Origin of the sequence: Serratia sp. X10, assembly GCF_017811775.1 — a bacterium.
In the GTDB taxonomy this organism is placed as follows: domain Bacteria; phylum Pseudomonadota; class Gammaproteobacteria; order Enterobacterales; family Enterobacteriaceae; genus Serratia; species Serratia ureilytica.
In genome coordinates, this window is sequence record NZ_JAEIOH010000004.1 from 169,785 (window position 1) to 400,470 (window position 230,686).

At 58.5% G+C, this 230,686-nt stretch carries 206 protein-coding genes, 4 tRNA genes, 5 pseudogenes and 1 other annotated feature (2 of these 216 only partly in view); of the genes and pseudogenes, 123 read left to right on the plus strand and 92 right to left on the minus strand.

Features of this window, described 5'->3' with window-relative positions; all coding sequences use genetic code 11:
• Positions 1-93 (minus strand): annotated as a pseudogene (locus J9788_RS25110) (type II toxin-antitoxin system HigA family antitoxin) (its annotated part extends 257 nt beyond the left edge of the window); the annotation flags it as partial.
• 221 nt (positions 94-314) lie between these two features.
• On the opposite strand from J9788_RS25110, the gene J9788_RS15140 reads away from it, so the two are divergent.
• Positions 315-1,259 carry a GIY-YIG nuclease family protein gene (locus J9788_RS15140; protein WP_182265180.1) on the plus strand — a complete coding sequence of 315 codons (945 nt, stop codon included), beginning with the start codon at positions 315-317 and terminating at the stop codon, positions 1,257-1,259.
• A 113-nt stretch (positions 1,260-1,372) separates the two neighbouring features.
• Here J9788_RS15140 and nrdG read toward each other — a convergent pair whose 3' ends face one another.
• From nrdG to J9788_RS15155, 3 genes are all read right to left on the minus strand, one after another.
• Positions 1,373-1,837 (minus strand): anaerobic ribonucleoside-triphosphate reductase-activating protein, encoded by a 465-nt coding sequence (gene nrdG / locus J9788_RS15145; protein ID WP_182265181.1) that lies wholly within the window; start codon positions 1,835-1,837, stop codon positions 1,373-1,375.
• A gap of 168 nt (positions 1,838-2,005) precedes the next feature.
• Positions 2,006-4,144: an anaerobic ribonucleoside-triphosphate reductase gene (gene nrdD / locus J9788_RS15150; RefSeq protein WP_182265182.1), complete on the minus strand. Its 2,139-nt coding sequence runs from the start codon at positions 4,142-4,144 to the stop codon at positions 2,006-2,008.
• 243 nt (positions 4,145-4,387) lie between these two features.
• Complete coding sequence (locus J9788_RS15155) at positions 4,388-5,302, minus strand: LysR family transcriptional regulator (protein ID WP_182265183.1); 915 nt, start codon at positions 5,300-5,302, stop codon at positions 4,388-4,390.
• Between the two features lie 106 nt (positions 5,303-5,408).
• Here J9788_RS15155 and J9788_RS15160 point away from each other — a divergent pair, with 106 nt between their 5' ends.
• The gene (locus tag J9788_RS15160; protein WP_033641685.1) at positions 5,409-5,933 is read left to right on the plus strand and encodes an NAD(P)H-dependent oxidoreductase; all 525 of its coding nucleotides are present in this window, start codon (positions 5,409-5,411) and stop codon (positions 5,931-5,933) included.
• Positions 5,934-5,961: 28 nt separating this feature from the next.
• Here the strand turns inward: J9788_RS15160 and treC are convergent, their stop codons facing one another.
• The 3 genes from treC to treR form a co-directional block, all read right to left on the minus strand.
• Entirely contained in the window at positions 5,962-7,626 is a 1,665-nt protein-coding gene (gene treC, locus J9788_RS15165; RefSeq protein WP_182265184.1) for an alpha,alpha-phosphotrehalase, read from the minus strand.
• 67 nt (positions 7,627-7,693) lie between these two features.
• Entirely contained in the window at positions 7,694-9,109 is a 1,416-nt protein-coding gene (gene treB, locus J9788_RS15170) for a PTS trehalose transporter subunit IIBC (RefSeq protein ID WP_033651452.1), read from the minus strand.
• A 137-nt stretch (positions 9,110-9,246) separates the two neighbouring features.
• Entirely contained in the window at positions 9,247-10,194 is a 948-nt protein-coding gene (treR, locus tag J9788_RS15175; RefSeq protein WP_182265185.1) for a trehalose operon repressor TreR, read from the minus strand.
• A gap of 424 nt (positions 10,195-10,618) precedes the next feature.
• Between treR and mgtA the strand changes: the two genes are divergently transcribed.
• Together mgtA and J9788_RS15185 are read left to right on the plus strand one after the other, a co-directional pair.
• Positions 10,619-13,327 carry a magnesium-translocating P-type ATPase gene (gene mgtA, locus J9788_RS15180; protein ID WP_182265186.1) on the plus strand — a complete coding sequence of 903 codons (2,709 nt, stop codon included), beginning with the start codon at positions 10,619-10,621 and terminating at the stop codon, positions 13,325-13,327.
• Positions 13,328-13,595: 268 nt separating this feature from the next.
• Positions 13,596-15,986 carry a beta-N-acetylhexosaminidase gene (locus J9788_RS15185; protein ID WP_182265187.1) on the plus strand — a complete coding sequence of 797 codons (2,391 nt, stop codon included), beginning with the start codon at positions 13,596-13,598 and terminating at the stop codon, positions 15,984-15,986.
• Positions 15,987-16,015: 29 nt separating this feature from the next.
• On the opposite strand, the gene J9788_RS15190 is transcribed toward J9788_RS15185, so the two are convergent.
• The 9 genes from J9788_RS15190 to argF form a co-directional block, all read right to left on the minus strand.
• Positions 16,016-16,744 carry a proteasome-type protease gene (locus J9788_RS15190; RefSeq protein WP_015376453.1) on the minus strand — a complete coding sequence of 243 codons (729 nt, stop codon included), beginning with the start codon at positions 16,742-16,744 and terminating at the stop codon, positions 16,016-16,018.
• A gap of 75 nt (positions 16,745-16,819) precedes the next feature.
• Complete coding sequence (locus J9788_RS15195) at positions 16,820-17,614, minus strand: transglutaminase family protein (RefSeq protein ID WP_004933384.1); 795 nt, start codon at positions 17,612-17,614, stop codon at positions 16,820-16,822.
• The gene (locus J9788_RS15200; protein ID WP_004933382.1) at positions 17,611-18,537 is read right to left on the minus strand and encodes an alpha-E domain-containing protein; all 927 of its coding nucleotides are present in this window, start codon (positions 18,535-18,537) and stop codon (positions 17,611-17,613) included. Before J9788_RS15200 ends, J9788_RS15195 begins: the two co-directional genes overlap by 4 nt.
• Positions 18,531-19,967, minus strand: a complete 1,437-nt coding sequence (locus J9788_RS15205; RefSeq protein WP_004933380.1) for a circularly permuted type 2 ATP-grasp protein — start codon at positions 19,965-19,967, stop codon at positions 18,531-18,533. The genes J9788_RS15200 and J9788_RS15205 overlap by 7 nt, the downstream gene beginning before the upstream one ends.
• 260 nt (positions 19,968-20,227) lie before the next feature.
• Positions 20,228-20,614, minus strand: coding sequence for a 2-iminobutanoate/2-iminopropanoate deaminase (gene ridA, locus J9788_RS15210; RefSeq protein ID WP_019453299.1), 387 nt, complete (start codon positions 20,612-20,614; stop codon positions 20,228-20,230).
• Between the two features lie 156 nt (positions 20,615-20,770).
• Positions 20,771-21,235 (minus strand): aspartate carbamoyltransferase regulatory subunit, encoded by a 465-nt coding sequence (pyrI, locus tag J9788_RS15215; RefSeq protein WP_033641690.1) that lies wholly within the window; start codon positions 21,233-21,235, stop codon positions 20,771-20,773.
• A 12-nt stretch (positions 21,236-21,247) separates the two neighbouring features.
• On the minus strand, positions 21,248-22,183 hold the full coding sequence (gene pyrB / locus J9788_RS15220) for an aspartate carbamoyltransferase (protein ID WP_004933375.1): 936 nt from the start codon (positions 22,181-22,183) through the stop codon (positions 21,248-21,250).
• A gap of 289 nt (positions 22,184-22,472) precedes the next feature.
• A complete protein-coding gene (locus J9788_RS15225) occupies positions 22,473-24,041 on the minus strand; it encodes an ABC transporter substrate-binding protein (RefSeq protein ID WP_182265188.1) in 1,569 nt (522 codons plus the stop codon).
• 196 nt (positions 24,042-24,237) lie between these two features.
• A complete protein-coding gene (gene argF, locus J9788_RS15230) occupies positions 24,238-25,257 on the minus strand; it encodes an ornithine carbamoyltransferase (protein WP_046898013.1) in 1,020 nt (339 codons plus the stop codon).
• Positions 25,258-25,419: 162 nt separating this feature from the next.
• On the opposite strand from argF, the gene rraB reads away from it, so the two are divergent.
• Positions 25,420-25,845 (plus strand): ribonuclease E inhibitor RraB, encoded by a 426-nt coding sequence (gene rraB, locus J9788_RS15235; protein ID WP_025305115.1) that lies wholly within the window; start codon positions 25,420-25,422, stop codon positions 25,843-25,845.
• A gap of 177 nt (positions 25,846-26,022) precedes the next feature.
• Positions 26,023-26,787 carry a tRNA isopentenyl-2-thiomethyl-A-37 hydroxylase MiaE gene (gene miaE / locus J9788_RS15240; protein WP_015376459.1) on the plus strand — a complete coding sequence of 255 codons (765 nt, stop codon included), beginning with the start codon at positions 26,023-26,025 and terminating at the stop codon, positions 26,785-26,787.
• A 15-nt stretch (positions 26,788-26,802) separates the two neighbouring features.
• On the opposite strand, the gene J9788_RS15245 is transcribed toward miaE, so the two are convergent.
• From J9788_RS15245 to pepA, 5 genes are all read right to left on the minus strand, one after another.
• The gene (locus J9788_RS15245) at positions 26,803-28,410 is read right to left on the minus strand and encodes a GMC family oxidoreductase (RefSeq protein WP_182265189.1); all 1,608 of its coding nucleotides are present in this window, start codon (positions 28,408-28,410) and stop codon (positions 26,803-26,805) included.
• 230 nt (positions 28,411-28,640) lie between these two features.
• Positions 28,641-29,144 (minus strand): GNAT family N-acetyltransferase, encoded by a 504-nt coding sequence (locus J9788_RS15250; RefSeq protein ID WP_004933360.1) that lies wholly within the window; start codon positions 29,142-29,144, stop codon positions 28,641-28,643.
• 200 nt (positions 29,145-29,344) lie between these two features.
• Complete coding sequence (locus J9788_RS15255; RefSeq protein WP_182265190.1) at positions 29,345-32,221, minus strand: valine--tRNA ligase; 2,877 nt, start codon at positions 32,219-32,221, stop codon at positions 29,345-29,347.
• Between the two features lie 12 nt (positions 32,222-32,233).
• A complete protein-coding gene (locus J9788_RS15260) occupies positions 32,234-32,683 on the minus strand; it encodes a DNA polymerase III subunit chi (RefSeq protein ID WP_182265191.1) in 450 nt (149 codons plus the stop codon).
• 84 nt (positions 32,684-32,767) lie between these two features.
• Positions 32,768-34,279, minus strand: a complete 1,512-nt coding sequence (gene pepA / locus J9788_RS15265) for a leucyl aminopeptidase (RefSeq protein WP_046898016.1) — start codon at positions 34,277-34,279, stop codon at positions 32,768-32,770.
• Positions 34,280-34,561: 282 nt separating this feature from the next.
• Here pepA and lptF point away from each other — a divergent pair, with 282 nt between their 5' ends.
• The 6 genes and pseudogenes from lptF to J9788_RS15295 all read left to right on the plus strand — a co-directional run bounded on the left by lptF (position 34,562) and on the right by J9788_RS15295 (position 42,291).
• Complete coding sequence (gene lptF, locus J9788_RS15270; protein ID WP_182265192.1) at positions 34,562-35,656, plus strand: LPS export ABC transporter permease LptF; 1,095 nt, start codon at positions 34,562-34,564, stop codon at positions 35,654-35,656.
• Positions 35,656-36,726: an LPS export ABC transporter permease LptG gene (lptG, locus tag J9788_RS15275; RefSeq protein ID WP_019453290.1), complete on the plus strand. Its 1,071-nt coding sequence runs from the start codon at positions 35,656-35,658 to the stop codon at positions 36,724-36,726. Before lptF ends, lptG begins: the two co-directional genes overlap by 1 nt.
• Before the next feature lie 151 nt (positions 36,727-36,877).
• Positions 36,878-37,597 (plus strand): LuxR family transcriptional regulator, encoded by a 720-nt coding sequence (locus tag J9788_RS15280; RefSeq protein ID WP_033641699.1) that lies wholly within the window; start codon positions 36,878-36,880, stop codon positions 37,595-37,597.
• A gap of 990 nt (positions 37,598-38,587) precedes the next feature.
• Positions 38,588-38,672, plus strand: a tRNA-Leu gene (locus J9788_RS15285).
• Between the two features lie 198 nt (positions 38,673-38,870).
• Positions 38,871-40,126: pseudogene (locus J9788_RS15290) on the plus strand (tyrosine-type recombinase/integrase).
• Positions 40,127-40,287: 161 nt separating this feature from the next.
• Positions 40,288-42,291, plus strand: coding sequence for a hypothetical protein (locus J9788_RS15295; protein WP_182265193.1), 2,004 nt, complete (start codon positions 40,288-40,290; stop codon positions 42,289-42,291).
• A gap of 420 nt (positions 42,292-42,711) precedes the next feature.
• Here J9788_RS15295 and J9788_RS25115 read toward each other — a convergent pair whose 3' ends face one another.
• From J9788_RS25115 to J9788_RS15345, 10 genes are all read right to left on the minus strand, one after another.
• Entirely contained in the window at positions 42,712-43,218 is a 507-nt protein-coding gene (locus J9788_RS25115; RefSeq protein ID WP_241427884.1) for a hypothetical protein, read from the minus strand.
• An 84-nt stretch (positions 43,219-43,302) separates the two neighbouring features.
• Positions 43,303-46,173 carry a DEAD/DEAH box helicase family protein gene (locus J9788_RS15305; RefSeq protein ID WP_182265194.1) on the minus strand — a complete coding sequence of 957 codons (2,871 nt, stop codon included), beginning with the start codon at positions 46,171-46,173 and terminating at the stop codon, positions 43,303-43,305.
• 2 nt (positions 46,174-46,175) lie between these two features.
• Positions 46,176-47,879, minus strand: a complete 1,704-nt coding sequence (locus tag J9788_RS15310) for a site-specific DNA-methyltransferase (RefSeq protein WP_182265195.1) — start codon at positions 47,877-47,879, stop codon at positions 46,176-46,178.
• Between the two features lie 9 nt (positions 47,880-47,888).
• Positions 47,889-50,276, minus strand: coding sequence for a S8 family peptidase (locus J9788_RS15315; RefSeq protein WP_182265196.1), 2,388 nt, complete (start codon positions 50,274-50,276; stop codon positions 47,889-47,891).
• Positions 50,277-50,285: 9 nt separating this feature from the next.
• Positions 50,286-51,266: an AAA family ATPase gene (locus J9788_RS15320; protein ID WP_137048505.1), complete on the minus strand. Its 981-nt coding sequence runs from the start codon at positions 51,264-51,266 to the stop codon at positions 50,286-50,288.
• 25 nt (positions 51,267-51,291) lie between these two features.
• On the minus strand, positions 51,292-54,141 hold the full coding sequence (locus J9788_RS15325) for an SNF2-related protein (protein WP_182265197.1): 2,850 nt from the start codon (positions 54,139-54,141) through the stop codon (positions 51,292-51,294).
• 221 nt (positions 54,142-54,362) lie between these two features.
• Complete coding sequence (locus J9788_RS15330) at positions 54,363-54,749, minus strand: putative zinc ribbon protein (protein ID WP_182265198.1); 387 nt, start codon at positions 54,747-54,749, stop codon at positions 54,363-54,365.
• Between the two features lie 140 nt (positions 54,750-54,889).
• Entirely contained in the window at positions 54,890-55,462 is a 573-nt protein-coding gene (locus tag J9788_RS15335; protein ID WP_182265199.1) for an inovirus-type Gp2 protein, read from the minus strand.
• A gap of 196 nt (positions 55,463-55,658) precedes the next feature.
• On the minus strand, positions 55,659-56,252 hold the full coding sequence (locus J9788_RS15340) for a hypothetical protein (protein WP_098067411.1): 594 nt from the start codon (positions 56,250-56,252) through the stop codon (positions 55,659-55,661).
• Between the two features lie 95 nt (positions 56,253-56,347).
• Positions 56,348-56,554 carry an AlpA family transcriptional regulator gene (locus tag J9788_RS15345; RefSeq protein ID WP_182265200.1) on the minus strand — a complete coding sequence of 69 codons (207 nt, stop codon included), beginning with the start codon at positions 56,552-56,554 and terminating at the stop codon, positions 56,348-56,350.
• 500 nt (positions 56,555-57,054) lie between these two features.
• Here J9788_RS15345 and J9788_RS15350 point away from each other — a divergent pair, with 500 nt between their 5' ends.
• From J9788_RS15350 to J9788_RS15415, 14 genes are all read left to right on the plus strand, one after another.
• Positions 57,055-57,969 (plus strand): hypothetical protein, encoded by a 915-nt coding sequence (locus J9788_RS15350; RefSeq protein WP_224750896.1) that lies wholly within the window; start codon positions 57,055-57,057, stop codon positions 57,967-57,969.
• Positions 57,970-58,069: 100 nt separating this feature from the next.
• Complete coding sequence (locus J9788_RS15355) at positions 58,070-58,945, plus strand: GTPase family protein (RefSeq protein WP_182265201.1); 876 nt, start codon at positions 58,070-58,072, stop codon at positions 58,943-58,945.
• 200 nt (positions 58,946-59,145) lie between these two features.
• Positions 59,146-59,832, plus strand: a complete 687-nt coding sequence (locus J9788_RS15360; RefSeq protein ID WP_182265202.1) for a WYL domain-containing protein — start codon at positions 59,146-59,148, stop codon at positions 59,830-59,832.
• A gap of 17 nt (positions 59,833-59,849) precedes the next feature.
• Complete coding sequence (locus J9788_RS15365; protein WP_064324656.1) at positions 59,850-60,419, plus strand: hypothetical protein; 570 nt, start codon at positions 59,850-59,852, stop codon at positions 60,417-60,419.
• Positions 60,420-60,455: 36 nt separating this feature from the next.
• Positions 60,456-60,908 carry a YfjS/YafY family lipoprotein gene (locus J9788_RS15370; RefSeq protein ID WP_182265203.1) on the plus strand — a complete coding sequence of 151 codons (453 nt, stop codon included), beginning with the start codon at positions 60,456-60,458 and terminating at the stop codon, positions 60,906-60,908.
• Entirely contained in the window at positions 60,905-61,354 is a 450-nt protein-coding gene (locus J9788_RS15375; protein ID WP_182265204.1) for an IrmA family protein, read from the plus strand. The genes J9788_RS15370 and J9788_RS15375 overlap by 4 nt, the downstream gene beginning before the upstream one ends.
• 71 nt (positions 61,355-61,425) lie before the next feature.
• On the plus strand, positions 61,426-61,656 hold the full coding sequence (locus J9788_RS15380) for a DUF905 domain-containing protein (RefSeq protein ID WP_182265205.1): 231 nt from the start codon (positions 61,426-61,428) through the stop codon (positions 61,654-61,656).
• Between the two features lie 200 nt (positions 61,657-61,856).
• A complete protein-coding gene (locus tag J9788_RS15385; protein ID WP_182265206.1) occupies positions 61,857-62,678 on the plus strand; it encodes a DUF932 domain-containing protein in 822 nt (273 codons plus the stop codon).
• 30 nt (positions 62,679-62,708) lie between these two features.
• Positions 62,709-63,149 carry an antirestriction protein gene (locus tag J9788_RS15390; protein ID WP_060175537.1) on the plus strand — a complete coding sequence of 147 codons (441 nt, stop codon included), beginning with the start codon at positions 62,709-62,711 and terminating at the stop codon, positions 63,147-63,149.
• A gap of 12 nt (positions 63,150-63,161) precedes the next feature.
• A complete protein-coding gene (gene radC / locus J9788_RS15395; RefSeq protein ID WP_017880113.1) occupies positions 63,162-63,704 on the plus strand; it encodes a DNA repair protein RadC in 543 nt (180 codons plus the stop codon).
• Positions 63,705-63,714: 10 nt separating this feature from the next.
• Positions 63,715-64,056 (plus strand): type IV toxin-antitoxin system YeeU family antitoxin, encoded by a 342-nt coding sequence (locus J9788_RS15400; RefSeq protein ID WP_182265207.1) that lies wholly within the window; start codon positions 63,715-63,717, stop codon positions 64,054-64,056.
• A gap of 20 nt (positions 64,057-64,076) precedes the next feature.
• Entirely contained in the window at positions 64,077-64,418 is a 342-nt protein-coding gene (locus tag J9788_RS15405) for a TA system toxin CbtA family protein (protein WP_182265208.1), read from the plus strand.
• Between the two features lie 250 nt (positions 64,419-64,668).
• Complete coding sequence (locus tag J9788_RS15410; protein ID WP_047041139.1) at positions 64,669-65,676, plus strand: restriction endonuclease; 1,008 nt, start codon at positions 64,669-64,671, stop codon at positions 65,674-65,676.
• A 396-nt stretch (positions 65,677-66,072) separates the two neighbouring features.
• The gene (locus J9788_RS15415) at positions 66,073-66,261 is read left to right on the plus strand and encodes a hypothetical protein (RefSeq protein WP_182265209.1); all 189 of its coding nucleotides are present in this window, start codon (positions 66,073-66,075) and stop codon (positions 66,259-66,261) included.
• Between the two features lie 168 nt (positions 66,262-66,429).
• Here J9788_RS15415 and J9788_RS15420 read toward each other — a convergent pair whose 3' ends face one another.
• Positions 66,430-67,431 carry a DUF4917 family protein gene (locus J9788_RS15420; RefSeq protein ID WP_182265210.1) on the minus strand — a complete coding sequence of 334 codons (1,002 nt, stop codon included), beginning with the start codon at positions 67,429-67,431 and terminating at the stop codon, positions 66,430-66,432.
• Between the two features lie 279 nt (positions 67,432-67,710).
• On the opposite strand from J9788_RS15420, the gene J9788_RS15425 reads away from it, so the two are divergent.
• From J9788_RS15425 to J9788_RS15440, 4 genes are read left to right on the plus strand one after another with little or no spacing between them, the layout of a single operon-like run.
• On the plus strand, positions 67,711-68,946 hold the full coding sequence (locus tag J9788_RS15425; RefSeq protein ID WP_182265211.1) for a DNA cytosine methyltransferase: 1,236 nt from the start codon (positions 67,711-67,713) through the stop codon (positions 68,944-68,946).
• On the plus strand, positions 68,943-71,501 hold the full coding sequence (locus tag J9788_RS15430; protein ID WP_182265212.1) for a hypothetical protein: 2,559 nt from the start codon (positions 68,943-68,945) through the stop codon (positions 71,499-71,501). Before J9788_RS15425 ends, J9788_RS15430 begins: the two co-directional genes overlap by 4 nt.
• A gap of 15 nt (positions 71,502-71,516) precedes the next feature.
• Complete coding sequence (locus J9788_RS15435) at positions 71,517-73,607, plus strand: hypothetical protein (protein WP_182265213.1); 2,091 nt, start codon at positions 71,517-71,519, stop codon at positions 73,605-73,607.
• Positions 73,608-73,626: 19 nt separating this feature from the next.
• Complete coding sequence (locus tag J9788_RS15440; protein ID WP_182265214.1) at positions 73,627-79,467, plus strand: DEAD/DEAH box helicase; 5,841 nt, start codon at positions 73,627-73,629, stop codon at positions 79,465-79,467.
• Between the two features lie 221 nt (positions 79,468-79,688).
• On the opposite strand, the gene J9788_RS15445 is transcribed toward J9788_RS15440, so the two are convergent.
• Entirely contained in the window at positions 79,689-80,450 is a 762-nt protein-coding gene (locus tag J9788_RS15445) for an HNH endonuclease (RefSeq protein WP_182265215.1), read from the minus strand.
• Between the two features lie 168 nt (positions 80,451-80,618).
• Positions 80,619-80,936 carry a hypothetical protein gene (locus tag J9788_RS25120; RefSeq protein WP_241427885.1) on the minus strand — a complete coding sequence of 106 codons (318 nt, stop codon included), beginning with the start codon at positions 80,934-80,936 and terminating at the stop codon, positions 80,619-80,621.
• Positions 80,937-81,244: 308 nt separating this feature from the next.
• Between J9788_RS25120 and J9788_RS15455 the strand changes: the two genes are divergently transcribed.
• From J9788_RS15455 to J9788_RS15470, 4 genes and pseudogenes are all read left to right on the plus strand, one after another.
• Entirely contained in the window at positions 81,245-81,757 is a 513-nt protein-coding gene (locus J9788_RS15455; RefSeq protein ID WP_016929247.1) for a putative T6SS immunity periplasmic lipoprotein, read from the plus strand.
• A gap of 149 nt (positions 81,758-81,906) precedes the next feature.
• Positions 81,907-82,734 (plus strand): annotated as a pseudogene (locus J9788_RS15460) (RNase A-like domain-containing protein).
• Between the two features lie 4 nt (positions 82,735-82,738).
• Entirely contained in the window at positions 82,739-83,026 is a 288-nt protein-coding gene (locus tag J9788_RS15465) for a contact-dependent growth inhibition system immunity protein (protein WP_182265216.1), read from the plus strand.
• Complete coding sequence (locus J9788_RS15470) at positions 83,023-83,355, plus strand: contact-dependent growth inhibition system immunity protein (RefSeq protein WP_182265217.1); 333 nt, start codon at positions 83,023-83,025, stop codon at positions 83,353-83,355. The genes J9788_RS15465 and J9788_RS15470 overlap by 4 nt, the downstream gene beginning before the upstream one ends.
• Positions 83,356-83,377: 22 nt before the next feature.
• Here the strand turns inward: J9788_RS15470 and J9788_RS15475 are convergent, their stop codons facing one another.
• Together J9788_RS15475 and ascF are read right to left on the minus strand one after the other, a co-directional pair.
• Entirely contained in the window at positions 83,378-84,808 is a 1,431-nt protein-coding gene (locus tag J9788_RS15475) for a 6-phospho-beta-glucosidase (protein WP_182265218.1), read from the minus strand.
• A 16-nt stretch (positions 84,809-84,824) separates the two neighbouring features.
• Positions 84,825-86,267 (minus strand): PTS cellobiose/arbutin/salicin transporter subunit IIBC, encoded by a 1,443-nt coding sequence (gene ascF, locus J9788_RS15480; RefSeq protein ID WP_182265219.1) that lies wholly within the window; start codon positions 86,265-86,267, stop codon positions 84,825-84,827.
• Positions 86,268-86,551: 284 nt separating this feature from the next.
• On the opposite strand from ascF, the gene J9788_RS15485 reads away from it, so the two are divergent.
• Positions 86,552-87,574, plus strand: a complete 1,023-nt coding sequence (locus J9788_RS15485) for a LacI family DNA-binding transcriptional regulator (protein WP_182265220.1) — start codon at positions 86,552-86,554, stop codon at positions 87,572-87,574.
• A gap of 24 nt (positions 87,575-87,598) precedes the next feature.
• Here J9788_RS15485 and J9788_RS15490 read toward each other — a convergent pair whose 3' ends face one another.
• The 4 genes from J9788_RS15490 to J9788_RS15505 form a co-directional block, all read right to left on the minus strand.
• Positions 87,599-88,021 carry a hypothetical protein gene (locus J9788_RS15490; RefSeq protein WP_182265221.1) on the minus strand — a complete coding sequence of 141 codons (423 nt, stop codon included), beginning with the start codon at positions 88,019-88,021 and terminating at the stop codon, positions 87,599-87,601.
• Positions 88,022-88,077: 56 nt separating this feature from the next.
• The gene (gene yjiA, locus J9788_RS15495; RefSeq protein WP_182265222.1) at positions 88,078-89,040 is read right to left on the minus strand and encodes a GTPase; all 963 of its coding nucleotides are present in this window, start codon (positions 89,038-89,040) and stop codon (positions 88,078-88,080) included.
• 21 nt (positions 89,041-89,061) lie between these two features.
• Positions 89,062-89,265 (minus strand): YbdD/YjiX family protein, encoded by a 204-nt coding sequence (locus J9788_RS15500; RefSeq protein ID WP_004953088.1) that lies wholly within the window; start codon positions 89,263-89,265, stop codon positions 89,062-89,064.
• Positions 89,266-89,483: 218 nt separating this feature from the next.
• Entirely contained in the window at positions 89,484-91,664 is a 2,181-nt protein-coding gene (locus tag J9788_RS15505) for a carbon starvation CstA family protein (protein WP_182265223.1), read from the minus strand.
• Positions 91,665-92,100: 436 nt separating this feature from the next.
• On the opposite strand from J9788_RS15505, the gene sfnG reads away from it, so the two are divergent.
• Positions 92,101-93,195: a dimethylsulfone monooxygenase SfnG gene (sfnG, locus tag J9788_RS15510; RefSeq protein WP_025305137.1), complete on the plus strand. Its 1,095-nt coding sequence runs from the start codon at positions 92,101-92,103 to the stop codon at positions 93,193-93,195.
• A gap of 4 nt (positions 93,196-93,199) precedes the next feature.
• Here sfnG and J9788_RS15515 read toward each other — a convergent pair whose 3' ends face one another.
• The 9 genes from J9788_RS15515 to J9788_RS15555 form a co-directional block, all read right to left on the minus strand.
• Complete coding sequence (locus tag J9788_RS15515) at positions 93,200-94,084, minus strand: LysR family transcriptional regulator (protein WP_033641720.1); 885 nt, start codon at positions 94,082-94,084, stop codon at positions 93,200-93,202.
• A 27-nt stretch (positions 94,085-94,111) separates the two neighbouring features.
• Entirely contained in the window at positions 94,112-94,804 is a 693-nt protein-coding gene (locus J9788_RS15520) for an MgtC/SapB family protein (RefSeq protein WP_019453282.1), read from the minus strand.
• Between the two features lie 111 nt (positions 94,805-94,915).
• Positions 94,916-95,695, minus strand: coding sequence for an ABC transporter ATP-binding protein (locus J9788_RS15525; RefSeq protein ID WP_182265224.1), 780 nt, complete (start codon positions 95,693-95,695; stop codon positions 94,916-94,918).
• A gap of 581 nt (positions 95,696-96,276) precedes the next feature.
• Entirely contained in the window at positions 96,277-97,359 is a 1,083-nt protein-coding gene (locus J9788_RS15530) for a porin (protein ID WP_209333061.1), read from the minus strand.
• A 31-nt stretch (positions 97,360-97,390) separates the two neighbouring features.
• The gene (locus tag J9788_RS15535; RefSeq protein WP_182265226.1) at positions 97,391-98,182 is read right to left on the minus strand and encodes an ABC transporter ATP-binding protein; all 792 of its coding nucleotides are present in this window, start codon (positions 98,180-98,182) and stop codon (positions 97,391-97,393) included.
• A gap of 15 nt (positions 98,183-98,197) precedes the next feature.
• On the minus strand, positions 98,198-99,919 hold the full coding sequence (locus J9788_RS15540; RefSeq protein WP_182265227.1) for an ABC transporter permease subunit: 1,722 nt from the start codon (positions 99,917-99,919) through the stop codon (positions 98,198-98,200).
• Positions 99,920-100,403: 484 nt separating this feature from the next.
• Positions 100,404-101,093: a trehalose-6-phosphate synthase gene (locus J9788_RS15545; RefSeq protein WP_182265228.1), complete on the minus strand. Its 690-nt coding sequence runs from the start codon at positions 101,091-101,093 to the stop codon at positions 100,404-100,406.
• 13 nt (positions 101,094-101,106) lie between these two features.
• The gene (locus tag J9788_RS15550; protein WP_182265229.1) at positions 101,107-101,517 is read right to left on the minus strand and encodes a GNAT family N-acetyltransferase; all 411 of its coding nucleotides are present in this window, start codon (positions 101,515-101,517) and stop codon (positions 101,107-101,109) included.
• Positions 101,518-101,549: 32 nt separating this feature from the next.
• Entirely contained in the window at positions 101,550-102,920 is a 1,371-nt protein-coding gene (locus tag J9788_RS15555; protein WP_182265230.1) for a glutamine synthetase family protein, read from the minus strand.
• Between the two features lie 236 nt (positions 102,921-103,156).
• On the opposite strand from J9788_RS15555, the gene J9788_RS15560 reads away from it, so the two are divergent.
• Positions 103,157-103,474: a hypothetical protein gene (locus J9788_RS15560; RefSeq protein WP_182265231.1), complete on the plus strand. Its 318-nt coding sequence runs from the start codon at positions 103,157-103,159 to the stop codon at positions 103,472-103,474.
• Here J9788_RS15560 and J9788_RS15565 read toward each other — a convergent pair.
• From J9788_RS15565 to J9788_RS15585, 5 genes and pseudogenes are all read right to left on the minus strand, one after another.
• Positions 103,465-103,860, minus strand: a complete 396-nt coding sequence (locus tag J9788_RS15565) for a hypothetical protein (RefSeq protein WP_046898031.1) — start codon at positions 103,858-103,860, stop codon at positions 103,465-103,467. The genes J9788_RS15560 and J9788_RS15565 overlap by 10 nt on opposite strands.
• A gap of 13 nt (positions 103,861-103,873) precedes the next feature.
• A complete protein-coding gene (locus tag J9788_RS15570) occupies positions 103,874-104,266 on the minus strand; it encodes a hypothetical protein (RefSeq protein ID WP_046898032.1) in 393 nt (130 codons plus the stop codon).
• Positions 104,267-104,293: 27 nt separating this feature from the next.
• Positions 104,294-104,683 carry a hypothetical protein gene (locus tag J9788_RS15575; protein WP_046898033.1) on the minus strand — a complete coding sequence of 130 codons (390 nt, stop codon included), beginning with the start codon at positions 104,681-104,683 and terminating at the stop codon, positions 104,294-104,296.
• Positions 104,683-105,687 (minus strand): annotated as a pseudogene (locus J9788_RS15580) (hypothetical protein). The gene J9788_RS15575 and the pseudogene J9788_RS15580 overlap by 1 nt, the downstream one beginning before the upstream one ends.
• Positions 105,688-105,795: 108 nt before the next feature.
• On the minus strand, positions 105,796-106,695 hold the full coding sequence (locus tag J9788_RS15585) for a LysR family transcriptional regulator (protein WP_182265232.1): 900 nt from the start codon (positions 106,693-106,695) through the stop codon (positions 105,796-105,798).
• 168 nt (positions 106,696-106,863) lie between these two features.
• Between J9788_RS15585 and J9788_RS15590 the strand changes: the two genes are divergently transcribed.
• From J9788_RS15590 to J9788_RS15620, 7 genes are all read left to right on the plus strand, one after another.
• Positions 106,864-107,562, plus strand: a complete 699-nt coding sequence (locus J9788_RS15590; RefSeq protein WP_004933280.1) for a CoA transferase subunit A — start codon at positions 106,864-106,866, stop codon at positions 107,560-107,562.
• Positions 107,563-107,573: 11 nt separating this feature from the next.
• Positions 107,574-108,227 carry a CoA transferase subunit B gene (locus J9788_RS15595; protein WP_025305151.1) on the plus strand — a complete coding sequence of 218 codons (654 nt, stop codon included), beginning with the start codon at positions 107,574-107,576 and terminating at the stop codon, positions 108,225-108,227.
• Positions 108,228-108,241: 14 nt separating this feature from the next.
• Positions 108,242-109,426 (plus strand): acetyl-CoA C-acetyltransferase, encoded by a 1,185-nt coding sequence (locus J9788_RS15600; RefSeq protein WP_046898192.1) that lies wholly within the window; start codon positions 108,242-108,244, stop codon positions 109,424-109,426.
• A gap of 18 nt (positions 109,427-109,444) precedes the next feature.
• Positions 109,445-110,368, plus strand: a complete 924-nt coding sequence (locus J9788_RS15605; protein WP_182265233.1) for a 3-hydroxyacyl-CoA dehydrogenase family protein — start codon at positions 109,445-109,447, stop codon at positions 110,366-110,368.
• A gap of 42 nt (positions 110,369-110,410) precedes the next feature.
• Positions 110,411-111,805, plus strand: coding sequence for a GntP family permease (locus J9788_RS15610; protein ID WP_200900520.1), 1,395 nt, complete (start codon positions 110,411-110,413; stop codon positions 111,803-111,805).
• A 12-nt stretch (positions 111,806-111,817) separates the two neighbouring features.
• On the plus strand, positions 111,818-112,588 hold the full coding sequence (locus J9788_RS15615) for a 3-hydroxybutyrate dehydrogenase (RefSeq protein ID WP_046898037.1): 771 nt from the start codon (positions 111,818-111,820) through the stop codon (positions 112,586-112,588).
• A 372-nt stretch (positions 112,589-112,960) separates the two neighbouring features.
• On the plus strand, positions 112,961-114,097 hold the full coding sequence (locus J9788_RS15620; protein ID WP_182265234.1) for a porin: 1,137 nt from the start codon (positions 112,961-112,963) through the stop codon (positions 114,095-114,097).
• A 36-nt stretch (positions 114,098-114,133) separates the two neighbouring features.
• Here the strand turns inward: J9788_RS15620 and J9788_RS15625 are convergent, their stop codons facing one another.
• Positions 114,134-114,955: a helix-turn-helix transcriptional regulator gene (locus tag J9788_RS15625; protein ID WP_182265235.1), complete on the minus strand. Its 822-nt coding sequence runs from the start codon at positions 114,953-114,955 to the stop codon at positions 114,134-114,136.
• Between the two features lie 120 nt (positions 114,956-115,075).
• Here J9788_RS15625 and J9788_RS15630 point away from each other — a divergent pair, with 120 nt between their 5' ends.
• The 3 genes and pseudogenes from J9788_RS15630 to J9788_RS15640 all read left to right on the plus strand — a co-directional run.
• Entirely contained in the window at positions 115,076-115,453 is a 378-nt protein-coding gene (locus J9788_RS15630) for a hypothetical protein (protein WP_046898040.1), read from the plus strand.
• A 10-nt stretch (positions 115,454-115,463) separates the two neighbouring features.
• Entirely contained in the window at positions 115,464-116,339 is an 876-nt protein-coding gene (locus J9788_RS15635; protein WP_182265236.1) for a helix-turn-helix domain-containing protein, read from the plus strand.
• Between the two features lie 233 nt (positions 116,340-116,572).
• Positions 116,573-117,490, plus strand: a pseudogene (locus tag J9788_RS15640) (L,D-transpeptidase family protein); the annotation flags it as partial.
• Positions 117,491-117,666: 176 nt separating this feature from the next.
• On the opposite strand, the gene J9788_RS15645 reads toward J9788_RS15640, so the two are convergent.
• A complete protein-coding gene (locus J9788_RS15645) occupies positions 117,667-117,969 on the minus strand; it encodes a hypothetical protein (RefSeq protein ID WP_004933246.1) in 303 nt (100 codons plus the stop codon).
• 492 nt (positions 117,970-118,461) lie between these two features.
• On the opposite strand from J9788_RS15645, the gene J9788_RS15650 reads away from it, so the two are divergent.
• From J9788_RS15650 to J9788_RS15670, 5 genes are read left to right on the plus strand one after another with little or no spacing between them, the layout of a single operon-like run.
• A complete protein-coding gene (locus tag J9788_RS15650) occupies positions 118,462-118,869 on the plus strand; it encodes a biopolymer transporter ExbD (RefSeq protein ID WP_021504179.1) in 408 nt (135 codons plus the stop codon).
• Between the two features lies 1 nt (position 118,870).
• Entirely contained in the window at positions 118,871-119,617 is a 747-nt protein-coding gene (locus J9788_RS15655) for an energy transducer TonB (protein WP_046898042.1), read from the plus strand.
• A 39-nt stretch (positions 119,618-119,656) separates the two neighbouring features.
• Positions 119,657-121,900, plus strand: a complete 2,244-nt coding sequence (locus J9788_RS15660) for a TonB-dependent receptor (RefSeq protein WP_182265237.1) — start codon at positions 119,657-119,659, stop codon at positions 121,898-121,900.
• A 46-nt stretch (positions 121,901-121,946) separates the two neighbouring features.
• Positions 121,947-122,597 carry a MotA/TolQ/ExbB proton channel family protein gene (locus tag J9788_RS15665; protein ID WP_016929215.1) on the plus strand — a complete coding sequence of 217 codons (651 nt, stop codon included), beginning with the start codon at positions 121,947-121,949 and terminating at the stop codon, positions 122,595-122,597.
• Positions 122,590-123,840 carry a phospholipase D-like domain-containing protein gene (locus J9788_RS15670; protein WP_182265238.1) on the plus strand — a complete coding sequence of 417 codons (1,251 nt, stop codon included), beginning with the start codon at positions 122,590-122,592 and terminating at the stop codon, positions 123,838-123,840. Before J9788_RS15665 ends, J9788_RS15670 begins: the two co-directional genes overlap by 8 nt.
• Positions 123,841-123,874: 34 nt before the next feature.
• Here the strand turns inward: J9788_RS15670 and J9788_RS15675 are convergent, their stop codons facing one another.
• The 4 genes from J9788_RS15675 to J9788_RS15690 all read right to left on the minus strand — a co-directional run bounded on the left by J9788_RS15675 (position 123,875) and on the right by J9788_RS15690 (position 129,348).
• Positions 123,875-124,984 (minus strand): P1 family peptidase, encoded by a 1,110-nt coding sequence (locus tag J9788_RS15675; protein WP_182265239.1) that lies wholly within the window; start codon positions 124,982-124,984, stop codon positions 123,875-123,877.
• Between the two features lie 2 nt (positions 124,985-124,986).
• On the minus strand, positions 124,987-126,363 hold the full coding sequence (locus tag J9788_RS15680; protein ID WP_046898046.1) for an APC family permease: 1,377 nt from the start codon (positions 126,361-126,363) through the stop codon (positions 124,987-124,989).
• A gap of 125 nt (positions 126,364-126,488) precedes the next feature.
• Positions 126,489-127,997 carry a CoA-acylating methylmalonate-semialdehyde dehydrogenase gene (locus J9788_RS15685; protein WP_182265240.1) on the minus strand — a complete coding sequence of 503 codons (1,509 nt, stop codon included), beginning with the start codon at positions 127,995-127,997 and terminating at the stop codon, positions 126,489-126,491.
• Between the two features lie 10 nt (positions 127,998-128,007).
• On the minus strand, positions 128,008-129,348 hold the full coding sequence (locus J9788_RS15690; RefSeq protein WP_042783621.1) for an aspartate aminotransferase family protein: 1,341 nt from the start codon (positions 129,346-129,348) through the stop codon (positions 128,008-128,010).
• 135 nt (positions 129,349-129,483) lie between these two features.
• Here J9788_RS15690 and J9788_RS15695 point away from each other — a divergent pair, with 135 nt between their 5' ends.
• Positions 129,484-130,413: a LysR family transcriptional regulator gene (locus tag J9788_RS15695; RefSeq protein WP_046898049.1), complete on the plus strand. Its 930-nt coding sequence runs from the start codon at positions 129,484-129,486 to the stop codon at positions 130,411-130,413.
• A 3-nt stretch (positions 130,414-130,416) separates the two neighbouring features.
• On the opposite strand, the gene J9788_RS15700 is transcribed toward J9788_RS15695, so the two are convergent.
• Both J9788_RS15700 and J9788_RS15705 read right to left on the minus strand, forming a co-directional pair.
• On the minus strand, positions 130,417-131,241 hold the full coding sequence (locus tag J9788_RS15700) for a nucleotidyl transferase AbiEii/AbiGii toxin family protein (RefSeq protein WP_182265241.1): 825 nt from the start codon (positions 131,239-131,241) through the stop codon (positions 130,417-130,419).
• The gene (locus J9788_RS15705; RefSeq protein ID WP_046898051.1) at positions 131,195-132,217 is read right to left on the minus strand and encodes a type IV toxin-antitoxin system AbiEi family antitoxin; all 1,023 of its coding nucleotides are present in this window, start codon (positions 132,215-132,217) and stop codon (positions 131,195-131,197) included. Before J9788_RS15705 ends, J9788_RS15700 begins: the two co-directional genes overlap by 47 nt.
• A gap of 96 nt (positions 132,218-132,313) precedes the next feature.
• Here J9788_RS15705 and J9788_RS15710 point away from each other — a divergent pair, with 96 nt between their 5' ends.
• Entirely contained in the window at positions 132,314-133,057 is a 744-nt protein-coding gene (locus J9788_RS15710; protein ID WP_052759943.1) for a metallophosphoesterase, read from the plus strand.
• Between the two features lie 138 nt (positions 133,058-133,195).
• On the opposite strand, the gene J9788_RS15715 is transcribed toward J9788_RS15710, so the two are convergent.
• The gene (locus J9788_RS15715) at positions 133,196-134,323 is read right to left on the minus strand and encodes an iron-containing alcohol dehydrogenase (RefSeq protein WP_182265242.1); all 1,128 of its coding nucleotides are present in this window, start codon (positions 134,321-134,323) and stop codon (positions 133,196-133,198) included.
• Between the two features lie 229 nt (positions 134,324-134,552).
• On the opposite strand from J9788_RS15715, the gene J9788_RS15720 reads away from it, so the two are divergent.
• From J9788_RS15720 to J9788_RS15730, 3 genes are all read left to right on the plus strand, one after another.
• The gene (locus J9788_RS15720) at positions 134,553-135,311 is read left to right on the plus strand and encodes a helix-turn-helix transcriptional regulator (RefSeq protein ID WP_046898053.1); all 759 of its coding nucleotides are present in this window, start codon (positions 134,553-134,555) and stop codon (positions 135,309-135,311) included.
• Between the two features lie 101 nt (positions 135,312-135,412).
• Positions 135,413-136,714 carry an FAD-binding oxidoreductase gene (locus tag J9788_RS15725; protein ID WP_182265243.1) on the plus strand — a complete coding sequence of 434 codons (1,302 nt, stop codon included), beginning with the start codon at positions 135,413-135,415 and terminating at the stop codon, positions 136,712-136,714.
• A gap of 18 nt (positions 136,715-136,732) precedes the next feature.
• Positions 136,733-137,098: a cupin domain-containing protein gene (locus tag J9788_RS15730; RefSeq protein WP_015376517.1), complete on the plus strand. Its 366-nt coding sequence runs from the start codon at positions 136,733-136,735 to the stop codon at positions 137,096-137,098.
• A gap of 39 nt (positions 137,099-137,137) precedes the next feature.
• On the opposite strand, the gene J9788_RS15735 is transcribed toward J9788_RS15730, so the two are convergent.
• From J9788_RS15735 to J9788_RS15755, 5 genes are all read right to left on the minus strand, one after another.
• Positions 137,138-137,944, minus strand: a complete 807-nt coding sequence (locus tag J9788_RS15735) for an alpha/beta fold hydrolase (RefSeq protein WP_182265244.1) — start codon at positions 137,942-137,944, stop codon at positions 137,138-137,140.
• Positions 137,945-138,038: 94 nt separating this feature from the next.
• A complete protein-coding gene (locus J9788_RS15740; RefSeq protein ID WP_046898056.1) occupies positions 138,039-139,151 on the minus strand; it encodes a class II histone deacetylase in 1,113 nt (370 codons plus the stop codon).
• Positions 139,148-140,335 carry an MFS transporter gene (locus J9788_RS15745; protein ID WP_182265245.1) on the minus strand — a complete coding sequence of 396 codons (1,188 nt, stop codon included), beginning with the start codon at positions 140,333-140,335 and terminating at the stop codon, positions 139,148-139,150. The genes J9788_RS15740 and J9788_RS15745 overlap by 4 nt, the downstream gene beginning before the upstream one ends.
• 140 nt (positions 140,336-140,475) lie before the next feature.
• Positions 140,476-141,123, minus strand: a complete 648-nt coding sequence (locus tag J9788_RS15750) for a LuxR C-terminal-related transcriptional regulator (RefSeq protein WP_033651375.1) — start codon at positions 141,121-141,123, stop codon at positions 140,476-140,478.
• A 328-nt stretch (positions 141,124-141,451) separates the two neighbouring features.
• Positions 141,452-141,649, minus strand: a complete 198-nt coding sequence (locus J9788_RS15755) for a hypothetical protein (protein WP_182265246.1) — start codon at positions 141,647-141,649, stop codon at positions 141,452-141,454.
• Between the two features lie 96 nt (positions 141,650-141,745).
• Here J9788_RS15755 and J9788_RS15760 point away from each other — a divergent pair, with 96 nt between their 5' ends.
• The 7 genes from J9788_RS15760 to J9788_RS15790 all read left to right on the plus strand — a co-directional run bounded on the left by J9788_RS15760 (position 141,746) and on the right by J9788_RS15790 (position 147,760).
• Positions 141,746-143,239 carry an APC family permease gene (locus J9788_RS15760; RefSeq protein ID WP_182265247.1) on the plus strand — a complete coding sequence of 498 codons (1,494 nt, stop codon included), beginning with the start codon at positions 141,746-141,748 and terminating at the stop codon, positions 143,237-143,239.
• Positions 143,214-143,804, plus strand: coding sequence for a DUF3156 family protein (locus J9788_RS15765; protein ID WP_182265248.1), 591 nt, complete (start codon positions 143,214-143,216; stop codon positions 143,802-143,804). The genes J9788_RS15760 and J9788_RS15765 overlap by 26 nt, the downstream gene beginning before the upstream one ends.
• Positions 143,797-144,579 (plus strand): SDR family NAD(P)-dependent oxidoreductase, encoded by a 783-nt coding sequence (locus J9788_RS15770; protein WP_046688188.1) that lies wholly within the window; start codon positions 143,797-143,799, stop codon positions 144,577-144,579. Before J9788_RS15765 ends, J9788_RS15770 begins: the two co-directional genes overlap by 8 nt.
• A 10-nt stretch (positions 144,580-144,589) precedes the next feature.
• Positions 144,590-145,387, plus strand: coding sequence for a MoaF C-terminal domain-containing protein (locus J9788_RS15775; RefSeq protein WP_182265249.1), 798 nt, complete (start codon positions 144,590-144,592; stop codon positions 145,385-145,387).
• A 4-nt stretch (positions 145,388-145,391) separates the two neighbouring features.
• Positions 145,392-146,180 carry an SDR family oxidoreductase gene (locus J9788_RS15780; protein ID WP_182265250.1) on the plus strand — a complete coding sequence of 263 codons (789 nt, stop codon included), beginning with the start codon at positions 145,392-145,394 and terminating at the stop codon, positions 146,178-146,180.
• 130 nt (positions 146,181-146,310) lie between these two features.
• The gene (abiEi, locus tag J9788_RS15785) at positions 146,311-146,844 is read left to right on the plus strand and encodes a type IV toxin-antitoxin system AbiEi family antitoxin (protein ID WP_046898063.1); all 534 of its coding nucleotides are present in this window, start codon (positions 146,311-146,313) and stop codon (positions 146,842-146,844) included.
• Entirely contained in the window at positions 146,837-147,760 is a 924-nt protein-coding gene (locus tag J9788_RS15790) for a nucleotidyl transferase AbiEii/AbiGii toxin family protein (RefSeq protein WP_182265251.1), read from the plus strand. The genes abiEi and J9788_RS15790 overlap by 8 nt, the downstream gene beginning before the upstream one ends.
• A gap of 98 nt (positions 147,761-147,858) precedes the next feature.
• Here J9788_RS15790 and hpaR read toward each other — a convergent pair whose 3' ends face one another.
• Complete coding sequence (hpaR, locus tag J9788_RS15795) at positions 147,859-148,311, minus strand: homoprotocatechuate degradation operon regulator HpaR (protein ID WP_046898065.1); 453 nt, start codon at positions 148,309-148,311, stop codon at positions 147,859-147,861.
• Between the two features lie 328 nt (positions 148,312-148,639).
• On the opposite strand from hpaR, the gene J9788_RS15800 reads away from it, so the two are divergent.
• The 11 genes from J9788_RS15800 to hpaC all read left to right on the plus strand — a co-directional run bounded on the left by J9788_RS15800 (position 148,640) and on the right by hpaC (position 159,056).
• Positions 148,640-149,272: a fumarylacetoacetate hydrolase family protein gene (locus J9788_RS15800; protein ID WP_182265252.1), complete on the plus strand. Its 633-nt coding sequence runs from the start codon at positions 148,640-148,642 to the stop codon at positions 149,270-149,272.
• The gene (locus tag J9788_RS15805; RefSeq protein WP_016929192.1) at positions 149,269-150,033 is read left to right on the plus strand and encodes a fumarylacetoacetate hydrolase family protein; all 765 of its coding nucleotides are present in this window, start codon (positions 149,269-149,271) and stop codon (positions 150,031-150,033) included. Before J9788_RS15800 ends, J9788_RS15805 begins: the two co-directional genes overlap by 4 nt.
• A complete protein-coding gene (gene hpaE, locus J9788_RS15810; protein WP_015376536.1) occupies positions 150,030-151,484 on the plus strand; it encodes a 5-carboxymethyl-2-hydroxymuconate semialdehyde dehydrogenase in 1,455 nt (484 codons plus the stop codon). Before J9788_RS15805 ends, hpaE begins: the two co-directional genes overlap by 4 nt.
• Before the next feature lie 50 nt (positions 151,485-151,534).
• Positions 151,535-152,392 carry a 3,4-dihydroxyphenylacetate 2,3-dioxygenase gene (gene hpaD, locus J9788_RS15815; protein WP_015376537.1) on the plus strand — a complete coding sequence of 286 codons (858 nt, stop codon included), beginning with the start codon at positions 151,535-151,537 and terminating at the stop codon, positions 152,390-152,392.
• A 9-nt stretch (positions 152,393-152,401) separates the two neighbouring features.
• Positions 152,402-152,788, plus strand: coding sequence for a 5-carboxymethyl-2-hydroxymuconate Delta-isomerase (locus J9788_RS15820; protein ID WP_004933172.1), 387 nt, complete (start codon positions 152,402-152,404; stop codon positions 152,786-152,788).
• 14 nt (positions 152,789-152,802) lie between these two features.
• Complete coding sequence (gene hpaH, locus J9788_RS15825) at positions 152,803-153,606, plus strand: 2-oxo-hept-4-ene-1,7-dioate hydratase (protein ID WP_182265253.1); 804 nt, start codon at positions 152,803-152,805, stop codon at positions 153,604-153,606.
• Positions 153,607-153,683: 77 nt separating this feature from the next.
• Complete coding sequence (gene hpaI / locus J9788_RS15830; protein ID WP_182265254.1) at positions 153,684-154,478, plus strand: 4-hydroxy-2-oxoheptanedioate aldolase; 795 nt, start codon at positions 153,684-153,686, stop codon at positions 154,476-154,478.
• A 3-nt stretch (positions 154,479-154,481) separates the two neighbouring features.
• Positions 154,482-155,852 carry a 4-hydroxyphenylacetate permease gene (hpaX, locus tag J9788_RS15835; RefSeq protein ID WP_021505400.1) on the plus strand — a complete coding sequence of 457 codons (1,371 nt, stop codon included), beginning with the start codon at positions 154,482-154,484 and terminating at the stop codon, positions 155,850-155,852.
• A 34-nt stretch (positions 155,853-155,886) separates the two neighbouring features.
• A complete protein-coding gene (gene hpaA / locus J9788_RS15840; protein WP_004933161.1) occupies positions 155,887-156,783 on the plus strand; it encodes a 4-hydroxyphenylacetate catabolism regulatory protein HpaA in 897 nt (298 codons plus the stop codon).
• 178 nt (positions 156,784-156,961) lie between these two features.
• Positions 156,962-158,524, plus strand: a complete 1,563-nt coding sequence (hpaB, locus tag J9788_RS15845; RefSeq protein WP_004933158.1) for a 4-hydroxyphenylacetate 3-monooxygenase, oxygenase component — start codon at positions 156,962-156,964, stop codon at positions 158,522-158,524.
• A 16-nt stretch (positions 158,525-158,540) separates the two neighbouring features.
• Positions 158,541-159,056, plus strand: a complete 516-nt coding sequence (gene hpaC / locus J9788_RS15850; RefSeq protein WP_016929186.1) for a 4-hydroxyphenylacetate 3-monooxygenase, reductase component — start codon at positions 158,541-158,543, stop codon at positions 159,054-159,056.
• Positions 159,057-159,089: 33 nt separating this feature from the next.
• Here the strand turns inward: hpaC and ampH are convergent, their stop codons facing one another.
• Complete coding sequence (ampH, locus tag J9788_RS15855; protein WP_182265255.1) at positions 159,090-160,232, minus strand: D-alanyl-D-alanine-carboxypeptidase/endopeptidase AmpH; 1,143 nt, start codon at positions 160,230-160,232, stop codon at positions 159,090-159,092.
• A 125-nt stretch (positions 160,233-160,357) separates the two neighbouring features.
• Positions 160,358-161,116 carry a FadR/GntR family transcriptional regulator gene (locus J9788_RS15860; RefSeq protein WP_033641770.1) on the minus strand — a complete coding sequence of 253 codons (759 nt, stop codon included), beginning with the start codon at positions 161,114-161,116 and terminating at the stop codon, positions 160,358-160,360.
• Positions 161,117-161,352: 236 nt separating this feature from the next.
• On the opposite strand from J9788_RS15860, the gene J9788_RS15865 reads away from it, so the two are divergent.
• The 7 genes from J9788_RS15865 to fucP are packed head-to-tail and all read left to right on the plus strand — an operon-like array spanning position 161,353 to position 167,514.
• Positions 161,353-162,093, plus strand: a complete 741-nt coding sequence (locus tag J9788_RS15865; protein WP_046898069.1) for an SDR family oxidoreductase — start codon at positions 161,353-161,355, stop codon at positions 162,091-162,093.
• 25 nt (positions 162,094-162,118) lie between these two features.
• Positions 162,119-162,964: a fumarylacetoacetate hydrolase family protein gene (locus tag J9788_RS15870; RefSeq protein WP_046898070.1), complete on the plus strand. Its 846-nt coding sequence runs from the start codon at positions 162,119-162,121 to the stop codon at positions 162,962-162,964.
• 14 nt (positions 162,965-162,978) lie between these two features.
• Complete coding sequence (locus J9788_RS15875; protein WP_046898071.1) at positions 162,979-164,256, plus strand: L-fuconate dehydratase; 1,278 nt, start codon at positions 162,979-162,981, stop codon at positions 164,254-164,256.
• A gap of 14 nt (positions 164,257-164,270) precedes the next feature.
• Positions 164,271-165,134, plus strand: a complete 864-nt coding sequence (locus tag J9788_RS15880) for an amidohydrolase (protein ID WP_182265256.1) — start codon at positions 164,271-164,273, stop codon at positions 165,132-165,134.
• Positions 165,112-165,888, plus strand: coding sequence for an SDR family oxidoreductase (locus J9788_RS15885; protein ID WP_046898073.1), 777 nt, complete (start codon positions 165,112-165,114; stop codon positions 165,886-165,888). Before J9788_RS15880 ends, J9788_RS15885 begins: the two co-directional genes overlap by 23 nt.
• Positions 165,885-166,244, plus strand: coding sequence for an L-rhamnose mutarotase (locus tag J9788_RS15890; protein ID WP_004933135.1), 360 nt, complete (start codon positions 165,885-165,887; stop codon positions 166,242-166,244). The genes J9788_RS15885 and J9788_RS15890 overlap by 4 nt, the downstream gene beginning before the upstream one ends.
• A gap of 40 nt (positions 166,245-166,284) precedes the next feature.
• Positions 166,285-167,514, plus strand: a complete 1,230-nt coding sequence (gene fucP / locus J9788_RS15895) for an L-fucose:H+ symporter permease (RefSeq protein ID WP_182265257.1) — start codon at positions 166,285-166,287, stop codon at positions 167,512-167,514.
• A 1-nt stretch (position 167,515) separates the two neighbouring features.
• On the opposite strand, the gene J9788_RS15900 is transcribed toward fucP, so the two are convergent.
• Positions 167,516-168,718, minus strand: a complete 1,203-nt coding sequence (locus J9788_RS15900; protein ID WP_182265258.1) for an MFS transporter — start codon at positions 168,716-168,718, stop codon at positions 167,516-167,518.
• 107 nt (positions 168,719-168,825) lie between these two features.
• Between J9788_RS15900 and J9788_RS15905 the strand changes: the two genes are divergently transcribed.
• Positions 168,826-169,737 (plus strand): LysR family transcriptional regulator, encoded by a 912-nt coding sequence (locus J9788_RS15905; protein WP_182265310.1) that lies wholly within the window; start codon positions 168,826-168,828, stop codon positions 169,735-169,737.
• Between the two features lie 10 nt (positions 169,738-169,747).
• Here J9788_RS15905 and J9788_RS15910 read toward each other — a convergent pair whose 3' ends face one another.
• Positions 169,748-170,944 (minus strand): MFS transporter, encoded by a 1,197-nt coding sequence (locus J9788_RS15910; protein WP_182265259.1) that lies wholly within the window; start codon positions 170,942-170,944, stop codon positions 169,748-169,750.
• A 136-nt stretch (positions 170,945-171,080) separates the two neighbouring features.
• Between J9788_RS15910 and J9788_RS15915 the strand changes: the two genes are divergently transcribed.
• Positions 171,081-171,677, plus strand: coding sequence for a TetR/AcrR family transcriptional regulator (locus J9788_RS15915; RefSeq protein ID WP_148873488.1), 597 nt, complete (start codon positions 171,081-171,083; stop codon positions 171,675-171,677).
• Between the two features lie 45 nt (positions 171,678-171,722).
• Here the strand turns inward: J9788_RS15915 and J9788_RS15920 are convergent, their stop codons facing one another.
• On the minus strand, positions 171,723-172,802 hold the full coding sequence (locus J9788_RS15920; protein ID WP_182265311.1) for a GGDEF domain-containing protein: 1,080 nt from the start codon (positions 172,800-172,802) through the stop codon (positions 171,723-171,725).
• Between the two features lie 259 nt (positions 172,803-173,061).
• On the opposite strand from J9788_RS15920, the gene J9788_RS15925 reads away from it, so the two are divergent.
• On the plus strand, positions 173,062-173,346 hold the full coding sequence (locus J9788_RS15925) for a DUF1435 domain-containing protein (protein WP_033641783.1): 285 nt from the start codon (positions 173,062-173,064) through the stop codon (positions 173,344-173,346).
• Between the two features lie 89 nt (positions 173,347-173,435).
• Here the strand turns inward: J9788_RS15925 and J9788_RS15930 are convergent.
• From J9788_RS15930 to J9788_RS15945, 4 genes are all read right to left on the minus strand, one after another.
• Positions 173,436-173,522 (minus strand) — tRNA-Leu (locus J9788_RS15930).
• A 42-nt stretch (positions 173,523-173,564) separates the two neighbouring features.
• A tRNA-Leu gene (locus J9788_RS15935) sits at positions 173,565-173,651 on the minus strand.
• Between the two features lie 36 nt (positions 173,652-173,687).
• Positions 173,688-173,774: transfer RNA gene (locus tag J9788_RS15940), tRNA-Leu, on the minus strand.
• Positions 173,775-173,846: 72 nt separating this feature from the next.
• Positions 173,847-174,791, minus strand: coding sequence for a LysR family transcriptional regulator (locus tag J9788_RS15945; protein WP_182265260.1), 945 nt, complete (start codon positions 174,789-174,791; stop codon positions 173,847-173,849).
• Between the two features lie 118 nt (positions 174,792-174,909).
• Between J9788_RS15945 and J9788_RS15950 the strand changes: the two genes are divergently transcribed.
• Positions 174,910-175,902: an aldo/keto reductase gene (locus J9788_RS15950; protein ID WP_046898079.1), complete on the plus strand. Its 993-nt coding sequence runs from the start codon at positions 174,910-174,912 to the stop codon at positions 175,900-175,902.
• Between the two features lie 51 nt (positions 175,903-175,953).
• On the opposite strand, the gene rsmC is transcribed toward J9788_RS15950, so the two are convergent.
• A complete protein-coding gene (rsmC, locus tag J9788_RS15955; protein ID WP_046898080.1) occupies positions 175,954-176,994 on the minus strand; it encodes a 16S rRNA (guanine(1207)-N(2))-methyltransferase RsmC in 1,041 nt (346 codons plus the stop codon).
• 146 nt (positions 176,995-177,140) lie between these two features.
• Here rsmC and J9788_RS15960 point away from each other — a divergent pair, with 146 nt between their 5' ends.
• The 14 genes from J9788_RS15960 (at position 177,141) to yjjJ (ending at position 190,997) form a co-directional block, all read left to right on the plus strand.
• Positions 177,141-177,578 (plus strand): DNA polymerase III subunit psi, encoded by a 438-nt coding sequence (locus tag J9788_RS15960; RefSeq protein WP_182265261.1) that lies wholly within the window; start codon positions 177,141-177,143, stop codon positions 177,576-177,578.
• Complete coding sequence (gene rimI, locus J9788_RS15965) at positions 177,523-177,966, plus strand: ribosomal protein S18-alanine N-acetyltransferase (protein WP_033641788.1); 444 nt, start codon at positions 177,523-177,525, stop codon at positions 177,964-177,966. The genes J9788_RS15960 and rimI overlap by 56 nt, the downstream gene beginning before the upstream one ends.
• Positions 177,967-178,117: 151 nt before the next feature.
• The gene (gene prfC, locus J9788_RS15970; protein WP_182265262.1) at positions 178,118-179,707 is read left to right on the plus strand and encodes a peptide chain release factor 3; all 1,590 of its coding nucleotides are present in this window, start codon (positions 178,118-178,120) and stop codon (positions 179,705-179,707) included.
• Positions 179,708-180,223: 516 nt separating this feature from the next.
• Positions 180,224-180,838 (plus strand): molecular chaperone OsmY, encoded by a 615-nt coding sequence (gene osmY / locus J9788_RS15975; protein ID WP_046898082.1) that lies wholly within the window; start codon positions 180,224-180,226, stop codon positions 180,836-180,838.
• Between the two features lie 161 nt (positions 180,839-180,999).
• Positions 181,000-181,161 (plus strand): DUF1328 domain-containing protein, encoded by a 162-nt coding sequence (locus J9788_RS15980; protein ID WP_004933089.1) that lies wholly within the window; start codon positions 181,000-181,002, stop codon positions 181,159-181,161.
• A 68-nt stretch (positions 181,162-181,229) separates the two neighbouring features.
• Positions 181,230-181,415, plus strand: a complete 186-nt coding sequence (locus tag J9788_RS15985) for a hypothetical protein (RefSeq protein ID WP_004933086.1) — start codon at positions 181,230-181,232, stop codon at positions 181,413-181,415.
• Between the two features lie 10 nt (positions 181,416-181,425).
• Positions 181,426-182,544 (plus strand): patatin family protein, encoded by a 1,119-nt coding sequence (locus J9788_RS15990; protein ID WP_033651706.1) that lies wholly within the window; start codon positions 181,426-181,428, stop codon positions 182,542-182,544.
• Entirely contained in the window at positions 182,541-183,323 is a 783-nt protein-coding gene (locus J9788_RS15995; protein ID WP_182265263.1) for a TatD family hydrolase, read from the plus strand. Before J9788_RS15990 ends, J9788_RS15995 begins: the two co-directional genes overlap by 4 nt.
• 183 nt (positions 183,324-183,506) lie before the next feature.
• Positions 183,507-184,784, plus strand: coding sequence for a NupC/NupG family nucleoside CNT transporter (locus J9788_RS16000; protein WP_019454990.1), 1,278 nt, complete (start codon positions 183,507-183,509; stop codon positions 184,782-184,784).
• Positions 184,785-185,154: 370 nt separating this feature from the next.
• A complete protein-coding gene (gene deoC, locus J9788_RS16005) occupies positions 185,155-185,934 on the plus strand; it encodes a deoxyribose-phosphate aldolase (protein ID WP_046898085.1) in 780 nt (259 codons plus the stop codon).
• Between the two features lie 66 nt (positions 185,935-186,000).
• Positions 186,001-187,323, plus strand: coding sequence for a thymidine phosphorylase (gene deoA, locus J9788_RS16010; RefSeq protein WP_182265264.1), 1,323 nt, complete (start codon positions 186,001-186,003; stop codon positions 187,321-187,323).
• 70 nt (positions 187,324-187,393) lie between these two features.
• Positions 187,394-188,617 (plus strand): phosphopentomutase, encoded by a 1,224-nt coding sequence (deoB, locus tag J9788_RS16015; RefSeq protein WP_033641795.1) that lies wholly within the window; start codon positions 187,394-187,396, stop codon positions 188,615-188,617.
• A gap of 166 nt (positions 188,618-188,783) precedes the next feature.
• Entirely contained in the window at positions 188,784-189,515 is a 732-nt protein-coding gene (deoD, locus tag J9788_RS16020) for a purine-nucleoside phosphorylase (RefSeq protein WP_004933059.1), read from the plus strand.
• 138 nt (positions 189,516-189,653) lie between these two features.
• Entirely contained in the window at positions 189,654-190,997 is a 1,344-nt protein-coding gene (yjjJ, locus tag J9788_RS16025; RefSeq protein ID WP_182265265.1) for a type II toxin-antitoxin system HipA family toxin YjjJ, read from the plus strand.
• Position 190,998: 1 nt separating this feature from the next.
• Here yjjJ and J9788_RS16030 read toward each other — a convergent pair whose 3' ends face one another.
• Positions 190,999-191,682, minus strand: a complete 684-nt coding sequence (locus J9788_RS16030) for a YtjB family periplasmic protein (protein WP_046898088.1) — start codon at positions 191,680-191,682, stop codon at positions 190,999-191,001.
• A 110-nt stretch (positions 191,683-191,792) separates the two neighbouring features.
• On the opposite strand from J9788_RS16030, the gene serB reads away from it, so the two are divergent.
• From serB to J9788_RS16050, 4 genes are all read left to right on the plus strand, one after another.
• A complete protein-coding gene (gene serB / locus J9788_RS16035) occupies positions 191,793-192,770 on the plus strand; it encodes a phosphoserine phosphatase (RefSeq protein ID WP_033641797.1) in 978 nt (325 codons plus the stop codon).
• 19 nt (positions 192,771-192,789) lie between these two features.
• Positions 192,790-194,175 (plus strand): DNA repair protein RadA, encoded by a 1,386-nt coding sequence (radA, locus tag J9788_RS16040; RefSeq protein ID WP_182265266.1) that lies wholly within the window; start codon positions 192,790-192,792, stop codon positions 194,173-194,175.
• Between the two features lie 58 nt (positions 194,176-194,233).
• Complete coding sequence (gene nadR / locus J9788_RS16045) at positions 194,234-195,517, plus strand: multifunctional transcriptional regulator/nicotinamide-nucleotide adenylyltransferase/ribosylnicotinamide kinase NadR (protein WP_182265267.1); 1,284 nt, start codon at positions 194,234-194,236, stop codon at positions 195,515-195,517.
• Between the two features lie 123 nt (positions 195,518-195,640).
• Complete coding sequence (locus J9788_RS16050; protein ID WP_182265268.1) at positions 195,641-197,074, plus strand: glycosyltransferase family 39 protein; 1,434 nt, start codon at positions 195,641-195,643, stop codon at positions 197,072-197,074.
• 31 nt (positions 197,075-197,105) lie between these two features.
• Here the strand turns inward: J9788_RS16050 and J9788_RS16055 are convergent, their stop codons facing one another.
• Complete coding sequence (locus tag J9788_RS16055; protein WP_182265269.1) at positions 197,106-198,107, minus strand: zinc-binding alcohol dehydrogenase family protein; 1,002 nt, start codon at positions 198,105-198,107, stop codon at positions 197,106-197,108.
• Positions 198,108-198,204: 97 nt separating this feature from the next.
• On the opposite strand from J9788_RS16055, the gene J9788_RS16060 reads away from it, so the two are divergent.
• The gene (locus tag J9788_RS16060; protein ID WP_094143788.1) at positions 198,205-199,116 is read left to right on the plus strand and encodes a LysR family transcriptional regulator; all 912 of its coding nucleotides are present in this window, start codon (positions 198,205-198,207) and stop codon (positions 199,114-199,116) included.
• 29 nt (positions 199,117-199,145) lie between these two features.
• Here the strand turns inward: J9788_RS16060 and ettA are convergent, their stop codons facing one another.
• The 4 genes from ettA to J9788_RS16080 form a co-directional block, all read right to left on the minus strand.
• Positions 199,146-200,813: an energy-dependent translational throttle protein EttA gene (gene ettA / locus J9788_RS16065; protein WP_033649135.1), complete on the minus strand. Its 1,668-nt coding sequence runs from the start codon at positions 200,811-200,813 to the stop codon at positions 199,146-199,148.
• Positions 200,814-200,955: 142 nt separating this feature from the next.
• Positions 200,956-201,453, minus strand: coding sequence for an OmpA family protein (locus J9788_RS16070; protein ID WP_033641803.1), 498 nt, complete (start codon positions 201,451-201,453; stop codon positions 200,956-200,958).
• Between the two features lie 38 nt (positions 201,454-201,491).
• Positions 201,492-202,739 (minus strand): diguanylate cyclase domain-containing protein, encoded by a 1,248-nt coding sequence (locus J9788_RS16075; protein WP_046898093.1) that lies wholly within the window; start codon positions 202,737-202,739, stop codon positions 201,492-201,494.
• Positions 202,736-203,347 (minus strand): YfiR family protein, encoded by a 612-nt coding sequence (locus J9788_RS16080; RefSeq protein WP_033651698.1) that lies wholly within the window; start codon positions 203,345-203,347, stop codon positions 202,736-202,738. Before J9788_RS16080 ends, J9788_RS16075 begins: the two co-directional genes overlap by 4 nt.
• 632 nt (positions 203,348-203,979) lie before the next feature.
• On the opposite strand from J9788_RS16080, the gene sltY reads away from it, so the two are divergent.
• Both sltY and trpR read left to right on the plus strand, forming a co-directional pair.
• The gene (gene sltY, locus J9788_RS16085; RefSeq protein ID WP_046898094.1) at positions 203,980-205,908 is read left to right on the plus strand and encodes a murein transglycosylase; all 1,929 of its coding nucleotides are present in this window, start codon (positions 203,980-203,982) and stop codon (positions 205,906-205,908) included.
• 54 nt (positions 205,909-205,962) lie between these two features.
• On the plus strand, positions 205,963-206,292 hold the full coding sequence (trpR, locus tag J9788_RS16090) for a trp operon repressor (protein WP_016929152.1): 330 nt from the start codon (positions 205,963-205,965) through the stop codon (positions 206,290-206,292).
• 11 nt (positions 206,293-206,303) lie between these two features.
• On the opposite strand, the gene yjjX is transcribed toward trpR, so the two are convergent.
• Positions 206,304-206,822, minus strand: coding sequence for an inosine/xanthosine triphosphatase (gene yjjX, locus J9788_RS16095; protein WP_033641807.1), 519 nt, complete (start codon positions 206,820-206,822; stop codon positions 206,304-206,306).
• Between the two features lie 101 nt (positions 206,823-206,923).
• Between yjjX and gpmB the strand changes: the two genes are divergently transcribed.
• On the plus strand, positions 206,924-207,571 hold the full coding sequence (gene gpmB, locus J9788_RS16100) for a 2,3-diphosphoglycerate-dependent phosphoglycerate mutase GpmB (protein WP_182265270.1): 648 nt from the start codon (positions 206,924-206,926) through the stop codon (positions 207,569-207,571).
• Here the strand turns inward: gpmB and robA are convergent.
• Positions 207,568-208,437 carry an MDR efflux pump AcrAB transcriptional activator RobA gene (gene robA, locus J9788_RS16105; protein ID WP_033641808.1) on the minus strand — a complete coding sequence of 290 codons (870 nt, stop codon included), beginning with the start codon at positions 208,435-208,437 and terminating at the stop codon, positions 207,568-207,570. The two genes, gpmB and robA, sit on opposite strands and share 4 nt — an antisense overlap.
• 342 nt (positions 208,438-208,779) lie before the next feature.
• Here robA and creA point away from each other — a divergent pair, with 342 nt between their 5' ends.
• Positions 208,780-209,259, plus strand: a complete 480-nt coding sequence (creA, locus tag J9788_RS16110) for a protein CreA (RefSeq protein ID WP_182265271.1) — start codon at positions 208,780-208,782, stop codon at positions 209,257-209,259.
• A gap of 51 nt (positions 209,260-209,310) precedes the next feature.
• Here the strand turns inward: creA and arcA are convergent, their stop codons facing one another.
• Entirely contained in the window at positions 209,311-210,027 is a 717-nt protein-coding gene (gene arcA / locus J9788_RS16115; RefSeq protein ID WP_004933003.1) for a two-component system response regulator ArcA, read from the minus strand.
• A gap of 629 nt (positions 210,028-210,656) precedes the next feature.
• On the opposite strand from arcA, the gene J9788_RS16120 reads away from it, so the two are divergent.
• From J9788_RS16120 to thrC, 5 genes are all read left to right on the plus strand, one after another.
• Entirely contained in the window at positions 210,657-211,346 is a 690-nt protein-coding gene (locus tag J9788_RS16120; protein WP_046898095.1) for a tRNA/rRNA methyltransferase, read from the plus strand.
• 212 nt (positions 211,347-211,558) lie between these two features.
• Entirely contained in the window at positions 211,559-211,627 is a 69-nt protein-coding gene (thrL, locus tag J9788_RS16125) for a thr operon leader peptide (protein ID WP_099785730.1), read from the plus strand.
• Positions 211,566-211,683 (plus strand) — a sequence feature (Thr leader region). Its footprint overlaps the gene before it by 62 nt.
• 24 nt (positions 211,684-211,707) lie before the next feature.
• Positions 211,708-214,167, plus strand: a complete 2,460-nt coding sequence (gene thrA, locus J9788_RS16130; RefSeq protein ID WP_033641811.1) for a bifunctional aspartate kinase/homoserine dehydrogenase I — start codon at positions 211,708-211,710, stop codon at positions 214,165-214,167.
• Between the two features lies 1 nt (position 214,168).
• Positions 214,169-215,098: a homoserine kinase gene (gene thrB, locus J9788_RS16135; protein WP_044029724.1), complete on the plus strand. Its 930-nt coding sequence runs from the start codon at positions 214,169-214,171 to the stop codon at positions 215,096-215,098.
• A gap of 3 nt (positions 215,099-215,101) precedes the next feature.
• On the plus strand, positions 215,102-216,391 hold the full coding sequence (gene thrC, locus J9788_RS16140; protein WP_033641812.1) for a threonine synthase: 1,290 nt from the start codon (positions 215,102-215,104) through the stop codon (positions 216,389-216,391).
• A 47-nt stretch (positions 216,392-216,438) separates the two neighbouring features.
• Here the strand turns inward: thrC and yaaA are convergent, their stop codons facing one another.
• Both yaaA and J9788_RS16150 read right to left on the minus strand, forming a co-directional pair.
• Positions 216,439-217,215 carry a peroxide stress protein YaaA gene (gene yaaA, locus J9788_RS16145; RefSeq protein WP_046898097.1) on the minus strand — a complete coding sequence of 259 codons (777 nt, stop codon included), beginning with the start codon at positions 217,213-217,215 and terminating at the stop codon, positions 216,439-216,441.
• A gap of 105 nt (positions 217,216-217,320) precedes the next feature.
• The gene (locus J9788_RS16150; protein ID WP_044029719.1) at positions 217,321-218,757 is read right to left on the minus strand and encodes a sodium:alanine symporter family protein; all 1,437 of its coding nucleotides are present in this window, start codon (positions 218,755-218,757) and stop codon (positions 217,321-217,323) included.
• A 384-nt stretch (positions 218,758-219,141) separates the two neighbouring features.
• Here J9788_RS16150 and tal point away from each other — a divergent pair, with 384 nt between their 5' ends.
• From tal to J9788_RS16165, 3 genes are all read left to right on the plus strand, one after another.
• The gene (gene tal, locus J9788_RS16155; protein ID WP_046898099.1) at positions 219,142-220,095 is read left to right on the plus strand and encodes a transaldolase; all 954 of its coding nucleotides are present in this window, start codon (positions 219,142-219,144) and stop codon (positions 220,093-220,095) included.
• A gap of 151 nt (positions 220,096-220,246) precedes the next feature.
• Positions 220,247-220,834, plus strand: coding sequence for a molybdopterin adenylyltransferase (mog, locus tag J9788_RS16160; protein WP_015376607.1), 588 nt, complete (start codon positions 220,247-220,249; stop codon positions 220,832-220,834).
• Between the two features lie 124 nt (positions 220,835-220,958).
• Positions 220,959-222,266: an MFS transporter gene (locus J9788_RS16165; protein ID WP_046898100.1), complete on the plus strand. Its 1,308-nt coding sequence runs from the start codon at positions 220,959-220,961 to the stop codon at positions 222,264-222,266.
• Positions 222,267-222,310: 44 nt separating this feature from the next.
• Here J9788_RS16165 and satP read toward each other — a convergent pair whose 3' ends face one another.
• Positions 222,311-222,910 (minus strand): acetate uptake transporter, encoded by a 600-nt coding sequence (gene satP / locus J9788_RS16170; RefSeq protein WP_046898194.1) that lies wholly within the window; start codon positions 222,908-222,910, stop codon positions 222,311-222,313.
• A gap of 324 nt (positions 222,911-223,234) precedes the next feature.
• On the opposite strand from satP, the gene dnaK reads away from it, so the two are divergent.
• The 4 genes from dnaK to nhaR all read left to right on the plus strand — a co-directional run bounded on the left by dnaK (position 223,235) and on the right by nhaR (position 228,874).
• The gene (gene dnaK / locus J9788_RS16175) at positions 223,235-225,148 is read left to right on the plus strand and encodes a molecular chaperone DnaK (protein WP_033641815.1); all 1,914 of its coding nucleotides are present in this window, start codon (positions 223,235-223,237) and stop codon (positions 225,146-225,148) included.
• A 106-nt stretch (positions 225,149-225,254) separates the two neighbouring features.
• On the plus strand, positions 225,255-226,379 hold the full coding sequence (dnaJ, locus tag J9788_RS16180; protein WP_004932969.1) for a molecular chaperone DnaJ: 1,125 nt from the start codon (positions 225,255-225,257) through the stop codon (positions 226,377-226,379).
• A 236-nt stretch (positions 226,380-226,615) separates the two neighbouring features.
• Positions 226,616-227,782 carry a Na+/H+ antiporter NhaA gene (nhaA, locus tag J9788_RS16185; protein WP_046898101.1) on the plus strand — a complete coding sequence of 389 codons (1,167 nt, stop codon included), beginning with the start codon at positions 226,616-226,618 and terminating at the stop codon, positions 227,780-227,782.
• 192 nt (positions 227,783-227,974) lie between these two features.
• The gene (nhaR, locus tag J9788_RS16190; RefSeq protein WP_004932962.1) at positions 227,975-228,874 is read left to right on the plus strand and encodes a transcriptional activator NhaR; all 900 of its coding nucleotides are present in this window, start codon (positions 227,975-227,977) and stop codon (positions 228,872-228,874) included.
• Positions 228,875-228,945: 71 nt separating this feature from the next.
• On the opposite strand, the gene rpsT is transcribed toward nhaR, so the two are convergent.
• Complete coding sequence (rpsT, locus tag J9788_RS16195) at positions 228,946-229,209, minus strand: 30S ribosomal protein S20 (protein ID WP_004932960.1); 264 nt, start codon at positions 229,207-229,209, stop codon at positions 228,946-228,948.
• 390 nt (positions 229,210-229,599) lie between these two features.
• Between rpsT and ribF the strand changes: the two genes are divergently transcribed.
• Entirely contained in the window at positions 229,600-230,538 is a 939-nt protein-coding gene (gene ribF / locus J9788_RS16200; RefSeq protein WP_182265272.1) for a bifunctional riboflavin kinase/FAD synthetase, read from the plus strand.
• A gap of 32 nt (positions 230,539-230,570) precedes the next feature.
• Positions 230,571-230,686, plus strand: partial view of an isoleucine--tRNA ligase gene (ileS, locus tag J9788_RS16205; RefSeq protein ID WP_044029714.1) — the beginning only. It continues 2,701 nt past the right edge of the window; the window shows 116 of its 2,817 coding nt (coding positions 1-116); the start codon lies at positions 230,571-230,573; the stop codon falls past the right edge of the window.

Consider the following 230,686-nt stretch of genomic DNA (forward strand, 5'->3'; position numbering starts at 1 on the left):
GGTTTCCATTATCGTTCTCGAGCAGGTAGTGCTCACCAAAGCCAGCGCGTCACGATAATCCCTCTCGAGAGAACCACCTCCAAGGAAGGAGACTTGCGGGTCGGGTTTGTGAAGGGGAGAGTAAGCTCACTGGCATTGATAGTGGGCTTAACTTAAGGGCCGTTTTGAGCGAGGAACGGACATTGCTAACAGCATTCTGTGTGAATCAACAGGGAGCAGGTCAGTATAAATATATAAGTCTTTTCCCTTAGATCTTGGATTGATTTGTTGAAGTTTCACGAAAATAATGATAAACAAAAAAAGTAGCAATAATAATGGATTTAATTATGGAATGGAGATTTTTAGGTTCTATATCAGAGGCTAGGAAATCTGGCTGTAGTGGAGTTTATCTTATTGTCCATAAAGGACTTTTCAATCGTGTGGTTTACGTTGGGGTAAGTTGTAATGTAGGTAGAAGGATAAACGAACATTACGACGGTTACCTGAGAGGAAACCGAACAATTTACGCCGCGGGTCACGATGATGATGTGTATCGCTTCATGTCAGCTTATAAAATTCATAACCACACAAAGCACTATCAAGCCTTGGCGAAGGATTATAAGATATGGGCATCTACAACATTATATTCTGATTTGCCGAAAAACATGCTAGCAAAAAGCCAAACCTTTGATACTGACTGGCAGAGCATTGCATTAGAAAAATATATTCCTCAACTGGTAGTATGGGCCCTTCCAATGGCAGGTTACTGTTATTCAAATGCAAGCAGGATTGAAAGTGTAATCCAATCAAAGCTCATTAAATCTTTTGATTTGAGAGGGTTTTTTAATATAAAGCAACTAAGCATATTGGGGAAAATTGAATTCCCGCATATGGAAAAGGCCAAGGTTTTTATTATTGATACGCCTGATTTAGATCCGGCATCCCAACTTATTTTTAGTAATCTGTATAACAAGAAAACTGATGAAAATTTCTGTAAAGAGTTCCGCTCACAGTTTAAAAACGAGATTTCTCAGAGGGAAAGTGAAATTCAGAGAAAGCGAACTATCAGAGAGCATAAGGTATCTCTTTATGAAAACTTTGGCAAACCCTGGACTTTAAAGGAAATGGAAAAACTTAGAGTCATGCTTGTCGATTTTGATTTATCCCCGACAGAAATATCTGAGTATCTAGGAAGAGAACCTCGCTCTATCTCTAAAAAAATAAGCGAAAATGATAAAGTTACTAATTATAAATGGAGAGAGAGCGTCGGCTGGTTGTGACGTTACGTTTTGATCGAAATAACCCCATTTTGCAAGGTCCGCTCCTGGCACAAAGCAGCCCATCAGATTAACGCCGTGCCGTAGCGCTGCCAGATCGAGTCTGTGCAGCCAGCTCATCGCAACCTATGCACCACCTGGTTGCTGCTGCCGCGCCAAATCAGCGCCGGGTCTTTCAAATCCTGCACGAACTTGCCGTCGATCAGCACGTTGATCCTGTCCACCACCTGCATTTGCTGTGCATCCAGCTCCGCCAGCCGGTAGCCGGTCCACAGCCAGATATCCTTGCCGGGGCATTCGGCGTGCACCCGTTTCACCAACTGCAAGATGCTCGGCACGTTGGCCGGGTGCAGCGGATCGCCGCCGGAGAGCGACAGCCCCTGGCGCGGCACGCGCGTATCGTTCAGATCGGCGATGATGCGGTCTTCCAACGCCGGGGTAAACGGCTGGCCGGAGTTGAGCCGCCAGGTGCTTTTGTTGTAGCAGCCGGGGCACTGGTGCACGCAGCCGGCGACAAACAGCGTGCAGCGGGTGCCGGGGCCGTTGACGACGTCGATTGGGTAATACTGGTGATAATTCATGTGAGGCCTGCCCATCAGGCTATTTTACTGGCCATTTTGCCTCCGGGCAGGGCCCCCAATCCTCACGTACTGCGTGTACGCTCCGGTTGGTGCGCGCTGGCCGAAGGCAAACCGGCTGCGATAATCACGCCTGATGAACAGGCTTCTGCCTAGGTTGCACGGTGCTTTTCAGCCGAGCTGCCCATTGCCGAGGTGTTTCACCCGGCGTTTCACCTCTTCCTGCTTGCCGGCGTTGAACGGCCGGGCATCGGGGCTGCCGAGATAGCCGCACACCCGGCGGGTGACCGAGACCTTGGCCGAGTCGTGGTTGCCGCATTTCGGGCAGGTGAAGCCTTTGCTGGTGCAGGAGAATTCACCGGTGAAGCCGCATTCGTAGCACTCGTCGATCGGCGTGTTGGTGCCGTAGTAAGGCACCCGGGTGTAGCTGTAGTCCCACACGTCTTCCAGCGCCTTCAGGTTGTGCTGCAGGTTCGGGTATTCGCCGTAGCAGATGAAGCCGCCGCTGGCCAACGGCGGGTAGGGCGCTTCGAAGTCCAGCTTGTCGTACGGATTGACCTTCTTCTCCACGTCGAGGTGGAAGCTGTTGGTGTAATAGCCCTTGTCGGTGACGCCCGGCACCACGCCGAAATCGGCGGTGTCCAGCCGGCAGAAACGATCGCACAGGTTCTCGCTCGGCGTACTGTAGAGGCTGAAGCCGTAGCCGGTTTCGTCCTTCCAGGCGTCGACGGCGGCGCGCAGCCGCGCGACGATCGCCACCGCTTTGGCGCGCAGCGCTTCGTCGTCATACACGTGGTTTTTGCCGCCGAACAGCGCGTTGATGGTCTCGTGCAGGCCGATGTAGCCCAGCGAAATCGAGGCGCGGCCATTCTTGAAGATATCCGCAATGTTATCGTCGGCCTTGAGCCGCACGCCGCAGGCGCCTTCCATGTACAAGATTGGCGCCACCCGCGCCTTGATGCCTTCCAGCCGGGCGATGCGCGTCATCAGGGCCTTTTTCGCCAGCTGCAGGCGCTGATCCAGCAGCGCCCAGAAGCGCGACTCATCGCGCATCGCCTCCAGCGCGATGCGCGGCAGGTTGAGGCTGATGACGCCGATGTTGTTGCGGCCGTCGTGCACCAGCTCGCCGTCCTGCTCGTAGGTGCCGAGGAAGCTGCGGCAGCCCATCGGCGTTTTGAACGAGCCGGTGACCTTCACCACCTGATCGTAGTTGAGGATGTCCGGGTACATGCGCTTGCTGGCGCACTCCAGCGCCAGCTGCTTGATGTCGTAGTTCGGATCGCCGTACTGGTGGTTGAGGCCGTCGCGGATGGCGAACACCAGTTTGGGGAACACGGCGGTCTTGCGGTTTTTGCCCAGCCCGGCGATGCGGTTTTTCAGGATTGAGCGCTGGATCAGGCGCGACTCCCAGCTGGTGCCAAGGCCGAAGCCGAAGGTGACGAACGGCGTCTGGCCGTTGGCGGTGTGCAGGGTGTTGACCTCGTACTCCAGCGACTGGAAGGCGTCGTAACACTCTTTCTCGGTGCGCGCCATGGCATAGCCTTTGGCGTCCGGGATCTGCCATTCCTCCGCCACCTGCAGGTGTTTGCGGAAGCTCTCGTCGACGAACGGCGCCAGAATTTCATCGATGCGGTTGATGGTGGTGCCGCCATAGATATGGCTGGCGACCTGAGCGATGATCTGCGCAGTCACGGCGGTGGCGGTGGAGATCGACTTCGGCGGCTCGATTTCGGCGTTGCCCATCTTGAAACCGTTGGTCAGCATGCCTTTCAGATCGATCAGCATGCAGTTGAACATCGGGAAGAACGGCGAGTAGTCGAGATCGTGGTAGTGAATTTCGCCGCGTTCATGGGCCAGCACCACGTCGCGCGGCAGGATGTGCTGCTTGGCGTAGTGTTTGGCGACGATGCCCGCCAGCAGGTCGCGCTGGGTGGGGATCACCTTGCTGTCCTTGTTGGCGTTTTCGTTCAGCAGCGCACGGTTGCTCTGCTCGACCAGGCCGCGAATTTCCTGATTCAGGCGGCCGCGCAGTTCGCGCGCCACGTCGCGATCGTGGCGGTATTCGATATAGGCGCGCGCCAGCTGTTTGTATTCGCCGGCCATCAGCTGGTTTTCCACCGCCTGCTGGATCTCGTGGATATCGACGCGCGGCTGCTGCTCCATGCGCTGAGCGACCACGCGGGCGACGGTGGCGCAGTAGTCGGCATCGACCACGCCCACCGCCAGCGCGGCGCGCTCGATGGCCTGCGCAATGCGCGCTTCGTCAAAAGGTACCTGGCAACCGTCCCGCTTAATCACTACTGGTTTCACGTTGTACTCCTTGTTCCCCGAGGGAGCGTTGATACCCGCCGGCGCGGCGAGCAACCGTCAAATTTCGCTTATCCACAGGGCAAAGCCGCAGCGCGCAAGGGCTGTGGCGGCGTGTGGATGATTTTGTGGATAACTACTATATATAGGTGTTCGCAATTCTTAATGCACTATATATAGATATTGGCGCGATTCTTTTGATGTAGAACAAGGAAAACGGAGGAGCGTGCGCAAGCTGAACAGTCGTCAATCGCCCGCCGGCCGATCGCGAAAATGTTCCAGCAGAAAATCGACCCAGACGCGCACCCGCGGCGGCAGATCCGCCGAAGCGTAATAGAGCCACAGCTGCACCGGGCGCGGCCAGCATTCCGCCAGCACCGGCTGCAGCGTGCCCTGCTCGAAGTGTTTCTCGACGTACCAGCGCGCCAGGTTGACGATGCCGAGCCCGGCCAGCGCCGCATCCAGCAACATCTCCGGGCGGCTGGCCACCAGCCGCCCGTTCAGATCCAGCGCCAGCGTTTCGCCCTGATGGCGCAGCTGCCATTTGACGTGGCGGCCGTTGGCCGGGTTGCGGTGCAGCAGGCAGTCGTGGCGCAGCAGATCGTGCGGCGTTTGCGGCTCACCGCACCGCGCCAGATAGTCGGGCGACGCCGCCAGCACCATGTGCATCGGGTTGAGCGGGCGGGCCACCAGCCGGCTGTCGGGATCGACCCGGCTGCCGATGCCGACGTCGAAACCTTCGCCCACCAGGTTCACCACCCGGGCGTCCAGCGACAGATCGAGATCGATCTGCGGGTAGCGCGCCAGAAATTGCGGGATCAACGGCATCAGCATCCGGCGGCCGAAGCCGGGGATCATCGTGACGCGCACCACGCCGGCCGGCGCCTGCCGTTCGCCGCCGGCGCTCTCCAGCGTCGCCGCCAATGCCTGCCACAGCGGCGCTACCTGCGCCAGCAGCGCTTTGCCCTCGTCGGTCAGCAGCACGTTGTGGGTGTTGCGCTGAAACAGCCGCAGCGCCAGCTTCTCTTCCAGCGCGCGGATGTTTTTGCTGACCGCCGCCGGCGTCACGCCCAGCTGGCGGGCGGCGGCGGAGAAATTTTGCGCCTGCGCGGCGGCGAGGAAGGCCGGCAACAGGCGGTGTACGTCAAAGGGCAGCGACATAGTGGTTGATACTTTCAGTTGAAATTGAAGTGACCTCTAACAGCCTACACCCGCCGCGGCGGAAATGGAAAAATGCCCTCATCTTCTTATGACCGAGGAATCATGTATGTCGCGCATTTTAGTGTTAACCGCCCACCGCACCCCCGACGAGTCGCGCATCAACAAAGCGCTGATCGAGGCCGTACGCCCGCTGCCCAACGTGACCGTTCACGAACTGATCCGCGCGTACCCGGATTACCGCATCGACGTGGCGCGCGAACAGGCGCTGTTGCAGAGCCATGATGCGGTAGTGATGCTGTTCCCGTTTTACTGGTACAGCTCGCCGGCGATCCTCAGCGAATGGCAGGATGCGGTATTAACCTACGGTTTCGCCTACGGCAGCGAAGGCACCCAACTGCACGGCAAGCCGCTGCAGCTGGTGGTGAGCACCGGCGGCAACGCGCAGGCCTATACGGCGCAAGGGTACAACCGTTACCCGGTGCAGGATCTGCTGCTGCCGTTCCACGCCATGGCCAACCTGACCGGCATGGATTATCTGCCGCCGCATCTGGTGCAGGGCGTGAGCGACATGAGCGATGAGCAGTTGGCGCAAGAGGCCGCCGGCGTGGCGGCGCTGCTGGGGAAATGGTAGGGCGCAGCGTTCGCCGCGCCCTGCGGGGTCAGTCTTCGAGCAGCCACCACACCGCTTCGAACGGCCGCAGCGTCAGCGCCTGCGGCTGGTCCGCCGAATCGGCGTAGTTGCTCATCAGCGGGCGCCATTGCGCGGAGGCTTCCACGCCTTCCGCCGCCCAGGCCAGCGGTTCGCGGCTCAGGTTGGCCGCCACCAGCAGGCGCTGGCCGTTCCAGCTGCGCTGATAGCACCACAGCGCCGGGTGTTCCGGCGCCAGATCCTGATAGTCGCCGTGGGTCAGCAGCGGATACTGCTTGCGCAGGGTGATCAGCTGGCGATAGGCGTAAAACACCGAGTCGAGATCGGCCAGCGCTGCGTCGGCGTTGATCTGCGGGTAGTTCTCGGCGCAGCCGATCCACGGCGTGCCGGTGGTGAAACCGGCGTGCGGTGCGGCGCTCCACTGCATCGGCGTGCGGCCGTTGTCGCGCGATTTGTCGGCCAGGATCGCCAGCAGCTCGGCGTCGCTGCGGCCCTGGGCGCGCAGTTCGGCGTACATGTTCAGGCTTTCCACGTCGCGATACTGCTCGATGGCGCGGAAGCCGGGGTTGGTCATGCCGAGTTCTTCGCCCTGATAGATATAAGGCGTGCCCTGCATGCCGTGCAGCACCATCGCCAGCATTTTGGCGGCCGGCACCCGCAGTGCGCCTTCATCGCCGAAGCGCGACACGATGCGCGGCTGATCGTGGTTGCACCAGAACAGCGCGTTCCAGGCGCGGTTATGCATCCCTTGCTGCCAGTGGCGGAAGATCTGCTTCAGCTCCACGTAATCCGGCGCCGCCCGCGTCCATTTTTCGCCGCCGGCGTAGTCCACCTTCAGATGGTGGAAGTTGAAGGTCATCGACAGTTCTTCGCCGCTCTGCGCCGCGTATTGCTGGCAATGTTCGAGCGTGGTGGAGGACATCTCGCCCACCGTCATCAGGCCGCGCGGTTGGAACACGTCGCGGCTCATCTCCTGCAGGAACTCGTGGATGCGCGGGCCGTCGGTGTAGAAGCGGCGGCCGTCGCCCTGGCTGTCGGATGGGAAGTCCTGCTGTTTGGACACCAGGTTGATCACATCGAGGCGCAGCCCGTCGACGCCTTTGTCCGCCCAGAACTGGCACACTTTCTTCAGCTCTTCGCGCACCGGCGGGTGTTCCCAGTTGAGATCCGCCTGCTCGGCGGCGAACAGGTGCAGGTAGTACTGGCCGCTGTCGGCGTGCCACTGCCAGGCGTTGCCGCCGAACTTGGAGCGCCAGTTGTTCGGCGGCGTTTCACCGTCGCCGTCGCGCCAGACGTAGAACTGACGATACGGGCTGTGGCGATCCTGCGCGGCTTTGAACCACGGGTGCTCGGTTGAGGTGTGGTTGAACACCATGTCCATCACGATGCGGATGCCGCGCTGGTGGGCGGCGGCGACCAACTGCTCGAAGTCCGCCATCGTGCCGTAAGCCGGATCGATGGCGCAGTAGTCCGCCACGTCATAGCCGTTGTCCACCTGCGGCGACACGTAGACCGGCGTCAGCCAGATGGCGTCCACGCCCAGCTCCTGCAGATAGTCCAGCCGCCGGGTCACCCCGGCCAAATCGCCGTAGCCGTTGCCGGTGCTGTCCTGAAAACTCTTCGGATAAATTTGGTAGATGACGCCGTTCTGCCACCAGGGGGTTGGGTTGCTCATAGTTCAATACCTTTGAATCGTGACAACGAGCCCGCGCGAGCAGGCTCCTACATTCATTTTGCGTCAATCAAACCGGCAGCTCGCCGCGGGCGGCCTTGCGTTTGTAGACCATGATGGTCAGCACCAGCGGGATGACGATCGCCACCAGAATCGCCAGCGAGTAAATCAGCCAGAACTGCGGCTTGATAGACAGAATGCCCGGCAGACCGCCGACGCCGATGCCGTTGGCCATCACGCCGTCCAGCCCGCAGATAAGGCCGGCGATCGCGGAGCCGATCATCGCGCACAGCATTGGGAAGCGGTATTTGAGGTTGATGCCGTACATCGCCGGTTCGGTCACGCCGAGGTAGGCGGAGATCGCCGCCGGCACCGAGATTTCACGCTCGTTGGCCTTGCGGCTGATGATGATGATGCCGAGCACCGCCGAGGCCTGCGCGATGTTGGACAGCGCAATCAGCGGCCACACTGGGGTGCCGCCCATGCTTTGGATCATCTGCATGTCGATAGCCAGCGTGGTCTGGTGCACGCCGGTGATCACCAGCGGCGCATACAGGAAGCCGAACAGCGCGGCGCCCACCGGCGCGAAGCTGCCGGTCATCACCGATTTCACCGCCCAGGCGACGCCGTCGCCGATCATGCGGCCGAACGGCCCGATCAGCGCGTGCGCCAGGAACACCGCCAGCAGCAGCGAGACCACCGGCACCACCACCAGATAGAGATAGTCGGGAACGATCTTTTTCAGCCGGGTTTCGATCCAGCCCAGCGCCATGCCCGCCAGGATCGACGGGATCACCTGCGCCTGATAGCCCACTTTCTGGATCACGAACCAGCCGAAGTTCCACACTTCCGGCGTTTGCTGGCCGAGCAGGTAGGAGTTCATCAGCTGCGGCGACACCAGGGTGACGCCCAGTACGATGCCGAGCACCGGGGTGCCGCCCATCTTTTTCACCGTCGACCAACAGATGGCCACCGGCAGGAACATGAAGATCGCTTCACCGAGCAGCCACAGGAAGTCGTAAACGGTTTTCCACGCCGGGTGCATCTGCGCCAGCGTTTGGCCGCCGGACATCGGGATGTCGCCGATCACGTTGCGGAAGCCGAGGATCAGACCGCCGCTGATCAGCGCCGGCAGCAGCGGGAAGAAGATCTCGGCGAAGTGGGAGATGGTGCGCTCGGTCCAGGTCATGTTCTGGCGCGCGGCCACCTTGGCCTGTTCCTTGTCGGCCTCGTTGACGCCGGTGCTGGCGATCAGCGCCTGATAGTAGTCGCCGACGTCGGTGCCGATCACCACCTGGAACTGCCCGGCGTTGGTGAAGCAACCCTTGACCATCGGCAGCTCTTCGATCTCTTTCGGTTTCGCCTTATTGGGATCGTTGAGGACGAAACGCAGCCGGGTAATGCAATGGCTGACGGTGGCGATGTTCTCGCGGCCGCCGACCAAAACAATCAGGCGATCAATATCCTGCTGTTTTACTTTGCTCATTATGGGATACCTGCAGAGGTGTTGACTGAGTAATGATCAAAGCTTAGCCACTCGGCATTTTGAATGAAATGGGAACGTTCCCGGTTTGGGGCGAGGATCACAAAATGACGAAAAATGGTCAACTTCCAAGCAGATCGTCAGGAAAGTTTGCTGGGCACCACCAGGCGGCGGATCCCCTGCTCGCCGCTGAGCTGCGCCAGCAGCTGCTGCGCCGCCAGCAGGCCGGCGCTGCCGTAGCCGAACTCCACCGACAGGGTGTCGGGGAACAGGAAGCTGAGCAGCGGGGTGTTGCCGATGGCGCATACCTGGATGGCGCGCGTCGGCTGTTGTTGCAGGTATTTGATCGCGCCGAGGGCGATGCTGTCGGAGGCGCAGATCAGCGCGCTGGTGTGCGCATCGATCACTTCGGCGGCGTGCTGGAAACCGCTCTGGTAACTCAGCTCGCCCAGCGTGGCGCGCGGCGTGAGCGTGAGGCGTTCACAGGCGTCGAGATAGGCCTGGTAGCGGCGCTGGCCGGTGGTGGCGTCGCTGAGCTGCACCCCCAGATAGCCGATATGCCGATGCCCCTGCCGGTGTAGGCGATCCATCAGCAGGTTCACCGCGCCGGCGTCGTCGTAGCAGACGGACGAGAAGCCGTCGTATTCGCGCACCATCACCACCATTTTTTCCTGCCAAGGTTTGAGCATCGCCGCGGTCAGGCCGGTGAAGCCGAACAGGATCACGCCGTCGACGTTGCGCTGGTGCAGCACGTGCAGGTGCTCCTGCACCAGGCGGGTTTCGAACTGGCTCTCCATCACGATCGGATCGAAGCCCTGCTGGTACAGCAGCGGCAGCATGGTGCGCACCGCCTGGTTTTCCGACGGCGAATCGAGACGGGAAACGATGATGCCCACCACCTTGTCGCTTTGGCCGCGCATGGCGCGCGCCGACTTGGAGGGCGTAAACCCTTGCTGACGGATCACCGCTTCCACTCGTTCACGGGTTTGCGGGCTCACGCTGCCTTCATTGTTCAGCACGCGTGAGACGGTGGATTTGCCTACGCCGCTCAGGCGCGCGATGTCCTTGATGGTCAGCCGGTTTTGCATGGTTTACTTTTCGTTGAGGTGGACAGGCGTAACATAAAGGCCTGTAAAACAATGCCCGTCAGCATAGCTCATTTTCCGACGCGGATCTTGATGCAAAACGGGATTGTGACATTGCGATGAACGGCCGCTCCTGCCGCTCTGTTTTTCCCTTTACCGGAGGTTATGCCCCATATGGACCCCGACCCGACTGCTTTAGACACTCACTCGGTTCTCCGGTAAAACCTCTCCGCCTAGCGCTGCTGTTTTACCGGTGAAGTACATCACGGTAACCGGTAGCGCGCGCTTTGTCGTTCGCTCCTGCTGCTGAAAAAAAGAATAAGGATCTGCGTTGGCAGAGGCTTTTTGGCGCATCCGCCATCCGCCCTGCCGATGACGATCCCCGTTTACCCGCTGCCGTGAGGCACCGGGCGACGAGGTGCGAACCATGAAACTGAAAAAACTCCCCCGTCAGCTGCTGGGCCTGTTCGCCCGCGGCCTCCCGCGCCGTTTGGTGCGCCGCGACAGCCTGCTGGACAGCGTCGGCGGCGCTGCGCGCGATATGCCGGCCGGCCTGGCGCAGCAGCGGCTGGAATGCGCCGCCGCAGAAACGATGCAACTCTTTGAGCGTTTTCACAGCCACCCGGAAGGCATCACCGCCCATGAGGCGGAACAGGTGCGCCAGCGCTGCGGCGAGAACGTCATCGACGATCAGCAGAAAGAGGCCTGGTGGCAACACCTTTGGCACTGCTACCGCAACCCGTTCAACCTGCTGCTGACCGCGCTCGGCATGATCTCTTACGCCACCGAGGATCTGACCGGCGCGTTGGTGATCGCGCTGATGGTGCTGATCTCCACGCTGCTGAACTTCATCCAGGAGGCGCGATCCAACCGGGCGGCCGACGCGCTGAAGGCCATGGTGAGCAACACCGCCACGGTGATCCGCAGCGATGCGCTCACCGGCAAGAGCGAGCATGTGGAGCTGCCGATCGCGCAGCTGGTGCCGGGCGACATCATCAAGCTGGCGGCCGGCGACATGATCCCGGCGGATCTGCGCGTGCTGTCGGCCAAGGATCTGTTCATCAGCCAGGCGGCGCTGACCGGCGAATCGCTGCCGGTGGAAAAATCCGCGGCGCCGCAGTTGCCGGCGGCCGATCCGCTCGACTGCCAGAACCTGTGCTTCATGGGCACCAACGTGGTCAGCGGCACCGCGCTGGCGATGGTGATCGGCACCGGCGGCGGCACCTATTTCGGCCAGCTGGCGCAGCGTGTCACCAGCCAGGATGAGCAGCCGAACGCCTTCCAGAGCGGCATCAGCAAGGTCAGCTGGCTGCTGATCCGCTTTATGCTGGTGATGACGCCGATCGTGCTGCTGATCAACGGCTACACCAAGGGCGACTGGTGGGAGGCGGCGCTGTTCGCGCTGTCGGTGGCGGTCGGGCTGACGCCGGAGATGCTGCCGATGATCGTCACCTCGACGCTGGCCAAAGGGGCGGTGAAGCTGTCGCGCCAGAAGGTGATCGTCAAACGGCTGGACGCCATCCAGAACTTCGGCGCGATGGACATTCTGTGCACCGACAAGACCGGCACCCTGACCCAGGACAAGATCGTGCTGGAGCGCCACACCGACGTGTTCGGCGCCAGCAGCGAGCGGGTGCTGCGCTACGCCTGGCTGAACAGCTTCTACCAGACCGGGCTGAAAAACCTGCTCGATGTGGCGGTGCTGAGCTGCGCGGAGCAAAATCAGCAGCCGCAGGTGCTGCAAAACTACCGCAAGGTGGATGAGATCCCGTTCGACTTCGTGCGCCGCCGCATGTCGGTGGTGGTGGCCAAAGACAACGCGTATCACGAGCTGGTGTGCAAGGGCGCGCTGGAAGAGATGCTGGCGATTTGCAGCCACGTGCGTCACGAAGACGAGGTGATCCCGCTGAGCGAGGCGCTGCTGGCGCGCATTCGCCGCATCACCGACGATCTCAACCAGCAGGGGCTGCGGGTGGTGGCGGTGGCCAACAAGATCCTGCCGGCGCAAACCCATGAATACGGCGTGGCGGACGAGTCGGATCTGATCCTCGAAGGCTACGTCGCCTTCCTCGATCCGCCGAAGGAGAGCACCGCGCCGGCGCTGGCGGCGCTGAAACAGAACGGCGTCACGGTGAAGATCCTCACCGGCGACAACGAGCTGGTGGCCGCCAAAGTGTGCCGTGACGTCGGGCTCGAGGCCGATCATCTGCTGCGCGGCAGCGAGATCGAGCAGATGGACGACGAGCAGCTGGCGCAGGCGGCGGCGCGCACCACGGTGTTCGCCAAGCTGACGCCGCTGCACAAGGAGCGCATCGTCAAACTGCTGCGCCGCCAGGGGCACGTGGTGGGCTTTATGGGCGACGGCATCAATGACGCGCCGGCGCTGCGCGCGGCCGATATCGGCATCTCCGTCGATTCGGCGGTGGACATCGCCAAGGAGGCGGCGGACATCATCCTGCTGGAAAAAAGCCTGATGGTGCTGGAGCAGGGGGTGATCGAAGGGCGCCGCACCTTCGCCAACATGCTGAAATACATCAAGATGACCGCCAGCTCCAACTTCGGCAACGTGTTCAGCGTGCTGATCGCCAGCGCCTTCCTGCCGTTCCTGCCGATGTTGCCGCTGCACCTGTTGATTCAGAACCTGATGTACGACATCTCGCAGATCGCCATCCCGTTCGATAACGTCGACGACGATCAGATCACCCAGCCGCAGCGCTGGAACTCCGCCGATTTGGGGCGGTTTATGGTGTTCTTTGGGCCGATCAGTTCGATCTTCGACGTGCTGACCTTCAGCCTGATGTGGTGGGTATTCAAGGCCAACACGCCGGAAATGCAGACGCTGTTCCAGTCCGGCTGGTTCGTGGAAGGGTTGCTGTCGCAAACGCTGATCGTGCACATGATCCGCACGCGCAAAATTCCGTTTATCCAGAGCCGCCCGTCCTGGCCGCTGTGCATCATGACGCTGGCGGTGATCGCCACCGGCATCGGCCTGGTGTTCTCGCCGCTGGCCGGCTTCCTGCAGCTGCAGGCGCTGCCGCTCGGTTACTTCCCGTGGCTGGTGCTGATCCTCGCCGGTTACATGGTGCTGACCCAGTGCGTGAAAGGCTGGTTCGTGCGCCGCTACGGCTGGCAATAACCCGTTCGCCCCCTCCGGCCGGGAGGGGGCAACTGTGATCCCGTCCGCTTTTTCACCGTAACGGTTGGACATCTGTTCTGTGCTGAGTCTTTATCTACAGCGTTGGCTGTTTTCCCCTGCGCCTTTCAAGCCACCGCGTTGTTGGCTGTACGCCCGCCCTCCAGTTACTTAGCAGACCTAAGCGCCTGGGGATGCGGACGCTTGCCGCCTAGCGGTGGTTTGAAATTCATTGGGGATATTTTGTTTTTTTTCCTCTGAGGAATTTCCGATGCACAGACCTTTCCGTTATACGCTACTGGCTTCATCGTTATGGTTTTCTTGCGGCGCGCTGGCGCAGCCGGCGGGGGATTTGCCGCTGATGCCCTGGCCGCAGCAGGTGGAAGTGACGCAACCGGCGGGCAAACTGATTTTGGATCACCGGCTGTCGTTAAGCCTCCAGGGCGATGATTTGGGCGACGCGCTGCCGCGCTGGCGCCAGCGCATCGAACTGCAGACCGGCTGGACGTTGGCGCCGAGGGAAGAAGCAAACGGCGCGGCGATCAAGGTGGTGATCAAGGATCGGGTGGCGGCGCAGCCGCTGCCGGGCAGCGATGAGAGTTACCGGCTGGCGGTCACGCCGCAGGGCGCCACGCTGACCGCCAACACCCGCTTCGGCGCGCTGCGCGGCATGGAGACCCTGCTGCAACTGCTGCAGACCGACGGGCAAAACACTTTCCTGCCGCTGGTGGATATTCGCGACGTGCCGCGTTTTCCGTGGCGCGGCGTGTTGCTGGATTCGGCGCGCCATTTCCTGCCGCTGCCGGACATTTTGCGCCAGCTTGACGGCATGGCGGCGGCCAAGTTCAACGTATTCCACTGGCACCTGACCGACGATCAGGGCTGGCGCTTCGCCTCCGAGCATTACCCCAAATTGCAGCAGCAGGCCAGCGACGGCCAGTTCTACACCCGTGAGCAAATGCGGCAGGTGGTGGCTTACGCCACGGCGCGCGGCATTCGCGTGGTGCCGGAGATCGACATGCCGGGGCACGCCTCCAGCATCGCGGTGGCCTATCCCGATCTGATGAGCGCGCCGGGGCCGTATCGCATGGAGCGCGAGTGGGGCGTGCATAAGCCGACGCTCGATCCGACCCGCGACGAGGTTTATCAGTTTGTCGATACGATCGTCGGCGAGCTGGCGGCGATCTTCCCCGATCCTTATCTGCACATCGGCGGCGACGAAGTGGACGCCAGCCAGTGGCGGGCGTCGCCGTCGATTCAGGCGTTTATGCAGCAAAACGGGCTGGCGGATACCCATGCGCTGCAGGCCTACTTCAACCAGAAGCTGGAAAAAGTCCTCGAGAAGCACCAGCGGCAGATGGTCGGCTGGGACGAGATCTATCATCCGTCGCTGCCGCGTTCGATCGTCATTCAGTCCTGGCAGGGGCAAGACTCGCTGGGCGCCAGCGCGCAGGATGGCTATCAGGGCATTCTCTCCACCGGTTTCTATCTCGATCAGCCGCAAAGCACCGCCTATCACTACCGCAATGAAATTCAGCCGCAGCCGCTGGGGGTCGAAACGGCGGTGCAACCCGGCGAGCAGGCGCAAAGCTGGCGTTTCAGCATGCCGCGTCTGAAGGGCAGCGCGGTGGAGGGCAGCTTCACGCTGATCGAGGGCAAGCAGGGCTGGCGCGGCTTTATCGATTTCAACGGCAAGTCGCGCCGCGCGGTGCACGACATCGTCTGGCGCACGCCGCAGCAGGTGACGTTCCGCGTCGATACCTGGATGGGCGACACGCGGCCGGTGTTCACGCTGCAACAGGACAAGCTCAGCGGCTATACGTTGGTCGGCAACGTGCGTTACCCCACCAGCGGCGAGAAACTGGCGGCGGCGCCGGCGGGCAAGATGCCGGTGGTGCCGGATGAGAAGGGGCAGGCCAACATTCTCGGCGGGGAAGCGGCGCTGTGGGCGGAAAACGTGCGCGCGCCGCTGCTCGATCTCAAGCTGTGGCCGCGCGCCTTCGCGGTGGCGGAGCGGCTGTGGTCGGCGCAGGACGTCACTGACGAAAGCAATATGTACCGGCGGCTGGCGGCGATCGACGCCTGGTCGGTGGTGTCGGTCGGCCTGCAGCAGCACGCGGAAACGGCGCGCGAATTCACCCGGCTGAGCAACAGCGTGCAGATCGTGCCGCTGCAGATCCTGGCCGAGGCGGTGGAACCGGCGCAGTATTACACCCGCCAGCACCTGAAGTTCCAGGCCGGCAACTATCATCAGTTCGAACCGCTGAACCGCTTTGCCGATGCGCTGCCGCCGGAGAGCGAGGCGGTGCGCGCCATGCATGCGCAGGTCGCGGCTTTGCTGAAGGATAAGCGCGATAAGGCGGCGGCGCAGGCGCTGCGCGAACGGTTGCAGCGCTGGCAGGCGAACGGCGCGGCGCTGCAGACGGCGATCGCGGGCAACCGTGCGCTGCGGGAGCTGGCGCCGGTGGCGCAGGACGTCGATGCCCTGGCCGCATTGGGCTTAACGCTGCTGGAGCGGTATCAGCAGGACAAACCGCTGAGCCGGGCCGAGGCCGAGCAAGCGCAGCGCCGGCTGGATGCGGCGGCGCAGACGCGCGACGAAGTGGTGATTGCGGCGGTGTACCCGCTGGAGGCGTTGCTGCGGGGGTTGCAGGTGCAATGAGGCGGACGGGCTCGTGTGAGCCCGGATCCCTACAGTTGCAGCGGCGGCAACTGAGTAAAAATGCTGACCAGCCCTTCGCCCCAACCCTTGCGGATGGCGCTGAAGTACGGATGATCTTCGGTAATGCGGTATTGCCGGGCATGACTGAAGCTGTCGCGCGGGTAGATCATCACGTCGAGCGGCAGCCCGACGGACAGGTTGCTGCGCAGGGTCGAATCCAGTGAAATCAGCGCGCATTGCATCGCTTGTTCCAGCGGCGTGTCGTAGTGCAGCACCCGGTCGATGATCGGTTTGCCGTATTTGCTTTCGCCTATTTGAAAATAGGGCGTGTCGCGGGTGGCTTCGATAAAGTTGCCTTGCGGGTAGATATGGAAAAGCCGCATCTCTTCCCCGCTAATTTGGCCGCCGAGCAGCAGGTTGCAGCTGAAGTCGGTGGTGCTGCCGCTTTGCTGCGCCTCGCTGTCGCGCTGGATCACCTCGCGCACCGTTTCCCCCACCAGCGTGGCGGCGTCGTAGAGGCTGGGAGCGTTGAGCAGGTTGGGGCGTTCGGCGTCCTTGCTGCGGTGCAACAGCAAACTGATGATGCTCTGGGTGGTCGCCAGGTTGCCGGCGCTTTGCAGCACCAGCGTGCGATCGCCGTCCTGTTGGAACACGTGCAGTTTGCGGAAGGTGGAAATATGGTCCACCCCGGCGTTGGTGCGCGAATCGGACGCAAAGACCAGCCCGGACGACAAACGCATGGCCACACAGTAGGTCATACTACAATCCCTCAAAACAAGACCGGCACGCCGCCAACGCGCAGCGTGCCCGAAACATTTTCCATCGGCAAGCGGCTACTGGCCGGTTGGCATCATTTGTACGGCGGCGATGGCGCTCATGTCTTCGCAGCCGCCGCCCAATCGCATGCCGCGCACCGGGCAGGCGTCCAGATAATCGATGCCGACCGCCAGCTTAAGGTGCTGATTCGGCATGCGCGTATTGTTGGTCACGTCGAAGCTGTGCCAGCGTTCCTCCACCCACACTTCCGCCCAGGCATGGGTGGCGACATGGGTCGAGTCTTCGCTGTACAGGTAGCCGCTGACGTAGCGCGCCGGGATGTTCAGGCTGCGGCAGCAGCTCAGGAAGACATGCGTATGATCCTGACACACGCCACTGCCGGCGGCGAAAGCCTCGGCGGCGCTGTCGGTCACGCGCGTGGAGCCAGGGCTGTAAGGCATTTTCAGCAGCAGTTCGCCCATCAGATGTTCCAGGCCGCTCAGCACCGCCTGCGGTTGATGATAACGCAGGGCGAAGGCCTGAATGGCGTCATCGGGCTGAGTCAGTGGGCTATGGCGCAGAAATACCAGCGGCGACAGGTGCCCGAGCGCCCGATCTTCGACGCCGTCTTCAATCTCCACTTCCCCGAGCACCCGAATGGTGATGGCCTGATGCGGTTCATCAAGCGTCAGCACGTGCAGTACATTGCCGAAGGCGTCGGTGGTGCGCACCGCGTCATCCGGCAACGACAGTTGCCAGGAGAGGATGCGCTGATGGGGCGAATCCTGCGGCGTCAGCCGCAGATATTGGGTGCTGCGCTGCACCGGCTGGGCGTAGCGATAATGGGTGTTGTGCTCAATATTCAGTTTCATTGCGCCTCCAGATAAGTGTGATGGATGCTTTCGGCGATGCCGTTCACCTGGCCGAGAAAGGCGCTCAACCACTCGCCCAGGCCGATCTTGTTCAGGTCCTTCATGCTGCTGAAGCGCAGCTCGGCATGCAGGGTGTGCGCCAGACGTCGCGGTTGGTTGGCGCCGCCGCCGATCAGTTCCAATTGCTGCACCATGTCGCCGACGCAGGCCAGCAGTGAACGCGGGATTTCATTGCGCAGAATCATCAGTTCGGCGATGGTCTCGCGGCTCAACGGCTGCTTGTAGATGCTGTGGTAGGCTTCGCGCGCGCTCACCGCCCGCAGCAGCGTGTCCATGCGGTAATATTCGCGCACCGGGTCGCCGTCGATGTCCATCAGCGTGTTCTTCACTTCCAGCAGACGGGCGGTGCCGTCGGCCCGCTCCAGCAGGGTGCCGAGACGGATAAAGCGCATGGCGTCGCTGCGCAGCAGCGTGCCGAACATGGCGCCGCGAAACAGATGGGCGCGCTCCTTCACCCAGTCGAAGAAGGCATCGGCGCCCACCGAGCCGATGCCTTGGCGGCGGATCAGTTTCATCTCTATCCAGGTGGCGTTGATGCACTCCCAGACTTCGGATGACAGGCTGCCGCGCACCGCGTGGGCGTTGTTCCAGCCCATTTGCAGGCAGCTGAAGATGCTGCTGTGGTTACGGTTGTCGAGCGCGAAGAAACTGACCAGATTGGGCATCGTCAATTCCGGGTAGGCGGCGGCATACAGCTGGCCGGTGCCGGTCAGGTTGAGCGGCACCTGCAGATCCTGATCGCCGCCGTCGCGGATCGGCATCATCGACAGCTTGTTGGTGACGTCCAGCACCCGGGCGATGCTTTCCGCCCGCTCCAGATAGCGGGCCATCCAATAGAGTTCACTGGCGGTGCGGCTCAGCATAGGTCGTCCTCCAATACCCAGGTGTCCTTGGTGCCGCCGCCCTGCGACGAGTTCACCACCAGCGAACCTTCCGCCAACGCCACCCGGGTCAGGCCGCCGGGCACCAGGCGGATCTCCGCGCCGCTGAGGGCGAACGGCCGCAGATCGATATGCCGCGGCGCCAGACCATCGTTGACGAAGGTCGGGCAGGTGGACAGCGCCAGCGTGTTTTGCGCAATGTAATTCTGCGGGCGAGACAGCAGCAGAGCGCGGAAGCGGGCGAGCTCGTCCTTGCTCGCCGTGGGGCCGATCAACATGCCGTAGCCGCCGGCGCCGTGCACCTCTTTCACGACCATCTGTTCGAGGTTGGCCAGCACATACGACAGTTCGTTTTTATGTCGGCACTGCCAGGTCGGCACGTTGTTGAGGATCGGTTCCTCTTGCAGGTAGAAGCGCACCATATCCGGCACGTAGGGGTAGATCGATTTGTCGTCGGCCACGCCGGTGCCGATGGCGTTGGCCAGCACCACATTGCCGGCGCGATACACCGACAGCAGCCCCGGTACGCCGAGCATCGAGTCCGGCCGAAACGCTAGCGGATCGAGGAAGGCGTCGTCCACCCGACGATAGATCACGTCCACTTTGCACGGCCCGGCGGTAGTGCGCATGAAGACCGCGCCGTCCTTGACGAACAGATCGGCGCTTTCGACCAGCTCCACCCCCATCTGCTGCGCCAGGAAACTGTGCTCAAAATAGGCGCTGTTGAAGCGGCCCGGCGTCAGCACCACCACGGTGGGATCGTTGATGGGCGAGCTTTCGCGCAGCGTTTGCAGCAGGTGCGACGGGTAGCGCTCCACCGGCGCGATGCGTTGCCGGGCGAACAGTTCCGGATAGAGACGCATCATCATTTTGCGGTTTTCCAGCATATAAGAGACGCCGGACGGGGTGCGCAAGTTATCTTCCAGCACGTAGTATTGGCCGTCGCTGTTGCGGACCATGTCCACGCCGACGATATGCGCATAGATATCACGATGCAGATCAACGCCTTGCATACAGGGTTGATACTGATCGTTGGCCAGCACCTGCTCCGCCGGAATGAGGCCGGCCTTCAGAATATGCTGCTGGTGGTAAATGTCATGCAGGAAGGCATTGAGCGCCTGTACGCGCTGGCGAATGCCGCGATCGAGCATCGCCCATTCGGCGGCCGGAATAATGCGCGGCACGCTGTCGAACGGGATCAACCGCTCGGCGCCGTCATCGTCGCCGTAGACGTTGAAGGTGATGCCCACCCGGTGAAACAGCAGCGCAGCCTCTTCCCGCTTGCGTTGCACGGCCTGGTGATCGGCCTGCTGCAGCCATTGCCAGTAGGCGTCGTAGTGGCCACGGTGTTTTCCCTCAGCCAGAAGCATCTCATCAAAAAACGGTGAAGCGGAAAGATTGATATTCAGCATCGTCACCTCGTCGACATTGCAGGCTGTGAATCAATCGAGCATAAAACGTGCCAAGGCGATAACGGGCGAAAATGGCGCAGAGCGAGGCTGCCGCGGCGAAAAACGCCCGTTTGCGGTGCAGGTCTGGCGTGACGACGCCTTAATATAGGGCGAAAAGGCGGCGGCGGTGAGCGCTAAAGGCGCAGGGACGGCAGGCTGTCGGGGCAGAGCAGAAATAAAAACGGCCAGTCTGCACTGGCCGTGATGCGCGTGAGCGTCGATTAACGACGCACGGCGATGGCTTCGATTTCGATCTTCACGTCTTTTGGCAGACGCGCCACTTCCACGCAGGAGCGGGCCGGGAACGGCGCGCTGTGCTCGGTGAAGAAGGCTTCGTACGCGGCGTTGACGGTAGCGAAGTCGTTCAGGTCTTTCACGAACACGGTGGTTTTCACGATGTCGGCAACGTTCAGGCCGGCGGCTTCGACGATCGCTTTGACGTTTTCCAGCGACTGGCGCGCCTGAGCGGCCACGTCGTCGGCGACGGCGCCGGTTTTCGGATCGACCGGGATCTGGCCGGAAGTGATGATCATGCTGCCCAGATCAACGCCCTGCACATAAGGACCAATGGCTGCCGGGGCGAGTTCAGTGCTGATGTTACGTGACATGTTTTCTCCTGATAGACCCGTTGTCTTTCACGCCGCCGCGCGGTCGGCCGCAACGTAAAATTCGGTGGGTAGCAACGTGGGTAGAGTTATTTTCAGGCATCCATTATAGGGAGTGACGCGCAGATTAACAGCGCCGCTCCCGCAAAGGGGCAGAATTCAGTCCGCCTGCAGCACTACCTGATGCTCGAACTCTTTTTCGCAGTAGCGGCACTTCAGGTGTACTTCACCGTCGCGCGATTTGACGCTGAAGCTCGACGCCACCGGCTCGCTGCGGCTGATGCAGTTGCCGTTCGGGCAGGTCAGCACGCCGTCGATGTGGTCCGGCAGGCTGAGGGTCAGCTTGCGCACCACTTCATAGTTGTCGATGCGGTTCACCGTGGCCTTCGGCGCGTACATCGCCAGCTGGTTGGCCTGCTGCTCGGTCAGGAAGGTGTTCTCGATCTTGATCAGATCCTTGCGGCCCAGCTCGTTGGAAGGCAGGTTCAGGCCGATGGTGATGCGCTGGTCGGTGGCGGTCAGCTTGAACAGCGTCAGCAGTTTGAAACCGATCTGCGCCGGAATGTGGTCGATCACCGTGCCGCATTTGATCGCTTCGACCTGCAGTTTGTTGTCATGAGTCATGGTGGTTCCCCCTTAAAGAGCCAAATCTGCGTTGAGCACCAGCGCCAGCAACGCCTGGCGGGCAAAGATGCCGTTGCCCGCCTGCTGGAAGTAGTAAGCGTGCGGCGTTTTATCCACGTCGGTGGCGATCTCGTCGATGCGCGGCAGCGGGTGCAGCACCTTGAGGTTGGCGCGCGCGCCGGCCAGATCCGCGGCGCGCAGCACGAACTGCGCCTTCACGTTGGCGTACTCGGACGGATCGAGGCGCTCTTTCTGTACCCGGGTCATGTAGAGAATATCCAGCTCCGGCACCACTTCTTCAATGCTGCCGTGCAGGCTGTACTCGATGCCTTTCTCTTCCAGCATTTTCAGGATGTAGGCCGGCATCGCCAGCGCGTCCGGGGCGATGAAGTAGAAACGGTTGCCTTCGAATTTGGCCAGCGCCTGGGTGAGCGAGTGCACCGTGCGGCCGTATTTCAGGTCGCCGACCATGGCGATGCTGAGGTTGCTCAGGCGGCCCTGGGTTTCCTGGATGGTGAACAGATCCAGCAGGGTCTGGGTCGGGTGCTGGTTGGCGCCGTCGCCGGCGTTGAGCACCGGCACGTTGCCGGAGAACTCCGAGGCCATGCGCGCCGCGCCTTCCTGCGGATGGCGCATCACGATGGCGTCCACATAGGTGCTGATCACCGAGATGGTGTCGGCCAGGGTTTCGCCTTTTTTGCCGAGCGAGGTGTTGCTGCCGTCGGCGAAACCGACCACCGAAGCGCCGAGGCGGTGCATCGAGGTTTCGAACGACAGGCGGGTACGGGTCGAGGCTTCAAAGAAGCAGCTGGCGATCACCTTGTGTTTCAACAGTTCCGGCTGCGGGTTGGCTTTCAGACCGGCGGCGGTGCGCAGCACCAGCTCCAGATCCTCGCGGCTGAGATCGTTAATAGAGATGATGTGTTTGTGATACAGCGGGTTGGCCATTTTTCACTCCTCCTCGACGCGTGCCCGTGGCGCGGGACTTTTTAAGGCAAAAAAAAGCCCCTCAACGAGGGGCTTGAAACGATCGGTTTAGCAACAGGAGAAACAACGGCAGCTGGCCGCCGATAGGCAGTCGGTTTTGTCGATTGTGGCTAACAAAACAAACGTCGTTTTTCATGCTTTCTCCTGGCAAATTGTGGCGCATTATACTCGCGCTTTTCGCCACTGCAAGCGTTAAAACGCCGTTTTTTGCCGCTCCGCAATCGATTGGCCGGCGATGGCCGCCCGCGAGCTATTTGCTGACGCGATCGTAGTAGACCATGTCGGCGTTCAGCCCCTGCTGGTAGCCTTTGACGTTGTCGCGCAGCACCACTTCGGTTTTGGCCTGATCGATAAACACGTACGGCGAACTGCGCTGCAGCTCCTGCTGCATGGCGGTGTACAGCGCGCGGCGCTTGGCCGGATCGGCTTCGGCCAGCGCAGCCAGCGTCTGCTGGTTCAACTGCGGGATCTGCCAGCCGTTCAGCCCGGCCACCGTACTGCTCTTGCCGTCGTTGTAGGCGAAGGCGCTGGCGTTGGAGTGGGCGTCGAAGTAATCCGGGATCCACAGGCGGATTGCCGCCTGATGCTGCCTGGCGCGCACGCGGGAGTAAACCTGGCTGCCCGCGGCCGGCAGCAGCTCGACCTTCACGCCGGCGGCGGCGAAGCTGCCCTGCAGCGCCTGCGCGATGGTGATGAACGGCGGTTTGTTCTCTACGTCCAGCGTAAAGGCGGCGTGGGTGATGCCCGCTTTGGCCAGGATGGCTTTCGCCTTGGCCGGATCGTAGCGGAACGGGTTGGTCTCCAGCGCGCCCGGCAGCCCGACCGGCAGGAAGCTCTGATGCACGAAATATTGGCCCTTCAGCAGATCCTTCGTGATGCCCTGATAATCCACCAGATAGCGTGCTGCCTCCCAGAAGGCCGGGTTGCTCAGCAGCGGATTGGCGCCGTTGCCGGTGTTGAATACCAGGTAGTTTTGCTCGGCGGACGGGATCTCCAGCACCTTAACCCCCGGCTGGTTCTTCAGCGTGTCGGTCTGGTCGGCGCCCAGTTCGCGGGCGATATCGGCGTCGCCCTGCTGGACCAGCAGGCGGCGGGTGGCCGGATCCGGCACGTTCTTGATGATGATGTTTTTCAACTGCGGCTTGTCGCCCGGCGTCGTGGGGTTGGCGTCCAGCACGATCGCCTGGTGCGGCTGATAGACGCGCATCTTGAACGGGCCGCTGCCGGCGGAGTGCATCTTCAGCCAGGCGTTGCCGAAGTCGGCGTCTTTGACGTTGGCCAGCGCCGCTTTGCTGTCGACGATCGAGGCGATCGGCGTCGAGAGGATATTCAGCGCCACCGCCGGACTGACGTCCGCTGTCCAGCGCAGCTGCACGGTATGTTCGTCGATCTTCTTGAGCTGCGTGTCGATATTGTCCGGCTGCCAGCCGAGCACGTTGAGGATGAACGCCGGCGACTTGTTCATTTTCACCGCGCGGCGGTAGGAGAAGATCACGTCGTCGGCGGTCAGCGGGTTGCCGGAGGCGAACGCCGCCTGCGGCCGCAGTTTAACCGTCAGCGTTTTGGCCGCCGCATCGCTCTGCCAGCTTTCCGCCAGCACCGGCGCCACCTTGGCCGGATCGTCGCGATCCGCCTGCACCAATCGTTGATACAGGCTGGGCACCGTCTGGATGCTGGAGAGTTCGTTGGCTTCCGCCGGATCGAGGCTGACGATGTCATCCAGCGATTGCACCACCACCAGCGTATTCGGCGGCGTGGCGGCTAACGCGGCGGCGGGCAGGGCGGCGAGCAGGAACAGCGGCAAGAGTTTGGCTTTCATCGGTGTGTATCCCCTGAAGGCGCCGCAAGGCGGCGCTGCGAACGGTTTGTTATCGTTGGTTTTTACGGCGCGGGCGCCGTCGGCCTGTCACGGTAGAACCTTTGCCGGCTGCGGGCAAAGGCCAATGCGCTATTTGATATTCCAGGAATATATTAGCCGCCCTGGCCGGGGGCGCCAGGGCGGAGGGAGAGGCGTGTCAGAGCGTTGTGCTCAGCGTGGCGACCAGCACCGCCTTGATGGTATGCAGCCGGTTTTCCGCCTGATCGAACACCACGCTGTGCGCCGACTCGAACACCTCGTCGGTCACTTCCATGCCGCCGTGCAGATCGTACTGCTGCGCCATCTGCTTGCCGAGCGTGGTTTGGTCGTCGTGGAACGCCGGCAGGCAGTGCAGAAACTTCACGTTCGGGTTGCCGGTGAGTTTCAGCATCGCCATGTTGACCTGATACGGCCGCAGCAGCGCGATACGCTCCTGCCAGGTCTCTTTCGGTTCGCCCATCGACACCCACACGTCGGTGTAGAGGAAATCGGCGTCTTGCACCCCTTCGGCGATGTCTTCGGTCAGGGTGAGTTTCGCGCCGGTTTTCTGCGCCAGTGCCTGGCATTCGGCCACCAGCTCCGGCTGCGGCCAGCAGGCCTTCGGCGCCACCAGCCGCAGATCCATGCCCGCCAGCGCGGCGGCTTCCAGCAGCGTGTTGCCCATGTTGTTGCGCGCGTCGCCGACGTACGCCAGCTTCACCTCGCTCAGCGCCTTGCCCGGCAGGTGTTCCTGCACGGTGAGCAGATCCGCCAGCAATTGGGTAGGGTGGAACTCGTCGGTCAGGCCGTTCCACACCGGCACGCCGGCGTGTTGCGCCAGGGTTTCCACCAGCGCCTGGCCGTAGCCGCGGTACTGAATACCGTCGTACAGGCGGCCCAGCACCCGGGCGGTGTCTTTCATCGACTCTTTATGGCCGATCTGGCTGCCGCTCGGGCCGAGATAGGTCACCTGTGCACCCTGATCGAATGCGGCAACTTCGAAAGAGCATCGCGTACGGGTCGAGTCTTTTTCGAAGATGAGCGCAATGTTTTTGCCCTGCAGCCGGCGCTGTTCCCGCCCCAGCTTTTTGGCCTGCTTCAGATCGGCCGAAAGCCGCAGCAGCGCCTGCAGCTCGGCGGGGGTGAAATCCATTAACCTCAGAAAGTGACGTTGGTAGAACGCATTGCCGGTGCTCATAGTCCGATTCCCTGATTGCTTAATTGAATTAAAATTCACTTTATATGTATGAATATTCAATTTCAACCCCAGCGAGGAAATCTTTCACGTTTATCGTGGAAGCAACGTCGGCGGTGTGTGAAAATAGAAGGAATGAAGGCCATTTGACTTGAGGATATAGGCATGGCAAACCGCGAATTGCTGGAAGAACAACGTGAAGAGACCCGCCTGATCATCGAAGAACTGCTGGAAGACGGCAGCGATCCGGACGCGCTCTACACCATCGAGCACCATCTGTCCGCCGAGAAATTTGAGGTTCTGGAGCAGGCCGCTGTTGAAGCCTTCAAGCTGGGCTACGAAGTGACCGACGCCGAAGAGCTGGAAGTGGAAGACGGTTCGATGGTGATGTGCTGCGACGTGATCAGCGAAGTCGGCCTGAACGCCGAGCTGATCGACGCCCAGGTCGAGCAGCTGGTGGCGCTGGCGGAACGCTGCGGCGTCAACTACGACGGCTGGGGCACCTACTTCGAAGATCCGAACGGTGAAGACGGTGAGGATGACGAAGACGGCGACTACATCGACGAAGACGACGACGGCAAACGCCACTGATTAACCCCGCTTATTCACATGGGCCGGTTCTCGCCGGCCCCTGATATCCCCGTCGTCTTTCAAGCTGCAGCGTTGTTGGCTGCACTCCCTCACCCCAGTCACTTACCTAAGTAAGCTCCTGGGGATGAGTGAGCTGGCCGCCTGGCTGCAACTTGAAATACATAGGGCAATGACGCCATGACATACCAATCTCTGCTAGCCCCGATTTTAAGCTTCCTGCACTGTGAAACTCCCGACGCCTGGATCGACGCCGCGCGCCGTCCGGAAAACCTGCAGCTGTTGCTGACCGACCACCTGGTGTGTGAGCTGAAAGCCGCGCAGACCGGCATGTGGCTGATCCGCCGCTACGTGGCGGACAAAGAGAGCGGCGACGCGCTGTTGGCGCTGCTGCGGCCCTACGAGGCGTTTCTGCACGAAGCGCAGGGCGCGCCCGACACATTGTTCCGCCAGGGCCAGTTCACCCGCAAGATCCTGCCGAAAAACGGCTCGGCCTACGGCCAGGATCTGGCGGATCGCATGGTGCTGCTGATCAAGGAAGAACTGCATCACTTCTCGCAGGTGCTGGAGATCATGCAGGCGCGTGGGATCCCGTATCGCAAGATCACCGCCAGCCGCTATGCCAAGGGGATGATCCGCGAGATCCGCACTCACGATCCGGCGACGCTGATCGACAAACTGATCTGCGGCGCCTACATCGAAGCGCGATCCTGCGAACGCTTCGCTAAACTGGCGCCGCACCTGGACGACGAGTTGAACCGCTTTTACGTTTCGCTGCTGCGATCCGAAGCGCGCCACTATCAGGACTATCTGACGCTGGCGGAACAGATCGCCGGCGGCGACATCAGCGAACGGGTGGCGCATTTCGGCCGCCTCGAAGCTGAACTGATCCTGTCGCCGGACAGCGAGCTGCGCTTCCACAGCGGCGTGCCCGCCGCCGCCTGAGGTTGAGGCGCGCCCTTACTGCGGCGCGCCCAGCAACAGATCCACCGCCTTTTCCGCCAGCATGATGGTCGGCGCATTGGTGTTGCCGCTGGTGAGCTGCGGCATCACCGAGCCGTCGATCACCCGCAGCCGTTCAAAACCGTGCACCCGCAGCTGCGGATCGGTCACCGCGTCCTGCGGCGACGGCCCCATGCGGCAACTGCCCACCGGGTGATACACCGTCTTGCAGAAGTTGCGCACGAACTCCTCCAGCTGCGCGTCGTCGCGCGTCCACTCTGGCTGCGGCATCAGCAGATCCTTGATCAGCGGCTTTAGCGCCGCGGTTTGCAGGAAATCCAGGCCGAACTTCACCGCGCGCACGCTGCCGGCCAGATCGTCCGGGTGGCCGAGGTAGTTGGCGTGCAGCTTGACCGGATCGCGCGGGTTGTTGCTGCGCAGCAGCACTTCGCCGCGCGCCTTCGGCTGCAGGTAGCCGACCTTGAGCGTGAAGCCGTGAATGTTCGGCAGCGGCTCGCCGGGCACGTCGTCCCAGCTGTCCAGCATCGGCAGGAAGTGGATCTGCACGTCCGTGCGGCCATCGCCCCGGCTGTCGGTGAAGGCGGCGCCTTCCAGCACGTTGGACGAAAGCACCCCGCTGCGAAACGCCAGCCACTGTGCGCCGTGGCTCAGCGCCTGTAGGCCGCGATCGGCACCGAACAGGCTGATCGGCTCGCGGGTGCTGACGTTGATCGACATGTGCAGATGGTCGTGGAAGTTTTTGCCCACCGGCAGATCCGCCCGCACCTCGATGCCCAGCTGCTGCAGGTGGTCGCGCGGGCCGATGCCGGACAGCATCAGCAGCTTCGGCGAACCGACCGCACCGGCGCTGACGATCACCTCTTTGGTGGCGTGCGCGGTCACTTCCGCGCCGCCGTTCTGGCTGTAGACCACGCCGGTGGCGACGTTGCCCTCGAAGGTCAGCCGGTGCGCCAGGGCGTTCAGTTTCACCACCAGACGCCGTTCGTCGCGCACCGCCTTCAGGTAGGTGCGGGCGGTGCTGGCGCGCTCGCCGTTGCGGGTGGTGGTTTGGTAGAAGCCGACGCCGTGCTGGCTGTCGCCGTTGAAGTCGTTGCGATAGGGCAGGTTCAACTCCTGGCCGGCGCGGATAAACGCCATGCTGAGCGGGTGGCGGTAGCGGTTTTCGCTGACCGGCAGCAGCCCGTCGGCGCCGTGGTAGTCGTCGGACAGGCTTTCGTTGGCCTCGGCGCGTTTGAAGTAGGGCAGCACCTCTTGGTAGCTCCAGCCGGCGCAGCCATAGCGCTCGGCCCAGTCGTCGTAATCTTGCGGCTGGCCGCGCAGGTAGATCATGCCGTTGACCGAACTGCTGCCGCCCAGCACTTTGCCCTGCGCGATCTGCATGCGGCGGTTGTTGGCGTGCGGTTCCGGTTCCGTTTCGTAGGGCCAGCTCTTTTTGGCGATGATCTTGGCCACCCCGGCCGGCATCTTGATGAACAGGTTATTGTCGTCGCCGCCGGCTTCCAGCAGCAGCACCCGCGCCTGGGTGCGGCGGATCAGCTGCGCCGCCAGCACGCAGCCGGCGGAACCGGCGCCGACGATGATGTAATCAAAGGTGTTTTCCGACATGACAGCTCTCCGTGCGCGATTGGGATACTGGCAGAGTAACGCGGGGGCGCAAGCGGTCAATTTACGATCGTTAATTTATTAACGAACTTCACATTAAATTTACATCGTGGTTTTTAACGTCAGTTTATCTGCTTGAAAAAATGCGTTATAGCGAGTTTTACTGATTGATTGCGATATTAATAAAAAAGGCGCAGCAAGCTGCGCCCTGATGAAGAGGAGAGGCGGGACGGTTACAGCGTTTTCAGCATGGTGACTTCGCAATCGACGTGGCCGGTGGCGCCCATCGCGTGGTCGATGTGTTCGAAGCCCAGGTGTTCGTACAGCGCAACGGCCTGCGTCAGGCTGGCGGTGGTCTCGAGGTAACAACAGCGGAAGCCGTGCTGGCGGGCGAAATCCAGCGCCTGCAGCGCCAGGCGTTTCGCCAACCCCTTGCCGCGCAATACCGGCAGGAAATACATCTTCTGCAATTCGCAAATATCGTCTGCGCCGCCCTGCAGCGGCGCGATGCCGCCGCCGCCGGCGACCTGGCCGTCCACCTCGATCACCCAGTAAGCGCTGCGCGGCAGGCTGTAGAGTTGATACAGGGCATCTAGGTTGGGATCGGAGACGGTATAGCCTTTATCCGCCGTCAGGCCGTGCTCGGCGGAGACTTCGCGAATGACGTGAGCAATGGCGGGATTGTCTTCCGCCGTGATGGGGCGCACCAGCAGGCGCGCCGGGGTTGCTGTTGTCATGTTTACACTCGCCATTGAAAGAGACCACGTTCGTTTTTCATTTTTATCGCAGCGCGAAACGCGCCGGGGGTTATTTCCCGGCGGCGTCCCTGCGGCAGTAATATCTTGTAATAACATCTAACCCGGCCCGGATGCAACGGCGATAAAAAAACAGCGGGGAAGACCCCGCTGTTTTTCAGGCGTTGGCGTGAGCCGGTGGATTACAGCGCGGCGATGGTCGCCTGCTGTTCCTGCAGCTTCACTTTGCCTTCTTTGCAGGCCGCCAGACGATCGCGTTCTTTGGCGACCACCGCTTCCGGTGCGCGCGCCACGAAGCCTTCGTTCGCCAGCTTGCCTTCGATCGAAGCGATTTCCGCATCCAGTTTGCCCATCTCTTTGGCCAGACGCGCGATCTCGGCATCCTTGTCGATGAAACCGGCCATCGGGATCAGCAGCTCGGCGCCGTCCACCAGCTTGGTGACGGAGACCGGGCCTTTCTCACCGGCCGGCAGCAGCGCGATGGATTCCAGACGCGCCAGACGGGCGATAAAGCTTTGGTTCTCCTGCACGCGGCGCTGGGCGTCGGCGCTGCAGTTGCGCAGCAGCACGTCGAGCGCTTTGCTTGGCGCGATGTTCATCTCGGCGCGGATGTTGCGCACGGCGATGATGGTTTGCTTGATCCACTCCAGATCGTTCAGCGCCTGCTCGTCTTCCAGCGCGGCGTCGTAGGCCGGGAACGGCTGCAGCATGATGGTGTCTGCGGTCGTGCCGGTCAGCGGCTTCACGCGCTGCCAGATGGTTTCGGTGATGAATGGAATGATCGGGTGCGCCAGCCGCAGCAGCGCTTCCAGCACGGTGATCAGCGTGTGGCGGGTGCCGCGCTGTTCCGCTTCGCTGCCGTTGCTCACCACCGGCTTGGTCAGCTCCAGATACCAGTCGCAGAACTGGTTCCAGGTGAACTCGTACAGGATGTTGGCCGCCAGATCGAAGCGGTAGGTGTCCAGCGCTTCGCGGTAGGCTTTCACCGTGCGGTTGAATTCGGCCAGGATCCAGCGATCCGCCAGCGACAACACTTTCTCGCCGCCGTTGAAGCCGCAGTCGTGCGCTTCGGTGTTCATCAGCACGAAGCGGCTGGCGTTCCACAGCTTGTTACAGAAGTTGCGGTAGCCTTCCAGGCGCTTCATGTCCCAGTTGATGTCGCGGCCGGTCGAGGCCAGCGCCGCCAGGGTGAAGCGCAGGGCGTCGGTGCCGTGCGGCTCGATGCCGTTCGGGAACTGTTTCTCGGTGCGCTTGCGGATTTTCTCCGCCAGCTGCGGCTGCATCATGTTGCCGGTGCGTTTTTCCAGCAGATCTTCCAGCGAGATGCCGTCGACCATGTCCAGCGGATCGATCACGTTGCCTTTCGACTTGGACATCTTCTGGCCTTCGTCGTCGCGGATAAGGCCGGTCATGTAGACGGTCTTGAACGGCACCTGCGGCTTGCCGTTTTCATCTTTGATGAAGTGCATGGTCAGCATGATCATGCGCGCGATCCAGAAGAAGATGATGTCGAAGCCGCTGACCATCACGCTGGTCGGGTGGAAGGTTTTCAGCGCCTCGGTCTGCTCCGGCCAGCCCAGGGTAGAGAAGGTCCACAGGCCGGACGAGAACCAGGTGTCCAGTACGTCTTCGTCCTGGGTCAGCACCACGTCGGCGCCCAGGTTGTTTTCGCTGCGCACTTCTTCTTCGCTGCGGCCCACGTAGACTTTGCCGTTCACGTCGTACCAGGCCGGGATGCGGTGGCCCCACCACAGCTGACGCGAGATGCACCAGTCCTGAATGTCGCGCATCCAGCTGAAGTACATGTTTTCGTACTGCTTCGGCACGAACTGGATGTCGCCCTGTTCGACCGCTTCCACCGCCACTTTGGCCAGCGGCGCGGTGCGCACGTACCATTGGTCGGTCAGCATCGGCTCGATCACCACGCCGCCGCGGTCGCCGTAAGGCACCGTCAGGTCGTGCGGTTTGATCTCGTCCAGCAGCCCCAGATTATCGAAGGCGGCAACCACCGCTTTACGCGCCGCGAAGCGCTCCAGGCCGCGGAACTCGGCCGGGATCTCGTTGCAGTAGTCGGTGCAGACTTCGCCCAGGGTGTTGAACACTTCCGCTTCCTGACGGATGTCGCCGTCGAAGGTCAGAATGTTGATCATCGGCAGGCCGTGGCGTTTGCCGACTTCGTAGTCGTTGAAATCGTGCGCCGGGGTGATCTTCACGCAGCCGGTGCCTTTTTCCATATCGGCGTGTTCGTCGCCGACGATGCGGATGCGGCGGCCGACCAGCGGCAGAATGATCTCTTTGCCGATCAGGTCTTTATAGCGCGGATCTTCCGGGTTGACCGCCACGCCGGTATCGCCCAACACGGTTTCCGGACGGGTGGTGGCGACCACCAGGTAGTCTTTGCCCTCGGCGGTTTTCGCGCCGTCGGCCAGCGGGTAGCGCAGGTGCCACATCGAGCCTTTGGATTCGCGGTTTTCCACTTCCAGATCGGAGATGGCGGTGCGCAGCTTCGGATCCCAGTTCACCAGGCGCTTGCCGCGGTAGATCAGATCTTCTTTGTGCAGACGGACAAACACTTCGCGCACCGCGTTCGACAGGCCTTCGTCCATGGTGAAGCGCTCGCGCTCCCAGTCCACGGAGTTGCCCAGACGGCGCATCTGGCGGGTGATGGTGCCGCCGGATTCCGCTTTCCACTGCCAGATCTTGTCGATGAACGCGTCACGGCCGTAGTCGTGGCGGGTTTTGCCTTCTTCTGCGGCGATCTTGCGCTCCACCACCATCTGGGTGGCGATGCCGGCGTGGTCGGTGCCCGCCTGCCACAGGGTGTTTTTACCCTGCATGCGCTGATAGCGAATCATGGTGTCCATGATGGTCTGCTGGAATGCGTGGCCCATGTGCAGGCTGCCGGTGACGTTCGGCGGCGGGATCATGATGCAGAAGCTTTCCTGGCTGGTATCGCCGTTCGGCTTGAAGTAACCCTGATTCTCCCAGTGATCGTACAGCTTCTGTTCGATCTGTTTTGGGTCGTATGCGGTGTCGAGCTGACTGTTTGTCTTTTCCATTCTTTATCGTATTCAGTGAGTTGGCGGCGTAGCCGTGGTCAAATGGAAGCCGACGCTGCGATAGGCCTTGTAACGGTCGCGCGCCAACTGTTTCAGAGTGTCTTCGTAAGGAACGAAGTCTACCACTTCATGGAAAGCGGTAGCAAAATCGGCAAACTGCGGCAGCAGGGCGATCAGCAGATCGCGCGGGGCGTTGCCGCGCTTGCCGGGCCAGCACAGTTCCACCGGCGCGCCATAGTGCGGCCCTTCGCCGGCCAGGTTGTGCGGCACGAATTCATGCGGCTCGCGCTGCCACAGCGCTTCGTCCAGCCGCAGGGCCTGCTCCTGGCTTTCGCAGGCGATCAGCACCCGCTTGCCGGAACGGAAGCCGTTGGCGGCAACGGCGCAGGCCACGGCCTCATGGGCGCTGAGCGCGCCTGACGGTTCCGCGTTGTCGAGCAAATAAAACGTCGCCTGTTTCATTAAGGATCCACCGCTGCCGATAAAAAAATGTAGGGGCACAGCATGCTGTGCCCCTTGGGATTATACCTGAATTACCGCTCAGATTTAATCGTCGCCGTTGAGTCCGGCCCGATTCAATAGGAACTGCGACAGCAGCGCTACCGGGCGGCCGGTGGCGCCCTTGGCTTTACCGGAGCGCCAGGCGGTGCCGGCGATATCCAGGTGCGCCCAGGTGTACTTGCGGGTGAAACGCGACAGGAAGCAGGCGGCGGTGATGGCGCCGCCAGGGCGGCCACCGATGTTCGCCATGTCGGCGAAGTTGGAGTCCAGCTGTTCGTAGTACTCGTCGGCCATCGGCAGGCGCCAGGCGCGGTCGCCGGCTTGTTCGGAAGCGCTCAGCAGCTCGTGCGCCAGCGGGTTGTGGTTCGACATCAGGCCGGTGATGTGGTGGCCTAGGGCGATCACGCAGGCGCCGGTCAGGGTGGCGATGTCGATCACCAGCTCCGGCTCGAAGCGCTCGACGTAGGTCAGGGTATCGCACAGCACCAGACGGCCTTCGGCGTCGGTGTTGAGCACCTCGACGGTCTGGCCGGACATGGTGGTCAGCACGTCGCCCGGACGGTACGCCCGGCCGCCCGGCATGTTTTCACAGCCGGCCAGCACGCCGATCACGTTCAGCGGCAGGTTCAGCTCCGCCACCACGCGCATCACGCCGTACACGGTCGCCGCGCCGCACATGTCGTATTTCATCTCGTCCATGCCGTCGGCCGGTTTGATCGAGATGCCGCCGGAGTCGAAGGTCAGCCCTTTGCCTACCAGCACGATCGGCTTAGCGTCCGGGTTTGGGTTGCCCTTATATTCCATCACCGACATCAATGATTCGTTCTGCGAACCGGCGCCGACCGCCAGATAGGCGTTCATGCCCAGCTCTTTCATCTGCTGTTCGCCGATGACGCGGGTGGTGATGTTGGTGCTGAAGGCGTCCGCCAGCTGACGGGCCTGCGAGGCCAGGTAGCCGGCGTTACAGATGTTCGGCGGCATGTTGCCGAGATCTTTGGCCGCCTTGATGCCGGAAGCCACCGCCAGGCCGTGCTGAATCGCGCGCTCGCCGCTGGTGAGCTCACGGCGGGTCGGCACGTTGAACACCATTTTGCGCAGCGGACGACGCGGCTCCACCTTGTTGCTTTTCAGCTGATCGAAGGTGTAGAGCGTCTCTTTGGCGGTTTCCACCGCCTGACGCACTTTCCAGTAGGTGTTGCGGCCTTTCACGTGCAGTTCGGTCAGGAAGCAGACCGCTTCCATCGAGCCGGTGTCGTTGAGGGTATTGATGGTTTTCTGGATCACCTGCTTGTATTGGCGCTCATCGAGCTCGCGCTCTTTGCCGCAGCCGATCAGCAGGATGCGCTCGGAGAGAATGTTGGGCACATGGTGCAGTAGCAGCGTCTGCCCGACCTTGCCTTCCAGTTCGCCACGGCGCAGCAATGCGCTGATATAACCATCACTGATTTTGTCGAGTTGTTCTGCGATAGGGGACAGGCGGCGCGGTTCGAAAACGCCGACTACAATACAGGCACTGCGCTGTTTTTCCGGGCTACCGCTTTTTACACTGAACTCCATGCACTCTCCTGAATCTTAAAGACAAAGGCGGACGCTACGGCTAGAATAACCGACTCCGTAACGATCTCCTGCCATTTGAGTTAACGGATTATGTTAACCTGAACGGCATAAATTGCTCTGTTTTGGCGACTATAAGCAAGTTCCTATAGGACACCCAAACGGCTTGATGTTGTAATACTATTTTAGCTGTGAAGGTTGCCATATGATGAGAATAAATGGCGGATTAACGATGAAATTATCGATTTTCCTGCAAAAAGACAAGTTTTCACAGGCGTAATAAGCGTGATCATCATAAGATATCTGGTACGGGAAACGCTCAAGAGCCAAATCGCCATCCTGTTCATCCTGCTTCTGATCTTCTTTTGTCAGAATTTGGTCAGGGTGTTGGGCGACGCGGTGGACGGCAATATCCCGACAAACTTAGTTCTCTCTCTGCTCGCGTTGGGCGTGCCGAAAATGGCGCAGCTCATCCTGCCTTTGAGCCTGTTTCTCGGCTTGCTGATGACGCTTGGGCGGTTGTATACCGAGAGCGAAATCACCGTCATGCACGCCTGCGGGCTGGGCAAGCGCACCCTGATTATCGCCGCCATGACCCTGGCGCTGCTCACCTCTGCGGTCGCGGCGGTGAACGTATTTTGGGCCGGCCCCTGGGCCTCGCGCTATCAGGACGTGGTGGTGAACGAAGCCAAGGCCAACCCGAGCATCGCCGGGCTGGCGGAAGGGCAGTTCAAACCCTCGCAGGACGGCAACGCGGTGCTGTTTATCGGCAACGTGAAGGGCAGCACCTTCAACGACGTGTTCCTGGCGCAGCTGCGGCCGAACGGCAACCAACGCCCGTCGGTGGTGGTGGCCGAGCACGGCAACATCGTGCAGCAGAAAGACGGCTCGCAGGTGGTGACGCTCGACAAGGGCACCCGCTTTGAAGGCACCGCGCTGCTGCGCGACTTCCGCATTACCGACTTCACCGACTACAAGGCGGTGATTGGCCACCGCACCGTGGCGGCGGACAACACCGAATCCGAACAGATGTCGATGCAGACGCTGTGGGAATCCGACGATCCGGACGCGCGGGCCGAATTCCACTGGCGCCTGACGCTGGTGGTGTCGGTGGCGCTGATGGCGCTGCTGGTGGTGCCGCTCAGCGTGGTGAACCCGCGCCAGGGCCGCGTGCTGAGCATGCTGCCGGCCATCTTGCTGTATCTGATCTTCTTCCTGCTGCAGACCTCGCTGCGCTCCAACGCCGGCAAGGGCAAGCTGGATCCGATGCTGTGGCTGTGGCTGGTTAACGGCGTTTACTTCGCGATCGCGCTGGCGCTGAACCTGTGGGATACCGTGCCGATGCGCAAGCTGCGCGCACGCCTGAGAGGAGCGGCCTGATGTTTGGCGTATTAGACCGTTATATCGGTAAAACGATTTTCAACACCATCATCATGACGCTGTTCATGCTGGTGTCGCTGTCCGGCATCATCAAGTTCGTCGATCAGCTGCGTAAGGTCGGCCAGGGCGAATACACCGCGCTGAGCGCCGGCATGTACACCCTGCTGAGCGTGCCGAAAGACATCGAGATCTTCTTCCCGATGGCGGCGTTGCTCGGCGCGCTGCTCGGCCTGGGCCAGCTGGCGACGCGCAGCGAACTGGTGGTGATGCAGGCTTCCGGCTTCACCCGCCTGCAGATCGCCGGCTCGGTGATGAAAACCGCCATTCCGCTGGTGCTGCTGACCATGGCGATCGGCGAGTGGGTGGCGCCGCAGGGCGAGCAGATGGCGCGCAACTACCGCGCCCAGCAGATGTACGGCGGCTCGCTGCTCTCCACCAAGAGCGGGCTGTGGGCGAAGGACGGCAACGACTTCATCTACATCGAGCGCGTCTCCGGCGATAAAGAACTCTCCGGCGTGAACATCTACCACTTTAACGATCAGCGTCGCCTGGAGACGGTGCGCTATGCCGCCACCGCCAGCTTCGAGAACGGCCTGTGGCAGCTTTCGCAGGTGGATACCTCGGATCTGACCAACCCGAAACAGGTGACCGGCACCCAGACGCTGACCGGCGAATGGAAAACCAACCTGACCCCGGACAAGCTGGGCGTGGTGGCGCTGGATCCGGATTCGCTCTCCATCAGCGGGCTGCACAACTACGTGAAGTACCTGAAGCAGAGCGGCCAGGAATCCAACCGTTACCAGCTCAACATGTGGAGCAAAATCTTCTCGCCGCTGTCGGTGGCGGTGATGATGCTGATGGCGCTGTCGTTCATCTTCGGCCCGCTGCGCAGCGTGCCGATGGGCATCCGCGTGGTGACCGGCATCAGCTTTGGTTTCCTGTTCTACGTGCTGGATCAGATCTTCGGCCCGCTGAGCATGGTTTACAGCATGCCGCCGGTGCTGGGGGCGCTGCTGCCGAGCATGCTGTTCCTGCTGATCAGCGTGTATATGCTGCTCAAACGCAAGTAGCGGGGCGATCGGTATGAGAAAAGGCGTGGCCGCGGGGCCGCGCCTTTTTTATGGGTGCGGCATGCCCCCGGTGAACCACTCCCCCGACCTGTCGCTTTTCGTCGTGCTATAGTCAACCCTGCGGCATGCGGATAGAGGGAGCGGACAGTCAATGGAAGACGAATACAATCTCAGCAATATCATCGGCAAGCGCCTGGAAGCGGCGCTGGGGGAGTTGGGCGAGCTCCTGTGGGCGTATGTGGTGTTATCCAAAAAAGACATTTCCTGTATTTTTGGCGTCACCAACTACCCGACTGAATGGGTCAACAAGTATCAGGAGCAGGGGTTGCAGTACATTGATCCGGTGGTGATTACCGCCCGCAACCGCCTGACCCCCTTCGCCTGGGACGAGCAAATCATGGCCGACTCAGGGCTGCATTTTCCCGAACTGTTCGAGCAGGCCCGCGAGTTTGGCGTGACGCACGGCTATACCTTCGTATTGCACGATTACAACAACAATCTCGTCACGCTTTCCTTTGCCTTCAGCGCAGAACAGAAAGCGGAAATCATCCCGGCGCTCATCGAACGTAAAGGTGAAATCTCGGTATTGCTGGCCTCAATCCATGAGTCGTATCTGGCGCTGGCCCCACCGTCAGATAAAAACGCCGCAGCGCTGGAGGGCAACGCCCGCTTTACCGACAGGGAAAACGAAATCCTCTATTGGGCCAGCGTGGGTAAAACCTACCAGGAAACGGCGATGATCCTGGGCATAAAGACCGGCACCATCAAGTACCATATGTCCAACGTCGTCAAAAAGTTGGGGGTAACGAATGCCCGACATGCCGTGCGCCTGGGGATGGAGCTGCGGCTGATTAAACCGGTGGATGGATAGGCTGCTCGCTCACGGCAGCTTTCGAACCGGGAAATGACGGGCGTTAATCGGTATTGAGTGGGCAGCGTGGCGGCTCACGAGAGGGAAACAATACAGCACCGGCCCTGATTTCTACGATGTGAAATAATAACCTGCATGAACTGATAAAGGTCTAGTAAGGGACTGTACTTTAGTCTAACTAGTTTCTCACCCCTTAAGGCGATACACTTTCCCGGTAATGTTTTGATAAAAAATATAAAAAAAAACCTGACCACGTAGGTCAGGCTGCCAATATTGGCCAACACCAGGGAAAATTTTCTTATCTCATCTTAAAGCTATTAACTCCGCAGAGGCAAGTGTTCTCTGCTGGTTTTTACGCCTTGAGTTGCTATTTTGTTACGTATGTACGCTATTTTCTGGTGATTTTAGATAACCCCCCGCCTAAACGAAATAGCGTCTCTCCCCTGAAGGCAGCATTCCGCTTATTTATTTCCCATCTGATATTCATTAATGAAAAAATAGTGTTCTCGGAATGTTGCGCAACCTCATTCTTTATTCGCTGACACATTGTTATGCAATTATTTGCAGCATTGCCATTACGGCTGGGGATTATTTTGTTTTTGCCAGGCGCAGGGTGAGACCGTGGCGATGGGGGAGGCGGTTGCGGCTTGCGGCGTGCCGGGCTCCTGAACCTGTTTCGCCAGTTGGGCGAGCGGCTCTGGCTCGTGGGAGTGAATGACGTTCGGCACAGGAGCTATCATTGTGCTGTGCAACGATGCTGGAGCCTGGGATCGGACGGTATTACGTGAGTGTGGCGCTTTATCTTGGATGTTCTTTGCAACAGCCTGCTCACCATTAACAGGGTTGTGAAGGGCGTGGAGCGAGAAGACGGGGCGGACAAACGCGCGTGGCGGCGGTTTTTTCGACACTTAACTCATTGAACAACGGATAAGTGTTGCGTGCTGGTCGCGGGAAGGTATAATTCACCCGTTTTCCGCATACTACTTCAGTGCCGAAGTGGCGAAATCGGTAGACGCAGTTGATTCAAAATCAACCGTAGAGATACGTGCCGGTTCGAGTCCGGCCTTCGGCACCATCGGAACATCAATAGACGTCAACGGACGTCTTTTTTTGTGCCTGAAATCCAGTATCCGCAAGGCTTCCCTCGCTTTTTCACTCAACCTAAGTCAACCTGATTCAATCTACATCAACTTACTGATGCGGGTACAACTGCGGGTATTTCCCGGTTCGATAATGTTTGTACCCACACAGAACCCTTGAAAGGATACTCATCATGGCTCTGAGTGATGTGAAGGTTCGTTCGGCTAAGCCTGAAGCAAAAGCCTATAAACTAACTGACGGTGAAGGCATGGTTTTGCTGGTTCACCCCAACGGCTCAAAATACTGGCGGCTTCGTTATCGTTTTGGCGGCAAAGAGAAGATGCTAGCGTTAGGGAAATACCCCGAAGTATCGTTGGCGGATGCCAGGGCGCGCCGGGATGAAGCCCGTAAGCTGTTAGCTAATGGCGTCGACCCTAGTGAGAATAAGAAAGCTGTTAAGGTAGAACAAGAGCAGGAAGCGATAACGTTTGAAGTGGTTGCCCGAGAATGGCATGCCAGCAATCAGAAGTGGTCCGCATCGCATAGTGCTCGTGTATTGAAAAGTCTTGAGGATAATCTCTTTGCTGCTATCGGCAAACGCAATATTGCTGACCTGAAGACACGAGATCTGCTTGTGTCCATTAAGGCGGTGGAATCATCCGGACGACTCGAAGTCGCCGCCCGCTTACAACAGCGAACTACCGCGATTATGCGCTTTGCTGTTCAGAGCGGCTTAATCGACTATAACCCCGCGCAAGAGATTGCCGGTGCGGTTGCTACGGCAAAAAGACAGCACCGTGCTGCGCTGGAACTTAATCGCATTCCTGAATTGCTTCACCGCATCGATCACTATTCCGGAAGACCATTAACCCGACTTGCTGTCGAACTTACCTTGTTAGTTTTTATCCGCTCAAGCGAGCTGCGTTTTGCCCGCTGGTCAGAAGTCGATTTTGAAACGGCTATGTGGACGATTCCTGGTGAGCGTGAACCGCTGGACGGTGTTAAACATTCACAGCGTGGTTCAAAGATGCGGACACCTCATCTTGTTCCTTTGTCGCGTCAGGCCTTAGCTATTCTGGAAGAGATCAAAAGTATGAATGGGAACCGAGAGCTGATCTTCGTTGGCGATCACGATCCGCGTAAGCCGATGAGCGAGAATACGGTGAACAAGGCTCTGAGAGTGATGGGTTATGATACAAAACGGAAGTATGTGGGCATGGTTTCAGGACAATGGCTTGTAGCTCACTGATTGAATCGGGCTTGTGGTCGAGAGATGCTGTAGAGAGGCAAATGAGCCATCAGGAACGCAGCTCTGTAAGGGCGGCTTATATCCATAAGGCGGAGCATCTGGGAGAGCGTAGGTTGATGTTGCAGTGGTGGGCGGATTATCTGGATGCGAATCGGGAGAAGGGGGTTAGCCCGTTTGATTTTGGGAAAAAGAATGGATAAGAGAGCTGGGGTTCGCGGCGGAGTCAGTGGGAATAAAAATCTAAGGTAGTGACCAAATTTATTTGGCTTTTACAGACCATGAAAGGTTTCAGATTGTTTCGGAATTGTTGGAATGACTCGGGTTTTTTGTTAATGATATTTAATTATTATTGAGGAAAAAAATGGCACGTGAATTGATTCAACAAGAGCTTGCTGAACTTGCAGTGCAATTCGAGCGAGCATCTGCTGGGCTTTTATCAGTAACAAACCAGCTATCTACTTTTGAATTTGAAAAGGGACTATATGGAGTTTTGTTTATAAAGCCAAACAAGCGGCTCTCAAAAATATTCTCAACTGACCGCGAGGTGATCGTGTTGATCACTAATTTTCAAGATCAGCAACAGCGTACGATACAAGCACTAAAGACCCAAATTGTTGAGTCGCAAGGGAGGGTGGAAGGAGCACTTGCAATCGTAGTGCATGCCGATCTGGATGGGAATAGAAAGCTCAAAAACTGGGGGAGAGAACAGAGCTTAGCCATTCTTCCTATTTCCGCCCGAGATGTGATTAGTGACCCTGCAATGTTTGAGCGAGATCTTCTGCAAGACTTTTTCTCAAATGACCCCTTTGATGTTACAGGCCCTGTATCCGATGATGCTAGGTTCTTCGGGCGACGTACTGAGGCTTTGGATATTGCGCGACAACTGAGAAATGGACAGATTCGATCATCGTTAGGAATTCGAAAGATTGGTAAAACCTCTATCTTAAACAGGATTCTTCATGAAGCTAGGGTGCATCAAGATTGTGTATCTATCATGATTGACTGTTCTAAGGACGATATATGGGAGCAAAATGCGGCTCAGCTGCTGAGCTCTATATCGGATTCTGTTACGACAGCGTCTTCGTGTAGTCCGAAATATGCCGAAGTAGTTCGTACTCGAAACTTGAAGATAACGCTTACTGATGCCAGAGCCTCCTTGCTCAAAGTTATTCAAAATACCGATGGAACGGTAATAATGTTCTTTGACGAGGTCGACTACATTACACCAGGTAGCCCAACAGCCAAAGCAGCGTGGACCGCTGATTTCAATCCTTTTTGGCGAAATCTTCGTGCAGTCGTGCAGGAATGTGCACGACTCGATAAAAAACTGTCTCTATTCGTGTGTGGAGTATCGAGTAAATGGTTTAAGGAAGAGTCAATTGGGGGCGTAGAAAATGCTGTTTTAGCATTCATTCCGGACGAATATCTGTCGCCACTTGCCCCTAATGCCAGTGCTGCAATGATTAGGGCTACATCCAAAGTTACAGGGTTGACATTTGATGATGCTACAGCTGAATGGATTGGTAATGCATGCGGAAACATGCCGTATTGGACTCGCAAGGCTTGCTCGTACATTCATCGGCATATTGATATTAGGGATAGACCGTGCTCTGTACAGAAAGAAACTGCGCAGCGATTGGTAAGAGATTTTGTTGAAGTTGAGGGAGCTGCAATTGCAGAAGTAGCTCTAAATCATCTTTTTAGAGTACATCCTGAGGTCTATATTCCAGCCAAACAGGTATTGGAGGGGCAGATTTGTAGTAAGTCAGATATTCTAACGTCTACATTGTTGAGATATGGTGTGTTGCAAGAGAAACTTGGAAAAATTCAACTTGGTAGCATCATGATCGAAGAAGGTTTGAAGTTATACGAGAAAAAGAAAGCCGTCTTGTCAGTACCTACTGTTGAAGCAACTCAGGAGAGTGCTCAGAATCTATTTTTTACCCTAGATGAGTGGGCTGATGAGTTAGCGCTTATTAATGCTAGCCGAAATAAGCTAGAAAAAAGATTGCGCGGGCTCTCGCTGAATTTTATAAAATTTTCTTGCCTCCAAGATAAGTCAAAAGGAGCCCCTTCAGCTCGTATACAAAAATGTATTGAAAGACATCGTGTTGATAAGCTAAAGCATCTTCCGGCTGATGACTTGATTGAGAAACTTCTTTGGTCAGAGCTCATACGATTAATAGAAAAAGAATGGGATCTTTTTTCTTCTATTTTTAATGATCTTCGCTTATTAAAAGAGCATGCGGAATTAGTAAATGATCGTCCTGATACTCATGCGAAAGATGCTGATGGAGCAGATATAGCCCACTATAGAAGATCGCTTCGTTGGCTTGAAGATGCTGTTCAGCGTGCAAGTGCTTAATAATTCTTTTTATCAGTAGGATTTACATCAGTACCGGTTCTGAGCTGAAGTGGGCCTTAACCGGTCAATGCCTGACACGAAGAAACTTTATTCCCAACGGAATTCCATAGTTGTAAAATTTTTTTCTTAGTTTTTGTTGTCCACTTCAAGTGCATTTGGGCTAAGAAAAATTTAATTCAGATGTAATCTGACAGGTACTTGTATAAATAACCGGTAACTGTCAGATCAGGTCTAAGCTATTACATGTGATTCAATTTGTTGTAGCGTTGCTGATAATGGAAGGTTGCGTGATGCATCGCCTTTATTTGCCAAAAGTGCAGCTATTGGAAGATATAATTATCATTGATGTCCTTTTTAGGATAATCAGAAATCCTGAAGCGTCTTTTGACAAAAAATACAGATTTGGTAGGGATGGAATAGTTATTCTGGTAGAACGAAATACAATAAACTCAAAAATACACCAATGCTAAAAATATGACGAAAAAGAGAATTTCTTACCAATTCATCCAGGCACGTTCCACCCCATGAGCCATTTCCCCAGCCTAATTGAAATAATGTGGACCATGAAATTAAAATAAAACCTAAAGCGCTGGCGCTATTTTTCCATGATAGATGGGGTGTTATTTTTAATTCTCCCGTATAAAAACCAATGCCTGCTATTAAAATAATAATGCTAAAAATATAGATTGTTGTCTTGAGTAACAAAGTTCGTAATTCTTTTAGCCTCTGGGGATGAGAGTAGGTATGATTTTTTGGATCAAGACTGTAATTTCCTTGTTCGAGCTTCCGTTGATACTCTTCTTTCTCAAGCTCAAATGCCATTGAGTTTTCGGCTGCGGATAATACAAATCGGTTGGTGTTAGTGATCAAATACCACATGCCTTTATAAACATTCTGCTTTTTAGGGAACTCGTTTCCTAGATTCATTTTTTATCTTTTTTTATGTTAAACCATCCTTAGACGGCATTATACCGCCTAAGGATGGTTCTCGTCATTATTCCAAAATAGCTATTATACAGATAAACTATTAGTCATCATAAAATCAGCCATTAGTCCAGAAATTGAACGACTTAACTCAATTTCATCATGGGGGATAAGGGCATATTGCCACGATTTCCCATTAAGTTTATCAGCATTTTGATTTGCAAATTCGCACCAACGGATAGCCGCTCGCGTTTTGGCCTGAACTTCTGGCGTGTCGATTTCTGTCGCTTTTTTCGGTTCAATCAGGCAATAGCCATTGTTCATTTCGACAACGAAATCAGGTTCATAATTTCTACCATTAGCATATTCGATACGGAATTGACCTGAGCGAGGTTTCATCCAACGAATCACTGAGGGGTCATTCTCCAATATTTGAGCTAGGCGGAGCTCCCCATCTACAGAGTCAAATTTCTGATAAGGGTAACAGCATTTAGTAAAACCAGTGAAAATCATCTGGCGGACTTTATTTTTTTCTCCTGCGGGAACTGCAACACGGAAATCTCTCGGTTTTTCATTTCCGGCAAAATTGAATGTCGCTGGATGTATTACATCAAAGCCCTGAGTTATACGCCCGGTATAGCCCGTTGGCGTTGTCCACATATTTTGTTTAATTTGCACCCATATAAATTCAGCCAGCTGCCGACCCGCATTTTTCAGAACGGATTCTGCATCTTCCGGCGGCTGATAACTGCACAAATGGTTCACCATCTGTCCGGCCAGTTTGTAGAGCATGTCGGCATGTTCGTCGTAATCAATTTCATCATGGTCGAGCAGATAACGAATCAGATAGTTTTCGAGCCGTTCTTCCGCTTCTCCACCTTCCTGCCAACTGATTGTCCGCTGGTCGTTATTCTCCAGATGCGTGAGTAAGAGCTCTTTACTGCCGGGTTTGAGCGCAATGCGATCCAACCCGGAAAGGTTGAAATCATTAAACCCGTAATTGACTTCACGTTCTGGCAAAACCACGATTCGAGGAATATCGATAGTATATTCCATCAGTTTTTCGGTGATCGTCCCGACCAACTCCTGAACTTCCGTATCCTCCATTGAAAGGAAACTTGGCTGTTCAACTTGCTCTTCAATCATTTCCGTCAAATCGAGTTGATCCGAAGACGATGAGATTTGATGTTGAGTCACTTCCCATTCACGCAAGGCTTGTTGTACCCGTCGAGTTACGTTTGCTTTCACCTCTGGCGTGCTGAGTTGCTGACTGCTGGTTAACCGTTTAGCTTCTTCTGACACCACTTTAAACGTGAGTTCTGCGACTTTACGTTCAGTTTCCGTATTGAGTACCGGTTTTGATATGGAGTTTGACTGATATATCGCTTGAGGTTCACAAGCCTGCAACCCATTATTATCAATGACTTGATTTCCCAACAGGAATTCAGCCATTGATGGTACGATAATTTGCTGGGGTTTTACTTCTGGAATACCGTTTTCATCATCATCCAGCCCGATATACAGAACTTTCTTGATAATCGAGTCATCGTTATTGGCACGATCAATAATCTCCTGAAAACGGTCATGGGCAATAATCGTCAGGCGATCGACGGCTTCGACGCCGGTTCTTTTGCCGTAGGGAAGGCGCAGTCCTCGGCCTATGGTTTGCTCAGTCAGGATTTCAGAGGCAGAAGCACGTAATGGAACGATAGTGTACAGATTTGTAACGTCCCATCCCTCTTTTAACTTATTGACATGAATGACGATTTCGGTGTCTTTGTCATGCTCAACGGCCAAAAGCCGCTGCATAGTTTCTTCTGACTCTTCGCCTGACTGGTTAGAGTGAACGGTTATTACTTTGCCTTTGTAAGCGCCATTGAAGAAATCGTCGTGTTCAATGCGTACTTTTAGCCTGTCTGCATGATCGGTATCCTGCGCAACGACTAGCATAAAAGGTTTGACCAGTTTGTTACCGGTGTTGTTGGCGAAGCTGGTTAGTTCCGTTTTCACGTATTCATGATGGTGGATTCCGTCTTCCAGCTTTATTTTTTCCAACTGCTCTTCAGAGTAGTTGGCAGCACGGAAGTCTTTGCGCGTGGCAACAGCTGGAATTTTGACGTATCCGTCTTTTAGTGCACGCGAAAGGGGATAGTGATAAATAATATTTTTAAAATCACGTGGGTTTGCACCTACGGTTTTCGGTGTGGCGGTTAATTCAATACCCAATACTGGATTAAGATCGTTAAGCGCTTGTGCGCCCGCACTAGCGTAGTAACGGTGGGCTTCATCCATCAAAACAACTAAATCTGGCAGGTTTGCAAGATAGCTAAAATAAGATTCCCCGACGTATTCCTGAATACGTCGAATTTTAGCGACCTTGGATTTAGCAGCACCTTTGGCATTTTCCAGTGCGTTGATTTTGGAAATATTGAAGATATTAATGTGCGGAGCGGTTTCGCTGCCAAAAAGATCACCCGTTTTGCTTTCGGCAATCGCATAATCCAGACGAACGCCCCGTCCTTCTTGATAGTCATCACCAGTGATTAGAACCGGCGGTGTTTGTGCCAGTTCAGGGATGCCCTGAAAAACATACTTTGGCGAACCGGGTAAAAAATCCATCTTAAGTTTTTCATAGATGGTTAAGTTCGGAGCTAGTACGAAAAAGTGGCGACTACGTCCGGTTAAGTATAGCCAGGCAATCATCGCTCCCATTAAGCGAGTTTTACCTACACCCGTAGCCAGTGCAAAGCATAGTGAAGGGAAGGCACGTTCAAACCCTTTTACAGTGGGATACTGTTGACGTAGCAATTCAATCCAACGATTAAGATCGGGATCTTTGCTGAGACCGAACTGTTCGAGCACGTCACATAAGATTCGCAATGATTCATCCTGTGGATCGCGCAGTGACAGTCGTGCACTAATCCGATTGGCAATTTTTATGGCGTTGCTTTGGCTCATAATTATTCTTCGCCTTCAGTATCTTCGTCGTAGTCAATATCGTCAGGTTGTTCTGAATCAGAGAGTACATTTAGCGTAAAGCTATAGTCGTCCTGATCCCACTCGCATTTACTCAGAATGGCGCGAGGAATTTTTACCAGTGTCAGATTAAGAAAATCGGCACCCTCAGTCATAAAGGCCTTGCAGCAGATCAGCAATGTGCGTTCAGTGCCTACTTCTTCACTTATGATTTTGAGTTGTTCATAAGCCAAAGATCCGGTAGTGACATAGATGTAATCAGTTTCGGTGCTGTAACCATGATTCCAGTATTGAGTCTGACTTGGCGCATAGGTGAAATTCATATGCTTACACATGGCTTCTGCCAGCATTTCAGCGTTGTATTCTTTGTTGATCACCCAATTGCCCCAACGATCCTTTTTCAGGAGCGAGGGGGCCAAGCGCAAATAGTGGAAGCCACCACCACCCTGCCAGTTTACGGCCTTGGAAACACCATCCTGGTCAACACCTGTAACCACCCGTTTTAGACGAGGTTGCACATGGGTGTATGCTTGATCCCCTAATTCAATGGTGATCCAGCGGCGTTTCATCTTGTGTGCAACGGCAGCTGTGGTTCCAGAGCCCGCGAAAGAATCTAATACGATATCATTTGGGTTTGTACATAAGTCCAAAACTCTCTTTATTAAGGATTCTGGCTTTTTCCCTTTGGGAAACTTAATGCCACCTTCTTTATGAAGATTATTTGACAAAACATCTGACCACAAATTTGTTAGTGGTTCACCTGCCACTATTACGCCATCAATCTCTTTGAGTTTGTTTCTATAAAATAGCCAGCGTTGACCATTTTTGAAGTACATATCCTCATAGCCGTCTCGTTGAAGATGAATCACAATATCTGGATTCTCTTTTGATAAATCGATAGCGTTTCTTACATTTTGCCCAACTGAATTGTAATCAGGGCGTGCAGGCTGAACCACTCTGTGTGAATTATCAATAACGAAGTCATTCAATAACTCTTCAAATTTACTTCCCAATTTTTTCTTTAATTCTTTAGCCTGAGTGCCATGATAAGCTGCAAATGCTTCATTTAAAGGAATTAGTTTCCATCCCTCATAATGTTCATCAATGTTATCAATGAATTGAGAGTATCGACTATCTCGTTCTCTAGGGGTAAATAATCTATGCGGTTTCCAATGTTGTTTATTTTTTGCATAGACTATTAAGTAGTTAGTTGTTGTGACCAACCCTGGATTTATTGATTTATGACCAGTGGCAGAACCTTGTTTGAAGGTTACGATATTTACTCGATTTTGTCGGCCAAATATTTCGTCTAAGAGAACGATTAAATAACCAAGCTCGTTATCATCAATGTGCACGAAAAAAGTACCATCAATAGATAATAATCTTTGGATGATTTCAATACGATCTCGAATAAGCGTTAGCCACTGAGAATGCTCCAGACCATCGTCATAGTTTTCGAAGGCCTCTCCGGTATTAAATGGCGGATCAATATATGCACATTTCACCTTCCCTGCATACTTTTGTTCAAGAGCCTTCAGCGCCAGCAGGTTATCACCATGAATTAGCAGATTTTCACTATCCACATCACCATAAGACAATGCCTTATCTTCAAGCAGAATACGCGGTTCCAGACGAGGGCGCTTATGTTTACCAATCCAGTTAAGTTCTAATTTTTGCTTAGTTGACATAATCTATTTTTATCCAATACGTGCTCGCGCGCGTTCCTGTTCACGGATCTGCGCCTGAATTTGTGTATAAAGCTGTGCATGTTCATTATCGCGATCGGTCGCGGTCACTACCAGTGCGTAAGGTTCCTGCTCGCTGCTGAATGCTTCGCCCCAATCTCTGTCTTGACGGGTTACAACGATAAACCATTTTTCATCTGGGTGACGCTGGCGGAAAGTCCAAACCGAAGATTGTACCGTACCGCGTTCCCGCTGTTGGGCTGATACAACACGGTTAGTTTGGGCATCATCGGAGCGGGTTTCCGTTTCACTCTGTGTCTGGTGATTAAAACTGGCCTGTACTTCGTCAAGAGAGCGGCCTTTAACCAGCCGGAAACTGATCCTTGTGGCGGTATAATCCATCCGGGTTGTACGTACAGCAGGTGAGTAAGCCAGTGTCACGCGGATTTCACGGGTTGATCGCTGCGATCTTAAAAAAGAAGCCGGGAAGGGCAGTTCAAAAAACTGATGGGCGTTATTTTCTATCTGCTCTTCACATCGCATGACCACCACATATTCTGAAGAGCGGTATAAAGCATCTTCATCGATGATGCCGTAACCCGTTACCTCACGTTCTATCTCGCGGTTTCTCGTTGTAGGTGCGTTTTTATAACTTTCTCGCATCGCCTGCGGGAAAGCCTGCGTCATCGCCTGAGGGACAGATGCATGATTAACCAGCATTGCCCGTAACATACTGGCGGACATATCCGGGTATTCGTTTAACAGGCGTCCTGCCAGATGCGTAATATACGGTGCGGCGAAGCTGGTACCGCTGAGCTCCTTAAACAAGGTAGCGCCCTGAAACTGGTGATGGCAACTTAATACACCCAAACCACGCATATGCGCCTGCCATTGCCCTTGCCGCACATTGGAAGCGACACTGCCACCGTGTGCCATAACGTCGGGTTTAAATGCCCCTTTTATTGATGGACCATGTCGGGTAAACGGTGAAGGTTGATTTTCTGTTGCCGGGCAGAGATGCTGAATATCCTCAGGTCTTCGTTGTGCATCGTGCGTTGCGTTATGCCTGGCGATGCTGCCCACTGTCAGTACATTGAGTGCAGGAGCTGGATCGATGATAACGCTTGCCTCATGAAGTAGGTAATCAGGATACTCATCCCGCCAGCTATTTTGCGGCACAGGTGGTTCATCACTACCTGCAAAATTCCCTGCAGAAACGACAAAGAGTACATTGTACTGTCTTGACAACGTATCTAATAAATACGCTATACCGCGGATATGTTTGCCGTCGTAGGGAGCATTAGCGTTTCCCAATGACAGGTTGAAAATGCGGCAGCCGAGATCGGTAAAATATGCAACAGCAGCTGCAAGCGTAGCTTCAATAGTTTCGGCATTAAATTCAGCCTGCTCGTTCAGGACTTTTCCATTATACAGCCATAGTTGAGGCTGCCAGAAATTGCTCTGGTTACAAGCCTCAACATCACCATACAGCGCAATACTGGCAACGGCAGTGCCATGCCCCTGTTCATCAAACGCATCTTGATCGGGAATAAAGCTGGCGCTTTCAGCAATGGCAGCGCTTAACAAAGGATGGTTGGTATTAATACCACTATCCAGAATACATATCCTGGTCGCATTTTCCGCTGGCGAGCTCAGGCGAGCTGGAAGTGTATTGATTTCCCGGTTAATTTGTTGATAGCTAATGCCACTAGACGGTGGCAAATCAATAAACCTAACGTCCCGATGAGCTAATAGGTGTTCCGCTTGCGCGAGTGAAACCTCGACCCGGTACATTAACAGGCTGTCCAGATTGACTTTATCCTGCCTGGAAATATCCTGCTCCTGTAACCAGTGCTCAAAACGGGTATACAGATCGATACGTTTGGGATGATGCGCAACTTCGATAGGCCAGAGCTCCACATCCAGTTTAAAGCGTTCCGCTACAGGAAAACCATAACGCCGAAGAGCCCAGCTTTTGCGATCTTCCGCCGACCAGCCCTCAATACCGTCAAGCGCCTCCAGGATCTGTTTGTAGGTTAGTTCTGTATTACGTAGACCGAGGGATGACAGATGTTTTGCAAATGTAGCCAGCCCTTGCTCGTCACTAAAGACTACGCAAACTTGTTTATTTTCCTGACTAACAAACTCTACGCCATGATGTATCAATGCCGAAAAATTCATCGTGCCGCTGTAGTTCAGCTTGAGTATATATCGACCATCAGCGGCGCTGCCTGGTACCTGTGTCAGCATCGGGCGCAGAGTCTGGAGCTGGTTCAATAACATTTGCCCATGCTGACGTAAATCGCCTCTGCGAATACGAGGCATATTGACTCTGCGGGTCCGTCGGTCATTCTGAAGAGGGGCTTTGGAAATATTTAGATGCTGATAATTCGCCGTCATGGCAGTCCCTTATCGGTGAGTTCTGGCGTTCTCTCGCTGCATCGCGTTTTTTAAATCTTTCAGCGTCAGGAATTCCTGATGACGCAGGATCATGTGTTTAGTGGCTCGGCGAACGATGCGTTCGATATCTGCACCACTTTTGCCATGAAGCAAGGATAACAACTCATTATCGTCCAGTTCAAACTGTCGGCGAATGCCGCGTAGCTTTAACGCCAGCAACTCGCGTAACTGTGTCTGATCTGGCAGAGGAAATTCAATCACTTCATCGAAACGACGCCAAATGGCGCTGTCCAAAATATGTTCATGGTTGGTGGCCGCCAGAATTAGACTTTTGCCCTGATAAGCATCCATCATTTGCAGTACAGCATTGACGACCCTGCGTAATTCGCCGTGTTCTCCGCTGTCGCCGCGTTCTTTACCTATTGCATCAAATTCATCGAACAAGACCACCAGCGGATGTTGGGCAATAAAATCAAAAATTTTACGCAGATTGGCGGCTGTTTCACCCAGAAATGAGGATACCAGTACATCAAGGCGGACAATTGCCAGCGGCATGTCCAGCTCAAAGGCAATGACCTCCGCTGCCAGCGTTTTACCGCAGCCTGGTGGCCCGAAAAACATGATTTTACTGGCTGCTTTCATCCCATAGCTATGCAATACATCGCTACGCCGGTGCTCTTCAAGGAGCTCATCGATCACTGTAGCACTGGTAGCTGGAAGGATCATTTCATCGAGGCTGCGCTGCGGCTGCCGTAGATCCAACAGTGGCAGCCCCCTTTCTTTGTCTACCGGTGCCGGAGGCAACGTAGTTGAACGCGAAGCCTGAACAATGTGATCGCCATAAAGAATATGCTCCAGATCGTTAGCCAGAAGATGGTGCTGTTTCTGACGTTCCTCATCAATAATGGCTTCTGAAACGCGACGGAACGTAGCAGTGTCGCCAGTCGCGCCCGCTTTTATCAACTGTCTTAATACTTTACCGTTAGCCATTATTGACTCCTGAAACAACAACACTTCATGCGGAAGGTGAATTCAATGCCCAGCTCACCGCAAATAATTGGCTGGACGTTATCTCTGTCGCCAGCTTTTGTTCAACCTCTTCCAGCAGGCGGTCTTCTTCCTGCTCAATTTTTTTCTTTTCATCATGATACTGCAACATGATGTTGTCCCGCTCGCGTTCTAGTGCCTTTAGCGAGCGTTTAGCTTCCATCTTCTCTTTCAGCGAAGGAAGTTGGCGGGCGGTTTTACGCGCTTCTTTAATTTCTGCATCTAACTGTTTGATGCGTAGATCCAGCGCGATGCGACGATCTTCTGACCAGCGTTCAAGTTTTTCTACTTCTTCATTGTAATAAAGTTCGTTATCACGTTCGACCTGCTGGATAAAAGAATTCCGTAAAACCTCACATTGTGCGGTTAAAGTGGGTAACACAGGCTGTTCTTCGATTGATGTTACCTCTGACAACGGTAAGCGAAGCAGACGGGATGCGGTTTCTTCCGCCACTACCTCACCATTTTCCGTTACGGCAGCGACAAGTAGCTGCTCTCGTTGTTGTTCTTGATTTCCGATACTGACTTTTGCTAGTAACAACTGCCCTGATTGTTGGCAAAGCAATTTTACATCAGCCAATTGTCCTGCCTTGGGTTGGTAGATGAAATGGAGTTTCTGACAAACTGGCAATGTGGAAAGGTCTTTTCCCTCATGTAGGGCCTCATCAATCAGTTGCTTTCCGTATCCCTGATTAGGTCGGAAAAATTCTGCATCCTTTTCATCCGCAACAGGCCAGCTAACGTCATAATACTTTCCCGAGGAACGAAAACCAGTTTCAGAGTGCTGGAAATCGCTATTGTCACTTAGAAACATTTCCGCTAGCAGCAGCAGATTTTCCTGATAAACGTTTAACTGTGCGAGGGTCGTTGTGCGTCGAGTTTTTAAATTTCGGACGACATCTACATCGAAATGTTCAAATAATGAACGCCGGGTTTCATTTTCCCGGTTTTCCAGCTGCTCTTTGAGTTCATCCTGGAGCTGATTAAACTCCTGTTCTATTTGCTCGTCGGAGCGGCAGTGCTGGTAAATCTCATGGATACGCCGTTCAATATCAACGCCCGACTCTATCGATCCCAGAATATCATCGGATGCACCAAACACGCCTTCAAAAAGCTGGAACTTCTGGCTCAATAGTTCAAAGACACGCTGATCGGCCCGGTTGCCTTTATTAATGAAATTGACCACTACAACATCGTGCTTTTGTCCGTAACGGTGAACACGCCCGATACGTTGCTCAACCCGCTGCGGGTTCCAAGGTAAGTCATAATTGATTAACAAAGAGCAGAACTGAAGGTTGATACCTTCTGCACCGGCCTCGGTACATATCATCAGAGTGCCTTCGTCCCTAAATTTTTCGACCAGCGCCGCCTTCATGTCCGCCGTACGCGAACCGGAAACTCGGCCAGAGTTTTGATGCTTCTCCAACCAGTCACTATAAATCTTGCGAGACGCCGCATCGCTGTTACTGCCGTTGAGCAACACGACTTCGCCTTCATACCCATTGTCTGAAAGCAGTTGCGCTAGCCAGGTTTGGGTGCGCACGGACTCGGTAAAAATGACCGCTTTACGCAATCCACCCAGTTCTACTGTGAATTTGAAAGCCCGACTAAGAACGCTTAACAATGCCTCCGCCTTGGCGTTTTTAGTTATAGATGCCGCTAGCGTTTTATAACTTTTTAACTGATCGATTTCTGCCTGTAGAGCCCGAGGATCGATGGTATCTTCATCCTCGATACCTTCTTCATCACTGTAATCATCATAATTTTCATAATCAGTCAGGGCATCTAAGACCGGCATTTTATTTTCTAGACGATGAATCATAGTCTCCAGCGTTCCCTGAATCGCAGTGGACGATGAGGCCAGAATTTTGCGAATGACTAATGTTACTAGATGACGTGCACCACTTTTGATTGCCAGTAGATCGTCTTGCTGCAAATAAGAGGAAACCTGTTTATAGAGAGCTTCTTCTTCATCCGTCGGGCGAAAATCTTCGGTTATTGAATGACGGCGGGTAAAACTGATACCACCTTCCTGCTGAACCTGTCGGCGAAGCGTACGGTTACAGATCTTATTCAGACGTACCCTTAATAACGCTAATTCTGCATCGTCAATATTCTGCCGAGAATAACGGGCCTTAAACGAAGCCAAATCGCCGAAGAAATGTGGGTCAATAACGGAAACCAGACCATAAAGCTCAAGGATACTATTTTGAAGCGGCGTAGCGGAGAGCAGAATTTTTTTCCTGCCAGATAGTGCACTACTGAGTTTTTTGGCCGTTTTAGCGCCATCGCTCTTGTAGATATTTCGCAGTTTATGGGCTTCATCCATGACGACCAGATCCCATGGGATACGGGCCAATTCATGTTCTTTACGGGAAGCGAATTCGTATGAACAAATACATATCGCAGCCTCCCCAGTTGCGTTTTCAATGTCAAATGGATTACCACATCCCTCTTTGATCATTTGATTGAAGCTTTTTGCTTCGATAATCCGCGAAGGTAATGAAAATTTCTCTTCAAGTTCCTGACTCCACTGCTTACGCAGCGTGGCTGGAGCAATAAGCAATAATTTCCGGCGTCGTTCTGCCCACTTTTGCGCCAAAATCAGGCTGGCTTCAATGGTTTTCCCCAGCCCGACCTCATCGGCTAGGATAACGCCACTAGATAAAGGAGACGCTAGTGCAAACATCGCTGCTTCTACCTGATGGGGGTTCATATCAACCCGCGCGCTGGCGATGGTCTGTGTAAGTGAGTCCTCGGCTTTGCCGCTTAACGTTAACCACTGTGCCAGATAGAGACGCTGATGATTTGAATACATTTTTATACCATTCAGATAGGACGGGATAAGATAGATATCTTATTTTACTTTCACGAGTACAAGAGTTCTAGCTATTGCGTTGTTCCTGCTGTGAGCCTGCGTGCAGAATTAGACCACATCAACATTGTGTGCAGTTCCAGACACTGACTTCTGTACTGGCGGCATGCCCAACGTTGATGTAATGATCCCGTTGGTGGTGATAAAGTATTTCTATATTTTCATCATGCTGCATCTGTTGGTTGGCTGAAGTCTCCGGTGCTACAGGTCAGACAATAGCGTTCACCATAGTAATCGATCGCACATTGTGAGCAGTGCCAATCGGCTTTACTGGCCCTGGGAGCGGCATTGCAGTGGATGAGTTGCAGGCGTCTAACAAGGTGCATTTCACCCGCATCCGGATTGGCATAGGGACAATGCTGTCGACCATTGCTGGTGAGACCCGTTTCGGTGTGTTCGAACCACGGGCGTTCGGTGTCGTATTCAGGATGGTATTGCATTGTGCTGTTGCACAGATGGCAGGTATAGCGATCGTAAGGCGCTGTCTGCGCAGTACGAGCTCCGGTCAGGCGATCGTTACCGTCGAGAGCAATAAAGGATTTAGCAAACATAGTCATGTTCCTGCAGGCAGGTGTAAGCCGTCCTTGAAGGGCAAACAGACGCCATGCGATTGAATGGATTAAGGGGATTGAAAGGGGAACTGCGGAGTGGTTGTCACACTATGAATTGCTGACGTAAAAAACAGACTGACTCAGAAGCCAGTCTTGCGTGGTCGTCCGGTTGCTGGTCGCTCAGGGACCTCATTGCAACCAAACAACGGCAGCCCCTGCTTTTGTTGAACTTTGGCCATATACGCCAGCACCTGCCGGATATTGGCGATACTGCCCGGATCGCTGTAACGCACCGGAATATTGATATTGGCCGTGTAATGCTCTTTAAACTCACATCGGTGATACCAGCCTTCCCGCTCAGTGATATCACTCCAGTGCAAACCTGCTTGTTGAGCCCAGGGATATGTGTTCTGGGTTTTACAGCCATCCAGCCAGAAGACAACGTGAGCGTGGTAGTGGTGATCTTCAGTCCATTCGATAACCCAAAAGAAACCGACCACCTCTTCGAGTTGCATCATATGGTTCATCAGCTTTCGGATATCCCATTCGAGCTGCTGGTGATCCTGCAGGAAATACTTAGCGGTATGATCCTGGTAAAACAGATCTGTTCGGAATGCCCGCAGGCAGGAATAGCGCTCTACCAGTTTGTCGATATGGTTGTTCAGGAGTGACTGTAGAAACCAGTCTGGCTCCCATCGTTGTTTGTTTTGCATAGGATGAGTTTCTTTAGTGCTGGCGAGGGCCAGTCAATGGAATGCACCTGGCCTTCAGGAAGAGCCATGGCTGGGGAAATGCATGGATTAAGAGGATGGTTGTAAAAAGGGAGTGCCTATTAATTATATTAATTAACCTAAATTAATTTTCACTCCCCAATAACCCTCAAATCCCTTGCAGGACTATGGATGAAGCCTAACGCAGTGGTTCAGCTGTCGTTCGCCACGCAAAGCAGACGTACTCGTCCATCAGGCTGGTCAGCGCAGGGTTTTCCGCCTGCCGGTTATTGATCCAGATATCCATCTCTTTGTCTTTTTTGAACCTGAGGTTGTCGGTCCAGTCATCAAGGCAATTACCCAGCATCAAATCGTACCAGCAAAGCCAGACCAGCTTCAGACGCAGCTCGCTACCGCTGAACTGGCGGAACAAACTGATGAGCTTATTTGCCAGAGGGCGTTGTTTTAAACGCACGCACTCAGACAGCAAAATCCCCTCCAGCATGGGATGGTGAGCCAGCAGATGCTCCTGGGTAAATAAACTGACGATCAGGTCATCATTAACAGTCAGTGGGGCTGCTGCTCTGCCATAAATAATCCGGTGCAGACACTGGGGAACAACAGCAATAACCTCTTCCTCTCCCGGAAACTTAAGGCTACCAACCGTCAGGGTATGGTGATGATATATATTCTGGTGGCACATACCCGATCTGACCGTCAGCTTCGTAAAATCGGTCAGCCAGGTCTGGTAACATTTATAAAGTTCTTCGTAACGAGGCTTGTAATCTTTCATGTTCATATTCCTTCTGGCTTAAATGACAGACAGCAGAAAACCTCCGGAGCAACCGGATAGTCATTATTATGCTGAGGGTTTAGTCTGGTGGGAGGTTATTTACGGGACTGATCGATTCGTTCCTGTAGCCAGTTTTCGACTTCGCTTTTTAACCATCGGGAGCTTCGGCCCAGCTTGATGGGTTTGGGAAAGACTCCATCCTTAATGAGCTTATAAATCCACTTATCTGTCATTTGCAGCAGACTGGTGATAAATGCCATGTCAACGAACTGGTCTTCGGTCAGTGAGGAGCGGGTAGTCATGATTTGTATCTCCGGTTAAGAAAGGTCAGCCGGATTAGTGATATTTAATTGCGGTCACTGCTCCGGGGCATACCCATGGGGAGATACGTAAAAAAAAGCGGGTTATGTTGACCTCTAGGGGTCAACCGGTTCTGAGATGTATTTCGAAGCGCTCATGTGCATGACTGTCTTACATTCTTCTGTTACCTCATCTGTTGCAGACATCAATCGCTCAGGCAACCGTCATCCTTCCTCTTTTGTCTTCATGGGCTTATAGTCACCTGACTACCTGTCCTTTGAAAAAGCCCTTCTTACTTTCCCGAAGGTCAGTGAGCAGCTTATCCTCTTGTTTTACATCGAAAACCAGCTAATTCCGCATCACTACGCATTACATAAAACATAACATTCACTACACTTTTTATTACGCATATATCGACGCAAAAAGCAACGCATTTGACTACGCATTACACACGCATTAACCTACGTAGTGATACCCACTTTAAAATCAATGAAATGTAATTATGAAAGAACAGCTGACGGACAGAACAGAAAGAGCGTGCCGGTTTTATATCGAATACATGAAGAAAAACATCGAAGGATACCGGGAGCGCACTCCGCTAATCCTCATAACTGATTATAAAAATCAGGAGGTTATGGATATGATCCTGAGAGACCTTAATAATGAATTTAAAAACACTCATGAGTACAATAAGTTCGTACGGGAAATGAAAAATGGATTATTTTCCAGCATCATCCCGGAGACAAATTTTGAATGGATAAAGGACTATAGCTCCGCTTATTTTGCATGGAATATACTTTCAACCATGGGCCCTAAGGAAATTAATCCACTAGAGGTTGATTTTTACCGTGAACGGCCTCCGGTCATTCAGCATAACTTATTGCCTGTTATTCCGGAAACGTATAAGGATGCCCTTTCAGTACTCTACACCTGTTTTGATAGCTGGGATGTCGATTTATTCTTTAAGATCAAAACACTCTCATCATTAAAAAATATCTGGATTCAGCGAAATCGAGAGTTACCAGAACCATTTAAATGGATTGACCTTAAAAACCATAAACAATGTGCATGGGCTTTTAAATATGTTATGGAGCATATCAAACCCGATTACATGCCTTCATTTATGACGGAAATCAGACAACAACAAGTGATTACTTTTCTCACGGCAGTATTGTATTCCTGGCCTGCTCACCCTGACACTCGGCGTCTGATGATTCAACGGATGAAAAAAACATACAACCAGAATTTGTTCCGGGAAAACATTGCTGACAAAAAAGTGATTAACACTTATGTCCAGAAGGACATTAAAGAAAAGCTCGATATGCTGGCAAAGAAAAATGGTCGAAAAATTAACGAAGAGCTGGAAGTTATCATTATGAATGCCTGGCACGATGCCAGATATGCAGAAGATAAATAGCATTCACTCCAAATAATTTCAGATAGATATTATCCTCGTGAATCCCCCGCATCCTTTACCGGATCGCGGGTCTTTTTATTTTTCGCGCTGAGATCTCCTTATGCAAAAATCTGACGGCCTTCTGGCCATTGAGAAGCCTCTGGCTTCACTGCCCCATACTCTTCGCAGTCTAATTCTTAAACGCCTTCGTAGTCTCACACAGTACGAGCCGGTTATTGGCATTATGGGCAAAAGTGGGGCAGGCAAATCGTCTCTCTGCAATGCCCTGTTCCAGGGAGAGGTCACGTCGGTCAGCGATGTGGAGGCCTGCACCCGCGATGTGCTGCGCTTCAGGCTCCGCAATGGCAATCACAGCCTGATGATTGTTGATTTACCTGGTGTGGGGGAAAGCGAGCAACGCGATGAAGAATACACTGCACTGTATCGCCGCATCCTACCCGAACTGGATTTAGTGTTATGGGTCATCAAGGCTGATGATCGGGCACTGTCAGTGGATGAACACTTCTATCGCAAGGTGATGCTGGCGTATCAGTACCGGGTTTTGTTCGTGGTTAATCAGGTCGACAAGGCCGAACCCTGTCATGAATGGTGTACCACCGATAGCACGCCTTCACCTGCTCAGCAGTTAACGATTGAGACTAAGAGAATCGCGATGCAGCAGTTGTTCCTGCCGCACCATCCTGTCTGTGTGGTGTCAGCCCGCACAGGGTGGGGCGTGGAAACCCTTGTCGATACTATGATGCATAGCCTGCCTGACCGGGCCACTAGTCCACTGACAACACAACTGCATGGAAGGCTCTGCACCGAGCCGGTAAAAAAGCAGGCACGTGAGCGCTTTGGCCATGCAGTTGATGAAATGATTGGCACTGTGGAGTCATCATCTTTTCTGCCAGAGCCTGTAAGGGCTGTGATTCGAACCGTACGGGAAGCAGTGGTGACTGTTGCCCGTGCCGTCTGGGACTGGATTTTCTTCTGACAAACCGCTTATGGCGGACACTCCCTGTCCTTGCTGCGCTCAATTAATGAGCAACCAACCCATCGATTAGGCGCAAAGCCGCATCATGGCTGAAATCCACATACTGAAAAAATACGCCTTCCCATGTCCATACCCTGTCCGACCCCTTCGTTACACTAATCACTTAATTTTCAGCCTGTTAACAGGATGGAGAAAATCTAATGTCCCAGACTGAGCGTCGCCATGAGCGGCTGGCGGTTCGGCTGTCCCTCATTATCAGCCGCCTTGTTGCTGGCGAAACACTGGATATGGGTCTTCTTGCCGCAGAGTTTGGTGTATCGCTCCGTACCCTCCGCCGCGATTTTCGTGAGCGACTGATGTACCTGGACCTGGAATATCGCGACGGCACCTGTCGTCTGCTTTCAGGTAGCCATCAGCGCGAACTGGCGGTGCTGACTTTTGCTCGTCAGTCAGGTGTGGAGGCCTTGTTTCCTGACATGGATAACCACATGGTCAGCTCACTGCTGAGTGGGCCCGGTGAGTCTCCGTGCCTCATATGGGCAGAATCGGAGTCATTGTCGCCGCCCAGGGCAGGCATATTTACATGCCTTGTCAGGGCCATATCAGAGCATCGTCGCGTGACGCTGCTGGCTGAAGGTTGTCGTTGCTCAGGGCTTGCACCATACCGCCTCGTACTCTGCGGCGGGCATTGGTATCTGACTGGAGAGCATCATCATCGCGTGGCAGTGTTTCCGCTGAAAGATATCCATGCGGTTACCTTGCACCCGGAACTGTTCGTGCCCGACCTTCAGATTCGTAACGTTCTCGCCGAACCGGAATTACTCAGAGCCCTCCCCCATTTTCACGTTTTTCACTCACTGCTCGCCAGAACTGGCGACGGTCTTTAACCTCATAAGGAATCATGATGAAGAAATTACTGACCACAACGGCACTGGCCGTCAGTCTCTGCGCTGGCGCTACCTTTCCGGCGTCTGCCGAAACTGTCGTGGGTACCGTCAAATTCTGGCAGTACATGCAGGCGGATGGCTGGAAATCGGCCGATGGCATGGATAACGACACGCTAAACAATACGCTCTATCAGGCCAGTGTGATTGGCAATTATCCCTGGACCAGGCAATTCCTGCTGCGTCAGCGTGGTGGTGGTGCTTATTTTCTCGCCGACAAGAAAACACATACCGTGCGCAAGCTGAATCTGAAACCTGCCAGCGGTTATTATTCCGACCTGACATCGGTCTATCAGGGTGAAGACCAGGGGAAAGGGTGTTACTTCACTATCATCGACACCCAGTATCAGTTGGAGCTGGTTAATGAACCTCACAGCAAGCAGGTGCTTGCTGCATTTCCGGAAAACTGTGTCAACAAACAGCAGCAGGCTGCCCTGGCGGCGAAGCGTTCTGCCTCAGAGCAGAAATTGCAGCAGTGGGTAGCCCAACAGAGTCTGGCTGAGTTGTGCCGACGAACTGGCAACTGCTGAAGCAACGGAACGGACGAATAATAAGGAATCTGCACCATGAAGAAATTGTATCCACCTGTGCTTGCCGTTCTGACAGTTATCGGTGCAATGATTGCCTCTGGCTGCGACAGCAAGGAAGATGCTGGCGTGAAAGCGATAGCCAGGTTTAAAGACCTGACTCCACCACCATTCAGCAAGGTTGTCTCGCATAAATCCGATATTGCCCAGGAATGGGTAAAAAAGGATGCCTTCGGTACACCGCAATATACGGTGATTAAAACCCGCCAGTCACCGGAAGGATGTGAGTCAGGCAATTATTACTACATTGCTGATATGCAGCAGAAAACGGTGCAGCCACTGATGGCAGCCCTGTGCCTTGCGGACAATATCACTCTGAGCTTCAGAATTGAAACCGACAGCTATACGGGAGAAAAATCGGTGGTGTATTCGCACGATGGCAAGGAAATGGGAAAACTCTATCTGCCGGAGAATCAGGAGAAAAATCCATGAAGAAGCTGAAAGGCGTTATCTCAGTTTTCGCTCTGAGCCTTTTTCTGCTGTCACCGGCTCAGGCCGAAGAACAGCGTTACATCAGTATCCGCAACACAGACATGGTCTGGGTGCCAGGCAATGTCTGCGTCTGGCAGTTTCGCCTGGACAACGGCGGAAGTGGTGAAGGATTCGGGCCTTTGACACTTTCCCTGCGTCTGAAAGATAAAGGGGGGAACACGCTGGCCATGGGGAATATGGCAGTGGCTGCATTTGGCGACAGCGATGCCACTCGCTCTCAGGAAGCCTCGCTGGAGAACGAATGCGTGGAAAACGTTAGCTCTGTCGAAATCATGAAGGCAACAGAAGAGCGTAATGGTTACCAGATTGACCTGCCACTTTCCGTTTTCGACCCACAGTACTACCGACCTGTACAAGTCACGGTTGTCGGTGGTAAGGCATCTTAGCCGATTTGCCATCTGTTTGATTCAGCCCCTGTCGCTAATGCCACAGGGGCTTTTTATTTTAGGGAGCCTGTATGACTGAACTCACTGAATGGCCTGATGGACCGTTTACTCGCCAGCAGGCAGAGGCGGTTGCGTCTCAATATTCCAACGTTGCTATAGAGGACGACCTGGGGACACATTTCCGTCTGGTTATCTATCATGAGCGTTGCATGGTCTGGCGAGCCTGGAACTTTGAGCAGGATGCCGGTTACTGGCTAAACAGGTATATCGCTCGTTATGGCATCCGCAAATTCCCTGCATAACCATAACCATAACCATAACCATAACCATAACCATAACCATAACCATAACCATAACCATAACCATAACCATAACCATAACCATAACCATAACCATAACCATAACCATCACCAGCGCATCATCGTTATAAACAAAGTCAGGCCACACCTCCTTCGGGAAGTGTGGCCTTTTGTATTTTTACCCACTTCATAAGGAGTTATCCATGCGATTAGCCAGCCGCTTTGGCCGTATAAATCAGATACGCCGTGACCGGCCTTTGACCAACGAAGAGCTGATGAGTCATGTCCCCAGCGTGTTCGGGAGTGACAAGCATGAATCTCGTTCAGACAGGTACACCTACATCCCGACCATTACCATCCTCGAAAGCCTGCAGCGCGAAGGTTTTGAGCCGTTCTTTGCCTGCCAGACAAAGGTTCGCGACCAGAGCAAGCGGGAACACACCAAACACATGCTTCGCCTGCGTCGTGCCGGTCAACTGACCGGACATCAGGTGCCGGAAATCATTTTGCTCAACAGCCATGACGGCTCATCAAGCTACCAGATGTTGCCGGGGCTATTTCGAGGCGTCTGTACCAACGGTCTGGTCTGCGGACAGTCATTTGGCGAAGTGCGGGTACCACATAAAGGGAATGTTGTTGAGAAGGTGATTGAAGGGGCTTACGAAGTGCTCGGTGTGTTTGACCGGGTGGAGGAGAAGCGCGATGCAATGCAGTCACTGGCACTGCCAGAACCAGCCCGGAACGCCCTGGCGAATGCCGCGCTGAAGTATCGCTTTGGTGAAGACCACCAGCCGGTCACGGTATCGCAGTTGCTGACCCCACGTCGCCGGGAGGACTACAGCGATGACCTGTGGACCGTATACCAGCGCGTGCAGGAGAACCTGATGAAAGGAGGTCTGTCAGGGCGAACCGCTCAGGGGAAAAGCAGCCGCACCCGTGCTGTTATCGGCATTGACGGCGATGTGAAACTCAATCGCGCCCTGTGGGTTATGGCAGAAAACATGCTCGAATTTTTCGGGCGTTAAACAACCGTTCCGGCATAAGGAGATAGTTTAATGGATACCCACAACCCTGAGTTTGCTGAGCAGGCAGCAATTACTGCCTCGGTAGTCGCTGACGAGTTACGTATCGGCTTCTGGCCAAAGCGCTTTGGCTCCATACCACAATGGATAACCCTTGAGCCCCAAATATTTGGCTGGATGGATCGTTTGTGCGCTGATTACAGCGGCGGCGTCTGGAGCTTTTACACACTCAGCAACGGCGGCGCATTTATGGCTCCGGAGCCCGACGGTGAGAAGTGGACGTTGTTCAACCCGATGAATGGAAACGATGCGGAGATGAGCGGAGAGGCTGCCGGTATAGCGGCCTGCCTGATGGCATACAGCCACCACGCTTGTCGCACCGAATGTGACGCGATGACTGAGCACTATTATCGCTTACGTGACTACGCGCTAAACCATCCGGAATGCAGCGCCATTATGCATCTAATCGACTGAGGAATACCTGACATGAATATCGCATTATCCCCGGTATCATCACAGCCTGAACTTTTTCCGCTGGCGGTTATGGCTCAACATGATTACCTGCTTACCGCGACATCCGGATTAACACCCTATGCTCAACGGACCATCCGACGCGCTACCAATCTGCTGGATAAATATCTGCGCCAGCCCGGTATATCCTTTACCTCAAGTACTGCTGCCCGTGACTGGCTTCGGTTACAGCTGGCAGGACAAGAACGGGAAGTGTTTATGGTGCTCTATCTCGATAACCAGCATCGTTTACTGGAGAGTGAAACGCTATTTGCCGGTTCGATTAACCATGTGCAGGTCCATCCCCGTGAGGTAGTGAAATCAGCGCTTCGTTTCAATGCTGCGGCCGTTGTGTTGGCGCATAACCATCCATCCGGTGATCCGGAGCCCAGCCAATGTGACCGCAACATTACGGGCAGGCTTAAAGAAGCGCTGGCACTGGTTGATGTGAACACACTCGATCATCTGGTTATCGGTTCAGATGGAATTGTGTCGTTTGCAGAGCGAGGCTGGATATGAGGGCACTTCAATGAAATCTACTGACTCAGAGAACGATTCATTTCTAAAATGGGGACTGAATTGTAATATGACACCTTGCTTTGGTGCTCGTCTGGTACAGGAGGGAAACCGGCTGCACTATCTGGCTGATCGGGCCTGCATTACCGGTGAATTCAGTAACGCAGAATCTTTGAAGTTGGATGAAGTATTCACACGTTTTATCCGCCAAATGGAATCGATGCTGACTATTGGTGAAATGAATCCTCGCCATGCCCACTGTGTCACCCTGTACCACAATGGTTTCACCTGCGAAGCCGATACCCTTGGCAGTTGCGGCTACGTATACATCGCCGTTTACTCCACCCATCGTTAACTACTTTCACAAGAGCAAATATGAAAACTCTACCTGCAACAAATCCGCAGGCGGCGAAGCTATGTCGGTCGCCCGTGGCTGTCTGGCAAATGTTGCTTGCACGCCTGCTGGAACAACATTATGGGCTGACACTCAACGACACGCCATTCAGTGATGAAACGGTAATTCAGGAACATATCGATGCCGGTATATCTTTGGCCGATGCCGTTAATTTTCTGGTGGAAAAGTACGGGCTGGTTCGTATTGATCGCAGGGGATTCGACTGGCAAGAACAGTCCCCATATCTGCGGGCAGTCGATATTCTGCGGGCGCGACAGGCAACAGGTTTATTGAAAGCGCGGCACGGTGAACATTGGGAATAGCCTTCCTGATTCACACTGCAGCTTTCCTTACTTATTTAATTTACTCATTCCAAAAAGCACCTGCCGATGCTGGTTGGTGCTTTTACTTATATGGACGAAATATCATGCAAATTGAAGCTGTAATTTTAACTGGGCACATTATCGCAAGCATAATCCGGGAATGCTGGGCCGTCGTTGTTGATGGTTTTGACGCATACTACGAACAAGCTTATGATCCAGCATAATTTCTTTTCCTCATGAAGGGACTGGTATGGGCAACAGAATGTGGATGATCCGCGGTGACGGCGGCAAGCTCTATGACGATTTTCGCGATAAGCAGATTGTAGGCATCGGTTGGTCTCAGCTGGCTCCATTAGTCAAACCCGGCCTATCCCGAGCCCAGTTACTCGCCTTATACCAGGAGGCTGATCCCTTAACAAAGCTCGGAACAGCCCGTTCTGGCGCATCGCAGGTCTGGCGTTTTGTGAATGAGATCCAAAAGGGTGATTGGGTTATTACCTATTCGCCAGCCAACCGTACTTATTTGCTAGGCAAAGTTACTTCAGACTTCCAGTATCATCCTGAATGGGTGGAAGAGGGGATGGGTATCGCTCGGCAGGTTAAATGGAATACTCAAGAAATCGACCGCGATAGACTGTCTGTTGCTACCAAAAACACATTGGGTTCCACGCTGACGGTTTTCCAGCTTCCAGAATATGCTCTAGAAGAGCTTTTGCAGGATAAGAAACCCACTGTAGACGCTATTACTCATAATCTAACAGCGACAGATGAAGATGAGGTCGTTTCTGATCCGCTTCGCGATGTGGAGTCGTTGGCGCGTGAAGGTATTAAAGATCGAGTTAATGGGCTCGATCCGAAGGAGATGGAGTACCTGGTTGCAGGAGTTTTACGCAGCATGGGATATAAAACACAGGTGTCTCCTGTGGGTCCAGATCGTGGGAAGGATATCATCGCATCACCTGATGGATTTGGATTTGAGAATCCACGTATCGTCGTTGAGGTAAAACATCGTAGGGAGCAAATGGGGAGTCAGCAGATTCGCAGCTTTATTGGCGGTCGCCATAAAGACGATCGCGGTCTTTATGTCAGTACCGGGGGCTTTACGAAAGATGCTCGCTATGAGGCCGATCGTTCGACGATACCTCTGACGCTTTGGACGCTTGATGATCTCGTCCGTGCTCTTATTGAGAACTACGAGCAAGTCGATATCGAGACCAAACTCTTGGTGCCTCTGAAGAAAACTTTCCTACCTGCCTGAATCTTGCTTTGATGGCCATATCGGTGTTCTACTGGTATGGCTTTATACCCACTCGCGATGTCTATTTTTTATACGGATTTTAACTTGTGGGTACAAGTGTGGGTATAAATAATTATTACTGCTTATAAACTACATTGATATCAGTCTATTGGGTGTGAAATTCGAGTCCGGCCTTCGCACCATTAAGTACCGCGCGAACAAGAAGCCACCGAGAGGTGGTTTTTTTGTGCCTGTAATCTGCCCGCCGCCACTACCTTTCTATTTTTACTCTGTATTGACCCATTTCTCATCCCCGTAAAAACTGGATCTTCCTGATGCTTTTCTAAGGCCTATCTGATTGACCTTAGAGGCTAAAGTGGCGTTTCATTGAAGCCTTTCGGATCAAGGCGTTCCAGGATGGAGCCACAACAGGAAGGGATCACGCAGGCGTTAACACCGGGCGAAGTCAATCTGGCGCGTTCGGTGTTTGGCAGCACCATTTTCTATCAGAACGTATTGGTTCACTGCGACAGCTACCTGCCGTTTGGGCTGCAGAATCAGTACACGGCGATGAGCCATGAGGCCTTCGAACGGGCCTCGTTGTGAGGACAGATAATGTCTACGGTTGTGGCGACAGCCCAACGAATTAATGAACTATCCAATGGAAAAAGTAGAATTTTATTCTACTTAAATCTACAAAGGAACGCAGACTGGTAATGTACCGCCTTAGTTACGTCCTTACACTGTTACCAGTTAGAACCCCTGTGTCAAATTTTATGGCCGCTGATTCCAACAGCCCGGGCTTTCACTGTCGAAAAACTCTATCATAATATTTTTCCCAAGATTGTCTTTGATCAATTGGTTTGCTCTATTGCAATATGCCTGATCTCCTCTAAAAACAGATACCGCGACTCGCTTTATGCCCGCCCTAGCCATTCGTTTTAGTAGATGTATATCATGCTCGCCCATTCCCCAACCTAGAATCACAAGATTTTCACGCTGTTCAGCGAGAACTTCACGGTAAATCGTTGAAAGATAAAAACTGCTATGAATCGAATTAACTTTCTGTTCATACGTTCCTTCGCTCACAAACAGCGGAACGACTTCCTCGCTTTGCCAACGTTCCAAAATAGATTCAAGCAACCCCGTGTTCTGAATATGAATTTTACTCTCCTGTTCGATACGATTTCGACACAATATAAGGCTGCCATGCGGATAAAAAACAAGCGTATTAGATTTTTCATTTATAAGCATCCCTCTTAACCGTTGCCAATCCTGTTCAAAAAGACCTCTTTTAAGAAAGCAATCCTTAAATCGGTGTTGATCATTGATATCCAGGCCATATGTCATTGTCCAGTAAACGATCAGGTCATAGTTAAGTGAAATAACAGTATTGAATCTTTTCAGAAATTCGTAAATATATGGCAGTTGTTCATTAACTTCATCATGCTCAGGATGCACATCTCGTACAGCCTGAATAAGGCATTCGCGGATTCGGAGATAGGCATCATGGGTACGGGCATCCTCAATTTCTAAAGATTTATTGACGTTAGATGCCTGCCAAACGATACGCAGAATAAGTTCAAAATCTTTCGTTTTAAAAAAGTCAAAAAGCCTGCGTACATCTTCCTCCAGACTCTCTCTTTGCGTGACGTATTCAAGTAGGGATCCATACGCAAAACGAGGACTGACGGCGATGCTTGCACCGTTGCCCAGTAAAATGGTTCCATCGTATCGTTGTGCTAGCTCAGACCAAGGGGAAATGGTAAACGACATTTTAGGTATCAGCTCCAGTAGTGAGTATTTTAAATAAAAGACATTTTACAGCGAAGGTGCCGACTATTTGCATTTTTTCTTCCTCGTTTCAATAGCCATAATTTGATGAAGGAAAAAAATATCTTTGTTTTCAATTGGATTATAAACTTTTCGGCTTAAGCGCGTACATTTATTCATATGGATATTATCTTCATGATTTTATAAACTACCTAGTTAACATTATCTTTTCAGGAAGTAGAGTGATGCTCCGATTCAGTAATATTATTTTATGGTCCAATAATGAGCGTTGAAACTGTCATGGATAACAATCATTTAACGGAACCTTGCGAGGCGGGGTTCAGTTTCTATGAGTTTTTCGCGGGCGGCGGTATGGCCAGAGCTGGGCTGGGAAAACAGTGGCAATGTCTGTTCGCCAACGACATGGACCCGATAAAAGCATCGACCTACATCGACAACTGGGGAGATGAACATTTCGATATGCGCGATATACGCGAAATTGACCCTGATGACCTGCCACACCATGCTGATTTAAGCTGGGCCTCGTTCCCTTGCCAGGATTTATCGTTGGCCGGTCATGGACTGGGGATCGGCGAAAGAGACTCCAGCGGGGATGAAACCACGCGGTCCGGCGCGGTATGGCCGTTCCTCGATTTGATAAGCAGGCTCGGCGAGGAAAACCGTAAACCGCCGATTCTTGTTCTTGAAAATGTTCTTGGGTTGTTGACGCTGGATCAGGGGAGCCATTTCGCTGCGATATGCCATCAGTTAAGTAAAACGGGCTACCGATATGGCGCAGTAATCATTGATGCAAAGCACTTTCTTCCACAGTCCAGGCCCCGTGTATTTCTTATGGCTATTAGTCGCCATGTTTCTATTCCCGAAATTTTGGTTTCAGAAGAACCTTTGTCGCAATGGCATTCACCTTCGCTTCTTCGCGCCTGCGATGCACTGGCGGATGATGTTCGTAATGACTGGATCTGGTGGTCGCCTGGCAATATACCAGACGCCAGAACGAAGGAGTTGGACGACTTAATCGATTTTGAAGACGAAAATGCGCAATGGCATTCTGTCGATGAAACACAACGGCTTATCAGTATGATGGCACCGGCGAACTTGGCGCGTCTAGCGAGCGCGCAGGCATCCGGTACGACAAAAACTGGCAGCCTTTATTTACGCATGCGCAAAGAAAAAGGCGTCAACAGGCAACGGACTGAAATTACGTTCTCAGCCGTTCTTGGTTGTCTTAGAACGCCAAAAGGCGGAGCTTCTCGTCCTCGTATTATCGTTGTCAAAGGCGAGCAGGTGAAAACGCGCTTGTTGTCGGTCAAAGAAGCGGCGGCGTTAATGGGGTTGCCGGACGATTTTATTCTCCCAGTGGCGTATCATTCTGCGTTTAAAGTGATCGGCGATGGCCTTGCCGTTCCTTCTGTTAGTTTTCTGGCCGAACGCATTCTAGAGCCACTCGCGATGGCAGTCCGAATTAATACCCAACAGATGGAGGATATTCGCGAATGAACTGGACGTCGCTCGTCACGCCCGATGGTTGGGAAAGTAAACTGATCGATTATTTTCTCCGGTTCGGTGCTGACGGCGACGCGCAAGATATTCGCTGGTTTGAAGTTACGCCAGTGACGCTTGCGGCAGCGTTCGCTGACAGAGGCATTACCGCGGATGAAATTGAAGAAGCATTTCGAACCTGTATGTCTAAAATACGAGATCTGCCGCAGCGTCTTGAAGGCGGTATGATGGAAAAGTCGACTCGTCGATCGCCCGGATATTTTACGTATCTTGTCATGACGTTGCTTATTAGTAGTCAATTCGACGCACAGGAAGAACGTAATGATTTTCGTCTGAAGTTACAGAACTGGTTGGGAACCGGGCATAGCTTTCAGAACTTATCTGGCGTCAACGCGATGTGGGAGGCATTAGCCGAATGGCTGAATCAACGCATTCAGGAAGGCGAACCCTACAGGCGCCTTGTCTTGCCGCCGCGGGATGGCTGGGTTCAGATCGGTCACACCTTGCGGTTGGCATTCCCGAATAGAGCCGATCTGCGCCTGATGAGTGAATGTCTTGAAAGCCATCCGCAAGCCGCCGCTAGCCCACGCCAGTTAATAGAATACTTTCAGATTGTTATTCAGAGACAAAGCGTTTCTCATGCGCTGAAGGAGGCTTTCGCCGAATTCAGAGATGCGTGGTTGTTGGGGCGTCGCGCACTGTTTGATATGCCTTTCTGGCGCCTGCGTCAACGGGCGGTCGGGATATCGTCCTGTATAACGACGCATCAGTCCATCATTGATATGTATGTCGACTTCGACGGTTCGCGGTGTTATTTCAGCAGCGCGGACGAGAGAGGAGAAAGCGTTTTTCATCCTACGTTATCCAAAGCCCTTAGCGCCCACTACGCTGAGAACAGCGAAAATCTGGGAAAAGCGACGCAGGCCGGATTATTATTTTTTTATGAGATCGGAAATGGGCGCTGGAGAGCGAAATCGTCTCCTGAAGTATATTCTCAACGGTTTCATATCGCCTTATCCAGTAAACATTCTGTACAGATGAGCAAACGCCTCAATGGGTATATTGCAGAGGATGAGTGGGTTTTAACGACCCAGCCGCTGAACCAGGTTTCAGCGATGGATATATTCCGTTCACTAAGATCCTCTTTGGTTATTCAAGATGATGACGTTACGCGCCCTCAGCTATACGGTGGAATACGCGTACCTGGCGGATGGCTGGGATTACCGGCGTTTTTGCCTTCTGTTGAGTCAGATACGCGAAGCTACAAAATATATGCATCTGGAAATGATGGAGCGGGAACCAATGTTTCTGTAATAGATGGTCGTTTGATTTCTACTGGGTCGCTTAGTGGTGAGTTCTTTATCGAGCCGGTGCTTGAAGTGGGGGAAAAAATGCCGCCGTGGAGGCGTCGCGCGCGCTTTTTCACCCGCGCTGTACCACACCCGACTTTGGGCGAAAGCGCAAGATACCGATTTGAACCGCTTTATGACTGGTCGACGTCTGCTCTACAGGCACCGACGTTTAATTTCGAAGAACTGTTGCAGTGGGAAGATAACGAAGTATGCTGCGATCATCTTCTAGAGGCGATTTACGCCAGCGGAGCTAGCGGCTGGGAAGAAGCCGAATTATTTGCTCTTCTCAGGCATGTGGCCGACAACATCAACGTGTGGCATTTGATTCGTTGTTTACATCATGCGGGTCTGATCCAGCCACGCCTACGCCCTGGGTGGAAAGGTCGGGCATGGACGCTGGTTAAACCCTCGCTGCTTCATATTTGCAACGGAGAACATTCTCTGGTTGTTGTGGAAGGTGCTGTCTGCGCCAGTCTGATGGATGATTTTCAAAAAGCGGTTGCCGGGCTGGGCGGAGAAAGTTTCCGTCGTCGTGGCATAAGCTTCTGGTCGCCACCTGTATTTGGAGCTGTACTCGCTAATCCTGTTGCGTTATCTCAGCGTCTGGGATGGCCGCTTATCGAAGCCCCATCGTTATCCAATACAACACCGCTTTCACTTGTCACGACGGAACGCACCGCTGAACTACACGAGCCAGCGGCGGTCTGGAACTGGCGTTCGGGAATATTTCAGCAGGATGGCTCCCTAGAGAAAGAATCAGTGTCTCTGTCACTTCATATTCATCCTGGCGGGCGAGATCATGATATCTATCGGGTGATTTCCGGGCGAAAAACGATGCATTTTCTTTCCCGAACTGCCGCTATTATCACCGCTGGCGCGAAAAACCGGGAACCCGTGTTTGAACGCGTCGCCAAAAATCATCTGATATGCCTTATTAATGATTGCGGCCTACCCGATGCGCTGGCCGCGGGAATACGGCGTCACACGCTCAGAAACGGAGGTCCGGTGGAATCCGGTTATGCCTATCCTGTCGATGACGTCTCATTCCGCTGGTTAGAATCGCTGCTTCCGGGATGCTTCTATTCCCTCTTTCCACATGGGGAGGGTGATATAAACCGCTTAGTTTCCGCCAGCCGTCATTCCGGCGGAAAAATACGTACGATTTGGCGAAACGGTCGGCTAACGCTGACGCTGGGATGATAAGGAAAATTAAATATGAGCAAAATCCCTTTGTATCTTGGTCAATTTGATCGCAGAAATTATCAGTCTTATCTCAAAGTTATCGTGCAGGAAACACCTGTTGGTTGGCGCACGATAGAAAACCCTAAGAAATTGTTCCCTCGTACGGGAGAAGTTGAGTTTAACGAGACTGACACTTTGCAACTTCGTAAGGACGAATGGGCTGCTTTTCATGTTGGACCCGGCATACGCAACAGAGCTCAGGCGAAACATGCCCGCCGTATTTATCCTTATTATGATTTATCTTCCGGCCAGTCGTTATTGGAAGTGCGTCGCCAATTGAGTTTCAATGGCATAACGACAGATGGCGAACCAGGATTATGGGCTATCCGTTTTGGGCCGGATGGTCTGATTCTGGCGAATATGGCTGAGTCGAAATCAGGATATTTGATTCTGTCCAAAAGCCAGAACGTTTATGAATATGATTTCCATGAAGGTAGTGTGATTTCCGTATCCGGCATATCTGAAAGTGGAAAGTCGTTTTATATGCCCGATGTCGATGCATCACCTGCTCGGATCCATGACTGGACACCGGATAAGCAGTACATCGAAAACGTTATTCAACACCTTTCCTGCGCTGGTTTGACAGCCGAAATCGCTTCATGGCTCCGAGTGCACACAAATGAGCAAAATGGAAAATTAACTTCCGGCGTCGATGCTCTGCTGGCTGCCGCTCAAACGCTCCGGGCAGGAGAGTTGGCTAAGAAACTGGAGGAAGAGGATTCGCTGGCTCGTCAGTTTACCGAATCAGTGTTGAAGGACCAGCAGATTGCCTACCTTCTCGAGCATCAGATACAAAACATTGCGGAAGAAGAGCGAGTCGCGTTGCGCGCCGAACAGCATAAGGCGCTTGATAAAGAGTTTTCAGCTGAACGACTGCGACGCCGTGAAGCTATTGAAACGGAAATGACCGTTTTGAAGAAGACAAGGAAAAGCGAGATCGAAGAAGAGATCGTACAATTACGGCAGCTCGAAGAAGAAAAATTGCAGATTGATTTCGCAGAAAAACAAGCGGATATAGAACGAACGCTCAAACAGGAAAAAGTGCATCTCGAAAGCGAAATTAGCCGTCTGAAAGACACCCGCGCTGATTTATATGCTCAGAACGAAAATCAGCATCAGATACTGACTTCTCTGAGCTGTGAGCGTGAAGTATGTTTGGCGTCTTTAACAGATACCGAAGAACGTACTGCCCAGGCGAAAATTGAACTTGAAAAAATGGATATTGCTATTACTGAGAAGGCTCGTCGTATGGCTTACTCAGCGATTCCTGAAGTACGCCTCCCGGCGCAAGCGAGAGTCGTATCCTGTGAAGAATTCGGTCAGACCATCAGAGAGAACAAGTTGCTGACGCCCGACGGAAAGATACTCATGACGCAATTTCTGGTGTTGATGTTGGCCGGCGAGTGCCCGTTGTTATATGGCCCGGAAACACAAGACTTCCTTGCTATTGCCGAATCGCTGATTTCTTCAGGCCGCTCCATCCGACTGGTTGCTGATCCGACGATGATTTCCTGTGAGGATCTTTGGGTTCGCGCGGGGAATCATCTGGCGACGCCGCTTTACCAGGGGTTATTACTGAGTGGTGCCTCCCGTCCGCGAACGATTCTCGCTGTCATTGAGTGTGTCGAATGTTCCGGTGTGCGTTTCTGGTTACCGGCGCTGAAAGATCAATTACACAGCGGTGATTTGCCCAGACGCTTTCTGATTTGCGGCACCATTGAAAACGAAGATTGTGAAGAAGCGGAAAAAGCGAAAGAGAAGCATCTTCGTCTACGGATGGAAAACGTCGTCATTCAAAATGCAATTGCGTTGTGCCCCCTGCATCTTTCCCCGGAAAATCATAGCGAGCTGGATCCTGGCACTGTATCGCTGAGTGAGCTCCCGGACAGACTCACAATCGCGAATAAAATGTCAGCCGGGCGTCTAAATCTGGCAAACACGCTACGGGCGATGAGAATGGCGCATGAGGTCGGGTTGCTCGACGATGATAACAAAGTGATGCTTCAGAAGCGATTAGTCGATTTATATGCCGATTTACAGAATAACGAGCTATGCGCCCAATAGATTACAGGAGAAGGAAATCATGTTAGATCCCATTGGCGGTTTTCGCCGCATTCAGGACTTCTTCATTTCATATATAGAAACCAACTTCCGAATTGCCGATCCTTTCGTCGCGGCATCAAGACGCAATCTGCTGAACAGCAGCGGGGAATTTGCCGCAGAGCCATACATTGAACCTGTTTTACGGTATGAGTCTTCTGATAAAACGCTAGAAGCTCTGGCCGAGATGGACGGTGGGCCGCTGAATCGCTTGTCTCATAAAGGCCGTAAGGCGTTCGCTGAATTAGCGTTATCCGGTCTATTCGATTCGATACCTGGTGATGAGGTCTGGCCGCGTCGTTCGGTCCATGCGCCATATAGCCACCAGATTCAAATGCTGGAGCGAGGTATTTCCCCTGGTTGCCCTGGTATTGTTACATCGGGAACAGGTTCGGGAAAAACGGAAAGTTTTATGTTGCCTATACTGGCAGCACTATCGAATGAGGCTGTCAGTTGGGCCGCACCATGCGACGGTTATCTGCAAAACCGATGGTGGAATGACGCAGAAAAGAACTGGACTTCTCGTCGCGAAGGAGAAAAACGTCCGGCGGCGGTCAGGGCGTTGGTGCTCTATCCAATGAACGCTCTGGTTGAAGATCAAATGGCGCGTTTGCGTAAAACACTGGATTCCGATTACGCACGAAAGGTTATGGAGGATCGCTTCACCGGAAATCGGATCTTCTTCGGGCAATATACCAGTGCCACGCCGGTTACCGGCTACGCCAGCCATCCTCGTCTTTCCAGCGCCAGTTCAGAAAAAAGCCGCCGCGTCCGCAATCTTGAAAAATTACGTAAGGCGTTGAAGCGAATTGATAGCGATCAGCAGGCTGCGCGTGCATTCGACGAAAAAGAAAATCCTTCGGATAAGACCCGGTATATATTCCCTTCTACAGACGGCGGGGAGATGGTTTCTCGCTGGGATATGCAGGCAACCCCGCCTGATGTTCTCGTCACCAACGCCTCAATGCTGGGAGCAATGCTTTCTCGCGAAGTCGAAGACGGTATTTTTGATGCTACGCGCGACTGGCTGATGAAGAATGACGACGCGTATTTCTATCTGGTATTCGACGAATTGCACTTAATGCGCGGTTCCGCTGGCACGGAAACAGCGATGTTGATTAAGTCGTTGATTATCAGGCTCGGGTTGGACAACCCGAAACACCGCTACAAATTGCGTTTACTGGCGTCTTCCGCATCGCTGCCGATGGATGGCGCAGATGGCGAGCAATCACGAAAATACCTTCGGGATCTATTTGCGCCCTTCGGCACTTGCCGCGATGCTCTGGATCCCGGCAGCGTTAAGCCGGATTTCTGGCGTAATTGCGTCATTCAGGGAAAACCATATATACCATCAAAACCTGAAGGGAAAATCATCGTTCGGCCTTTCGCCGCATTAATGCGGGTTGCCCTTGAGGGGCAGGGAAATGTCGTTCGTAATCTAAACATGACGGATGCGCTTAAGCAGGCTTTGTCTAATGTCTTTCTGGCTCTGGGCGTGAAAGCGCAAAATGGCATGCAAGGCATTAAACAAGCAGCGGAAAAAGCAGCTGCGCTGCTGACCAATGCTTGTATAGAAGAAGGCTGCGAGTTGCCGCGAGCGATGCCGCCGGAGCTAATCATTGATAAGATTTTTCTTAAGGAAGACACGGATAATCGAGATGAATTGGAATTAGCATTACGCGGATTAATGCTAATGCGCGCGTTGCCGGAATCCGGGATAGATTGCGAGAAACCCGCCAACGTCACACCAGCTTTTCGCGTTCATACATTCGTCAGAAATATTGAAGGCTTCTTCGCCTCCGTATCGCCGGGAGAGAAAAAGGCGAAATTCGCCGATTTTTGCCTGGAGCGAGGCCTGTCGCATGCGCCATCAACACCAGACGGAAAACGTGGTCGCCGTTTGTTCGAAATGCTGTATTGTGAAGCCTGCGGTGACTTGCTGCTCGGCGGCCAGAAGGGACAGAATGAAGGCTTGACGGTAGAACTGCTGCCATCAGCGACCAATCTGGAAAATCTTCCGGAACGCCCCGGTGCTGAATATTACGATGATATGACGCTGGATGAGTTTGCGGTTTTCTGGCCTGTTGATATAGTGGCTGAAAATCCCGCAGGCAGCGAAAAAGGTTGGGATGTATGGGAAAAAGCGGAGCTTAATCCTATTACCGGAATTGTGACTGTCGGGCAAGACGCATCGGCGACGAATGCCGATTTAGTTCGAGGGTATCTCTATTTCCAGAAACCGACCCCGAGCAAAAAAGGTGAACCAGCAAAAAAACCTTCCGCGCAGCCTTTTTGTTGCCCGAACTGCGGTATCGATTATTCCAGTCGACCAGCAAGCAATCGTTCCAGAACCCCCATTCGTGCATTTCGTACAGGTGTGACCAAGTCATCCCAGCTTGTGGCAACAGAGTTATTTGAATTGCTGCATGCGATCGGCGCAGAAGCCAAGAGTATTGTTTTTTCAGATAGCCGACAGGATGCGGCATCGATGGCGCTGGAAATCGAACGATTGCATTTACGCGATCTACGCAGGGAAATTTTGATCACAGCCGCCAGAGAGATGATCCGCGAGGCTGAAGACGAGTATATTTCTGAAGACAGTATTGATGAAAAAATGGATTTAGCTCTACAAGTTAAAGACATGAATGAGTATGTTCGATTACATGAACTTAAACAAAACCAAGCGGGCATTGCTGACCTATGTAAGTACAGGCGGGTAAAAATCGATAAATTGCTGGAACCAGAAGGCGATTCCATCGGAAAAGTATCCTCCGAACTGGCTGGGTTGGGAATATCGCCTTACAAATATCGCCCAAGCGCTGATGGGGATGGTAGCGACATCTGGTACACCAATTTTATAAAAGAAAAAAATGTCGTTAAATATCATGAAACGCTTTCTTCATCTGTTCGATTGGATCTGAAAAGGAAGATATTTGATACTCAGTATGAATTAATTGATGACGTCATTTTTGCCAATACTTTCTTCGCATTGGAGGAGACGGGATTAGCGTATCCATGCATTTCAGATATAGAGGATACGACCGAGCTTGATGCCTGGTTAAGGGTGTTTGCTGGCGTTTATCGCGTTAAAGAAAATAAATATTTTGATCCCGAAAATCCTGCTGAATGGAATGAAGGGAAAGATGTGACCAAAGAGAAAGTAAAGCGTGCTGCCAGAGCTTTATTTGGCGAGAGCAATTATCTGGATAATTTAACGCAAGTCTTAAATCAGTTTGCTACCCGAGGGCATTCAGCTGGTTTATTTAATATCGGTAAATTATATCTCAAAGTAGCCAAACCAGGTGATCCCTATTGGCAATGCAGCAACTGCGAGCGGATCCACTTACATTTAGGATTTAAGCGTTGTACCCGTTGCACGAAACTGCTTGATACCAAATCCAAAGGCGTCGTTGAAACGTTATGGGAAGACAATTTTCTTGGCAAACGTATAGTGCGAGGTGAGCGGGACGGTGTTAAACGCTTCCGGTTGAACGTCGAAGAGTTGACGGGACAAACGGATGATTTTTCGGATAGATTACGTAAATTCAAGGGGATTTTCGTTGATGAGATGAGCGAGCTTGAAAAGCTGGATGCTGAAATCGATATGCTTGCCGTCACCACGACGATGGAAGTCGGGATTGATATTGGTTCGCTTCAGTCAATATATCAGGCCAACATGCCGCCCCAGCGATTTAATTATCAACAGCGTGTCGGTCGTGCAGGACGACGCGGCCAGGCATTTTCTTTTGTGATCACATTTTGCCGCGGACGTACTCACGATGCTTATTATTTTGCTCATCCTCATGCGATCACTGGAGATCCGCCGCCTCCGCCTTTCTTGGCTGTCGATCACGATGCTATTCCCAAAAGACTTTTGCGGAAAATCTGGCTTAGGAGCGCGTTTAACTATTTGCGCGGAGAATGTCACAAAAACAAAACGACTTTCCCTGGCGATAAGCTCATTCCTCCTGATGTTCATGGCGAATATGTTTCAACGCATGATTACTATCATGATGATAAAGCGAACTGGGCCAAACTATTGTATCGCGCGCTAGAGGCAAATAAGGACATACGGGAGCGCTTTATTGATGCAGCAACATTTGATCCCGATCAGCGTCGACGCCTTTATTCCGAAATTAACGCCGAAAAAATAATTGAAGAAATCGGAGAACTAGGACCTTCCGCGCCTGACGACAATACGGGACTTGCTCGCTTTCTGGCCGAGCGAGGTCTGTTGCCGATGTATGGAATGCCGACTCGGGTACGTAACCTTTATCTGGGGTTGCGCAAAACAAAAGGACCAAATGGTCAGACTGAATACGAATGGTCAACAATGGATCGCGATCTTGATCTTGCGGTTTTTGAGTATGCTCCTGGTTCGGTATTAATTAAGGATAAAAAAAAGCATCAGGTTATCGGTTTCACCGGCAATTACCGAGAACCTCAACTTCGCGACAATCGAGTTTCAGATCTCTCAACGGCATGTTCATGGGATGAATCGAGTCACTACGTTGCAATTTGTCAGTCATGCGGTTCCGCAAAACTTGAACAAAATGAGCCAGTTAAAATGATTGATTGCGAGGATTGCGATACGCCTATAAGTCCTGATGAATTCGAGCTTTATGTTACGCCTGCCGCTTTCCGTACGGATTTCGAGCCAAAAGATGACATGGACAGCTTCACTCGTATGTCGTTGAAAACTACGGCAACCGTATTGCATAAGGGTATCCCAGAAGATTGTGGTCCTTTTAAAGTGCGGCGCGGCGGTGTTACTATTTTGCGTCTGAATGATGGGCCGATTAACGGTGAGAAGGAAGGCGAACGTTTTACTGTTAATTTAGCGACGGACCAAAAGGTGCCGATTCCTTTAGCTACCTACTACTCGCCAATTAAAGGGAGTCAAGCGATTGATTCAAACTGGGCCGGATTACGCAATAACTTTAGATGGCGGTGTACTGGCGAAAAGAAAAAGTTTGGGCTTGTATCAAGCAAAGAGACAGAATCGCTTCATATTGAATTAACTAAATTCGATGCACGCCTTAATCTGGATATGGTCGCCAGATACGGCAAATACATGAATTTGCCTACGCGCGCGGCAGCTATCAGTGCGACCCAGATATTGACGCATAAGGCTGCGCTCTATCTAGATGTTTCACCTGATGAATTTGAAATGCTTGAACCCCGACTGCATCGTGGTAAACCTATCTTGCAAATCGCCGACGCGTTGATCAATGGTTCAGGGTTATGCAGACGACTTGCCGAGCCAGCCATCGCTGGCGGTCCGCCTTTGATCGTTACATTATTGCATGAGATTCTGGAAGATAAGTTCGTCTGGCCAATGGTAGACTTTCTGAAGAAGGATCACCCTGCTCAATGTCAAACGGCCTGTTACAAGTGTATACAGCGCTACGGTAACCGCCGGTATCACGGTTTACTGGATTGGCGTTTAGGAATGGCCTATTTACGGGCTATGGTTATGCCCGAGTTCGCATGTGGCCTGAACGTCGCCGATTGGAATCAGCCAGAGATGGAAGGATGGCTAAAAAGAGCGTTTGAGTTAGCGGAAGACGTCGAAGCTCTACGACCAGCAACGATCAAATTGTCAAAAGAGTATTCGTTGCCTGTTCTTATCGAAATACAGGATGGGAAAGAGCTTCGGAGAGCGGCTGTAACGCATCCTTTATGGCAATGGAGAGATGGCAAACGTGATGCACTGATTGACTCTTTTGGATTGGCTGATGGGGAGTCGCCACTACTATTCATTGATACATTTGAGCTGGAAAGACGACCGCTGCGGGCGCTGGCGAATCTTAAACCGAGTTAGAATGTCAGCAACAATGTAGATAATTACTGGCTGATGTTTTTTTGCTGAATGCGCTTTCATATCGAAAGCGTATTCATGCAATAGTATGACATCGCAAGGTTTATGATAGATACTGTCACTCCGGCTAAACGGTGCCATGTCTAGGGCTAAGTGAAGAGAATTCAACGTGGAGCGAATTGTTAGATTAGGCCTGATGATATATGCAGTAAAATAAATGAAATTTAGTTGCCTAAAAATACATTATCTCTGTGATAAGCCAGGTGCTTGTTGTCTGGGTGATAATATAACGGTAACCGAATTCTTTTCCCTTCATAATTTTTAAAATTATTCATATAAATGCTACTTTTTAACTTCTTAATCTGCGTTGATAATACCAACTCCAACTTATCATCAAACGTAATGAGCCCACGATCAAAAGCTTTGTCATGCAGGCTGGACAAGCACAATCCGTTACTAGGGTTAAGGCGCTGTTCGATTGAGTGACTCCAAGGCAGGATATGGCTAGCAACGAGCAATGCCGGTTCTTCTAGGCCAGTGACGCAGCAGCGATATTCGTACGCTTCCAACACATTTTTGCGAAACAGGTTTTGGTCTACACGTGTTTTGACTGTAGAGAACTTATCTCTGCCACTGAAATCTTTTTGCTCTTCATCAAAATCAGGTACGGCTGGTTTCTCCAAGTGTTCCATTGCCGTTTGACATTGCTGATTGAACAGATCCATATCTTGGCTCATTTCTTTCCACAGCTCGCGATCGGCATTGGAAGCTCCTTTCAAACCACTTCGGCCAGATTCGATGATGTACGGATCCAAGCTTGCGAGATTAACCAACTTCATCGCGAGTGCCGAGGGCATGCGTCCGATCAATTTTGCATAGTGTATTATTTCGGGATTCTTTGAGTGAAGCTTGCCGAACGGAATCTGACTATACAGAGTGAAGGCGATCAGTAATTCTTCCCTAGTCCAAAGTTTTGCGGCAGCCATATATCAATACCCAGCAGTTAACTCATCGATTTACCGAATGCGTTAACTATGCCAGGTAGGGGAGGAAATGCCTACCTTGATGAATGCTTTTGTTGTGATATGTCAGTCAGATCTATTGGAAATTGTGGGTGGGAAGGGCGATGAGCATCGCCCTGATTGCCATTTACGTTAGCCGCAGGTTTCCATCTCCCGCAGCGCACGCCCATACAGGTTACACAAAGCCGGAACCAGATGCGCCGTGGCGTTGAGATAGCGATTCAGCTGTTCCCAGCTTTCGGCATCCAGCTGCGGGTGCTTTTGCAGCAAGTGGCCAAACAGCATCAGGCCGTGGCACAGCCCTTCAGCCTGCTCGGCAGAGAGGGCGGCCAGGTCTAAGAGTTCTGAGGGATTGAAAGCGCTGAGATCGAGGTGGTTAAACAGTTGGCGATAGAGAGTGAGGGTGTTGGGGATGGTTTCAGAAGCGTTGGGTAAGTAAGTGTTTTCCATATCGGCTATTTCCATTGGGAGAGAAATACCGCTACCAGAAGAGACGCTAAACTCGGGTGGTAGCTCGAACGGCGTTAGCGTACCGGCCCCAACGGATACCGGCCTTCCCGGAGGAAGCACCGCCCGAGCCACCATTGTTTGGGTGCGCATCGGCATGCTCGAATTTATACCATATCCGAACAGGGTTGGGGGATTCGGAACGCTAACTCCGGCTGCGGATTTTGCCGCAGCGGAAAAACTATAACGTTATCAGTAAAAGGAAAAAATAAGCTGTATGGAATTACAGTTTATTTACTTTTAGGATTGGAATGTACCTCGCAATTCGGCATATCATCTTTGCGTCGAACTATCAGTCATCCATTCATGGATTAAATTTCTTCCTTAAGATTTATAAATATTCGAATATGATGAAAGCTAATTTCTTACTTATCGCTTTCGGTGCAGCATTACTGAGCGCCTGCATTGGCGATCGTCTCGATCAGCGCTATGTGCCGGACATCCCTATCGCCGCCCATGCTAAAGCGAATGGCGACATCTGCATCTATCCGTCACCAAAGGAAAACGAAAGGCCAGATACGCTCTATATCAGTGGTGATTTGGATGAGAAATTGATTGAGGTGGTGAATCGGGATCTGAAAAAGGGCATTTGTGTTACCCAAGAAGATTACCCGTTTCAGGAAAATTATATCTACAGCATGAGGCTAAATTTCGTACCGATTGAGAAGCGCAGAAATCTGCAGGATGTCTCCGGCAGGGCCTTTATCGCTCACTTCAAAGTGAAAAGATTCAATAATCACTTTGCTATTGAAAACATCCAATAACGAGGCGCTTTATTCAAATAACAGTGCTTCAGCACTGTCCGAATCTCACAGATAAGGTGCAGGTCAATTTGGCGTTAACCGTTCCAGTATTTATCCTTTCTAGAGCTTATGCTAATCATACGGCTTTGCTAATTCACGGATGAACGAACATGGCGAATGAAGATGAGTTGCGTATTGCCTTGTCGCCAGTGCAGCTTGCGGCGGTACTGTCTGATGAAAGCGTCACTGAAGGTGAAACGTTCAGTAACCGTCTGCTTGGCGGTTTGGGGCTTGCCGGTGGTGTCGTTGAGCTGATGGGGGCGGGGGTGTTGTGCTATGCGCCGGATCCGACGTTTATCACCTAAGTCGGGTGTGTGGTGGTGGGAACGCATAGCCTGGACAGCATCAAAGCCGCTTCCAATCAGATGATTACCGGGCATCCAACAACTACCGATACTTATCAGTCTGCCGTTTTATTGGCGCAAACATTAGGTGCCGATCGGGAAACGGCCTATAACGTCGGTTTAACGGTCGATATTGCCGTGCCTTTTGTCTTTGCCGGAGCGGTTGGCGCTGCCAGAGTCGCATCCGTTCGCATGGGGCGGGTTAAGCTGGTTGAGCATGAGTCCGTTAGCGGTAAATATCCGGGCGGGCACACATTGGCTCGGCATATCAACATAACTCCGGAAGCGCTTATTGCCAGGCTAGCCAGGCGCCCGAAACTGATCGCGGCAAGCACCTTCAGATCGGTAAAGGAGGCCGAAAAATATGTATCTGTCACGGTAAAGGCGAACCGCGCAGATATTATGAATTGGGTAAAGTACGCGTCTCCCGGCAGCCGTTTGAGCGTGTATCATAATTTTTCAGAGTCGGTGGGTTACGGCGTATTACGCGGAAGTACTGACGTCTATCAATGTCACCGGGTTGGCGTTGTGATTGAATTTACCCGCTATAATGGCAAACCTTACTTTATCCTTAGCGCTTTCCCTGCGAGATAAGCCGATGAAAAACAGCGAACTTGATAACCTGATCGTCGTTTATTTTGGTCAAGATTATGATCTGATAAATGCAGAGGGCGATATTACTGCGCTGATCGCAGAGTACATTCGTCTGGCGACTCATCAGCAGCGCGAGGCTTTGGTCAATGAGATAGATGCGTTATTGGCGCAGGATAATGTGGAGTCATTATTCAACCAACGTTTCGGCTTTACTTTCAGCCCGGAGCTATGGGGAACCACCATTCCCGCATTCCTGCAACAGGCCAGAAGCGCTGCAGTGAAAGCGCTTTGAGCACCATCATGATTCGCAATCACTTCAGCGAGCTCAGTAGCTTATTCAGTATTTACTTCGGTCAGGATTATGATCTGTTTACTGATGCCGAAACGGCCGAAGGTGTGATTGACGGCTTCCTGGAGCAAAACGGCACTCAAGTCATCCGCAATATCCTCGAGGAGGCTAAAGAGTTTCAGGCTACTTATGCAGGACGTATATACGAAGGCATGGCGGAGCATTTTTCAGATGAATTTATGCCGGAGAGCTGGGGCACTACCGCGGTAGCGTTCTTTGCCATGTTGCAACGAAAAGCAGAGCAAAAGCTGGGGCAGCTCAAACGAATTTAAGCCCCCAACCCCACCGCCAAACCTACCCCAAATCCCCCCCATTGCTGGCGATCACCTTCTTGTACCACCAGAACGATTTCTTGCGGGTGCGGGCGAGAGTGCCGTTGCCCTGGTCGTCGCGGTCGACGTAGACAAAACCGTAGCGCTTGCTCATTTCGCCGGTTGAGGCGGCCACCAGGTCGATGCAGCCCCAGGTAGTGTAACCCAGCACCGGCACGCCGTCGGCGATGGCGTCGGCCATGGCGCGGATGTGTTCGCGCAGGTAGCTGATGCGGTAGTCGTCCTCAATCTCGCCTGCTGCATTGAACTCGTCGTGCGCGCCCAGGCCGTTTTCCACCAGGAACAGCGGCTTTTGGTAGCGGTCGTACATCATGTTCATGGTGATGCGCAGCCCTAGTGGATCGATGCCCCAGCCCCAGTCGCTGCGAGGCAGGTGCGGGTTCGCCAGCGATTTCACCACGTTGGCGGCGCTGCTGTTGTTGTCGTTCATGTCGGCGGAGGCGCAGCGCGAGGCGTAGTAGCTGAAGGAGACGAAGTCGACGGTGTGCTTCAGGATGTCGGCGTCTTCCGGTTCCATGACGATGCTGACGCCTTTCTCGCGGAAGACGCGGGCGGCGTAGGTGGGGTAAGCGCCGCGCGCCTGCACGTCGATAAAGAACAGGTTCTCGCGGTCTTTCTCCAGCGCGGCCCACACGTCTTCCGGCTTGCTGGACCACGGGTAGAAGTTGCCGCCGGCCAGCATGCAGCCCACCTGGTTGGCGGGGTTCACTTCGTGGGCGATACGCGTCGCCAGCGCACTGGCCACCAGTTCGTGGTGCGCGGCCTGGTATTTCACCTGTTCGGGGTTTTCGTCCGCTTCAAACACCAGCCCCGCGCCGGAGAATGGGCTGTGCAGCAGGATGTTGATCTCGTTGAAGGTCAGCCAGTATTTCACCAGCCCGTCGAAGGCTTCGAAGCAGGTGCGGGCGTAGCGGGTGAAAAATTCCACCATCTTGCGGCTGCGCCAGGAGCCGTATTCGGTCACCAGGTGCATCGGCACGTCGAAGTGGCACAGGGTGACCAGCGGCTCGATGCCGTATTGGCGGCACTCTTCGAACAGGCTGCGGTAGAAGGCGATGCCCTCGGGGTTGGGCGTCAGCTCGTCGCCGTTGGGGTAAATCCGGCTCCAGGCGATGGAGGTGCGGAACACGGTAAAGCCCATCTCTGCCATCAGCGCGAGGTCGTCGCGGTAGCGATGGTAGAAATCGATGGCGTCGTGGCTGGGGTAAAACTCGTCGTCGCGCAGGCTAAAGCGCTTCTCCAGCCCGAGTTTGACCGCCATGCGGTGCGGGCCGTGCGGGATCATATCGACGGTGGTCAGCCCTTTGCCGCCCTCGCGATAGCCACCTTCCGCCTGGTTGGCGGCTAAAGCGCCGCCCCATAAAAATCCTTTAGGGAATGTTGAATCGGACATGCAATCCTCTGGTGTCTCAATGCGTTGCGCTGGCGGCGTTCGCCGCCGGTGCGGTTTGGCCGGGCGCGGCGGCGTTTTCCGGCAGATCCTCGAAGCCCAGCATCAGCGTGAGCGCGAACGACAGCACCACCGAGAGCGCCATCACCGCCACCACCCACACGATGCTCATCGGGTTGGCCGGATCGAAGAACTGCACGCTGGTGAACAGCCCGGGCGAGGCCATCGAATGGCTGGCCAACCCGCCGATGCCGGCGACCGCGCCGCAGACGAAGCCGCTGATCAGACTGGCGATCAGCGGCCGCTTCAGGCGCACCGCCACACCGTACAGCGCCGGTTCGGAAATCCCCGCCACGATGGCGGAAGCGGCGGCGGCCAGCGCGGTCTGGCGCAGCTCGCGGTTCTTGGTTTTCAGCGCCACCGCCAGCGAAGCGCCGCCCAGCGACAGGTTGGCGCCGATCTCCGAGGGCATCACCATGCCCTCTTTGCCGGTCTCGGCGATGGTCTGGATGATGGTCGGGGTGAATACCCGGTGCATGCCGGTGATCACCAGCAGCGGCCAAATCGCCCCCATAATGGCCACGGAGAGCCAGCCCAGGTAGCCGTGCACGGTGTAGACCAGCGCAGAGATGCCGCTGCCGATCCAGATGCCGAGCGGGCCGATAAGCAGAATGGCGATCGGCGCGGCGATCAGTACGATCAGCATCGGCTTGAGGAAGTTCTTGGTCACCGCCGGGGTGATGCGATCCACCCCGCGTTCGATGTGCGACAGGATCCAGGTCATCACCAGCGCCGGGATCACCGTGTAGGTGTATTTCACCGCCGTCACCGGGATGAAGGCGAATTCCACCGCCTGGCCCTGCGCCGCCTTGGCCATCAGATCGATAAAGTTGGGATGCACCAGCACCCCGGCGATGGCGATCGCCAATGACATGTTGGTTTTGAACTTCAGCGCAGCCGAGGCGGCGACCATCACCGGCAGGAAGAAGAACGCGCCGTCGCCGATCACGTTGAGGATGACGAGGGTCGAGGAGCCTTTCTCGAATACCCCGGCCATGTCTAGGATCATCGCCAGCAGCTTCACCATCGAGCCGCCGATGATGGCGGGGATCAGGGGCGACATGGTGCCCACCAGCGCGTCGAGAATGCCGGCGCCGATGCCCTTCAGGGTGAGCTTGCGTTTCACCGGGGGGGCGGGGGCCGCCGCGCCCGGCATGCCGAGCGCCAGCACCGCCTGATAGGCCTTGGCCACCTCGTTGCCGATGATCACCTGGCACTGCTCGCCGCTGTGCACCACGCCCAGCACGCCGTCGATGGCCTTCAGCGCCGGCGTGTCGATCCGCGCTTTGTCTTTCACCACGAATCTCAGGCGGGTCATGCAGTGGGTTACGGCCTCGATATTGCCCGTGCCGCCCAGGGCGGCCACGATGGCGTGCGAGATCTCTGCGTAGTTCTTCGGCATGGCGTGTCGTCTCTCAGATAGCAATTCGGATAGCCCAAAGGCGAATATTTACTGCCTGGGCGATCCGTCGTTCCATCCGTATGAAACGCCCATAAGAAACCGGTTTCACAAAATCATGTATTGGTGTTTTGTGGTTGGCAAGAACTATGGTTTTTGGCGTTTCGTTTTCGTGATCTGGATCGTCAGAGGTAAGTGCGCACCGGCGCGCAGGGGCGCGAAAGCGTTCCAAACGCCGGGCGTCTTGGGTAGACTGCGCTGAACCCATGGATTTTGGCGGCGCACAGATGGCAACGATACTCGAGGTGGCGAAAAAGGCCGGCGTTTCAAAGGCGACGGTGTCGCGCGTTTTGTCCGGCAGCGGCTATGTCAGCGAGGAGAAACGCGCATTGGTGGATAAAGCCATCGCGGAAACCGGCTATCGGCCCAACCTGCTGGCGCGCAGCCTGGCGACCAACACCACCCAAACCCTCGGCCTGGTGGTCACCAACACCCTCTACAGCGGCAACTATTTCAGCGAACTGATGGCGCAGTCGGCGCGCATCATGGAGGCGAACGGCCGCCAACTGATCCTGGCGGACGGCAAGCACACCGCCGAAGAGGAGCGGGCTGCCATTCAGTTTTTGCTGGATCTGCGCTGCGACGGGGTGATCATCTATCCGCGTTTTCTGTCGATCGCGGAAATGGACGAGATCGTCTCCCAACACCGCCAGCCGATTCTGGTGATCAACCGGCGGCTGCGGCTGAATGACAGCTACTGCATCTTCAGCGATCAGCACGCCGCCGGCGCGGCGGCGGTGGCGCACCTGATCGCGCGCGGCCATCGCGACATCGCCTTTATCACCGGTTCGCTCGATTCCCCCACCGGGCTGGAGCGGCTTTCCGGCTACAAGTCCGCGCTGGCGCAGCAGGGTATCGCGGTTAACGAGGCGTTGATCGTCGAAGGGAAATGGCACGCGCAAAGCGGCGTGGCGGCGGTCGATGCGCTGCTGGCCGGCGGGCAACCGTTCAGCGCCATCGTCGCCGGCAACGACGAAATGGCCATCGGCGCGATGAAGCGGCTGGCGGAGCGCGGCGTGGCGGTGCCGGAGGCGGTATCGGTCATCGGCTTCGACGACATCCCGCTGGCGCCCTATACCGTGCCGTCGCTGTCGAGCATGAAGATGCCGGTCACCGAGATGATCCAGGAGACCATCAACCGCCTGCTGTCGATGCTGGACGGCGGCGAGCTCAGCAAGCGCCCCAGCTTCCCGGCCAGCCTGATCGAGCGTGAGTCGGTGGCGGCGGGGCCGTATCGGGGAAAGGCATAATCGCGTACCCGCCTTTTTCAGGTGCTACGACGCTTGAACCCGCCTCTTCGACAAAGCAAAAATCCCCAGCGCGCTGCCCAACGCCAGGGCGCTGGCAAGTGCCGTGGATAGCGCGAACTCGCGCGTGTAGGGCAGCAGCAGGCCAACCGCAGAGATGCTGCCCAGCAGCAGGCTAAAGAACAGCGTTTTTTTACGATAGGGTGCCTTTAGGTTGAGATAGGCGGCGACGGCGCAGACGATAAGTGTGCCACCGACGACGACCAACAGCGGCAGAATGATGAGCGCCCCGGCGAGGAGATTGGACAGCCCAACGTCCTCCACGCCGGCGTAAGAGACAATAAGGAACATGATGCCGATGGCTAACATCGTGCTCAGTTTGATGACGATATAGGCGCTCGCGCACAGGTTAAGCGCCTTTAATCCTACTATCATCACGTTGTTTGCCATCGTTCATCCTTGAGTTTGCTGGATATGGGCCGTGTTGGCCTGGGGAATGGTTTATCTTACCCCAACCCCCCAATCCGCTCCCGAATCTCCTCCTCCGGCAGGTTCACACCAATAAATACCAAGGTGCTCCGACGTTCCTCACCAGGCAGCCACTCCCGATCCCAGTCGGCGTTATACAGCCGCTGCACGCCCTGGAACAGCAGGCGGCGCGGTTCGTCTTCGATAGACAGTATGCCTTTGTAGCGCAGCAGGTTATCGGCGTATTCCAGCAGCAGGCCTTCCATCACGTCGGAGATTTGCATCAGCGGCAGCGGGCGTTCCAGCGTCACGACAATTGAGCGGATGTCGCTCTGCGGCTGCGGGATGCGGCGGAACAGCGGGGTGGCTGGCGTCAGGTGCAGCTTGTCGTTCAGCGTGAAGCCTTCGATGTCGAACAGCACGCTCAGATCGATATCGCCGTGCGTCACCTTGTAGACCGGCGCGCGGGCGTTCATCCGCTGCAGCCGCTGGATCAGCGCCTCGCAGTCCGGCGCCACGTCGGTTTTGGTCAGCAGGATGCGGTCGGCGTAGCCCACCTGCGCCTGGGCGATGCTGAACTGGCTCAGCTGTTGGTCGGCGTGCGCCGCGTCCACCAGGGTGATGATGCCGTCCAGCAGGAAGCGCTCGCACAGGATCTCGTGCGAGAAAAAGGTCTGGGTAATCGGGCCGGGATCGGCCATGCCGGTGCATTCGATGATCAGCCGATCGAACGCCAGCTGGCCGCTGTCGACGCCGTCCAGCAGATCCAGCAGCGCGTCCGCCAGCTCGTTGGATTTGCTGCAGCAGATGCAGCCGTTGCTCAGAGTGGTGATGCGGCTGGCGCGATCGCCGATCAGCGCGTCGTCGATCGGCACTTCGCCGAACTCGTTCTCGATGACCGCGATTTTATAGCCGTGGTTGGCGTTCAGGATATGGCGCAGCAGGGTGGTTTTGCCGGCGCCCAAAAAGCCGGTCAGGATGGTGACTGCAATGGGTTTCATACGGATCCTTGTGACTGCGGGTTAACAGCAGCGCATGCCGCCTTTGCCGTCGCCGCCGTAGCGCGCTTGCTGGCGCTCGCGGAAAAATTCTTTATAGGTCATCACCGGCTTGTCCGGGTGGTTGTCTTTCATGTGCTGGACGTAGGTATCGTAGTCAGGCACGCCCACCAACATGCGCGCCGCCTGCCCGAGATATTTCCCCGCCTGGCCGAGATTTCCGAACATAAGCCTTCTCCAACTCTACCCTGCATCACTACAGCGCTTGCTTTAGCCTGATATTAGGGGAAGCCGGGGGATGGGGTTCCCGCAGGGATGCCCCACCTCCGGGTCGCCCCGGGTATCTCGATTGTATCGCGCCGCACGGCTGGCATCTTGCGATACGCTGGCCGTGCGGCTTTGGGTACTACTTAACGTTTATTATGCAGGGTATCCGTTAAATCACATCAATGCTGGGTCGAAACTTTGACCTCCCCCTCAGTTACGCCGTCGGCGGGCGCGGCCTGCGGCACTGGCACGTAAGGCGTTTCCTGGTCGGTGCGTTTCGGGTTTTTGTGCGCCGCCAGCGCGGTTTTCACCCCGTAGAAGATGATGCTGTACACCACCAGCAGGAACAGAATGCTCAGCCCGGCGTTGGTGTAGTTGTTCACCACGATGTGGTTCATGTTGGCGATCTGCTGGGCGCTCAGCTCGGCGCCGCCTTCGGCGATTTTGCGTTTGTACTCGCCGGCCAGGAAGAAGAAGCCTTCCAGCTGTGGGTTGTCGCTGAACAGCTTCAGGCCCAGCGCGTAGGTGGTGCAGATCAGCAGCCACACCGCCGGCAGCACGGTCACCCAGATGTATTGGGTGCGCTTCATTTTAATCAGCACCACGGTGCCCAGCACCAGCGCCACGGCGGCCAGCATCTGGTTGGAGATGCCGAACAGCGGCCACAGGCTCTTCACGCCGCCGAGCGGATCCACCACGCCCTGGTACAGCAGGTAGCCCCACAGCCCGACGCAGCCGGCGGTGCCGATGATGCCGGCCACCAGTGAGTCGGTTTTCTTCAGGAACGGCACGAAGTTGCCCAGCAGATCCTGCAGCATAAAGCGGCCGGAACGGGTGCCGGCGTCCAGCGCGGTCAGGATGAACAGCGCCTCGAACAGAATGCCGAAGTGATACCAGAAGCCCATGTTGGCACCCGGAATGATCTGGTGGAACACGTGGGCGATGCCCACCGCCAGCGTTGGCGCGCCGCCGGCGCGGTTCAGCACCGAAGGTTCGCCGATGTCGGTGGCGGTCTGCAGGATCTGTTCCGGGCTGATGACGAAGCCCCAGGAGCTGACCGCCGCCGCCGCGTGCACGGTCACGTCCTTCAGCGAAGCCATGATCATCGGCGCGTCTTCGGTGCCCAGGCGGTGCAGATCCGGCATGGTGATGCCCAGCGCCGCCGGCGGGGTGTTCATGGCGAAGTACAGGCCCGGCTCGATGATGGAAGCCGCTACCAGCGCCATGATGGCGACGAAGGACTCCATCAGCATCGCGCCGTAGCCGATAAAGCGCGCGTCGGTCTCATTGGCCAGCAGCTTCGGCGTGGTGCCGGAGGCGATCAGCGCGTGGAAGCCGGAGACCGCGCCGCAGGCGATGGTGATGAACAGGAACGGGAACAGGGTGCCTTTCCACACCGGGCCGGTGCCGTCGACGAACTGGGTCACCGCCGGCATTTTCAGCTCAGGGTTGAGGATCACGATGCCGATCGCCAGCCCGACGATCACGCCGATTTTCAGGAAGGTGGCCAGGTAGTCGCGCGGCGCCAGGATCAGCCACACCGGCAGCAGAGCGGAGACGAACGCGTAGCCGATCAGCGTGAAGGTGATGGTGGTGTCTTTAAAGGTCAGCGCCGGGCCCCAGTACGGGTCGTGCGCCACCACGCCGCCGAACCAGATGGCGGCCACCAGCAGCACGATGCCGATGATTGACACTTCACCCACGCGGCCAGGGCGCAGGTAGCGCATGTAGATGCCCATAAACAGCGCGATCGGCACGGTGGAGCAGACGGTGAACACGCCCCACGGGCTTTCCGCCAGCGCTTTCACCACGATCAGCGCCAGCACCGCCAGGATGATGATCATGATCAGGAAGCAGCCGAACAGCGCGATGGTGCCCGGTATCGGCCCCATCTCTTTTTTGATGATCTCACCGAGCGAGGCGCCGTTGCGGCGCGAGGAGATGAACAGCACCATAAAGTCCTGTACCGCCCCCGCCAGCACCACGCCGCCCAGCAGCCACAGCGTGCCGGGCAGATAGCCGACCTGCGCGGCCAGCACCGGCCCCACCAGCGGCCCGGCGCCGGCGATGGCGGCGAAGTGGTGGCCGAACAGCACGTTCTTGTTGGTCGGCACGTAGTTGAGGCCGTCGTTGTTGACCACCGCCGGTGTGGCGCGGCTGGCGTCCAGCTTCATCACCCTGGTGGCGATGTACAGGCTGTAGTAGCGGTAGGCCACCAGATACACCGCCACCGAAGCGACGACGATCCACAGCGCGCTGATGTGTTCGCCGCGGCGCAGCGCCACCACGCCGAGGCAGGCTGCGCCGAGTATCCCCAGCAGCATCCACGGAATGTGCTTTAAAATCCCCTCTCGTTTCATGAGGTATCCTTAATTCCAGTCTGCAAAATATGAATGAACTCATCCGCTTGTAAGAGATGTCAGAGTGGCGCGGTGAGCCGTAGCGTCTTTCCCGAGGTAAGGCGGGTTTAGGAACAGCTCATCATCGCCGGGGGTAAGGGGGGAAGACAGGCGTATTTCGCTCAGCGGTCAGATCCGCCGGGTGAACGGTTGGATTGGCGGGGTGAGCGGTTTGTTGCATAACCAACAGCCGCCCGTCAGCCGCTGTTGCCAATGCAGCACCCGCCCGCACCCGCCGGCTTTAAACGCCCGGTTTTTCAGCCAGATGCCTTAACGCGGCGGTTGGCACGCATCCTGCTATCGGTTTTATAACCAAAACAAGGTTTTCAATATTTGGAAATCAATAATGGTTATATGCGCGCCGCATAACGGCGCCGACGGTCAGAGGGAGAGAAGCATGTCAGCAGCAAACCACTCGCAGCAGCCGATTCAATTCGCCTACTGGGTGCCGAACGTTTCCGGCGGCCTGGTGATCAGCAATATCCCGCAGCGCACCGGTTGGGACATCGGTTATAACCGCAAGCTGGCGCAGATCGCCGAGCGCGCCGGTTTCGACTACGCGCTTACCCAGATCCGCTTCACCGCCGGTTACGGCGCGGAGAACCAGCACGAATCGGTGTCGTTCTCACAGGCGCTGCTGGACGCCACCGAAAAGCTGAAAGTGATCGCCGCACTGCTGCCGGGGCCGTGGAACCCCACGCTGGCGGCCAAACAGATCGCCACCATCAGCCATCTTTCCAACGCGCGCATCGCGGTGAACATTGTCAGCGGCTGGTTCCGCGGCGAGTTCAAGGCCATCGGCGAGCCGTGGCTGGATCATGAGGAGCGCTACCTGCGCTCGGAAGAGTTTATCCGCTGCCTGCGCGGCATCTGGACTGAGCCCAGCTTCACCTTCGCCGGCGATTTCTACCGTTTCCGCGACTACTCGCTGAAGCCGAAGCCGCTGGCGCCGTTGCCGGAAATTTTCCAGGGCGGCAGCTCACGCGCGGCGCGCGACATGGCGGCGCGGGTCTCGGACTGGTATTTCACCAACGGCAACAGCGTGGAGGGCATTCGCCGGCAGGTGGAGGACATCCAGAGCAAGGCGCAGGCCAATCACCATCGGGTGAAGGTGGGGGTGAACGGTTTCGTCATCGCCCGCGAGAGCGAACAGGCGGCGCAGGCGGTGCTGCAGGAGATCATCGATCACGCCAACCCGGAGGCGGTGCAGGGTTTCGGGCACGAGGTGAAAAACGCCGGGGCGGCCTCGCCCGAGGGCGAGGGCAACTGGGCCAAGTCCACCTTCGAAGATTTGGTGCAGTATAACGACGGCTTTAAAACCAACCTGATCGGCACGCCGCAGCAGATCGCCGAGCGCATCATCGCGTTGAAAGACGCCGGGGTGGATCTGCTGTTGCTGGCGTTTCTGCACTTCCAGGAAGAGGTGGAGTACTTCGGCCGCGAAGTGATCCCGCTGGTGCGCGAGCTGGAGCGCCAGCGGGCGGCGGCCTGAGCGTTCAACCCGTTTGCAGGGTTTGCAGCAGGTGGATAAAGGCGGCGCTGAGCGGCGGCGTGGCCGGCTCATGGCGGGTAAAGACATAAAAGCGCGCGCTGATGTCGATCCCCTGCGTCGGGATTTTCTGCAGGTGCAGCTGCGGGGCATAGTGCGCGACGACCCGATCGCTCAGCAGCGCGATATAGCCCTGCTGCCTGACCAGGCACCAGGTCGCCAGAAAGGAGTCGGTCTCGACGATCTGGCCGTGCGGCGTGTAACGCTCGGCGATCTCGCGGATGGCGGCGTGCCCCACCGAGCAGGAGCGCGGCACCACCCATTTGGCTTCGGCCGGCGGCTGCCCGGCGGCGGTCAGGTCGCCCCCTTGATAGAGCGAGAAGCGCTCGCTCTTCAGCGCCTGCATGGCCAGATCGGCGCCGCCCGCCGCGCCGTTCAGGCTGCTGACCGCCAAATCCAGCTCGCAGTTTCTCAGCCGGGCGAGCAGGCCTTCCGGGCCGTCTTCCACCACCGTCACCCGGGTATGCGGGTAGCGGCGGTTGAAGCCTTCGAGCACCTGAGGCAGGTAGCACAGCAGCGGATCGACGCTCATCCCCACCCGCAGGCGCTTCTCGCCGCCGGCGCTCATGCCGCGCAGCTCGTCAAACGCGCTGAGCAACTGATTGGTGGCGGCGTCAATCCGCCGGTAAAACAGCTCGCCGACCGCCGTCAGGCGCACGCCGCGGTTGCTGCGCTCAAGCAACCGCGCGCCGATGGACATTTCCAGCTCTTTGAGCACCCGGCTGAGCGTCGGTTGCGAGACGGCCAGTTTTTTCGCGGCATCGTGCAAACTTCCGCAGTGAACGATGTCTTTGAACATCGTCAGATGAGCCAGTTTCGGCATGGTTTTCATGGTGGATCTCCCTGGAAGTGAACGGCATTAGCCGGAGCCGGCGATGCGGCTGTAATAGGCCTGTTTCATCATGCTGTCGTTCAGCAGTTTATTGATGGTCTGGTCGAGCACCGGCGTGGTGACGGAGGCCGGCATCAGCGTGGCGGTGATCTCCACGTCGTCGTCGCCAAAGGGTTCGATATCCAGATGCGAGATAAAGCAGTTTTCTCCTTGCAGCACCTGTTTGAATTTGGCCAGCGCTTCACGCTGCTCATGCTCAAAGGCAATGACGCAAATCTGGTAGGTGGATTCGCCGTTAACGTCATTGAAGGGTTGTTTGTTGACCATATTGACCAGCGGGCGCAGCAGGGTGTTGGCGGCGAGCACGAACAGCGTGGCGGCCAGCGCATCGCCGTACAGGCCGCAGCCGGCGCAGGCGCCGACCGCCGCGGAGCCCCAAAGCGTGGCGGCGGTGTTCAGGCCGCGGATGTTCATCCCTTCTTTCATGATGGCCCCGGCGCCGAGAAAGCCGACGCCGGAGACCACGTAGGAGATGACGCGCACCGCGCCGCCGCTGCCGTCGATGGTCATGGCCAGGTGGACGAAGATCGCCGCGCTGGTGGCCACCAGCGTATTGGTGCGCAGCCCGGCGGTGCGCTGGCGGAATTGTCTTTCGTAGCCGATGGCGGCGCCCAGGACGGACGCGGTCAGCAGCGTCAGCAGTGTATGAATGAAATGCATGATAATAACTCGATGTATTATCCGCTTATCATGAGCCACCCGTGGCGGGGTGACTCTTGATAAACAGGTAGTTAAGTTGGCGGGATCCGTCCCGCCAGGTCAGGGCGGCGCTCAGTGCGCGGCGGCGATCTGCCGGCTGAGCGTCTCGCTGATTTTGTCCGTCAGCGGCTGCATTCCCTCGCGGGTGCGCGTCTCGCGGCGCTGCGCGATGTGATAGCAGCCGTCGAGGGTGCCGGCGCCCAGCAGGAAGATGCGATCAGACATCATCACCGCCTCCTCTACGCTGTGGGTCACCAGCACGATGGAGCGGGTTTTGATCTGGCGCGTGCTCCAGATGCGCAGCAGATCGCTGCGCAGGTGTTCGCCGGTATAGACGTCCAGCGCGGAAAACGGCTCGTCCAGCAACAGCAGCATCGGTTCTACCGCCAGCGCGCGCGCAAAGCCGACCCGCTGGCGCATGCCGCCGGAAAGCTCGCGCGGGTAGGCGTCGCGGTAGGGCGCGAGCCCGACCAGATCGAGCATTTTCAGCGTCTGGGCTTCGACCACCTGCGGCGGCAGATCCTGCGCCTGCAGCCCGAAGGCGATATTCTGGTAGACGTTCAGCCACGGGAAAATGGCGAAGGTCTGGAACACCATGTTGATCTGCGGATTCGGCCCCGAGACTTTTTTATCCCCCAGCATCACGGTGCCCAGATCCGGCGCGATCAGGCCGGAAAGTATGCGCAGCAGGGTGGATTTGCCCGAGCCGGACTGCCCCAAAATGCTGACGACCTCGTTGTCGTAGATGCGCAGGTTGATTTCATTCAGCACCAGGCGTTTTTCTTTACCGGTAGGCTGAACGCTTTTGCTGACGTTATTAACCGTCAGCAGCGTGGTTTTTTTTACCATCATGATGTTTCTCCACTCAATTAAAAATATGAGCATGGAAAAATGGCCGATAGTTATCGTCGCGCAGGGGTAAAATAATGCGAGCGCAAATAAGCCTGAGCGTTATCGGACTGTTAATAAGCGTATGCTGGAAGGATTAGCCTGTCAGGCGCGCCGGAGGCGTGCGCGGAGGCCATGCGCTGAAGGGGTAAAGCGAAGGGATGTGGTAACTGACGCATATCCTGACACTTTCAGGATGCAATGGGATGACTATTGCTCCTGTGACCTCAGCGATTCCAACAATAAAATAAACAACCAACTGTCGCCGTCCATATCATTCCCCCGTTATTTTTCGTGTGGCCATAATACGCGTGATATCGCCTGTGATTCAATGTGGTTAGGCGGAATTATCGCGGCAAAATGTAATTTAATATGAATGCGGGAAAGTTTTTCTTTATTTATTAAACGGGGCGTCAACGAAAAACATGAGAATGAATATAGGCGCTATTTTATGGAAATATAAACCTGAATTAAACGAAAGAATAACAGGGCGGCGCAAGACAAATAATGAACCGGCCGCAGCGCGCGCTGCGGCCGGTTTCGGGTCAGAACGGATACTTGATGCCGGTTTCGACAAGGTCGTCGGCGCCGGCGCCGACGGCGTTCTGCCGTTGCAGCAGGTTGAGCTTGTACTCCACGTAGGTCGACATATTGGCGTTGAAGCTGTAGTTCAGCGCCAGATCCAGGTATTTGACCAGATCGGCGTCGCCGATGCCGGGCAGGTTACGGCCGCGCGTTTGCAGGTAGGCCACCGAGGGCGTGACGCCGTAATCGAAGTGATACTGCGCGACCGCCTCGACGGCGTCCGCGCGGGGGGCGAAGCCGGCGTAGCGATCGCCGTCGACATAGGTCATGTTTTCGGTGCGCGCATAGCTGGCCGCCAGGTAGAGATTGTCCCGGTCGTATTTCAGCCCCAGCGTCCAGGCCCGGGCGCGATCGCCGTCAGCCAGGCTGAAGCGCTGCTGCGCCAGGGTGCGCGCAGAGTTGGCGTAGGCGGCGCCAAAGTTTAGCCCCGCGCCGGTGTCGTAGGTGGCGGAAAAGGCGTAACCATCGCCGTTTTGCGTCTGAATATCCTTCGCCCGCAGAGCGTCGTCCCCCCGATTCTTCCCCTGATATTGCAGGCCGAGATTCAGACCGTCCAACAGCCCGCCCAGGCTGCGGTTGTGGTAGGTCAGCAGGCCGTTGGCGCGGCCGGTCATGAAGTTGTCGGCCGCTTCGTAGCTGTCGTTGCCGAATTCGGGCAGCACGTCCGTCCAGCCGGCCACGTCATACAGCAGGCCGTAGTTGCGGCCGTAGTCCAGGCTGCCCCAGCGGCCGAACGTCAGCCCGGCGAAGCCCAGCCGGGTATAGCTATTTCCCGGCCCGGCGCTTTCCGGCTGATCGAGCCCCGCCTGATATTCCCATTGGCCATACCCTGTCAGCCCGTCGGCGATCTGCGTCTCGCCTTTGAAACCGAAACGGGTGTAGGAGCGATCGCCGTTATTGTCGGCATCGCTGCTGAAGTAATGCACCCCGTTCAGTTGGCCGTAGAGATCCAGTTTATTGCCGTCTTTGTTGACGATTTCTGCCCCGGCGGCGGCCGCCGGCATCAGGATGACCAGCGCCATCAGTAAGCTTTTATGTTTCATTTCACTACCCTGAGTTAACGAAAATGCGGCCTTATCCGGCCGGTTGCGCCTGCGCGATTTTTTTGTACAGGCAGCTGCGGATCCGATCGGTGAGGTGCCGCAGGCTGTCCCGGTTGCGCGCCGCGCGGGGAATATTGATGCTGAATTCGTCATCGATCCGTTTGCTGGTCGCGTCCAGGATCAGCACCCGATCGGACATCAGCACCGCCTCTTCGACGTCGTGCGTCACCATCACCATGGCGCGCGTGCGCAGCCGGTTGTCTCCCCACAGCACCAGCAGATCGCTGCGCAATTTTTGCGCGGTAAAGATATCGAGGGCGGAGAAGGGCTCGTCCAGCAGCAAGACATCGGGCTCTACCGCCAACGCCCGGGCGAAGCCCACGCGCTGGCGCATGCCGCCCGACAGCTCGCGCGGCCAGGCGTGCTCATAGCCGGTCAGCCCCACCAGGCGCAGCAGCGCCTCCAGCCGCTCGGCGATCGTCTGCGGCGGCAGCTTTTGCGCCAGCAGGCCGAAGGCGATGTTGTCGTACACCGTCAGCCAGGGGTAGAGCGCGTAGGATTGAAACACCATGCTGGCGTTGGTGCTCGGGCCGTCGACCGGTTTGCCCGCCAGGGTGAGCGTGCCGCTGTCCGGTGGGATCAGCCCGGCCAGCATGCGCAGCAGCGTGGACTTGCCCGAACCGGATTGCCCCAGAATGGTGACGAACTCGCCGGCGTGCACGGTCAGCGACACGTCGCGCAGCACGGGTTTGGGGCATTTGTTTTCGCCTATAAACGTTTTGTTCAACCGACGGGCGCTGATAATCACGTCTTGAGTCAGCATGTGGTTCCCCCTTGATCAGTCATATTTGAATTTGGTTTCCGCGATGCGATACAGCGGTTGCCAGACGAAGATGATGCACAGCGCCACCAGCGCGCACATCGCGGCGCAGCCCAGCGCGGACTCCGGGTTCTTGCCGGCGTCGGTGACGACGGAAATGAACGCGCCCAGCCCGGTGGCGCTGAGGGTGGTGCTGCCCCACTGGATCACTTCGGCGGCGATGGCGCTGTTCCAGGCGCCGCCGGCGGCGGAGATGATGCCGGTCACGATGTAGGGGAAGATCGCCGGCAGCATGTAGTAGCGCCACCAGCGGAAACGGCGCAGGCCGAAGGTTTCGCTGACTTCGGTGATCTGCGTCGGAATGGCGGAAACGCCGGCGATCACGTTGAACAATACGTACCACTGGGTGCCCAGCATGATCATCGGAATGGCCCACCAGCCGAGATCCTGATGATAAATGGCGATGAAGGCGGCGATCAGCGGGTAGAAAATGTTGGGCGGAATGGCCGCCAGGATCTGGATGATCGGCTGGAAGATCTTCACCAGGCGCGGATTCAGACCGATCCACACCCCCAGCGGCGTGAAGATCGCCACGCTGAGCAGCATGGCCGCGGCCACGCGCGCGGTGGTGAGCAACATCCACTCCGGCAGCATGGCGAAGTACTGTTTGGGGAAGTATTCCCACAACTGATAGCCGAACCACACGCAGGCCAACACCACGCCGAGATACCACAGGCTGCGCCACAGCCAGTTGCCTTTGGCGGCGAGCCTGAACAGGCGGTGCAGACCGAGGGCGTACCACAGCCGCGGCAGCTTGAACAGCCACAGGTCAGCCAGCGCGCGCAGCGTGCGGCCGAGCGCCGCGCCGACGTGCGAGAAGGCCAGGCTGTTGTAAAACCACGGATTGCCGAGCGCCCGATTGGCGGTGACGTCTTCGTATTTGAAGCGGGCGGTGTAACGCACCAGCGGGCGGAACACCAGCTGATCGAGCAGCACGATGTTGGCGGCCAGCGCGACGATCGCATACAGGATCGCCGGCACGTTCTGCTGCGCCAGCGCTTCGGCGATATAGGAGCCGACGCCGGGCAGTTCGACCGAGCGATCGCCGACCGGAATGGCTTCGGAGGCCACCAGGGCGAACCAGGCGGCGGATTGCGACACCATGGCGTTCCACAGCAGGCCCGGCACCGAATAGATGAATTCCAGCCGCCAGAAGCGTTGCCACGGGTTGTAATTGAAGCTGCGGGCGGCTTCGTCCAGCTCCTTGGGCACGATGCGCAGCGTCTGATACAGCGTCAGCATCATGTTCCAGGCCTGGCCGGTAAACACCGCGAAGATGGCGGTGCACTCCAGCCCCATCACGCTGTGTGGGTAGAGGTTGAGAAAGTACACGGTCGTGAAGGTCAGGAACCCCACCAGCGGCACCGACTCCATAAAGTTGACGAAGGGCAGGATCACCCGGCGCAGCGGCGCATAGCGCGCGGCCAGCACGGCGAACACCACAGAAAACAGCAACGACCAGGCCATGCCGAGGAGAAAACGCATGCTGGTTCTGAGCGAATAATAAAGCAGGTTCCAGGCATCGAGACTAATGGCAGAGACGTTTTGTTCATTGAAGTCGCCGTGCATGTCGCCCCATGCGCGAATAAAAAAGGCAATGAAGAAAACGCCGATGGCGATAACGATAAAGTCATTTAAATAAGACTTTCTGAAAACAGATGTACCCCAGTTATTTTGCATAACGCAATACCTTATTTTTCCCATAAGAAATCCGTCGGCGCTCGGGGAATAGTCCCGGCGACATCAGATAAATACCGCCACAGCGGTTGAGACAAACGTTGTTTTCGCAGCGGGGCGATGGGCGGGCAGGCAGAGCGGGAAAGGCCGTCAGAAGGGGAGCGGTTGCCGCATTCCGTATCTTTCAGAATGCAACGTGGATGGCATTACTGAAAGGTGCCCAATAGCATTAGCGTAAAACTAAAACTTTCATCGCCCATAGGGCCCTCCTCGGTTTAAATATGGCACGGAGAGGGTAATGTGTTTTGCTAATAAAAAGCAATTGGCGGCGCGCGGTTTTTACGGTTGATATGTAACAGGGTGAATATTCATTTTTTAATTGCTATATTCAGAAAATAAAATAACCTATTTTGATGGCGGTAAATGTGCTGGAAATAAATCGCAGCGAAATAAAACGGCGCGCCTGAATACCGCGCGCGCCGTAACATTAATAAACATGCCTGCCGTTGATGCCGGCGGGGAAAATGCCGGTGGCGAAGAGATGCCCGTTGGCCTGGATCTGGTCGTCGGGCAGCATCTCCAGCGGAAACTCGGCCGCCAGGCAGCTGAGAAAGGCGTTGCGATCGTCGGTGGTGGTAAAGCCGATCAGATCGTAGAACAGCAGCGAAGCGATCAGTTGGCGATGTTCCGGGATGCGCCGCAGCAGCGCCGCCGACGGGAACGGCAGGTGGAAGAAGAACGCGCAGGCATTCAGCAGCCCCTGCTCCTTCAACGCCTGGGCGCAGGGCAGCAGCTGGTAGTCGTCGATACAGACGATGTCGCCCGGGCACAGGTGCTCGCAGGCGATATCGGCGAAACGGCAGTTCAACTGCCGGTAAGCGCGGTAGTTTTCCGGCGTGAAGTGCGCCTTCTCCGGCTGGTTGTGGAACACCGGCCACAGGCCGTCGTGGTAGTAGCCCTGATAGTGGCGGCGAAACTCCTCGATCGACAGCGGGAAGGTCACCTGATCGTAACCGGCGTCTTGACGGCAGTGGATCGGGCGCTGCGCGAAATTCTGCACGTCGCCGTTCCAGCCGAGCCACAGCCCCGGTTCGGCGTCGGCCGCCAACGTCCGGCCGGCGCAGGCCAGATCCTTGCCGTCGCATTGTTTGTTGGAAATCAGCACCAAACGAGACATCGGACTCTCCTTATTAGTGCAGGGCGCGCGGGGCGTGCACCGAACCATCGGCGCGCCAGGGCGCTTGCAGCGCGGGCAGCGTGACGCGCAGGCCGCGCAATGCCGGGTGCGCCAGGCAGCAGCGCGTCAGCCAACTTCCCAGCCCGACGCCGCGGTATTCGGCGCTGACGAACAGCTCACTCACCGAGGCGAAGGTGGCGTAATCGGTCACCATGCGGGCGAAGCCGAGCTGGTGGCGTTTGCGGTACAGGCCAAAGCACAGGCCGTGGCGCGCCAGGCGTTCCGCCGCCGCCCGATCCGGCAGGCTGAGGAAACGCTGGATCGCCTCGATATCCAACAACTGCCGATCGGTGCTGATATGAAAAACGCCTTTGCGCCAGCAGAGCAGCGGCTGTGCGGTGGCCCGTTGCGGTTGCATGTTCATGATTATCCTTAAGTTAACGAATCAGTGGACGGTTACAGCATCCAGCCGAGTTCGGCGGCGGTGACCTGTTCCTCGAAGCGGCGCAGTTCGGCGCTTTTGCAGGTGTGCCACAGGGTGCAGAACGCCGGGCCGAGCAGTTCGCGCAGCGGATCGCTGTGGCGGAACAGCGCCAGCGCCTCCTGCTGGCCGAGCGGCAAGGGCGCGGCGTTGTCGCTTTCGCAGCCGTTGGCGGCGGGCGGCAGCGGCAGCGGGTGTTCCAGCCCGTGCAGCAGGCCGCCGAGCATCACCGCCAGCGCCAGATAGGGGTTGGCGTCGGCGCCGGCCAGGCGGTATTCGATGCGCTGGTTGGCGCTGTCGGCGCAGGGCAGGCGCAGCGCCACCGTGCGATTGTTGTGGCCCCAGGAGGCGCGCAGCGGCACGTGCATGCCGGGGCGGAAGCGGCGAAACGCGTTGATGTTGGGCGCCAGGATCGCCATCGATGCCGGCATCAGCGCCAGCATGCCCGCCATCGCCTGCTGCATGTTGTCGCTCAGTTCACCCGGCGCGCCGGTCAGCAGGTTCTCGCCGTGCTCGTTCTGCAGGCTGATGTGAAAATGCAGCCCGCTGCCGGCGGCATGGGCGCAGGGCTTGGCCATAAAGCAGGCGTGCTGGTGATGTTGCTCGGCAATCTGCCGCGTCAGGCGCTTCAGCGCCATGATCTGGTCGCAGGCTTCCAGCACGCGCCGGCTGTGATGCAGGTTCAGCTCGTACTGGCCGGAAGCGGCTTCGGCCACCACGCCGGTCAGTGGCAGGCTTTGCAGCCGCGCGTGCCGTTCGATGTCGCTCAGCAGCGCATGGTGGCGCTCGGGGGCATCCACCGCGAAGCTCTGCGTCGGGCAGGCTTCCGCCTCGGCGGGGCGCTGCGGATCCTGCAGGTAGAACTCCAGCTCGGCCGCCACCACCGGGAAGCAGTTGCGCTCGTGCAGGCGCTTCAGCACCCGTTGCAGCACCACACGCGGCTCCAGCTCGCAGGCGTCGCCGTCGGCGTTTTGCATCGTCAGCAGCAGCTGGGCGTGGCGTTCGGGATCGCGCGCGCAGGGGCGCAGCGTGCCGGGCACCGGCAGGCACAGCCGATCCGGCTCGCCCGCCCTTTGCCCCAGCCCGCTTTCTTCAATCACCCGGCCGTGCAGATCCAGGGCGTAGATCGACAGCGGGAAGTAGCAGCCTTTTTCCAGGCCAAAGGCTTCGGCGACCGGCAGGCGCTTGCCGCGCAGCTGGCCGTTCAGATCGTGCAGATAAATATCCAGCTGTTCGGTATCCGGATAGCGCTGCAGGTAGTGTTCCAGCTCTTTGCGGAAGGTGCGCGTCGGCGAAGCGGGCAGCTCCGCCAGCAGAGGATTGAACCCGATAATATTAGAATGCATGGCGCGCTCCAGAATGAAGACCGGTCACGGCCAGAGGCAGGGATAAACGCATGAGACAACTCTCTTGTGAGGCCATAGCGGCGATGTGAAAAGGGTATCTGCGGCGGTAAAAACTGTCTGTAAAAACGCCGTAACGTTAACGGGGCGCGGAATAAAAATGCCGTAAAGAGCGCGGCGGGTTGGCCGGGTCGGCACGGTCTATACTGGCGAGACGGGCCGTAGAAAGAGGGATAACGATGAAGAGAATAGGGCTGCTTATAGCCGCGCTGGCCGCGTTCCACGCCACCGCGTCTTCCCCACAGGCGTGGGCCGAGAGCGAACGGGCGATGCGCGCCGCCTGCCTGAAAGCCAGCGGGCTAAAAAACGCCAGGGTGGAAGGGGAGATTATTCACTACGGTGATGACGTCGGCTATTCGGCGCTGTTTATCGGCGGGCTCTACCCACAGCCGTTTATGAAAAACCAGCCGGGCAGGGAGCTGTGCTTATATCAGCGCGCCACGCAGAAGGCGGCGGTGCAGGCGGTGGAAGGGAGCAACGCGTCTGCTCAACCTTGATGATTGATGAGGTAAATAAAAATACAGCCCACGGTGGTAACCATGGCCTCTACGAGCAAAAGTATAAAGTCCATTGCCAGCCACTTCTGTAGTTCAGGAGAGGCGGTTTTTTGCACGAAATCGTAGGTTTTCGCATCGAGCCAAACCTGATCCCTAATCTTGATTTTTTTCCTCTTCAGGATCCAAAGAAACCACTGTGCCTTCAATGAGGTACCTGGCATACCGAGGCCGTCGGCAAAGGCGACGTAGGGCGGAATAAAATGTCCGCTGCCGGCGTAACGCTGATAGAACGCGTCAAACTCTTTTTTATGGCGCCGGTAGCCAATGAACTGAATGAAGGCGCTTAAAACCAGCAGCGTTAGGCATAATATGACAAGGGTTTTCATTGAGTAGCCTGAATCACGATATTCTCGCTATCATCATAAAGATCAATGCCATGATGAAGAGCACGCCCTCCAGCGCCAAAAGCGTGCCGTTGTTTTTCATCCAGGTCTGCAAGCGTTCAGATGATGAAAGACGAACAAATTCATAGGTCTTGGCGGGAAGATATTGGTTTTTCTTCACCTTGATTTTCTTGCCGCAAAGGATCCATCTGAACCATTGGACTTTGATGGAAGTACCTAAAGAGCCAAGGCCATCGGCAATTGCGACGTGAGCAGGGACAAAGTGGCCCTGTTGGGTATAGCGTTGATAAAAAACATCAAACTCGCGTTTATAGCGACGAGAGTAAATATATTGAGCAAGCCAACAAACTAAGAGCAGCACGGCTGCAATAAGTGATGCTGTTTTCATAAGCCACCGGCTAAGGTTCAAGGGGCGTTATGCCTTGCTCAAAAAAGCAAAGATACACATCAACGCCAAACACCCCATTTTCAGCACGCTTAAGATGAAGTCTTTTCGAATCCAGCTCTTCAGATGTTGAGATGTGTTTTCATTCACGAATTCGTAGGTTTTAGGGCTCAGAAAAGCGTTTTTCCCTATCTTTATTTTTCTGCCATTCAATACCCAACGGAACCATTGTGCTTTGATAGACACACCGAGCAAACCAAGGTTATCCGCGAAGATGACAAATGGAGGTAATGGATGGGCGCTTTGCACATAACGTTGATAGAATTCAGAAAATTCGTTTTTATAGCGCCGATAGTAAAGGTACTGCACCAAGGCGCTAATCAATGTCAGAGTGAAGAACAGGACGATAGCGATTTTCATTATTCACCAAAAATGAAACCAGTAATGCTGTCGGCGGCTGCACCGCCACCCCAACTGCCAGCTGCGCCACCCAGAGCAGCGCCTGCTATACCACAAGCTAAAATACCGGTACCAAACGTGGAGGCGCCTAAGACGATACTGCAAGCCGTCATTGCTAACATCGCACCGCCTTCACCCCCAAAATCCCCGCCGCAGTACTTGCCGCAAAATGACTGTATTCCTTCACCGCGATCTTGGCGCACTCCTGTTCGCGACCGGTGGTGCAGGCGTTGTAGACGTCGTTGGTGGTATTCAGCCCACTCAATCCGATGCCGATCCAGCCGCCGGCTTTCATAAACTTGGCCGCCCGGCTGGCGCTGTCGACGTAGTTCGAATAACCCTTGATGGCGCCGACGCCAGCGGTGCTCCATTCATGCACCAGCGATTTACTGGAGAGCCCCAGCGCGTGTTTGATCTGCGCATACTCTTTCATATTGAGTTGAGCACGAGTAAGGCGATTCAGTAACGGTTTTAATGTACCGAACAGCCGCGCTCGTTCCACCTGAAACTGGGTGCCAATCAACGCGCCACTCGTGCGGAACTGATTTTGGTAGGTTTTTTCAATCTCGACCAGGATATTTTTGATCTGGCTGAAGTAGCGTTCTCCGGCATCCGAAGCCAGCCCGACGACCGTTTCCCCATAGCTGGTGAAGGCGGCGATAGCGGCGTAATTGCGGTGCAAGAAGGTGGAGAAATCGCTGTCACCGGCTTTCACCAGCTTTGCTGGTGCGGCTCTTGGCCTGCATCAGGGCGGCGATCTGCGTAGATTGATTATGATTGCGCGGATCGGCGACGATCAGCATTTGCCCCGGTTGAACCAGCGGCGTATCGGCATTGAGCTGCATAAAAAAACGTGCCGCTTCCGATGGCTTGCCACCGAACAGGTAGTTGGCGTGGAAGGCGAGCGGGCCGGTTTGTTGGGCGATGCAATAGCCCGGTGCGATGCTGCTGGACTTCTGTTCCATGTCGAAAAGCCTCCTTATTTTTAGGAAACTTAACATTTTCTACAGGGTGGTAACAGGTTCTGGCTCACGCTCTCGATCGGAGAATCATCTGAAAATGCTGGTGCCGCCTTACCCGCCACTCCCCGCCATCTCCCGTTCGATTACCGTCGCCAGCGCCTGCGCGGCGGAAGAGAGTTGGTGCTGCGCCAGGCGGATCAGGCCCACGCGCCGTTCGATGATCGGGCCGATCAGCGGCACGCACACCGCCCCCAGCTCATCCATCTGTTGCTCGCACAGCGCCGGCACCGCGCTGGCGCCGAGGCCGTTGGCCACCATGCGCCCGACCGTCACCAGCTGGTGGCTCTCAAACGCCACTTCCAGCGTTCGCCCGCTGCGGGCCAGTTCCTGCTCCAGCAGCAGCCGCACCGCCGATGGCCGCTGCAGGGTGATGAAATCCAGCGTTAGCAGCTCCTTCCAGCTCACCTGCGCCTTGCGCGCCAGCGCCGAATCCTTCGGCACCACCGCCAGAAAGCGATCGCGGCACAGCGGGGTGAAGTGCAGGGTGTCGCTCGGCTCCGGCTCGAAGGCGATGCCCATCTCCACCCGGCCTTCGCGGATCATTTCAAACACCTGTTCGTTGATGACGTCGTGCACCGCCACGTTGATGCCGGCATAGCGATCGCGAAACGCCTTGAGGATCGGCGGCAGCGGGTTGCCGGCGAACGACGGCATGGCGGCGATCGCCACCTTGCCCATCTGCAGGGTGAAGCGCTGACGCATCGCCTCTTCCGCGTTGTCCCAATCCGCCAGCAGCTGGCGCGCCATCGGGAAGAAGGTTTCGCCCTCCGGCGTCAGCGCCACCCTGCGGGTGGTGCGCAGCAGCAGCGGCCCGCCCAGCGCCTCCTCCAATCCACGGATCGCCAGGCTGAGCGCCGGCTGAGAAATATTCAGCCGCTCGCTGGCCTGGGCGAAATTCAGAGTGTGAGCTACCGCTAAAAACGCGCGTAACTGTTTGATGCTCATTTTCATTTTGGTTGGCGTTAACTCTTTGTTAATTGTCGGTTAACGAGTGATTAATAAAAATTCTAAATGAATGCGGCATAAAAACAAAATTAACAAATCATTTTTGTGACCTGAAGATGCCCTCACGCAAGCCAGGGCATTTCGCCCTGCGCCGCAACATGCAGGGGCAACGATATGGCAGGGCTCGACAAACGCGTCGGCAGCTACCAGGAAGCGCTGGCAGGCCTGACGGACAACATGACGGTGCTGGCGGGCGGCTTTGGCCTGTGCGGCATACCGGAAAACCTGATCGAAGAGATCCGCCGGCGCGGCGTGCGCGGCTTGACGGTGGTTTCCAACAACTGCGGCGTCGACGGGTTCGGCCTCGGGCGGCTGCTGGAAACCCATCAGATCCGCAAGGTGGTGGGATCTTACGTCGGTGAAAACGCGCTGTTCGAGCAGCAGGCGCTCAGCGGCGAGCTGGAGGTGGATCTCACGCCGCAGGGCACGCTGGCGGAGAAGATCCGCGCCGGCGGCGCCGGCATCCCGGCGTTCTTCACCGCCACCGGTTACGGCACGCCGATCGCCGAAGGCAAAGAGGTGCGCGAGTTCAACGGCCGCCCTTACATCATGGAAACCGCCATCACCGGCGATTTCGCCATCGTGAAAGGCTGGAAGGCCGATCACTTCGGCAACGTCATCTACCGCCACACCGCGCAGAACTTCAATCCGCTGATGGCGACCGCCGGGCGCATCACGGTGGTGGAAGTGGAAGAGATCGTCGCGCCGGGCGAGCTGGATCCGGCGGCGATCCACACCCCCGGCATTTATGTCGATCGGCTGATCCAGGGCACCTTCGAAAAGCGTATCGAACAACGCACCCTGCGGGCATAAGGAGAATTCGCATGCTTACCCGTGAACAAATGGCGCAGCGCGTGGCGCAAGAGCTGAGGGACGGTTACTACGTCAATCTGGGCATCGGCATCCCGACGCTGGTGGCCAACTACGTGCCGGCGGGCATGGACGTGATGCTGCAGTCGGAAAACGGCCTGCTGGGGATGGGCGAGTTCCCGACCGAGCAACAGCTGGACGCCGACATGATCAACGCCGGCAAGCAGACGGTCACCGCGCGCCTCGGCGCGTCTATTTTCGATTCGGCGCAGTCGTTCGCCATGATCCGCGGCGGCCATGTCGATCTGACCGTGCTGGGGGCGTTTGAAGTGGACGTCGAGGGCAACATCGCCTCGTGGATGATCCCCGGCAAGATGGTCAAGGGCATGGGCGGCGCGATGGATCTGGTGGCGGGGGCGGAGAACATCATCGTGGTGATGACCCACGCCGCGAAGGGCGGCGAGTCCAAGCTGCTGCCACGCTGCACGCTGCCGCTGACCGGCGCCAACTGTATACGCAAGGTATTGACCGATCTGGCCTACCTGGAAATTGAAGACGGCGCTTTCGTGCTGCGCGAACGCGCGCCGGGCGTCAGCGTGGCGGAGATTGTCGCCAAAACCGCCGGCCGGTTGATCGTGCCGGAGCAAGTGCCGGAAATGCGTTTCTGAAACGGGAGGTGAATGTGCAACAACGTGAAGTGGTGATCGTGGCGGCGACGCGCACGCCGGTCGGCAGTTTTCACGGCGCGCTGGCGCCGTTGACGGCGGTGGAACTGGGCGCGGCGGCGGTGCAGGGACTGCTGGCGCAAAGCGGCGTGGCTCCGCAGCAGATCGATGAAGTGATCCTCGGCCAGGTGCTGACCGCCGGCTGCGGGCAGAATCCGGCGCGCCAGACCGCGCTGAACGCCGGACTGCCGTTTACGACACCGGCGCTGACCATCAACAAGGTGTGCGGCTCCGGTTTGAAGGCGGTGCATCTGGCGGTGCAGGCGATCCGCAGCGGTGACGCCGACGCGGTGATCGCCGGCGGCCAGGAGAGCATGAGCCGGTCGCCTTACCTGATGACCGGCGCGCGCGCCGGCCTGCGCCTCGGTCACGCGCAGATGGTGGACAGCGTGATCCACGATGGCCTGTGGGACGCGTTCAACGACTATCACATGGGCATCACCGCCGAAAACCTGGCGGAGAAATACGCCATCAGCAGAGAAGAACAAGACAGGTTCGCGCTGCGCTCGCAGCAGAAGGCGCTGGCGGCGCAGCAGGCCGGGCGTTTCGCGCAGGAGATCACGCCGGTGACGGTGCCGCAGCCCAAGGGCGAAGCGCTGCGGGTAGAGCGCGACCAACAGCCACGCGACACCAGCCTGGAGGCGCTGGCGCGGCTGCGCCCGGCGTTTCGCAAAGAGGGCACGGTGACCGCCGGCAACGCCTCGTCGCTCAACGACGGCGCCGCCGTGGTGCTGCTGATGAGCGCGGAAAAAGCCGCCGCGCTGCGTTTGCCGGTGCTGGCGCGCATCGCCGGTTACGCCTCGTCGGGCGTCGATCCGGCGATCATGGGCATCGGCCCGGCGCCGGCCGCGCGCCGCTGCCTGGAAAAAGCCGGTTGGCGGCTGGAGGAGGTCGATCTGATCGAAGCCAACGAAGCCTTCGCCGCGCAGGCGCTGGCGGTGGGCAAAGAACTGGGCTGGGAGGCGGAGCGGGTGAACGTCAATGGCGGAGCGATCGCGCTGGGGCATCCGATCGGCGCATCCGGCTGCCGCATTTTGGTGTCGCTGCTGTACGAAATGCAGCGCCGCGAGGTGAACAAGGGGCTGGCGATGCTGTGCATCGGCGGCGGGCAGGGCGTGGCGCTGGCGGTAGAGCGCCCATAAACAACCGAGGAAGGCACGATGCAGTCATCTGACTATGCGGTACTGGGCGCCGGGCTGATGGGGGTGGGCATCGCCACCCACTTTATTCGCCACGGCCATGAGGTGCTGCTGTATGAACCGGATCCGCAGCGCCGGGCGGAAGCGTCGGCAGTGGCGAGCGGCATTCTGGCCGAGCTGAGCGACGTCGGGCAGTTTGATCGCGGCGAACGCGAAGCGGCGCTGGCGCGGCTGCGCGTGACCGGCGATCTGAACGCGGTAGCGCGCGCCCGGCTGCTTATCGAGGCGATCCCGGAACGGCTCGAGCTGAAGCACGCGCTGTATGAGCAGTTGGAAGGGCTGATCGCCGACGACGCGGTGATTGCCAGCAACACCAGCGGCCTGCCGCCGGACGAGCTGGCGGCGCGCATGACCCATCCGCAGCGGCTGCTGATCGCCCACTTTTGGCATCCGCCGCACCTGATCCCGCTGGTGGAGATCGTGCCCGGCAGCGCCACCGAGCCGCGCCATCTGGCGGCGGTGCAGGCGCTGCTCGGCGAGATGGCGCTGGAGGCGGTGCTGCTGGAACGCGCCGCGCCGGGGTTTGTCGGCAACCGGCTGCAGTTTGCGGTGCTGCGCGAGGCGCTGCATATCGTACACAGCGGCATCGCCAGCACCGAGGTGGTGGATCAGGTGATGCGCGCCTCGCTGGGGCGGCGCTATGCCATGGTTGGCCCGCTGGAGGCCGCCGACATGACCGGGCTCCCGACGGTAGCGGACATCGCCCGCCACCTGTTGCCGGAACTGGCGACCGGTGACGAGATGATGGCGCTGGTGGAACAGCGGCTGCAGCGCGGCGATACCGGCCAGCGCAGCGGCCGGGGATTTTATCTTTGGGATGAAGCGCGCAGGGAACGCATCCAACGGCGACGGGCGCATCAGCTGCGCTTTGCGCTGAAACCGTAATTTCGCACGCCGTACCTGACAATAACAACGATAGCGAGGTGCCTGATGAGCGTTTTGATTGCCCTGGCAGCACTGGGATTACTGATGCTGGCCGCCTACCGCGGCTACAGCGTGATTTTGTTCGCTCCGATCGCCGCGCTGGGCGCGGTGCTGTTGACCGACCCCGGCGCGGTGGCGCCGACCTTCACCGGGCTGTTTATGGAGAAGATGGTCGGCTTTGTGAAGCTCTACTTCCCGGTATTCCTGCTGGGGGCGGTATTCGGCAAGCTGATTGAGCTGTCCGGCTTCTCCCGTTCGATCGTCGCGGCGGCGATCCGCATTCTCGGCCGACGCCACGCCATTCCGGTGATCGTGCTGGTGTGCGCGCTGCTGACCTACGGCGGGGTGTCGCTGTTTGTAGTGGCGTTCGCGGTTTATCCGTTCGCCGCCGAGCTGTTCCGCCAGAGCGGCATCCCCAAGCGGCTGATCCCGGCCACCGTGGCGCTCGGCGCCTTCTCCTTCACCATGGACGCCTTGCCCGGCACGCCGCAGATCCAAAACATCATCCCGACCAGCTTCTTCGGCACCAACGCCTGGGCCGCGCCCTGGCTGGGGCTGATCGGCTCGCTGTTCATCATCGCGGTCGGTCTGCTGTATCTTGAACGCCAGCGGCGCAAGGCGCAGCTGAAGGGGGAGGGGTACGGCAGCGATCTGCTGAACGAGCCGGAAACCCCGGACGACATCAACCTGCCGAACCCGCTGATCGCCATCCTGCCGTTGATTCTGGTCGGGGTATTCAACCTTGCCTTCACCCATTGGATCCCGCAGTGGTACGGCGCCAGCCACGAGCTGACGCTGCCGGGGCTGGCCAAGCCGATCACCACCGATGTGGCGAAGATCACCGCCATTTGGGCGGTGGAAGCGGCGCTGGTGTCGGGGATTCTGCTGGTGGTGGCGTTCGGTTTTCGCAATATTCGCGGGCGGCTGGCGGAAGGCAGCAAGACGGCGGTCGGCGGCGCAATTCTGGCGGCGATGAACACCGCCTCCGAATACGGCTTCGGCGCGGTGATCGCCGCGCTGCCGGGCTTTTTGGTGCTGTCGCAGGCGCTGTCGGCGATCCCCAATCCGCTGCTGAACGAAGCGATCAGCGTCACCCTGCTGGCCGGCATCACCGGGTCGGCCTCCGGCGGCATGAGCATCGCGCTGGCGGCGATGGCCGATAACTTCGTGGCCGCCGCCCATGCCGCGCATATCCCGCTGGAGGTGCTGCACCGGGTGGCCTCGATGGCCAGCGGCGGCATGGACACCTTGCCGCACAACGGTGCGGTGATCACCCTGCTGGCCATCACCGGCCTCAGCCACCGGCAGGCCTATGGCGGCATCTTCGCCATCACCCTGATCAAGAGCGCCGCGGTGCTGTTTGTGATCGGTGTGTTCTACCTGACCGGCATTGTTTAAAGGAGCGATACCATGAGTGTACAAGGCAAAACCGCGCTGGTGACCGGCTCGACCAGCGGCATCGGCCTCGGAATAGCGTCCGTGTTGGCCGCCGCCGGCGCGCGCGTGATCCTCAACGGCTTTGGCGATGTGGAACCGGCGAAAGCGCAGGTTGCCCGGCAGGGCGCCACGCCGGGGTATCACGGCGCCGATCTCGGCGATGCGGCCCAGATAGCGGACATGATGCACTATGCCGAGCGCGAGTTCGGCGGCGTGGACATTCTGGTGAACAACGCCGGCATTCAGCACGTGGCGCCGCTGGATCAGTTCCCGGTAGAGAAATGGAACGCGATCCTCGCCATCAACCTGTCGGCGGTGTTCCACACCTGCCGGTTGGCGCTACCGGGCATGCGCGAACGCAACTGGGGGCGCATCATCAACGTGGCGTCGGTGCACGGGCTGGTGGCGTCGAAAGACAAGTCGGCTTATGTGGCGGCCAAGCACGGCGTGGTGGGGCTGACCAAGACGCTGGCGCTGGAAACCGCCCGCACGCCCGTCACCTGCAACGCCATCTGCCCCGGCTGGGTGCTGACGCCGCTGGTGCAGCAGCAGATCGACAAGCGCATTGCCGCCGGCATCGATCCGCAGCGGGCGCGCGATGAGCTGCTGGCGGAGAAGCAGCCATCGCAAGCGTTCGTCACGCCGGAGCAGCTCGGCGAACTGGCGCTGTTCCTGTGCAGCGACGCGGCGGCGCAGGTGCGCGGCGCCGCCTGGAACATGGACGGCGGTTGGCTGGCGCAGTAGTGAGGGCATTTCCCCGGAGCGCGCAACGTGCTCCGTCGTTATTTCCCGCCTTTAATTAATTCCATCGCGTGACGGTTTACCTGCGGCAATAATATTTATTTGTTATTTGCTATCTTTATTCCCGGATAATCACGCCGGGTTATTTTGGGTAAAAGATGCGGATTGGTTTATTTCGTGCTGCGGTTATTACATTATTTTTCTCCGTGTTACAGGTGAACACGTTTCTGCTGAAAATAAATCCAACCCGAAATAATGGCAGATTATGACGTGAATTTTTATATCTTGCGTGCGCTGTTCACATCGGGTAATTATTTCCGCGTGGCTTAAGACCACCGTGTTTATAACAATAATTTTTTTCGGGCAGGGGTAATAATGAGAAAGAATACAACGCCAATATTCATTGGCGGCGTCTTGCTGTCGGCGTTATCCGCCGGGGCACAGGCCGAGATCACCATTCTGGATAAAAACCCGCAGAGCAATGTGTTGCTGGCGCCGCTCAGTTTAAAGGTGGGCGGCAGCATTCGCCCCGAGTGGATCTTCAATAACGGCCCGGAGCCGGGTTACTACAAAAACGGTCACGACGGCGGCACGCGTTTTCGCTTCAGCGGCGACTATGCGCTGACGCAGGACACCTCGATCATCGGCTATTACGAGTGGGGCGTCGATCTGGCGCACGCGCTCAGCTGGGACGGGCACTACAATGAGGACGGCAAACGCGACTATCAGCGCCAGCTGTACGCCGGTTTTAAAGACGATCGTTACGGCACCCTGACCTACGGCCATCAATACGGCATCTATTATTCCGTGGTCGGCATCAAAAGCGACGTCTGGGATAACGATGGCCACGCGGGCGGCACCGGCATCGGTATTTCCGGTGACTACGACGGCGGCAATAAACCGAAAAACAGCATCAAGTACACCAATGATTTTGGGCCGGTGACGCTGTACGCCAACTATTTATTGCCGGAAGACGATCTGCACACCGCGGATAACCTGATTTACCGCCGCAAGGGCGGTGGCGGGCTGGGCTTCGATTATAAGGTGACGAAGGATTTCACCTTCAGCGCCGCCTACAGTTATACCGACGCGAAGATCAAAGATAATCTGTACAACGAAAAGGATTATCACCAGCAGCTGTCCGGCACCGCGTTGACCTGGCAGCCGAACAGCTGGTACATCGTCGGCACCGCCAGCTACTACAAAGATTATGTGCCGAGCACCCGCCAGCGCACGCTGTCGCACTTCTTCGCCGGTGACGGCTACGGGCTGGAAGGCTTCGTCGGTTACACCTTCAATATCGATAAGCCGTTCCTCAAATCCGTTCAGCCTTACGTCGCGGCGGACTCGCTGCGGCTGAAAGGAGACGAGGCGTATCACGCCAACCACGTCTACCTCGGCGCGGGCACCACCATCGGCTACGGTCTGTCGGTGTATGTGGAGCGCACGCTGGCCAACAGCAGCGACAACGAGCCGGATTCCACCTGGATAACGGTGTTCTACGACTTCTGATCCGCCTCTTGCCGGGCCGGCGCGGGCGCCGGCCGTTCACATGCTGATCGCGCCGCCCGGAGATTGCCCGGCGGCGTTGCGTTCCGCCAGGTAGCGCGCCGGCGGTTTGCCCACCGCCTTTCTGAACATGGTGACGAAGCCGCTGGCGCTTTCGTAACCCAGATCCAGCGCCACCGTCTGTACGCTCTCGCCCTGCGTCAAGCGCTGCAGCGCCAGCATCACGTGCAGCTGACGCCGCCAGTGGCCGAAGCTCATGCCCATCTGCTGTTGCAGCGTGCGGCTAAGGGAGCGCTCGCTCATGCCGATGCGCTGCGCCCACTGGCCGAGGGTGGATTTGTCCGCCGGGCAGCTCAGCATGCCTTCGGTCAACTGCCGGATGCGCGCGTCGTCGGATACCGGCAGATGCAGATTCTCGATCGGCGCGGCCACCAGCTGATCCAGTAACACCGCCGTCAGGCGCCCTTCGGCGCCCTGTTCGTCGTAGAGCGGTTCGAAGGTGGTGGCCTGGAGCAGCAGTTCGCGCAGCAGCGGCGAGACCGACAGCGTGCAGCAACTCTGCGGCAAGCCGGCGACGACGTGTTGATCGACGAACAGGCAGTAAGCCTCGCTCGAGCCGGCGCCCTGGGCGTTGTGCAACATGTTGCCCGGCATCCACAGCGCGCACTGCGGCGGCACCAGCCACAGGCCGTTTTCCACTTCGCAGCGGATCATGCCGCGCACGGTATAGATCAGCTGCGCCTTTTGATGACGGTGCGGCTCGACTTCCCAGTCCTGCTCGATGGTGGAACTCTGCACGGCGAACAGCGGGCGCGGCACCTGATCGATATCGAGATTGCGGCGAGGGATCTGGACTTTCATGAGAACAATTCTCAATTTGGCGTAATTGAAAAGTATTATGTCCTGATTGCGCAATGTGGTCTAGCGCCGGTGCCGATAAAGTAAGCGCCAGTCCTAAACCCTTTCGCGAGGAAACTGATTATGTCACTCGATACCGCCGATTTTCCGCTGGTGTGGATGCGCCGAAACGGGCGCGATACCCAGGCCGAGCTGGCTGAATTCAGCGCGCTGCTGGCGCGCGCCGAGCCTTTTGTCCTGATGACCGATCGCAGCGTCGGCGATGAAGGAGAAGAACATGACCGCGATGCTCGCACTCAGGTGGCGCTGTGGAAGCGCGATAACCGCGCGGCGCTGAAGCGGTGGGCGAAAGGCATGGTCATGCTGGAACCGGACGACGCCAAACGCGCGGCGGCGGAAGCATTCGCCGAATACGGCGCCAAATTCTGGGGCTATCCGATACTGGTGGCCGCCGATGAAGCCGCAGGGCGGGTATTGGCGCAGACGTTATTGTTAAAATAAGGGGAACACCATGCACCAGCAACAGGTGATTGAACAGCTGCTGGCCTGGATCGAGCAGAGCCTGGATCAGCCGCTGACGCTGGACGACATCGCCGCCAGGTCCGGCTACTCCAAGTGGCATTTGCAGCGGATGTTCAAGCAGCATACCGGCCATATTCTCGGCACCTACGCGCGCCGCAGAAGGCTGACCGCCGCCGCGCGTGAACTGCGCCTGACCGGCACCAGCGTGGCCTGCATCGCCGATACGTACCAGTTCGATTCGCAGCAGACCTTCACCCGCTGCTTCCGCAAGCAGTTCGGTCTGCCGCCGGCCAGCTATCGTCGCAGCCAGGATTGGTCGAGCTATGGCCTGCAGCCGCCGCTGCGCCTGACCGAAGCGCCATTGCCGCAGGCCGATATCGTGACGCTGCCCGCCATGCAGTTGGTGGGCAACACGCAACGTCGCAGCTTTACGCTGGGGCAGTTGGCGGCTTCCAAATGCGAGCTGCGTCGCCATGCCTGGCGGCAACTGCTGCGGCCGCAGACGCTGCCCGAAGTGATGTATGGCCTTACCAGCCTGGAGGTCGACCGGCAGCGTCGGGGCTGCCCGCGCATGGCGTATACCGCCGCTTTGCCGGACGAAGGGGCGGTGGGGGAACGGGTGACCATCGAACAGGGGGAATACGCCCGTTTCACCTATCAGGGGCAGGCGGAAGGGTTACAAAACTTTATTGTCCGGCTGTATGACACCGCCATGCCGCTGATGAACGCCATCCGCCGGCCGGGGCAGGATATCGAGCGGTTCTACCCGGCGCAGGAGGGCAGTTGCCCGCTTGGCGGCGCGGCGATCCGCTGTGAATATCTGATCCCCATTCGGCGGGCGGAGGCGTTGGCCGCCGCCAGTTAGGCGGCGGTTCTCGCAGAAAATCGCCTTCGTGGCGCGTCAGGTTACAAAAAATTGCGATATTACATCGGTAATGGTTCACACTTTGATTGATGTGCACATATAATGCGCATCCGGTCAAATCCCCCCTGGTTTTTCAGGCCGCAGCGCCGTTGGCTGCCGGCTGAAATTCAACGGGGCAAAGTGGCCGTAGAAACCAATACCCATAATCGCCAGTGGCCTTGACCAACACGAAGATGAAAATGAGCATTCGCGCGTTATTAACCCTGTTTACGGCACTGGTTGCATTCAGCCAGGCTGCCTTCGCCGTCGTCTACCCGCTGCCGCCAAAAGACAGCCGTTTGGTGGGCGAAAATATCCAAATCACCGTACCGGAAGACAGCAAACTGCCGCTGGAGAGCTTCGCCGCCCAGTATCAGATGGGGCTGAGCAACATGCTGGAGGCCAACCCGGGCGTGGATCCGTTCCTGCCGAAGGCCGGCAGCACCCTGACCATCCCGCAACAGCTGATCCTGCCGGACGCGCCGCGTGAAGGCATCATCATCAACAGCGCCGAAATGCGTCTGTACTACTACCCGAAAGGTTCCAACACCGTGGTGGTGCTACCGATCGGCATCGGCCAGCTGGGTAAAGACACCCCGCTGAACTGGACCACCACCGTGCAGCGCAAGAAAGACGGCCCAACCTGGACGCCGACCGCCAAAATGCGCGCCGAATACGCGGCTGACGGCGAGATCCTGCCTGCGGTGTTCCCGGCCGGCCCGGATAACCCGATGGGGCTGTATGCGCTGTATGTCGGCCGTCTGTATGCCATTCACGGCACCAACGCCAACTTCGGCATCGGCCTGCGCGTGAGCCACGGCTGCGTGCGCCTGCGTGCCGACGACATCAAGTACCTGTTCCAGAACGTGCCGGTCGGCACCCGCGTGCAGTTCATCAACGAACCGATGAAGGCCACCGTCGAACCGGACGGCTCGCGCTACGTGGAAGTGCACAACCCGCTGTCGGCCAACGAAGAGCAGCTGCAATCCAAGGATCCGGTGCCGCTGACCATTTCCGCGCCGGTCGGCAAAGTGCTGATGGACGCCGGCGTCAACCAGAGCGAAGTGGACGCGGCGATCAAGGCCCGTTCCGGCATGCCGGTGAAAGTGAACTGATTGCCCAGAGCTTCAGTGAACGCGATAAAAAAGACGCCTGCGGGCGTCTTTTTTTATGAACCGAAGTGCTGTCAGGATATTTGCGCCGGGCGCGTCTGCGGGATTAACGGTTTTTTTATTCCCCGCGCGTCAGAAATAAAATAGCCGCCGCGCCGGCGGCCATTTTATTTCTATTACAGGCTGCCGCCGACCGAGGTCGAGGTGGAGCCGATCGTCTCGCGGAAATGTTTCGCGTAGTCGGCCACTTCCTGCTGCGTATGCGTCAGGCCATAAAGACCCAGCCCCACACCGCCTGCAACGCCGCCGATGATGGTGCCGACCAATTGGCCGACCGCGCCGGCAATAAAGCCGCCTGCGCCTGCGGATTTGCCTGCGATCAGCGCGCCGGTCATGGCGCCGTCCAACAGCCCATCCCAGGCCGCGTTCAGATCGCCACCGCTAACGTACTGTTCTTCATATTGACTAAGTACTTTCATATACAATCCTTATAAATAAAAGGGTGACTTAGTGGGTTTAATTAAATTCTAAAATAACGCTGTAGCGCTATTTCACTTTAAAAATATAACAGCTGATATTTGATTGGCAATATTCTATTCAATGACGGGTATTATTTGGTTAAATATAGGTGCATTCATTTTTGACGAGTGTTTTAAAGAGGGGGATTGGGAATGTTCTTGGGAAAAATAGCAGATATCGCTGGAAGGTGAGAGGCAAAGCCGCCGCCGGTGGGCGCAGCTTGTCACTATTTTCACATTTATTGTCTCGTCATCCGCACGGCGTTAGGCCCACATTGCAATTATTCCGATAAAAACTATCGCTAATTAATGGGTTATATAGCCCTTGCCGTCGTCAGTCATTGAAAAAATTCTCGCAAAAAATCCGCACTGTGAAAATAAGATCACACAAGCGTAACAAAAGGTAAACAAACCCCTCCTATATTGGCTGCTTCGCTTTTGTGAGGGAGTGTCATGCGTAACTGGAACGAACCGAAAAAGAACAAAGCGCACATCGAACTGATCCCGATGATCGACGTGATGATGTTTTTATTGGTGTTTTTCGTCTTGATCAGCCTGAACGTCATTCCGGCGCTCGGGTTGAAAACGCAGCTGCCGTCCGCCGGCAGCGCGCAACAGCTGAAACCGCAGAAGAAAGCGATTATCACGCTGGGGGCCGACGAACAGCTGCAGCTGGATGGCCAGCCGATCGCGCTCGACGCGTTGGTCACGACGCTCAAGCAACAGCAGCAGGCCAACCAGACCACCACCATCATCGTCAACAGCGACAAAGGCGTGGCGGTCGAGCGGCTGGTGGCGGTCATGGATAACCTGCGCCAGGGCGGTTTCTTCTCCGTCTCCATCGCGACACGGAAGCTGTGACATGTATCTGCTCTATCGCTCACGTCATCTTTTCAGCTGGTTGCCGGCGCTGATTGTCGCCGGCTGCCTGCTATTCGCCAGCCAGCAGGCGGCGCTGAAGATCCAGCCGCGCTACGACGAAACCGCCATCGAACTGGCGCTGGTGGAGCCTGAACCGGCGCCTGAACCTCAACCGCAAACGCCGCCGGACCCCCAGCCCGAACCGCCGCCGCCCGAGCCGGAGCCGATCCCCGAACCGGTGGTGCCGGCGCCGGAACCGATCGTGGAAGCCAAGCCGGTGCCGAAACCGCAACCGAAGCCCAAACCCAAGCCGGTGAAAGAGAAAGCCAAACCGGTGGAAAAGCCTAAACCGACGCCGGCGCCCGCCGCGCCGCGCACGCCGGTCAGTAAACCGGCGGCGCAACCCGCACCGGCCGCCCCGGCGGCGCCGAAGGTGAATGCGCAGGCGATTGAAAACGGCTATCTGCTGGCCTTGCGCCGCGAACTGGAACAGCGCAAGCGCTACCCGACCGGCCGTCAGGCCTCCCTCGAGCGCCCGCAGGGCAACGTCGAGGTATGGCTGGAGGTCGATCGCAGCGGGCGGGTGGTCTCTTCCGGCATCGCCAACAAAGCCGCCAGCATGCTGCTGAATCGCGCGGCGATGAGCAGCCTGCAAAGCATCAGTTCAGTGAAGCCATTCCCGAGCGACGCGTTCGCCGGGCAAACAACCAAAAGATTTACCGCGACGTTCAATTATCAGGCGCCTTAGCGCAAGGGTTAATCGTTTGATTTTTAAGGGATGCACACCATGAAATCGTTCAATCGTTCTGGGATCTATCTGGCGGTGATGTCGGCGATGCTGCCGGGCGCCGCGCTGGCGGCCGACGCCACCGATGTCGGCACCATCAGCGTCAAGGGGCAGTCGCTCGGCGGCGGCATGATGGTGCAGGACGACAGCGCCAAAGCGCGCTCCACCGTCACCAAAGAGGCGATGGATAAAATGCCGTCGGCGGCCAACGCCATCGACAAGCTGAAGTTCACGCCGGGCCTCAACGTCAACAGCAATGACGCCAGCGGCCTGAGCGGCGTGGACTACACCATGCGCGGCATGAACTCGGATCAGATCGGCCTGTCGATGGACGGCATCCCGATCAACGACTCCGGCAACTACGCGGTCTACCCGAACCTGCTGGGCGATGCGGAGAACCTGGAGGAGGTGTTCGTCACCCAGGGCTCCTCCGAAGCGGACGGCCCGCACATCGGCTCCAGCGGCGGCAACATCGGTCTGGTGACGCGCCGCCCGGCGAAAGACTTCGGCGGTTTCGTCAAGCAAACGCTGGGCAGCAACAGCCTGAGCAAAACCTTCGCCCGCCTGGACACCGGCGAGTACAACGGCTTCAGCAACTGGCTCTCCTATTCGCACACCGAGGCGAAGAAGTGGCGCGGCGAGGGGCGGCTGTACTCCGACAAGTTCGAGATGAACTCGCTGTATGAAGACGGCAACGGCAACAGCAGCAATCTGGTGATGAAGTACAACCGCCAAAACAACACCAACTACAACACCCTGAGCAAGGCGCAGTTCCAAAACGACGGCCGCGACACCGACTATGCCACCACGCCGGAGTACAACAGCCGCGGACAGTTGAACAAGTATTACAAGCTTGAGCGCAACCCGTTCGAGAACTTCACGCTGTCGTTCACCCAGAAGCTGCAGCTGCGTGACAACCTGTCGCTGACCCTGCAACCGTATTACTACTGGGGCAACGGCGGCAGCTTCAACGGCCAGACCGCGTCGGTATTGTCCAGCACGTCGGACAGGGCAGGGCAATACGATCTCAGCAACCTGAAATCCAACACCTACTACCGCCCGTCGTGGACGCAGACCTGGCGGCCGGGCATCACCACCAAGCTGAAGTGGGACATCAACGATCAGCACAGTCTGGATATCGGTTACTGGTATGAGCGCGCGCGCCAGCTGCAGACCCAGCCGTTCATCAGCATCAAGGGCGACGGCAACCCGTCGCAGATTTGGGGGCCGCCGGGCGGTTCCGATCAGGTGAAGGACGCCAACGGCAACACCGTTCAGGGGCGCAACCAGTACACCATCACCCCGGCGCAGAAGGTGTGGCTGCAGGATACCTGGTTCGCCACGCCGGACTGGACCTTCGTCGGCGGCCTGGCCTATCAGTACGTGGAACGTAAAGGGGACAATCGCGGCAGCCTGTACAACGCGCCGGAGAAACGCAAAGCCACCTATCACGAATTCCTGCCGAACTTCAGCGCCAGCTATAAGGTGAATCAGGAAAACCAGGTGTTCTACAACCTGACGCGCAACATGCGCACGCCGCCGAACTATGTGCTGTACAACGTCGGCGATTCGCTAAGCACCAAGCCGGAGCTGAGCTGGAACCACGAGCTGGGCTGGCGCTTCCAACAGGAAGACATGCTGCTGAGCGCCACGCTGTTCTACATGCGCTACAGCGACCGCCAGATCTCCACCACCAACGCGGCCGGCGACTACGAGATGATGAACATCGGCAACGTGGAGAACAAAGGGCTGGAGCTGGAGTGGAGCGGCCAACTGCCGCATAACTTCAACTACTACACCTCCTATACCTATACCCAATCGAAGCAGAAGAGCGACATCGTCAGCAACGGCGGGTTGCCGCTGCCGACCTCCGGCAAAGAGGTGCCGAACGTGCCGAAAAACCTGCTGAACATGACGCTGGGTTATGACGACGGCCTGTACTACGGCAGCGTCAGCGGCAAGTACGTCAGCGCGTTCTATGGCGATCTGACCAACGACGAGAAGATCGGCGGGCGCACGGTGTTCGATCTGGCGGCGGGGGTGCATCTGCCGGTGGACAAGAAAATCGTCAAAAGCGCCGCGCTGCGTTTTGGCATCAGCAACCTGTTTGACAAGGAATACCTGACCTCGGTGCGCACCACCACCTTCAACGCGGCGCCCTACGGCGGCGTGAAGGCCAGCACCCCGTATTACAACGTCGGCGAAGAACGCACCTTCAGCGTCTCGCTGGAAGCCACCTTTTAACTGAATGCCCCGCCGTCTGCCCGGCGGCGGGGAAGAGGAACCCTGTATGGACGCCAATCTGTTGCACGACATTATTTTCTACGTGATGTACGCCGCGCTGGCGATCGCGCTGGTGATCATCATCGAACGCACGCTGTACTTCGCCTACACCCAGCGTCAGGCGCGCCGGCTGGAGCAGGCGCTGACGCCGGAGGTGCGCCGAGCGGCCGATCTGCCCGACGCGCTGACGCAGCGCAACAGCCTGCCGATGGCGGTGATCGCGCCGGTGCTGGCGCAGAAACACCGCGCCGGCGACCGTGAGGCGATCGGCGATCTGATCGACGCCCAGTATCTGCTGAGCAAGCCGCCGATGGCGCGCGGCCTGTGGCTGCTGGAAACCGTGGTCACCGCTGCGCCGTTGCTGGGGCTGCTGGGCACGGTGATGGGGATCATCGAAACCTTCAAGGCGCTGGCCGCCTCGGGGGTGTCCGAGCCGAGTCTGGTGTCGGCCGGGATGGGCACCGCGCTGTACGCCACTGGTCTCGGTATCGCCATCGCGCTGCTGTGCCTGGTGGCCAACAACTTCCTGCAGAGCCGCATGGAGCGCATCAACGAACTGCTGAAGGTGCTGCTGATCCGCGCCGGTCAACCGGCCAGCCGTCCGGAGAGCGGCAGCGGCGAACAATGGGTTGACAGCGGAGCGCCGCGCTATGCCTAATGGCCATCCAGTACGGCGGCCGAGAGGCCGCCTTTATACGGCATTGTGGAGCGGTTGTTTGTTGATGTTGAGCCAGAGCGCTGCGGCGCGTTTTGCGATTCCCGGTTACGAGCTGGTGTACACCGCGCCGGTGGAAACCGCGCTGCAGGCCGACGACCTGCGCAACACCGCCGAGGTATGGCGCGAGATGTTCGACGCGGCGAAAACCCGCATCGATCTGGGGCAGTTCTACGTGGCGAATCAGGACGGTTCGCTGCTGGACGGCGTGCTGCAGCACCTGAAGGCGGCCGGTGAGCGCGGGGTAAAAATCCGCTTTTTGCTGGAAGAGAAGGGCATTCGCCTCTCCACCGCCGAGACGCTGGAACAGCTGAAGGCGATCCCCCATCTGGAGCTGCGCATCATCCCATACCAGAAGCTGAGCGGCGGCATTCTGCATGCCAAGTATCTGCTGGTGGACGGCGAGCAGGCGTTCGTCGGCAGCCAGAACTTCGACTGGCGCGCGCTGGAGCATATTCACGAAACCGGGCTGCGCATCAGCGACGCCAGGGTGGTGGGGCAGATCCAGGCGATCTTCGAACAGGACTGGCGGGCGCAGGCGCTGCTGGCGCAGGATAAGCCGGTGCCGACGCTGCCCAATACGCCGCCGACGGCGCAGCCGCAGGGCAACTATCTGGTGGCCAGCCCGCGCGCCTACAACCCGGCGGGCGTGCTCGATTCGCAGGCCGAGCTGCCGCGTCTGCTGGCTGACGCCAAGCGGCGGGTGCGGGTGCAGGTAATGGATTACGCGCCGCTGTCGTTTGGCCCGGAGCGCAGTCGCCCCTTCTATGCGGTGATCGACAACGCGCTGCGCGGCGCGGCGGCGCGCGGCGTGCAGATCGAGTTGATGGTAGCCAACTGGAACACCAAAAAGCCGGATATCGCCTGGCTGAAGAGCCTGGCGCTGGTGCCGAACGTGCAGATCAAGGTGGTGACCATTCCGCCGGCCAGCAGCGGCTTCATCCCGTTTGCCCGGGTGATCCACAGCAAGCTGATGACCATCGACGATGAGATTGCCTGGGTGGGCACCAGCAACTGGACCGGCGGCTATCTGGACAACTCGCGCAATCTGGAGCTGGTGCTGCACAGCGCGGCGATGAGCGGGCGGTTGGACAGGCTGTACCAACAGCTGTGGGACAGCGTCTACGCCGAGCCGTTGAAGCTGGATTACGATTACCCGACGCCCAAACCGGGCGGCGAATCCTGACGGTCAGGGCGCGTTAACCCGCGCCCCGCGTTGTTTACCGCCGCCAGCCGGCCTTCTCCAGCGCCGTCACCAGCTGTTCGGCGCTCAACCCTTCCGCCCGATGGCCGTTGCCGCTGACGGTATTGGCCGCCAGCAGCGCATTGACGATCGCCTCTTCCACCGCTTCCGCCGCTGCGGCGAACAGCGCCGAAATGTAGTCGTTGTTCACCATGCGCAGCGGTGTGGTGAAAGCGCCTTTATTGGCGTAGTCGGCGGGCGGCAGGCCGTCGTTGCCGGTAGCGAAGGCGATAAAGATATCGCCGCTCGAATCCTCGGTACCGCCGCCGGTGCGGGCGATGCCGATGCTGGCGCGCTGCGCCAGCCGCGCGCACTGGTGCGGCAGCAGCGGCGCGTCGGTGGCCAGCGCCACCACGATGGAGCCCATGCCGGGATGCGGCAACTGCGGCGTGAACGGCGAGGGGATATGCCCCAGGTGGCGGCCCACCGGATAACCGCCCACCAGCAGCGACTCGCGTTTGCCGTGGTTGGCCTGCACGATGGCGCCCACCGTCCAGCCGCCTTGATCGGCGGGCAAGCGGCGCGATGCGGTGCCGCTGCCGCCCTTGAACTCATGACAGATCATGCCGCTGCCGCCGCCGACCGCGCCTTCCTGCGGCAAGCCGCCTCGGGCCGCCTGCTGCGCCTGGCGTACGTGCTCGGCCTTGACGTGAAAGCCGTTGATGTCGTTGAGCAGGCCATCGAAGGTTTCCATCACCACCGGCATATTCCAGTACACCGCGTTGTCGCTCGCGGGCAGCGTTTCACGCTCCAGCGCGATCAGCGCATCGCGCACGACCCCCACGCTGTGGGTGTTGGTGAAGGCGATCGGGCTGGTCAACAGGCCCGCTTCTCGCACCCATTCCAGGCCGGTGGCGTCGCCGTTGCCGTTCAGCACGTGCACGCCGGCGAAGCAGGGCGCGTGGCGAGCGGAGCCGGGGCGCGGTTCGATCACCGTCACGCCGGTGCGCACGCTGCGCCCGTCCGCCAAATCGGCATGAAGGCTGGCATGGCCGACGCGCACGCCGGGCACGTCGGTGATGGCGTTCAGCGGGCCGGGCGTGCCCTGGCCGATGGTGATGCCCAGATCCTGAGCGCGCTGCGTCATGGTTATTCTCCTTCTATTGAGGGGGTGGCGAGGGGCGCCGTCTGGCGGCCGCGCAAGTGGTTCAGCGCCAGCCCGAAGCCGATGATGCCGGCAATGATAATAAAGTCTTTCAGGCTGCTGGCGATCAAAATCGTCCACAGCACGTACAGGCAGCACAGCAGCGCCGCCGCCACCGGCAGCGGCCACAGCGGCATCAGGTACGGGTGATGGAAATGGCGGCGACGGCGGCTGATCAGCGCCGCCACCGCCATGATGATGTACACCAGCAGCAGCAGGATCACGGTGAATGAGGTCAGCGATTCGAGGTCGGAGCAAAACGCCAGCAGCGCCGAGGGGACGCCGAACAGCAGGGTGGCGATCCAGGGGGTGCCGAAGCGCGGGTGGATGATTTTCAGCGCGCGGTTGAACGTCGGCAGCCAGAAGCCGTCGCGCCCGCTGGCGAACATCATGCGGCTGAACTGCGCCACGATGGCGATGATGGCGTTGAATACCGACAGATAAATCGCGCCGCTCACCACCCGCGCCAGCGTCGGGCCGCCGAGCTGGGTGACCACATAACCGACCGGGTCGGCCTGTTTGGCCATCTCCGCCAGCGACGGCGAGCCGATCAGCAGGGCGGTGAACGGCACCAGTTCCACCAGCACCACGATGACCAGCGTCAGCATGATCGCGACCGCCATCGGTTTGCCCTGCTCGCGCATATCTTCCGCCATGTACACCGCCGCGCCGTAGCCGTTGTAGGAGAACAGCGCGACCCCGACCATGGCGACGATCAGCGGCAGCGAAACCGGCGCCAGGCTGCCCTGCGCGTCCAGCATCACCGGCGCGGTGAGGATCTCCGCGCTTTGATGCGGATGGCTGAAACCGAGCCAGGCGATCAGCGCCAGCACCGCCACTTCCACCACCAGAAAGGCGCCGGTCAGCAGGGCGTTGGCCTTGATGTTGAAAATGGCGCAGGCGCCGCCGATCAGCACGGTGATCATGCCGGCGGTGGAGGCGTCGAATGAGGTGCCCAGCGCGGTATTCAGATAGGGCACGGCGCCGGTGGCCAGCACCGCCGGCACGAACAGCGCGGCGCTGAGAATAAACAGATAGGTCTGCAACCCGCACAGGGTGCCGAACAGGCGTTTGATGATGCTGTATTCGCCGCCGGCGCTGGGGTGCGCGGCGCCGAGCTCGGCATAGCACAGCGCGATGGTGGCGGCGACGCAGGCGGCGATCAGAAACGACAGAAAGGCGCCGCTGCCGGCGCTGGCGATCGCCAGCGGCGCGATGACGAAGATCGAGCTGGCGGGCGTCACGCCGGAAGCGGTAATCATCACCACGTCGAGGACGCTGAGATTGCCTTTGAAAGTGTGTTCAGGGGCGGACTCTTGCATGGTTAACGACTCCATTAACGTGTGAGTGAGTAATTGTTTTGCTGCACAGGCTGTACGCAGAAATCAAATGGAGAGCGCGAAATGCCGGGGAGCTTTGCTCCCCGGAAGTTTATTGTTCTTATGTGTTACCCCTGCCCCGACGGGAAGCTGAAGCTGGCGCGGCGGGCATCGCCGGAAGCCGGCCAGCGCTGGGTCACGGTCTTGCGTTTGGTGTAGAACCTGACCGCGTCCGGGCCGTAGGCGTGCAGATCGCCGAACAGCGAGCGCTTCCAGCCGCCGAACGAGTGGTAGGCCACCGGCACCGGCAGCGCCACGTTGATCCCCACCATGCCGACCTGAATGCGGCTGGAGAAGTAGCGCGCCGCTTCGCCGTCGCGGGTGAACAGGCAGGTGCCGTTGCCGTATTCGTGGGCGTCGATCAAGGCCATCGCCTCCGGCAGCGACGCCGCGCGCACCACGCCGAGCACCGGGCCGAAGATCTCCTCCTGATAGATGCGCATGTCGGGCGTCACGTGGTCGAACAGCGTCGGGCCGAGGAAGTACCCCTGGCTGGGGCGGCCGTCGGCGTCTGTCACGCTCAGCTCGCGGCCATCCACCAGCAGCTCGGCGCCTTCGGCCACGCCCTGATCGATATAGCCTTTCACCTTCTGATAATGCTGTTGAGTCACCAGCGGCCCCATGTCGTTGCGGTTGTCGCTGCCGGGGCCGACGCGCATGGCGGCCATCTGTTGCCGCAGCCCGGCGATCAGCGCGTCGGCGGTGCCGTCGCCCACCGCGACCACCAGCGGGATGGCCATGCAGCGCTGGCCGCAGGAGCCGAACGCCGCGCCCATCAGCGCGCCGACCGCACCGGGGATATCGGCGTCCGGCAGCACCACCGCGTGGTTTTTGGCGCCGCCCAGCGCCTGCACCCGTTTGTTCTGGCCGCAGCCGGTGTGATAGATGTGTTCCGCGACCGGCGTCGAACCGACGAAGCTTATCGCCTTCACGCGTCCGTCATGCAGCAGCGTCTCCACCGCTTCGCGATCGCCGTTGACCACGTTGAGCACGCCCGGCGGCAGCCCGGCCTCCGCCGCCAGCCGCGCGATATACAGCGCGGCGGAAGGGACGCGCTCGGAAGGTTTCAGCACGAAGGTATTGCCGCAGGCGACCGCCATCGGCCACATCCACAGCGGCACCATCGCCGGGAAGTTGAACGGGGTGATGCCCGCTACCACCCCGAGCGGTTGAAACTCGCTCCAGCTGTCGATGCCCGGGCCCGCCTCTTTGCTGTGTTCGCCTTTCAGCAGTTCCGGCACATAGCCGGCGTATTCGATATTCTCGATGCCGCGCTGCAGTTCGCCCAGGGCGTCGCTGAGCACTTTGCCGTGCTCGGCGGTGATCAATTGGCAGATGGCGTCGGCGTGCTGCTCCAGCAGATCCTTGAGCTTCATCATGATGCGCGCGCGCTTCAGCGGCGGCGTGTCGCGCCAGGCGGGGTAAGCCTGCTCGGCGGCGGCGATGGCGCGCTCCACCGTGGCGCGATCGGCCAGCAGCACCTCCTGCGCCGATTGGCCGGTGGCCGGGTCGTAAACCGGCTGGCTGCGTTCGCCGGCGGCGGCGGGTTCGCCGTTGATCCAATGGGTAATGGTCATGGTTCGCTCCTTATTCGGTGGCGTTGAGGGCATCGCCGACGGCGTTGATCAGCGCATCGATCTGCGCTTCGCTGCTGATGAACGGCGGCGCCAGTTGCAGGGTGTCGCCGCCGTAGCGCACGTAAAACCCGCTTTCCCAGCAGCGCATCGCCGCTTCAAAGGGCCGCCGCGCCGGTTCGCCGGGCCGCGCCGCCAGCGTGATGCCGGCCGCCAGGCCGATATTGCGAATGTCGGCGACGTGTTTGGCCCCCTGCAGGCTGTGCACTGCGCGCTCGAAGTAGGGCGCCAGCGCCTGTACGCGCTCCACCATCTGTTCGCGCTGCAGGATGTCCAGCGTCGCCAGCGCCACCGCGCAGCTGACCGGGTGGGCTGAGTAGGTGTAGCCGTGCGGGAATTCGAGCTGGTAGTCCGGCTCGCCGCCGTTCATGAAGGTTTGGTAGATCTCCGGCCGCACCACCACGGCGCCCATCGGCTGCGCGCCGTTGGTCACCTGTTTGGCGATGTTCATGATGTCCGGCGTGACGCCGAACGCCTCGGCGCCGGTCATCGCGCCGCAGCGGCCGAAGGCGGTGATCACTTCGTCGAAGATCAGCAGAATGTCATGCTGGGTACAGATCTCGCGCAGGCGCTGCAGATAGCCGACCGGCGGCACGATCACCCCGGCGGAGCCGGAGAACGGTTCGACGATCACCGCGGCGATCGTCGAGGCGTCGCGCAGCGCGATGATGCGGTTGAGCTCTTCCGCCAGCTCCGCCCCCTGTTGCGGCATGCCGCGCGAAAAGGCGTTGCCGGCCAGCAGGGTGTGCGGCAGATGGTCCGCCTCGGCGCCGGCGCCGAACGTCTTGCGGTTGCCGGCGATGCCGCCGACCGAGATGCCGCCGAAGTTAACGCCGTGGTAGCCCTTTTCCCGGCCGATAAAGCAGGTTTTGCCCGCCTGGCCTTTGGCGCGCCAGTAAGCGCGCGCCATTTTCAGCGAGGTGTCCGCCGCTTCCGAGCCGGAGCCGGTGAAGAACACGTAATCCAGCCCCGCCGGCGTCAGCGCCTTGATTTTGTTGGCCAGCTCGAACGACAGCGGGTGGCCGAACTGAAACGCCGGCGAGTAATCCAGCGTCGCCAACTGGCGCTGGGCGGCGTCGGTGATTTCCTGCCGACCGTGCCCCAATCCGCAGCACCACAATCCGGACAGGCCATCGAAAATCTTTCTGCCGTCGTGGCTGGTGTAATACGCCCCTGCGGCCTGAGTAATGATGCGCGGCTGCGCTTTAAAATTGCGGTTGCCGGTAAAAGGCATCCAATGGGCTTCTAACCCTTCGGCATCGAGACGATTAAGCGAATAATTTTCAGCGGCCATGTTTTCCTCCGGGCAGGAAAATAAGTGCGATTAATTAAATAAAATGAGTTGTTAACGAATTGTTGTACGAAATTGACTATGTACCGCTTGTTCTCTACTGTGAATAATCATATGTCGAAACTTACTTAAGGTTTTATGCAAGTAAAAAAGCGCGCGTTGCTGGGACAATTGTCGGATATGGATCTGCGTTTGCTGCGGGTATTCAAGGCCGTGGTCGACTGCGGCGGCATGAGCGCCGCCGAACTGGAGCTGAATATCAGCCTGTCGACCATCAGCAAGCACATCAAGGATCTGGAGCAGCGGCTGGGCCTGACGCTGTGCCAGCGCGGGCGCGAGGGCTTTGCGGTCACCGACGAGGGGCTGATTATCTACCAGGAAACCGTCAACCTGCTGGCGGCCACCGAGGCCTTCCGGCGCGGGGTGGACGAGGTGCACCAGCGCATGGGCGGGCAGCTGCACGTGGCGATATTCGACCATACGGTCAGCAATCCGCAGGCGCAGATCGGCCGGGCGATCGCGTTATTCAGCGAGCGCGCGCCGGAGGTTTCTTTGCAAATGTACGTGGAGCCGATTAATACCATTGAACGTGGCGTTATTGACGGGCAATTTCAGGTTGGTGTTATTCCCATGCACCGCAGCGCGGAAAGTTTATCTTATCATTCGTTATTCAGTGAGAGGATGTTCTTATATTGCGGCGCGCAGCATGAATTATTTTCCGCCAGTCATGAAACATTAAATTGGGATCTGCTGCACAATTATGCCTTCGCCGGATTGGGCTACCATTCGCCGAATATGGAACTGAGCCTGCAGCAACATTTGCATCGCAAGGCGACGGGATTTGCGCAGGAATCGATAGCGACGTTAATTCTGTCCGGCAAATACGTCGGCTTTTTGCCGGATCATTACGCGGCGTTTTTTGTGGCGCAGAACCTGATGCGGGCGATCAAACCGGCGCTGTTCCGCTATCACTGCGAATATTCCAGCGTGCTGCGCCGCTCGCCGGTGCCGCAACGGGTGGTGAAGCTGTTCCATGAGTGCCTGCTGGCGGCCCACGGAATGGAATGAGGATTACTCCCTGAACGCGATGCCACGCCAAAAATCCTCGACCAGTTGTTCAATGCGCTCTGGGGTTTCCCGGGTATTTTGCGAGACAATCGCATCGACAATTTTATGGCTTTGCAGCGACAATAATTGAGCGGCAGTAATGCCGTGTGAACTTTGTTGCAGAAGTGCGGCAATATCGAGACCAAGCAGAAATGCACCCATTCTCTCCGGATCCGCGTCCAGGTCATCCTCTTCAAGCGGGGCGTCCCAAATGCGTTCTTCTTCAATGTTGCCATATTCGCTAATGATGGTGAAAAGGTCGATGGCGTCCTTCCCGTTCCCATGTCCGCGAGCTTGCCAGGCGAAAATTTTTAGCATGGCTAACCCCGGTAAAGAGCAAAACGGCAGTTCGGCACCGTTAAACAGGCGCACGACGACCGTATGCTCAAAGGCTTCCCGGAAGCCGTCGACATTCATGACTATCGCTCGGTCGGGAGGCCAGGCGATTTTATTCTCTTCCGCTACGCCGCCGAAAGGAATGATATCCAGGTGGTTTTCCGCCCAGATAAAATGGTGCGGGTTGCCTTTTGTGGTTGTTGCACCTTCGACGATGAAAGCCGCCTGCAGTTCCGTAAACGACGGCCAATCATCGACAAAGATGGCGATATCAATGTCACTGGTCCTGCGTCCAGGCTTTCGGCCATGGATATGATGTATCAGCACTTCGCGTGCCGTTGCGCCCGCAACGAAAAAAGCCACATTTTGCTGCGCGCAAACGGTGGCAATTTTCGTGAGCAGCTTTTCAGTCTCTGAAGAGAGCGCTGTCTGTAAGACCAAGGTACTTGTCATTTATCATCCTGGCGACTTCGAGATTACGGCTATCTCGGCTGGCGAGTAATTCAGCGATGCTGAGCATGGCCTGAGAACGTAGAGAGAGTTTCAGCGTCTCACCCCAGAATGCACCGGTCATTTGCAGGCTGCCATGTTGCTGAGGATGCATACCCAGCTCCTTTCTACGCTGCTGCAATGGGGTATGGGTAAACAGCATCAGGGTTTCGGGATAAAGATAACCTTCGGTTAGCAGCGCCGCGGCCGCTTCTCCTCCCCAAATCTCGCTTGGCTTCAACGTCAGGTCTTGCCAGTTTGTTGGCGCTACCAGATTGAGCCTTTTTAACTTTGGCCGGATCATGACGGCATATTCACGAAGCCAAAGTGCCGTTAGCGATTCAGGTGACAGTAATCTGCGTCCGCCTTTCGATTTGCGGTAATAACGCTGACTTTCCAGATACTCGAACGCCTTACTGACCATGCCCAGCGATATGCCGGCAGCGGCGGAGAGTTCACGATAGGTTGCATTGATCGCCTGTTCGTCGTTTAACAACACCAGCAGCAGTTTTAGTGTTCCTTCACTGATTCTGGCTGCACTATTATCACTATTAGTGAGGGATTTAACCGGCTTTTTGCCGGAAATACGCAGAAACAGCCCTTTAGTTACGATGCTGGCATTACCGGCGGCATCAATGAAATTGAGGCGCAGTTCTTCACAAATCTCGGCTTGAGCGGCGGTCAGGTGAGGGCAGATGAGCAGGCGTTGATCTGTTGCATTGTCGTGCCATGCTTTTTTCAGCAGAAAGAGATTTTCTTTCCGGTGAATCGATTTTATCTCTATCTTGAAGTCAAAGGTTTGATCGCGTCCGACAGTCAGGGTTGCCAGACCGTCGTAGTCCTCGTTGTTCGAAGAGCGTTTCACCGTCAGGCGCAGGTTGGTCGGCAAATTTTCGCTTACTGCGGTCAAAAGCGCATCTTCGGTTCCTGGTTTAGACATTTGTTCATGCTCTCCTTTTGTTCATGAGTCGTGAACAAAATAATATTATGAACAAAAGAGGTGTGCTGCAAGTGATTACTCGACAGGTGAGGAAGGATGATTACCGAATTGGCCAAGAATGAACAGGGGCGAGATTTTGCCGTTGGCGATCTGCACGGCTGCCTGGATGAGTTACGTGTGCTGCTTGAGCATGTCGGGTTCGACACACGCCGTGATCGTCTGGTCGCCGTGGGTGACTTAATCGATCGTGGTACGAACAGTTTGGGGTGTCTGACATTACTTGAGCAGCCCTGGTTTTTTTCTGTGTTGGGCAATCATGAGAAAGTGCTGCTTGATTATAGGCAAGCGACCGAGAGCCAGCGGCAAAGTGAGATCGCGCAGAGATGGAAGATGATGGGCGGAGATTGGTTTTTTGAACTGGACGATGCGATGCGGTACCGCTGCCAGCAGCTCGCCATGATGCTCCCTTGGGTGATTAAACTCACCGTCGCTCAAGTCGATTATTGCGTGATTCATGCTGAGGTGCCTCCTGAAATAGATTGCCTCGAAACGTTCCTTACAGGGTTGAAATCTGGAGACCCGGTGAGTACGCATAGCTGTCTTTTTGGGCGCCGGCGTAACCGTGCCAAATACGATGGGCCAATAATGGATGTCGGTTATGTACTGTGCGGGCATACGCCAGGTGAAGGCGCGCGCCAATTGGGCAATATGTGCAACCTGGATTATGGTGCGTTTGATATCGCCAACCATGGGGCGCTTTGCCTGCTCGAACTGGGAACACACCGCCGCTATTTGTTGAGAAAAGACGGTATTGTCGAGCAGGCATTTGATGCTGCTTAAAGTCGCTTACTGTTCTTTCTTCTTGCCGAAGATTCTGATCAGCGCGCCGACCAGGATGCCGACCGCGATGCCGGCGAAGATCCAGCCGATGATGCCCATTTCCTTAACTCCTGCTAGTGCGTTGATCTGATTATATAATCATTCGACGCGAAACGCCTCTTCGATCATCCGTTGCCGCTGCGCCGGCGCATAGTCGATCCAGGAATTCTTGCTGTTGGATTTCTCCAGCGCCACCGCCAATTCCTGGCCGGAAATCGGCAAATCGTCCTGCCAGAACGGCGCGATGGCGTGGCGGGTGATGAAATCGGTCAGGTAGCTCTCCGGGCTGCCCTGCCAGTGCGGGTACAGTCTGGCGGCCAGCTCGGCCATCAGCGCGCGCTGCTGCGGCTGTTCGCTGCTTTCCAATAGGGCGAGGAACGGCAGCAGCAGGCGACCGCAGACCTGCCCGTGGTGGTAGTCGCGCAGCGCGCCGATCTCGCCGGCGATGCCGTGAATGACCCCCAGCCCGGCGGCGCTCAGCGTCAGTCCGCCGAGGTAGGAAGCTTGCATAATCGCTTCGCGCGCCGCGTCGCTGCGGTTAAGCGCCGGCCAGGCGGCGAGGAAGTGGCGGATGCCGCTCAGCGACATATCGCGCGTCATGGTGCCGGCGGTTTTCGACAGATAGGCCTCGAACAGGTGGGTGAAGGCGTCGATGGCGCAGTAGGCCAGCACCTTGTCCGGGGCGCCCGCCAGCAGCTGCGGATCGAGAATGGCGGTGTGCGGTACGAAGTTGTTATGGCGCAGCGAGGCTTTCACCTTGCTGACCTGGGTATCGGTGATCACCGCGTTCTGCGTCACCTCGCTGCCGGTGCCGGCGGTGGTGGGAATGGCGATCAGCGGCAGGGTGGCGCCGCTGATTTTGCTGTCGCCCACCTTTTCCATATAGCGCAGCGTTGGCAGCGGGTGCTCAACCAGCGCGGAGAACGCTTTGGCGGCGTCCAGCACGCTGCCGCCGCCGATGGCCACCACGCGCCGCGCCTGGCCGCGCCAGCGCGCCACCCAGGCGTCGATTTCCTGCGGCGACGCCTCATGGCTGACGATTTCGGTGCCGATGAACAGCGGTGCCAGCGCTTCGCGCAGGCCGGCGTACACCGGGCCGTTGAGAAAAGAGCGGCAGCTGAACAGCAGCGTCGGCTGCGGGTCGGCAAGCAGCAGCGGCGGCAGCTGCTGGATGCTGCCGTGGCCGAACCAGGTCTGGCGGTTGGCGATGATGTGGCTGACGGACATGAGGTCTCCTTGACGGCGTTGCGGGGCGCGATGCCACAGCATAAGCCAGCGGGCGCGGAGCGGCCACCGCTTTCCCCGCCGCGGCAACCTGTGAGTTGTTTAACATGTAAACGATCGCGTTCTTGCATTTCGGCGCTGCGGATGCTTTTTTTAACAGTACTGGCCGTCGTGCGGCCAACCCCATCCGAAATCGGTAGATTGTTAATGTGTTAATAATGGCGAGGCGGGTATGGAAATTCAGGTTGAACGCTTGTCTGCGGTGATCGATGCGGTGGCCAGCCCACGCTTTTATCCCAGCCTGTTGAACTGGCTGGAAGGGTTTTTCGCCTTCGACAACGCCATCGTCTATGCCTTCGAACGCGGCCGGCCGCCGCGCTGCCTGATTAAAACCGAGCGCGAAAACAGCGACGCGGTCAATCAGCTCTACCAGCAGGGCGCCTACCTGCAGGATCCGTTTTACCGCGCGCTGAACGACGGCGGCGAAGGCGAGGTGCTCACGCTGCGCCAGCTGGCACCCTGCGGGTTTTATCACAGCGACTATTACCGTAATTTTTATCGCAAGACCGGCTGGCACGACGAGGCCGGCGTGCTGCTGCAGCTGACGCCGGAGCGCGGGCTGGGCGTCTTTTTCGGTTCGGCGCGCCGCACGGTGGCGGTGCGCTACCCGCAGCGGGCGGATCTGCGCAGCGCGTTGACGCTGGTGAAAAGCGTGGCGCGGCTGCACGGCGAAGTGGTGGCGGCGCCGGCCGAGGCCGCGACGGTGAACGATGACGGCGCTCAGGCGCGCTATCTGCTGACGCCGCGCGAGCGCGAGATTGTCGATCTGATCCTCGCCGGCTGCGGTTCGCAGCAGATCGCCGACCGGCTGTTCATCAGCCTCGGCACGGTAAAAAACCACCGCAAGAACATCTACGGCAAGCTGAACATCGGTTCGCAGGCCGAACTGTTCAGCCTGCTGCTGGCCGCCCCGCAGCGGCGCAGCGCGTGAATGTTAATTTTTTGTAGCGAATGTCCCTAAGGGGACATAGCGGCACGGCTGCCGCCTCCCGATAATCCGATGTCATGGCATAGGCAATCGGGAGTGCGGCAGTGAACAACGAAATCGAGTCCTTAACCTACTACGCGGCGACCAAAAAATACGATCTGCGCTTCCCGACGCTGGAAGAGGAGCTGGACGTTGACGTGGTGATCATCGGCGGCGGCTTCTCCGGCATCAACACCGCGCTGGAGCTGGCGGAGAAGGGCATCACCAATATCGCCATTCTCGAGGGCCGCTATCTGGGCTACGGTGGCACCGGACGCAACGGCGGCCAGGTGATGGCCGGCATCGGCCACGATCTGGAGAAGATCAAACGCCACGTCGGCCCGGCCGGGCTGGAAACCATCTTCAAGATCAGCAACCTCGGCGCCGGCATTATCCGCGAGCGCATCAAGAAATATGACATCGACGCCGACTTCTGCTTCGGCTACGGCTACCTCGGCAGCAACGCGCGCCAGGAGAAGACCCTGCGCGGCTGGCTGAAGGAGTTCAGGGCGGTGGCGCCGCAGGAGGAGATCGAGCTCTACACCGGGGCGGAGGTGAAGCAGGTGGTGGGCTCCGACGCCTACACCTGCGCGCTGAAACACATGGGCGGCGGCCACGTGCATTCGCTTAACCTGTTGCTGGGCGAGGCCAAGGCGCTGAGCGGCTACGGGGTGAAAATCTTCGAGAACAGCAGCGTGCTCAACGTCGAGTATGGGCCGCGCATCACGGTGCGCACCGCCATGGGCTCGGTGCGCGCCAACAAAATGCTGTGGGCCTGCAACGGCTTCCTCAACGGCATGGAGCCGCAGATCTACCGCAAGACTATCAATACCTACGCCTTCCAGCTGGCCACCGAGCCGCTGTCTGACGATCTGATCCGTCAGATCAGCCCGATCCGCGGCGCCTACAGCGACATCCGCCCGGTGATCGACTATTACCGGGTGACCAACGAAAACCGGCTGCTGTTCGGCAGCGCCACCCGCCTGATCGAATATTTCCCGTCGGATCTCAAGGCCTGGAACCGCAATCTGATGCTGAAGGTGTTCCCGTACCTGAAAGACGTGAAGATCGATCTGGCCTGGGGCGGCCCGCTTTGCTGCAGCGCCAACCTGTTCCCGCAGATCGGCACACTGCCGGATCGCGACAACGTGTTTTACGTGCAGGGCTACTCCGGCTTCGGCGTGACGCCGAGCCACATCGTGTGCAAGGTGCTGGCGGAGGGCATGAGCGAAGGATCCGATCGCTACGATCTGATGAGCTCGATCCCGCACGTCAACATTTTCGGCAAGGACAAGCTGCGGCGGGTGATGACCACCGCCGGCAAGGTTTGGCACCAGACATCCGGCTACTGGAAAGGCCGCCGTTAACCCTCAGAGGAGAATCACATGAAACCGTTACTGCTTAAACAACCGCTGCCGGAACTGCTGGAGATCGGCAGCGTCAGCAACCTGGGCGCCACGGTGATCGCCGGCACGCCGAACGTCGGCGTGGCCAGCATCTTCGGCGAACCGACCGACAACCTGAACTGCGGCGTGTTCAGCTGCACCCGCGGCAGCTTCGTGATGGAGTACCCGTTCGCCGAGCACGCCACGGTGTGGGAAGGCAGCGCCACCCTGACCAACGAACGCACCGGCGAGTCGGTGCAGTATCAGGCCGGCGACTCCTGGTTCGTCGAAAAGGGCACCCCGGTGCGCTGGGACATCACCTCGGATCGCTTCGTCAAACACTACCTCGCCATCGTCGAGGGCTGACGCCGTCATGTCCCCCTCAGCCCGCTGAGGGGGAACGCCTTAATCTAACGCCCGCGCAATAAAATCGGTCACCCGCTTGAGGATCTGATCCTTATTGGTTTCGTTAAAGCTCTCGTGCCGCCCGCCTGTGTTGATCAGCTGTTCGAAGTCGTCGCCCCGCAGACGGTCGAGCGCGGTTTGCGTTTCGCTCATCAGCACCAGCCGATCGTCGTCGCCGTGGATCCACAGCGTGTGCAGCGCGCCGAACCCCGGCCCGGCGTTGATGGCGGCGAGCATCCGCTGCATGGCGCGCAGAGTGGGGCGTTTGAACGGCCCGTGCCACACCAGCGGATCTTCCTGATAGGCCACGCCGACGGCCGGATCGCGCGCCAGGGTGGCGGTATCCAGCGGCGCGTCGGGGATCGTCGGCAGTTCGGCCAGATCGGAAATCGCCGTTCTGTCGCCGAGCAGCGGGCCGGACAGCACTAGCGCGCGCACTTCCTCGCCATGGCGCTGCACGTAGCGGGTGGCGATCATGCCGCCCATCGAGTGGCCGATTACCACCAGCGGCAAGGTGGGATATTGCCGCCGGAAATGGCTGACCACGCGCTGCACGTCGTCGACCACGGCGTCATAATCTTCGATCAACACGCGTTCGCCCTGCGACAGGCCGTGGCCGAGATGGTCGGGGCCGAACACCCGCGCGCCCTGCGTCTGCAGCGTGCGCGCCACGTATTGATAGCGGCCGAGGTGCTCGCCGTAGCCGTGCACCAGCAGCGCCAGATAGCGCGGCTGGTCGTTTCCCCAGTCGTGCACCGCGATGTCGCCGTGACGGCCTTTGATAAAGCTGACGGTTTGTTCGGACATGTTATTGTTCTCATGGTGGTAGGGTTGCCCTTCAGCGTAGCGGCTGGCGGCGAGGTTGTCAGGGGCGCCGGGTGCGGCGCCCGCTGAGAGGGAACTACAGGCCGAACTGGCGCGCCAGCGCATCGAGCGCCTCGCGCTGGAAGCGGTTGAAGGCGTCGCGCGGCTGCTGTTGCTGGATGAACGCCAGCAGCGGATCCAGCACTTCCGTGCGCACGCCGCTCAGCTGTTCCATCACCGCCAGCCCGCAGAACGGCACGTAGGATTCGGCGTAGCCGCCTTCATGCACCATCACCAGTTTGCCGCCGCACAGCCGGTCGGCGGCCTCCTGCACCAGCGCGGTCATGGCGCGGAAGCTGTCGCTGTGCAGCTGCATGCGCGCCAGCGGATCGAGCGCGTTGGCGTCGTAACCGCAGGCGACGATGATCATCTCCGGCTCGAATTTTTCCAGCGCCGGGATGATGATGCGCCGCATGGCGTGCAGGTAGCCGTCGTCGCCGGCGCCGGCCAGCATCGGCACGTTGACGTTGCAGCCCGCCCCGTCGCCTTCACCGCGATCCCGTTCGCCGGAATAGCCCGCCGGGAAGCAGCCGTCCTGATGCAGCGACAGCGTCAGCACGTCGCCGCGCCGCCAATAGATGTGCTGGGTGCCGTTGCCGTGGTGCACGTCCCAGTCGAGCACCGCCACTTTTCCGAGCCCGTAACGGGCCTTGGCGCGCTCGATGGCGATCGGGATATTGGCCAGGAAGCAGAAGCCCATCGATTGATCCGGCAGGCAGTGGTGGCCCGGCGGGCGCGACAGCGCATAGGCATTATCCAGCTCACCCTGCAGCACCGCCTCCACCGCCGCGCAGGCCAGCCCGGCGGAGAGTTTGGCGATTTCATAGCTGCCCGGCCCCAGCGGCGCCTCTTCCCCCAGCAGGCCGCCGCCGCTGTCGCTCACCTGTTTGAAGCGCTGCAGATAGTGGGCGGGGTGGATGCGCAGCAGGTCTTCTTCCGTCGCCGGTTCGGCGCTCAGCAGGGTGAGCTGGCGCGACAGGCCGGACACGTCCATCAGGTTCTTCATGCGCCGTTTGGTTTCCGGCGATTCGGCATGGCCGGCGCCCGAGGGCGGTTGCACCCAGCCGCCGACCGGCAGGGTGGTGGCGTGCAGGCCGGTGCTGTGCCAGAAACAGCGTTCATCAAACAAGAAACCGGTTGTTCTTTTCACCTTTCTCCTCCTGTTATACGGCGCGGTGCGCGCGGTGAAGCCAGCGAAATCAACAGCAGCGACAGCAGCGCACAGCCCAGCGCGCCGAACAGCAAGGCGTTGAAACCGCCGGAATATTCGATCAGATAGCCGGCCAGCGTCGGGCCGATGGCCATGCCGCCGCCGATCACCAGGTTGATGCCGTTCATCAGCTTGCCGTCGTTATCCAACCCGGCGACCCGCGCCAGAATGAATGGCAGCACGAAGGTCCAGGTGAATTTGAACAGCAGGGCCGCCAGGGCGAAGCGCAACAGCAAGGGTTGGCCAGTCAGCAGCGCCACGCTGGCCAGCAGCAGGGCGTAACCGAGCGCGATCGGGCGCTCGCCGCCGAAGCGCGCGCCGATCATCGCCGCGGCCCCCGCACCGACGATGCCGAGCAAGGTGGCGACGGCCAGCACCTGGCCGCTGTGGGACGGCGATAGCCCGGCGCCGGCGGCGATGCCGCCGATAAAGGTCCAGACCGCGCTCAGGCTGATGTAAAAGGTCAGCACCGCCAGCACGGCGCACAGCTTGCGCGCCGGCGAGGCGGCGGCTCCGCTGCGGGCGCTGCGTGCGGCGGTGAAACCGTTGGGAAACGCCGGGATGAGCGGCAGGCAGCACAGCATGATGGCCGCCAAAATCAGGTAGACCGCCATCAGGCCGAAGTGTGCGAACAACGGCGGCAGCGCCAGCAGCCCCACTGCGCCCAGCACCAGCTGGCCGAGCACCCAGAAGGCATAGACCCGGCTGGGATTGGCGGTGCCGGCGGCGCAGGTGATGCACAGGATCATCAGGGTGCCGCCCGCCAGCGAGGCGATAAAGCGCAGCGGCAGCAGCAGGGTGAAGTCCTGCACCAGCGCCGAAGCCAGGTTGCCGGCGATAAACACCAGCGCCGACAGCGTAGCGACCCGTCGCCAGTTGATGCGCCCGATCCACCACCACGCCGGCAGCGTGGCCAGGCTCATGGCACCGAGTTCGGTGGAGAACAGTCGGCCGATCTGCGCCGGGCCGAGCTGCCACTGCGCGGCGAGCTGGGCGGCCACGGCGGGGGCGGTCATCAGAATGCCCGGCGCGATGGCGGCGAAGACGATAATGGCGGTCAGCAGCCGCGGCGGGCAGGGGAGCGCCGCGCCGGCGGCGGGCGCGGAAACCGAATCACTGGACATAAACCTTATTCCCCAAGCGTTGAGTGACGATGAAATATCCCGCCCGGCCCGATTGCGGGCAGGGGGGAGCCGCGCCATAAATGGCGAATACGTTTTGGCGTTATTTTCCGGCCGCCGGCAGCGGCGGCCGTTATCGGGCGTTAACCGTGGGCGAGAAAGCCGCCGGCGACCAGTTCGGTGCGGTTCACCACGTCGGTTTTGGCGAAAATGTTGCGCATATGGGTTTTCACCGTGGACAGCGAAATGCCCAGCTTCAGGGCGATGCGCTTATTGCTGGCGCCTTCGCGCACCAGGTTGACGATCTCTTGTTCCTTGGCGGTCAGCAGCTGCGCCTCGCTGTCGGGCAGCAGATCGCGCGTCGCCAGCTCGATCAGCGGCAGCACCGCGCGCAGGCGGCCGCGCTCCAATTCGGTAAACGGCGTATCGCGGATCAACGACACCCCGGCGACGATGCGTTTGCGTTGGCGAATGAAAATCTCCGTCATGTCGCGCATGTCGTTCGGCAGCATAAAGTCGTGGTAATAGCGGCGGTTGTCGGCGATCGCCGCCGGGCTCATGCCGACCATGGTGATGTCTTGCCGATGGAAGTTGGCTGGCTGCAGCGGGTCTATTTGCTGGAAGTGGTTCAGGTATTGCTGATGCGTTTTATCGGGCATGCCGTGCAGGATGTAGTGATCCGGCCGCAGGTCGCGATCGACCAGATAAAACACCCCGGCGGACACCGGGATCAGGTGCGTGATGGTCGCCAAACAACTGTTGATAAAGGCATCGGATGCTGTGCTGTGCATGATTCGTATTCCTCCCTTTATCGTTCAATCTGGAGAATGTTGGCGGTCAATATATGAACGATACAAGCATAGTTGTAGCAATTTGGCAACACAATAAAAACATATTAACAACGTGAGGCCGATTGCAATAAAACACAGAAATAACAAGATGACACTGCACTAATCAGGGCTTTTTTGTTCGGATTTATCGCGATTTTCATTAATAGGTTAATGAAATAATTCGACGTTTTTCCCGCTGAATTTACAGCGCTTTTCAACGCCTGCCCGGGGGAGGCCCTCGCCGCTGCGCGCGTGCTACAGCCGACGTCGCTTCCGCTGCCCCTCGTTCTTAAGAACGATAGCCAGGCTTTTCCGCCGCTTCCTGTATTGCGCATTGAAGATAGCGCCAGTCGGCACCAAACGTGTAAGACGAAAAAATGATGACCTTGCTTGGGTTGAGCCGAGCCGCTTCATGCTGAGCGAGCGCGCCGCCGTGAGCGCGGCCGCAGGTTGAAAGCGTCTCGTCCTTAAGGACGATAGTCAGCATTTTCCTTTCCTCTCTATAGTGAGATGACCGCCGCTGGCGGTGAAAAACCTGCAAGCACCTGCATGCATCAGGCCAAAACTATAAGAGGAAATAACCATGAACCTGTCGTCGCGGTTGCACGCCCACCTGGCTCGAGGCAAGGTCGGCTTTCCCACCACCCTGGCCAGTTCGGTCGGGGTGATCATGGCCAGCCCGGTGATCCTGACGGTCACCAGCGGCTTCGGCATCGGCGGCGACACCTTCGCGCTGGCGATGCTGATCGCTTTTGTCATGATGCAGGCGCAGCTCACCACCTTCTCCGAAGCGGCGGCGCTGCTGCCGACCTCCGGTTCCGTTTACGACTACATTTCCTGCGGCATGGGGCGCTTTTTCGCCATCACCGGCGCGCTGTCGGCCTACTTGATCGTGCATATCTTCGCCGGCACCGCCGAGACCATTCTCTCCGGCATCATGGCGCTGGTGAACTTCGAGCACCTCAACACCCTGATGGAAAGCCACAACGCCTCCTGGATGGTCGGCGTCGGGCTGGTTGTCGTGTTCGGCCTGCTCAATGCGTTCGGCATCGAGGCCTTCGGCAAGGCGGAGATCGTGCTGACCTTCGCCATGTGGAGCACGCTGGTGATTTTCGGCATCGTCGGGCTGCTGTCGCCGCATGCGGTGCCGCTCGAGGGCTGGTTTGGCAGCACGCTCGATCTGAACGATCCCTTCGCGGTATTCAGCCTGATCGGCATGGCGATGTTCATGTTCGTCGGCTGTGAGCTGGTGACGCCGATGGCGCCGGAGATCAAACGCTGCGATCGGGTGATCCCGCGCGCCATGGCGCTCGGGCTGTGCGGCGTGGCGGTGTGCATGGCGCTGTACGGCGCGGCGCTCAGCCACCAGGTGGAAAACGTGGTGATCGACGCCGCCAGCGGCACGCGTCTGCTGGAAACGCCGATGGCCATCCCGGCGTTCGCCGGCCAGGTGATGGGCCAGTTCGGCAAATACTGGCTGGGCGTCGGCCTGTTGCTGGCGGGCGCGGCGACCATCAACACGCTGATGGCGGCGGTGCCGCGCATTCTGTACGGCATGGCGCTGGACGGCGCGCTGCCGCGCATGTTCGCCTATCTGCACCCGCGCTTTAAGACGCCGGTGGTCGGCATTCTGGTGGCGGTCTTGATCCCCTGCGTACATGCCTTCGCCATTCAGGGCAACCTCGACAGGATCATTCCACTGGTGCTGGCGGCGGTGTGCGCCTGGGGCGTGGCCTACCTGCTGGTGACCTGCTCGGTGGTGCTGCTGCGCCTGCGCCGCCCCGATCTGCCGCGCGCCTATAAATCGCCGTGGTTCCCGCTGCCGCAGATCGTCTCCAGCGTCGGCATCGTGCTGGCCATCGTCTACATCACGCCGCCGGGGATGAACCCGCGCGACGTCTACATTCCCTTCGGCTGGATGATCGGCCTGACCGCCGCCTATGCGCTGTTCTGGACGCTGTGCGTGCAGAAAGTGAATCCGTTCAAGCCGGTGCCGGTCGAGCAGGTGCTGGAGAACGCGTTCGCCAAGGGCGAAAACGAGGAGGCGCAGTTTGATCGGCTTACTTCCCTCACTTAATCGCGCCTGGCGGCGAGCGCCGTCGGGCTATCGGCCGGGCGCCGCGCTGGATCGTCTGGCGCGTAACCTGGAACCCTACGCGTGCGAACGCCTGGCGCCGGGCCTGCTGCGGCTGACGTTGCCGCAGGGGCCGCAGATCGAGGTCAGCGAACAGGTGCAGGGGCTGTTTATGGCGCATATCGTCAGCCACCGCTTTCGGTTGCAGGGTTCGTGCGCAGCGCAGCCCCCGCTGACGCTGGACGTGGTGGCCGGCGGCTGGCTGCGGCGGCGCGGAGTGCGCTATCTGCTGCGCCAGCGTCATGCGGCCGCGCAGCGGCTGTTGGACGGCCTGCTGCGCTACCCGCAGATCGGCGAGACGCTGGCGCAGCTGGATTTTCGCCGCGTGCGGCTGACGGTGAACGACGGGCGCTGGCAGGCGGATATCGAGCATTTCGCCGCCTCGGAGGTGGTCAGCCGCGTGCCGGCCGGGCGCCGCTATCTGCGGCTGGATGCTGAACAGCGGCGGTTGCTGTTGAGCAGCCTGCTGATGATCGGCCAACTGATGGAGAAGCTGAATCATGAATAGAGTGGTTGTGATTACTGGCGGCGGCACCGGCGTCGGCGCCGCCTGCGCCCGTTTGCTGGCGGCGCAGGGCGATCGGGTGTTCATCATCGGCCGCCGCCCGGAACCGCTGGCGGCGCTGGCGCAAGAGATCGGCGCGCAGGCGCTGGTGGGCGACGCCGCCAGCGGCGAGAGCTGGGCCCACACGCTGCTGCCGGCCATTCTGCGCGACGCCGGGCGCATCGACTGCCTGATCGGCAGCGCCGGCGGCATGGGCTTCAAGCGCATTACCGAGATGAGCGACGCGCAGTGGCAAGGGGCGATGGACAGCAACCTCAACAGCGCTTTCGCCAGCGCGCGCGCCTGCCTGCCGGAACTGATCAAGAGCGGCGGCAACCTGCTGTTCGTGGCCTCTATCGCCTCACTGGCCGCCGGGCCAGAGGTCTGCGGCTACGTCACCGCCAAGCACGCGCTGATCGGCCTGATGCGCTCCATCGCCCGCGACTATGGCCCGCTGGGCGTGCGCGCCAACGCGGTGTGCCCGGGCTGGGTGACCACGCCGATGGCGGACGAAGAGATGCAGCTGTTGATGGACGCCCATCAGATTTCGCTGGAGCAGGCTTACCAGATGGTCTGCCGCGACGTGCCGCTGCGCCGGCCGGCCAGCGCAGAGGAGATCGCCCGAGTCTGCCGGTTCCTCTGTTCCAGCGAAGCTTCAATCATTACCGGCGCGACGCTGGTGGCCGACGGCGGCTCCACCATTGTCGATGTGCCGACCCTGGCTTTCACTTCCCTGTAAGGAGCATTCCATGAGTTCAGAAGCGGTATTCATTCAGGTTGGCGCGCTGGCGGAAGGCTTTGCGCCGCACAGCAATACGCTGGAACGCCAGCACGGCCTGGCAGGCATCACGCTGATGCTGCGTTTCAGCGACGGCGCGACGCAGCGTTGCCGGTTTACCGACGAGCAGACGCTGGAGTGGGGAGAGCGGCGCGGTATCGCCTATCGCGCCACCAGCATTCGCCCTGGCGTGCTGTTCATCGATTTTCTCGATCCCGCCCGCGCCAACGCCAGCATTACGCTGGTGTGCGACCGCAATCAGGGCAACTTCACCGCGGTATACGGCCAACTGCCGGACGAAGCGCAGGCGCGGCTCGACGCCTTCAGCCGGGTGGAACAGGGACTGCCGTTGACCGCGGTCGAGGCCGAATTCCGCTTCGGCACGCTGGATGACGCCGACGTGGCGCCGCCGGGCTTTACCGATGAGCTGATCGGCATGCGCAACATGTACACCTACAGCCCGACCGAGCGGTACGAGCACATCTACCTGAACGACAACTTCTACGCCTGGCAGTGTCTGGACGGGGTGGAGAAGGGGCTGGCGGACGTCGATCGCTGCCACTACGTGAAGGTGGCGGAGCAGCTTTATCTGTTCGTCTGGCGCGAGAAGATCATTCCGACGCTGGGTGTGGTGATGATCGATCTGCAAGGCATGCGCACCGACGGCAAGATCCTCGGCTATCAGGGCAGCGATTTCAGCGCGCTGAGCAATTTTGCGGTGGGCGCCCATGCGCAGGTGCTGAACACCACGCGCCACCCGCGAGGATAGGCCGATGAGCGCAACCTATGCGGCCGACGCCTTCGCCGGGCAGGCGGTGCTGGTGACCGGCGGCGCGCAGGGCATTGGGCTGGCGATCGTCAGCGCCTTTGCCCGGCTGGGCGCCGAGGTGACGATCGCGGACGTGCAGCTGCCGCAGGCGCAGGCGGCGGCGCAAACGCTGCGGGGCGAAGGGTGGAAAGTGCAGGCGTTGGCCTGCGATCTGGCCGAGCCGGGGCAGGTCGCCGAGTTGGTGGCGGCGGTGGGCGAGCGGCACCAACGGCTGGACGTGGTGATCCACAACGCCGCTTATTTTCCGCTGACGCCGTTCGCCGCCATCGACGCGGCCCTGTTGCAACGCACGCTGAGCGTCAATCTGATGGCGCCGTTCTTTCTGGCGCAGGCGGCGCTGCCGTGGATGCGCCGCGCCGGCGGCGGCAGCCTGCTGGTGACCTCGTCGGTGACCGGCCCACGGGTGGCCTACCCGGGACTGGCGCACTACGCCGCTTCCAAGGCCGGGGTGAACGGGTTTATTCGCGCGGCGGCGCTGGAGCTGGCGGCGGAGAACATTCGCGTCAACGGCGTGGAGCCGGGGATGATCCGCACGCCGGCGATGGCCAACCTGGGCGACGCGCAGGTGAATCAGGCGATCGCCGCCGCGGTGCCGCTCGGGCGGCTGGGTGAACCGGAAGACATCGCCGCGGCGATGGTGTTTCTCGCCTCGCCGGCGGCGGCCTATATCACCGGCCAGACGCTGGTGGTGGACGGCGGCGCGCTGTTGCCGGAAACGAATGCTCAAGTTTGATTCAGAAACACTCCCGGTGATCTACAAATAAACCCCTTTAGAGGGGTTTATTTGTAGAGATATCGTTGTTATCGTATCCATCTATACATAATCCCCCCAAATAAGGGGGAGTATTCGTAGGAATGACGCCGTGGATAAAATGACAGCCATTAATACGCTGGATAAATTCAGCAGGTTGGGAAAGCACATTTTTCTTACTCAGGATCTCGCCACCCTTTTCCCGGCCGAGTCACCGAAAACATTGCAAAAATCAGTCGATCGTTTAGTGGCCGCCGGTATCCTTAAACGAGTGGCGAAGGGGGTTTATGCGAATGCTCGGGCTTCTCTGGGGGGGTACCCTCTGGAGAGCATCGCGATCAATCTTCGGCGAGGAGAATACAATTACATCAGCCTGGAATCTGCGTTATCTCAGTACGGCGTCATCTCACAAATTCCTATCGATAGACTTACTATCATGTCTACCGGCCGTTCGGGAGAGTTCGTCACTCCTTGGGGCGTTATCGAAATCACCCATACCAGCAAGAAACCTATCGATATTCTTCGGGGAAGCCTCGAAGGCAGAGGCCCGTTGCGCATCGCGACGAAAGAAACGGCGATAAAAGATCTGTTTCGGGTAGGGAGAAATACGCATCTCATTCAACAGGGAGAGCTCGCTGATGTCTGACTCCGTCGATTTTAATCAACTGGTCGATGACATCGTCAGGTCAGATAATCTGGCGTCCGTCAGGCCCGTGGTGGAAAAGGAACTGCTGCATTATGACATTTTGTATGCACTCTCGAATGCGGGATTCTTAAAGTCTCTGATATTTCAGGGGGGCACGTCGCTGCGCCTGTGCTACGGCTCTAGCCGTTTCAGCGAGGACTTGGACTTTGCGGGAGGCCGTCTTTTTTGCTCTGCAAACATGAAGGAAATCAAAACGTGCATTGAGCGCTACGTTGGCAGTCGGTATGGCCTGGAGGTGACGGTTAAAGAGCCTGCGGAACTGAGGTGTGAGCCTGACTACGTTGATGTTACCGTGGATAAATGGCAAATATCGGTGACGACGTTCCCGGAGCGTAAAGAATTGCCGAAACAACGCATCAAAATCGAGATCGCAAATATTTCAGCCTATACGAGCGATCCGCGGATGCTGATAAGGAATTATTCTCAGTTGCCGGACGGTTATTCTGATTTGATTATCCAGGTTGAGACACTGAGTGAAATTATGGCTGACAAACTCGTTTCTCTGCCGGCAACTACGCGCCGCATTCGCTATCGTGACATCTGGGATCTGGCCTGGTTAAGACAGCAGAATGCGAATATTGATGCGGAACTGGTGGCGAGAAAATTGACCGATTACGGCCTGGATCGCAAGTTTGAAGCGTTGCTGCAGGCTCGAATCGATACTTTACATGCCGTTGTTACAAGCCGGGAATTTAATGCTGAGATGAGGCGATTCCTGCCCGTTGAAGTTTATGAACGCACCATCAATCAGCCGCAGTTTATGCAATATCTTGAGGCTACGTTAGGCGAGTTGCTGACTACCGTGCAAACGCAACTCTACGGTAAGCCTGCGACCGTCCCGCCGTTCAAAATGTAGAGACAGTTTTTCAATTCAAGCCCGACGAGTTCGGGCTTTTTCTTGAGGAAAGGATAGCCGCAAATCCGAGCATCAGTGAAGCATCTCGGCCGGCCCAATCACTGCTTGGCGGGATGCGCGGTGACGTTGGCGGGCAGGCTGTCGCCCAGGGTGATCAGCTCGTCCAGCAACGTCATCAGCTGATCCATTTTTTGCCGCGAAAAGGCGGCTTCAATCTCGGCGTAGCCCTGTTCCACCTGGTGGCGCGCCACTTCATACAGCTCCTGACCCTGCTGGGTCAGCGACACGTACAGCTTGCGCTGATCGTTGACCGGTTTAAGGCGGAAGATCAGCTTATCGCGCTCCATGCGCGACAGAATGCCGGTCAGGCTGGGACGCAGGATGCAGGTTTCCGCCGCCAGTTCGTGGAATTCGATCGAACGGCTGTTGGCCAGCACGCGGATGATGCGCCACTGCTGCTCGGTGAGATTGTGGCTTTTCAGGATCGGGCGGAAGAACCCCATGGCGGTTTCACGCGCCTGCAGCAGGGCGATGGTTAACGATTCATGCATAAGTTTGGCCTTAGCTATCAAGGTGTTCGTTGTTACGGCGCTCGTTATGGGGGCGCCTGCCCCGCAAAGCCCGATTTTGTTAATAACTTAATAGTAGCCAAAGTTACCCGTAGGGATAAAGCAAAAATGCGAGGCGCAGCTAAAAATGGCGTGAAAAAGGGTTAATGCATTGAATAATCACGCTAATGTTCGTAATTTGTGAATATTTTGTTATCACGATCACAAATCACTCCAAGCGCGTTGCGTAAAAGCTGCACAGCGTATAAAAGTAATCATTAATATATTAATGAATGCCGGTTGTCATGTTTTTGCCATTGGAGGAGTTCGCATGAAAGGCACCGTATTTTCCGTTGCGCTGAACCACCGCAGCCAACTGGACGCCTGGGATCAGGCGTTTCACCAGCCGCCGTATCAAACCCCGCCCAAAACCCCGGTGTGGTTTATCAAACCGCGCAATACCCACCTCGCCAACGGCGGGGCGATCCCGTTTCCGGCCGGTGAAACCGTGCAGAGCGGCGGCACGCTGGCGGTGATCATCGGCGACACCGCGCGCAAGGTGCCGGCGGCGCAGGTGAGCCGTTATCTGGCCGGTTACGCGCTGGCCAACGACGTCAGCCAGCCGGAGAGCAGCTTCTATCGCCCGGCGATCAAGGCCAAATGCCGCGACGGCTTCTGCCCGCTGGGGGAGATGGGGCAGTTGGAGAACGCCGATCGGCTGGAGATCGTCACCGAGATCAACGGCGTGGAGCAGGATCGCTGGTCCACCGCCGATCTGGTGCGCTCGGTGCCGGAGCTGATCGCCGCCATCAGCGATTTCATCACCCTGCAGCCGGGCGATGCGGTGCTGATCGGCACCCCGCACCAGCGGGTAGAGATCAAACCGGGGGATGAGGTGACGGTGCGCGCCGCCGGCCTGCCCACGTTGAGCAACCGCGTCACCCAGGCAGGAGCCGCATCATGAAACATGCCCGTATTCGCCATCATGGCCAGATCGTCAACGTTCAGGTAGACGACCAGCTGCGCGTCACGCTGCCAAACGGCGAGGTGCTGCAGGAGCGTGAAGTGGAATGGCTGCCGCCGGCGCAGGGCACGGTATTCGCCCTGGGGCTGAACTATGCCGACCACGCCAGCGAGCTGGAATTTAAAGCGCCGGAAGAGCCGCTGGTGTTTCTCAAGGCGCCGAACACCCTGACCGGCCACCGTCAGGTGTCGGTGCGTCCGGCCGGCGTGGAGTACATGCATTACGAAGCCGAGCTGGTGGCGGTGATCGGCAAGACCGCGCGCAACGTCAGCCGCGAGCGCGCCATGGAGTATGTGGCGGGTTACACCCTGTGCAACGACTACGCCATCCGCGACTACCTGGAGAACTACTACCGGCCGAATCTGCGGGTGAAGAGCCGCGACACCCTGACGCCGATCGGGCCGTATATCGTCGATCGCGACGACGTCGCCGATCCGCATCGGCTGGCGCTCAGCACCTACGTTAACGGTGAACTGCGCCAGCGCGGCAGCACCGCCGACATGATTTTCGACATTCCGTTCCTGATCGCCTACCTGAGCGAATTCATGACGCTGCAGCCGGGCGACATGATCGCCACCGGCACGCCGAAAGGGCTGGCCGACGTGCAGCCGGGCGACGAAGTGGTGGTGGAGATCGAAGGCATCGGCCGTTTGGTTAACCACATTATCAGTGAAAAAGATTACGAGGAGAGCCTGCGATGAAAACCATCAACCACTGGATCAACGGCAAGAACGTCGCCAGCAAAGAGTATTTCACCACCACCAACCCGGCGAACGGCGAGGTGCTGGCGGAAGTGGCCTCCGGCGGCCAGCTGGAGATAGACCAGGCGGTGGCCGCAGCGAAAGAGGCGTTCCCCAAGTGGGCGAATACGCCGATGAAAGAGCGCGCGCGCCTGATGCGCCGTTTGGGTGAACTGATCGACCAGAACGTGCCGCAGATCGCCGAAATGGAAACCGCCGACACCGGTCTGCCTATCCATCAGACCAAAAACGTGCTGATCCCGCGCGCCTCGCACAACTTCGAATTCTTCGCCGAGGTGTGCCAGCAGATGAACGGCAAGACCTACCCGGTGGACGACAAGATGCTCAACTACACGCTGGTGCAGCCGGTGGGGGTATGCGCGCTGGTGTCGCCGTGGAACGTGCCGTTCATGACCGCCACCTGGAAAACCGCGCCTTGCCTGGCGCTGGGCAACACGGCGGTGCTGAAAATGTCCGAACTGTCGCCGCTGAGCGCCGATCGCCTGGGCGAGCTGGCGCTGGAAGCCGGCATTCCGGCCGGGGTGCTGAACGTGGTGCAGGGCTACGGCGCCACCGCCGGCGACGCATTGGTGCGCCATAAAGACGTGCGCGCGGTCTCCTTCACCGGCGGCACCGCCACCGGCCGGCGCATCATCGAAAGCGCCGGGCTGAAGAAATTCTCCATGGAGCTCGGCGGCAAGTCGCCGGTGCTGATCTTTGAAGACGCCGACATCGAGCGGGCGCTCGACGCCGCGCTGTTCACCATCTTCTCGATCAACGGCGAACGCTGCACCGCCGGTTCGCGCATCTTCATTCAGGAGAGCATCTACCCGGAATTCGTCAAACGTTTCGCCGAGCGCGCCAACCGTCTGCGCGTCGGCGATCCGCAAGATCCCAACACCCAGGTGGGGGCGCTGATCAGCCCGCAGCACTGGGAAAAAGTCTCCGGCTATATCCGCCTCGGGGTGGAGGAAGGGGCGACCCTGTTGGCCGGCGGCCCGGATAAACCGGCCGGCTTGAGCCACGGCAACTTCCTGCGCCCGACGGTGCTGGCGGATGTCGACAACCGGATGCGCGTGGCGCAGGAGGAGATCTTCGGGCCGGTGGCCTGCCTGCTGCCGTTCAAATCAGAAGAAGACGGCCTGCGCATGGCCAACGACGTGGAGTACGGCCTGGCGTCGTACATCTGGACGCAGGATGTGAGCAAGGTTCTGCGCCTGGCCCGCGGCATCGAAGCGGGCATGGTTTTCGTCAACACCCAAAACGTACGCGATCTGCGCCAACCGTTCGGCGGCGTGAAAGCCTCCGGCACCGGCCGCGAAGGCGGGGAATACAGCTTCGAAGTGTTCGCCGAGATGAAGAACGTGTGCATTTCCATGGGTGATCACCCGATCCCACGCTGGGGCGTTTAATCAGGCCCCGGCATCGTTCACGGAATCATTTTTGTTTCATGTGAGGACTTATGGGTAAGTTAGCGTTAGCCGCCAAGATTACACATGTGCCATCGATGTATCTGTCGGAAATCCCTGGGAAAAACTTTGGCTGCCGGCAGGCGGCCATCGACGGCCATAAAGAGATCGGCGCGCGTTGCCGCGAGATGGGCGTCGACACCATCGTGGTGTTCGACACCCACTGGCTGGTGAACAGCGCCTATCACATCAACTGCAGCGCGCATTTCTCCGGCGTGTACACCAGCAACGAGCTGCCGCATTTCATCCGCGACATGACTTACGACTACGACGGCAACCCGGCGCTGGGACAGCTGATCGCCGATGAGGCCTGCAAGCGGGGCGTACGCGCCAAGGCGCACGACATCCCGAGCCTGAAGCTGGAATACGGCACGCTGGTGCCGATGCGTTACATGAATGCCGACAAGCATTTCAAGGTGGTGTCGATCTCGGCGTTTTGCACCGTGCATGACTTCGCCGACAGCCGCCGGCTGGGCGAGGCGCTCAAAAGCGCCATCGAGAAATACGACGGCACCGTGGCGGTGCTGGCCAGCGGCTCGCTGTCGCACCGCTTTATCGACGATCAGCGCGCCGAAGAGGGCATGAACAGCTACACCCGTCAGTTCGACCAGCAAATGGACGAACGGGTGGTCAAGCTCTGGGAAGAGGGGCGCTTTCGCGAGTTCTGCGAAATGCTGCCGGAGTATGCCGATTATTGCTACGGCGAAGGCAACATGCACGACACCGTGATGCTGCTGGGCCTGCTCGGCTGGGACAAGTACGACGGCAAGGTGGAGTTCATCACCCCGCTGTTCGCCAGTTCCGGCACCGGGCAGGTCAACGCCGTGTTCCCTTTGCCCGCTGAAGCCTGAGGTGTGTGAATGCCCCATTTTTACGCTGAATGTACCGACAACATCCGCCGCGAGGCGGATTTGCCCACCCTGTTCGCCAAGGTCAACGAGGCGCTGGCGGCGACCGGCATCTTCCCGCTGGCCGGCGTGCGCAGCCGGGCCATCTGGCTCGATACCTGGCAGATGGCCGACGGCAAGCAGGATTACGCCTTCGTGCACATGACGTTGAAAATCGGCCACGGCCGCAGTCTGGAAAGCCGTCAGCAGGTGGGCGAGATGCTGTTTGCGCTGATCAAGGAACACTTCGCCGCGCTGATGGCGCAGCGTTATCTGGCGCTCTCTTTCACCATGGAAGAGCTGGATCCGGTGCTGAATTACAAACAGAACAATGTCCACGCGCTGTTCAACAAAGCGTGAATAAGGGGTCGTAAATGCTGGATAAAGAGCAGGTTAACCGCGCCGTGCAGCGCCTGCATCAGGCGGAAAAGAGTCGTGAGCAGATCCGCGCGCTGTCGCTCGATCATCCCGAGATCACCATCGAAGACGCCTACGCCATTCAGCGGCAGTGGGTAGCGCTGAAGATCGCCGAGGGGCGTGCGCTCAAAGGCCACAAGATCGGCCTGACCTCGCGCGCCATGCAGGTCAGCTCGCAGATCACCGAACCGGACTACGGTGCGCTGCTGAACGATATGTTCTTCAACGACGGCAGCGATATTCCGATCGATCGCTTCATCGTGCCGCGGGTGGAGGTGGAGCTGGCGTTCATACTGGCCAAGCCGCTGCGCGGGCCGAACTGCACGCTGTTCGACGTCTACAACGCCACCGACTACGTCATTCCGGCGCTGGAGATCATCGACGCGCGCAGCCACAACGTCGATCCCGAGACGCAGCGGCCGCGCAAGGTGTTCGACACCATCTCCGACAACGCCGCCAACGCCGGGGTGGTGATGGGGGGGCGGCCGATCAAGCCGGATGCGCTGGATCTGCGTTGGATCTCTGCGCTGCTGTACCGCAACGGCGTGATTGAAGAGTCCGGCGTGGCGGCGGCGGTGCTCAATCATCCGGCCAACGGCGTGGCCTGGCTGGCCAACAAGCTGGCGCCGTATGAGGTGGAGCTGGAAGCGGGGCAGGTGATCCTCGGCGGTTCCTTCACCCGGCCGGTGCCGGCGCGGCGCGGCGATACTTTCCACGTCGATTACGGCCCGATGGGCTGCATCAGCTGCCGCTTCGTCTAATAAGCAGGCTCGGCGAACCGGGCCGCACTAAACCGGGCGGGGGCCATGCGCCGCGCCCGCTTGTCAGGGAGAATGTGATGTTAACCAACCACTTCAAGCGAGCGCTGCAGGAAAAACGCCCGCAGATCGGGCTGTGGCTCGGGCTGTGCAGCAGCTACAGCGCCGAACTGTTGGCCGGCGCCGGTTTCGACTGGCTGCTGATCGACGGCGAACATGCGCCCAACAACGTGCAGACGGTGCTGGGGCAGCTGCAGGCGGTCGCCCCTTACCCGAGCCAGCCGGTGGTGCGGCCGCCGTGGAACGACGCGGTGATCATCAAGCAGTTGCTGGATGTCGGCGCGCAAACCTTATTGATCCCGATGATTCAGAACGCCGAACAGGCGCGCGACGCGGTGCGCGCCACGCGCTATCCGCCGCACGGGGTGCGCGGCGTCGGCAGCGCCCTGGCGCGCGCTTCGCGCTGGAACCGGGTGCCCGATTACCTGCAGCAGGCCGACGAGCAGATGTGCGTGCTGGTGCAGATCGAAACCCGCGAAGCGGTGAAAAACCTCGACGCCATTCTGCAGGTGGAAGGGGTGGACGGCGTGTTTATCGGCCCGGCGGATCTCAGCGCCGACATGGGCTTCGCCGGCAATCCGCAGCATCCGGAGGTGCAGCGCACCATCGATGACGCCATTGCGCGCATCCGCGCCGCCGGCAAGGCGCCGGGCATTTTGATGGCCAACAAGGCGCTGGCGCAGCGTTATCTGGAAGCCGGCGCGCTGTTCGTCGCGGTAGGGGTGGATACCACCCTGCTGGCGCGGGCGGCGGAAGCCCTGGCGAACGAGTTCAAACAGGGCGGGGTGCAAGCGCCTTCATCGGGAGTCTACTGAACCATGAACCACGTCGATTCGCTGCCGCCGGCCAACCCGGCGCAGCAACATAAAGCGTTAACCGCCGCCGAGCAATCGGTGATTAAAAAGTTGTTTCGGCGCCTGATTATTTTCCTGTTCGTGTTGTTTGTTTTCTCTTTCCTCGACCGCATCAACATCGGCTTCGCCGGGCTGACGATGGGCAAGGATCTCGGCCTCAGCTCGACCATGTTCGGGCTGGCGGCGACGCTGTTCTACGCCACCTACGTGATCTTCGGCATTCCGAGCAACATGATGCTGAGCCGGGTCGGCGCGCGGCGCTGGATCGCCACCATCATGGTGCTGTGGGGCATCGCCTCCACCTGCACGATGTTCGCCACCGGGCCGACCAGCCTGTATGTGCTGCGCATGATCGTCGGCATCACCGAGGCCGGCTTCCTGCCGGGCATTCTGGTATACCTCACCTACTGGTTCCCGGCGTTTTACCGCGCCCGGGCCAACGCCTTGTTCATGATCGCCATGCCGGTGACCATGGCGATCGGTTCGCTGGTCTCCGGCTATATTCTGGCGCTGGACGGGGTGATGAACCTGAAGGGCTGGCAGTGGCTGTTCCTGCTGGAAGGGATCCCGTCGGTGTTGCTGGGCGTGGTGGTGTGGTTCTACCTCGACGACACCCCAGCCAAGGCCAAGTGGCTGACTGACGAGGAAAAAGCCAGCCTGAAGGCGATGATGGAGGCCGATAAGCTGCAGCTGGTGCAACCCAACGGGCCGAGCAGCCACCGCGCGCTACAGCAGCGCAGCCTGTGGCGCGAGATCTTCACGCCGATCGTGCTGATGTACACGCTGGCCTATTTTTGCCTGACCAACACCCTGAGCGCGATCAATATCTGGACGCCGCAGATCCTGCAGAGCTTCAACCAGGGCAGCAGCAACGTGACGATCGGCATTCTGGCGGCGATCCCGCAGATCTGCACCATCGCCGGCATGGTGTGGTGGAGCAAACGATCCGACCGGCTGCAGGAGCGTAAGCATCACACTGCGCTGCCGTACCTGTTCGCCGCCGCCGGCTGGCTATTGGCTTCCGCCACCGATCACAGCCTGATCCAACTGCTGGGGATCGTGATGGCGTCGGTCGGTTCCTTTACCGCCATGGCGATCTTCTGGACCACGCCGGATCAGTCGATCAGCCTGGAAGCGCGGGCGGTGGGGATCGCCGTGATCAACGCCACCGGCAATATCGGATCGGCGCTCAGCCCGCTGTTGATCGGCTGGTTCAAGGACATGACCGGCAGCTTCAACTCCGGGCTGTATTTCGTCTCGGCGCTGTTGATCGTCGGCGCCGTGCTGGTGTGGCGCATCCCGATGAAGGATTCGCGCCCGAGAGCGACGCCTTGATACGCAGACAGGCAGGATTGCAGGAGGTAATGAGGTGCGGAAAAGTACCGGTTTTATCGCCAACATCGATATTTGCAAAGAGTATGACGCGCGCTACGCCGCCGACGAGGTGCACTACGAAACCTTCGCCGGGCTGGCGGCGTTCTTCGGCCGCGACATGCAGGTGCACTGGCACGACTGCTTCTTTCAGGTGCATTTTCTGGAGACCGGCAAGATAGAGCTGCAGCTCGACGATCAGCACTATTCGGTGCAGGCGCCGCTGTTCATCCTCACGCCGCCGTCGGTGCCGCATGCGTTCTTCACCGAACCGGACAGCGACGGCCACGTGCTGACGGTGCGTCAGGAGCTGATTTGGCCGCTGCTGGAGCGCCTGTATCCCGGCAGCAATCTGGCGCTGGACATGCCGGGCATCTGCCTGTCGCTGGCCGATGCGCCGCAGGAGCTGACGGCGCTCAGCCACTATTGGGCGCTGATCCGCCGCGAGTTCGCGCAGAATCTGGCCGGGCGCGAACAGACGCTGGCGCTGTTGGCGCAGGCGGTGTTCACGCTGCTGCTGCGCAACACCGCGCTGGAAGACAGCGCCAACAGCGGCGTGCGCGGCGAACTGCAGCTGTTTCAACGGTTTAACAAGATGGTGGACGAGCGTTTCCGCGAGCATCTGCCGGTGCCGGAGTATGCGCAGGCGTTGGGGGTGACCGAATCGCGGCTCAACGACCTGTGTCGGCGCTTCGCCAACCGGCCGCCCAAGCGGCTGATCTTCGATCGATTGCTGCGCGAGGCCAAGCGCATGCTGCTGTTTAGCGCCTGTACGGTGCATGAAACCGCCTATAGCCTCGGCTTCAAGGATCCGGCCTATTTCGCCCGTTTTTTCAATCGGCTGGAAGGCTGTTCCCCTTCAACCTACCGCGCGGCGCAACACGCCCTTTCGTAACCGCGATCACAGTTTGCCGCTAAAGCGGCAAACTGACCTGAAAAGTACCGGCGATTGCCGCAAAAGTCTCTTCTCGAAACCGGCTTTGGCAGCTTCAATTAAGCAACCAAAAGAAAACATTATTTTAACAAATGGCCGACTCCACGGCCTGAAAAATGCCGATTACGAGGAAGACCCGATGAAACCAGAAGACTTTCGTGCCGACAGCAAGCGTCCGTTCACCGGCGCCGAGTACCTGAAAAGTTTGCAGGACAGCCGCGAAATCTACATTTACGGCGAACGCGTAAAAGACGTCACCACCCACCCGGCGTTCCGCAATGCAGCGGCCTCGGTCGGCCAGCTGTACGACGCGCTGCACGATCCGGCCAGCCAGGATCGCCTGTGCTGGAATACCGATACCGGCAACGGCGGTTACACCCACAAGTTCTTCCGCTATGCCCGCAGCCCGGAGGAGATGCGCCAGCAGCGTGACGCCATCGCCGACTGGTCGCGCCAAAGCTACGGCTGGATGGGGCGCACGCCGGATTATAAGGCGGCCTTCGGCTGCGCGCTGGGCGCTTATCCGGAGTTCTACGGCCAGTTCGCCGACAACGCGCGCCACTGGTACAAACGCATTCAGGAAACCGGGCTCTATTTCAACCACGCTATCGTCAACCCGCCGATCGATCGTCATAAGCCAGTCAACGAGGTGAAGGACGTCTACATTCAGGTGGAGAAAGAAACCGACGCCGGCATCATCGTCAGCGGCGCCAAAGTGGTGGCCACCAACTCGGCGTTGACCCACTACAACTTCATTGGCTTCGGTTCGGCGCAGGTGATGGGCGATAACCCGGACTTCGCGCTGATGTTCGTGGCGCCGATGGACGCCGAAGGGGTGAAGCTGATTTCACGCGCCTCCTATGAGCTGGTGGCCGGCGCGACCGGTTCGCCGTTCGACTACCCGCTGACCAGCCGCTTCGACGAGAACGACGCGATCCTGATCATGGATCATGTGCTGATCCCGTGGGAAAACGTGCTGATCTACCGCGATTTCGACCGCTGTCGCCGCTGGAGCACCCAGGGCGGTTTCGCCCGGCTGTTCCCGCTGCAGGCCTGCGTGCGCCTGGCGGTGAAGATGGACTTCATCACCGCGCTGCTGCAAAAGAGCCTCTCGTGTACCGGCGTGCTGGAGTTCCGCGGCGTGCAGGCCGATCTGGGCGAAGTGGTGGCCTGGCGCAACCTGTTCTGGTCGCTGAGCGACGCGATGTGCGCCGAAGCCACCCAATGGGAAAACGGCGCTTACCTGCCGGATTCCGCCGCGCTGCAAACCTATCGCGTGATGGCGCCGATGGCCTACACCAAGGTGAAACACATCATCGAGAAGAATGTCACCAGCGGCCTGATCTACCTGCCGTCCAGCGTGCGCGACATGAACAACCCGGAGATCGACAAGTACCTGGCGCGCTACGTGCGCGGATCGGACGGCATGGATCACGTCGAGCGCATCAAGATCCTCAAACTGATGTGGGATGCGATCGGCAGCGAGTTCGGCGGGCGCCACGAGCTGTATGAGATCAACTACGCCGGCAGCCAGGATGAGATCCGCCTGCAGTGCCTGCGCCATGCGCAGGGATCCGGCAACATGGATCGCATGATGCAGATGGTCGACAAGTGCCTGGCCGATTACGATCAGCACGGCTGGAAGGTGCCGCACCTGCGGAACAATGACGATATTAATCAGTTGGATAATCTGCTGAAGTAATTCAGGAGGAGGTTGTATGTCTCAGGAAAATGAACAGCGGCTGCGCTTTCGCGACGCCATGGCCAGCCTGTCGGCGGCAGTGAATATCGTCACTACCGACGGCCCGGCGGGGCGCTGCGGCATCACCGCCACGGCGGTGTGTTCGGTGACCGATACGCCGCCGACGCTGCTGGTGTGCATCAATCGCAACAGCGCGATGAACCCGGTGTTTCAGGAAAACCGCAGGCTGTGCGTCAACGTGCTTAACCACGAGCAGGAGCTGATGGCGCGCCACTTCGCCGGCATGACCGGCGTCAGCATGGAAGATCGTTTCCGGCTGGAAGAGTGGCAGCTCGGCGCGCTGGGGCAGCCGGTGCTGCGCAATACCCTGGCCAGCCTGGAAGGGGAGATCGAGCAGATCCAGAGCATCGGCACCCACCAGATGTACCTGGTGCAGATCAAGCAGATAGCGCTGAGCGAAGCGGGCAACGGCCTGATCTACTTCAAGCGCAACTTCCATCCGGTGATTCATCAGATGGCGGTGCCGGCCTGACGCCTGGGGGCGCAGCCAGCTGCGCCCCTCATCTCAACTCTTGTTGGCCGCCAGATCGCTCACCAGGCGGTTGACCGGATCGCTCATGTTGGTGAACTTGCTCAGCTCCGAACGGGTCACCACCACGAACACCCCGACGTTTTTCGCCGGGATCATCGCCATATAGGTGATGAATCCGCCACCGCCGCCGGTCTTCTGAATGATGCCCGGCAGCCCGTCCTTCGGCGCCATATACACCCAACCCAATCCCAGCGCATCCGCTTGCCCCGGCACGTCCATGCCTTTCAGCGACACCAGATCGTGGCGCTGGAAGTACATGGTTTGCTCGCTGGCGGCGGTGGCTTTGCGCGGGCCGCTGGCGCTGGAGGAGAGGAACTGCTGCATCCAGCGCTGCATGTCGCGCGGGGTGGAGTAGACGCCGCCGCTGCCGGCCGCGGCGGTGGTGTCGCGACAGGCACTCGGGCCGGCCGCCGCCACCATCAGGCGCGAGCATTGTTCAGGGCTCGGCGTCAATGTGGTGTCGACCATGCCGAGCGGCCCGGTGATTTTCTCTTTCAGCAGCGCGTTGTAAGGCTTGCCCGCGGCGCGCGACAGCGCGTCGGCCAGCAGATCGTACGCCAGATTGGAATACGCGGCGCGCACGCCCGGCGGCACCGTGATGTTGGCATGCGCCAACCACTGCCAGCGCTGGGCCTTGGTCGGCCAGGTGAACACCGGCGTTTTCGGCGGCTTCTTGCCCGGCTGCTCGCGCGGCAGCGCGCTGGTGTGGGTCGCCAGGTTCAATAAGGTGATCGGCTGGCCGGCGCTGTAAGCCGGCACATAGGCGCCCTTGGGGGCGTACTTGCGCAGCGGGTCGGTCAGCTTGACCTGGCCTGCTGCCGCCATCTTCACCATCACTTCGCTGGTCATCAGCTTGGTGATCGAGGCGATGCGGATCAGCGAATCCGGGCGCGGGCGCAGGTTGTTGCCGGGCTTGGTGTCGCCAAAGCTGCGGTTAACCACCTGATTGCCGTCGATCACCACCAGCGCCATGCCGGTGGCGCCGCTGTTGTAGAAAATATGTTCGGCATACTGGTCGACGATTTGCGAAGCCAGCTGCGGGGGCGCGGCCTGCACGGCCAGCGGCGCGGCGCACAGGCCCAGCGCCAGCAATAAAGCGGAGACAGAGTTCTTCAACGGTCGTTATCCATTTAACAATGCAGCGGGAAAGGGCGTAATCCGTCGCCCAGTGTAATCCGCCCGCCTCCCCGCTGCATGTAGAAAAAAGAGCGGTGGCGATAAAATTTTTTAACCGCCGCGGCCTATTGCGCGCGGGCGAAAATAGCGATCACTTCGTCCAGGTGCGCCTTCATCGCCTTGCGGGCGCCGCGCACGTCGCGCGCTTCAATTGCCGCCAGGATCGCCCGGTGTTCCAGTTCGGAGCGGTGCGGCATGTCGTCCGGCGTATAGTGACGCTGCAATACGCGGAACATGCTGCCGTAACGGTGGCCGAGCAGATGGCCGATGATGAATGCGTAAGCCGGGTTGCCGCTGGCCTGGGCGATGCGGATGTGGAACAGCCGATCGCCGGGGTGGGTGGCGGAGCCGGCGCGGTTATCGCGGCAGTTCTGCTCATAGGCGGCGCGGATGCCCGCCAGCTCTTCGTCGGTGGCGTGGCGCGCGGCCAGCGCGGCGGTCTCCGGTTCGATCAACAGGCGGGTTTGCAGCAGTGAAAACGGCGGCAGCTCGGCGTTGAAATCCAGCTCGATATTCAGTTCGTCGTCGATTTCCGCCCACTGGTTGCGGCCGGCCTGGGCCATGACCGGTTCTTGCGACGCCGGCGGCGGCGTTTGCGAACGCACGATCACCCCGTTGCCCACCTTGACGTCCACCAGGCCGATCACTTCCAACGCGATCAGCGCCTCGCGCACCGACGCGCGGCTGACCTGCAACTGCTGGGCAAGATCGCGCTCCGAGGGCAGGCGGCTGCCCGGCGGAAATTCGTTGTTCTCGATAAGACGTTTGAGCTGGTCAGCTATCTGTCTGTAAATCCTTGGGTTTTCCAGTCGGGTAATCGGCATTTTTGACCTTTGACGATTCGGCGTTCAGTGATTTGGCGCACAATTATGCGACAAGGCGCTTGAGTAATCGTTATTCAAGTGTAAAAAAAAGGTTAATTGAAATGCGGTTTCAAGGCTGTTTTTATTAATTTCTTCCCCCAACGATAACGCGTAAAGCGTCTTTTGTCATGTTAGAGGCCTGACCTTTAACCGCCTTTAGTGGCCTGACCATTAGACCTTTAGGCCGAGGAGTCAAGATGGATTTAACCGGGAAACGCGTACTGATCACCGCCGCCGGGCAAGGGATCGGTTTTACCACCGCCAGGCTGTTCGCCGCCGCCGGCGCCGACGTGATCGCCAGCGATATCAACCTCGAGCGCCTGCAGGGCTGCGCCGGGATCCGCGCGCTGGCGCTGAACGTCACCGATCCGGCCGCCATCGCGGCGGCGGCGGAAGCGATCGGCCCGATCGACGTTTTGTTCAACTGCGCCGGCGTGGTGCACAGCGGATCGATCCTCGATTGCAGTGAGGATCAGTGGGCGTTCGCGCTCGATCTCAACGTGACCGCGATGTTCCGCATGATCCGCGCTTTCCTGCCGGGCATGTTGGCGCGCGGCAAAGGCTCGATCATCAACATGTCCTCGGTGGCTTCGAGCGTGAAAGGGGTGCCGAACCGCTTCGCCTACGGCGCCAGCAAGGCGGCGGTGATTGGCCTGACGCGCTCGGTGGCGGCGGATTACGTCACCCAGGGCATCCGCTGCAACGCCATCTGCCCCGGCACGGTGGAATCGCCGTCGCTGCGCCAGCGCATCAATGAGCAGGCGCGCGAGCAGGGGCGCAGCGAGCAAGAGGTGTATCAGGCGTTCGTCGCCCGCCAGCCGATCGGGCGCATCGGCACCACCGAGGAAATTGCCCAGTTGGCGCTGTATCTGGCCTCCGACGCCAGTTCGTACACCACCGGCACGGTGCAGATCATCGACGGCGGCTGGAGCAACTGAGCCGCCATTTTTGAGAGAGGAACGCATGAAACTTTTACGTTATGGGGAACCCGGGCAAGAGCGCCCCGGCATGTTGGATGCGCAGGGCCGCCTGCGCGATCTGTCGCAGCATATCGCCGACGTGGGCGGCGCCGCGTTATCGCCGGCGTCGCTCGCCAAACTGCGCGCGCTGGACAGCGCCGCGTTGCCGCTGGTCGAGGGGCAGCCGCGTCTCGGCGCCTGCGTCGGCGGCATCGGCAAGTTCATCTGCATCGGCCTGAATTACGCCGATCACGCGGCGGAAACCGGCGCGGCCATTCCTGAAGAACCGGTGGTGTTCAACAAATGGACCAGCGCGGTGGTTGGCCCCTACGACCGGGTGGAGATCCCGCGCGGCTCGCAGAAAACCGACTGGGAAGTGGAGCTGGGCGTGGTGATCGGCCTGGGCGGGCGCTACATCAGCGAAGCGGACGCGATGCGCCACGTCGCTGGCTACTGCGTGATCAACGACGTCTCTGAACGCGAATATCAAATTGAGCGCGGCGGCACCTGGGACAAGGGCAAAGGCTGCGACACCTTCGGGCCGATCGGCCCCTGGCTGGTGACCGCCGACGAAATTGCCGATCCACACAGCCTGAACCTGTGGCTGGAGGTGGACGGCAAGCGCTATCAGGACGGCAACACCCGCACCATGATCTTCCGCATTCCGCAGATCGTCAGTTACCTCAGCCGCTTTATGAGCCTGCAGCCGGGCGACGTGATCTCCACCGGCACGCCGCCGGGCGTCGGCATGGGGCAGAAACCGCAGCCCATCTACCTGCGAGCGGGCCAGACGATGCGTCTGGGTATCGAAGGGCTGGGCGAACAGCGCCAGCAAACCGTACAGGCTTAGCCGGGAGTGCCGCCATGACCACCATTACCGCACTGCGGGTTGAAGACATTCGTTTCCCCACCTCGTTGGGGCTGGACGGATCCGACGCCATGAATCCGGATCCCGACTATTCCGCCGCCTACGTGATCCTGGAGACCGATCGCGCGGATCTCAGCGGCCACGGGCTGACGTTCACCATCGGCCGCGGCAACGAGATCTGCTGCGCGGCGATCCGCGCGCTGGAGCATCAGATCGTCGGCGAGCGGCTGGAGGATATCGCCGACGACATGGGCGCCTTCTGGCGGCGCTTCACCAGCGACAGCCAGCTGCGCTGGATCGGGCCGGACAAAGGCGCTATTCACCTGGCGACCGGCGCGGTGGTTAACGCGGTGTGGGATCTGTGGGCCAAATCGGTCGGCAAACCGGTGTGGCGGCTGGTGGCGGAGATGACGCCGGAGGAGCTGGTGCGCTGCATCGACTTCCGTTACCTCACCGACTGCATCACGCCGCAGGAAGCGCTGGCGCTGCTCAAGCAGCGGGCCGAGGGCAAAGAACGCCGCCTGGAACGGCTGCTGCAGGAAGGGTATCCCTGCTACACCACTTCGGCAGGGTGGTTGGGTTATCCGGACGACAAGCTGCGCCGCCTGTGCCAAGAGGCGGTCGACGCCGGTTTCTCCTACCTGAAGCTGAAGGTCGGGCGCGATCTGGAAGACGACATCCGCCGGGTGCGCATCGCCCGCGAGGTGATCGGCCCGGATCGCCGGCTGATGATCGACGCCAACCAGGTGTGGGAGGTGGATGAAGCCATTCCGTGGGTGAAACATCTGGCGTTCGCCAACCCCTGGTTTATCGAAGAACCGACCAGCCCGGACGACGTGGAAGGGCATCGCCGTATCCGCGAAGGGGTGGCGCCGGTCAAGGTGGCCACCGGTGAGATGTGCCAGAACCGCATCATGTTCAAGCAGTTCATCATGCGCGGCGCAGTGGATGTGGTGCAGATCGACGCCTGCCGTCTCGGCGGCGTCAACGAAGTGCTGGCGGTGATGCTGATGGCGGCCAAATACCAGCTGCCGGTCTGCCCACATGCCGGCGGCGTCGGGCTGTGCGAATACGTGCAGCATCTGTCGATGATCGACTACCTGTGCATCGCCGGCACCCACGAAGGCCGGGTGATCGAGTATGTCGATCATTTGCATGAACACTTTGTCGATCCCTGCGTGATCAACGGCGCGGCCTACATGCCGCCGAGTCGGCCCGGCTATTCGATCGAAATGCATCCGGCGTCGATCGAGCAGTATCGGTTCCGCGGGTGAGGCAGGGGGATCCCATGCTGCGCATCGACGCTCACCAGCACTACTGGCGCTACCACCCGCAGCACTACCCGTGGATCGACGAGCGGATGCGTGTGCTTCGGCAGGATTTCGATCCGCCCCGGCTGCGGCCGCTGTTGCAGGCGCTCGGTTTCGACGGCGCGCTGGCAGTGCAGGCGCGCCCCAGCGAGGAAGAGACGCTGGCCCTGCTGGCGCTGGCTGAGCAGAGCGAGGGCGTATGCGGCGTGGTGGGCTGGCTGGATATCGCTTCGCCACAGCTGGCGCCGCGTCTGGAGGCCTTGCAGCATTATCGCGCGCTGCGCGGGGTGCGCCATCAGGTGCAGGACGAGGCGGAGCCGGCGGCCTGGCTGGCGCGGCCCGAGGTGGAACGCGGCATGCAAACGCTGCAGCGCGCCGGGTATGTGTACGAGATCCTGGTGACGCACCGGCATCTGGCGGCCGCGGCGTCGTTCGCCGCCCGTCACGACCAACACTGGCTGGTGCTGGATCACCTCGGCAAGCCGGACATCGCCCGCGGCGCGCGGCACTGGGCGCAGCAAATCCGATCGTTGGCGGCGCTGCCGCACGTGGCCTGCAAGCTGTCGGGGCTGATCACCGAGGCGCCGGGCGGCCGGTGGCGGACGGAAGAACTGCTGCCGTTCTTCGATGCCGCGCTGGAGGCGTTCGGCCCGCAGCGGCTGATGTTCGGCTCCGACTGGCCGGTGTGCCTGCTGGCCGGCGACTACCGCCAGGTGGTGCAACTGTGCGAACGGGCGCTGGCGACGCTGGGGGCCGCCGAGCAGGCGGCGATTTGGGGCGACACCGCCCGGCGAATTTACGGGTTAACGGAGTCTGGTTATGGATCTGTATCTGCAAGATAAGGTTGTGCTGGTCACCGGCGGCGGTGCCGGCATCGGCGCGGCGATTGCTCATGTGCTGGCCGAAGAGGGAGCGATCCCGGTGCTGGTCACCAACGCCGCGCCGGAGGCGGCGCTGCTGGCTGATTTGCAGCGGTTGCAGCCGCGCACTGGGGTGATCCTTACCGAATTGTGCGACGAGGCGGCCTGCCGCCGGGCGGTCAGCCAGACGCTGGCGACCTTCGGCCGCATTGACGGGCTGGTGAACAACGCCGGGGTCAACGACGGCGTCGGGCTGGAGGCGGGGCGCGAAGCGTTCGTCGGCTCGTTGGAAAAGAACCTGGTGCACTACTACCTGATGGCGCACCTGTGCCAGGCGGCGCTGCGGGAGAGCCGGGGCGCCATCGTCAACATCGCCTCCAAGACCGCACTCAGCGGGCAGGGGGGCACCAGCGGCTACACCGCCGCCAAGGGCGCGGTGCTGGCGCTGACGCGCGAATGGGCGGTGTCGCTGCGCCATGACGGGGTGCGGGTGAACGCGGTGGTGCCGGCGGAGGTGATTACCCCGCAGTACCAACGCTGGCTCAACACCTTCGCCGAGCCGCAGCGGCAGATGGAGAAGATCACCGCGCGCATTCCGCTCGGGCAGCGCATGACCACGCCGCAGGAGATCGCCGATACCGTGGCGTTTCTGCTCTCGTCGCGCTCATCGCACACCACCGGGCAGTGGCTGTCGGTGGACGGCGGCTACCTGCATCTCGATCGGGCGCTGACGTGAGCGGCGCGGCGGCAGGGCGGCGCCGTTTCTGCCAGGCGCTCGATCTGATTGACTCACCGGCGCTGATTGCGGAGTACCAGCAGCATCATCAGCGCATTTGGCCGGGCATCGCCGCGCATTTGCGCGAGCACGGCATTCTGGACATGGAGATTTACCGGTTGGGCACCCGGCTGTTCATGATCGTGGAGGTCAGCGCCGATTTCGACGCCGCGCGTTTTGACGCCGCCAGCCTGAACAACCCCGAAGTACAGCGATGGGAAGCGCTGATGTGGCACTACCAGGTCGCCACCCCCTGGACGCCGCAGGGCGAAAAATGGGTGGAAATGGCGCGGATTTTCTCTCTGCAACAGCAATAACGCCAACATCATCATCGCCAGACGATACGAGGGTATCACCATGCTTGCTGAAAAAAGTGCGGCCTCCGCGCAGCCAGGCGTCGCCGTGACCGCCAATCTGCGCTGGGCCTTTATCCTGGTCACCAGCCTGTTCTTCATGTGGGGGCTGTCCTATGGCCTGCTGGACGTATTGAACAAACATTTTCAGGAGACGTTGCACGTTACCAAGGCGCAGTCGGGGCTGCTGCAGGCGGCGTACTTCGGCGCCTATTTCCTGGTGGCGCTGCCCGCCGGATACTTTATGGACCGCAAGGGCTATAAGGCGGGCATTCTGGTCGGGCTGTGCCTGTACGCACTAGGGGCGCTGCTGTTCGTGCCGGCGGCGTCGGCCAACAGCTTCGGCGTCTTCCTGTTCGCGCTGTTCGTTATCGCCAGCGGCCTGGGCTGCCTGGAAACGGCGGCCAACCCGTACGCCACGGTGCTGGGCGACGCGCAGGGCGCCGAACGGCGGCTCAACCTGGCCCAGTCGTTCAACGGCCTCGGGCAGTTTATCGGCCCGTTGATCGGCGGCACGCTGTTCTTCTCCGCCGGCCAGTCCGTCGGCGGCGGCGATCAGAGCGCGGTGAAGATGACCTATGTGGCGATCGCCGTGCTGGTGTTGCTGATCGCGCTGTTGTTCAGCCGCACCCGGCTGCCGGCGATCCGCGAAGAGGAAAAACCGGTGCACGGCGTGATAGCGCAGGGGTTGTGGCAGCATCCGCATTTCGTCGGCGGGGTCATCACGCAGTTTTTCTACGTGGCGGCGCAGGTGGGCGTGGGGGCGTTCTTCATTAACTACGCCACTGAGCACTGGCGCGAGGTGTCTAACCAGAGCGCCTCTTACCTGCTGTCGATCGCCATGATCTGCTTTATGGTCGGACGTTTCTTCAGCACCTGGCTGATGGGACGGGTCAAACCGGCGACGCTGCTGGCGGTCTATGCGCTGATCAATATCGCACTGTGCGGCGTGGTAATGCTGAGCGTCGACGGCGTATCGGTGGTGGCGCTGATCGCGGTGTTCTTCTTTATGTCGATCATGTTCCCGACCATTTTCGCCCTGGGGGTGAAAAATCTGGGCAAGCACACCAAGCGCGCCAGCTCGTTCATGATCATGGCGATCGTCGGCGGCGCCATCATGCCTTACTTTATGGGGGCGCTGGCCGACCGTTACAGCACCGCGCTCTCTTATCTGCTGCCGCTGCTGTGCTTCGCGGTGGTGCTGGTTTATGGCCTGCGGCAGCGCCGCGCCTGATTCACCCCGGCGGCGAATCGGCCTTCGCCGCCGCTTTCGGCATCTGCCGCCGGGTTCCCATCAGGATGGCCAACGCCAGCAGCAGCACCAGGCCGGACAGCGCGCCGTTTATCGTCAGACCTCCGGCATCCACCACCAGCCCGCCCGCCAGCGAACCGCAGGAAATCGCCAGGTTAAACAGCGCGATATATAGCGAAGAGGCGACCTCGGCCGCATCGGGCGCCGCCTTGAGCATCCACGCCATCAGCGCAACGGAAACGCCGCCGTAGGCGATGCCCCACAGCAGCAGGAAGGCGCCGCCGCTCAGCGGCGTGTGGCCCAGCAGCGGCAGCAGCAGGACGGCGAGCGCCAGCCCGAGGGCGATCAGCGCCAGGGTGCGGCACAGTCGTTTGGCGGCGGCCTGGCCGGCGATAAAATTCCCGACGAGGCCGGCGATGCCGTAGGCGAACAGCAGCGGCCCCACCCAACGGCTCTCGATGCCGGAGACCGTCTGCAGCAGCGGACGGACAAAGGTGTAAGCCATAAAGTGGCCGGCGACCAGCAGAAACGTCAGCAGCAGCCCGGTCAGCAGCCGGCGATTCGCGCGTTGCGCGGTGAACGACCGCCAGCCGATCGCCTGCGTGACCGGCAGCGGCGGCAGCACGCACACCAGCAGCAGCAGGGTCAGCGCCGCCAGAACGGCGACCGCCAGAAATGCCATGCGCCAGCCCAGCGCTTCGCCGAGGAATACCCCGAGCGGCACGCCGAACACCGAGGCCGCCGCTACGCCGCCGAAGATGACGGACAGCGCCAATCCGACGGAGGCCGGCGGCACCAGGCGTTCCGCCAGCCCGCCGGCGATGGCCCAGATACCGCCGATGCAAAAACCCAGCAGGATGCGCGCGGCGAACAGCAGGGCGAGGGAGGTGGCGGTGGCGGCCAGCAGGTTGGCGGCGATCAGCAGCAGCAGAAAGCCCGCCAGCAGGCTGCGGCGGTCCGTGCGCCGGGCGCCCAGCACCACCAGCGGGGCGAACAGCGCGGCGAACAGGGCCGGCAGGGAAATCAGCAGCCCGGCGCGGCCGATCGATGCGTTCAGGGTGCTGACGATCGGGGTCAGCAGCCCGACGGGCAGCATTTCTGCGGTGACGACGGTAAAGGTGGAAAGGCCGACCGCGAAGGTCGCCAGCCACGCTTTTGCGCCGCCGTCGGCGTGTAAGGCACTCATAATGACTCTCCCAATGATGAAGAACCCCAGTGTATCCGCGCCAAAATGACTGATAAACTGGCCTTAATGCGCAACATTGGGGACAAATCGTGGCTAATTTACCGTCTATGCCGTTGGATAACCTGAGCGACCTGCTGGTATTCATTCGCGTCGCCGACGCCTGCAGCTTCACGCTGGCGGCCGAGAGACTGGGCATCTCCCGATCGGCGGCGGGCAAATGCGTGAACCGATTGGAGGCGCGATTGGCGACCCGGCTGCTGCAGCGCACCACGCGTAGCGTCAGCCTGACCGAAGACGGCGCGGTGTTTTACGAGTATGCGCAGCGCATCCTGTCGCAGGCCGAAGAGGCGGAAACGGCGCTCAATACGCGGCGGCAAACCCCGCGCGGGCGGCTGCGGCTGGATGTGCCGGTCTCGTTGGGCCGGTTGCATATTTTGCCGATTCTGCGGGAATTTTTGGCGCAGTGGCCGGAGGTGGACGCAGACGTCAGCTTCTCCGACGATTACAGCGATTTGGTGCGCGACGGCATAGACGTGGCGATCCGCGTCGGCGGCAGCGACGACAGCCGACTGGTGCGGCGGGTGCTCGCGCCGCATCGCCTGATCACCTGCGCGGCGCCGGACTATCTGGCGCGCTACGGCACGCCTGCGAAACCGGAGGCGTTGAGCGATCACGAGACGCTGATCTTCAGCCACCAGGGATTGCCGGCGCCCTGGCGCTATCGGGTTAACGGCCAACTGCACGAACAGCCGGTGCGCGGCCGGATGCGTTTCAACAACGTCGAGGCATTGCGGGATGCGGCCGTCGCCGGGGCCGGTCTGTGTCAGGTGGGGGCGTTTCTGGTCGGCGAACAGATTGCGGCCGGCACGCTGGTGCCGGTGCTGGAACGCTATTGTCGCCTGGGGCCGCCGATCTGCGCTGTCTATCCCAGCCGACGCCATCTCTCCCCCAAAGTGAAGCTGTTCCTCGCGGCGATCGAACGGCGCTGGCAGGGCAAGGCGATTTGGGAAACCGTTTAGCGTAGGCGGTTCACGCCGCTTTCAAGGCCAGCGTTCGCCGCATTAGGCGATAGCCGCCGGCCGCCACCAGCAGTACGACCAGGCCGGCCGTGAGCGTGACGCTAAAGCCGGCCGTTATCCCCGCAGCGTCGATCGCCAGGCCCGCCAGGGCTGCGCCGAACGCCACGCCTATCCCCAGACCGGTGACCATCCAGGTCAATCCCTCCGTCAGCCTGGAGGGGGGCATGATGTTTTCAACCAGTCCCATGGCAATGATCATGGTCGGCGCGAAAAACAGTCCGGCGACAAACATCGCCGCCGCCAGCGTCAAGACATTGTGCACCCACAGCAGCGGCAGGGTAGTGAATGCGGTGGCGAACGCAGCGTATAAGAACAGGCGGGGCAAGGGGACGGGGATCTTCATTGCGCCGAAAATCAGCCCGGCGAGGCAGGAGCCAAACGCGTAAACCGACAGCACGATGCTGGCGGCGGCCGGCTGGCCTTGCTGCTCGGCGAAGGCCACGCTGATGACGTCTACGGTGCCGACAATAGTGCCCAGGGCGATCAGCGCCAGCACCAGAATTTGCATTGACGGCATAGCCAGGATGGCGCGCTGCCGCTCGCTGTTGCGGGTGTAAACCGGGGGCTGTGTGCTTTTTTGCAAGGCGAATGCCGTGACACCCGCCACCAGAAGCAGCGCGGCCACCAGAGGGCCGGCTTCTGGGAAAAGTGAAACGCTGAGCCCCACGGCGATCGGCGGGCCGATGATAAAGGCGACTTCGTCCAACACCGACTCGAATGAAAATGCCGTGTGCAGCTGTGGCGTGCCGCGATAAATTTCGCTCCAGCGCGCTCTGACCATCGCGGAGATGCTGGGCATGCCGCCCGCGAGCGCGGCGAAGACGAACAGCGTCCAATCCGGTGCCTGGCAGCGAGTGCAAATCAGCAGCAGCAAGAGGGCGATCGCTCTGGTCCCGGTGGCATACGGCAGCACTCGGCGTTGGCCGAAGCGATCCGCTGCGCGCGCGATCTGCGGCGCGAGCAGCGCCATGGAAAAGGCGAACGTCGCCGCCACCGCGCCCGCTAACCAATAGGAGCCGCGTACCTGCGAGAGCATGGTAATGATGCCGATGCCGGTCATCGAGACCGGCAGGCGCGCGATTAGCCCGGCAGAGGAAAACGCCTTGCTGCCCGGGGCAGTGAACAGTTTGAAATAAGGATTTGCCATAAAATGGGCTCCGGAATGTTGCGGCTCGGTATTCGCTCAATGTCCATCATTGACATACGCCACGTATGTTACGTTAATTGACATACATGGCGTATGTCAATTATAACGTCATCAATAACGAGGCGGGAGTGAACCCATGGCACGTAAAGCGCGTACCGAAATGATTGAAGAAACCCGACAAAAGCTGGTGGCGGCGGCCCGCCTGCAATTTGGCAACGTGGGGTATGCCGAAACGGTGATGGATGATCTCACCGCCCAGGCCGGCCTGACGCGCGGCGCGCTCTATCACCATTTTGGCGATAAAAAGGGGCTGTTCCTGGCGGTGGTGCAGGCGATAGACGCGGAGATGGATGCGCATCTGGCCGAGATAACCGCGAGTACTGCGGATGACTGGGAGGCTTTTGCGGCGCGTTGCCGCGGTTATCTGATCATGATGACGGAGCCGCAAGCGCAACGCATTCTGTTGCGTGATTCACCTTCGGTGCTGGGAGCCGACTATCTGCGGGCCAGCAAGCTGGCGTGCATCAGCTGGATGACGGGCGCATTGGAGGTATTGATGGCGCAGCGGCGTATCGCTGTTGCCGAGCCGGAAGCGCTGGCGCATTTAATCAACGGCGGCCTGATGGATGCCGCGCTGTGGGTCGCCCATCATCCGGAAAAAGACGTGGGGCTGGAACAAGCCTTGGCCAGTTTGAACCTGTTGCTGAACGGGCTGCGTTCCACCGCCGTATAGCAGTATAAGTGTTGATGTCAGCCGCCGTACCGTTACTACGGCGGCTTAAGAGTGAACGGCAGCGGGCTGGACGTTTTGCGCCAGCTGAATATTGTTGCGGCCGCTGTGCTTCGCCAGATAGAGCGCGGCGTCGGCTGCGCCTATCGCCGATTCGATGTCCAGTTTTTCCAATGCGGAGATGCCGGCGCTGAGCGTCAGCGTGCCGCTGTGCTGCGGACTGGCGCCGTGCGGGATGTTCAGCTCCGCCACGCGCTGGCGCACCCGTTCGGCCAGTTGCGCCGCGTAGCCTTCGTGCACGTTGGTCAGCAGCACCAAAAATTCTTCCCCGCCGTAACGCACCACGATGTCGCGCGAACGCACCGCATCGCGGATGGCGACCGCCACCTGCACCAGCGCCCGATCGCCCATGGCGTGGCCGTAGCTGTCGTTATAGACCTTGAAGTGATCGATATCCAGCAACAGCACGTAATGGCGGCCGGTTTGCGGTTCCAGCAGCATCGTGATCTTATTCTCCAACCCGCGCCGATTATAAAGGCCGGTCAGAGGATCGATCATGCTCAAATTATTGAATTTATCTCGCTCGTTATACAGGTTGGCCACCAGCGCGTGAGTAAAGATTTCACTGCGTTTCAACATCAGGTGGTGGATGGAGAAAGCGATAATAGGTAATAGCGTGGTGAATAATATCCGCAGGGTATTATGCATGCCGTCTAAAGCCAGGATCACCATTGCGGAAGGCACGGCGTGTAAACAAAAGGCGGTAAAGTTGTCCGTCAGGGAAATAGCGCTGATAAAAAAGATGCTAAACAAACTAATTAATAAAAAATCTTGGTTATTCGGTAGGCAATATTGACTTTTAACGTAAATATGTGCGGCCCAGAGCAGGCCAAGTACGCTGGCGAACAGGTTGAGTTTGCACAAATATTTACGTGGCGTTTGCAGGGAAAATAGCGCCGCTACCAGACAAAATAGCGGTATACATAATAAAGGTAGGGTAAATGCGGGCGTATCCCTAAAAGGGAACAATAATGTAAATACGGAAGAGGCGGCATTCATTACCAAAAAAAGAAATAATGCCAGGCGCTGCTTGCTGTTCAGTAATTCCTGATAAGAACGGGCGTTCATACGGAGGTCACTCTTTGCAAAGTCGTTCTGTCGAATAATTAAGGTTGAGAAGCATTCCTTTGGCGCGAATATCCACTTGAATTGCATGGTTGAGGATTGTGATTATTATCATGCAAACAGGACTAGGAATTTTCTTATGTCAAATTATCATTTTTTCATGCTGGTGTCATCTGGGTTTGGTCAGCGCAGTGAAAATGATGCGGCGGCCAAAAAAGTGTTATATGATATTGGTTATCATTATCACTTAAAGGGGGTTGTCATGCTTACCGCCATGATTGCCGCGTGCGGGCTGTGGGGCGTCAGTTGGTGCCTCGGGGATCGCCTGGCCAGCGCCTGGGGCGTTTTGCTGCCTTGTGCGCTGATGCCGCTGCTGGCCTTGATCGACCTGGATATGGTGCAGTTGCGCACCCTGATCGTGATAGCGATGTTGGCCACGCTGGTCATGTTGTTCAACAGCCGGCTGCGCCACTATCTGCTGTTGCCTTCCTGCATGGCGCTGGCGGGCGGCCTGGCGGCAGTCAGCCTCAACTTCAGCTTTGGGTGAAACGCCAGAAACGGCAAAACCACGCTTAAGCGTGTGATTCATCAATGCGTTGGGATTTTTTCGAAGTAACTACCGGAGAGATCATCAATTGGTGCGAAGAGAGGGACTTGAACCCTCACGTCCGTAAGGACACTAACACCTGAAGCTAGCGCGTCTACCAATTCCGCCACCTTCGCACAGTCGATGTTGTTGCTTTGATTTATATTACGTCGCCAGCTTGGTGCGAAGAGAGGGACTTGAACCCTCACGTCCGTAAGAACACTAACACCTGAAGCTAGCGCGTCTACCAATTCCGCCACCTTCGCATCGATGCTGAGTGCAATATAAATCATGTGGTTATTTGGTGCGAAGAGAGGGACTTGAACCCTCACGTCCGTAAGGACACTAACACCTGAAGCTAGCGCGTCTACCAATTCCGCCACCTTCGCGTACCAGAAACATTACCGGAGTAACGTTACCACGGAGGCGAATTCTAGAGATTTTGGCGGACACGTCAACAGTTATTTCCCCGCTTTGCGGGCGTTTGCTGGAAAAACAGCCATATCACCGCTTTTCTGCTGGTCAAACAGCCAAATCAGCCAATCAATCAACACTCTGACCCGCGGCGCCAGGAAACGGCCGGGCGGATACATGATGTAAATCGGCATCGGCGGAGGCGGCGTTTCCGCCAGCACTTCCACCAGTTCGCCCTGTTCCAGCCAAGGGGCAAGCGAATAGCGCGCCGCCTGTATCAATCCCATGCCGGCGCGCGCGCCGGCGATATAGGCGTCGGCGCCGCTGACGCTCAGCCGGGCGGGCAGTTCGCGCAGCTCCAGCTTGCCGCCGCGGCAGAACTCCAGCGGGTAATCGCGGTTGCTGGCCAGGGAAAAATACCCCACCGCGCGGTGCGGCGCCAGGCTATCGATGTCGAGCGGCGTGCCGTGGGCCTGCAGGTAAGCGGGGGAAGCGCAGGTGATCTGCGGCAGCTGGGCGATGCGCCGCGCCACCAGGCTGTCATCTTCGGTTTCCCAGGCGCGCAGCACGCAGTCCACGCCTTCGCGCAGCAGATCGACGTGGGTGTCGTTGGCGCCCAGCGCCAGCGTGATGTCGGGATAGCGCCGGTAGAAGTCGTCCAGCGCTGGAATGACGACCTCGCGCGCCAGCGAATGGGGCATATCGATGCGCACTTTGCCGGACGGCTGCAGCTTATGGTGGCTGAACAGCGTGTCCGCCTCCTCCAGCGCGCCCAGCAACTGCACGCAGCGTTGATAGTAGAGACTGCCTTCGCTGGTCACCTGCACCTGGCGGGTGGTGCGGATCAGCAGGCGCACGCCCAGCCGCTGTTCCAGCCGTTTCAGCGCGTTGCTGACCGTGGCGCGCGGTAGCTGCAGGCGCTCGGCCGCCCGGCTGAAGCTGCCCAGTTCGACGATGCGGGTAAAAATGCGCATGGCTTGAACCTGATCCATGTCCACTCCGGATTGTTGGTGATTTTTGAACAGTGATGTGCAATCTGCATTATTTATCTTTGTCACGTAAACAACCAGACTTTGCTGCGTTATCCATTCACCGCATGAGGGCAGCACAATGCAACAACGTAAACTCGGTTCCCACGGCCCCGTCGTCTCCGCCCTGGGGTTGGGATGCATGGGCATGAGCGACTTCTATTCCACCGGCGCCGATCGGCAGGAAGCCATCGCCACGCTGCACCGGGCGCTGGAGCTGGGCGTCACGCTGCTCGACACCGCCGACATGTATGGCCCGCACACCAACGAAGAGCTGGTGGGGGAAGCGATCAAAGGCAAGCGGCAACAGGTGTTCCTGGCCACCAAGTTCGGCATCCTGCGCGATCCGGCGGATCCTTCGGCGCGCGGCGTCAGCAGCCGACCCGAGTATATCCGGCGCTCCGTCGAGGGCAGCCTGCGGCGCTTGGGCGTGGAGGAGATCGATCTATATTATCAGCACCGGGTCGATCCGCAGGTGCCGATCGAGGACGTCGTGGGCACGATGGCGGATCTGATCCGCGAAGGCAAGATCCGCCACATCGGCCTGAGCGAGGCGTCGGTTGCCACGCTGGAGCGGGCGCACAAGGTGCATCCGATCACCGCGCTGCAGACCGAATATTCGCTGTGGACGCGCGACGCCGAGCAGGGCGTGCTGGCGGCCTGTGAGCGCCTGGGCATCGGCTTTGTGCCCTACAGCCCGTTAGGGCGCGGTTTCCTCACCGGCGCTATCCAGCGGCCGGAGGATCTGGCCGAGGACGACTTCCGCCGCAGCAACCCGCGCTTCCAGGGGGAAAACTTCAGTCGCAATCTGGCGCTGGTGGAGAAGGTGAGCGAGCTGGCGGCGCGGAAGGGCGTTAAACCTTCGCAGCTGGCGCTGGCCTGGGTGTTGGCGCAGGGCGAGCACATCGTGCCGATCCCCGGCACCAAACGCCGTCGCTACCTGGAAGAGAACGTCGCGGCGGCGGAGATAACGCTGAGCGCGGCTGAGCTGGCGGCGATTGAAGCGGTGTTCCCGCTGAGTGCGGCGGCCGGCGATCGCTACGGCGCGGAGTCGATGACCTACATCAACGGTTAAAAAAAAGCGCGGCCTGCTGGCCGCGCTCTGTCGTTTTCCGCCAACGGCGAATTATTTCTTCTTCGGCGCGCGCGGCGGACGGCCGACGGTCGCCTGGTACACCTTGAAGCGGCCGTTCTGCGCCAGCACTTCGTGGCTGCCGAAGGTGGCGTCCAGAATGTCCGGGTAGGGCAGGAAGGCGTTGGCGACAATGCGCAGTTGGCCGCCGATCGGCAAGTGCTTCACCGCGCCGCGGATCAGGGTTTCGGCAGCGGTCAGGCTGGTCTGCAGCCCGTCGTGGAACGGCGGGTTGGAGATGATCATGTCGAAACGGCCGGTGATGTCGGAGTAAACGTTGCTGACGACCACTTCGCCTTCGATGCCGTTGGCGGCCAGCGTCGCGCGGCTGGATTCCACCGCGGCGGCGTTGACGTCGCTGAGGGTCAATTTGACTTTCGGCGACAGCTTGGACATTACCGAGGCCATCACGCCGGCGCCGCAGCCAATGTCCAGCACCTTGCCTTTCATGTGTTTTTCCAGCGTCGACAGCAGCAGCGAGCTGCCGACGTCCAGACCGTCGCGGCTGAACACGCCCGGCAGCGTTTTCACTTCCAGATCGTGCAGCTGATAGCTGTCCCACCAGTCGTTCAGGTCGAACTCGGTCTGCGCGTCCAGGCGGCCGTGATACAGGCCACAGCGGCGCGCGCTGTCGATTTTCACCAGCGTGACGTGGCCTTCCAGCGTTGGCTCGGCGCTGCGCACGCCGCTGCGGTTTTCACCGACCACGAACACGTCCGCGCCCACCGGCAGCAGCGCCAGGATGTTGCACAGCTGGAATTGCGCTTCCTGCTTGCTCTTCGGCCAGTAGTAAACCAGCGTGTCGCAGTCGGCGACGAAAGCGGGATCGACGGTCAAACCGAACTGCACGTTATCGCCCATCGTCCGGTTCAGTAACTGCCAGTGATGGTATTGCTGAGTGTGGACGCGCACGTCCGCGGCCTCGAATTGGGCCGGCAGGCTGTCCTGCAGGTCGCCGGCAAACAGCACGCGGCGTTCGATAAATTCATCACTGTGGCGCAGCATGACTTCACTGGCGGGGGTTAATGCAGACATCAGATATTGGCTCCTGGAAATGAGACCGGGGATTATAGAGCTTTGTGGCGATATGTTCGACGGGTTTGTTGGCGCGGGCTGCGCGGGTTTGTTAGCATAGCGCGGCGCATGGCAGGCATGGCGCACCACAATGGGTAGGAATCGGCATGGCATCAAAACGCGACTGGCTGTTACAACAACTGGGTATTACGCAGTGGACATTGCGCCGCCCGGGCGTGTTGCAGGGCGAAGTGGCGGTCAGTCTGCCGCCCGAGACGCGCCTGCTGGTGGTGGCGCAGACGCTGCCGGTGCCCGACGATCCGCTGTTTTGCGACGTGCTGCGCAGCCTGGGGCTGACGCCGGCGCAAACCTACAGCCTGACGCCGGAACAGGTGGCGATGCTGCCTGAAGAGACCGCATGCAACAGTTGGCGGCTGGGCGTGACGGAACCGCTTGCGGTCGCCGGCGCGCAGCTACACAGCCCGGCGCTGGCCGAGCTTTCCCAAGACGCGGGGGCCAAACGCGCCCTCTGGCAGCAGATTTGTCATCATGAACACGATTTCTACCCTGACGGCGGCCGACCTGGCCACGGCCTTCAACATTGAGCAAGCCAGCCACGCTTTCCCCTGGACGGAAACCACCTTTGCCAGCAATCAGGGCGATCGCTACCTTAACCTGAAGCTGAGCGCCGATGGGGAGATGGCGGGGTTCGCCATCACGCAGATCGTGCTGGACGAAGCCACGTTGTTCAACATCGCCATTCATCCGCAGCACCAGCGCCGGGGCTTTGGCCGCCTGCTGCTCAACGCGTTGATCGAACAGCTGGAGAGTCGCGGCGTGGTGACGCTGTGGCTGGAAGTTCGCGCCTCTAACCAGGCGGCGATCGCGCTGTATGAAGATCTCGGTTTCAACGAAGTCACCGTGCGCCGCAATTATTACCCGAGTGCCCACGGCCGCGAAGACGCGATCGTGATGGCGCTGCCGCTGGGGTAATCAGCCCGGCCGGAAAAAGCATTGATTGTCACCGGTTGGCAAATCGGCGAAAATGCCCGGCTGTTATCTTTTATTCACCGCTTTGCCCGGCGCCGCGATCGGCGCGTTCTGATGATGTCGCAGGGCGGACTAACCGTAGAACCTGAAAACCATGTCTCCTAGTGAATTTGCCCGCGAAGTCTCCAAAAGAAGAACTTTCGCCATCATCTCGCACCCCGATGCCGGTAAAACCACCATTACCGAAAAAGTGCTGCTGTTCGGACAGGCGATCCAGACCGCCGGTACGGTAAAAGGCCGTGGTTCCAGCCAGCACGCCAAATCCGACTGGATGGAAATGGAAAAGCAGCGTGGGATCTCGATCACCACCTCGGTGATGCAGTTCCCGTACCGTGACAGCCTGGTTAACCTGCTGGATACCCCGGGGCACGAAGACTTCTCCGAAGATACTTACCGTACCCTGACCGCCGTGGACTGCTGTCTGATGGTGATCGACGCCGCCAAGGGCGTTGAGGATCGTACCCGCAAGCTGATGGAAGTCACCCGTCTGCGCGACACGCCGATCCTGACCTTCATGAACAAACTGGACCGCGACATCCGTGATCCGATGGAAGTGATGGACGAAGTCGAGCGCGAACTGAAAATCGCCTGTTCGCCTATCACCTGGCCGATCGGCTGCGGCAAGCTGTTTAAAGGCGTTTACCACCTGTACAAGGATGAAACCTACCTGTATCAGACCGGTAAAGGCCACACCATCCAGGAAGTGCGCATCGTCAAAGGCCTGGACAACCCGGAGCTGGATGCTGCGGTGGGCGAAGATCTGGCGGCGCAGCTGCGCGATGAGCTGGAGCTGGTGCAGGGCGCTTCCCACGAGTTCGATCAGGCGGCGTTCCTGAGCGGCGAGCTGACCCCGGTGTTCTTCGGTACCGCACTCGGCAACTTCGGCGTGGATCATATGCTGGACGGCCTGGTGGCCTGGGCGCCGGCGCCGATGCCGCGCAAAACCGACACCCGTGAAGTGACGGCGGCGGAAGAGAAATTCACCGGCTTCGTGTTCAAGATCCAGGCCAACATGGATCCGAAGCACCGCGACCGCGTGGCCTTTATGCGCGTGGTGTCCGGCCGTTACGAGAAGGGCATGAAGCTGCGTCAGGTGCGCACCGGCAAAGACGTGGTGATCTCCGACGCGCTGACCTTTATGGCCGGCGACCGTTCGCACGTGGAAGAAGCCTATCCGGGCGACATCATCGGTCTGCACAACCATGGCACCATCCAGATCGGCGATACCTTCACTCAGGGTGAAGACATGAAGTTCACCGGCATCCCGAACTTCGCGCCTGAACTGTTCCGCCGCATTCGCCTGCGCGATCCGCTGAAGCAGAAACAGCTGCTAAAGGGGCTGGTGCAGCTGTCGGAAGAGGGCGCGGTGCAGGTGTTCCGCCCGATCGCCAACAACGATTTGATCGTCGGCGCGGTCGGCGTGCTGCAGTTCGACGTGGTCGTGGCGCGTTTGAAGAGCGAGTACAACGTGGAAGCGCTGTATGAGTCGGTCAACGTGTCGACGGCGCGTTGGGTCGAGTGCGACGACGTGAAGAAGTTCGAAGAGTTCAAGCGCAAGAACGAGATCAACCTGGCGCTGGACGGTGGGGACAACCTGTCCTACATCGCGCCGACCATGGTGAACCTCAACCTGACGCAGGAACGTTATCCTGACGTGACCTTCCGCAAGACCCGCGAACACTGATACATCGGCAGGGCGCCCGGTGCGCCCTGCCAATTCCCCGTATTCTCACTCCGCTAATTAATAAATCTTCCTCATATTTTATCCTGCGTATCGATGTCGCCCAGGCGAGACGCGATTGGCCTGCGTTTTCCGCCGCATGGTCTATCTTTAACGAGATGTCCGCACATTGCTTGCGAGTAAATCACTGTAATACGCTGATTGTTTGGTGAGTTATTCTGATGTGTTGCCGATAGGAGACAGTCTGTTTCCTTAAATATCAATGAGATGACTGTTTAACCGTTTCGTGTCACTTGGTCTGTCGTCAATAGGCGACAGTTTTTTGATTAAAAATCCGACTCAACGCTTTTTTTGTTTGATTTCTAAGGTGTTTATGGAGTTGGCACGGCGGTTGCAATATTCCTGTCGTGAACGCTTAATCGTATAGCGATGATGAAGTATTTACCGAGAGGCCGCGTGAAGGCGGCTGAAGGGTTCCGGCGCTCTGGCGCTGGGGCCCCCAACAAAAGGAAGAGATCGATGAAAAAGACCAAATTTGCACACTCGCTGATGGCTGTTGTTTTGGGTTCTGCTTTGGTGAGCGGCACTGCGCTGGCCGAAGACAGTCTGCTCAACAAGGCGTCTAACGCCGCGGACAGTGCCGGTGCCAAAATCGATAGCTCCATGAAAAAAGTTGACGGTTACATGGATGACAGCGCGATAACGGCTAAAGTTAAAAGTGCATTGGTGGACGATAAGAGCATCAAAAGCACTGACATTTCGGTGAAAACCGAAAAAGGCACGGTGACCCTGAGTGGGTTTGTCGGCAGCCAGGCGCAGGCGGAGCATGCGGTTGCGGTTGCCGGCAAGGTGGAAGGCGTCAAAACCGTCAGCGACAAGCTGCACGTGAAAGATGAAGCCAACCAGTCGATCAAATCGTATGCCGGCGACACCGCCACCACCAGCGAGCTGAAAGCCAAGCTGCTGGCCGATGACATCGTGCCGTCGCGCAATGTGAAAGTGGAAACCACCGATGGCGTGGTGCAGCTTTCCGGTGAAGTGAAAACGCAGGCGCAGTCTGAGCGTGCCGAAAGCATCGCCAAGGCTATCGACGGCGTGAAAAGCGTGAAAAATGACCTGGTGGTCAAGCAGTAATCCCGCCAGGCGCCCGTAACAAGTAACCACAAGCCGCATCTGTCGGGCCGTCAAGGCGGCCCGACGTGTACCACCAAAAAAAGAAACTGATTTGCCGTCGATGTCCCGTTGTCGGGGCGGTAGACGGCAGCGAATTTTTTCACAATGGTAAGGAGAAGCTTATGTTTCGTTGGGGCATTATCTTTTTAGTCATCGCGCTTATCGCTGCGGCGCTGGGGTTCGGTTCGCTGGCGGGCACCGCCGCCTGGGCCGCCAAAGTCGTGTTCGTTGTCGGCATCATCCTGTTCCTGGTCAGTCTGTTCACCGGCCGTCGGCGCCCTTAGCCGGCCGGCATTTTCCTGCAAACTGTAACAAAGCTTAATTCCTTTTCTCACGTCGGGGAGGGCCGGCCATGAACAGCGACATCATCGTCGGGCGCTGGAAACAGCTGAAAGGTCAGGTATGGCAGGCTTGGGCCGAATGGTCCGGCAGCGATGGTGCCTGGTTGGCCGGCAGCAATGATTTCCTCGTCGGCGTGCTGCAAGAGGATTACGGAAGAGAGCGAGACGCGGTATCCTCGGAGAAAACGTCTCACTGAGGATGCCAAGTTGGGATACAGAATACCCATCACGCTCGGCAATATAGAACCGCTGGCGTCTAAACCTTTTCGACCAGGAAAAATGGCGTTGGTCTGCGAAGGCGGCGGCCAGCGCGGCATTTTCACCGCCGGCGTGCTGGACGAGTTTCAGCGCGCGGGCTTTAACCCTTTCGATCTGCTGATCGGCACATCGGCCGGCGCTCAGAATCTGTCTGCCTATATCTGCGGGCAGATGGGCTACGCGCGCCGGGTGATCACCCGTTACACCACTTCGGCACAGTTCTTCAATCCGCTGCGCTTCGTGCGCGGCGGGCATCTGATCGATCTCGATTGGCTGGTTGATACGGCGGCGGCGCAGATGCCGCTGGCGATGGACGTGGCGGAACAGCATTTTACCGACGGGCGCGAATTCCTGCTGTGCGCCTGCCGCAGCGACGATTTCGAACCGACCTATCTGCCGGCGCAGCGCGAACGCTGGCTGCCGGCCATCAAGGCGTCCAGCGCCATTCCCGGCTTCTACCGTCAGGGCGTGGAGTTGGACGGCGTCAGCTATCAGGACGGCGGCATCAGCGATGCGATCCCGGTGGAAGAGGCCTATCGCCGCGGCGCCGACACCATCGTGGTGATCCGCACCGTACCTTCGCAAATGTACTACACCCCGCAGTGGATGAAGCGCATGGAGCATTGGCTGAGCGACAGCAGCCTGCAGCAGATGGTGCGCATCCTGCAGCATCACGAGCAAAGCTATCACCGCATCCAGCGCTTTATCGAAAAGCCGCCGGGCAAGCTGCGCATCTTCGAGATCTTCCCGCCGAAGCCGCTGGCCAGCAATGCGCTCGGCAGCCGATTGGGGGCGCTCAATCAGGATTATCACCTGGGGCGCCGCTGCGGCCGCTACTTCCTGGCCACCGTCGGCCAGTGGATGGCGCAGCAGGAGCCCGACGGCATGAAGGTACGAAAAGCGCTGTCGCGCCGCCTGATCCAGCCGGAGAACGTCAGAATGCCTTCGCCGATCGTGACCGACATCGCCATGCCCACCGAGCGGGCGGCGCAGCCGGAGGCCGCGGTGGCGGCGCCGAAAATCATCCTGCCGGGCGATCTGCCGCCGGGTGAAGGGGGCGCGCTGTGAGTTACGCCTTTACCGACACCCACTGCCATTTCGATTTTCCACCCTTTACCGGGCATGAGGCCGAGAGCCTGGCGCGGGCGGCAAGCGCCGGCGTAAAGCGCATCATCGTCCCGACGGTCACCGCCGATCGCTTCGCGCGGGTGTTGCGGCTGGCGCAGGAGCATGCGCCGCTGTTCGCCGCGCTGGGGCTGCACCCGCTGTATATCGCGCAGCATCATGAGCCGCAGCTGGAACAGTTGGCGGCGCTGCTGGCCGAACGGCCGCACAAGCTGGTGGCGGTGGGGGAAATCGGGCTCGATCTGTATATGGACAACCCGCAGTTTGAGCGGCAGCAAAGCGTGCTGCTGGCCCAACTGAAGCTGGCGAAACAGCATGACCTGCCGGTGATCCTGCACTCGCGCCGCACTCACGATCAGCTGGCCGCGGCGCTGCGGCGCATGCAGCTGCCGCGCCGCGGCGTGGTGCACGGCTTTGCCGGCAGCCTGTCGCAGGCGCAGGCGTTTATCCGCCTCGGCTATTACATCGGCGTGGGCGGCACCATCACCTATGAGCGGGCGCAGAAAACGCGCGCCGTGATGGCGCAGCTGCCGCTTGAGGCGCTGCTGCTGGAGACCGATGCGCCGGACATGCCGCTGGCCGGCTATCAGGGGCAACCGAACCGCCCCGAACGCGCCGCCGAGGTGTTTCACGCGCTGTGCGAACTGCGGCCGGAACCTGCCGACGAGATCGCCGCCCACCTGCAACGCAATACTCAGGCGCTGTTCGCCATGCCGGATTGAGATGATCATAATGTGACGCGCGTCACGTTATAAGATTTTCATTTGCGTCTCGTTGTATACATTTGTGACATAAATCGGTGCGAGGGTGACCTCGCTCAGTATAATCCCCCCGAAACTCTCCAATAGCAGACCTCTCTTCATGAGCAGGGATGTATTTTATTTTTTGCAACAGGGAAACTTTGCATGCAACTCATCATGAGTCTGGTCGGGATGGCGGTGCTGATCGCCATTGCGGTGCTGCTCTCCAGCAACCGTCGGGCCATCAAACTGCGCACCGTGGTGTGGGCGTTCATCATTCAGGTCGGCATCGGCGCGCTGGTACTGTACGTGCCGCTGGGCCGCAGCATCCTCGGCAGTATGTCTAACGGTGTGGCAAACGTTATCGCCTACGGCAATCAGGGCATTTCGTTCATCTTCGGCGGGCTGGTGTCCGACAAGATGTTCGAGGTGTTCGGCGGTGGCGGCTTCGTGTTCGCGCTGCGCGTCCTGCCGGTGATCGTGTTCTTCTCCTCGCTGATTGCGGTGCTGTACTACCTCGGCATCATGCAGTTGGTGATCCGCGTGCTGGGCGGCGGCCTGCACAAGCTGCTGGGCACTTCGCGCACCGAATCGCTGTCGGCGACCGCCAACATTTTCGTCGGCCAGACCGAAGCGCCTTTGGTGGTGCGTCCGTATATCGCCACCATGAGCCAGTCAGAACTGTTCGCCGTGATGTGCGGCGGCCTGGCCTCGGTGGCCGGTTCGGTGCTGGCGGGATACGCGCAGATGGGCGTGCCGCTGGAATACCTGATCGCGGCGTCCTTCATGGCCGCGCCGGGCGGGCTGCTGTTCGCCAAGCTGATGGTGCCGGAAACTGAGCAGACCCACGATAAAGACGATGCGATGAAGCTGATCGCTGAAGAAGATCGTCCGGCCAACGTGATCGACGCGGCGGCTTCCGGCGCGGCTTCCGGCATGCAGCTGGCGCTGAACGTCGGCGCGATGCTGCTGGCGTTTATCGCGCTGATCGCCTTGCTCAACGGCATTCTCGGCGGCATCGGCGGCTGGTTCGATTACCCGCAGCTGTCGCTCGAGCTGATCCTCGGCTGGGTGTTCTCGCCGATCGCCTTCCTGATTGGCGTGCCGTGGAGTGAAGCGATGACCGCCGGTTCGTTTATCGGCCAGAAGATCATCGTCAACGAGTTTGTCGCCTATATGAACTTCGGCGCCTATCTGCGCCCGGACGACGTGGTGGCGGCGGAAGGCCTGCAGGTGCTGTCGGCTCACACCAAGGCGATCATCTCCTTTGCGCTGTGCGGTTTCGCCAACCTCTCCTCGGTGGCGATCCTGCTGGGCGGTTTGGGTAGCATGGCACCCAACCGTCGCCATGACATCGCGCGTTTCGGTCTGAAGGCCGTGGCGGCGGGCACGTTGTCCAACCTGATGAGCGCCACCATCGCCGGCTTCTTCCTGGCGCTGTAAGCCCTCGCTGAGCCCGCGACGGCGCGACCGATCGCGGGACTCCGCCTATACTCTAAGCAACGCGGGTGTTCGCCGCACCCGCGACCTTCAGCCGCTTCTTTAGCGAATTTGTGAACGATATCGCGTTATTTTGTGATGTTCTTCACATATAATTCCGGTCTGTTACAGTGCTATTTCATATAGTGTGACGATGAACGCGAATCGCCCCCGGCATTCGTGTTCAAATAGCTATTACTGGCCGGCCGCAAGGCGGGTGGCCATGTGCGGTGAGAAGGATCTCAGTTGCCGCCGCGGGAACGCCGTTCCCCTGCGCTATCTTCATGGAACCAAGTCCGCTCGCCAACACCCAGGTACTCAGTTGGAGAGTTTTATGACCGAATTAACCGCAGCAGCGCAACGTGCGCTGAACCTGATGGATTTAACCACGCTGAACGATGATGACACCGACGAGAAAGTGATCGCCCTCTGTCGTCAGGCCAACAGCCCGGCCGGCCACACGGCGGCCATCTGCATCTACCCGCGTTTTATCCCGGTGGCGCGTAAGGCGCTGCGCGAGCAAGGCACGCCGGACATCCGCATTGCCACCGTGACCAACTTCCCGCATGGCAACGACGATATCGACATCGCGCTGGCGGAAACCCGCGCGGCGATCGCCTATGGCGCGGATGAAGTGGACGTGGTGTTCCCATACCGTGCGCTGATCGCCGGCAACGAACAGGTCGGCTTCGAGCTGGTGAAACAGTGCAAGCAGGCTTGCCAGGCGGCTAACGTGCTGCTGAAAGTGATCATCGAAACCGGTGAGCTGAAACAGGCCGATTTGATCCGCAAGGCGTCCGAGATCGCCATCAAGGCCGGGGCTGACTTTATCAAGACCTCCACCGGCAAGGTGCCGGTCAACGCCACCCTGGAGAGCGCCGAGCTGATGATGTCGGTGATCCGCGATCTGGGCGTGGCGAAGACGGTGGGCTTCAAGCCGGCCGGCGGCGTGCGCACCGCGGAAGACGCGCTGCATTATCTGCAACTTGCCGATCGTATTCTGGGCGAGGGGTGGGCCGATGCGCGGCATTTCCGCTTTGGCGCTTCCAGCCTGCTGGCCAGCTTGCTGGCCGCGCTGGGCCACCAAACCCAGACCGCCGGCGGCGGCTACTGATCGATATCGTTGGCGGGCGCCAGGCGCGCCCGTCTGCACCGACTCTCGGCGACACAGGGGGATGCCTTGTTCCTGGCTCAAGAAATTATTCGTAAGAAACGCGACGGCCAGCCGTTAAGCGAAGCGGAAATCCGCTTTTTCATCAACGGTATTCGCGACAATGTGGTGTCGGAAGGGCAGATCGCCGCGCTGGCGATGACCATTTATTTCCATGACATGAGCATGCCGGAGCGCGTGGCGCTCACCATGGCGATGCGCGATTCCGGCACCGTGCTGGACTGGAAGAGTTTGGTGCTGAACGGCCCGATCGTCGACAAGCACTCGACCGGCGGCGTGGGCGACGTGACTTCGCTGATGCTCGGCCCGATGGTGGCGGCCTGCGGCGGCTATGTGCCGATGATCTCCGGCCGCGGCCTGGGGCATACCGGCGGCACGCTGGACAAACTGGAAGCCATTCCGGGCTTTAATATTTTCCCGGACGATAACGCCTTCCGCAAAATCATTCAGGACGTCGGCGTGGCGATCATCGGCCAGACCAGCTCGCTGGCGCCGGCGGACAAGCGTTTTTACGCCACCCGCGATATCACCGCCACCGTGGATTCTATCCCGCTGATCACCGCCTCCATTCTGGCCAAGAAGCTGGCGGAAGGGTTGGATGCGCTGGTGATGGACGTGAAGGTCGGCTCCGGCGCCTTTATGCCGACCTACGCCCTGTCGCAAGATTTGGCGCAGGCGATCGTCGGCGTGGCCAACGGCGCGGGCTGCAAGACCACCGCGCTGCTGACCGACATGAATCAGGTGCTGGCTTCCAGCGCCGGCAACGCGGTGGAAGTGCGCGAAGCGGTGCGCTTCCTGACCGGTGAATACCGCAACCCGCGCCTGCTGGAAGTGACGCTGGCGCTGAGCGTAGAGATGCTGTTGTCCGGCGGCCTGGCGCAAGACGAGGCCGACGCGCGCGCCAAGCTGCAGGCGGTGCTGGATAACGGCAAGGCGGCGGAGGTGTTTGGCCGCATGGTGGCGGCGCAGCAGGGGCCGATAGACTTCGTCGAACGCTACGATAGCTATCTGCCGGCGGCAACGCTGAGCAAGCCGGTGTATGCTGAAAAGCCGGGCATCATCAGCGCCATGGATACCCGTGCGCTGGGCATGGCGGTGGTGTCGTTGGGCGGCGGCCGCCGTCGGGCGAGCGACGCCATCGATTACAGCGTCGGCCTGACCGAGATGGCGCGCCTGGGCGATACGGCGGATTCCCAGCAGCCGCTGGCGATGATCCACGCCAACGATGAAGAGAGCTGGCAGCAGGCGGCCGATGCGGTGCGCAGCGCGATGACGCTGAGCGATAAAGCGCCGGAAGCGACGCCGGTAGTGTATAAGCGCATCACGGAATAACCCAAGAATCAGGAACGGCTGCGGCTTTTTCGCGGCCGTCCAAAGCGTGAGAACACGCAGGAGAGCACAGATGAAACGTACATTTATTATGGTATTGGACTCCTTCGGCATCGGCGCCAGCGAAGACGCCGAACGTTTTGGCGATCAGGGTTCCGACACCCTGGGCCACATCGCCGAGGTTTGCGCGCGCGGTGAGGCCAACGTGGGCCGTCAGGGCCCGCTGACGCTGCCTAACCTGAGCCGTCTGGGCCTCGGCAAAGCGGCGGAAGAGTCCACCGGCAACTTCCCGCAGGGGCTGGATCGCAACGCCGACATCATCGGCGCCTACGGCTACGCCAGCGAGCTCTCTTCCGGTAAAGACACGCCGTCGGGACACTGGGAAATCGCCGGCGTGCCGGTGCTGTTCGACTGGGGCTACTTCAAGGACGAGCACAACAGCTTCCCGCAGGCGCTGCTGGATAAGCTGGTGGAGCGCGCCAATCTGCCGGGCTACCTGGGCAACTGCCACTCATCCGGCACCGTGATCCTCGATCAGTTGGGTGAAGAGCACATGAAAACCGGCAAGCCGATTTTCTACACCTCCGCCGACTCGGTATTCCAGATCGCCTGTCATGAAGAGACCTTCGGCCTGGAGCGCCTGTACGAGCTGTGCGAAATCGCGCGTGAAGAGCTGACCGAAGGCGGTTACAACATCGGCCGCGTGATCGCGCGTCCGTTCGTCGGCGACAAGCCGGGTCACTTCCAGCGTACCGGCAACCGCCACGATCTGGCGGTAGAGCCGCCGGCGCCGACCGTGCTGAAAAAGCTGGTGGACGAGAAGGGCGGCGAAGTGGTGTCGATCGGTAAAATCGCCGACATCTATGCCAACGTCGGCATCACCAAGAAGGTGAAGGCGACCGGCATCGACGCGCTGTTCGACGCGACCCTGATCGAAATGGAAAAGGCCGGCGACAACACCATCGTGTTCACCAACTTCGTGGACTTCGACTCCTCCTACGGTCACCGTCGCGACGTGGCGGGCTACGCCGCCGCGCTGGAGCTGTTCGACCGCCGCCTGCCGGAACTGCTGAAGCTGGTGAAAGACGAAGACATCATCATCTTCACCGCCGACCACGGCTGCGATCCGACCTGGAGCGGCACCGACCACACCCGCGAGCACATCCCGGTGCTGGTTTACGGCCCGAAAGTGAAACCGGGTTCGCTGGGCCACCGCGAGACCTTCGCCGACATCGGCCAGACCGTCGCCAATTACTTTGGCCTGTCGCCGATGGATTACGGTAAGACCCTGTTCTAAGCCCTGTCTTTCAAGCCGCAGCGTTGTTAGCTTCACGCGTGAACCCCAGTCGCTTACTCAAGTAAGCTCCTGGGGATTCCCCCGCCAGCTGCCTGGTTGCAACTCGAAATTCAAGGCTTGGATGTTTGACGTTTTTATTAAATAAGATTTCTAAAGGAAGAAAATTATGGCTACGCCGCACATTAATGCTGAGATGGGTGATTTCGCTGACGTAGTACTGATGCCGGGCGACCCGCTGCGCGCAAAATACATCGCCGAAACCTTCCTGGAAGGCGCGGTGGAAGTGAACAACGTGCGCGGCATGTTGGGCTTCACCGGCACCTACAAAGGCCGCCGCATCTCCGTAATGGGCCACGGCATGGGCATTCCGTCCTGCTCCATCTACGCGCGCGAGCTGATCGCCGAATTCGGCGTGAAGAAGATCATTCGCGTGGGTTCCTGCGGCGCGGTGCGTGACGATATCAAACTGCGCGACGTGGTGATCGGCATGGGCGCGTGCACCGACTCCAAGGTGAACCGTCTGCGCTTCAAGGACAACGACTACGCGGCGATCGCCGACTTCGACATGGTGCGCAACGCGGTCGACGCGGCGGCGGCGCAGGGCATCCCGGCGCGCGTGGGCAACATCTTCTCCGCCGATCTGTTCTACACCCCGGATCCGGATATGTTCCAGGTGATGAAGAAGTACGGCATCCTGGGCGTGGAAATGGAAGCGGCCGGCATCTACGGCGTGGCGGCGGAGCTGTACGAAGAGTTCGGCTGTAAGGCGCTGACCATCTGCACCGTGTCCGACCACATCCTGCGTCACGAAGCGACCACGGCGGCGGAACGCCAGACCACCTTTAACGAAATGATCGTTATCGCGCTGGAATCCGTGCTGCTGGGCGACAAAGCGTAATACCGCGGCGGGCGTCGTCATGGCGCCCGCCTGTCAATCTATTCATTCCGCACGGCCGATTTTTTGCTAACGCTTTACCTTCCTGTCATTTAACGCTATTACTTCCTCTATCAATCTATTCACCAATCTATTCATCCGATGCTCACCGTTGAACAAGTTTTGCGTCATGGGCCGGCCACGGCTCGTCAACTGACAGAAGCGTTGGGCATCAGCCAGCCGACGCTATCGCGCCGTATCCGCGAATTGGCGGGCGCCGTATTGATCCTCGGTAAAGGTAAGGCGACGCGCTATGTATTGCGGCGCGGGATCGGCGGTGAGAGGCAGTTTCCGCTGTATCGGGTTGATGAACGGGGCAAGGCGCACCTGTTTGCCACGCTGTGCCCGCTGTATCCTGCCGATAACTGTGCGGTGTGCGATGAGCGCAGCGGAGAGTGGCAGCTCTATGACGGCCTGCCATGGTATCTGAATGACCTGCGGCCGATTGGCTTTCTTGGGCGAGCCTGGGGCAAAGCGGCGGCCCACGAGTTGAATTTGCCGGAGGATGTGCGGCGATGGGATGAGGGCCAACGTCTGTTGGCGCTCTGCCGTTATGGCGAAGACATGACCGGCGATTTGCTGCCTGGCGCCGACAGCTATCAGCGTTGGTTGATGCGGGATACTGCCGTCGCTATCGCGGCGGAAGATAAAATCGAGCATTACGCCGCATTGTCCGTCCAGGCGCTGGCCGGGGAGTTGGTGGGTTCCTCCGCCGGTGGCGAACAACCCAAATTTGCCGCCTATGCTGAGCTGACGCCTGGGCATCGTGCGCATGTTTTGGTGAAGTTCAGTCTGGCGCCGACGCATGTCATTGCACAGCGCTGGAGCGATTTGCTGATCGCCGAGTCGCTGGCGTTGCAGACGGTCGCCGCTGCGGGATTACCTGTCGCAACGGCGCAAATCCTGTTCGGTGCCGATCGGCAATGCTTTTTAGAGGTAGAACGCTTTGATCGCATCGGCGAAGAAGGGCGGGTGGCGATGGTGTCGCTGGAGGCGCTGGATGCCGAGTTCAGCGGCAGCGGCCACGTCAACTGGGTCGTGGCGGCTAATCGGCTATTGCAGCAAGGCGTGATCGATCATTCTGCCTGCCAACGGATTGCCTTGTATTGGGCCTTCGGCCGATTGATCGCCAATAGCGATATGCACCAGGGCAATCTGTCGTTCTTGCGGCCAACGCAGCGGCCGGTCATGTTGGCGCCTTTGTACGATATGCTGCCGATGGCTTTTGCCCCGGCAAGCAGCGGCAATCTGCGCCATGACGCGGTGGAGATCAGTTTGAGCAATGAGGTGGGCGGTGCTGTCTGGCGGCAAGCGGAGCTATTGGCTCGCGAGTTCTGGCAGAGAACGGCGCAACATGACGACATCAGCGATGCCTTCCGCGCGATTGCCGAGCAAATGCTGGCGCAACTGCAGAAGCTGCACGAACGCATTCAACGCCTGGCCTGAGTTATTCCTTCTTCGGCGCTTCCTGCTTTGTTTCCGGCGCATCGTCTTCATCGTCTTCCACCGTATTGCCTTCTGCCAACGGCGTGTTGGCGGTCAACAGGTAGGGCGACTGCTGCCAGCGGCTGCGGCGGTGTTGCAGCAGGGTACGCGCCAGAATGATGCCGATCGCCAGCGCCAGCAGGATCATCAGGCGCAGCAGGTTGGTGGTGTTGTCCACCTGCTTGGATTCGGTCGCCAGCACGTGGGTGTCGAGGGTGATGCGGATAAAGCCGATCGGGCCGTCTTTGCCCTGAATGGATTCGACCAACTGGTGGTTGAAGTAGCTGCCGGCGCGTTTGCCGTCGAGCGACAGGCGATCGCGTATACTTATCTGTTCCCCGGCGTGGGAGACCAGCGTGCCGTCCAGCTGATACACGCTGACGTCGAGAATGCGGCTGTGATCGGTGAGCTGCTTGAGGATGGCGTCGATGCGCGGATTGTTGCCGTCGTCGTCCAGCAGCGGCGCCAGGCTGTAGGCGACCTGTTTGGTCAGCGTCTGCGCCAGCTCTTCAACCTGCTCGGATCGCGCCATTTGGTGACTCAGGCTAAAATAAGAGGCGCCCTGCATCAGCAGCACCAGCAAAGCCAGGCAAATCAGGATAATAGCGGTGCGGTGCAGGCGAAATTTCAGTTTAGCGCGAGCCATGCAGGTTCCTTGGGCATCGGGGACACTTTATGTTGCCAGAACCGCTGGCGATAGGATAGCTTGATGCGTCGTTTTATCATGCAGCGTTTTTGTCCATTCAGGAGTCAATGATGTCAAACAGTCTGACCTATTGCGATCTTCCGGCGGAGATCTCTCAATGGCCGGGTCTTCCCCTTTCGCTCAGCGGCGACGAAGTGATGCCGCTGGACTACCGGGCGGGCAATACCGGGTGGCTGTTATATGGCAGGGAGCTGGACAAGGCGCGCATTACCCAATTCCAACGCAAGCTGGGCGCGGCGATGGTGATCGTCACCGCCTGGGGCGTGGACGACTATCAGGTGGTGCGGCTGGCGGGCACCTTGACGCCGCGCGCCAAGCTGCTGGCGGCGGAGAGCGGGCTGGATGTGGCGCCGCTCGGCAAAATCCCGCACCTGCGCACGCCGGGGCTGCTGGTGATGGACATGGATTCAACGGCTATCGAGATCGAGTGCATCGATGAGATCGCCAAGCTGGCGGGCGTCGGCGAGCAGGTGGCGGAAGTGACCGAACGCGCGATGCGCGGCGAGCTGGACTTTACCGCCAGTCTGCGCCAGCGCGTCGGCACGCTGAAAGGGGCCGACGCCAACATCCTCAAGCAGGTGCGCGACGAGCTGCCGCTGATGCCGGGGCTGACCAGCCTGGTGGGCAAGCTGCAGGCGATGGGCTGGCATGTGGCGATCGCCTCCGGCGGTTTCACCTACTACGCCGAATACCTGCGCAACCGGCTGCGGCTGGTGGCGGCGGCGGCCAACGAGCTGGAGATCCGCGACGGCAAGCTGACCGGCGAAGTGCTTGGGCCGGTGGTGGACGCGCAGTTCAAAGCCGATACGCTGCTGCGGCTGGCGGAGAAGCTGGAAATCCCGCTGGCGCAAACCGTGGCCATCGGCGACGGCGCCAACGACTTGAAAATGATGCAGGCGGCGGGGCTGGGCATCGCCTACCACGCCAAACCGAAAGTGTATGAAAAAGCGCAGGTGGCGATCCGGCATGCGGATCTGATGGGCGTGCTGTGTATTCTCACCGGCAGCCTGAAACACGAAGTGCGATAACGAAAGATTGAGGTAAGACGTGGCAAAAGCGGCAAAACGGGCATTTGTGTGCAATGAGTGCGGGGCGGACTATCCGCGTTGGCAGGGGCAGTGCAGCGCCTGCCATGCCTGGAACACCATCACGGAAGTGCGTTTGGCCGCGTCGCCCGCTGCGGCGCGCAACGATCGCCTCAGCGGCTATGCCGGCGACGCCGGCGTCAGCAAAGTGCAGAAGCTGTCGGAAATCAGCCTTGAGGCGCTGCCGCGCTTCACCACCGGCTTTCTCGAGTTCGATCGCGTGCTGGGCGGCGGCGTGGTGCCCGGCAGCGCCATTCTGATCGGCGGCAACCCCGGCGCCGGCAAGAGCACCCTGTTGCTGCAGGTGCTGTGCAAACTGTCCGAACAGATGAAAACCCTGTACGTCACCGGCGAGGAGTCGCTGCAGCAGGTGGCGATGCGCGCCCACCGTCTGGGGCTGCCGACCGGCGGCCTGAACATGCTGTCGGAAACCAGCATCGAGCAGATCTGCCTGATCGCCGAGCAGGAACAGCCGAAGCTGATGGTGATCGACTCGATTCAGGTGATGCACATGGCGGACATTCAGTCTTCGCCGGGCAGCGTGGCGCAGGTGCGGGAAACCGCCGCCTATCTGACACGCTTCGCCAAGACGCGCGGCGTGGCGATCGTGATGGTCGGCCACGTCACCAAAGACGGCTCGCTGGCCGGGCCGAAAGTGCTGGAACACTGCATCGACTGTTCGGTGCTGCTGGACGGCGACGCCGATTCCCGCTTCCGCACCCTGCGCAGCCACAAGAACCGCTTCGGCGCGGTCAACGAGCTGGGGGTGTTCGCCATGACCGAACAGGGGCTGCGCGAAGTGAGCAACCCTTCGGCTATCTTCCTCAGCCGCGGCGACGAAGTCACCTCCGGCAGTTCGGTGATGGTGGTGTGGGAAGGCACCCGGCCGCTGCTGGTGGAGATCCAGGCGCTGGTGGATCATTCGATGATGTCCAACCCGCGCCGCGTGGCGGTGGGCCTGGAGCAGAACCGGTTGGCGATCCTGCTGGCGGTGCTGCACCGGCACGGCGGGCTGCAGATGTCGGATCAGGACGTGTTCGTCAACGTGGTCGGCGGGGTGAAGGTTAGCGAGACCAGCGCCGATCTGGCGCTGCTGATGTCGTTGGTCTCAAGCCTGCGCGATCGGCCGCTGCCGAACGATTTGGTGGTGTTCGGCGAAGTGGGGTTGGCGGGTGAGATCCGTCCGGTGCCGAGCGGTCAGGAACGTATCTCCGAAGCGGCCAAGCACGGCTTCAAGCGCGCCATCGTGCCGCACGGCAATATGCCGAAAAAGCCGCTGGCCAACATGCAGGTGTTCGGGGTCAAGAAGCTGGCGGACGCGCTGGACGTGCTGGAAGAGTTTTATTAATGTCGCCGGCGGCGAGAGAGATATGCTATTTTGTTTAGCATACTAAACGGAGGTGGCCATGCCGCAATTTGATTACCTGAAGACGTCCATCAAGCAAAAGGGCTGCACGTTGCAGCAGGTGGCGGATGCCAGCGGCATGACCAAAGGCTATCTCAGCCAGCTGTTGAACGACAAGATCAAAAGCCCGAGCGCGCAAAAGCTGGAGGCGCTGCACCGTTTTCTCGGGCTTGAGTTCCCGCGCAAAGAGGTCAAAGTCGGCGTGGTGTTTGGTAAATTTTACCCGCTGCACACCGGCCACATCTATCTGATCCAGCGCGCCTGCAGCCAGGTGGATGAGCTGCACGTCATTTTGTGCCACGACGAGCCGCGTGACCGTGAGCTGTTCGAAAACAGTTCGATGTCGCAACAGCCGACGGTCAGCGATCGCCTGCGCTGGCTGCTGCAGACCTTCAAGTACCAGAAAAACATCCATATCCACTCGTTCGACGAGCAGGGCATCGAACCCTACCCGCACGGCTGGAACGTGTGGAGCGACGGCATGAAGGCCTTTATGGAACAGAAGGGCATCGTGCCGAGCTTCATCTATTCCAGCGAAGCGCAGGATGCGCCGCGCTACCGCGAGCATTTGGGCATCGAAACCATTTTGGTCGACCCCGAACGCTCGTTCATGAACATCAGCGGCAATCAGATCCGTCAGGATCCGTTCCGTTATTGGGATTACATCCCGACCGAGGTGAAACCGTTCTTCGTGCGCACCGTGGCGATCCTCGGCGGCGAGTCGAGCGGCAAATCGACGCTGGTCAACAAGCTGGCCAACATCTTCAACACCACCAGCGCCTGGGAATATGGCCGCGATTACGTGTTCTCGCACCTGGGCGGTGACGAGATGGCGTTGCAGTACTCCGACTACGACAAAATTGCCCTCGGGCAGGCGCAATACGTGGATTTCGCGGTCAAGTACGCCAACAAGGTGGCGTTTATCGATACCGATTTCGTCACCACCCAGGCGTTTTGCAAAAAGTACGAAGGGCGTGAGCATCCCTTCGTGCAGGCGCTGATCGACGAATACCGCTTCGATCTGGTGATCCTGCTGGAAAACAACACGCCGTGGGTGGCGGACGGCCTGCGCAGTCTCGGCAGCACCGCCGATCGCCTGGCGTTCCAGCGCCTGCTGGAGGAGATGCTGCGCGCCAACAACATCGAGTACGTGCACGTTGAGTCCAGCGATTACGAAGAGCGCTTCCTGCGTTGTGTCGAGCTGGTGCAACAGCTGCTGGCGGCGGACGCCGGCCGGCTGGCGAATGCGCCCGCCCAGCGCCACGCCGCAGGCGGAAAAAATTAGCGTAATGTGCGATCGCGCGGCAGAAACGGCCGCTCGGACGCACATTTAACGGCTTGTTTAAACATGGTTCATTCGGTAGCGACTAAGTTAAGATTTTCTTTACAATAACGCTCAGAAGAAGACATGTCTTATCGCTTACTTGCTCTCTGGTTGGTCTGCTATGCCGCAGCCTGGACGCTGCTGACGGTTCATCTTGATCCTACCCTGCCTTACGACGCCGTCGAGGCGCTCAACTGGGGCCTCAACGGCGAGTGGGGCTCACCGAAAAATCCTTGGTTGGTCGGTGCGGCGATGCAGCCGGCGATCTGGCTGTCGTGGCTGCCGCTAAACGTTTACTGGTACGGCGGGCACTTCATCGCCATCGCCATCGGCATGTTGGGCGTCTGGCTGCTGGCGCGACGCCTGAGCGGCAGCACTTCGCTGGCCTGGATGGCGCTGCTGACGCTCAATCTGTCCGGCATCATCAATTTCGACATCATTCCCTACAACGACAACTACCTGTTGGTGATGCTGTGGCCGTGGATGGCGCTGTTCTTCCACATGGCAATTTCCCGTTCGGCCAACTGGTGGCCGGCCTTCGCGTTGGCCGCCGGTCTGGCGATGATGGCCAAGTATTCGACCTTCGCCTTCGTCTATTTCGCGGCGCTGTCGACGCTGTTCGTGCCGCAGATCCGCCGCTGCTATCGCCAGCCGCAGTTCTATCTGGCGGTGGCGATCTGGCTGGCGTTGGTGCTGCCGAACGTATTCTGGCTGTGGAACCACGACTTCGCCGCCTTTAAGTGGGTGGATTCGCAAATCAAGATGCAGCTCAATCTCGACATGCTGCAATCGCTGCTGCTGGTGTTCTATCCGTCGCTGGTGCTGTGGCTGATCCTGCGGCGCAGCGGGGCGGTGCTGGCCTGGCCGAAAGCGTTGCCGATACGGGTGCTGCTGTGGATCTACCTGCTGCCGCTCGGCATCATTACTTTTTGGTTCTCCTTCAACGTCGGCGGCCGCTTGACCGAGTGGCTGCAGCCGTTCTTCATGCTGGCGCCCGCGCTGCTGGTCGGCTGCGTGCGTCAGCCGCCGGTGCGTTCGCTGCGGGCGGCGACTATTGGGCTGATGTGCGCGGCGCTGGCGGTCTATCTGGGGTATGCCGCGGTGATGCTGGGCAACGTGCGCAATGCCGGTCAGAAGATGGTGGGCATCAAGGCGTTCAGCGCCAGGGTGGAACAGCTGTGGCAGGAGCGGTACGGCGTCAGTCTGCGTTACGTCGGCGGCGAATACCTGTCGCAGTGGATGACGGTGTATGCCGGTTCCCGGCCGCAGACCATTACGCGCTGGTCCAATCATACGCGGCCGAACATCTACAACGTCAACATCAGCTATCCGCAGATTGCGCAGCATGGCGTCGCCTTGTTCGGTCGGTTGGGTGAAGACTGCGCGCACAGCGACTTCGGCGGCGAGTTGGCCCACTGGCCGAAGATGCGCCTCGACTGGCAGCAGACGCTGACGTTCCGCGCCGATCCGCAGAGCGACGAGCAGGTGTTGTGCGTCGGCTTCGTTCGCCCGCAGTAACGGCGGCGCAGAACGCCGCCGCGATGCGAACTCAGTAAGCGATAACCAGCTTGCCTTGCATATGGCCGCCGAGCAGCTGCTGGTGCGCGGCGGTCAGCGTGTCTACCGACAGCCCGTGCAGGGTTGCGCTCAGCGTGGTGCTCAGCTTGCCGTCGTCCAGCAGTTGCGCCACCTGCTGCAGGATCCGGCCTTGCTGCGCGATGTCCGGGGTGGTGAACATGCTGCGGGTGAACATGAATTCCCAGTGCAGCGCGGCGCTTTTCAGCTTCAGCGCGTTTTGATCCAACGGCTGCGCGTTCTCGACGATGGTGCAGATATGGCCGAGCGGCGCGATCAGTTCGGCCATCGCCGGCCAGTGGCCGTCGGTATCGTTCAGACAGAGGATGTAATCCACCTGCTCGATGCCGTGTTGCGCCAGGTTGCCCTTCAAATCGCGGTAGTCCACCACCAGGTCGGCGCCCCGCTCGCGGCACCAGGCGGCGGATTCCGGCCTTGACGCGGTGGCGATCACTTTCACCTTGCTGCGCAGCGCGGCCAGCGGAATGGCCAGCGAGCCGACCCCGCCGGCGCCGCCGATGATCAGCAGCGTCTTGTGCTCCGGCGCATCCTGAATGTTCAGGTGCTCGAACAGCGCCTCCCAGGCAGTGAGGGCGGTGAGCGGCATGGCGGCGGACTCCGCCCAGTTCAGGCTGCGCGGTTTGTGCGCGGCGATGCGCGAGTCGATCAGTTGGTGGCTGCTGTTGCTGCCGGGGCGGGTGATGTCGCCGGCGTACCACACTTCATCGCCGGGCTTGAAGCCACTGACGCTGCTGCCTGCGCTCACCACGACGCCGCTGGCGTCCCAGCCGAGGATGCGCGGCTGCTGCAGGCCGCTTTTCTGCAGGCCGGCGTGCACTTTGGTATCCACCGGGTTGACCGACGCCGCTTTCACTTCCACCAGCAGATCGTACTGGCTGGGCACCGGCATCTCCGGTGAGATTTCGATGAAATCGGCGGGGTTCTGCGGGTCTACGGCAATGGCTTTTATCGACATGATTGTACTCCTTTCAAATGATGCCCCCAGTGTAGACCCGCGACAGTGGGGTGATAAGATGGACAATATCTAACGGAGTGTTCGTTTAAGGTGAACAATGGAGTTCAAACAACTGCAGGACATGGCGTTGTTCGCGCTGGTGGCGGAGTGCGGCAGTTTTACCGCCGCCGCGCAGCGCGTTGGGTTGCCGAAATCCAGCGTCAGCCAGCGCATCAGCCAGCTCGAGCAGACGCTGGGGCTACGGCTGCTCAATCGCACCACGCGCCAGCTGAACCTGACCTTCGCCGGCGAGCGCTATCTGGAACACTGCCAGGCGATGATGTCCGCCGCCGAGCGGGCCGATCTGGCGCTGCAGCGGCTGCGCGACAACCCGAGCGGCCGCCTGCGCATCTCGACGCCGGCCGGGCTGGGCGCGACCCTGGTGGCGCGGCTGGCGGCGGATTTTCAGCGCCAGTACCCGGACGTATCGCTGGAGGTGTCGGTATCCGACGCGATGGTGGATCTGGTGCAGGAAGGCTTCGACGCCGCGCTGCGAACCGGCAAGCCGCAGGATTCTTCGCTGATCGGCCGCCGCCTCGGGTATGCGCCGCGCTATCTGCTGGCTGCGCCGTCCTATCTGGCGCAGCACCCGCCGATCGAACACCCGCAGCAGCTGCAGCAGCATCGCTGCATTGCCCACCGCGCCTGGACGGCCTGGAACCTGCGCTGCGGCGACGATTATTACCGCTGGCAGTTGCCGCTGGCGCACACCACCGACAATCTGCTGTATGCGCGCGAATGCGCTATCGCCGGCGCGGGGATCACGCTGCTGCCGGCGTTTCTCAGCCGCGAGGTGGTGGCGCAGAAGCTGTTGGTGGAGGTGTTGCCGGCCTGGCGCGCAGAAGGGAATGAACTGTATCTGGTCTACCCGAGCCGCAAGCTAAATTCCCCGGCGCTGGCCTGTTTCATCGATGTGGTATTGCAGCACCCGGCGTTTGACGACTACGCGCGCGAGCTGACGCAGGAGTAAAAAAGGCGCCGCATGCGGCGCCTTTGGGATCACTTGGCGATCTTTTTGTACTTGATGCGGTGCGGCTCGAGCGCGTCGGCGCCCAGCGTACGCTTCTTGTACTCTTCGTACTCGGTGAAGTTGCCTTCGAAGAATTCCACCTTGCCCTCGTCCTGGTAGTCCAGGATGTGGGTGGCGATACGGTCGAGGAACCAACGGTCGTGCGAGATCACCATGGCGCAGCCTGGGAATTCCAGCAGGGCGTTTTCCAGCGCGCGCAGGGTTTCGATATCCAGGTCGTTGGTCGGTTCATCGAGCAGCAGCACGTTGCCGCCAACCTGCAGCAGCTTGGCCAGGTGCAGACGGCCACGCTCACCGCCGGACAGCTCGCCCACGCGTTTGCCCTGATCGACGCCCTTGAAGTTGAAGCGGCCGACATAGGCGCGGCTCGGCATCTCGGTGTTGCCGATGCGCATGATGTCCTGCCCGCCGGAGACCTCTTCCCACACGGTTTTCGAACCGTCCATGCTGTCGCGGAACTGATCGACGGACGCCAGCTTGACGGTATCGCCCAGCACGATGCTGCCGGAATCAGGCTGCTCCTGACCGGACATCATGCGGAACAGCGTGGATTTACCCGCGCCGTTCGGGCCGATGATGCCGACGATCGCCCCTTTTGGCACCGAGAACGACAGGTCGTCGATCAACAGGCGGTCGCCATAGGACTTACGCAGGTTGCTGACTTCGACCACTTTATCGCCCAGGCGCGCGCCAGGTGGAATGAACAGTTCGTTAGTTTCGTTACGTTTTTGGTATTCGGTGTTGTTCAGCTCTTCAAAGCGGGCCAGACGGGCCTTGCCTTTGGACTGGCGGCCTTTGGTACCCTGGCGCACCCACTCCAGCTCTTTCTCGATCGACTTGCGACGAGCGGCTTCGGCGGACGCTTCCTGCGCCAGACGTGCGTCTTTCTGCTCCAGCCAGGACGAGTAGTTGCCTTCCCACGGAATGCCTTCGCCGCGGTCCAGTTCGAGGATCCAGCCGGCCACGTTATCCAGGAAGTAACGGTCGTGGGTGATCGCCACGACGGTGCCTTCGAAGTCGTGCAGGAAGCGTTCCAGCCAGGCCACGGACTCGGCGTCCAGGTGGTTGGTCGGTTCGTCCAGCAGCAGCATGTCCGGCTTTTCGAGCAGCAGGCGGCACAGCGCGACGCGGCGGCGTTCACCCCCGGACAGATGGGCGATTTTGGCGTCCCAGTCCGGCAGGCGCAGCGCATCGGCGGCGCGTTCCAGCTGCGCGTTGAGGTTGTGACCGTCGTGCGCCTGAATGATCTCTTCCAGGCGGCCCTGTTCGGCGGCCAGCTTGTCGAAGTCTGCGCCTTCTTCCGCGTACAGTGCGTACACTTCGTCCAGGCGTTTCAGCGCGCCGACCACTTCTGCCAGCGCTTCTTCCACCGACTCACGCACGGTGTGTTCGAGGTTAAGCTGCGGCTCCTGCGGCAGATAACCGATCTTGATGCCCGGCTGCGGGCGCGCTTCCCCTTCGATATCGGTATCGATGCCGGCCATGATGCGCAGCAGGGTGGACTTACCGGCGCCGTTAAGGCCCAGTACGCCGATTTTTGCCCCAGGGAAGAAGCTCAGGGAGATGTTTTTCAAAATATGACGCTTCGGCGGTACCACTTTGCCGACGCGGTGCATGGTATAGACGTATTGAGCCACGTTGCTCTAAGCCTCTCTATATCAGTATTTATAGGATGTCTGGCGGCATGAGTGTAGCCCGTTTCGATCTTGGATCCCAGACATCGCTCAGCGATCGCTAAGTATAACCTTTTATGCGCCGATAAAGGCGCATATTGGTGGCTTATGGCGTGACGACGATCGCGACGCGGCGGTTTTCCGCGCGGCCGCTGGAGGTGCGGTTGTCGGCGACGGGATCGCGCTTGCCCATGCCGCGGGTTTCGATGTTGGCACGCGGAATACCGACGCTGGCCAGCAGATCGGCCACCGCATCGGCGCGGCGCAGGGAGAGCTGATCGTTATAGCTGTCTTCGCCGTAGTTGTCGGTATGGCCGTCCAGACGGAACTTGGTGATGCCGACGCTCAGCAGCGCGCGGCCCATCTTCTGCACCGTCTCGGTGCTTTCCGGGTTCAGCTTGCCGATGTTGTTGCCGAACAGCACTTTATCCGACAGGCCGAATTCCCAACCGTTGTCGGTCAGTTTGAAGCCCTGCGATTGCAGCAGCGCAACCTGCTCGGGCGTCAGGCCTTGCGGCTTGCTCTGGCAACCGGCGAGCGCCAGCAGGGCGACGAACGCCATCGTCAGCAGTGAAAAACGGCCTTTAAACAGTTGCTGTATCATAGTCAAAATCCCTAGTTCAAGTGTTATAGCCGGGGCTCTTATTTATGTATAGCCAGCCGCCAGCCTCCGTTATAACGATGCTTTGCCTGATACATCGCATCGTCAGCTTCGTGCAAAAGACCCTGAGGCGTCGACGCGTGATCAGGGTACAGCGCAATGCCGATACTCAGAGAGGTAATGATCGTCTCGTCGTTCGGTAAAATAACCGGTTGCCTCATGCAATCGATGATGTTGTCGGCGATCTGTAAGACATCTTCCGTGCTGTGCACCGGCGCCAGCAGTACGGCGAATTCATCTCCTCCCAGGCGTGCGACCAGATCGGTTTCACGCAGCTGCGCGCGAATGCGTCCGGCAATGGTGGTCAGCACCGCATCGCCCGCGGCGTGACCGTAACTGTCGTTTACTTCCTTGAAGCGATCGCCGTCGATAAACAGCACCGCCAATTTCGCCGGTGGCGCGATATCGCCCAGGGCGCGGCTCAGCCGGCCTTCGAAGAAGGCGCGGTTCGGCAAGCCGGTCAGGCTGTCGTGCGTCGCCCGGTGAGCCAGCGAGTCGTTTTCCTGCTTCAGATGGGCCTGCCAGGCCTCCAGTTCATCGAGCAAGCCATTGAAATCATTGCTGAGCTCATGCAGCTCGGCGATCGGCGCCGAGGGCACCCGCAGGCCGAAGGTGCGATCTCGCCGCACCGCATGCGCCACGTTGGCGATGTCGTCCAACGAGCTGACGATGCCGACCAGCATGCGGCGCGACAACACCAGGGCGCACAGGGTACTGAGCACCATGCAGGCGATCATGCCGACCAGCCCGCGCAACAGGAAACGCAACAGGCTGCCGCCGTTGCCGCTCAGCCAGACCTGGCCGACCTGTTTGCCCTCGTGGGAGATAGGCAGGATGACCGGCTCGGGCAGCGCCCAGTGGGCGATAACCTGCTCCATGCCGTGCAGCGGGCCATCTTTGGGACGATGCCAACTAACCAGCACGTCACCGGCGTTGTTCAAAATTTTGGCCTCCGACACCTCTTCTTTGGCGGCGATCAGCACCATCGCCTCGCGAATGTAGGGGCGATCGCCAAACACCACTGCCGCTTCAACCGTATAGCTGATGGAACGCGCGATCAGGTGCAGGTTGTGGTTGGCGTAGGCGCGCAGCGCGAACAGCGCCACCAGCGTCAGAAAGATGCCGGCGGTGCCGACGGCGATCAATGCCAGCCCAAGATGCACCCGCTGCAGCACTCGGCCCAACGTCGGGCGCGCATTGCCGGAACGGTTTCTACGCAACAGCCTCATAGCGGCGGGGCCTGTTTGCGCGCCAGCTGCAGCACGTTGGGGTGAACGCGCACGCCGCTGCGCGCCAGGGCGTCCAGGTTGACCTTGAAGCCGGCCTGGTCGCCGTTGATCTGCAGGCAAAATGCGCTGCCGGCGGAGCATTCGCTATCGTTCTCGCTGATGCTGAGAATGGAGTTGCCGGAAATGCGCTGCATGAAATTTTGTCTCTGCGCGGCGTTGATGTTCCCTAAATAGATGACATCGCAGCCGGTACTCAGCGTCGGGCTGTCGAACGGCACGCGTTCGGTTTTAATCGGACGCGGCGCGCTGAGCAGGATCGGATCGAACAGCCCCTCGGCATACTGGGTGGGTGCGGTCACGCACAACCGGATCGGATTGGGTTCACGTGACCAGCGGGCGTAGCTGATGATGCCTACCACCACGGTCGTCACGGCGTGCGTGCGCTGTTGATAGGGATCATCGGCGGCGCGCGCAGGCCCGGGCAACGTCAGCAGCGCCAACAAAACGATCAGCAACAGGCGGCCGATATTCAGGCGTGCGGCAAGGAAGCCCGGCACGGGGCTTTTTGCGCAACGCATCGTTATCGCGGTATTACTCGCCATCTTCACCCGCCATTCCGGCCTGATCCACCGCCCGCAGGCCGTGGCCCGACAAGTAAAAATCCGGCCCGCTTGAAGGGACAATCGTTTTGCTGAAAGCTGTCAGTCGCACTGCCTAATGAACACTATCTACCCATAATTGGCGCGGATTGTATTATAAGATGTCTTCGTTGGGCGCTTTATGTGCTGTTTTCTCGGAATTATCCTACTTATTTTTGATAGTATAAAAATGCCCTCTCGGGTTTGCCACCGCTTTTCTGCAAAGTTGGCGCGTTTGGCCAGCTGTCAGGCGATTTGCGCAATGTCGGCGTTATCTCTTAAATGCAATAATGTGATAACTAATAATTAGAAAGTATTTTACTTTTCCAATAAATGCCGCTGCGGCTAATAAAAATCCGGCCGGCGATAATATCCCGCCGCCCTGATTTGTCAGCCAAAGTAAACGTTTTTTACCTGGCTCCGATCATGGCGATACACTTCTTCTTCTACAGTATTGAATGGATGAGCGATTGCGCTGTCTATGGTAGATATCTGCGTCCGGGCCGTGCGCCCGGTTTTATTTTGTTCTGCGGCGCCGTGGCGCGGCGGTCTCCGGGGAGCTGGGCGGCTCCCGCGGCACAATCAGTGAGGAAAGAGCGAGGATGGTCAAGGTGGACAAGCGACGGCTGTTGGCGATGGGGCTGTGCCTGACGGCGTTTTCCGGCGCGGCGCTGGCGGATTCTCTGGATGCGCAACGTCAGCGCTACCAGCAGATCAAGCAAGCGTGGGACGGCAATCAGATGGACGTGGTGGCGCAGCTGATGCCGACGCTGCGCGATTACCCGCTTTATCCTTATCTGGAATACCGCGAGCTGACTCAGGATCTGAGTCAGGCGGGGTTCTCCGAAGTGAACGACTTTATCAAACGCAACCCGACGCTGCCGCCGGCGAAATCGCTGGCGCCGCGCTTCGTCAATGAACTGGCGCGGCGCGAAGATTGGCGCACCCTGTTGGCCTTCAGCCCGCAGCCGCCTAAACCGGTGGCGGCACGCTGCAACTATTACTACGCCAAATGGGCCACCGGCGATCAGCAGGCGGCCTGGAGCGGCGCCGACGAGCTGTGGCTGAACGGCAAAACGCTGCCGGGCGCCTGCGATCGGCTGTTCAGCGTCTGGCGCGGCGCGGGCAAGCAGACGCCGCTCGATATTCTGGCGCGCATGAAGCTGGCGCTGAAAGAGGGTAACAGCTCGCTGGTCAGCAACCTCTACAGCCAGTTGCCGGCCGATTACCAAACCATGGGCAACGCTCTGGTGCGCTTGCAAAACGACCCGACCACCGTGGAAGCCTTCGCCCGCAGCGTGGGGCCGACCGATTTTACCCGCGCGGCCACCGGCATCGCCTTTGAGCGCCTGGCGCGACAGGATGTGGAAAACGCGCGGGCGATGATCCCGACGCTCGCGCGGCTGCAGAAAATGAGCGACGAGGAGCGGCTGGGGCTGGAAGAGGCGGTGGCCTGGCGTCTGATGGGCAGCGACGCCACCCTGGAACAGGCGCAGTGGCGCGATCAGGTGATTCTGCGCAGCCGTTCGCCTTCGTTACTGGAGCGTCGGGTGCGGATGGCGCTGGGCAACGGCGATCGGCAGGGCGTCGCGACCTGGCTGGCTCGCTTGCCGGAAGAGTCGCGCAACAAGGATGAGTGGCGCTACTGGCGCGCCAGTCAGCTGATGGACGAAGGCAAACGCGCCGAAGGCGAGGAAATGTTGCGCAACCTGATGACCGAACGCGGCTTCTACCCGATGGTGGCGGCGCAGAAGCTGAACGCGACCTATCCGGTGATGGTGGCGGTGGCAGCCAAGCCGCGCGCGTCGCTGACCGACGGGCCGGAAGTGGCCCGAGTGCGCGAGCTAATGTACTGGAATATGGACAACCTGGCCCGCAGCGAGTGGGGTTCCTATGTCGCCAGCCGCAGCCGGCCTGAACAAGAGGCGCTGGCGCGTTACGCCTTTGAGCAAAAATGGGCCGATCTGAGCGTGCAGGCGACTATCGTCGGCAAGCTGTGGGATCATCTGGAAGAGCGTTTCCCGGTCGCCTGGCCGCAGGAGTTCCGCCGCGCGACCGATGACAAAGGGATCACCAGCAGCTATGCGATGGCGATCGCGCGTCAGGAGAGCGCCTGGAATCCGAAGGCGCAGTCGCCGGTCGGCGCCTCCGGCCTGATGCAGGTCATGCCGCGCACCGCGCAGCATACGGTGCAGATGTACAATATTCCCGGCTATGTGGGGCCGAGCCAATTGTTCGATCCGCAGACCAACATCACCATCGGCACCAGCTATCTGGAGTCGGTCTATCAGCAGTTCGGCCGCAACCGCATTCTGTCGAGCGCCGCTTATAACGCCGGCCCGTCGCGAGTGAACACCTGGCTGGGGAACAGCGCGGGGCGGATCGATCCGGTCGCGTTCATCGAAAGCATTCCGTTCTCGGAGACCCGCGGCTACGTCAAGAACGTGCTGGCTTACGATGCGTTTTACCGCTATCTGACGCACCGGCCGGCCAAGGTGCTGACCGACGCCGAGTGGCAGAGACGTTATTGATTTTGACGGCCCTATGGTATGCTGCTGTACTAGTTAAATAGTATGGTGGCTGCCATGACGCAATTATCGTTAAACGACCCCGCTCTTTCAGAACAAGGCAATGAGGATTGGCTGCGCTTCGTCGCGCTGCTGCAGAATTCGTTTGCGCAAGAACTGCATCAACCGCTGTTGCAATTGATGCTGACGCCGGACGAGCGCACCGCGCTGGGCACCCGGGTGCGGATCATTCAGGAACTGATGCGCGGCGAGATGAGCCAGCGCGAGCTGAAAAATGAACTGGGCGCGGGGATCGCCACCATCACCCGCGGTTCTAACAGCCTGAAAGCGGCTTCACCGGCGCTGAAACAGTGGCTTGAGCAGCAGCTGCTGCACGACGCGCCCTAGCAGACTCTGCGTTATTGCTGATAGATGGCGTTGTGGAACGGCACCAGCGCCAGCAGCAGCGCCTGATGATAAACGCTGGTGCGGCTCAGCCGGCCGTCGGTGAAAACGCCGATGGCGCCGCCCTGGCGCTTCACCTCGGCGTTGCCGGTGATCGTCGCCATTTCGCTGCCCAATTCGCGGCCTTCGCGAATACCTTGTAAGATGACTTCCGGCAGCATCAGGCTCGCCGAGCGGGATTCGCCGCGGATGGACGGGTTCTCGATGGTCATCCAGGCGAAGGTCATATTCTCCTCAATCCCGGCTTCCACGCCGACCCAAAAATCGGCCTCGGGCCTGACCTGGCGCGCTTCCATCACGCGTTGACGCGCACCGGTGCGCGTTTCGTGATTGCCTATCGGCTGCAGCGAAACGCCGCTGGCGACGTCGACGGGTTCAATGCGGTATTGGCCTGCGCCGAAGACGTCATCGAAGGCCAATTGAATAGCCTTGATCTTTGCCGGGTTGGTAGTTGCAGCGACAACATGGTACATAACGGGTTTGATATCCTTCTGGCCGATACGCCGGGCAGCGGCAAAAGCGTCGCCGGGCCGGGGATAAACGCAAATTTCACGCAGTATAACGGAAAACAAAAATGTTACAGGTATACCTCGTTCGCCACGGCGAAACGGAATGGAACGCGGCTCGCCGCATCCAGGGTCAGTCCGACAGCCCGTTAACCGCCATGGGGGAACACCAGGCCCGTCTGGTCGCCAGGCGCGTCAGCAAAGAAGGCATTACGCATATCATTACCAGCGACCTGGGGCGCACGCGCCGCACCGCGCAGATCATCGCCGAAGCCTGTGGCTGCGAAGTGATTGGCGATCCGCGTTTGCGTGAGCTGCACATGGGGGTTCTGGAAGAACGCCTGATCGACAGTTTGACGCCGCAGGAAGAACAGTGGCGCAAACAGATGGTCGATGGTACTCCTGACGGCCGTATCCCTCAAGGCGAATCCATGGAGGAGCTGGGCGAGCGCATGCGCGCCGCGCTGGAGAGCTGCCTGATGCTGCCGGAGGGCAGCAAGCCGCTGCTCGTCAGCCATGGCATCGCGTTGGGGTGTTTGATCAGTTCGGTGCTCGGGCTGCCAGCCTATGCGGAACGTCGCCTGCGCTTGCGCAACTGCTCACTGTCGCGCGTCGATCACCAGCAGAGCCCGTGGCTGGCTTCCGGCTGGATCGTCGAAACGGCGGGCGATGTCACGCATCTGGACATGCCCGCGTTGGACGAACTGCAGCGTTAACGTCGAATCGGGATCAGGTAATCGCACTTGATCTCGGTAGGCGCCTGATGCGGACGGCGCTCGCCTTTCGGGTAGAAGCGCTCGATGTCGTGCCCTTTGCGGCGCGTCAGTTTGAGCTCCGGCAGGCAAGTGCCGTAGACCGTCAGGATAAAGTCCTGCAGGCCTCCGATGGGCCCTTCATAGCTGAACATTGCAAATTCGCCGCCCGGCAGCACCAGCGGTTGAACTTCCTGCACTTTATCAGGCACCTGATCCGGCTCCAGCGCCGTGGTGTACAGCACTTCCTGTTCGTCGTCCTTCTCCTGGCTCGGACGCGAGTGGTGCAACCCGTACAGCACCGGCGGCAAGGTTTCGACTTCGCCGAGGAACTGGCGCCAGAACTGCGAGCGCAGTTCGGTGCGCACGGTGGTGATCTGTTCCAGCGTGCAGGAGTAGCTTTGCGTCAGGCCGACCAGATGCTTATCCGGCAACGAGAGGAACTCGGGCTGCGGCAGAGTGAAGGCCCCCAGACGGATCGGCGGACAGATGCCGAACGCGTTCCAGTCTTCGGCGCGGCGGTACAGCGCCGGCGTTTGCGCAAACTGTTTCTTGAAGGCGCGCGTGAAGGTCTGCTGCGAGTCGAAGCGATATTGCAGAGCGATATCCAAAATCGGCCGGCTGGTCAGGCGCAGCGCGACGGCGGCCTTGGACAGCCTTCTTGCCCGGATGTAAGCACCGATGGCATTACCGGTAATATCTTTGAACATCCGTTGCAGGTGCCATTTGGAGTAGCCGGCCTTGGCCGCCACGTTATCCAGCGACAAGGGTTGGTCCAAATGGCTTTCCAGCCAGCTAAGCAGATCACGAATGATACCGGCTTGATCCATAGATCTTCCTCGTAAAGCTTGGGGGTAGGAACCCGAACTGTTGATTCGTCACGCTGGTGCTGCGCTATCAGACCGATCCATGAGCCATTATGCGTTGCACTCTTTGCCTCTGCTGCGCATGCCGCGCCAGAGTTGGATTGGGGTACACCGTAGTGGGCGCAAAGAAATAACGACGCCGCATCATAGCAATTTTTTTCCTCCGCGACTCTCAAAGATTTTTGTCACGCTCTGTGCTAAAACGGACGGTGCGGACCCGTAAAAACCCGATTCCGTGAGCTTAGACATAAATAATGGTGATCGCCGGGCCCATTTTCGCGGCAAGGTTATATCGGAGTTAAGTAAATGAAAAAAAGCTGGATATTTTTATTCGGTTTGGTTTGCGCAACCGTGCGAAGCGCACAGGCGGAGCAAGTGGGTTCCGTTGATACGGTGTTTAAATTGTTGGGGCCGGACCACAAAATCGTGGTCGAAGCGTTCGACGATCCGGATGTTAAAAATGTAACTTGTTATATCAGCCGCGCCAAAACCGGCGGCATCAAAGGCGGGCTGGGCCTGGCGGAAGATACCGCCGACGCGGCCATTTCCTGCCAGCAGGTCGGGCCTATCGAGCTGAGCGACAAGATCAAAAACGGCAAGGCGGAAGGCGATGTGGTGTTCCAGAAACGCACGTCGCTGGTGTTCAAGAAGCTGCAGGTGGTGCGCTTCTACGACGCCAAACGCAATTCGCTGATCTACCTGAGCTACTCCGACAAGGTGATCGACGGCTCGCCGAAGAATGCGCTGAGCGCGGTGCCGATCATGCCGTGGGCTGAGGCAAAATAAAAAAACGGGGTTCAGCATGCTGAACCCCGTTTTCATGACGGCAGGCTGGAATTACTCTTCCAGATCGCCGCAGAAGCGGTAGCCTTCGCCGTGGATGGTGGCGATGATTTCCGGCGTGTCCGGCGTCGATTCGAAGTGCTTGCGAATGCGACGGATGGTGACGTCCACGGTGCGGTCATGCGGCTTCAGCTCGCGGCCGGTCATCTTCTTCAGCAGTTCGCCGCGGGACTGGATCTTGCCCGGGTTTTCGCAGAAGTGCAGCATGGCGCGGAATTCACTGCGCGGCAGCTTGTACTGTTCGCCGGCCGGGCTGATCAAAGAGCGGCTGTTGATGTCCAGCTCCCATCCGTTGAATTTGTAGCTCTCGACCAGGCGGCGCTCTTCGCCGAGGCTGCCTAGATTCATGGTGCGCGACAGCAGGTTGCGCGCGCGGATGGTCAGCTCACGCGGGTTGAACGGTTTGGTGATGTAATCGTCGGCGCCGATTTCCAGGCCGAGAATCTTATCCACCTCGTTATCGCGGCCGGTCAGGAACATCAAGGCGACGCTGGCCTGTTCACGCAGTTCGCGCGCCAACAGCAGGCCGTTTTTGCCTGGTAGATTGATGTCCATGATGACCAGATTGATATCATTTTCAGACAGGATATTGTGCATCTCTGCACCATCATTGGCTTCATGAACAATGTAGCCTTCCGCCTCGAAAATGCTCTTCAGGGTGTTACGAGTGACTAACTCGTCTTCGACAATCAGAATGTGCGGGGTCTGCATATTTGCTACCTAAAATTGCCAACAAAATAGAAAATAGGAAGTACAGAAGTCTCTGTTTTCTTAGAGGAGGGCAGAGATAGCGCCACGTTCCCTCTCAGCAAATGACTAAAGTACGTAAACTCGTTCTTGATGCACTTTCCATCTCATGTCAACAAGATCGCTAGCCTGGTGGGGATGCCGTTCCCTACAACCCCTTGGGTGCTAAAACGGCGCATATCCTAACCCCATTAACAGCAATATAACAGCGCGTGCCGAATTCATCACCCAACAAAACTACGCTTTGTTGACATATATCAAATTCAATTGTAGCACGTTAACAGATTTGTGAAAAACACTTACAGAAATGCCAGTTTAAGTCACAGAACCTCAAATTCTGTGAACGATTCAGCATTATCCGGCCCGATAGGATACAATTATTCGCTTATTGATCATCGCGTTGTTTTAACTCATTGATAAATAAATGCAGTAAAACATAAGCATGAATAATGACTATTACGACAGGTTTATTAGCTCAACGAGCCGTTTAATCTTGTTTGTTGCTATTAACGCGTTTATTGTTACTCAATTGTAAATACATGCGGGCGCTGCGCTATCGTCAAAAACGCAGGCCCGCCTTCGGTGGAAGAGTGATGCAGCTTCATATTGTTCTAGTGGCTCCGGCGCGGCCGGAAAACGTCGGCGCGGCGGCGCGCGCGATGAAAACCATGGGTTTCGCTTCGTTGCGCATTGTCGACAGCGAGGCGCATCTGCAGCCGGCGGCGCGCTGGGTGGCACATGGGGCCGGCGAGATCCTCGACGGCGTGCAAACGTTCGCCACGCTGGAACAGGCGCTGGCGGATGTGGATTTCACCGTCGCCACCACCGCCCGCAGTCGCGCGCGTTTTCACTACTACTGCACGCCGCCTGAGCTGCTGGAACAGCTGAGTGAGCGTAAGCAGTGGGTCGGCCAGGCCGCGCTGGTATTCGGCCGCGAAGATTCCGGCCTGACCAACGAAGAGCTGGCGCTGGCGGATTTGCTGACCGGCGTGCCGATGCTGGCGGACTATCCGTCGCTCAACCTGGGCCAGGCGGTGATGGTGTACTGCTACCAGTTGGCGAGCCTGATGGGCGTCAACGCCGCGCCGCAGGAGGCTGCGGCGCCTGAAGGGCAACTCAGGGCGTTGCGCCGCCGCGCCGATGCCTTGTTGGATACTCTGGAGGTCGGCGATGACCAAAAATTGCGCGACTGGCTGCACCAGCGCCTCGGTGCGTTGCCGCAGCGAGATACGGCGATGCTGCATACGCTGCTGCACGACATCGAAAAAAAACTCGCCAAGTGATAGCGGCTCCAGCAGGCGGTTACTCAGTGTGATCCACTATTAAACCGGCTTTAGGTTGTTTTTTTGTTCTGTCATTTTGCTTTTCACCTGTTGCATCGCGCATTACCGCCGCTGAACGGAAAATAAGCAAAAAAAAGAAATCGTTTGACTTGGGATTGCGATTGCTTTAACCAATAGAGGGGACAGAGTATTTCATGAGACAGACAGACAACATGCGCAATATCAGCCTGACTACCACAATTATTACCACCACCGATACCACAGGTAACGGGGCGGGCTGACGCGCACAGGAAACACAGAAAAAAGCCCGCACCTAATCAGTGCGGGCTTTTTTTTCGGCTTAAATTCGGAGAGATCACAAATGCGAGTGCTGAAATTTGGCGGAACCTCGGTAGCGAATGCGGAACGTTTTCTGCGCGTCGCCGACATCATGGAGAGTAACGCGCGTCAGGGACAGGTAGCCACGGTCTTGTCCGCCCCCGCAAAGATCACCAACCATCTGGTGGCGATGATCGATAAAACGGTGGCGGGCCAGGACATTCTGCCGAATATGAGCGACGCCGAGCGGATCTTTGCCGACTTGCTGAGCGGGCTGGCGCAGGCGCTGCCGGGCTTTGAATACGATCGTTTGAAAGGCGTGGTCGATCAGGAATTCGCGCAGCTCAAACAGGTGCTGCATGGCGTCTCGCTGCTGGGGCAGTGCCCGGACAGCGTGAACGCGGCGATCATCTGCCGCGGCGAAAAGCTCTCCATCGCCATCATGGAAGGGGTGTTCCGCGCCAAAGGCTACCCGGTCACGGTGATTAACCCGGTGGAGAAACTGCTGGCGCAGGGCCACTACCTGGAGTCCACCGTGGACATCGCCGAGTCTACGCTGCGCATCGCCGCCGCGGCGATCCCGGCCGATCACATCGTGCTGATGGCCGGTTTCACCGCCGGTAACGACAAGGGCGAGCTGGTGGTGCTGGGCCGCAACGGCTCCGACTATTCCGCCGCGGTGCTGGCCGCCTGCCTGCGCGCCGACTGTTGCGAGATTTGGACTGACGTCGACGGCGTTTATACCTGCGATCCGCGCACCGTGCCGGACGCCAGGTTACTGAAATCGATGTCGTACCAGGAAGCGATGGAGCTTTCCTATTTCGGCGCCAAAGTGTTACACCCCCGCACCATCACTCCGATTGCTCAGTTCCAAATCCCTTGCCTGATTAAAAACACCTCCAACCCGCAGGCCCCCGGCACGCTGATCGGCAAAGACAGCACCGATGCCGATATGCCGGTGAAGGGCATCACCAACCTGAACAACATGGCGATGATCAACGTCTCCGGCCCGGGCATGAAAGGCATGGTCGGCATGGCCGCACGGGTCTTCGCCGTGATGTCGCGCGCCGGCATTTCGGTGGTGCTGATCACCCAATCCTCTTCCGAATACAGCATCAGCTTCTGCGTGCCGCAGGGTGAACTGCAGCGCGCTCGTCGCGCGCTGGAAGAGGAGTTCTATCTGGAGCTGAAAGACGGCGTGCTGGATCCGCTGGACGTGATGGAACGCCTGGCGATCATCTCGGTGGTCGGCGACGGCATGCGCACCCTGCGTGGCATTTCCGCTCGCTTCTTCTCCGCGCTGGCGCGCGCCAACATCAATATCGTCGCCATCGCCCAAGGATCTTCCGAACGTTCCATTTCGGTGGTGGTCAGCAATGATTCCGCCACCACCGGAGTGCGCGTCAGCCACCAGATGCTGTTCAACACCGATCAGGTGATCGAAGTGTTCGTCATCGGCGTTGGCGGCGTCGGCGGGGCGTTGATCGAGCAGATCTATCGTCAGCAGCCGTGGCTGAAGCAAAAACATATCGATCTGCGGGTGTGCGGCATCGCCAACTCGCGCGTGATGCTGACCAACGTGCACGGCATCGCGCTCGACAGCTGGCGCGACGCGCTGGCCGGCGCGCAGGAGCCGTTCAATCTCGGCCGTCTGATCCGGCTGGTGAAGGAATATCACCTGCTGAACCCGGTGATCGTCGACTGTACCTCCAGTCAAGCGGTGGCCGATCAGTACGTGGACTTCCTGGCGGACGGCTTCCATGTGGTGACGCCGAACAAAAAGGCCAACACCTCGTCGATGAACTATTATCAGCAGCTGCGCGCTGCCGCCGCCGGTTCGCACCGCAAGTTCCTGTACGACACCAACGTCGGCGCCGGTCTGCCGGTGATTGAGAACCTGCAAAACCTGCTGAACGCCGGCGATGAGCTGGTACGTTTCTCCGGCATCCTGTCCGGCTCGCTGTCCTTTATCTTCGGCAAGCTGGACGAAGGGCTGTCGCTGTCGGCCGCGACCCTGCAGGCCCGGGCCAACGGCTACACCGAGCCGGATCCGCGCGACGATCTGTCCGGGATGGACGTGGCGCGCAAGCTGCTGATCCTGGCGCGCGAGGCCGGTTATAAACTGGAACTGAGCGATATCGAGGTCGAGCCGGTGCTGCCGCCGTCCTTCGACGCGTCGGGCGACGTGGACACCTTCCTGGCGCGGTTGCCGGAGCTGGATAAAGAGTTCGCGCGCAACGTGGCCAACGCCGCCGAGCAAGGCAAGGTGCTGCGCTATGTCGGCCTGATCGACGAAGGGCGCTGCAAGGTGCGCATTGAGGCGGTGGACGGCAACGATCCGTTGTATAAAGTGAAGAACGGCGAGAACGCGCTGGCCTTCTACAGCCGCTACTATCAACCGTTGCCGCTGGTGCTGCGCGGCTACGGCGCCGGTAACGATGTGACCGCAGCGGGCGTATTCGCCGATCTGCTGCGCACACTGTCATGGAAGTTGGGAGTTTAATATGGTTAAGGTGTATGCACCGGCCTCGATCGGCAACGTCAGCGTCGGTTTCGACGTGCTGGGCGCGGCGGTTTCGCCGATCGACGGCACGCTGCTGGGCGACTGTGTCAGCGTCGAAGCCGCCGAGACGTTCAGTTTGCAGAATGCCGGGCGCTTCGTCAGCAAGCTGCCGGCCGAGCCGAAAGAGAACATCGTTTATCAATGCTGGGAGCGCTTCTGCCAGGAGATCGGCCGCGAAGTGCCGGTGGCGATGCGTTTGGAAAAGAACATGCCGATCGGATCGGGGCTGGGTTCCAGCGCCTGTTCGGTGGTCGCCGGGCTGATGGCGATGAACGAATTCTGCGATCGTCCGTTGGATAAGACGACGCTGCTCGGCCTGATGGGCGAGCTGGAAGGGCGCATTTCCGGCAGCGTGCATTACGACAACGTGGCGCCTTGCTATCTGGGCGGCCTGCAGCTGATGCTGGAAGAAGAAGGCATTATCAGCCAGGAGGTGCCGTGCTTTGACGATTGGCTGTGGGTTATGGCCTATCCGGGCATCAAGGTCTCCACCGCCGAAGCGCGCGCCATTTTACCCGCGCAATACCGTCGTCAGGATTGCATCAGCCACGGCCGCTACCTGGCCGGCTTTATTCACGCCTGCCATACCCGGCAGCCGCAGCTGGCCGCCAAATTGATGCAGGACGTGATCGCCGAACCGTACCGCACCCGGCTGCTGCCGGGCTTCGCCGAAGCGCGCAAGGCGGCGCAGGAGATCGGCGCGTTGGCCTGCGGCATCTCCGGCTCTGGCCCGACGCTGTTCGCCGTCTGCAACGACGTCGCCACCGCGCAACGCATGGCCGCCTGGCTGCAACAACACTATCTGCAAAACGACGAAGGTTTTGTTCATATTTGCCGTCTGGATACCGCAGGCGCTCGACTACTGGGATAACGCATGAAACTGTACAACCTTAAGGATCACAACGAGCAGGTCAGCTTCGCGCAGGCGATCAAACAAGGCCTGGGCAAGCAACAGGGGCTGTTCTTCCCGCTGGAGCTGCCGGAGTTCGAACTGACCGAAATCGACCACCTGCTGGAGCAGGATTTTGTCACCCGCAGCAGCCGCATTCTGTCGGCCTTTATCGGCGAAGAGGTGCCGGAAGCGGCGCTGAAGAAACGCGTGCAGGCCGCCTTTGAGTTTCCGGCGCCGGTGGCGAAAGTGACCGATGACGTCTCCTGCCTGGAGCTGTTCCACGGCCCGACGCTGGCGTTCAAAGACTTCGGCGGCCGCTTTATGGCGCAGATGCTGGCGGAAGTGGCCGGCGAGCAGCCGGTGACCATTCTGACCGCCACCTCCGGCGACACCGGCGCTGCCGTGGCGCACGCCTTCTACGGCCTGAAAAACGTACGGGTAGTGATCCTGTATCCGCAGGGCAAAATCAGCCCGCTGCAGGAAAAGCTGTTCTGCACCCTGGGCGGCAACATTCACACCGTGGCGATCGACGGCGACTTCGATGCTTGTCAGGCGCTGGTGAAGCAGGCGTTCGACGATCAGGAATTGAAAGACGCGCTGCACCTGAACTCGGCCAACTCTATCAACATCAGCCGTTTGCTGGCGCAGATCTGCTACTACTTCGAAGCGGTGGCGCAGCTGCCGCAGGAAGCGCGTAATCAACTGGTGATTTCGGTGCCGAGCGGCAACTTCGGCGATCTGACCGCCGGGCTGCTGGCCAAATCGCTGGGCCTGCCGGTGAAGCGCTTCATCGCCGCCACCAACGCTAACGACACCGTGCCGCGCTTCCTGACCAGCGGCCAGTGGCAGCCGCACGCTACGGTCGCGACGCTGTCCAACGCCATGGACGTCAGCCAGCCGAACAACTGGCCGCGCGTGGAAGAGCTGTTCCGTCGCAAGGTCTGGCAGTTGAAGGAGCTGGGTCACGCGGCGGTCAGCGACGAGACCACCAAAGACACGATGCGTGAGCTGGCCGAGCTGGGCTATATCTCCGAACCGCACGCGGCCATCGCCTACCGCGCGCTGCGTGACCAGTTGCAGGAAGGGGAGTTCGGTCTGTTCCTCGGCACCGCGCATCCGGCCAAGTTTAAAGAGAGTGTGGAAGCGATACTCGGCCAGGAGCTGCCGTTGCCGAAAGCGCTGGCGCTGCGGGCTGAGCTGCCGCTGCTGTCGCACACGCTGCCGGCCAACTTCGGCGAGCTGCGCAAGTTCCTGATGGGGCTGCCGGCCTGAAGTTCGGCAGGGTAAAATGCGAAAAGCCGTCTTGCGACGGCTTTTTTTTATACCTGCTCCGGGCGTTTGAACACCAGTTCATTGCCTTGCGAAGCGGCTTCGTCGAAGGCGTAGCCTTCCAGGTTGAAGTCCGCCAGCTGCTCGCTGCGCGTCAGGCGGTTTTTGATGATAAAGCGGCTCATCAACCCACGCGCTTTCTTGGCGTAGAAGCTGATGACCTTGAACTTGCCGTTCTTCTCGTCGAGGAACACCGGTTTGATCAGCGAGCCGTGCAGCTTGGCCGGCTTCACCGCTTTGAAATACTCGTCTGACGCCAGGTTGACCACCACGTCGTCGCCCTGTTGCTCCAGCGCTTCGTTGAGTTTTTGGGTGATCTGATCGCCCCAGAAGCTGTACAAATCTTTGCCCTTCGGGTTTTCCAGCTTGATGCCCATCTCCAGCCGGTACGGCATCATCAGATCGAGCGGGCGCAGTACGCCATACAGGCCGGACAGCATGCGCAGATGCTGCTGGGCGAAGTCGAAATCGGCTTCGTTGAAGTCCTGCGCCTGCAGGCCGGTATATACGTCGCCCTTGAACGCCAGCAACGCCTGACGGGCGTTGTCCGGGGTAAATGTCGGTTGCCATTCGCTAAAGCGCGCGGCGTTCAGCCCGGCCAGCTTGTCGCTGATGCTCATCAGGCTGGCGATTTGCGCCGGCGTCAGCTCGCGGCAAATGTTGATAAGCTGCTTAGACTTGTTCAGCAGTTCGGGCTGCGTGAAGCGTTTTGTCGCCAGCGGGCTGTCGTAATCGAGCGTTTTTGCAGGTGAAATAATAACGAGCATGGCCAGATCCTGTTTATCCAAGTGCGCATACTGTAGCAAAAAGCGCGGGAAAAAGGGGCTATCGGTCCAATAGGCGGGGCGCGCATCGCACGCGCCCCGGAATACTCAGCGCGGCGGCGGCTTGTCGTCCCACACGCCCGGCTCCAGCTGCGATTTCAGCTCCGGATAACGGTTGGCGTCGAAGGTTGGCAGCTTGCCCAGGCGGCGCTGGCGATGGTAGTCGTCAGCCAGCTTCAGCGCGACCCGCGACAGCAGCAAGATAGCTGTCAGGTTGGTGATCGCCATAAGCGCCATGGAGGTATCCGCCATTTTCCACACCAGCGGCAGCTCCGCCAGCGCGCCGAACATCACCATGCCCAGCGCCACGCAGCGGAAAATCAACAGGCCGCCTGGGTGGTTGTGCTCGAGGAACACCAGGTTGCTCTCGGCATAGGCGTAGTTGGCGATGATCGACGTAAAGGCGAAGAAGAAGATGGCGATGGCGACGAACGGAGTCCCCCAACTGCCGACGGCGGTCGACAGCGCGCGCTGAGTCAGATCGATGCCGCTGATGCTGTCGGTCGGCTGATCGAGAATGCCGGAAGAGAGGATGATCGCCGCGGTGGCACTGCAGATGACGATGGTGTCGATAAATACCCCGAGCATCTGCACGTAGCCCTGTGAAGCGGGATGCGGCGGATAAGGCGAGGCGGAAGCCGCCGCGTTGGGCGCCGATCCCATGCCGGCTTCGTTGGAGAACAGGCCGCGCTGCACGCCCTGGGTCATCGCCTGGGAGATACCGTAACCGACGGCGCCGGCCGCGGCTTCCTGCAGGCCGAAGGCGCTTTTGAAGATCAGCGTCAGGATCGCCGGCATGTGCTCGATGTTATGGCCAATCACCCAGAGAGCCAGCAGCAGGTAGGCGCCGGCCATCAGCGGCACCACCAGCTCGGCCACTTTGGCGATGGAGCGGATGCCGCCGAAGATCACCACGCCGCTCAGCAGCACCAGGCCAATACCGACGTGCAGCGGCTGTAAATGGAAGGCGACGGCGGAGGCCTGCGCGATGGAGTTGGCCTGTACGGCGTTGAACACCAGGCCGAAAGCGATGATCAGGAAAATGGAGAACAGCACGCCCATCCAGCGCATGCCGAGTCCCTTTTCCATGTAATAGGCCGGGCCGCCGCGGTAGTTGCCGTTATCGTCCTTGGTTTTGTAGAGCTGCGCCAGCGAGCTCTCCACAAATGAGGTGGCCATGCCGATAAACGCCACCACCCACATCCAGAAGATGGCGCCGGGGCCGCCGGCGGTCAGGGCGATGGCGACGCCGGTCAGGTTGCCGGTGCCGACGCGCGCCGCCAGCGTGGTGCACAGCGCCTGGAAAGAGGAAATGCCGGCGCTGTCGCTTTTATTGCTGTTTTTCAACACCGAGAACATGTGGCTGAAGTGGCGGAGCTGGATAAAACGGGTGCGCAGCGTGAAGTAAATGCCGGTGCCGAGCAGCAGATAAATCAGCACCGACCCCCACAAAATGTTGTTTATAAAATTCATCAGGTCCGTCAAGGGATCCCTCCTCCTTATCGAAATGTCATGCGCACCTGGCAGCATCCACCGCAGGTGAGAAATATTGGCCTATTTTTTACAAGAGCTTAGCTGGAATCGGTCCGGCGTCAGGCGATTAAGATTTTTCGCAGATTAGCGGACGAATTGCATCAATTTTTTCGAATTTAACATAATTTATTCGGGCGATAGCACGTTATTGCCTTTCCATCCGCTCGGTAATGGCGAAAGATATCGGCGTAAACGGTTGCTCGCCCAAGGATAAAACAGATGCTTGCGCGCCGCGGTTTTCCAGCCTTGCACCGGGCTTGGCGCATGTTATTATCAGGGCAGGGCATGGTTGAACAATGCCAAAAGTTCATGCACAAACGATGAGATAATGCCAACATGACCGACAAATTAACTTCCCTGCGCCAGCTGACTACGGTGGTTGCAGATACGGGTGATATCGCGGCAATGAAGCTGTATCAACCGCAGGACGCCACAACCAACCCTTCGCTGATCCTCAATGCAGCCCAAATTCCTGAATACCGCAAACTGATTGACGAAGCCATCGCCTGGGCGCGCGGCCAGAGCAGCGATCGCGAGCAGCAGATCGCCGACGCCGCCGACAAGCTGGCGGTCAACATCGGTCTGGAGATCCTCAAACTGGTTCCGGGCCGCATCTCCACCGAGGTTGACGCGCGTCTGTCTTACGACACCGCCGCCAGCGTGGCCAAGGCCAAGCGCCTGATCAAGCTGTACAACGAAGCCGGCATCAGCAACGATCGCATTCTGATCAAACTGGCCTCGACCTGGCAGGGCATCCGCGCGGCGGAGCAGCTGGAGAAAGAAGGCATCAACTGTAACCTGACGCTGCTGTTCTCCTTCGCTCAGGCTCGCGCCTGCGCCGAAGCCGGCGTTTATCTGATCTCGCCGTTCGTCGGCCGTATTCTCGATTGGTACAAAGCCAACGGCGACAAAAAAGAGTTCGCGCCGCACGAAGATCCGGGCGTGATCTCCGTGACCGAGATTTACCAGTACTACAAACAACACGGTTACAACACCGTGGTGATGGGCGCCAGCTTCCGCAACGTTGGCGAAATCATCGAGCTGGCCGGCTGCGACCGCCTGACCATCGCCCCTGCGCTGCTGAAAGAGCTGGCGGAGAGCGAAGGCGCGCTGGAGCGCAAACTGTCTTACACCGGTGAAGTGAAGGCGCGTCCTGCCGCACTGACCGAACCTGAGTTCTACTGGCAGCACAACCAGGATCCGATGGCGGTCGAGAAACTGACCGACGGCATCCGCAAGTTCGCTGTAGATCAGGGCAAACTGGAAAAAATGATCGCCGACCTGCTGTAATTCCCGCAGATCGCGCAGTAAAAAGGTGGCTCAGGCCACCTTTTTTTATGCCCGACGCTCCCGCCGGCGGGGGAAGCCCTTATACTCTCGGCAATGACAACAGAACGGGAGACGAACCCGTTCGGACCCCATCAGGCTGTAGAGGTTACGCATGGATATTTTACGTATTGGTTTGGTTTCCGTTTCTGACCGCGCTTCCGGCGGCGTTTACCAGGATAAAGGCATTCCGGCGCTGGAGGAGTGGCTGGCCGGCGCGCTGGCGACGCCGTTCAAGCTGGAAACCCGGCTGATCCCCGATGAGCAGACGCAAATTGAACAAACGCTGTGTGAGCTGGTGGACGAAATGGGCTGCCATCTGGTGCTGACCACCGGCGGCACCGGGCCGGCACGTCGCGACGTCACCCCCGACGCCACGCTGGCGATCGCCGATCGCGTGATGCCTGGCTTTGGCGAGCAAATGCGTCAGATCAGCCTACACTATGTGCCAACGGCAATTCTTTCTCGCCAGGTGGGGGCGATCCGCAAGCAGGCGCTGATCATCAATCTGCCCGGCCAGCCAAAGTCGATCAAGGAAACGCTGGAAGGGGTGAAGGACGAACAAGGCAATGCGGTGGTGCACGGCATCTTCGCCAGCGTGCCTTATTGCATTCAGCTGCTCGACGGGCCTTATGTCGAAACGCATGCCGCAGTGGTAGCAGCATTTCGGCCAAAGAGCGCGCGTCGCGAGATAAACCTCTAAATTTCAGCAATCTGCGAGATCGGCTTCAGCCCGTTTGGTGTGAAAATAATTTGCCGCTATAGTAAGGATTCTTTTACAGAAAGCCTGCGGCTTTTATTTTTACAGCCTTTACCGACGGTGCCCTATGCCTCACGACACTAATCGCCGGCTGAACCGGCAAGACTACAAAACGCTGACGTTGGCCGCGTTGGGCGGCGCGTTGGAGTTTTACGACTTCATCATCTTCGTGTTCTTCGCCGCCGTGGTCGGCGATCTGTTCTTCCCGGCGGACATGCCGGAATGGCTGCGGCTGGTGCAAACCTTCGGCATTTTCGCCGCCGGCTATCTGGCCCGCCCGCTGGGCGGCATCGTGATGGCGCACTTCGGCGATCTGGTCGGCCGCAAAAAGATGTTTACCCTGAGCATTCTGCTGATGGCGTTGCCGACGCTGGCGATGGGCCTGCTGCCGACCTACGCCAGCATCGGCATCGCCGCGCCGCTGTTGCTGCTGTTGATGCGCGTGCTGCAGGGGGCGGCGATCGGCGGTGAGGTGCCGGGCGCCTGGGTCTTCGTCGCCGAACACGTGCCGCGCCGGCGCATCGGTTTCGCCTGCGGCACGCTGACCGCCGGGCTGACGGTGGGCATTCTGCTGGGATCGGTGGTGGCGACGGTGATCAACACCACGCTTAGCCCGCAGAGCATTGCCGGCGGCGGCTGGCGCATTCCATTCCTGCTTGGCGGCATGTTCGGCCTGGTGGCGATGTACCTGCGCCGCTGGCTGCAGGAAACACCGATCTTCATCGAGATGCAGGCGTGCAAAGCGCTGGCCGAGGAGCTGCCGCTGAAATCGGTGGTGCTCAACCACAAACGGGAAGTGGCGGTGTCGATGCTGCTGACCTGGCTGCTCTCCGCCGGTATCGTGGTGGTGATCCTGATGACCCCGACCTATCTGCAAAAACAGTTCGGCATTGCGCCGGCCCTGACGCTGCAGGCCAACAGCATCGCCACCATCATGCTGATCGCCGGCTGCATCGTCGCCGGTCTGTCGGCCGATCGCTTCGGCGCCAGCAAAACGCTGGTGGTCGGCAGTTTGCTGTTGGCCGGCTGCAGCTGGCTGTTCTATCAGACGGTGGGCGTGCGCCCGGAAATGCTGTTCGCCTGCTATGCGCTGGTGGGCTTCAGCGTAGGCGTGGTGGGGGCCGTGCCGTATGTGATGGTGCGGGCCTTCCCGGCGGAAGTGCGGTTTACCGGCATCTCGTTCTCATATAACGTCTCGTACGCTATTTTTGGCGGTTTAACCCCGATTTTTGTGACGCTGATCATGAAATTAACCCCGTTAGCGCCCGCTTACTATGTGCTGGCGCTGTCGCTTATCGGGCTGCTGCTCGGTGTCTACCTGCATCGCGACCTGAACAGCGAAGCCGGCGAGCGGCGAGCCGGTTCCTACAGCTAAAAAAAAGCCCTGCATTGCAGGGCTTTTTCGTCAGGGGCGGGCGATTACGCCGTGGCCGGCGATGCCGCGACGCGGGCTGAGGCCGGTTCGCCAATCGGCAGCACGGTGCGGCCGTATTGCTCGTTGAGCACTTCGGCCATCGCCAGGTAGATGGCGCTGGCGCCGCAGATGATGCCCTCATAACCGGCGAAGGTCAGCAGCGCGTGGTTGCCGGTGATGTTGCCGACGGCCAGCAGGGCGAACAGCAGCGTCAGGCTGGCGAATACGAACTGCAGTACGCGGTTGGCGCCCAAGGTGCCGAAGAACATGAACAGGGTGAAGACGCCCCACAGCGCCAGGTAGATGCCCAGCACGTGCGCCTCGGTGGCTTCCGCCAGGCCCAAACGCGGCAGCAGCAGCAGGCCGACCAGGCTCAGCCAGAAGCTGCCGTAGGCGGTGAATGCGGTCATGCCGAAGGTGTTGCCCTTCTTGTACTCCAGCAGACCGGCCAGGATCTGGGCCAGGCCACCGAAGAAAATCCCCATGCTGATGATGGCGGAGTTCAGTGGGAAAAAGCCCGCGTTGTGCAGGTTCAGCAAGACGGTGGTCATCCCGAAGCCCATCAGGCCGAGAGGGCCGGGATTCGCCAACTTGTTGGTGTGCATAAGTCCTCTGCGATAACAGAAAATTAACGGAAACAGCGAAGTAAAATCATAAATGGTCTGAATGGCCAAAAAATCGAAGTTTTCCATCAGAGCGCGCGCATCATAATGATCCCCGCAGCCGGAAACAATGATCTGAATGACGATAAAAAAGAAATTTTTTTTGCCCTGCCCCTTGATGCCGAGCTGGATGGCCCCATCTTATTTGCAACCGCAGCTGCTAACCGCGGGTCGCACTGAGATATCGGGCAGTTGAAAAGCAAAAAATCGCCCGCATATAGGTTAGCAACCTGACTGACTTATGAATTTTTTAGTGGAGACGTTTAGATGGGCAAAATTATTGGTATCGACCTGGGTACTACCAACTCTTGCGTAGCAATTATGGATGGTGCCAAGGCACGCGTGCTGGAAAACGCCGAGGGCGACCGCACCACTCCTTCTATTATCGCATATACCCAGGACGGTGAAACTCTGGTTGGCCAGCCGGCTAAGCGTCAGGCAGTGACCAACCCTGAAAACACCCTGTTCGCCATCAAGCGCCTGATCGGCCGCCGCTTCCAGGATGAAGAAGCGCAGCGCGACAAAGCGATCATGCCGTACAAAATCATCGAAGCCGACAACGGCGACGCCTGGCTGGAAGTGAAAGGCCAGAAAATGGCTCCGCCGCAGATCTCTGCGGAAGTGCTGAAGAAAATGAAGAAAACGGCGGAAGATTACCTGGGCGAACCGGTCACTGAAGCGGTTATCACCGTGCCGGCTTACTTCAACGACGCCCAGCGTCAGGCGACTAAAGACGCCGGCCGCATCGCGGGTCTGGAAGTCAAGCGCATCATCAACGAACCGACCGCGGCGGCCCTGGCCTACGGCCTGGACAAAGAAGTCGGCAACCGCACCATCGCGGTTTATGACCTGGGCGGCGGTACTTTCGATATCTCCATCATCGAAATCGACGACGTTGACGGCGAAAAAACCTTCGAAGTGCTGGCGACCAATGGTGACACCCACCTTGGCGGCGAAGACTTCGACAGCCGTCTGATCAACTACCTGGTGGAAGAGTTCAAGAAAGATCAGGGCATCGATCTGCGCAACGATCCGCTGGCGATGCAGCGTCTGAAAGAAGCCGCCGAGAAAGCGAAGATTGAACTGTCTTCCGCTCAGCAGACCGACGTTAACCTGCCGTACATCACTGCAGACGCGACCGGTCCAAAACACATGAACATCAAAGTGACTCGCGCCAAACTCGAGTCGCTGGTTGAAGATTTGGTGGCGCGCTCCATCGAGCCGCTGAAAGTGGCGCTGAAAGACGCAGGCCTGTCGGTTTCCGACATCCAGGACGTGATCCTGGTGGGCGGCCAGACCCGTATGCCAATGGTGCAGAAGAAAGTCGCAGACTTCTTCGGCAAAGAGCCGCGTAAAGACGTGAACCCGGACGAAGCGGTTGCCGTGGGCGCTGCGGTACAGGGCGGCGTGTTGGCCGGTGATGTGAAAGACGTTCTGCTGCTGGACGTTACCCCGCTGTCGCTGGGTATCGAAACCATGGGCAGCGTGATGACGCCGCTGATCACCAAAAACACCACGATCCCGACCAAGCACAGCCAGGTGTTCTCTACTGCGGAAGACAACCAGTCTGCGGTTACCATCCACGTGCTGCAGGGTGAGCGTAAGCGCGCCAGCGATAACAAATCTCTGGGCCAGTTCAACCTGGACGGCATCCAGGCGGCACCGCGCGGCATGGCGCAGATCGAAGTCACCTTCGACATCGATGCCGACGGTATCCTGCACGTGTCTGCCAAAGATAAGAACACCGGTCGTGAGCAGAAGATCACCATCAAGGCGTCTTCTGGCCTGAACGAGGACGAAATCCAGAAAATGGTGCGCGACGCCGAGCTGAACGCTGAAGCTGACCGCAAGTTCGAAGAGCTGGTACAGACTCGCAACCAGGCGGATCACCTGATCCACGGCACGCGCAAACAGCTGGAAGAAGCGGGCGACAAACTGCCGGCGGAAGACAAAACGGCGATCGAAGCGGCGCTGAAAGATCTGGAAGCGGCGGTGAAAGGCGAAGATAAAGCCGAGATCGAAGCGAAGACTCAGGCGTTGGTGCAGGTTTCCGGCAAGCTGCTGGAAATGGCTCAGGCGCAGCAGGCTCAGCAGGGTGCTGACGCCGGCGCGGACAACGCGGCGCAGAAAGAAGACGACGTGGTTGACGCCGAGTTCGAAGAAGTTAAAGACAAAAAATAATCGCCCTTAAGCGGGCACGGGGCGGCCGAGATGCCGCTCCCGGAAACCAGCACGGGCGTCGAGGCAACTCTGCGCCCGTGCACGCATGTTAAGGGTAAGCGAAAGAATGGCGAAGAAAGACTATTACGAGATTCTCGGCGTCAGCAAGACGGCGGATGAACGTGAGATCAAAAAGGCGTACAAACGCCTGGCGATGAAATACCATCCTGACCGCAACCAGGAACAAGACGCCGAAACCAAGTTTAAAGAAGTTAAAGAAGCTTACGAAGTCCTGACCGACGACCAGAAACGCGCGGCTTACGATCAGTACGGGCACGCGGCCTTTGAACAGGGCGGCATGGGCGGCGGCGGCTTTGGCGGCGGCGCCGACTTCAGCGATATCTTTGGCGACGTGTTTGGCGACATCTTCGGCGGAGGCCGCCGTCAGCGCGCCAGCCGCGGTTCCGATCTGCGCTATAACATGGAGCTGACCCTCGAGGAAGCGGTACGTGGCGTCACCAAAGAGATCCGCATCCCGACGCTGGAAGAGTGCGACGTCTGCCACGGCAGCGGCGCCAAGCCGGGCAGTTCGCCGGTCACCTGCCCGACCTGTCATGGTCAGGGCCAGGTGCAGATGCGTCAGGGCTTCTTCACCGTGCAGCAGGCGTGTCCGCACTGCCATGGCCGCGGTCAGATCATCAAAGATCCGTGCAACAAATGCCATGGCCACGGCCGGGTAGAAAAATCTAAAACGCTGTCGGTGAAAATTCCGGCCGGCGTGGATACCGGCGATCGCATCCGCCTGGCGGGTGAAGGCGAAGCCGGCGAGCACGGTGCACCGGCGGGCGATCTGTACGTTCAGGTGCAGGTGAAGGCGCACCCGATCTTCGAGCGTGAAGGCAACAACCTGTACTGCGAAGTGCCGATCAACTTTGCCATGGCGGCGCTGGGCGGCGAGATTGAAGTGCCGACGCTGGATGGCCGGGTGAAACTGAAGGTGCCTTCGGAGACCCAAACCGGCAAGCTGTTCCGCATGCGCGGCAAGGGCGTGAAATCGGTGCGTGGCGGCAGCCAGGGCGACCTGCTGTGCCGCGTGGTGGTGGAAACCCCGGTCAATCTGAACGACAAGCAAAAGCAGCTGCTGCGTGAGCTGGAAGAGAGCCTGGGCGGCCCGTCCGGCGACAAGAACAGCCCGCGTTCGAAGAGCTTCTTCGACGGGGTAAAAAAGTTCTTTGACGATCTGACTCGCTAACCTTCTGTTTCTGTTGGCTTATGTGCAAACCCCGGGCTTTTGTCCCGGGGTTTTTATTTGTGCGCCAAACCGCTAATTCCCTAATATAAATGTGACTTATTCGTGCTTTTGATCGGTTTTTTCGAGTTATTTAGCATTTATAAACTTATTTTTTCGAGCTAAAACGCCATCTATACTCACTTCATGACTGTGGTTCGCAGGGCGCTGCGCCTTGCACAGATTTGGAGAGACGTATTGTGACCAACATTATTCGTCAATTTTTACGTCAGGAAGCCGCGGGCGGCATCATCCTGATCGCGGCGGCGATCGTCGCCCTGATCATGGCCAACAGCCCGGCGCAGGGGATCTACCAGGCATTCCTTAACCTGCCGGTGATGGTGAAGGTCGCTTCGCTGGAGATCGCCAAGCCGCTGCTGCTGTGGATCAACGACGGGCTGATGGCCATCTTCTTCCTGGTGGTGGGGCTTGAGGTCAAGCGCGAGCTGATGCAAGGTTCGCTGTCCGGGCGTGACAAGGCGGTGTTTCCGGCGATCGCCGCGCTGGGCGGTATGCTGGCGCCGGCGCTGATTTACCTGCTGTTCAACGGCGCGGACGAAGTCACCCGCCAGGGCTGGGCGATCCCGGCCGCGACCGACATCGCCTTCGCTTTGGGCGTGATGGCGTTGCTGGGGAATCGCGTCCCGACCAGCCTGAAAGTGTTCCTGCTGGCATTGGCGATCATCGATGACCTGGGCGTGATCATCATCATCGCGCTGTTCTATACCCACGAAGTGTCGATGGTGGCGCTGGGCGTGGCGGCGGCGGCGACCGCGCTGCTGGCGGTGATGAACTGGCGCGGCGTCGGCAAAACCTCGCTGTATATGATGGTCGGCCTGGTGTTGTGGGTGGCGATCCTCAAGTCCGGAGTGCATGCGACGCTGGCCGGGGTGATCGTCGGCTTTATGATCCCGCTGAACGTCAAGAAGGGGCCATCGCCGTCGGAGACGCTGGAGCATGAGCTGCACCCGTGGGTGGCGTTTATGATCCTGCCGCTGTTCGCCTTCGCCAACGCCGGGGTTTCTCTGCAGGGCGTATCGCTGGAAGGGTTGACGTCGCTGCTGCCGGTAGGGATTGCGGCCGGCCTGTTTATCGGCAAGCCGCTGGGGATTTTCCTCTTCAGCCTGCTGGCGGTGAAAATGGGCATCGCCCGCTTGCCTGAGGGCATCGGCTTCAAACAGGTGTTTGCCGTTTCGGTGCTCTGTGGTATTGGTTTCACCATGTCGATTTTCATCGCCTCGCTGGCGTTCGGCGAGGCCGATGCGGCGCTCAGCACCTATTCCCGTCTGGGGATCCTGCTGGGCTCCACCGCCGCGGCGGTGGCGGGGTACGGATTACTGCGTCTGGCGTTGCCTCGCGTGCGTTAATCCTGTCAGTGCCCGGCAGGGGCGCACAATAAAATGGCTGGTCGGAGCTGTGCGGTATAAAATATGTGCAGCTTCGGCCGTTCTTCGTTGGGACTAATGGGGCTATACGTTGTCTGAAGCAGGGAAAGGAAGTTTGTCGCTCGTCACGGCACACCGTTTGCCGCTGCGAAACGTTGTTAAGGAGAGCCGCTCGTGAGGATGTCGCATATCAACTTTAATCACCTTTACTATTTCTGGCAGGTCTGCAAGGCCGGCTCCGTGGTCGGCGCCGCCGAAGCGTTGTTCCTGACGCCGCAGACCATCACCGGCCAGATCAAAGCGCTGGAAGAGCGGCTGGACGGCAAGTTGTTCAAGCGCCAGGGGCGCGGCTTGGTGCCTTCGGAGCTGGGGCAGCTGGTGTTCCGCTATGCCGACAAGATGTTTATGCTCAGCCAGGAAATGCTGGATATCGTCAACTACCGCAAAGAGTCTAATCTGCTGTTCGACGTTGGCGTGGCGGATGCGCTGTCGAAGCGCCTGGTCAGCCAGGTATTGGAAACGGCGGTGGTGGTGGACAACGAGCAGATCCACCTGCGTTGTTTTGAATCGACGCACGAGATGCTGCTGGAGCAGCTCAGCCAGCACAAGCTGGATATGATCCTGTCGGATTGTCCGGTGGACTCCAGCCAGCAGGAAGGGCTGTTCTCGCTGAAGCTGGGCGAGTGCGGCATCAGCTTCTTCTGCCGCCAGCCGGCGCCGGAGTTGCCGTTCCCGGCCTGCCTGGAGCAGCGCAAGCTGCTGATCCCCGGCCGCCGCTCGATGCTGGGGCGCAAGCTACTCAACTGGTTCAATACGCAGGGCATTCAGGTGGAGATCCTGGGCGAGTTCGACGATGCGGCGCTGATGAAGGCCTTTGGCATGTACCACAATGCGATTTTCGTGGCGCCGACGCTGTATGCGCAGGATACCTACAACGATGACAACGTGGTGGAGATTGGGCGCATCGACAGCGTGCAGGAGGAGTATTACATCATCTTCGCCGAGCGCATGATCCAGCATCCGGCGGTGCAACGCGTGTGCAACAAAGACTTCTCGGCGCTGTTTTCCTGCTAGCGGTTCACTGAACGCAGGGCGTAAAAAAACCGGCCTGAGCCGGTTTTTTTATCAAGCAGATAACGAAATGCTTATTGCATTGCGTTGATGCGTGCAGTCAGGTTTGACTTATGACGCGCTGCTTTGTTTTTGTGGATCAGGCCTTTAGCTGCCTGACGGTCCACCAGTGGCTGCATTACCAGGAATGCATTTTGTGCTGCTTCTTTGTCGCCAGCTGCGATAGCTGCGTCTACCTTCTTGATGAAGGTACGCACCATTGAGCGACGGCTTGCGTTATGCTTGCGGCGTTTCTCAGACTGTACGGCGCGTTTCTTAGCTGATTTGATATTAGCCAAGGTCCAACTCCCAAATATATTCTATTGAGGACAATTCAAAGGCCGAGGAATATGCCCTTTTAGCCTTCGTTTGTCAATGGATTTGTGCAAATAAGCGCCGTTTGTACAGGCGGCACTCGCTACGTTGTGATGGCGCAGGATTTTACCAGCTTCGCTCTTGGGAATACAGTGTTTCGCGAGAAAATTCGCCAATGATTTGCCGCGGTGGGCGCAAGCCGTTGGCCGCGGTCGAGAATCAGCCCGGCGGCGCGGGATAAACTGCGGTGAAGCCGTTTCACGCGCAGATTATCTCCGGTATGGTATGTCTATTACATAAAGGCACCAATCGCGGGTTAACCTTACCGGCTGTACAAGGTATAATCCGCCGATTTCCACTGTTTTGAGCCAGCTATGGAGCTAATTCGCGGCATTCACAATATCCGGGCGCGCCACCATGGTTGCGTGCTCACCATCGGCAACTTTGACGGCGTACACCGCGGTCATCAGGCGCTGCTGGAGCAGTTGAAGCAACAAGGGCAACGCCTCGGGCTGCCGGTGATGGTCATGATCTTTGAGCCGCAGCCGCTGGAGATGTTCGCCGCAGACAAGGCGCCGGCCCGTTTGACGCGCCTGCGCGACAAGGCCAACTACCTGGCGCAGGCGGGTGTCGATTACCTGCTGTGCGTCAAATTCGATCCGCGTTTCGCCGCCAACACCGCGCAGGCGTTCGTCGCCGAGCTGCTGGTGGAAAAATTGGGCGTCAAATTCCTGATGGTGGGGGATGATTTTCGCTTTGGCGCCGGGCGTCAGGGCGATTTCCCGCTATTGCAGCAGGCCGGAAAAGAGTACGGCTTCGAGGTGGTCAGCACCCCGACCTTCCGCGAGGGCGAGCGGCGCATCAGCAGCACCGCGATCCGCACCGCGCTGAGCGAGGACGATCTGCCGCTGGCGGAAACCCTGCTGGGTCACCCTTACAGTATTTCAGGGCGGGTGGTGCACGGCGACGAGCTGGGGCGCACCATCGGCTTCCCGACCGCCAACCTGCCGCTCAAGCGCCTGGTGGCGCCGGTGAAAGGGGTCTATGCGGTGGAGTTGTATGGCCTGGGGCCGCAGCCGCTGCCGGGCGTGGCCAACATCGGCACGCGCCCGACCGTCGCCGGCGTGCGCCAGCAGCTGGAAGTGCATCTGCTGGATGTCACAATGGATCTTTACGGGCGCCATATTGAGGTGGTGCTCCGCGCAAAATTGCGCAATGAACAGCGGTTTGCTTCGCTCGATGCCCTGAAGCAGCAGATCGCCAATGATGTGGTGACGGCCCGGAAGTTCTTCGGGCTACAGACACCGGTTTAATCTCTATAGCCGAAAACGGAACCGAGAATCTAATGAGTGACTACAAGAATACCCTGAACTTGCCGGAAACAGGGTTCCCGATGCGCGGCGACCTCGCCAAGCGCGAACCTGGCATGCTGCAACGTTGGTATGAACAGGATCTGTACGG

Excerpts from the sequence above, each read along its gene's own strand:
- J9788_RS15140 (WP_182265180.1), top strand. The coding sequence starts at position 315 with ATGGATTTAATTATGGAATGGAGATTTTTAGGTTCTATATCAGAGGCT.
- nrdG (WP_182265181.1), bottom strand. The coding sequence starts at position 1,837 with ATGAATTATCACCAGTATTACCCAATCGACGTCGTCAACGGCCCCGGC.
- J9788_RS15155 (WP_182265183.1), bottom strand. The coding sequence starts at position 5,302 with ATGTCGCTGCCCTTTGACGTACACCGCCTGTTGCCGGCCTTCCTCGCC.
- J9788_RS15160 (WP_033641685.1), top strand. The coding sequence starts at position 5,409 with ATGTCGCGCATTTTAGTGTTAACCGCCCACCGCACCCCCGACGAGTCG.
- treC (WP_182265184.1), bottom strand. The coding sequence starts at position 7,626 with ATGAGCAACCCAACCCCCTGGTGGCAGAACGGCGTCATCTACCAAATT.
- treB (WP_033651452.1), bottom strand. The coding sequence starts at position 9,109 with ATGAGCAAAGTAAAACAGCAGGATATTGATCGCCTGATTGTTTTGGTC.
- treR (WP_182265185.1), bottom strand. The coding sequence starts at position 10,194 with ATGCAAAACCGGCTGACCATCAAGGACATCGCGCGCCTGAGCGGCGTA.
- mgtA (WP_182265186.1), top strand. The coding sequence starts at position 10,619 with ATGAAACTGAAAAAACTCCCCCGTCAGCTGCTGGGCCTGTTCGCCCGC.
- J9788_RS15185 (WP_182265187.1), top strand. The coding sequence starts at position 13,596 with ATGCACAGACCTTTCCGTTATACGCTACTGGCTTCATCGTTATGGTTT.
- J9788_RS15190 (WP_015376453.1), bottom strand. The coding sequence starts at position 16,744 with ATGACCTACTGTGTGGCCATGCGTTTGTCGTCCGGGCTGGTCTTTGCG.
- J9788_RS15195 (WP_004933384.1), bottom strand. The coding sequence starts at position 17,614 with ATGAAACTGAATATTGAGCACAACACCCATTATCGCTACGCCCAGCCG.
- J9788_RS15200 (WP_004933382.1), bottom strand. The coding sequence starts at position 18,537 with ATGCTGAGCCGCACCGCCAGTGAACTCTATTGGATGGCCCGCTATCTG.
- J9788_RS15205 (WP_004933380.1), bottom strand. The coding sequence starts at position 19,967 with ATGCTGAATATCAATCTTTCCGCTTCACCGTTTTTTGATGAGATGCTT.
- ridA (WP_019453299.1), bottom strand. The coding sequence starts at position 20,614 with ATGTCACGTAACATCAGCACTGAACTCGCCCCGGCAGCCATTGGTCCT.
- pyrI (WP_033641690.1), bottom strand. The coding sequence starts at position 21,235 with ATGACTCATGACAACAAACTGCAGGTCGAAGCGATCAAATGCGGCACG.
- pyrB (WP_004933375.1), bottom strand. The coding sequence starts at position 22,183 with ATGGCCAACCCGCTGTATCACAAACACATCATCTCTATTAACGATCTC.
- J9788_RS15225 (WP_182265188.1), bottom strand. The coding sequence starts at position 24,041 with ATGAAAGCCAAACTCTTGCCGCTGTTCCTGCTCGCCGCCCTGCCCGCC.
- argF (WP_046898013.1), bottom strand. The coding sequence starts at position 25,257 with ATGAGCACCGGCAATGCGTTCTACCAACGTCACTTTCTGAGGTTAATG.
- rraB (WP_025305115.1), top strand. The coding sequence starts at position 25,420 with ATGGCAAACCGCGAATTGCTGGAAGAACAACGTGAAGAGACCCGCCTG.
- miaE (WP_015376459.1), top strand. The coding sequence starts at position 26,023 with ATGACATACCAATCTCTGCTAGCCCCGATTTTAAGCTTCCTGCACTGT.
- J9788_RS15245 (WP_182265189.1), bottom strand. The coding sequence starts at position 28,410 with ATGTCGGAAAACACCTTTGATTACATCATCGTCGGCGCCGGTTCCGCC.
- J9788_RS15250 (WP_004933360.1), bottom strand. The coding sequence starts at position 29,144 with ATGACAACAGCAACCCCGGCGCGCCTGCTGGTGCGCCCCATCACGGCG.
- J9788_RS15255 (WP_182265190.1), bottom strand. The coding sequence starts at position 32,221 with ATGGAAAAGACAAACAGTCAGCTCGACACCGCATACGACCCAAAACAG.
- J9788_RS15260 (WP_182265191.1), bottom strand. The coding sequence starts at position 32,683 with ATGAAACAGGCGACGTTTTATTTGCTCGACAACGCGGAACCGTCAGGC.
- pepA (WP_046898016.1), bottom strand. The coding sequence starts at position 34,279 with ATGGAGTTCAGTGTAAAAAGCGGTAGCCCGGAAAAACAGCGCAGTGCC.
- lptG (WP_019453290.1), top strand. The coding sequence starts at position 35,656 with ATGTTTGGCGTATTAGACCGTTATATCGGTAAAACGATTTTCAACACC.
- J9788_RS15280 (WP_033641699.1), top strand. The coding sequence starts at position 36,878 with ATGGAAGACGAATACAATCTCAGCAATATCATCGGCAAGCGCCTGGAA.
- J9788_RS15295 (WP_182265193.1), top strand. The coding sequence starts at position 40,288 with ATGGCACGTGAATTGATTCAACAAGAGCTTGCTGAACTTGCAGTGCAA.
- J9788_RS25115 (WP_241427884.1), bottom strand. The coding sequence starts at position 43,218 with ATGAATCTAGGAAACGAGTTCCCTAAAAAGCAGAATGTTTATAAAGGC.
- J9788_RS15305 (WP_182265194.1), bottom strand. The coding sequence starts at position 46,173 with ATGAGCCAAAGCAACGCCATAAAAATTGCCAATCGGATTAGTGCACGA.
- J9788_RS15310 (WP_182265195.1), bottom strand. The coding sequence starts at position 47,879 with ATGTCAACTAAGCAAAAATTAGAACTTAACTGGATTGGTAAACATAAG.
- J9788_RS15315 (WP_182265196.1), bottom strand. The coding sequence starts at position 50,276 with ATGACGGCGAATTATCAGCATCTAAATATTTCCAAAGCCCCTCTTCAG.
- J9788_RS15320 (WP_137048505.1), bottom strand. The coding sequence starts at position 51,266 with ATGGCTAACGGTAAAGTATTAAGACAGTTGATAAAAGCGGGCGCGACT.
- J9788_RS15325 (WP_182265197.1), bottom strand. The coding sequence starts at position 54,141 with ATGTATTCAAATCATCAGCGTCTCTATCTGGCACAGTGGTTAACGTTA.
- J9788_RS15330 (WP_182265198.1), bottom strand. The coding sequence starts at position 54,749 with ATGTTTGCTAAATCCTTTATTGCTCTCGACGGTAACGATCGCCTGACC.
- J9788_RS15335 (WP_182265199.1), bottom strand. The coding sequence starts at position 55,462 with ATGCAAAACAAACAACGATGGGAGCCAGACTGGTTTCTACAGTCACTC.
- J9788_RS15340 (WP_098067411.1), bottom strand. The coding sequence starts at position 56,252 with ATGAAAGATTACAAGCCTCGTTACGAAGAACTTTATAAATGTTACCAG.
- J9788_RS15345 (WP_182265200.1), bottom strand. The coding sequence starts at position 56,554 with ATGACTACCCGCTCCTCACTGACCGAAGACCAGTTCGTTGACATGGCA.
- J9788_RS15350 (WP_224750896.1), top strand. The coding sequence starts at position 57,055 with ATGAAAGAACAGCTGACGGACAGAACAGAAAGAGCGTGCCGGTTTTAT.
- J9788_RS15355 (WP_182265201.1), top strand. The coding sequence starts at position 58,070 with ATGCAAAAATCTGACGGCCTTCTGGCCATTGAGAAGCCTCTGGCTTCA.
- J9788_RS15360 (WP_182265202.1), top strand. The coding sequence starts at position 59,146 with ATGTCCCAGACTGAGCGTCGCCATGAGCGGCTGGCGGTTCGGCTGTCC.
- J9788_RS15365 (WP_064324656.1), top strand. The coding sequence starts at position 59,850 with ATGAAGAAATTACTGACCACAACGGCACTGGCCGTCAGTCTCTGCGCT.
- J9788_RS15370 (WP_182265203.1), top strand. The coding sequence starts at position 60,456 with ATGAAGAAATTGTATCCACCTGTGCTTGCCGTTCTGACAGTTATCGGT.
- J9788_RS15375 (WP_182265204.1), top strand. The coding sequence starts at position 60,905 with ATGAAGAAGCTGAAAGGCGTTATCTCAGTTTTCGCTCTGAGCCTTTTT.
- J9788_RS15380 (WP_182265205.1), top strand. The coding sequence starts at position 61,426 with ATGACTGAACTCACTGAATGGCCTGATGGACCGTTTACTCGCCAGCAG.
- J9788_RS15385 (WP_182265206.1), top strand. The coding sequence starts at position 61,857 with ATGCGATTAGCCAGCCGCTTTGGCCGTATAAATCAGATACGCCGTGAC.
- J9788_RS15390 (WP_060175537.1), top strand. The coding sequence starts at position 62,709 with ATGGATACCCACAACCCTGAGTTTGCTGAGCAGGCAGCAATTACTGCC.
- radC (WP_017880113.1), top strand. The coding sequence starts at position 63,162 with ATGAATATCGCATTATCCCCGGTATCATCACAGCCTGAACTTTTTCCG.
- J9788_RS15400 (WP_182265207.1), top strand. The coding sequence starts at position 63,715 with ATGAAATCTACTGACTCAGAGAACGATTCATTTCTAAAATGGGGACTG.
- J9788_RS15405 (WP_182265208.1), top strand. The coding sequence starts at position 64,077 with ATGAAAACTCTACCTGCAACAAATCCGCAGGCGGCGAAGCTATGTCGG.
- J9788_RS15410 (WP_047041139.1), top strand. The coding sequence starts at position 64,669 with ATGGGCAACAGAATGTGGATGATCCGCGGTGACGGCGGCAAGCTCTAT.
- J9788_RS15415 (WP_182265209.1), top strand. The coding sequence starts at position 66,073 with ATGGAGCCACAACAGGAAGGGATCACGCAGGCGTTAACACCGGGCGAA.
- J9788_RS15420 (WP_182265210.1), bottom strand. The coding sequence starts at position 67,431 with ATGTCGTTTACCATTTCCCCTTGGTCTGAGCTAGCACAACGATACGAT.
- J9788_RS15425 (WP_182265211.1), top strand. The coding sequence starts at position 67,711 with ATGAGCGTTGAAACTGTCATGGATAACAATCATTTAACGGAACCTTGC.
- J9788_RS15430 (WP_182265212.1), top strand. The coding sequence starts at position 68,943 with ATGAACTGGACGTCGCTCGTCACGCCCGATGGTTGGGAAAGTAAACTG.
- J9788_RS15435 (WP_182265213.1), top strand. The coding sequence starts at position 71,517 with ATGAGCAAAATCCCTTTGTATCTTGGTCAATTTGATCGCAGAAATTAT.
- J9788_RS15440 (WP_182265214.1), top strand. The coding sequence starts at position 73,627 with ATGTTAGATCCCATTGGCGGTTTTCGCCGCATTCAGGACTTCTTCATT.
- J9788_RS15445 (WP_182265215.1), bottom strand. The coding sequence starts at position 80,450 with ATGGCTGCCGCAAAACTTTGGACTAGGGAAGAATTACTGATCGCCTTC.
- J9788_RS25120 (WP_241427885.1), bottom strand. The coding sequence starts at position 80,936 with ATGGAAAACACTTACTTACCCAACGCTTCTGAAACCATCCCCAACACC.
- J9788_RS15455 (WP_016929247.1), top strand. The coding sequence starts at position 81,245 with ATGTACCTCGCAATTCGGCATATCATCTTTGCGTCGAACTATCAGTCA.
- J9788_RS15465 (WP_182265216.1), top strand. The coding sequence starts at position 82,739 with ATGAAAAACAGCGAACTTGATAACCTGATCGTCGTTTATTTTGGTCAA.
- J9788_RS15475 (WP_182265218.1), bottom strand. The coding sequence starts at position 84,808 with ATGTCCGATTCAACATTCCCTAAAGGATTTTTATGGGGCGGCGCTTTA.
- ascF (WP_182265219.1), bottom strand. The coding sequence starts at position 86,267 with ATGCCGAAGAACTACGCAGAGATCTCGCACGCCATCGTGGCCGCCCTG.
- J9788_RS15485 (WP_182265220.1), top strand. The coding sequence starts at position 86,552 with ATGGCAACGATACTCGAGGTGGCGAAAAAGGCCGGCGTTTCAAAGGCG.
- J9788_RS15490 (WP_182265221.1), bottom strand. The coding sequence starts at position 88,021 with ATGGCAAACAACGTGATGATAGTAGGATTAAAGGCGCTTAACCTGTGC.
- yjiA (WP_182265222.1), bottom strand. The coding sequence starts at position 89,040 with ATGAAACCCATTGCAGTCACCATCCTGACCGGCTTTTTGGGCGCCGGC.
- J9788_RS15500 (WP_004953088.1), bottom strand. The coding sequence starts at position 89,265 with ATGTTCGGAAATCTCGGCCAGGCGGGGAAATATCTCGGGCAGGCGGCG.
- J9788_RS15505 (WP_182265223.1), bottom strand. The coding sequence starts at position 91,664 with ATGAAACGAGAGGGGATTTTAAAGCACATTCCGTGGATGCTGCTGGGG.
- sfnG (WP_025305137.1), top strand. The coding sequence starts at position 92,101 with ATGTCAGCAGCAAACCACTCGCAGCAGCCGATTCAATTCGCCTACTGG.
- J9788_RS15515 (WP_033641720.1), bottom strand. The coding sequence starts at position 94,084 with ATGAAAACCATGCCGAAACTGGCTCATCTGACGATGTTCAAAGACATC.
- J9788_RS15520 (WP_019453282.1), bottom strand. The coding sequence starts at position 94,804 with ATGCATTTCATTCATACACTGCTGACGCTGCTGACCGCGTCCGTCCTG.
- J9788_RS15525 (WP_182265224.1), bottom strand. The coding sequence starts at position 95,695 with ATGATGGTAAAAAAAACCACGCTGCTGACGGTTAATAACGTCAGCAAA.
- J9788_RS15530 (WP_209333061.1), bottom strand. The coding sequence starts at position 97,359 with ATGAAACATAAAAGCTTACTGATGGCGCTGGTCATCCTGATGCCGGCG.
- J9788_RS15535 (WP_182265226.1), bottom strand. The coding sequence starts at position 98,182 with ATGCTGACTCAAGACGTGATTATCAGCGCCCGTCGGTTGAACAAAACG.
- J9788_RS15540 (WP_182265227.1), bottom strand. The coding sequence starts at position 99,919 with ATGCAAAATAACTGGGGTACATCTGTTTTCAGAAAGTCTTATTTAAAT.
- J9788_RS15545 (WP_182265228.1), bottom strand. The coding sequence starts at position 101,093 with ATGTCTCGTTTGGTGCTGATTTCCAACAAACAATGCGACGGCAAGGAT.
- J9788_RS15550 (WP_182265229.1), bottom strand. The coding sequence starts at position 101,517 with ATGAACATGCAACCGCAACGGGCCACCGCACAGCCGCTGCTCTGCTGG.
- J9788_RS15555 (WP_182265230.1), bottom strand. The coding sequence starts at position 102,920 with ATGCATTCTAATATTATCGGGTTCAATCCTCTGCTGGCGGAGCTGCCC.
- J9788_RS15560 (WP_182265231.1), top strand. The coding sequence starts at position 103,157 with ATGAAGAGAATAGGGCTGCTTATAGCCGCGCTGGCCGCGTTCCACGCC.
- J9788_RS15565 (WP_046898031.1), bottom strand. The coding sequence starts at position 103,860 with ATGAAAACCCTTGTCATATTATGCCTAACGCTGCTGGTTTTAAGCGCC.
- J9788_RS15570 (WP_046898032.1), bottom strand. The coding sequence starts at position 104,266 with ATGAAAACAGCATCACTTATTGCAGCCGTGCTGCTCTTAGTTTGTTGG.
- J9788_RS15575 (WP_046898033.1), bottom strand. The coding sequence starts at position 104,683 with ATGAAAATCGCTATCGTCCTGTTCTTCACTCTGACATTGATTAGCGCC.
- J9788_RS15585 (WP_182265232.1), bottom strand. The coding sequence starts at position 106,695 with ATGAAAATGAGCATCAAACAGTTACGCGCGTTTTTAGCGGTAGCTCAC.
- J9788_RS15590 (WP_004933280.1), top strand. The coding sequence starts at position 106,864 with ATGGCAGGGCTCGACAAACGCGTCGGCAGCTACCAGGAAGCGCTGGCA.
- J9788_RS15595 (WP_025305151.1), top strand. The coding sequence starts at position 107,574 with ATGCTTACCCGTGAACAAATGGCGCAGCGCGTGGCGCAAGAGCTGAGG.
- J9788_RS15605 (WP_182265233.1), top strand. The coding sequence starts at position 109,445 with ATGCAGTCATCTGACTATGCGGTACTGGGCGCCGGGCTGATGGGGGTG.
- J9788_RS15615 (WP_046898037.1), top strand. The coding sequence starts at position 111,818 with ATGAGTGTACAAGGCAAAACCGCGCTGGTGACCGGCTCGACCAGCGGC.
- J9788_RS15620 (WP_182265234.1), top strand. The coding sequence starts at position 112,961 with ATGAGAAAGAATACAACGCCAATATTCATTGGCGGCGTCTTGCTGTCG.
- J9788_RS15625 (WP_182265235.1), bottom strand. The coding sequence starts at position 114,955 with ATGAAAGTCCAGATCCCTCGCCGCAATCTCGATATCGATCAGGTGCCG.
- J9788_RS15630 (WP_046898040.1), top strand. The coding sequence starts at position 115,076 with ATGTCACTCGATACCGCCGATTTTCCGCTGGTGTGGATGCGCCGAAAC.
- J9788_RS15635 (WP_182265236.1), top strand. The coding sequence starts at position 115,464 with ATGCACCAGCAACAGGTGATTGAACAGCTGCTGGCCTGGATCGAGCAG.
- J9788_RS15645 (WP_004933246.1), bottom strand. The coding sequence starts at position 117,969 with ATGAAAGTACTTAGTCAATATGAAGAACAGTACGTTAGCGGTGGCGAT.
- J9788_RS15650 (WP_021504179.1), top strand. The coding sequence starts at position 118,462 with ATGCGTAACTGGAACGAACCGAAAAAGAACAAAGCGCACATCGAACTG.
- J9788_RS15655 (WP_046898042.1), top strand. The coding sequence starts at position 118,871 with ATGTATCTGCTCTATCGCTCACGTCATCTTTTCAGCTGGTTGCCGGCG.
- J9788_RS15660 (WP_182265237.1), top strand. The coding sequence starts at position 119,657 with ATGAAATCGTTCAATCGTTCTGGGATCTATCTGGCGGTGATGTCGGCG.
- J9788_RS15665 (WP_016929215.1), top strand. The coding sequence starts at position 121,947 with ATGGACGCCAATCTGTTGCACGACATTATTTTCTACGTGATGTACGCC.
- J9788_RS15670 (WP_182265238.1), top strand. The coding sequence starts at position 122,590 with ATGCCTAATGGCCATCCAGTACGGCGGCCGAGAGGCCGCCTTTATACG.
- J9788_RS15675 (WP_182265239.1), bottom strand. The coding sequence starts at position 124,984 with ATGACGCAGCGCGCTCAGGATCTGGGCATCACCATCGGCCAGGGCACG.
- J9788_RS15680 (WP_046898046.1), bottom strand. The coding sequence starts at position 126,363 with ATGCAAGAGTCCGCCCCTGAACACACTTTCAAAGGCAATCTCAGCGTC.
- J9788_RS15685 (WP_182265240.1), bottom strand. The coding sequence starts at position 127,997 with ATGACCATTACCCATTGGATCAACGGCGAACCCGCCGCCGCCGGCGAA.
- J9788_RS15690 (WP_042783621.1), bottom strand. The coding sequence starts at position 129,348 with ATGGCCGCTGAAAATTATTCGCTTAATCGTCTCGATGCCGAAGGGTTA.
- J9788_RS15695 (WP_046898049.1), top strand. The coding sequence starts at position 129,484 with ATGCAAGTAAAAAAGCGCGCGTTGCTGGGACAATTGTCGGATATGGAT.
- J9788_RS15700 (WP_182265241.1), bottom strand. The coding sequence starts at position 131,241 with ATGACAAGTACCTTGGTCTTACAGACAGCGCTCTCTTCAGAGACTGAA.
- J9788_RS15705 (WP_046898051.1), bottom strand. The coding sequence starts at position 132,217 with ATGTCTAAACCAGGAACCGAAGATGCGCTTTTGACCGCAGTAAGCGAA.
- J9788_RS15710 (WP_052759943.1), top strand. The coding sequence starts at position 132,314 with ATGATTACCGAATTGGCCAAGAATGAACAGGGGCGAGATTTTGCCGTT.
- J9788_RS15715 (WP_182265242.1), bottom strand. The coding sequence starts at position 134,323 with ATGTCCGTCAGCCACATCATCGCCAACCGCCAGACCTGGTTCGGCCAC.
- J9788_RS15720 (WP_046898053.1), top strand. The coding sequence starts at position 134,553 with ATGGAAATTCAGGTTGAACGCTTGTCTGCGGTGATCGATGCGGTGGCC.
- J9788_RS15730 (WP_015376517.1), top strand. The coding sequence starts at position 136,733 with ATGAAACCGTTACTGCTTAAACAACCGCTGCCGGAACTGCTGGAGATC.
- J9788_RS15735 (WP_182265244.1), bottom strand. The coding sequence starts at position 137,944 with ATGTCCGAACAAACCGTCAGCTTTATCAAAGGCCGTCACGGCGACATC.
- J9788_RS15745 (WP_182265245.1), bottom strand. The coding sequence starts at position 140,335 with ATGTCCAGTGATTCGGTTTCCGCGCCCGCCGCCGGCGCGGCGCTCCCC.
- J9788_RS15750 (WP_033651375.1), bottom strand. The coding sequence starts at position 141,123 with ATGCACAGCACAGCATCCGATGCCTTTATCAACAGTTGTTTGGCGACC.
- J9788_RS15755 (WP_182265246.1), bottom strand. The coding sequence starts at position 141,649 with ATGCTGACTATCGTCCTTAAGGACGAGACGCTTTCAACCTGCGGCCGC.
- J9788_RS15760 (WP_182265247.1), top strand. The coding sequence starts at position 141,746 with ATGAACCTGTCGTCGCGGTTGCACGCCCACCTGGCTCGAGGCAAGGTC.
- J9788_RS15770 (WP_046688188.1), top strand. The coding sequence starts at position 143,797 with ATGAATAGAGTGGTTGTGATTACTGGCGGCGGCACCGGCGTCGGCGCC.
- J9788_RS15775 (WP_182265249.1), top strand. The coding sequence starts at position 144,590 with ATGAGTTCAGAAGCGGTATTCATTCAGGTTGGCGCGCTGGCGGAAGGC.
- J9788_RS15780 (WP_182265250.1), top strand. The coding sequence starts at position 145,392 with ATGAGCGCAACCTATGCGGCCGACGCCTTCGCCGGGCAGGCGGTGCTG.
- J9788_RS15790 (WP_182265251.1), top strand. The coding sequence starts at position 146,837 with ATGTCTGACTCCGTCGATTTTAATCAACTGGTCGATGACATCGTCAGG.
- hpaR (WP_046898065.1), bottom strand. The coding sequence starts at position 148,311 with ATGCATGAATCGTTAACCATCGCCCTGCTGCAGGCGCGTGAAACCGCC.
- J9788_RS15800 (WP_182265252.1), top strand. The coding sequence starts at position 148,640 with ATGAAAGGCACCGTATTTTCCGTTGCGCTGAACCACCGCAGCCAACTG.
- J9788_RS15805 (WP_016929192.1), top strand. The coding sequence starts at position 149,269 with ATGAAACATGCCCGTATTCGCCATCATGGCCAGATCGTCAACGTTCAG.
- hpaE (WP_015376536.1), top strand. The coding sequence starts at position 150,030 with ATGAAAACCATCAACCACTGGATCAACGGCAAGAACGTCGCCAGCAAA.
- hpaD (WP_015376537.1), top strand. The coding sequence starts at position 151,535 with ATGGGTAAGTTAGCGTTAGCCGCCAAGATTACACATGTGCCATCGATG.
- J9788_RS15820 (WP_004933172.1), top strand. The coding sequence starts at position 152,402 with ATGCCCCATTTTTACGCTGAATGTACCGACAACATCCGCCGCGAGGCG.
- hpaH (WP_182265253.1), top strand. The coding sequence starts at position 152,803 with ATGCTGGATAAAGAGCAGGTTAACCGCGCCGTGCAGCGCCTGCATCAG.
- hpaI (WP_182265254.1), top strand. The coding sequence starts at position 153,684 with ATGTTAACCAACCACTTCAAGCGAGCGCTGCAGGAAAAACGCCCGCAG.
- hpaX (WP_021505400.1), top strand. The coding sequence starts at position 154,482 with ATGAACCACGTCGATTCGCTGCCGCCGGCCAACCCGGCGCAGCAACAT.
- hpaB (WP_004933158.1), top strand. The coding sequence starts at position 156,962 with ATGAAACCAGAAGACTTTCGTGCCGACAGCAAGCGTCCGTTCACCGGC.
- hpaC (WP_016929186.1), top strand. The coding sequence starts at position 158,541 with ATGTCTCAGGAAAATGAACAGCGGCTGCGCTTTCGCGACGCCATGGCC.
- J9788_RS15860 (WP_033641770.1), bottom strand. The coding sequence starts at position 161,116 with ATGCCGATTACCCGACTGGAAAACCCAAGGATTTACAGACAGATAGCT.
- J9788_RS15865 (WP_046898069.1), top strand. The coding sequence starts at position 161,353 with ATGGATTTAACCGGGAAACGCGTACTGATCACCGCCGCCGGGCAAGGG.
- J9788_RS15870 (WP_046898070.1), top strand. The coding sequence starts at position 162,119 with ATGAAACTTTTACGTTATGGGGAACCCGGGCAAGAGCGCCCCGGCATG.
- J9788_RS15875 (WP_046898071.1), top strand. The coding sequence starts at position 162,979 with ATGACCACCATTACCGCACTGCGGGTTGAAGACATTCGTTTCCCCACC.
- J9788_RS15880 (WP_182265256.1), top strand. The coding sequence starts at position 164,271 with ATGCTGCGCATCGACGCTCACCAGCACTACTGGCGCTACCACCCGCAG.
- J9788_RS15885 (WP_046898073.1), top strand. The coding sequence starts at position 165,112 with ATGGATCTGTATCTGCAAGATAAGGTTGTGCTGGTCACCGGCGGCGGT.
- fucP (WP_182265257.1), top strand. The coding sequence starts at position 166,285 with ATGCTTGCTGAAAAAAGTGCGGCCTCCGCGCAGCCAGGCGTCGCCGTG.
- J9788_RS15900 (WP_182265258.1), bottom strand. The coding sequence starts at position 168,718 with ATGAGTGCCTTACACGCCGACGGCGGCGCAAAAGCGTGGCTGGCGACC.
- J9788_RS15905 (WP_182265310.1), top strand. The coding sequence starts at position 168,826 with ATGCCGTTGGATAACCTGAGCGACCTGCTGGTATTCATTCGCGTCGCC.
- J9788_RS15910 (WP_182265259.1), bottom strand. The coding sequence starts at position 170,944 with ATGGCAAATCCTTATTTCAAACTGTTCACTGCCCCGGGCAGCAAGGCG.
- J9788_RS15915 (WP_148873488.1), top strand. The coding sequence starts at position 171,081 with ATGGCACGTAAAGCGCGTACCGAAATGATTGAAGAAACCCGACAAAAG.
- J9788_RS15920 (WP_182265311.1), bottom strand. The coding sequence starts at position 172,802 with ATGAACGCCCGTTCTTATCAGGAATTACTGAACAGCAAGCAGCGCCTG.
- J9788_RS15925 (WP_033641783.1), top strand. The coding sequence starts at position 173,062 with ATGCTTACCGCCATGATTGCCGCGTGCGGGCTGTGGGGCGTCAGTTGG.
- J9788_RS15945 (WP_182265260.1), bottom strand. The coding sequence starts at position 174,791 with ATGGATCAGGTTCAAGCCATGCGCATTTTTACCCGCATCGTCGAACTG.
- J9788_RS15950 (WP_046898079.1), top strand. The coding sequence starts at position 174,910 with ATGCAACAACGTAAACTCGGTTCCCACGGCCCCGTCGTCTCCGCCCTG.
- rsmC (WP_046898080.1), bottom strand. The coding sequence starts at position 176,994 with ATGTCTGCATTAACCCCCGCCAGTGAAGTCATGCTGCGCCACAGTGAT.
- J9788_RS15960 (WP_182265261.1), top strand. The coding sequence starts at position 177,141 with ATGGCATCAAAACGCGACTGGCTGTTACAACAACTGGGTATTACGCAG.
- rimI (WP_033641788.1), top strand. The coding sequence starts at position 177,523 with ATGAACACGATTTCTACCCTGACGGCGGCCGACCTGGCCACGGCCTTC.
- prfC (WP_182265262.1), top strand. The coding sequence starts at position 178,118 with ATGTCTCCTAGTGAATTTGCCCGCGAAGTCTCCAAAAGAAGAACTTTC.
- osmY (WP_046898082.1), top strand. The coding sequence starts at position 180,224 with ATGAAAAAGACCAAATTTGCACACTCGCTGATGGCTGTTGTTTTGGGT.
- J9788_RS15980 (WP_004933089.1), top strand. The coding sequence starts at position 181,000 with ATGTTTCGTTGGGGCATTATCTTTTTAGTCATCGCGCTTATCGCTGCG.
- J9788_RS15985 (WP_004933086.1), top strand. The coding sequence starts at position 181,230 with ATGAACAGCGACATCATCGTCGGGCGCTGGAAACAGCTGAAAGGTCAG.
- J9788_RS16000 (WP_019454990.1), top strand. The coding sequence starts at position 183,507 with ATGCAACTCATCATGAGTCTGGTCGGGATGGCGGTGCTGATCGCCATT.
- deoC (WP_046898085.1), top strand. The coding sequence starts at position 185,155 with ATGACCGAATTAACCGCAGCAGCGCAACGTGCGCTGAACCTGATGGAT.
- deoB (WP_033641795.1), top strand. The coding sequence starts at position 187,394 with ATGAAACGTACATTTATTATGGTATTGGACTCCTTCGGCATCGGCGCC.
- deoD (WP_004933059.1), top strand. The coding sequence starts at position 188,784 with ATGGCTACGCCGCACATTAATGCTGAGATGGGTGATTTCGCTGACGTA.
- yjjJ (WP_182265265.1), top strand. The coding sequence starts at position 189,654 with ATGCTCACCGTTGAACAAGTTTTGCGTCATGGGCCGGCCACGGCTCGT.
- J9788_RS16030 (WP_046898088.1), bottom strand. The coding sequence starts at position 191,682 with ATGGCTCGCGCTAAACTGAAATTTCGCCTGCACCGCACCGCTATTATC.
- serB (WP_033641797.1), top strand. The coding sequence starts at position 191,793 with ATGTCAAACAGTCTGACCTATTGCGATCTTCCGGCGGAGATCTCTCAA.
- nadR (WP_182265267.1), top strand. The coding sequence starts at position 194,234 with ATGCCGCAATTTGATTACCTGAAGACGTCCATCAAGCAAAAGGGCTGC.
- J9788_RS16050 (WP_182265268.1), top strand. The coding sequence starts at position 195,641 with ATGTCTTATCGCTTACTTGCTCTCTGGTTGGTCTGCTATGCCGCAGCC.
- J9788_RS16055 (WP_182265269.1), bottom strand. The coding sequence starts at position 198,107 with ATGTCGATAAAAGCCATTGCCGTAGACCCGCAGAACCCCGCCGATTTC.
- J9788_RS16060 (WP_094143788.1), top strand. The coding sequence starts at position 198,205 with ATGGAGTTCAAACAACTGCAGGACATGGCGTTGTTCGCGCTGGTGGCG.
- J9788_RS16070 (WP_033641803.1), bottom strand. The coding sequence starts at position 201,453 with ATGATACAGCAACTGTTTAAAGGCCGTTTTTCACTGCTGACGATGGCG.
- J9788_RS16075 (WP_046898093.1), bottom strand. The coding sequence starts at position 202,739 with ATGAGGCTGTTGCGTAGAAACCGTTCCGGCAATGCGCGCCCGACGTTG.
- sltY (WP_046898094.1), top strand. The coding sequence starts at position 203,980 with ATGGTCAAGGTGGACAAGCGACGGCTGTTGGCGATGGGGCTGTGCCTG.
- trpR (WP_016929152.1), top strand. The coding sequence starts at position 205,963 with ATGACGCAATTATCGTTAAACGACCCCGCTCTTTCAGAACAAGGCAAT.
- yjjX (WP_033641807.1), bottom strand. The coding sequence starts at position 206,822 with ATGTACCATGTTGTCGCTGCAACTACCAACCCGGCAAAGATCAAGGCT.
- gpmB (WP_182265270.1), top strand. The coding sequence starts at position 206,924 with ATGTTACAGGTATACCTCGTTCGCCACGGCGAAACGGAATGGAACGCG.
- robA (WP_033641808.1), bottom strand. The coding sequence starts at position 208,437 with ATGGATCAAGCCGGTATCATTCGTGATCTGCTTAGCTGGCTGGAAAGC.
- creA (WP_182265271.1), top strand. The coding sequence starts at position 208,780 with ATGAAAAAAAGCTGGATATTTTTATTCGGTTTGGTTTGCGCAACCGTG.
- arcA (WP_004933003.1), bottom strand. The coding sequence starts at position 210,027 with ATGCAGACCCCGCACATTCTGATTGTCGAAGACGAGTTAGTCACTCGT.
- J9788_RS16120 (WP_046898095.1), top strand. The coding sequence starts at position 210,657 with ATGCAGCTTCATATTGTTCTAGTGGCTCCGGCGCGGCCGGAAAACGTC.
- thrA (WP_033641811.1), top strand. The coding sequence starts at position 211,708 with ATGCGAGTGCTGAAATTTGGCGGAACCTCGGTAGCGAATGCGGAACGT.
- thrB (WP_044029724.1), top strand. The coding sequence starts at position 214,169 with ATGGTTAAGGTGTATGCACCGGCCTCGATCGGCAACGTCAGCGTCGGT.
- thrC (WP_033641812.1), top strand. The coding sequence starts at position 215,102 with ATGAAACTGTACAACCTTAAGGATCACAACGAGCAGGTCAGCTTCGCG.
- yaaA (WP_046898097.1), bottom strand. The coding sequence starts at position 217,215 with ATGCTCGTTATTATTTCACCTGCAAAAACGCTCGATTACGACAGCCCG.
- tal (WP_046898099.1), top strand. The coding sequence starts at position 219,142 with ATGACCGACAAATTAACTTCCCTGCGCCAGCTGACTACGGTGGTTGCA.
- mog (WP_015376607.1), top strand. The coding sequence starts at position 220,247 with ATGGATATTTTACGTATTGGTTTGGTTTCCGTTTCTGACCGCGCTTCC.
- J9788_RS16165 (WP_046898100.1), top strand. The coding sequence starts at position 220,959 with ATGCCTCACGACACTAATCGCCGGCTGAACCGGCAAGACTACAAAACG.
- satP (WP_046898194.1), bottom strand. The coding sequence starts at position 222,910 with ATGCACACCAACAAGTTGGCGAATCCCGGCCCTCTCGGCCTGATGGGC.
- dnaK (WP_033641815.1), top strand. The coding sequence starts at position 223,235 with ATGGGCAAAATTATTGGTATCGACCTGGGTACTACCAACTCTTGCGTA.
- dnaJ (WP_004932969.1), top strand. The coding sequence starts at position 225,255 with ATGGCGAAGAAAGACTATTACGAGATTCTCGGCGTCAGCAAGACGGCG.
- ribF (WP_182265272.1), top strand. The coding sequence starts at position 229,600 with ATGGAGCTAATTCGCGGCATTCACAATATCCGGGCGCGCCACCATGGT.